Raw genomic sequence first — 230,686 nt, 5'->3', positions numbered from 1 at the left:
AACACCTGTTACCACGTTCTGGATCGTAGTCGGAGCACCAAGTGCAACGAAACCGTTGAACATAAGCTGGATAATCATCTCACCGATCACGATAGCGATAACCGGATGGCCGTATTTCTTAAATGCCAGTCCAAAGAAGGTTCCCATCAGAGGAGTAAAGTTACGGCTCATAGAGGAAAGATTGGAAGCTGATGTCATGGAAGTACCAAAGCTGATTGTCAGGATTGCCTGAAGTCCGAAGAAGAAGCCTGCAAGAGTAAAGGCTACGATTTTGTATTTGGAAACATTTACACCCATGTTCTTTGCAACAACTTCATTGCTTCCGATTGCGTATGTATAAGTACCGATTTTTGTGTATTTCAGGATGAATGCACAGAGCAGATATGCGATCAGTGCCAGAATCAGGTTAACCGGATAATCACCGAATGCTCTGTAATCTGTAGAAAGGATTACGTTCTTTCCGTTTGTGGCATATACACTGAACGCCTCATATATCAGGGACAGGGCACATGTAACGATCAGGGAAGAAATATGTAATTTGATATAAACCACACCATTGATGAGACCAATGATCGTACCACAGATCAGCGGTGCAATGATAAGACCGGCATAACCGAATTTCTCACTTGCATTGCAGGCGATAATGGATGAAAGTACGATATTGGCACCAACGCTCATATCGAAAGGTCCCATTACGCAGATAAAGTAAAGGCCGCATCCGCCAACTGCGTAAATTAATGCTGATTTCATATAAGTAGCCAGTTTCGCCGGGGAACCGAAAGTAGTCGGTGCCAGTACTTTAAATACTGCCCAGAAAACTACAAGCATAAGAACCAGAAGGCCGATTCCATAATACTGGCTTTGTTTGAGTTTTTTCATAACCATTCTCCTTATCCAATTCTTCGCCCGCCAAAAGCAGGAGGTCAGACGCTTCCTCAGGGTTTGGCCTTTTGCTTCGAGCGGGCACTGACAATTACCTCTTAAAAGTTTCTCCACTGCCCTTTGGAGAAAAGGCAGTGGAGCATAAATTCATCATATTAGTTGCTGTGACGGGAAATAACATCATCAATAGAAAGTGATGTAGCTGCTTTGTTCAGATCATCAAAGCTGTATCCTGCTAATTCCACAAGCTCTTCATCTGTGTATGGATCATCATCTACAAAGTATTTCTTGTAGTTTTCATAGTCTTCGGAAGAAGATACATACAGATATGGGAACTGAATTTCGTATCCGAAGGATCCTTCCTCTTTTACATAGTTGCCTTTGATTGCGTTATATGTGATAAGGAATGCATATAACGGGTCGCAGAAGTGTCCGCCTGATTCAGCAAACATTCCGCCTGATTCAAGCTGCTCGCCAAGATCATCAAGGAAGTCTGTGGAAACAACGTCGATCTTTCCTGTAAGTCCTTCGTTTGCCAGAGCACCGATGGAACCAACAAGTGGGTCACCGCCGCCACCTGCAACGATCAGAGCGTCCATATCAGGGTTGGAGTTGTAAAGGGAAAGAGCTGCTGCTGCACCTTCTTCAGAAGATGTGTTAGCATATACAGGCTCTGTCATTGTTGCCTGATCATCCGGGTTAGCTTCATTCCATTCGTCAACTGCCTGTTTGTAACCTTTCCATCTCTGCTGGAAGGTAGCATCACCAACTGTCCATGCTTCAAGACCGATGTTTCTGTCGCCGTTCTCAAGAAGCAAGTTAACCAGTGTGTATCCATTTGTTACTTCGTCTTCATGAACTGCACCAAGATAGTACTGGGAGTTGCATGCTGTCTGGTATACTTCCGGGCTGTTCTCTTCGGAAATGATACGGTAGAACTGTGTAAGGTAAACCTGGTTTGCATCGCAGGTCTGGATTGCAGATGTCATTTCAGAGTCTGCGGAGTTACAGATTACGATACCGTTACATCCTGCTGCACAGAGCTGTTCAACAGAAGCTGTAACCTGCTCAGATACGTGACCCTGGTCAACGTACATTACATTAACACCAAGAGCATCCGCTGCTTTGTCAATGATTTTCTTACTCTGGCTTCCAAGTACGTCTGTGGAACTCCAGATAGAAACACCGATTGTAATATCATCGTCAGCTGCCTGTGTGGTAACTGCACTTACTGGTAAGGAACCAATCATTGCTGCTGTTGCTGCGATAGCAACTGCTTTTCTCATTCTTTTTTTCATGTTGTAAAAGCCTCCTTGATAAAATTTGGTTTCTTGATTTTGTGAACGGAAATTATGTTTTCGTGCTCTCCGTTCCTCTGTGACTATATTAAACCATATTTTGCCTTTGGTCAGTTAGGACATATTTGGAAAATTTTGTTGCACATTCTTGACCAGTTTATATATAAAACTTGGACAAAATATGAACAAGTTAAGCAAAATGCCAATAACTTGTATGTTTTCTCTATTGATTAGTTGTATATATTTCAAAAAAGTCCTCTGTATCCATTCGATTCCATAAGAACCACCATACAGAGGACTTCCAATTCCGTTACTGTTCACTCAATTCTATCTGAGTTTCTTCCATATTAATTATTATAATTGTGCCAGATTATTTCTGTAATCCCTTGGGCTGCATCCCATCTTTTTCCTGAATACTCTGCTAAAGTAATTGTAATCATCATATCCCACCAGGAACGAAATCGTCTCCAGCTTCTTATCCGGATCTTTCATCAGCTCCGCTGCCTTCTCCATCCTGATCCTGGTAAGGAAGGCAATGATCGTCTCACCATATTTCTGGCTGAAGCTTCTGGACAGATAGCTGGCATCCATATGATATTCTTCTGCCAGAGCAGTAAGTGTAATATTCTCATGATAAGAACGTTCCATATATTTATGGATCTGCTCTACCTGCTGCATAATAGAACCTGATCCGGAATCCGAATCCTTGTCCTCGCCCCTTTCCCAGAGACTGTCCAGAAGAATCTTTAAAGAAGCAAGTAAAGACGGCGCATTAAGACATTTCATATAATAGTCAATATTGTCCATAGCCTCTTCCGCCTGTGCAGTAAGCTCCGGACATTTCTCCTGCACATAGCGGTACAGGATCCCTGTGAGTCTGCCGGTATACTGTTTCACATCCAGATATGTCCAGGCACCATTGTCACAATCTTTAAAATCACAGGTCTTAAAAATCAATTTCTCTGTCTTTGATCTCTGTCCTGTTGCTAGCAGATGATATAACTCCGTTTCCATATGAGCAGGCGCTGATTTTCCCATCATCTGGATCTCACTGCTTCTCTGAGACTCTCCTCTTTTTTCCTCCTGGCATGAAAGGATACAATGATGTCTGTTAAATGGCCGGGTAACCAATGTAGAAATCAATTCCCTGTAAATGGTACCGATATCGTCTAATGAACTGGTCTGTTCATGAAGTACAACAGAAATCGGTCCGTATTCTTCCAGTGGAAATTCTCTCAGAATATTTTCTGCCAGTGTTCTGAATTCCTTTGCATCTGCAGTCTTTACGAGGAGAAACTCACTCATCTTATTGCTGTTGTTAAAAATAATCACATTTTCTTCCAAACCAGTCAGCTCTCTCAGCCTGGATTTAATGCTCCAGGACATCTGCAGATTGTCATATTCAAACTTCTCTGCAATTTCTGCAATATTATAAAATTTCACCATCAGCGTGGCAACTTCAGAGAAAGTATTAGTACTGGATACATAAGTCTGTGCATCAGCTTGTCCATATAATTTTCCGGAAAGCAATGCTGAATATTCGCTGTCTTCCAGAAAAGAGGAAAGTTTATGTTCACGGATCCGGCTGGTTTCATCCTGCTTTTTAGTATTCTCCCTCTCTTCCAGAAGATTCAGGGCTTTGGTAAGAACCTTGACCATCTCTTCTTTTCCCACCGGTTTCAGGAGATAGTCCAGTCCACCGGAAACAAATACCCCCTTCACCTTATCAAAATCATCATAACCGCTGATAGCGACCGTAATGATCTCAGGATATTCCTTCTGCAGCCGCTCCAGCAATTCCAGACCACTTAAAAAAGGCATATTAATATCCGTAAGAATAATATCCGGTTTTTCCTCTTCTATCCTTTCCATAACCTCCTCACCGTCACATGCAGGTTCCAGAAATTCCAGGGAATACTCCTCCCACGGGATCAGATTTCGGATATTCTCACGGCTCCAGAATTCATCATCTGCAGCAAGTACCTTATATTTCATAGTTTTCAATATTTTTCTCCCCCTCAAATATGCCTGTCCCAATATTTTTCTGTTAAAGGCACATGATACCCCAATGTCAAGCATGGCATTTTTTACATTATGTATTGTCAGATATTTCCGGAGAAACAGCCGGGACTGTAATCGTCACAGTTGTCCCCTCTCCCACTATACTGTCAATATGTAGTCCATAGTCCGCACCAAAAAGCTTCTTCAGCCGCGCATTGACATTAAGGATTCCAATGGAAATTCCGGATTCCACCCGTTTCATATCGTTCTGTTTCAACAGCCGGTTCATGTCCTCTGCGTCCATTCCTGCACCATTATCCTGAACTGTGATCACCAGATTCTCACCCACATGCTCCGAACGTATCAGAAGCTTCTTATCCTTGCGGCGGACATTTCTCAGTCCATGTGTCAATGCATTCTCCACAACCGGCTGAATGCAGATACGTGGCATCTGATCTGCAAGTGTCTCACTATCTATCTGATAATCATAGGCAACCGTCGAACCATTTCTCACATCCATTACATAAAGATAATTTCTCACATGAGACATTTCATTCTGCACAGTGGATAATTCGTCTGTCATATTCAGGCTGTAACGGAAAATTGCAGACAGGGAACGGCACATGCCACTTACCATAGGACAGTTCTGTGCATTTGCAATTCCACTCATAGTATCCAGCGTATTATAGAGAAAATGTGGATTGATCTGTGCCTGAAGCATTTTGTATTCCGTACGTTCCACCAGCATTTTATGCTGCAGTTCCTCCTGGGCCATCACCTGCATACGATCCAGCATTTCATTAAATTCCGTACCAAGAGTCGTAAGCTCCTGTGACCATCCTACCGGACGCACACGTAACTGTGTTTCTCCGTTTTTGATCTGCGTGATCGTACTGCTCATTTCCTCTACCGGCTTTGTTAGCCATTGGGATAAAAACAATACAATAATTGTGATAGCCAGCAACATGGCTGCCATTATGATCAACAGTGTTCTGATCAAAGACTTCTGTGTTGCTGTAAGAAGTGACTGTGAAACAAGTACAAAAGCTTCCAGATTATAGTTTTCCTGAGAAACCTGTATCAGATAGTTTCCATCATATTCCTGCTCCAGCTTAGTAGATTTATAATAGTTTTCCACAGCCTTTGCAAGCTGTTTCTGGATTCTGCGCTGACTGTCTGATGCCTGTCCGGTCATTGCGACCACCCTGTCATTCAAAGGCTGAAGCCACAGGCAAACCTGCTCTACATCCACATATTTAGACATAATAGAAGTAAACGCCGCACTATTGATATCACATACAAGATATCCCAGCCCGCTTCTGTCTGCATCATAGTTGTGCAATTTTAAAACCAAACGGACAATGTCTTTTTTTGCATCTGGATTATGATATCCTGAGATCATCAGATCTGTACGTTTTCCGTGAACATAATCATATACTCTGTCTGAATTGTCATCATATCCTTCTGATTTGTAAATATCCTTTGGGTATGCAACTGAATTATATCTGTAACTGCTGATCAGATGATCCTTTGTATCATACAGATACATAGCCAGGAGCTGGTCTTCTTTTGTAAAACGTTTTCTCGCAAAATACCAGCTTCTCCAGTAATAATCCTTCAGACTGGTATCCTGTTCCGCTGCGTCGCGCATATCATTGATCAGATCCTGTTCACTGTATATGGTAAGCATTTCTCCGCGAATGGTATGAATAAAGCTGGACAGATCTGTCTGCATCTTATTCAATGATATCTCATGATCTGATATAATTTCAGCCCGTATCTGTCTTCGCAGTGACTTCTGAAACAGAAATGTCTGCAATAATAAAGCAAACAGCACACTGCTGATACACAATACCAGCATAGCCTTCCGCATCGTCCACTTCTTGGATTTCATTTTTTTCTATCTCTCCAACACTTTATTCTTTTAACCTGTAAATAATTTACAGGCATACATTGGTTTTATTTTATCATACTATCAGAAAAAGTGTAACCTATTTTCCTATAACATAAAAAAGTCCCTCTGTGATTGCCGGGAGCAACACACAGAAGGACGTTCTTAATAACAAACTATTTTCTTATACCATACACAAATATACAAAATATGCTGCATAACATAACAGCATAAGAATTCCACATGGTTTTCGGAGTTCTTTGTGCCGGAAGGTACCAATCCAGAGGATAACTCCGCACAAAATTGCAATCCCTGTATCTATAATAAATTTACTTTCAAAAGGAACTGTGCAGATAAGCGCTGTGGTACCGATCACAAACAGGATATTAAAGATATTGCTGCCCACAATGTTTCCGATGGCAATTCCTGCATTTCCTCTTTTTGCAGCTGTAACAGATGTAACCAGCTCAGGAAGTGATGTTCCCAGTGCAACGATCGTCAGCCCGATAAATCTTTCGCTTATTCCAAAATAACGGGCTATTTCTGAAGCTCCGCTTACTGCAAAATCGCTGCCCTTTACAACCAGAATCCCGCCAAGAGCCATTAGAAGAATGCATTTCCATATAGGATAATCCTTTGTTTCTCCATCCTCCTGGTCATTTCCCATTCTTGCCATTACGAACAAATATCCCAGATATGCCAGAAAAAGAATCCAGAAAATCACACCTTCTGCAAAAGTTACTTCCGATCCTGTAATACCAAAAATCATCAGTACAATTGTTACCACAATCATAAATGGAATTTCATACAGAAATGTAGATTTCTGTATTGCCACATTTGTGATCAGGGCTGTAACTCCCAGGATGATCAGAATATTAAGAATATTACTTCCAACCACATTTCCGATCGTAATACCCGCATTTTTATTCATTCCTGCTGTAATACTTACAGCTGCCTCCGGCATACTGGTTCCCATTGCTACAATCGTCAATCCAATGATCAGCTGGGGGATTCCCAGCTTCTTTGCAATGCTGGCTGCCCCCTCCACAAACCAGTCTGCTCCCTTCACCAGAAACAGAAAACCTACCAGCAAAATAATAACCTGCATAAACATCTTTTTTCCTCTCTTTCCTCATTTTATTTTGCAGCAGGTATAAAAAAAGAGACTCCTACTGCATGCACAGTAAAAGTCTCGCTGTTTCATCACTTTCCGAGTTATATGTTTCAATAACTGTCCTGACGAAGAAGTGAACCAAATCGGCCAGCTACTCCCTTTTCATATGTATATTCTAACAGACTGCTTTTTACAAATCAATTATTTTTATTCTTATTTGCTATTTTTTATAATCCATGTATTCCTGATCCAACAGTACGTCTACCTTTCACGATACTTTAATCCCGTTTTATCTCATATTTTTTATGGTTTTCTCTCCAAAATATAGTGAAAAACGGATGATTTGCATCATGTATTTTTATTCGCCTGATTTCTTGGCACCGGAATCCCTGGTTGAAAAGATTCTTTTCCACGGCTAACAAATACTACTCTACCAACTTTTTATTGCACCGGTAGTTTTTAACTGTTATAATCGAAACATGGGTGCTACCATAACGGTAGACGGTTAGTCCTTCAACAGAGGGACTGTGACCCTCTGATTACATAGAAATCCCCAGATCTTTCTGGCGGAAATCTCTCGAAAGGAGGGCTAAGCCATGAGTATTGTTAACTTCATAGCTGTGGTTAGCTTCGGCTTAACCTGCTTTAGTATCGGATATACCTTTGGCAAAGATAATAATAAATCACAAAAATAACCGCCCCAGCCTGCAAACTGAACGGTTATTTTTAATCAATTAAGTATACGGACTAACTGTCTATCGGTAGTACTCTTTTTCTATAATCATATTAGCACGCATGTGCAGAAATGTCAAAAAATTTTTATTCTACTTTTTGAAGTTTTGACATATCCAATCCATGCCGGATCATCATCAGAATATCCCATTTTTAATTCTATGTACATTAAATTGTTAATCATTCTTATTCTCTCCTGATTCCAAATTTTGCAACATCTCAACAAACTGGAAACTGTAAACCTGATTGTTCCTAAATTAACTGTGGCATACCATTGATAAACATATGCCATGCCTGTCATTTTTCGCACTAAGTTTCCATCCGTGCATTTCAACGATTTCTTTTGAGAGGGCAAGCCCTATTCCGCTGTTTCCGTTTTGTCCCGTATGAAAACGTTCAAACATATGGGAAAAATCCTCTGTGCTAAGTTCTCCTCCATCATTCCAGATGGAAAGGACTTGATTTTTCCACGATATTTCGATTTGACTACACGCATATTTTACGGAATTAGTTATCAGGTTAGCAACAGCGTGTTCCAGCTTCTCCGGGTCTCCGTTGACATATCCTTCGTCCAGTTCTAACGATACTGAAAGGTTTCGCCTGTTCACAATTCCTTCAAGCGGCATCAAAATATCTTGAACCAGTGATGCCATTTCTATTGGTTCACACTTTAATGGTTCCGTACCGCTTTCCATTTTTGATAAATACAGGATATCCTCAATAAGTTTACTCATACGCTCCGTCTGAGACACTATCATTCTGCCCGCTTGAGAATAATCGGTAATGACTCCCATTTCAATCTCCTCCGCATATCCGCAAATTGCCATAAGCGGGGTTTTTAATTCGTGAGATGTATTTTCAAAAAAGGTCTTCTGAGCTTTGTCATTTTGTTCAAGTTTTTTCCCGAGAAAATATCCAATGGCAGCACCGAGAGCGGCAATGACAAAAGCATCCAGCAAAACACCAAAACTGATTTCTTTTACGAGTTCTGGTTCGCCGGTAACATCCACATAAGCAAGTAATCTCTCATTGCTGTCTTCATAATACTCTGTTCTGGCTTTCATATAATAAGTTGCTTCGTTAATTTTTGCCCTTTGCATTTCATCAGACGGGTGTGTTTCATACCAGTCAATAAGTTTCTTCTCTTTGGGTGTCAGAATCTGATATATGTCATCCCTGTTTTCTGAATCTGCCCCCATATATACAAGTGAGGCATAATATAAAGAGCCCGTATCATTTTCAGATTCGTAATTCAAATATTCGTCTGAATTCAAAGTAAAAACGTTTTTAATTGCATTCTCAGCTCTCAGCTCTATTTTTTTATTAAAAACTATGTTCAGAATCAGCAGGCTCAAAAGCATGGCTGCCATAACGGCGGAACCTGTAAGTGTGGCAATTTTATAACGTGTCTTATTCATTACAATCCTCCAGTTTATAGCCATAGCCCCAGACAGCACTAATGCGAACTTTGCTGCCTGCGGTCTTCATTTTCTGCCTGACTCTTCTTACTGTCTCATCGACAACTCTGGTTTCTATCTCCGTAGAATCTATTCCCCATACTTTGTCGAGAATTTCATTCCGGGGGATTGCCGTTCCACCATGTTCCATAAGACATCCCAGAAGCGAAAATTCTGTCATAGTCAGACCAATATCATGCTCTTTCACAATGGCATTATGCTTCTCCCATGAAAAACACACATCACCAAAGGAAATATCTGCCTTTACCGGTATATTCATTTCAACTCTTCGGAACAACGCATTTACCCGGACAACAAGAAGTGACGGCGAAAATGGCTTAATCAGATAGTCATCCCCTCCATACATAAATCCCTTCATATGGTCAGACTCTGAATCCTTTGCCGTCAAAATAATAATAGGAACTGATGATATTGTCCTTAGCTTTTTACATATGGAAAGACCGTCTGAACCCGGCATCATAATATCAAGAATAACAAGATCACAGGGCTTCTCCTGAAAAGCAGAAAAGAGTGTATCACCATTCTTGTATGCTGTTACCTCATATCCGGCATTGGATAAAAATTCTGTGAGTATTTCTCGTATATCCTGTTCATCATCTGCCAAATAGATTTTTTTTGCCATATCTTTAATCCCACATGAGGGGAGTCCCTCAGAAATTCTGTGAGATTCCCCATATTATATCTTTCAAAATCAGTATGTCTGTATTTTAGTTCCACCTGCTTTCGCTTCAAGAGCGATTGCCTGTGCCTCCAAAGCATCAATCTCATCTGAATACTTCGCATAGCGAGAAGCAAATTCCTCATCAGAGAGGTTATCAGAGCCGTTATAAATATTGTCATAGATTGCATCAATTTTATTGTAAATACTGTTAAGCTGATTGACTTCATCTTCGCTCAAATTTCCATAGCATCCCTCATACCAACCCGCTTTCTTTTCAAGCGTTTCAATCTGTGCGTTCAGTGATGTAATCTCGTCATCATACTTTGCATAGCGGGCTTCGATCTCATCGTCTGAAAGATCATCGTCCGTCCACACTTCCGCATCAATTTCTTCGATTCTTTCATATGCTTTCTGAAGCTGTTCTGCTTCCTCTGCGGTGAGCTTGCCTGTATCGTACAGAGCATTATACCCATCCTCGGAATATTCATATTCCTCGTTGTCGATCCACCCGGTTTTTTTATCAAGCTCCTCAAGGCGATCCATGAGGGTATCGGTTTCATCCTGATACTGATCGTATCTGGCATAGATATCTTCATCAGAAAGACTATCTGCATCTTTCATTACCTCTTTGTCGATAGCGTCAAGTCGGTCATAAATGGAGTTAAACTCTTCAATCTCCTTCTGAGTGAGAGAACCATAATCTACATTTGTTTGTGTTACCTCTGATGTAGTCACTGTCTCCTCCTGTGTCTCCTTCTGGGCAGCCATGGCAGGAATACCTGCGGATGTAGTCATTGCTGCTGCAAGTGCTATTACCATTCCTCTTTTGAATAATCTGTTCATCATTTTAGTACCTCCTGATTTTTTATTTACCGGTTGTTTGGTATGACTAAAGTATAGCTCAGGCAAATGTAAAAATATCCTTAGAACAGTCATGAAAATGTCAAGAAAGTGTAACAGCACAAGATTTCCTATAAACCATATTTACTCTCTCCTCTTAAAGGTTACAATCTTTTTTCAAATACCCACAATTTTTCTAAATCTGCAATTCCGATTTACCTTCACCTTATTATACCATAGTGCTTTCTAAAGTGCTATTCTAATATATACAAAAGTGTAAAAGAGCGATCTCGTCTCTCACACTCACACATATACCATGTTTTTCAATATAATCTCTTCTGCACTAACTTTTATATTATTCATTAACCCAACCCACTTCATCTGATCCTGTACCTTTAATTCTTCAGTTACACCCTTTTTTTCTGCCATCTGTTTCATAAGCATTTCCACCTGTTCTCTGGCTTCCTGATCTGTCTGGTTCAGATGTTCATTCAGTTTTCCAGTCAATAACAGATACTGATACCTTGCTGATCTGTGTTCTTTTAAGAACTGCTTTCGTAACATTCCATATGTCGGTTCTGCTTCGTTCAAAACCAGATCCGGCAAATAGTAATCTCCATGCAACGTATAACTCATTCCGTTTTTCTCATACTCTGCAATGTTGCACCCTTAATTTATTCCGGCCTAACTTTATCTAAATCCCAATACCAGGAATTACCGATTCGTCTTGCCTTAATTCCAAGTTCCTTTTTTGCATTTTCCAGTGTTCTTTTAGAAATATTCAACTCTTCTGCCTTATCAAAGATTTCACTGCTTTGCACAGAAGCTGATGTTTTTGCCAGTTCCCTCAGCATCTTCTTTGCCTGTTCCAGTTTATTTACCTTTGGGGCAATTCCACCAAGCACCTCATCTGCTGTGATTTCATAGTCACCTATCCACTCAAATCCTGTTTCTGTCACGCGAAATGCTTTGGAATGTCCAAATGCAGCCAGATTATTTTTAATCTGAACCACTGCTCTTAAGTCCGGTTCTCCCTCTATTCTTCCTACCAGTAATACGCTTCTGGCTACCGCAAAAAAGTCAATCGAACCCATTCCTCTATATGCAGCTTTATTTCCCCCAGCTTTATTCATGTGTCCGATTAATAAAATTGCACATTTATACTTTTCTGCCAGCAAGCTCAATCTTTTTGTCATATCCCTTGCTTCATTTGCCCGGTTCATATCCATTGTTCCTCCAAGGTATGCCTGAATCGGATCTAAAATAAGCACTCTCGCACCAGTCTGTTTGATAGCAGATTCCAGTCTCTCATCAATCATGAATCCAATGAACTCTGGTATGAACTGGATATAAATAATAAACTTCCCGGTGATATAGAAACAGAAACACAGAAATGGTATGCCGGACTTCGCTTTTATAGAAATAATCCGGAACACTCTTTAAATGCAGATATGTGTAATTTTCTTGCCGATCTGCAGGAGAACAGAGAAAGCCTGGAATCTTATTTCACAGGTAAAGATATGTTTGATATGTGGAAGAAACAGACGTTGGAATACTACACTTCCAAACCCGTCACCCATAAAGAAATTGAAGAACTGGATTTTGAAACACGAATCCGTAAGCGAGATGAACTTTTAGCACAAAAATTTTCCAATAACGAACAGAAATAGTATCATAACAGTATCACAGGCAGATATGCGAAGATTTTCATTTTCTTCCCATAACTGCCTGTTTTTAATTTATTCGCTATTCTTTACAGCCTTATTTTAAACTTTTTACTCAACAGAAAAACCCCGGAAACCTTGCGGTTCCGGGGTATCTTACGTTTGGACACAATGTACCTTGCGGTACTCTATATTTATATTAAGATGTTATGCTAAAATTATTCGATAACTGTAGCAACACGTCCTGATCCAACAGTACGTCCACCTTCACGGATAGCGAAAGTAAGACCCTGAGCCATAGCGATTGGGTGGATCAGTTCGATTGTCATTTCGATGTTATCTCCAGGCATGCACATTTCTGTTCCTTCTGGAAGGTTGCAAACACCTGTTACGTCTGTTGTTCTGAAGTAGAACTGTGGACGATAGTTGTTGAAGAATGGAGTATGACGTCCACCTTCATCTTTTGTCAGAACGTAAACCTGAGCTGTGAATTTTGTATGGCATGTAAGTGTTCCTGGTTTAGCAAGAACCTGTCCACGCTCGATTTCGTTTCTCTGAACACCACGAAGAAGTGCACCGATGTTATCACCAGCCTGAGCTTCATCAAGAAGTTTACGGAACATTTCGATACCAGTTACAACAACTTTACGTGTTTCTTCTTTGATACCAACGATTTCAACTTCGTCAGATACGTGAAGTACACCAGCCTCTACTCTACCAGTAGCAACTGTACCACGACCTGTGATAGAGAATACGTCCTCTACAGGCATTACGAATGGTTTATCTGTGTCACGCTGTGGGTCTGGAATGTAGCTGTCAACAGCATCCATAAGTTCCATGATCTTGTCTCCCCACTCGCTGCTCGGATCTTCAAGAGCTTTCAGAGCTGATCCACGGATAACCGGGATGTCATCTCCTGGGAAGTCATACTCGCTTAAGAGTTCACGAATTTCCATTTCTACCAGTTCAAGAAGTTCTTCATCATCAACCATATCACATTTGTTCATGAATACAACGATGTAAGGAACACCTACCTGACGGGAAAGAAGGATGTGCTCTTTAGTCTGAGCCATAACACCATCTGTAGCAGCAACAACGAGGATAGCACCATCCATCTGAGCTGCACCTGTGATCATGTTCTTAACGTAGTCAGCATGGCCTGGGCAGTCAACGTGTGCATAGTGTCTATGCTCTGTTTCATACTCAACGTGTGCTGTAGAAATTGTGATACCACGTTCTCTTTCTTCCGGAGCTTTATCGATGTTAGCGAAATCTGTAGCTGTGTTACCAGCAACTCTTTCAGACAGAACTTTTGTGATAGCTGCTGTTAAAGTTGTTTTACCATGGTCAACGTGTCCGATGGTACCAATGTTACAATGCGGTTTTGTTCTCTCAAACTTAGCTTTTGCCATTTTAAAACGTCCTCCTTAAAACTTTGGCTCTTATATTATTATAGAGCATCTTTTTCGGTTTTAAACTTGCTATCCTTGATTATATTGCATAACCAAAATATTTGCAAGTGTTTTATACAATTTGATAACTTGCATTACCAATTGTTGTATCATTACAGTCCACAAATTACTGAGAATACAGCGGACAGTAATTTTATATCTCCTACAGTCTGCTGGCTTTAAACACCGACAGACTGCAGATGATCAATAATTATCAGTCTTTCTTAGAAAGGATCTTTTCCTGTACAGACTTCGGAACCTGCTCATATTTCTCAAAGAACATAGAGTAGTTACCACGTCCCTGTGTTCTGGAACGAAGGTCTGTAGCATATCCAAACATTTCGGAAAGCGGTACATATCCGCGGATCATCTTACCACCGCCGATATCTTCCATACCTTCGATACGTCCACGACGGGAGTTGATATCACCAATAACGTCACCCATGTAATCTTCTGGTGTAGTAACTTCGACCTTCATGATTGGCTCAAGAAGAACCGGAGCTGCTTTCTGCATAGCATCCTTGAATGCAAGAGAACCTGCAATGTGGAATGCCATTTCAGAAGAGTCGACTTCATGGTAAGAACCATCGTATACATTAGCATGTACACCGACTACCGGGAATCCGCCAAGGATACCAGCTTTCATAGCTTCTTCGATACCTTCGCCAACTGCAGGGATGTATTCCTTCGGAATAGCACCACCAACAACTGTGGATTCGAACTTGTACAGTTCTTCTCCGTTGGCATCCATAGGCTCGAATTTAACTTTACAGTGACCATACTGTCCACGACCACCAGACTGTTTTGCATACTTGCTGTCTACATCAACAGGTTTAGTGATTGTTTCTTTGTAAGCAACCTGAGGAGCACCTACGTTAGCCTCTACCTTGAATTCACGAAGGAGACGGTCAACGATGATATCCAGATGAAGCTCACCCATACCAGCGATAATGGTCTGTCCTGTTTCCTGATCTGTATGTGCACGGAATGTCGGGTCTTCTTCTGCAAGTTTTGCAAGAGCTTCACCAAGTTTACCCTGTCCAGCTTTAGTCTTAGGCTCGATAGCCAGCTCGATAACTGGTTCTGGGAATTCCATGGACTCCAGGATTACCGGATGCTGCTCGTCACAGATTGTATCACCAGTTGTTGTGAATTTGAATCCGATCGCTGCAGCGATATCACCGGAATATACTTTATCAAGTTCCATACGTTTGTTAGCATGCATCTGAAGGATACGTCCAACACGTTCTTTCTTGTCCTTAGTAGCATTAAGTACATAAGAACCGGAATTCATTGTACCGGAGTATACACGGAAATATGCAAGTTTACCAACGAATGGGTCTGTCATAATCTTAAATGCCAGAGCTGAGAATGGTTCTTCATCAGAAGAATGTCTCACTACTTCGTTACCGTCCAGATCAGTTCCCTGAATTGGAGGAATGTCTGTAGGAGCCGGCATATACTCAAGGATAGCATCAAGAAGCTTCTGAACACCTTTGTTTCTGTAAGCAGAACCACAGCAAACCGGAACAGCAGTACACTCGCATGTAGCTTTTCTTAATGTTGCTTTCAGTTTCTCAACAGTTGGTTCTTCACCTTCAAGATATTCCATCATTAAGTCGTCATCAAGCTCACAGATTTTCTCAATGAGCTCTGTATGATAAAGCTCAGCATCTTCCTTCATGTCTTCAGGAATGTCAACGATGGAGATGTCATCACCCTTTTCATCGTTGTAGATGTAAGCTTTCATTTCGAATAAGTCAATGATTCCTTTGAAATCATCTTCTTTTCCGATTGGCAGCTGTAAGCAGATTGCGTTTTTACCAAGACGAGTCTTGATCTGCTCTACTGCACCGTAGAAGTTTGCACCAAGGATATCCATCTTATTGATGAATGCCATACGTGGTACATTGTAAGTGTCGGCCTGACGCCATACGTTTTCAGACTGCGGTTCAACACCACCCTTAGCACAGAAAACGCCGACAGCACCGTCAAGTACACGAAGAGAACGCTCAACTTCTACTGTGAAGTCAACGTGACCTGGGGTATCAATGATGTTGATACGGTGTTCCAGAGCACCTGGCTTCGGTTTGCAGTTCTCTTCCAGAGTCCAGTGACATGTAGTAGCCGCTGAAGTGATTGTGATACCTCTCTCCTGCTCCTGTTCCATCCAGTCCATGGTAGCAGTACCTTCATGAGTATCACCAATCTTATAGTTGACACCTGTATAATACAGGATACGTTCTGTAAGAGTTGTTTTACCCGCATCGATATGAGCCATAATACCAATATTTCTGGTACGCTCTAATGGATATTCTCTTCCCTCTTTAGCCAATGGATTTTCCTCCTATATTAGAAGCGATAGTGAGCAAATGCTTTATTTGCTTCAGCCATCTTGTGCATGTCTTCTTTTCTCTTAACGGATGCACCTGTGTTGTTCATTGCATCTAAAAGCTCATTTGCAAGTCTTTCTTCCATTGTTTTCTCGCCTCTTTTACGAGAGAACATTGTTAACCAGCGAAGAGCCAGTGCCTGACGTCTGTCTGCTCTTACCTCGATCGGAACCTGATAAGTAGCACCACCGATACGTCTAGCTTTTACTTCCAGAAGTGGCATGATGTTGTTCATAGCCTCTTCGAAAACTTCAAGTGCTGGTTTACCAGCTTTTTCTTCGATTCTGGCGAATGCACCGTAAACAATTTTCTGTGCTACACCTTTCTTACCGTCTAACATGATGTTATTGATAAGTTTGGTAACCACTTTATTGTTGTACATTGGATCTGCCAGAACGTCTCTTTTCTGAGTATGTCCTTTACGTGGCACGTTACTTCCCTCCTTAATCATTGTGATTAAATCATCGGTACTCACGCAGATAACTATTGCATGTTCGCACTGGTAAGGTCCTATATTTAACCCGCAACCGACAGGGTATATGGAATACCGTACAAATTCGATTCATAGTTTATTCGTGAATTTTCGATTTCATTAATTCATATTTGCTGTCTCAAACAATGAGATCAGTTACTTTTTGAGAGCCTTCTCAATTATTTCTTTTTAGGTCTCTTAGCGCCGTATTTAGAACGGGCCTGTTTTCTGTTAGCAACACCTGCAGTATCAAGAGTACCTCTGATGATGTGGTATCTTGTACCAGGTAAGTCCTTAACCCTTCCACCACGGATCAGAACAACGCTATGCTCCTGAAGGTTGTGACCTTCTCCTGGGATGTAGCTTGTTACTTCGATTCCGTTGGAAAGACGAACTCTGGCGATTTTTCTAAGAGCTGAGTTAGGCTTCTTAGGAGTTGCAGTCTTAACTGCTGTACAAACGCCACGTTTCTGTGGTGCAGACTGTTCAACTGCTTTCTTTCTTAAAGAGTTGAATGTTTTCTGGAGAGCCGGAGCTGTAGATTTCTTTACAGATGTCTGGCGTCCTTTTCTTACTAACTGGTTGAATGTTGGCATTCCATTTCACCTCCCGATTTATTTCTCCATAGATTTTTCTATGGGGCCTTGCGGTTGCTATTCTCGCATTTACGCGCAAAAAAATTAAACGTTTCTTATGCACGCTTGCTCATTATATCCTTTACAGAAAGCGCTGTCAAGGTATTTTGCAAGATTTTTTCTTTCTTTTTGCATGAATTTAGTATAGATACACGATTGCATTTTACAAATCACTTCATTATAATAACAGACAAAGAAAAGTTGCTGTCGACCAAGTGCAGTAACATTTATAATGTTTGTTATTATAGAAAGGATTTTTTATGAAAAAGCCCAGTATAATGGCTGTATTACTGTTTCTCACCGGACTTTTGTGCATTGTCTCCATCTTTTTCTTTACTAAAAGTACCATGGAGCAGATCATTGCCACTGAAAAAGATGTAGATACCGTGACAGAACAGATCACAGCTAAGCAAAAGGAATTTCAGACTGCCCTGGAAAAATATACCGCTGCAGTAGATGAAGTTCAGAATAATATCAACTATTTGAAACAGAAAGCCCAGACAGCATCACAGAAGCAGGAAAAAGAAAAGGCAGATATTTCTGAAGAGGAGACCGCCTCCAAGCCTTCTGTTTTCAGTCAGGCAGATGCTTCCGAACCAGATAACTTTTCTGCCGATAACGGACATGTGGTAGGAATTGATCCGGGACATCAGGGTGAAAACGTGGATATGAGTGCTCCGGAGCCCATTGGACCTGGTTCTTCAGAGACGAAGGCAAAATGTACTTCCGGTACCCGTGGCTCCTTTACCGGAATTCCCGAATACCAGTTGAACCTGAATGTTTCCCTTCAATTAAAAGATGTGCTGGAACAGAGAGGCTACCGGGTAGTTATGACCAGAACTGACAATGATACTGCCATCAGTAACAAGGAACGGGCTGAATATGCAGCCTCTCAGGGTTCAGAGATCTATGTCCGTATTCACGCAAACGGTACGGATTCTTCTTCTGCATCCGGAGCCCTGGCTATGGCTCCTTCTCAGAGCAATCCTTATGTTTCCTCTCTTTTTGATCAGTCAAACAGACTTTCCCAGTGTATTCTGGATTCCTATTGTCAGGCTACAGGCTTTCAGAATCTGGGGATACAGTACACAGATACTATGACCGGAATTAATTGGAGCACTGTTCCTGTAACAATCCTGGAAATGGGTTTTATGACCAATCAGAATGATGACACCAAAATGAACGATTCCCAGTTCCAGCAGACTATGGTTGAAGGAATCGCCAACGGAATCGATGCTTATTTTGCTTCAGTATAGAAAGAAAATAGAAAGAAGTATACACAACAGAAAGGAATACACAAATGGACGATAATAATCAGCCAAAAAAACCCATATTTTTGTATGTAGTCATCATTGTTCTGGTGATTGCGCTGGCAGGTCTGGGAGCTTTGTCTTTCTTCTCTCTCAGTCACCTGGCTTCCCTTCAGAAAAAAGTTCAGACACTCTCTGATACTGTGACAGAAATATCCGATTCCGCCAATACCCTTATCAGCCAGGCAGACCAGCTGGATCAGCTGAAGGAACAGGAAAAGCAACAGCAGACTACAGAGAATGAAGGCCCCAGCAGCAATGAAAGCTCTGCCGTCAATGAATCCTTTACAGATAACTCTGACAGCAGCATGGACTCCCTTCTCAGCCAGGTCAAAGCTCTCCTTCCACAGGATAACGGAACCTGGTCTGTCTATGTGTGTAATTTACTCAAGGATTCCAACGGTGTGATCAATGACACTCCCATGCAGGCTGCCAGCCTGATCAAGCTCTACATTATGGGTGCTGTTTATGATAATTACGATGCCATCTCCCAGGCTCACGGAGGTGATACTGTAGACAGCAATATTTCCTCCATGATCACTGTCAGTGACAATGATGCAGCCAATACCCTGGTTAACTGGCTGGGGAATGGTGATGACAGCACCGGTATGCAGAAGGTAAACGAATTTTGTCAGAAATATGGTTTCAACGATACTCAGATGAACCGCCTTCTTCTGGCAGACAACTCAAATGGTGATAACTATACCTCTGCCAAAGACTGTGGCATCTTTTTGAAGAAAATTTATCAGATTTCCAAGGGAATTATTGATTCCTCCAGTCTGCCTAATGCAGAAGCTATGTATTATCATCTGAAAATGCAGCAGAGAAAAAACAAGATTCCTGCTGATCTCCCGGAAGGTGTACAGACTGCCAACAAAACAGGAGAACTTGACACTGTTGAAAATGATGCAGCGATTATTTATGACACAGCCAAGGGTATTGACCTTGTAATATGCTTCATGTCACAGGATCTCACCGATACCGGCGCAGCCCAGAACACCATTGCCGCAGATGCACGTGCAATCTACGGATACTATAATGAATAAATGTAAAGGACTTAAAAAAGGGAGCGGCTCAACTCTCGGCCTCTCCCTCCTCATAAGACTTTTCCCAAATCTCCGCAAATACTGCCAGCGGGCAGTCTGTGAGGAGACACATAAGAAGAAAACATTCATATGGATTTACAATATAGATCTCACCCATTCCGCATCTGAGCAGAATGCTCTGAATCTCATCAAGGAAATGTTTGTATCTGTTAAATGGATCATCATCCTCCATCTCCTGCGATACAATAAAAAACTCCAGCGTGATCAGGTCAAAACGCTCTACTGGAAGCTTATGATTCAGAATATTGGTAATCCGCTGCCTGCTGAAACGCTTCTGACTGAAATGTTTTGCCAGAATGGAGGCGGACATTTTCTTCAGATTACCCATTTTATTGATGGGAATTCCGCTGCAGATCACTTTTTCCACATCAGAAGGCGTGATCCGCTCTGCTGTCCACACCTTATCCCCACCTTTTTCCTCTTCATCATGCTGATAAAGGCCGGCGATGATCTGCTTCGCATGATATAAAAGCTTCGTAAATTCCTGAAAAGCCTGACTCTTCTCAGATATGGGATCTACTCTTTTTGATTTCAGGCGGGCAAGATAAGCGATTAATTTTTCCTCTGTATCAAGGCACAGATTGCTTCCGCATAAAACCTGAGTATTTTCCACTTCTACAGGAACAAGTGCCTCATATTTTTTCTTCAATTCCTCTGCCTTGTAATAACCCTGCTGCGTACTGTAGCAGTACCAGTAGATTACCTCCTCCGGATTATGAAAATCAAAATCCTGTTCCTTCAACACTCTTGTCAGGAAATCCGACACATCCTCCGCAGTCATTCGAAGTCCAAATCCAAGAAGAAATACCGTTTCTCTCTTTACAGAAGCCTGATTCAGCCAATTATTTACCAGCGCAGACAACTTGGTAGTAGTAGGATTCATGGACTTGGGAGTAAAAGTTTCTTTAAAAGAGTCCAGTATAATATCTCTGTACACCTCCTGAGGTACCTCGGAAAAAGGCTCTTCAAGTTCTGCCCTCTCATAGATGTACCGTTTCAAATGGTCACCAAAGGAAACCAGCTCCATCTCCTTGTACAGGTAATGGAAAATCACATCCGCATCCTCATCTTCAAAGCTGTCCAGACTCACTACCTGTCGAAAACGCTGAGCTGCCCTTCTGGTAAATTCATAATCCTGCACCTTGTCAAATGCTACTGTCTGTTCGAAATCCAGATCCTGCATACGATTCTTCATGCTGTCTCACCCCTCATTTTTCTCTTTTATGCCTTTCAGCCATGCCTTGAATTTACCCTTCAATTCCTGCTTCTGGACTTCACAGAGTATAATTGTTACATTATCTCTTCCTCCCTTTTGAAGAGCCCGGTTTAAAAGAAGTTCCACCGTCTCCCTAAGACTGTTTTTTCGTGAAAGGATATCCGCAATCTCTCCATCAGAAAGCATGTCTGTCACTCCGTCAGAACACATGAGATATCGGTTTCCTTCTTTGTGCTCTATTTCCAAAACTGCCGGCTCCAGTCTCTGAAGCTCCTCCGGTACACCCAGATATTGAGTCAGAGGTGCTTTTCCAAGTCCCCCTTTTCCAAAAATATGATCTGTTGATACCTGGCGAAAGCTTTTCTCATCAGAAAAATAAATTCTGCTGTCTCCCAGATTACACACAAACATAGATTCCGGTGTAAATAAAGTCATTGCCAGGGTAGTACCCATACTCTGTATGTGATTTTCCGCTGCATATCTGCATACTGCCTGATTCATACTCTCACATACGCCATCAATAAATAACTCTGGTATATCGCGCAAAGTCCGCCTGTTGGCACGATAATATCTTCCGAATTCGTCAGAAGCCAGGAATGCCGCCATCTCTCCGCAGCTTTCTCCGCCCATACCGTCAAATACAGCCATTGCCGGTGTCTTCAGGCCGGAGACAATCTGGGAATGTACTCCCTCCATACCCTGGTTATCTGCCGGGAGCGATTCTCCGCAGCACCAAAGATTATCCTCATTGTTTGCACGAACCCTGCCCATATGGCAGGTATATGCATACTCAATCTGATACATCATCGTCTGTTTTTGTTCCCTCTCCCTTCAACGCTTTCAGTGAATTCTTCCAATACTTCTCTCCTCTTGCTGTATATTCCTTGTTGTCTGTCTCGTTGTCATGAGCCTTTCCATCAGAATCAATCCAGCGAATGAGCTTTCCATTATCATAATAATAGTACTCAGAAGTCTCGTCATACCATATATATGCAAAAAACAACTTTTCGCCCCAGTAAAAATACTCTTCGTATTTTCCCTCAGCTGACTGAGCCGGGTACACCAGTGCTTTCATACATTCACTTTCTATCTCTACATCTCCATCATCATTCGGAGTAGTAGATATCCGTCGCAGATATCGAAGTACTGTTCCCTCCGATCCTACCCAGTCATAGGAATTCAGGTTATCCGTGATCGTTGTTGCCTGATCCTTGATCGTTGCTAAAGCAGTGTTAAAGCTCTTGGAATTTTTATCAGAAGAATTGTTTTTATCAGTATCCAGCACAGACACTTCACTGTTTCCGGAATTGTCTCCTGCGCTGTCTTTGTTAAATTTTATATATACTCCGGCCAGAATAAGAACTGCCAGAAGTACAGCAGTAACAACCAGTCCCCTGCGAAATCTCTGTTCTCTTTTGCGACGGCGGCGTCTTGCTGCTGTTGCCCTGGCTGACTGTATGGAGCTCTGAAGCTCTGTATCTCTGTCTGTTTCTTTTACTTCTGTTTTTTGTACTGTGTTTTTTTGTACTGCAGTCTTCTGCGCCAGTGGTTTCTGTCTCATCTGCCTGCTATCTTCACCAAATTCTTTGACAGAGTTCACCCGGGCAGACGCTTTTTCCTGCCTGCCTTCAGCAGTTACCACATTTACTGTGCCAACAGACTGGCGGTTACGAATCCGTCCATTCTTCAGGTCATCCAGAGCCCGGTAAAATTCCTCCGGTGTCTGGTAACGTTCATCAGGGTCAAATGCACAAGCCTTCAGAATAATCTGTCCAAAAAGCTTTCCGGCTTCTGCCGGAGGCGCCATCTGCTCTCCTGACATTCTTTTATTCAGAGCATTCTCCTTATCCCGGTAAGTAATAAACTGCTTCTCTAGATTCATAAACGGCAGGCGGTTGTGATTCATAAGCTTATAGAGCACAATCCCCAAAGAATAAATATCTACTCTGCTGTCATATTTTTCTCCCTTATACATTTCCGGAGCCATGTAAGAATAGGTTCCCTTTTTAGAAAATCCACTCATAGTCCGCTCCAGCTCCCGGGCTATTCCAAAATCTCCCAGCTTAAAATCTCCAAATCTGGATACAAAAATATTCTCAGGCTTTACATCTCTGTGAATGATATGAAGCTTTCTGCAATATCCCAGAGCCTTGCTTAAATCCAATCCCATCTGGATTACCTCTTTTTCCTGAAGCTGCTTCTCTGCGCAATAATCCAGAAAACTTGTAAGATACTCCATACGAATGGAAATTTCCCAGCCAATGGCATCCAGATATTCCATCACTTTAAAATCCTCTACAGAAACAATGTACGAATTTCCTCTGAAATACTCCATAGTACCGATTTCCTGGATGCATTCCTCAACCAGATTCTGGAAGTACTCTCTGGCTGCCTGGTCATTCCCAGTCTCGGAACGCACACTGTTCCATTCACTCTGGCTACCCGGAATGTTAATAATTTTGATGGCAGAGTAAAAAGACTTGCCTCTCTCTGTACGTTGAGCCTTATATACCTGTCCAAAAGATCCTTCTCCAATCTTCTCGACTATCTTCCACTCCGGCCATGCGGAAACCGGAAGTTCCTTATCCATATTGCACCTCCTTTACTCTGATCATTTGCACTTATTGGTTTTTGTTTTTTATTATAGCAGATAAATCAGACTTTTTTGTATTTTTATTTTTAACCGGATCAAAAAAAGAGTTACCTCACAGGATATTATACCCTGTGAGATAACTCTTTCATTTATAAATCATCTCTGCTTATATCATCCGCAACTGTTCAATAGCTTCACAGTTTGCAAACTATCAAATGATTATTCATTATCCTCAGATTCATCTGCATCTTCAGCTTCTTCTGTATCTTCAAATTCCTCTTCAGAAGCTTCCTCATCCAGATCTCCATCTTCAGAAAAATCTTCATCCATTGTGATCAGTTCATCATCTGTCTGATTCTCGTCTGAAGTCTCTTCCTCTTCGATTTCCACTTCTGGTTCCGGCTCCGGCATTGTAGAATTCAGTCGTACTTCACTGTAACGCTTCATACCTGTACCTGCTGGGATCAGTTTACCAATGATTACGTTCTCTTTCAGACCGATCAGTGGGTCAACCTTACCTTTAATAGCAGCTTCAGTCAGTACCTTCGTTGTTTCCTGGAAGGAAGCAGCTGACAGGAAGGAATTGGTAGCAAGGGACGCTTTGGTAATACCAAGCATAACCTGTTTTCCATCTGCAGGCTGTTTGCCTTCTTTTTCCATCTGCTCATTGACATCTTCATATTCAAGGAAGTCTACCAGTGTTCCCGGAAGGAATTCTGTATCTCCGTTGTCCTCAATACGGATCTTCTTCAGCATCTGACGAACAATAACCTCGATATGCTTATCGCTGATTTCAACACCCTGGAGACGGTATACACGCTGTACTTCACGGATCATGTAGTCCTGAACTGCACGGACACCCTTGATTCTCAGGATATCATGTGGATTTACGCTACCTTCTGTAAGCTCGTCACCGGCTTCAAGCATCTGTCCGTCTGTGATCTTGATACGGGATCCGTATGGGATAAGGTAAGTCTTGGATTCACCTGACTCCGGATCTGTAACAATAACTTCACGTTTCTTCTTGGTGTCATTGAGAACAGCAACACCAGGGATCTCTGTGATAATAGCAAGACCTTTCGGCTTTCTTGCCTCAAAAAGCTCCTCGACACGAGGAAGACCCTGTGTGATATCTCCACCGGCAACACCACCACTGTGGAAGGTACGCATGGTAAGCTGTGTACCAGGCTCACCGATAGACTGAGCAGCGATAATACCGACAGATTCACCAACCTGAACAGCTTCACCTGTTGCAAGGTTCGCACCGTAACATTTTGCACAAATACCAACTTTACATTTACATGTAAGGATTGTACGGATCTTAACTTTCTCGATAGATCCGCCTGTCTGGTTGTCCACGCCCTCTTTCATAATGCGGGCAGCACGTTTTGGTGTGATCATATGGTTGGCTTTTACAATAACTTCGCCGTCTTTATTCTTAATTGTCTCACAGGAGAAACGACCTGTGATACGTTCCTGAAGTCCTTCAATCTCTTCTTTACCATCTGCGAAACCTTCTACATACATACCTGAGATTTCATCTCTGTTTTCGCAGCAGTCTGTCTCACGTACAATCAGATCCTGAGAAACGTCAACCATACGTCTTGTCAGGTATCCTGAATCGGCTGTACGAAGAGCTGTATCGGACATACCTTTACGTGCTCCATGGGCAGACATAAAGTATTCCAGTACATCAAGACCTTCACGGAAGTTTGACTTGATAGGCAGCTCGATGGTGTGACCGGTTGTATCGGCCATCAGTCCTCGCATACCTGCAAGCTGTTTGATCTGTTTATCGGAACCACGGGCACCGGAGTCAGCCATCATAAAGATGTTGTTGTACTTATCCAGACCGGACAGCAGAGCATGTGTAAGCTCATCATCAGTCTTTTTCCATGTATCAACAACTTCTTTGTAACGCTCTTCCTCTGTGATAAGACCACGTTTGTAGTTCTTTGTAATAAGGTCAACAGTATCCTGTGCCTTCTGGATCATTTCCGGTTTCTGAGGCGGAACGGTCATATCGGCAATGGCAACGGTCATGGCTGCACGTGTAGAATACTTGTAACCTGTAGCTTTGATCGCATCAAGAACCTCAGCAGTCTTTGTAGCACCGTGAGTATTGATAACTTTTTCAAGAATCTGTTTCAGCTGTTTCTTAGCTACCAAGAAGTCAACCTCAAGGAGAAGTTCATTTCCCGGAACACTTCTGTCTACGAAACCAAGATCCTGAGGAAGGATTTCGTTGAACAGGAAACGTCCAAGTGTAGATTCTACTGTACCGGTCAGAACAGTTCCGTCCGGCATTGTCTTGCTGCAGCGCACATGGATTCTGGACTGCAGTGTGATTACTTTATTCTCATAGGCAAGGATTGCTTCGTTTATACTCTTGAAGTATTTACCTTCACCCTTGTTTCCAGGTCTTTCCTGAGTCAGATAGTAGATACCAAGTACCATATCCTGTGAAGGAACGGCTACAGGACCACCATCAGAAGGTTTCAGCAGGTTGTTCGGTGATAACAGAAGGAAACGGCACTCTGCCTGAGCTTCCTGTGAAAGCGGAAGATGTACGGCCATCTGGTCACCATCGAAGTCAGCATTGAACGCAGTACAAACCAGCGGATGCAGTTTGATTGCTTTACCTTCTACAAGGATTGGTTCGAATGCCTGGATACCAAGACGATGCAGTGTAGGTGCACGGTTCAGCATAACCGGATGTTCTTTGATAACATCTTCCAGAACATCCCATACAGCAGGTTCCAGCTTCTCAACCATTTTCTTGGCATTCTTAATATTGTGTGAAGTTCCGTTGGCAACAAGCTCTTTCATAACGAAAGGTTTGAACAGCTCGATGGCCATTTCTTTCGGAAGACCACACTGGTAAATCTTAAGTTCCGGTCCTACGACGATAACGGAACGTCCGGAATAGTCAACTCGTTTACCAAGAAGGTTCTGACGGAAACGTCCGGATTTACCTTTCAGCATATCAGAAAGGGATTTCAGGGCTCTGTTTCCAGGACCTGTTACGGGACGTCCACGACGACCATTGTCGATCAGGGCATCAACCGCTTCCTGAAGCATACGTTTCTCGTTACGAACGATAATATCCGGTGCGCCTAATTCCAGAAGTCTCTTCAGACGGTTATTACGGTTAATGATTCTTCTGTAAAGATCATTTAAGTCAGATGTAGCAAAACGTCCACCATCCAGCTGAACCATAGGACGCAGATCCGGCGGAATTACAGGGATCACTGTCATGATCATCCACTCAGGACGGTTTCCTGACTCACGGAAGGATTCTACAACCTCAAGACGTTTGATGATTCTGGCACGTTTCTGGCCTGTAGCATCTTTTAATTCGGTTTTCAGTTCTGCAGAATCTTTTTCAAGATCAATTGCTTCCAGAAGCTCTTTGATAGATTCAGCACCCATACCTACACGAAAATTATTTCCGAAAGATTCACGGGCATCCTGATATTCACGCTCTGTAAGCACCTGTTTGTACTGGAGTCCGGAGTCAGCCGGATCCAGTACGATATAGTTTGCAAAGTAAAGGACTTTCTCCAGAGTTCTCGGAGAAATGTCAAGGATCAGACCCATACGGGACGGAATTCCTTTGAAATACCAGATATGGGATACCGGAGCAGCCAGCTCGATATGACCCATACGCTCTCTACGAACAGAAGATTTTGTAACCTCTACACCACATCTGTCGCAGACAACGCCTTTATAACGAATCTTTTTATACTTTCCACAGTGGCACTCCCAGTCCTTGCTCGGTCCAAAGATCCTTTCGCAGAAAAGTCCGTCTTTCTCCGGCTTTAAGGTACGGTAGTTAATGGTCTCAGGTTTTAAAACCTCGCCTCTTGACCACTCTCTGATTTTCTCAGGGGACGCCAGTCCGATCTTGATGGCATCGAAAGTCATTGGCTGATATGTTTCATTGGCGTTAGTTGTTTCTGCCATGTATACTTTCCCCTTTCTTACTCTTCGTCATCATCTTCAAAAGCTTCGTCCAGCTCTATGAAGTCATCATCCACATCTTCTTCATCTTCATCGATGTCAACCAGCTCTTCACCGTCAAACTCCTGCTTTGTATAGCCATGTTTGCCGTAGTCTTCTTCTCTGTCGTGATGTCTTCTTGACTCTCCCTCAATAACAGAGCGAAGATCTGTGTCGCCATAATCTACAGATTCCAGAAGATGTACTTCTGTATTGTCATCCTTGAGCACCTTCACATCCAGACCAAGAGACTGAAGCTCTTTTAAGAGAACCTTGAAGGATTCCGGAATACCCGGCTCAGGAATATTGTCACCTTTGATAATTGCTTCGTATGTCTTAACACGACCAACAACATCATCAGATTTCACTGTCAGGATTTCCTGCAGTGTATAGGATGCACCATAAGCCTCCAGTGCCCAAACCTCCATCTCACCGAAACGCTGTCCACCGAACTGAGCTTTACCACCCAGTGGCTGCTGTGTTACCAGAGAGTATGGACCAGTAGAACGTGCATGGATCTTATCATCAACCAGGTGATGCAGTTTCAGATAGTGCATGTGACCGATAGTTACAGGGCTGTCAAAATACTCGCCTGTACGTCCGTCACGAAGACGCACTTTACCGTCTCTGGAGATCGGAACACCTTTCCACAGTGCTCTGTGGGCTTTGTTCTCATCCAGATACTGCATTACATCCGGTGCTAAAATATCTTTATATTTCTCACGGAACTCTTCAAAGTCTTCTGTATTTACATAGTCATTTGCAAGTTCCAGTGTATCCTGGATATCATTCTCGTTTGCACCCTGGAAAATAGGAGTTGCAACATTAAATCCAAGTGCTTTCGCAGCAAGACTTAAGTGGATCTCCAGCACCTGTCCGATGTTCATTCGGGAAGGCACACCCAGAGGGTTCAGCACGATATCAAGAGGACGTCCGTTCGGAAGGAATGGCATATCTTCTACAGGAAGTACACGGGAAACAACACCCTTGTTACCGTGACGTCCGGCCATTTTATCACCAACGGAAATCTTTCTCTTCTGCGCGATGTAGATACGTACGGACTGGTTCACACCAGGTGACATCTCATCGCCGTTCTCTCTTGTAAATACCTTGGCATCTACGATAATACCGTATTCACCATGAGGTACTTTCAGAGAAGTATCACGTACTTCACGTGCTTTCTCACCAAAGATTGCACGGAGAAGTCTCTCTTCTGCTGTAAGCTCTGTCTCTCCCTTAGGAGTAACTTTACCAACAAGGATATCACCGGCACGTACTTCCGCACCGATACGGATAATACCACGCTCATCCAGATCCTTCAGTGCTTCATCTCCCACACCAGGAACATCACGTGTGATCTCTTCCGGTCCCAGCTTGGTATCACGGGCTTCACATTCATATTCTTCCATATGGATAGATGTATAAACATCATCCATAACCAGTCTTTCGCTCAGAAGTACAGCATCCTCGTAGTTGTAACCTTCCCAGGTCATGAATCCGATCAGAGGGTTCTTACCAAGGGCCAGCTCTCCATTGCAGGTAGAAGGACCATCTGCAATAACCTGTCCTGCCTCTACATGCTCTCCCTGGAACACGATCGGCTTCTGGTTATAACAGTTACTCTGGTTACTTCTCAGGAATTTTGTCAGATGATAGTCATCCTTTGTACCATCATCATTCTTGATGCTGATATCTGTAGAGGTAGAACGAAGTACAGTACCTGATTTCTTCGCAACTACGCAGACACCGGAGTCAACCGCTGTCTTTACTTCCATACCTGTACCAACCACAGGAGCTTCTGTTGTCAGAAGTGGCACTGCCTGACGCTGCATGTTGGATCCCATCAGCGCACGGTTGGCATCATCGTTCTGCAGGAACGGGATCAGAGCTGTAGCTACAGAGAATACCATTCGCGGAGATACGTCCATATAATCAAACATATGGCGTTCATACTCCTGAGTCTCTTCACGGAAACGACCGGATACATTCTTATGAACGAAATGTCCTTCTTCGTCCAGAGGCTCGTTGGCCTGTGCTACATGGTAATTATCCTCTTCATCTGCAGTCATATATACAACCTCGTCTGTTACACGAGGATTCTTAGGATCTGTCTTGTCGATCTTACGGTAAGGTGCTTCGATAAATCCGTACTGATTAATTCTCGCATAAGATGCAAGGGAGTTGATCAGACCGATGTTAGGACCTTCAGGGGTCTCGATCGGACACATTCTTCCGTAATGAGAATAATGGACATCTCGAACCTCGAATCCGGCTCTGTCTCGTGACAGACCACCAGGTCCCAGGGCAGACAGACGTCTCTTGTGGGTCAGCTCACCCAGAGGGTTATTCTGATCCATGAACTGTGACAGCTGGGAAGAACCAAAGAACTCCTTCACTGCTGCAGTTACAGGTTTAATATTGATCAGGGACTGAGCGGAAATGCTCTCAGTGTCCTGAGTTGTCATTCTCTCACGAACCACACGTTCCAGTCTGGAAAGACCGATTCTGTACTGGTTCTGAAGCAGCTCACCTACCGCACGGATACGACGGTTACCCAGATGATCGATATCATCTGCATTTCCAAGGCCATATTCCAGATGCATATTATAGTTAATAGAAGCAAAAATATCTTCTTTGGTAATATGCTTTGGAATCAGATCATGGATATCTCTGTAAACTGCTGCGATTCTGTCTTCTAATGTATCATTTTCTTCCAGAATAGTCTTTAATACAGGATAGTATACTAATTCTGTAACCCCAAGCTTCTTAGGATCTTCGATTTCCGGAAGGAAATGACGGATATCAACCATTAAGTTGGAAAGGACTTTGATTCTGCGGTCTTCTTCGCCCAGAATCCATACAAAAGGAACAGCACTGTTCTGGATCACATTTGCCAGTTCCTTAGTAACTACTGCTCCCTCTTCTGCCAGGATTTCTCCTGTGGATGGGTCTACAACTTCCTCTGCCAGCTTATGGCCCACAATTCTTCTGTTAAGATGAAGCTTCTTATTAAATTTATAACGGCCAACATGAGCAAGATCATATCTTCTCGGATCAAAGAACATAGCATTGATCAGGCTCTCTGCACTCTCTACAGCAAGCGGTTCACCCGGACGGATTTTCTTGTATAATTCAAGAAGACCTTCCTGATAATTAGTAGATGTATCCTTGGTAAAGCTTGCCAGGATCTTTGGCTCTTCACCGAAAAGCTCTGTGATCTCAGCATTGCTTCCCACACCCAGTGCACGGATCAGAACTGTGATCGGAACTTTACGGGTTCTGTCTACACGAACATAAAATACATCATTGGAATCTGTCTCATATTCCAGCCATGCTCCTCTGTTAGGAATAACAGTACTGGAGAACAGTCTCTTACCCAGCTTATCATGTGCGATGGCATAATAGATTCCAGGGGAACGTACTAACTGGCTGACGATTACACGCTCTGCACCATTGATGACAAAGGTACCGGTAACTGTCATAATAGGTAAATCTCCCATGAAAATCTCGTGTTCGTTGATCTCCCCTGTTTCTTTGTTAATCAGTCTCACTCGAACCTTCAAAGGTGCGGCATAAGTTGCGTCACGTTCTTTACACTGCTCGATGGTATATTTCGCATCCTTCTCGTCAAATGTAAAGTCGATGAATTCCAGACTGAGCTTTCCGCCGTAATCTGCGATCGGAGAAATGTCATCAAAGACTTCTTTCAGTCCTTCATCAAGAAACCATTTATAAGAATCTCTCTGGACTTCGATCAGGTTTGGCATTTCCAGGACTTCTTCTTGCCTCTGGAAGCTCATACGCATGCTTTTTCCAGTTTTTACAGAACGAATTCTGTTTTTTTCCATTGACGTTTCACCCCTGTTTTTTCTTTATATTTATTATAACATGACCCTTACTGCCAAAAGACAATAGGCACATCTTGCCATAATATAGCATTCTTCACTATAGCACAACAAGATACGCCTGTCAATCATTTTTTTCCAAATATTTTATTATATTTTTCCAGCCCCGTGTACCTGCATCACACAGACAGCCACAGAGCAAAAATGCAGGAATGTCGAAACATTCCTGCATAAAATTCTTTTCACAAAGAAGATAATTATTTAAGGTTAACCTTAGCACCTTCTGCTTCAAGTTTTGTTTTGATATCTTCAGCTTCTGCTTTGGATGCGCCTTCTTTAACAACCTTAGGAGCTCCGTCAACCATTTCTTTAGCTTCTTTCAGACCTAAGCCAGTTACTTCACGAACAACTTTGATAACTTTAACTTTGTTTGGTCCAACTTCTGCAAGTTCTACATCGAACTCATCTTTTTCTTCAGCTGCTTCTCCAGCTGCTCCAGCTGCTGCTACTACAACACCTGCTGCTGCGGATACACCGAACTCTTCTTCACAAGCTTTTACTAAATCATTTAATTCTAATACAGATAATTCTTTGATTGCTGCAATAAATTCTTCTGTTGTTAATTTTGCCATTTTAAATTCCCTCCATATAATATATTTTATTATTCGTTATTTTTTGTCCTGTTATTTCAGGATTATTCAGCTGCTGCTGCGTCAGCACCACCGTTTTTCTCAGCGATCTGATTAAGCACACGAGCAAAGTTGGTAATAGGAGACTGGATGCTTCCAAGCAGTTTTCCGAGAAGTTCTTCTCTGGAAGGAATGCCTGCCAGTGCCTGAATACCTGCCTGATCGTTATAGTTACCTTCAACGATACCTGCTACCAGCTCTAAAGCCGGGTTCTTCTTAGCGAATTTATCAAGGATTCTTGCAGGAGCAGTAGCGTCATCAGCAGAGATTGCCAGAGCGTTTGTTCCATGTAAGTGCTGGATCAGTTCTTCACACTGAGTACCTTCGAATGCACGATGCATCATTGTGTTTTTGTAAACCTTGTACTGTACACCAGCTTCTCTTAATTCCTTACGTAAAGCAGTATCCTGTTCAACTGTAAGACCACTGTAGTTAACAAGTACTACAGATTCTGCCTCTTTCACGTTGCTGATAATTTCGTCTACGATTGGTTGTTTAAGTTCTACTTTTGCCATGAAATGGTACACCTCCTTATAGATTTTGTATACCGCTGCAATGAGTAAAGAAAAAGCCTTACTGCATGACAGTAAGGCTTGTGTAATCTCCATAAAAGAATACTTAGTCCTCGGTAGGCGGTTACATCCTTATGCCTTGCGGCACCTACTGTCTTCGGCAGCGTTCTGATATAAGATAGCATACGAAATAGGGGTTGTCAATAGTTTTTTTACTTTTTTCAATAGTTTTTTAATAGTTATTAGAAAGATACAGCTCCCTTACATTGTTCCGAAAATGCGGTCACCGGCATCGCCAAGACCCGGACAGATGTAGGCGTGGTCATTTAACTCACGGTCAAGGTGGCCACAGTAGATCTGCACATCCGGATGTGCTTCGTGAAGGCGTTTCAATCCCTCAGGAGCTGCTATGATACACATGAATTTGATATTTTTTCCGCCCTGTTTTTTCACAAAATCAACGGCTGCTTCTGCAGAGCCTCCGGTTGCAAGCATTGGGTCTACGATAACTGCAATTCGTTCATCAATGGATTCCGGAAGCTTGCAGTAGTATTCGTGAGGTTCATGTGTTACAGGATCACGGTAAAGTCCTACGTGTCCAACCTTTGCAGACGGTACAAGTGTAAGGATGCTGTTTACCATTCCCAGACCTGCACGGAGTACAGGGATCACTGCCAGCTTCTTTCCTGAGATCATCGGTGTCATACAGGTTTCAATCGGTGTTTCGATCTCCACGTCTTCTACCGGAAGATCACGAAGGGCTTCATATCCCATAAGAATGCCGATCTCCTCTACTAATTTACGGAATTCATTTGTTCCTGTGCTTTTATTTCTCAGCATGGAGATTTTGTGCTGGATCAGCGGATGGTCCATAATATAAACGTTTTCCATTATTCTATTTCCTCTCTTGGTGGTATCCTATTTATTTTCTGTTCTCCTATTATAATGCATAGCATCGTTTTACAAAAGGGGGATTTTTATTATTTTACATTTGTTTGCGCACGATCCGATATTCATCACCCATCTTAAAATATGGACACTGATGGAAATTCCCTGTAATGAATTTTACCATCTCATCCTCATCAAGATTGACTTCGCAGGTATAACATTCGTAATCGTCATCATAACTGTAATTTACACAGTATTCGCAGTTTACTGCATTGGACATAGCTAGAGTCTCCTTTCTCAAAAGATACTTTTGCAACTTTTGTCATTTCTGATATACTTATAGTAGCAATTCCTATTTAACCAAATCAAAGAAATTCCCTGCTTCAATTGTGAAAAGCAATAAGCAACAGGTGAAAGCTTGCTTTTATCTGCTATAAAACGAGGTTACATTTATGTCATTATATCATATATCTGCAAAAAAATTAATAAAATGCTGTGTTTTTTCAATGTTCACAGCGTCTCTTATATTATGTCCGGCTGTTTTGTCCGGATGTTCGACACAGACAAAAAGCGGGAAAAATACAGCTGCTGATTCTCAGGAGCCAATTTCTACTACCGCGATTAAATTGAATACCGCAGTTACTGTCACTATTTATGATTCCCAGGATAGAAATCTGCTCACCGAATGTATGAATTTATGTGATAAATATGAGAAAATATTCAGCCGTACTGCAAGCGACAGTGAATTATATAAACTAAACCACAGACAGCTTACACCAGTGAATGGGACAGAGGATACTTATCAGGTGTCGGATTCTCTGGCGGAACTGATTCAGAAGGGACTTTATTATTCTGATTTGTCAGATGGTGCTTTCGATATTGCGATTGAGCCATTGACTTCCTTGTGGGATTTTACCGCAGAAGATCCGCAAGTTCCGGAAGACAGTCTGATTCAGGCAGCATTACCCAAATGTGATTATCACAATATTTCTGTTGATAGAGTTAAAAATGAGATTACATTAAAAACAGACGATACTGCAATTGAGCTTGGTGCTATTGCCAAGGGTTATATTGCAGACCGTCTGAAGGATTATCTGGTTTCCCGGAATGTGAAAAGTGCGATCATCAATCTTGGCGGAAATGTTCTCTGTATTGGCGAAAAACCGGACAATTCTGCTTTTAAGATTGGGATCCAGAAACCGTTTGCAGACCGCAGTGAGACCATTGCTGTTATGGATATCAAAGATAAATCAGTGGTTTCTTCCGGGATTTATGAACGATGCTTTGAACAGAATGGCACATTATATCATCATCTGCTCAATCCCAAAACCGGCTATCCCTATGACAATGGACTGATCACAGTTACGATTATTTCCGACAAGTCTGTGGGCGGGGATGCACTGAGTACCACCTGCTTTGCCATGGGTCTGGAAGACGGCATGAAGCTTGCTGAATCCCTGGACGATGTACAGGCATTTTTTGTAACTTCTGATTATGAGATTCACTATACCAAAGACTTCCGGAAAAAAATCAAGGTTACGGAAACAAAATAGAAAAGTTACTGTTCACTCCGTTCACAGCAACACGCTTCGCGATGCACAGAATTTATGCTAATCGCATAAATTCGCGCGGTATGTCTCGGGTTTTCTGTGACCTTCGCTCACAAAAAACACCTCGCGGGATATTACCAGTGAACAGTAACATAGAAAAGCCTCATAGGGAACAAATGTTCAAATAGTCCTTGCATTATCGAACATTAGTTTGTATAATAAGGATATGAATTCCATCACAGACAGCACTTATACCACCCAGGAGAAATTACAGATTCTGGCTGATGCAGCGAAATATGATGTCGCATGTACTTCCAGCGGTTCCAGCCGCCGGGGTAAGAAAGGAGAGCTCGGCAATGCGGAGGCATGCGGTATCTGTCACAGTTTTGCTGCAGACGGAAGGTGTATTTCTCTGCTGAAGATCCTGATGACCAACCACTGTGCCTACGATTGCAAATACTGCATCAACCGTTCCAGCAATGATGTACCCAGAGCAACCTTTACCCCTGAAGAGATCTGTCAGTTAACCATTGAATTTTATAAAAGAAACTATATTGAAGGACTGTTTCTCAGCTCCGGAGTGCTGAAGAATCCTACCTATACTATGGAAAAGATGTGCGAAACACTGCTGCTTCTCCGTACCAAATACCATTTTAACGGATACATTCATGTGAAAACTATTCCCGGAGCCTCTGACGAGCTTCTGGCTGCAGCCGGATATCTGGCTGATCGTATCAGTGTAAATATGGAGCTTCCCACCCAGGAAAGCCTGCACCTGCTGGCACCGAATAAGACCATGCAGAACATCCTGAATCCTATGGGAAAGGTGCAGAACACAATTGCCTCCCACAGAATAGCTGTGGGCAAGTCTGCATATATGGACCGGAGCCGTGGAAATCAGTTTTTAAATCAGGGAATTTTTTCAGATAACTCCAAGAAAATATTCAGAGAGAAGCTTGAAAATCAGAACATGGATGCAAAACTTAAAGGTTACAAGGCTCCGACAAAGGATGGCCGAAATGTATTTTCAGGCAGGGAAAACGAAATGTACAATCGAATTCTCACCTGGGAGAATGCCTGCCAGCTGGCACCCCGTGATATGTCTGATCTGAAACGGAGCTTTGCACCTGCAGGCCAGAGCACCCAGATGATCATTGGCGCAACCGGGGAAAGTGATTATACTCTGCTGCAGACTACTCAGGCATTATATCAGGGCTTTGATCTGAAGCGTGTATTTTACTCTGCCTACATTCCACTGAATGAGGATAGGGTTCTTCCACAGATTGGCACACCGCCTCCTCTTCTGCGGGAGCATCGCCTGTATCAGGCAGACTGGCTACTGCGCTTCTATGGATTTCAGGCAGGGGAACTGTTATCGGAAGAGCAGCCAAACTTCAATGAATTGTTAGACCCCAAATGTGACTGGGCCCTGCGTCACCTGGATCAGTTTCCTGTGGATGTGGAAAGAGCCAGCTACCCAGTTTTACTTCGCGTTCCCGGCATCGGCCCAAAATCAGCCAGCCGTATCACCCACGCCAGACGATATGGAAGGCTGGATTTTGACAGCTTAAAGAAAATGGGCGTGGTGTTAAAACGAGCGCACTATTTTATTACCTGTGGGGGAAAACAGATGTATCATACTCCCATTGAACAGGAATACATCACAAGACAATTAGTCACTGTAGATAAAAACGATCTGTGGAAGATCCGGCATTCCGGTGAATCCTATTCCCAGATGACCCTTGCAGATTTTGGAATAAAATAGGAATAATAAGAAGAGAAAATTCATGAAAATATTTACATGTCAGGACCGCCTTGAGGACATCATGACCTGCATCTATGATGCCTGGTCTGCTGCCCTGAAGGTGGGTCACAGTCAGATACAATTAAGAAAAGAACCTGTATTTCAACAGACAATGTTTGATGAGTATATCCACGTAGACGGAAATTCTTCCAAAGCAGAAAAAGTGATCCGTTCTATCCGCAGAGATATTTCAGAGGAAGCTTATCTGGATATCTACTATGCTTCCCTGTCTGCAGATGAAGATGCTCTACAGGCAATTTATAATTTTCTGAGGGTAGGCTTCGCAGTGGGAAATACTGTAACCCGGCTATATACCAACCCTCATGTGGTAAAACTTCTGGAAATCCGGCGCAGGGTATCCAATGAAGCCCATCATTTCCGGGAATTTGCCCGTTTCCAGAGTCTGGATTCCAGGGTATATATCAGCCATCTGGAACCCCAAAATGATGTGATCTTGCTGGTTGGCAGACATTTCGCAGACCGCATGCCCTCAGAACACTGGATGATCATTGACGATAACCGTAAAATTGCCTGTGTGCACCCAATGGACGGCGAAAACTATCTGCGTTATCTTACAGAGGAAGAGTTTAAGACTCTGCAACAGACTGAAGCATATGAGGATGAATTCACTGATATGTGGAAAACCTTTTTCCATGCTGTCAGCATTAAACAGAGAGAGAATTACGTCTGCCAGAGAAACCTATTCCCCATCTGGAAGCGAAAGCATGCTGTGGAATTTAAAAATTAGCAGAATCTTACTCCACCTCAAATTTTTCCAGGCTTTCCAGTCTGGTTTTATATTCTGAATCATAAGACTCTGTGAAGGAAGCTTCTTTCTTCATTTTTTCAAGAGCTGCTGCTGCCTTTTTAACTGTCTGGATAGTGCCGGCACCTGCTACACAACCGCCGGGACATGCCATTCCTTCCAACAGATAGCCGTCATATTTTCCAAGCTTGGCCATCTGAAGCATTTTCTTACAATTCTGCAGGCCCTCTGCACTCATTACCTTCACTTCACGGTCCGGATCAATACGCTTCACTGCATGGACAACTGCCTCTGCCACACCTCCGCTGACTGCGAAGCCTCTTCCGTCAGCACTTGCACAGAACAGTGGCTCTCCTTCCGGAATATCCTTCCAGTCTATTCCCTTTGCCTCAAACATACCGGCCACTTCTTCAAATGTCAGTACAAAATCCACATAGCTTCGGATGCTCTTACGGCTTGCCTCCAGCTTCTTGGCTGCACAGGGACCTACGAAAACGATCTTGCAGTCAGGTTCCTTCTGCTTAATCAGTCTGGCAGTAAGAACCATAGGTGTCAGTGCCATAGAAATACACTTGGCCTGTTCCGGAAATAATTTCTTGGCCATCATGGACCAGGATGGACAGCAGGAAGTAGCCATGAAAGGAAGTTTCTCAGGAACCTCTTCCAGGAAGTCCTTCGCTTCCTCCACTGTACAAAGATCCGCACCGATAGCAACCTCTCTCACATCTGTAAATCCAAGTGCCTGAAAAGCACCTCTGATCTTGGAATTCTCCATACCGGGAAACTGTCCTGCAATGGCAGGTGCCAGGATGGCATATACAGGTGTCTCACTTTTCAGTGCCATAATAGTCTGGAATATCTGGCCTTTATCAACAATAGCACTGAACGGACAGCTTACCAGACACTGTCCGCAGGATACACATTTATCCTGATCAATCTCGGCTCTTCCATATTCATCAGAGCCAATGGCATTCATGCCACAGGCCTTTGAACAGGGACGTTCCTGTTTAATGATAGCATTATACGGACAGGCTTCCAGACACTTTCCGCATTTAATACAGGCATCCTCGTCAATGTGGGATCTGCCGTCCTTCATATGCACGGCTTTCTTTGGACAGACTTCCACACAGGGATGCTCCAGGCAGCCCTGACAGCCCTCTGTGACCATCACTCTTTTCTCAGGGCAGGAGTTACAGGCAAATTTGATCACATTAATAAGAGGCGGTTCATAATATTTTTCCTCCATAATGCTGGCCTCCACACCTTTGGAAATCGGTGCATGCTCTGTGATCTTTCTCAGTGACATTCCCATTGCCACACGAAGTCTCTCTCCAACTACTGCTCTTTCCAGAAAAATACTGTCACGGTAGGAAGCAATCTCGCCGGGTACGATTTTGTAGGGAAGCTCCTCCAGTGTCTCCGGAGACTGGCCTTCATATGCCATCCTCGCAATTTCTGTAAAAATTTTGTGTCTGATTTCTGTTTTGGATGAATACAGTCCTCTCATTCTTTCCTCCTGATTCTCAATTCGGATAACTGTACAGTAATCCACTGCAGGAACACCGAACAATTTCCATTTATAATTTCATCGCTGCTGCAATCAGCACACTCATTTTTCCTCCTGCTGAACTTTCAGCCACTTCACAGAGAAACGAAATTCCGCTCATTTCCGTTTCCTTATCTGCATATCATATCACCAAATGCTTCCAGGCTCAACACAACATCAAAATTTCCGCTGAATTATCCCCAAATCCCACTCCTCTGCTCTTCCAGATGATCCAATATGTAATTATAAATATCTATAGATACACTGTCCGGATAGTGGGTTCCATCTACAGTGGAAAATCCCTCAGATACCAGATGGGAGTATACATCTATGTAGGTAACTCCGCTCAGATTGGCCTGCATTGCCGCATTAAAACTTTCAATTTCCGCATTGCTGCAATATGGATCATTCTGTACCGGTCCCACAGATACAAAATATGTCTGGGCTCCACGGTTTCCCCATTCTGCTGCCTTGGAATTAATATAGCTGATATAATCATTCACATGATAGAGATCATTGACTCCCATCAGGATGATGACTGCTGTATTGTCCTCTATCTGATCTTCTACCTGCGGCACACCTGTAGATACCATCCAGTCATATCCCATAGAAGAAAGACAGGACCAGATACTGTCATCATTTACCGCATCCCTCAGACCTTCTGTTCTGGAATCTCCAATGAAAACAAGCTTGTCTGCTGAAATCGTATCCGGGTGATCTGGTCTGCTTAATGTTCCCTGATCTGCCGGATCCGATACATCTTTTTCAGCAGTATCCGGTACAGGTGTTGATGTTGGTTTCTGTGTTGGTACAGGCTCCGGTGTTGATATTGGTGTCTGTGTCGGTTTTACTGTCGGTGTGGGCGTAACTGTCAGGATTTTCGGCCGTGGCGGACCTGCAATCTCTGTTGCATACACATTTGAAAACATATAGGTAACCGCCAGACACACCGTCAACACCATTCGTCTGGTTTGATCTTTTTTCGTAAATCTCACTCCTTTTCAGGTTTATGATCGCACTTTCTGCTACAGACACCCCGCCTGTTGCTTACTTTTTGATCTTCACAGGACAAATACTTACATTCCAGGCAGCATATCCGGCCATGAAAGGATCTCGTCCGAAATAACATCCTCATAAGCACCCTCAATATCCTGGCTTCTGCCTGCTTCAAATACGTTTGTCTCAGCTCCCCAGACACGGTCCTCATATTCCCATATATGAAATCTCAGACCGCGGAACATAAAATCAATACTTCCACACCCGTTCTCTTCCGTATATTCATAGTTAATATTTTTCGTTTTCAACGCTTTCTGTACTTTTTTCAGCCGCATAAAAATACCTCCATTCAACTGCGCAGCCCTGTTTTATAACAGTTTATACTGCAAAACCAATCCCAATACGCAATATTATACAAAATCAATTATAACACATTCTTTGACATAATGTGTAATATGCAATGTCTTTGTAGTATCCTTACTGATTTATTTTTTTCTTTGTAGGAATTGCCAGGATTATGCTCGTGGCAATTACAAACAGAGTTCCCATCAAATCCGGTGTAGTGAAGCTGACCTTCATCCAGACTGCAGTTAATACCATAGAGGCCACCGGTTCCACACAGGAAAAAAGACTGGCTTTTACAGAGCGCGTCAGCTTATTCTGATTTAATTTGCTTTCATCATTTGTCTGCATATTTATACTATCTTTCCTATCTATATGAATGTTTGAGAATTGCGAGAGCTGCTTTGCAGCGGAGCAATTCGTAGATATCAAAGATATAGCAGTCCTTCTTCTACACAACCGAGTATAATCTGCTGCAGCCATACTTGTCAAGAAAGCAAAATACCGCAGAAACTTTCACTGTTTCTGCGGTATTACTGTTCACTGCTTATTGCTTTTCGTAATTGAAGCAGGGGACTTCCCTGATTCGGTTATCGGAGGCTGTATCAGATATAGTTCCCATCCTGGGCATTCTGTACTGCAAATGCAGATTTCTTCTTCACGAAATCAATGGTATCCTTTACGGTGATTCCGTCAATCTGCCAGTTTGAATAGAAACCATCCATATTTTTCAGTGTTCCATCCTTTGCAGTATTTTCATCAAGTACCAGAAGCACGATCAGTCCTGCTGCCTTAAGATGGCGGACAGTTTCTGCGTAATCCTCGCCCGCTGCCGGATGATACAAATAGGTATGTCTTCCCAGTACAGCCAGTCCTTTTTCTACCTGTTCTGCAAAATCAAGGGTGATTCCTTCCTTACCAATTGGAAATTCCACCACTACCGGCGTCTGGCCTTTTAATCCTGCTCGAACCTGCTCGTCTACCTTTCCAATCTGGGATTTATCCTGGGAAACCAGTGTTTTTCTTACAACACCGCAGGCAGATGTCATATTTGTAATACGATCAATCAAGATCAGCTCGCCAAGTGTTCTGTGTTTGTCAAATTCATCTACTACGATCTTCTCTGAGAATTCCAGAGTGCAGGAAGCAATTTCATTTTTCCTTAAAGTGTAGGCGTTTTTCTTTTCCCCTGTATTCACATCTACAGAATAATTAATCTTTGTAACAAGACCAGGGATCATCTTGGTGCCGATTTTTACAAAGAAGTTCTTGCCATCTGTAAGGGCATTGTCATCCATCCAGAGGATGTCTGCTTCTACAGAATCTGTGAGCGCTGCACCGGAACCAATGGTAAGTACGCATCCACGGGAAACGTCTACCTCTCTGTCAAGCTGGATGGTTACAGGCTGACCCTGCACTGCTTCTTCTGCCTCTTTATCACCAACCAGAATGCTCTTTACATGAGCCTCTTCTTTACTTGGAAGAGTTGTCACAAGATCACCCACCTTGATGGTGCCGTTCTCTATCTGTCCCTGGAATCCACGGAATTCATGGTTCGGTCTGCAGACTCTCTGTACAGGCATATAGAAACCTTTTTCTGTATCTTCTTTGATGTCTACAGTTTCCAGATGTGTAAGGAGTGCTTCGCCTGCATACCATGGCATGTTATCAGATTTTGTTGTAACATTGTCCCCCTCTGTAGCGGATACCGGAATGATCGTTACATTGGCAAGCTTCAGCTCTTCGATCAGACCTGCAATCTGGTTCTCGATCTCGCGGAAACGCTTTTCATCGTAACCGATCAGGTCCATTTTATTTACTGCAAATACGAAGTAACGGATTCCCATCAGTGCACAGATTCTTGCATGACGTCTTGTCTGTACCAGCACTCCCTGGGATGCATCCACAAGAATAACTGCCAGATCTGCGAAAGATGCACCAACTGCCATGTTTCTGGTGTATTCCTCATGACCTGGGGTGTCAGCTACGATAAAGCTGCGGTTGTCTGTTGTAAAATAGCGGTATGCAACGTCGATGGTAATACCCTGCTCACGTTCTGCCATCAGGCCATCCAGAAGAAGAGAATAGTCAATGGCACCGCCTCTGCTTCCTACTTTGGAATCCAGCTCCAGAGCTTTCTCCTGGTCTGCGTAGAGAAGCTTTGCATCATAAAGAATATGTCCGATCAGAGTGGATTTTCCATCATCCACACTTCCGCATGTAATAAATTTCAATAATCCTTTCATCCTAGAAATACCCCTCTCTCTTTCTTCTCTCCATGCTGCCTGCTGCCTCGTGGTCGATCACTCGGCTGGTACGTTCAGAGGAAACAGCACTTAATGTCTCATCAATGATCTCATCCAGTGTATCTGCATCAGATTCGATGCCGCCTGTAAGCGGATAGCATCCAAGGGTACGGAATCTGACTTTTTTATATTCGATTTTTTCATCCGGGCGAAGCTTCAGTCTGTCATCGTCTACCATGATAATATTGCCGTCTCTGTAAATAACCGGTCTTTCCTTTGCAAAGTATAATGGCACGATTTCGATGTTTTCACGCTGAATGTACTGCCAGATATCTTTCTCTGTCCAGTTGGAGATTGGGAAAACTCTCATGCTTTCACCCTTCTGGATCTTTGTGTTGTAAAGCTTCCACATCTCCGGTCTCTGGTTCTTCGGATCCCATGCCTGGGCTGAGTTACGGAAAGAGAAGATTCTTTCTTTTGCTCTGGATTTCTCCTCATCACGGCGGCCGCCGCCAAATGCTGCTGTAAATCCATATTTAGTCAGAGCCTGTTTTAAAGCCTGGGTTTTCATAATGTCTGTGTATGCAGAACCATTGTCAAATGGGTTGATCCCTGCCTTTACACCTTCTTCGTTGGTATAAACCAGCATGTCGATTCCATTTTCCTTTGCGATTCTGTCACGGAATTCGATCATCTCACGGAATTTCCATGTGGTATCAATGTGAAGAAATGGGAAAGGTGGTTTCTCCGGGTAAAATGCTTTCAGCGCCAGATGGAGCATAACGGAGCTGTCCTTTCCTATAGAATAAAGCATAACCGGCTTTTCACACTCGGCTGCCACTTCCCGCATAATATAAATTGCTTCTGCTTCAAGCTCATCAAGATGAGATAAGTTACTCATTGCATTATCCTCCTCTGTTTGTTTATACCTGACTGTCCGTCTCCTTACTGTCAGCAGACTGAGGGACAGCTATATTTAATATTTATTGGCATCTTTCTTATTAACCTGAATGGTAATCTGGGTGCCATCCGGCTTCTCCACTGTCCAGGTGGAAATGTCAGGTTTCTCTGACACGATCATACTTGCACCTCTGCCTCCCACATCAGCTCCAAGGAAGAAGCGGATAGCATCACGGCTGCATTCTTTGATACAGGAGGTGCATCCCCAGCAGTCTCTGACCTGGCGGATAAAGGCTTTGCCCTCTTTGTCCTTTTTGATCAGGTTTCCGGGACAGGCTTCGATACATCTGCCGCATCCTACACATTTACTTTTCTGAATCCGAATGCTCATCTTTCACCTGCTCCTTTCGCTACTGTATTGGAATCTGCACTTTCTTTTGTGATCAGATCACGGTACAGAATCCTGATCTTCCCGTTTTCCATACGGGAATTTACATATTTCATCCAATCTTCACTCTGCTCAGGGTAATCTGTATTCTCTCCGAAGCTGTGCCATCTGGTTTCTTTTCTGGCTGCCAGATGTGCGATCACAGCCCGGCATACAATCAGCCGTTCACGGAGTTCGTAAATCTGCATCAGTTCGTAAGTATCTGATGCTGCCAGAGTGTCCACTACAGGAAGAAGTGCGGCGATCTTTTCATCTGCTTTTGCAAGACTTGTCTCGCTGTATCTGTAGTCTGTACCGATTCCGCCTGCATACTGATCCATGATTTTCTGCATGGCCTCCTCAAGCTGCTCTGCATTCATCAGGGAACGGGGCGCATTTAAGTGAGCTTCATATTCTGATTTCTTTGCTGCTGCAATTTCAAATAGATTCTGTACTTCATCACCCTTCGCAATTTCAGATAGATTCTGCTCCTCGTCATTCTTCATAATATCTGCTGTTTCCTCTGATACGGATGACTCTTTTTTATTCTCTGCCAGGGTCCTGTCATCTTTCCTGTTCAGATATTCCAGGATCGCCTCTGCTGCGATCTCACCCTCTGCCAATGCGCCGGTTACATATTTCTGCGGGCATCCTCCGGCTACATCCCCGGCTGCATATAAGCCTTCTATGGTGGTCGCTCTGTTATTGTCTACCCAGTAACCGCTGGCTGTATGTCCGCCTACAATGTACGGTTCTGTACCTTCAATTTCTACGTTCTCTTCAGATGGTCCTTTGCCTGCTTCCATCCATTTCAGAGTCTGGGACGGTGCCATATTCAGGTAGGCTTTGTAGAGATCCTGCTCCTGTTCTTTGGAAATGCCTTCCGTTCTGAGGTAACACGGACCCTTTCCTTCTCTGTTCTCCATCACTGTGCCGTAAACCCTCTGAGAGGTTGTCAGACCATATTTTGTCTCATAAATGTCACCATGTGCATTGACCTGTCTTGCTCCAACACCCTGGGCAATGGTTCCTGTAGGAGCAATGGTGTCCTTACATCTCAGTGCAATGAAACGCATCTCAAAGGTTGTCATTTCTGCACCGGAAAGAAGTCCCATTGCATATCCTGCACCTGTGTTAAATGGCGGATACCACATTTTATGTCTGGAAAAGCCCGGGTTATTTGGTCTGTAAAGTCCGGCAGCCCCGCCTGTTGCACAGAGAACTGCTTCTGCATCAATATCATAGAAAATCTCTTCATTGACACTGAACCCTACAGCTCCTGTGATCTTTCCTTTTTCTGTTTTATAGTCTGTGATGTTTACGTGGTTCAGAACTGTAACATTCTCCTGTTCGGCTGCTGCCTTTGCAAGGATTGGCTTCATGTTCTCACCGTTGATCTTAATGTTTCGGTTTCCTCTGGCAACGTATTTGCCCTTTTCATCCTTCAGGATAACCAGCCCCAGGTCTTCCATCACCTTTGTCACATGATTCAGTCTCTCTGACATAGTGAGAAGAAGATCCTCCCTTACGATTCCGTGGGCATCCTTTTTTGCATAGTCCACATAATCCTGCGGTACTCTGCCTTCTGTAATATATGCGTTTAACGCGTTCACGCCTGCTGCCAGGCATCCGCTTCGTTTAATGTTCGCTTTCTCTGCGATCAAAACTTTTTTATGACTTTTCTGACCGATCACATAGGCTGCAAAGCATCCTGCTGTACCGCCGCCGATGATCAGCACATCTGTTTTGATTCTCTCTGTCCTCATACTCTGTTACTCTTTTCTCCAATTTCCTTAGATAATTACAAAGTCATCCCTTACAGCCTCATTCTCGATCAGCTGTACACTGTCACCCTTTAGTGCGAAAATCCTGTACAGGAATACATTGACAATTTCTCCCTCGCGGACATCTGCTTTCTCCAGACTTCTTCTGGCAGTTACTACAGAATTGTTCACTCTCACCTGAAGCTCCAGGTTATCCCCTCTGAAGGAAACCTGTTCCACCACTCCCTGAGATACAGAGGTTCTGAACTTCTCTACCTCATCCAGTTTGGAAATCTTTACAAATTCCGGACGGACAATAATCTTGTCTGCTCCCTCCGCCTGAGTAAAGGTATGGAAATCATCTGCATTTTCCAGTACAGATGGCTGTCCGAAGAAGGATGCGGTAAAAGCGGTTTCCGGGTTTCTGTAAACTTCCACTGGTGTGCCCTTCTGCTCAATCTGTCCTGCATTGGTAATGATGATCTCATCTGCCACTTCAATGGCTTCATCCTGATCATGAGTAACAAAAATACTGGTGATACCCAGTTTCTCGATCATCTCTTTTAACCAGCTTCGTAATTCCTGACGGATTTTTGCATCAATAGCTGCAAATGGCTCATCCAGAAGTAATACCTGGGGGTTCGGGGCAAGGGCTCTGGCAAATGCTACCCTCTGTCTCTGGCCGCCGGACAGCTGGCTTGGATATCTTTTCTCCAGTCCTTCCAGTCCTACCAGTTTGACCAGCTCCATGACTCTGGCATGAATTTTCTTTTTGTCTACTTTCTGAACCTTCAGACCGAACGCTACATTGTCATAGACTGTCATATAACGAAACAATGCATAATTCTGAAACACAAATCCGATTCCACGCTCACTGGCCGGAACATCGTTGACTACCTTTCCGTCAATAATGATCTCTCCACTGTCCGGATTTTCCAGACCTGCGATCATTCGAAGAATAGTTGTTTTTCCGCTTCCACTTGGTCCCAGCAGGCCGATCAGCTTACCTTTTTCGATTCCGAAATTCACATTTCTTGATGCCTGGTAGGAACCATAGGTCTTATTTATATTTTTTAACTCTACATACATATCAGGCTTCCTTCTTTCCTTTGTATTCGATCACGCTTCGGATCACCAGAATAATAACTGCCATGATCACCAGCAGTGAAGATACGGCAAATGCCGGAACATACTGAAACTCATTAAATAGAATCTCTACATGAAGAGGAAGTGTGTTGGTTTTTCCCCTCAAATGTCCGGAAAGGACAGACACTGCTCCGAACTCTCCCATTGCTCTCGCTGTACAGAGTACGATGCCATAAAGCAATGCCCATTTAATATGAGGAAAGGTAATCTTCCGGAAGATGGTCCATCCGCCGGCTCCCATAAGAGCTGCAGCTTCTTCCTCGTCCGTTCCTTCTGCTTCCAGAACCGGAATCAGCTCTCTGGAAATAAAAGGAAAGGTTACAAATACAGTTGCAATAATGATTCCCGGTACAGAGAATACAACTTTAATTCCGAATTTCAAAAGGAAAAAGTAGACAGGACTCTGTCGTCCAAAAATCAGAAGAAAGATCAGACCTGCGATTACCGGAGAAATGGTAACCGGAAGATCGATCAGAGTTGTCAGAAGCTTCTTACCCCTGAACTGAAACTTGGTCAGTGCCCAGGCTGCAAAGATTCCAAAGACTGTATTAAAGATAACTGCAAAAAGAGTTGCCTTCACAGTGAGAAGAAGTGCTTTGACCGTATATTCATCTGTCACTGCTGCCGCATAAACCTTCCAGCCGCTCCGTAGTGCTTCTGTAATCACAGTGACCAGCGGAAGGAGGAGCATTACCGCCAGAAACAAAATGCTGATCCCGATCAGAACCCATTTTGTAATTTTCTCTGAAGTCTTTCCATTGTTGTCCATCAGGCATTTCCTCCTTTTAAGATTCTCGCGTTTCTCTGCTGGATCACATTATTGAGAAACAGAATGAAAAATGAAACCGCCAACATCACCAGTGCTATTGCTGTCGCACTGGAATAATCAAATTCCTGAAGCTCTGACATAATGATCAAAGGTGTGATTTCTGTATAATATGGTTTATTTCCTGCAATAAATACGATGCTTCCGTATTCACCCAGGCATCTGCCAAACGCAAGTCCGGTTCCTGCAAAAATCGCAGGTTTCAGTTCCGGAAAAATCACTTTCCAGAAAATGGTGGATTTCTTCGCTCCCAGTACACCGGCTGCTTCACTGCAGGAGTTGTCCATTTTCTCCAGGACTGGCTGTACGCTTCTTACAACGAAAGGAATTCCTACAAAGATCATAGCTACTGTGATTCCGATTCTTGTGTATGCGATTTTGATACCAAATCTGGCAAAAAAGCTGCCCACCAGTCCGGAATCAGAGGTCAGGGAAGTAAGTGCAATACCTGCAACTGCTGTTGGAAGCGCAAAAGGAAGCTCAATCATTCCGTCCATAATCCACTTGCCCGGAAATTCATATTTCACAAGTACCCATGCAAGAATGGTTCCCATGATGCCATTTATTACAGCTGCTGCGAAAGCAGATATAAAGCTGGTGTAAAAGGATGCCAGTACTCTGGCTCTTGTAATGGTTTCGATGAAATCTTTAAAGCTTAATTTCGCGGTGTAGATCACCAGACTGGCAAGTGGGATCAGAACCACCAGACTTAATATGGAAATGGTAATTCCCATGGAGAGTCCGAATCCTGGAATCACCGGTTTGTTTCTTTTTTTCATAATCAATTACCACCTCTCTCGTCTCGTATGTTCCGGTCCTGTTGTTGTGTCAGTGGGCAATTTCCCTGTCTGCCTCTTTATCTCTCATAGATTTCATCAAAAATTCCGCCATCGGCGAAGTGCTTTTTCTGCACCTCATTCCATCCACCGTATTCACTGATATTTACCAGATTTACGCTCAGGTCAAACACATCCCTGTGTTTTTTCAGAATTTCCTCATTGGTTGGACGGAAATAATTCTCTGCTTCAATTTCCTGTGCTTCGTGGGAATACAGATAGTTTAAGTACTCAGTTGCCACTTCTCTTGTGTCTCTGTAATCTACTACCTCATCCACCACTGCTACCGTGGGCTGTGCCAGAATGCTGACACTGGGAGTAACGATCTCGTACTCATCCGGGTAATCACGCATAGAAAGATAGGCTTCGTTTTCCCACGCTACCAGCACATCGCCCTGTCCGTTTTCTACGAAAGAAGTGGTTGCACCTCTTGCACCGGAGTCCAGGACTACTACATTCTGGTAGAGCTTCCTGATGAAATCTTTCATCTGTGTCTCATCTCCGTTGTATTTCTTATCTGCATAAGCCCATGCTGCCATGTAGTTCCATCTGGCACCTCCTGAGGTCTTGGGATTCGGAGTTACCACTCCTACCCCATCCCTTGTCAGGTCATCCCAGTCCTGAATCTTCTTTGGATTTCCTTTCTTAACCAGGAATACGATGGTGGATGTATAGGGAGAACTGTCATTGTCGAAGTTATCTATCCATCCTGCCTTGATCAGCCCTGCGTTCTCTATGGATTCAATATCATATTCTAACGCCAGTGTCACTACATCTGCATCCAGTCCGTTGGCCACTTCCAGTGCCTGCTTCCCGGAACCGCCGTGAGACTGTGTGATCTCCACATCCTCTCCGGTTTTCTCCTTCCAGTGCTCCTGGAATATTTTATTATACTGTTCAAACATTTCTCTGGTAGGGTCGTAGGAAACATTTGTGATAGATACTGTTTTTCCAAAAGCCTGTACCGGTGTCAGTGCCAGCACAGCTGCCAGACTCAATGCAAATATTTTTCTGATCATGTTTCATCTCCTGAGCATTTCCGTGATTTTTTCAGTCTCTTCTTTGGGATTTTACACCAATACAAGTTCTTCCTTCTCAGATTCTGTTCCTTCTATATGGAAGGAATTCAGAACCGGATTCTCATTGTCCATAAGGGAAAGGATCATATAGCTTGCTGTGCTGTCATAAGCCAGTCTCTTATCTTCTTCGGATGGTCTGGATGGACTTTCCGGATGGGAATGCCAGTTACCCAGAGGTACCAGACCGTTGGCACGCATATCCTTAACTGCTGCCAGCTGCTCTTTTGGATCCAGTGAAAAATGTTCATTGGAATGATCAATATTTGTCAGGCAGTAAACCTTTTCAATAAATTTGTCCTTACCTTCCTTTTTTCCTGCGACCAGTCCGCAGGCTTCTTCCGGAAGATTTTCTCTGGCATGCTTTAAAATTATTTCGTAGTCACTTTTTGACATTGTAATCATTATTTACTCTCTCCTGATTCAGTTCTTCAGAAAATATCTACAGACCGTTCCATATCCTCTCAGATCTCACAATCTCTAAACATTCCCTACAGAACTCCGTCACATTCTGCCTGCTCGTAATCGATCAGTTCGGTAATTGTAGGATGTTCTCCACATACCGGGCAGTTCTTTACATGCTGCGGAAGTTTGATCTTACGGAACTCCATGGTAAGCGCATCATAAGTAAGAAGATATCCTGTAAGAAGATCTCCAACTCCAAGAATATACTTGATGGCTTCCATTGCCTGAAGGCTTCCGATCACACCTCCCATTGCTCCGATGACACCAGCCTGTTTACAGGTAGGTACGGCATCCTTTGGCGGCGGATCTTTGAATACACATCTGTAACAGGGTCCTTCTCCCGGAACATAAGTCATAAGCTGTCCCTGGAAACGAAGGATTCCTGCGTGAGAGAATGGTTTCTTTGCCATAACACAGGCATCGTTGATCAGGAATTTCGCCGGAAAATTATCGGTTCCGTCAATAATGAAATCATAATCCTTGATCAGATCCATGATCGTTTCAGAATCTACAAAAGTCTGGTAAGTTTTTACTGTTACATCCGGATTGATAGCTTCCATAGATTCTTTTGCAGAAAGAACCTTTGGCTTTCCCACATCCTTTGTTGCATGAATGATCTGTCTCTGCAGATTGGAAAGATCTACCTCATCTGCGTCTGCAATTCCGATGGTTCCCACACCTGCTGCTGCAAGATAAAGGGCTGCCGGTGAACCCAGTCCACCTGCCCCTATGATCAGGACACTGGAATTGAGCAGTTTTTTCTGTCCTTTTGCTCCAACCTCTTTCAGAATAATGTGTCTGGAATAACGTTCGAGCTGATCATTTGTAAATGCCACTATCTTCCACCTCCCATAAAGTACAGAAATTCAACACTGTCTCCTTCTTTTAATGCATAGGTATCAAATTCTGCTTTGTCGATGAAGTCATCGTTTACTGATACAGTTACATACTGAGGAGTTTCTACATCCTCCTGTACGATCAGTTCTGAAACTGTGATTGCATCTTTTACTTCTTTTTTATCTCCTGCTACTGTGATAACCATAACATCTGTTCTCCTTTATTCTTATAAATTCTGATCAATAATTTCTTCCAGTTCTGCAGCTTTCTTTGCTCCTGTCAGTCGTTGGATCTGTTCTCCCTCTTTCAGGAAAATCAGGGTCGGTGCTGACATAACCTTATATTCCTCTACAAGCTCCTGTTCGTAAGCTACATTTACCTTTCCAACAAAAATCTGATCACCGTATTTCTCTTCCAGCTTTGCAAGCACCGGAACCATTCTCTTACATGGTACACAGCTGTCAGAATAGAAATCGATCAGCGTCAGTTTTCCGGACTGGAAAGCTTTTTCCTTAAAAGTCTCACCACTTAATCTTTCTGCCATGATCCGCTCCTGTCAGTCTTCCACTTTCTTTACATAGAGTGTGTAAGTTCCGTCTTCGTTATCATCCAGCTTCAGGATCTGATGTCCTTCTTCCTTAATACTTCGGGGTACGTTCTGTACCGGTTCCCCGTCATTCATTCGGATGGATAAGATCTGTCCCTCATCCAGCTCTTCCAGCGCTACCTTTGCCTTTACAAAGGTTACCGGGCACACAACATCTGTAATATCTACAGTATCATCAATTTTAATCTCACTCATTTTCATATGCCTCCAGGATTTCTTTATTAAATTTGTCCTCACCTACCCGGTCGATGGTAAATTTCAGTCGTTCACCGGCATTTGCATTCTTCTCGAAGAAATTAATGGCTGCATCACAGACTTTCAGAAGTTTTTCATGATCCTCAATAAACGGGATCACTGTCTTTCCTCTATTGATGTGGTTTCCGAAGATTCCTCCGAAAGAAACAATATATCCGTGAGTATTGTCATAGGCATCTGTAGGACAGGCTTTGGTGCATCGTCCGCAGAAATTACATTTGGAAGAATCAACGGAGATTTTTCCATCTTCTAATATGATTGCTCCTTCTCGGCAGGCTTTTACACAGACACCACACTGGATACATTTCTCTTCCTGCCATGCTACTTTAATACCGCCCTTGATTCCTACGTCATTCTCTTCTGCTTTTAAGCAGTTATTATGACATCCGGTAACACCGAATTTGAATTTATGTGGAAGCTCACGTCCGAAGTATCTCTCGTCCAGCTCCTCTGCCAGTGTATAGGTATCAATACATCCGCTGGGACAGATAGCCGCGCCCTGACAGGCTGTGATGGTACGAACTCGTGGTCCGCATACACCCGGAACCACATTTCCCTCTGCCAGCGCTGCTTTCACTTCATCAATCTGATCTAACTTGATAAAAGGAATCTCCACACCCTGACGGGAAGTAAGATGTACATAGCCCTCGCCGTATTTCTCTGAAACCTCAGCTACCTTTGCAAGCTGTTTCGCATCCAGATGTCCGCCAACTACGCGGATTCTTAATGAAAAATTATTTTTCTGTTTCTGGCGCATGAATCCGCCTTTTTTTAATGCTGCATAATCTGCCATTGTCCTCTTCCTCCTGTAGAACGCCTTTCATTCTAAAGATAAATCTATAAGGTTATTTTTTATTTTCATAGTTTATTGCTAGGTTTTGTATGATATTACACCACCTGACATAATTTGTCAATAAATATCTGAAAATAAATACATCTTTTCTACTACCTCTGCGAAATTGCCTCTGCGAAATCCCGGATCAGATCCTCTGCGTCCTCAATTCCTACGCTGACACGGATACTATCTTCAAATACTCCTGCCGCTTCCCTGGCTTCCCGGTTACTGTGAAGATAGATCGTAGATGCAGGATGGATCACCAGAGTCCGCACATCGCCGATATTAGTGGCAATCTTTACATATTTCAGCCTGTTGATCACAGCATAGGCTCTCTCCCTGGAACCGGCACGGATCGTCAGGATCCCACCGCCTTTGTTTCCAAACTGATCTCCGGCAATCTTATGGTAAGGATTTGATTCCAGCAGCGGATAATTCACTGTCACCCCGTCCAGCTGCTCCAGTGCCTGTGCCAGAGCCAGCGCATTGCTGCAGATCCGTTCCATACGCAGTCCCAGGGTCTCCATTCCGATAATATTCAGATAAGCATTCACAGGAGCCAGACAGCCTCCCATATTCCGCCAGATTCCATTACGCAGCTTTACCAGATAAGCAAATTTACCAAATTTTGCATATTCTTTCATACCCGGATATCTTTCCGGATCCCAATGAAAGGTTCCTCCGTCCACGATAATTCCGCTGATAGCATCACCACTTCCATTGATATATTTAGAGGTAGAATGTACTACCACATCTGCACCATATTCCAGCGGCCGGATCAGATATGGGGTTGCCGTAGTACTGTCCACGATCAGAGGAATTCCTTTTTCATGCAAGAAATCCCCGGTTTCTCTTATATCCATTACATTCAGTCCCGGATTACCGATAATCTCTCCGAATACCACTTTGGTTTTTTCTGAGATCAACGGTTCTAGCAATGCTTTTTCTACCCTAGGGATAAGCTTCACTATAATACCAAAGGCCTCCAGATCATGAAGCAGATCCAAAGTGCCTCCAAACAGGCCGCTTCCGGCGATCACCTCATCTCCTGACTGAAGAATATTCAGCAGAGACAGGGTAACTGCAGACATTCCGGAGGAACAGGCAATCGCTCCCATTCCGCCCTCCAATTCATTTACCCTTCGCTCAAAAGCATCCACTGTAGGGTTTCCTATCCTTGTGTAAGCAAAACCCGGTGCGCGGTTCTGAAAAACCTTCTCCAGCTGCTCCGATGATTCATAAGAATAAGCATTACACTGGCTGATCGCCGGCACTGTAGCTCCGGCTTCATAACTTTGCACGGATTTTCCATGCAGTAATCTGGTCTGAAATTTCATGGCACTCTCCTTTATACACTCAAACAACATATCAGACAACCCCTTTTTGAGTTATCTTCCCTGTTCTCTTTTCATAGTTATTTGATATGAATAATAGTATATTTGTAGTTTCCGGAAATGTCAACGTCATAGCTTATACCTGCTTTTTATAATTTTATATAGTTTAAAACTATATAAATATAAAAAAGAATCCTGCTTGCAGGATTCTCCGCCTGCGACGGGTCGCTTCAGCGACATAATTCCTCTCCGTCGCAGTTCGATCCTGCCCGGAGGGCTTTTTTGTGTTATAGGAACATTACGGAGTAATTTCCTATAACATAAAAAAGCGCCATTGCATTGCCTGGTTGGCAAATGCAGCAGCGCCTTTGTTTCTTATTTTTACAGTTTCCTATTTTTATACAGAAGCCTTCTCCATTTCTTTCTCAGGAAAAAGCTTTCTGAAAATGAAGCGAACCAGCGGACCGGCATAAAAAATCTGCCAGAAGAACGCCATCGGGAAATTCATTGCTGTTGTCTGAAGCCATGTAGGGATAATCTGGCTTACCGGTGCATGTTTGATCAGCACAGTGGCTGCAAAGCTCATGCACGGACACATAAATGCTACAGATACTGCAGAAATTGCAAGTACCAGGTGGAACGGATTATCTCTTCTCATATCCACAATACCAAATGCAATCTTCTTTGCAAGCCCACCGATGATAAAGAAATCAAGAATAAATGCAATCGGTCCCATAAATGTCAGTTCATGAAAAGCTAGCAGAAATGTCTCATTTGTCATTGTCCCTGTATTCAATACAATGTTGTAGCAGATCATGGCATAAACCATCACAAATACCATGATGATCGTAAAAATTACTTCCTGAAACTTGTTTTTTGGCATAAAAAATCCTCCTTAGATAGTGTGTGAATAACATAAACAGAAATTTGTGTTGTTCATAACCATCCAGGAGGATGTACCGTTTCCAATATAAAACCAAATATCTTTTTTCTTAAATTTACCGTTGATTATTATATGGATTCCGGATACAAAAGTCAAGATTTTTTTATAAATAAGGTGTCCCGGGGATCTCCGGGTAGCTGCCCATTGCGATCAGAAGCTCCAGACCAATCTGTCTGGCATTCAGTACTGCTGTTTTTGCAGCGCTGGCATCTCCGGAAACAGCCAGTATCACCTCATTGGAATGACTGGTTCCTCTGTCAGGTGTCATATATCTTGCAATAGAAAGGGACGCCGACTTCATTGCAGTATCTGCCATTACCAGCCCGATTGCAGCCGGAGAACCAGCCATAAAACCAAAGGCTTCTCCCATAGGTACTCCAAAAGCCTTATTCAGAGCCTGTCCTGCACTGGCGGAATAAGCAAACTCCAGATGACCGCTCTCACTGATATAGACCTCTCCTGCATATTTATTAGTAAGCTCCAACGCCATAGATATAGCATGACGCACATCGGAAACATCAGAGCCTCCAAGAACAATGTAGTTACCATGGCCGCCCCAGCCCTTTGTATCCCTTGGTAATTCTATGGAAAGAACCTCCGTGTTAGTTGCTTTTACCGCATCATCTATAGCAGTCAGCTGCCCTGCTGCTCCTGTACGGGAACTAAACAATCCCAGGCAATGATACTTCGTTCCTACATTCATCTCTTTAAGCAAAGTATCATCAATTCCAGAAATCACCAGTCCGATGGTATCCAGAACTGCTGTGCCTACAAATTCACTGCGCGTACAATGTGTACTGATTTCATGTACATCTATCATATAAAATTACCTCTCTGACTATCATATTTTCCAAATAATAAAAGCCTTTTTCATTTATATTTAGCTTACCATGTTCACATCTGATGTGCAATGAATTTTCTTAGCAGATTATTTTTATTACTATTTATTGGTAATATCCCGCAAGGTATTTTTTGTGAGCGAAGGTCACAGAAAATCCGAGACATACTGCGCGAATTTATGCGATTAGCATAAATTCTGTGCATCGCAAAGCGTATTGCTGTGAACGAAGTGAACAGTAATTATTTTTCAATATGCACTGCACCAACTGCGCGGATATTCATTGGATATACGTTTTCTTTTCCTGCAAATTCAGAAATATAGGAAACATAGTTCTCTGTCTCTTCCTCCGGCACTACGCACATAATAACACCGGCAAATCCACCGCCATGGATACGGCAGATACCTTTGCCCAGCTTCTCAAGGAAAAGGTCTGTCAATGCAAGTGCAACAGAAATCTTCTGCTCTGTATATGCCTTAATCGGATAGCAGTTCTGAAGCAGTTCCCAGGAAGATTTTCCGGATTCGCTGAGAAGCTTTAATACTGTTTCCCCGTCTTTCTCTTCCACTGCTTTTGCAGCCTTTTCTACTCTTTCATTCTCCTTAAAGAAATGGATTGCTCTTAAGATTGCTCTGTCATTGTCAATCTTATCCATATTTGCAAGCACTTTATCAAGAGTTGTCTCACAGAGAAGCTCTGCTCCTGCTGCCTTTGCTGCTTCCTTCATTTCCATAGGGATTTCAGAGTACTCTGCACTCAGATCAGCATGTCCTTTTCCTGTATTTACGATCACAAGGTGATGGTTATAATCATGGAAAGAGAAGTTTACTTTCTCATATTTCGGGTTCTCTCTGTCAGAGAAGTCAAGAAGGATCGGGCCACCGACTGCACATGCAAGCTGATCCATTAATCCGGAAGCTTTCAGCCAGTAAACATTCTCAGCATACTGTCCTGCTTTTGCATAGTTGATATATGTCATTGCACCATCATTGAAGAAATAATTAATGATAGAGCATACAAGCATTTCGAAAGATGCAGAAGAACTTACACCTGCTGCACGGATTACGTTTGTTGTTACATAAGCGTCAAATCCTGCTACTTTAAATCCGAATTTCTGGATTGCGTCCACCATACCAGCTACAAGAGATAAAGTTCCCTGAGCCTTCGGTACACTTGAAAGATTATCAATATCTACAACAACTTCTTTATCATATCCTTCACTTGTAATATGAATAATATTACTGTTATTCGGGTAAGCTGCACCGATGGTATCCATGTCAATGCTGCCTGCGATCACGCGGCCGCCGTTATGGTCTGTATGGTTTCCGATGATTTCTGTTCTTCCCGGTGCTGTGAAAAATTCTGCTGTATCATGATGGTAAATTTCTGCGAAATGATCAGCTACAGCCTGAAAACGTGCTACTGATTTCTCTGCTTCTCCGTAAATACGTGTTAATTCATTTTTATTTGGAATATTCATTGTAAAAATCCTCCGTTCATTTTTCCGGTCTGACTGCCGTTATGCAATAATATTGCATAAACCCGGCATCAGACATGAATATGTGTATGAAAGTTTGGGAGCAGCCTTATTTCGACTACACTCTTGAAATCCAGTATACTTTATCACAATAGAAAAATCCTTGATAATCTGAGGAGAAAATAGTAAAATCTTGCGTTTATACCAAAATACGTGTACAATAAAATTATTATACACGTACAGGAGGATACACATCCAATGGCAGAGATCATAACCGACAGCTCCCAGAAAGAACTGAAGAAACACGGCAGTGATGAGTTTCCGCTGCTGGTAAGCTATGAGAAACTTTCCGGTTACAAATCCGGCTCCTTTCTCTGGCACTGGCATCCCGAGATAGAGATCACTCTTGTACTGGATGGACAGATCCTCTATAAAGTAAACCAGTGTACTTATCACATGAAAACCGGGGACATCCTTCTGGGAAACGCTAATGTTCTTCACGCAGGTTTCATGGAAGATATGCATGACTGCAAATATGTTTCCATCACCTTTCTGCCCAAGATTATCTATGGTTCTTACGGAAGTATCCTGCGCAGGAAATATGTGGAGCCATTTTTACAGAATTTCTCACTTCCCGCAGTCTACGTGGATCACTCTCAGCCCTGGCATGAAGTTTTTTCCGAATATGTAAGAGAAATCATAATTCTGTATGAAGAAAAAAAAGAATTTTACGAACTGGATATCACCGGAACTCTGCAGAAGCTGTGGCGCTGTATGTTGCAGAATCTCCCGGAGAACCTCCCCTATACGGAACACAGCAAACTGGAGCGCAATCGTATGCGTGAGATTATGGATTATCTGGAACACAATTACATGAATAAAATCCAGATGAAAGATATCGCAGAGGAGATCCACCTCTGCGAGAGTGAATGCAGCCGGTTATTCAAGAGATACATGAATGTATCCCTGTTTACATTCCTACAGGAATACCGGGTGGAACGGAGCCTTGAATTTCTCCTCAGCTCCGATGACAGCATCATGGAAGTCGCCCAGAAATCCGGCTTCACAGACTCCAACTACTATGCCAAGGTATTCTCCAGAGTAAAGGGCTGCAGCCCGCAGAAATATAGAAAACAGAATATAAAGAAAGATATGTGAAGCTATACTTTATGCTTCTTCCACGATCTTCAGATTCCAAGGCAGAACAGTAATGCTTTCTCCATCTTGTACAGATTCCTCTGAAAACAGTTCTGTTCCGTCCGCGCCATGATATACAACATTCTGTTCTTCTGCAGAATAGTTCAGGATATATCTGACACATTTACCCAGATCATTGGTTCCTTTTCTCACGATCACCGGCCAGCTATACTCCGGAATTTCTACTTCTGCGCTGTTAAGTGCTTCTGTGAGTACTGCTTTTAAGGTGTTGTTATCTGTCATACAGCCAATGTAAATGGCAGTTCCTTTTCCATAATGATTCTTTGTGATCGCTGCGTATTCCTTCCAATTATAATGGTCATAGGATGCAAGTACTTCTGCTTCCTGTGGCATTAATAATTCCATGAATACTTTTGCTGATGCTACAGATAAATCTGCATTTTCTTTTGCTGCATTTCTTCCATCTATCTCAGCTACAGCGTTTTCCCGGATAATGCTTCCAGTCAGTCCGACATTCTTCGGGAAGGTAAACTGCTGGTAGTTGATTCCGAAACAGTTACTTAAAATATGGGGCTGCATTTCATGGCTTACTTTAATATTCTCATTTGCAAATGCCGTCTTGAATGTTGCCACCAGAGTGCCGCCATCTGCCACGTACTGATTCAGTCTCTCCAGAAGTTCATCCGGCGCAGCATAGAGTGCCGGGACAAAGATTGCTTTATACTGATCCAGGTTATCTGATTCCGGCCATACAAAATCACACTCAATATTCATCTTAAACAGTGTGTCATAAAGCCAGCGGACAACATCATTATATCCAATACCATGATCTCCTGCTGCAGTTGCTTCAATTCCAAACCATTTAAGAGCTGTTAATGCTTCATTACTTACAAGAATGGCAACATCATTTTTCTTTTTCAGATTTACCAGATGGCTTCCAAGCCTGGAAAATTCATTTCCGATGATGCAGGCTTCACGGTATGGTGCATTCTCCTGCATGTCATGGCTGAGAAGTCCTCTCCAGTATGTCTCAAATGAATTATGAATAGAATGCCAGTGCCAGTACATCACACTGTTTGCGCCGTTTGCCAGATGACTGTATGCCTGAAGTCTAAACTGTCCCTTATAAGGAGTCCATCCCGGATAACCCTGAGCTTCTGTTTCCAGAACAAGATAGTTATCTCTCTTTAAAGAACGTGTCATATCACCGCCAAATGCAATCTCTGCCCCTGTCAGGTCATCCTGTGTTGGATGATAAATATCTGTGCCTGCAATTGTCAGGGCTTTCGCTGCATGATAATGGTTTACATCCGGCTGTACTCCATAGGAATATCCCCGCCATTCAAAATCAAAATTATGAGTAATAAACTGATCTTCTCTGCGGTATTCATTTACGATATCTGCCTGCCAGCTTAAGAACTCATCTACCAGTGTTCTCTGGAACTTCTCAAATTCCGCGCCAAGGCTTCCATTAATCGTTCCTCTTACGTCCGGGAAATCCTCCCATGCATTGATACGGTTACTCCAGTAATCCAGACCAAATTCATAATTCATGGCATCCAGATCATTGTTGAATTTCTTACGAAGATATTTTACAAATTTCTCCTGAACATTTTTACCTGCTGTTCCGTAATACTTTGTTTCATTATCTACCTGGAAACCAATAACACATTTTCTGTGTGCAGTGCATTCCATTAATTTACGGATCACACGCTCCGCATAGAAACGATAGACCGGATGAGTGATGTCCATGATCTGACGGGCTCCGTAGATTCCTCTGCCCTTTACAGTTTCTGCCATAACATCCGGATGAGACTTCACCATCCATGTAGGGATCGCATATGTAGGAGTTCCGATGATCACATTGATCCCGGCTTCCTCCATAGCGTCCATAACACGTTCCACATGCGAGAAATCAAAAACACCTTCCTGTGGTTCACAGGTACTCCATGTGGATTCTGCGATCCTTACTGTATTGATCCCTGCTTTTTTCATCATTGCCACGTCCTGCTGCAGGCGGTCATATGGCATATATTCATCGTAATATGCTGCTCCGTAGAGAAGTTTCTTCATTAATAATATCCTCCTGACTGATACTCTGACTATAACATTTCTGTCAATTTTTCTCTTATATTAACCGAAATCTGCAGGATATGATATCACTTATCTCGGGTAAATATCATTTCTCTCAGATAAACATTATTTATTGACTTTGTATTCTTTTTTTATTACTCCATAGAAACAGTATTCTGTTCCAGATATTTCTGCAGAGAAGATACATACAGATTTCCTACCTTGCTGAGAATCGAATTCTTTCTGGTAATATAGCCGATCTCCATATCACTGTTCTGGTTCTGCTCGTCCCCTTCGAAAGGAATTGCCAGATAGTCACTGCCATTCAGCTCCTCACAGATGATTCCGGAACACAGGGTATAGCCATTGAGTCCTACCATCAGATTCAGCATAGTTGCACGGTCCGAAGCCTTAACTGTTCTGGAATATTCATTGGTAGACAGAATTTCCTCTGACAGATAAAAACTGCTCTTGTCTCCCTGTTCGAAGGACAGACAGGGATATTTTGCCAGCTGGCTGTAGCTGATAGATTTCTCATTTGCCAGCGGATGATTTTTCCACAAATATACATATGCCTGACAGTCAATCAAATGATGAAACTCCAGATTCGCAGAGTGGAGAAGCTTTAACAGTGCCTTTCTGTTGAAATCACTGAGGTAGAGTACTCCCACCTCGCTTTTCATGGTGCTGACGTCACTGATCACATCTGCAGTCTTTGTCTCCCTGATGGCAAATTCATATTCCGACACATCAAACTTCTGCACCATATCCACGAATGCTTTCACTGCAAAGGAATAATGCTGGGTGGAAACGCCAAATTTCTTCTTATAGGAGCCACCCTCACTGTATTTCTCAACCACACTCTCATACTGTCCGTATATCTGACGGGCGTACATCAGAAATTCTGTCCCGTCATTGGTCAGTGTCACACCACGGCCGCTGCGGTTGAATATAATGATTCCAAGCTCCTTCTCCAGCTCCTTCACTGCATTGGTCAGAGACGGCTGGGAAATATACAACGCCTCCGCAGCTTTATTCAGTGAACCGGTTTCGGAAATTGTGATGATGTAATTCATCTGTGTTAATGTCATATGGTTTCTCCCTTATATACCATTAATTTCTTTCTATAGCAATCCTCATAAATAATTCATCTGAGACAATTCTGCTAAATTGATTTCATTTTACCCATATAATTATTTTCCTATTTGTGACACTACCAGTGGCATAAATAGTTACTTCAATAATTTTACTATATCTTCTCAGGTTTCTCAACATTGCAATTTCTACAAAAGGGAAACATAAAATTACAATTTACTATGTGCCTCAAGTTTTTTGTTTTTATCAGTCTGTAAGAAACCGGCAATGATAAAAACTAACAATTGTATCCTAAACACATATAGGATACAATATCAGTAGATAGCACAATTCCCTGAAGAATTCATATAATGGAGAAATTATCATGCAGATAAAAATAGATCACTCCCTTGCTACACAGATTGTCAATACTGTCAAAGACGTATGCGGCCAGGATGTTAATTTTATTGATCAGTCCGGGATTATTTTTGCCAGCACTAATCCGGAAAGAGTTGGAACTTTCCACGAAATCGGGCAGAAAGCTGCAGCCACAGGAAATACTATCGAAGTATCTTCTGACAATAGCTTCTACGGCAGTCAGAAAGGGATTAATATGCCAGTTTACCATAACCAGTCTTTACTGGCTGTGATCGGTATTACCGGTGAACCAGATACCGTGAGAAAATATGCCCATCTGGCAGAACGCATCACCAATCTTCTAATCCGCGAACAGGAGCTGAATATGATCAGCCGTAATCAAAATGATAAACGTCAGTATATCATCGATTCTCTGATTCGTAATCAGAATCTCAATATGGAATATATCCAGAGTCTCCTGACAGAGTTTTCTGTAGATGTTCGAACTTCCAAACGACTCATATTACTACAGATAAATGCAAGATATAATATGGCTAATTTTTCACTTCTGGAACAGAAAGTAACTCAGATGTTTTCCATTTTTCCTCTGAATTTATATGCCTTTCATTATCCAGATGAGTATCTGGCAGTTGCAGATTCTGAACTTTTTGACAGAAAATCCTTTATACTAAAGCAGTTTGCCGCAGAACAGCAGAAGCTTCTGAAAATCGCAGTTGGAAAGAGCACTTCCATCTATCAGCTGGCAGAATCTTATTCTTCCGCTGTGACGGCTTTGAAAAGCATAACTAATCCTGACAAAAATTTTGTAATGTATGATAATCTCACGCTGGAACTCCTTCTCTCCGGATCAGGGAAACAAGAAAAAGAAGAGTTCCTCTCCCGGACTATCACAAATCTTACCGGAGAAGAACTCAAAATTATAACCACCTATTTTGATCAGGATATGTCTCTGCATAATACCTGTGAAAAGCTTTTTTTACACAAAAACACACTTCAATACAAACTCAATCATATCTACAGAAAAACCGGGCTGAATCCACGTAGATTTAAAGATGCCGTTCTTCTGTACCTGGCTGGGAAACTGTAGTATCAGAATTTGATATCTTTATATCAGATACACAATTACCGCCACAATTGTACTCGTAAGACCAATACATGCCTCAAACGGAATCAATTTCATTCTTTCCTTAATATTCATTCCTACAGAACCACCTGTCGCGTGGAAAAAAGAACCATGCGGCAGAGAATCGATTACTGTTGCACCGGCATGAATCATGGCTCCTGCGGAAATAGCCGGAATTCCTGCATTTAACAGTGTTTGTGCAAAAGTCTGAGACGCAATGGTCGCACCGGCTGTAGTAGATGCAGTAGCTCCTGCCATCAGAATACCTGCAATCGGCGCAAGAATAAATGCCGGCATCTTCATCATTTCCAATAGAGAAATCACATCATACTGTAAAGCAGATGCTTTAATGATTCCTGCAATAGTTCCTGTTCCAATAAGAAGAATAGATACTCCTGCCACCTTACTAAGACCAAATTCTGCAAACTCACGGAATTGTACCAGGCTTCCACATGCAATTGCACACACCAGACCGCCAAGTGGAAGGGCAATCAATGGATCAATTACAATAGAAAATATCGGACGCAGTGCCAAAAGTATAATAACTGTCAGCGGACCTGCAAATGCCTGAATAAAAGTTGGAAGTTTTTTATTGTCTGCATGTTTTTCCAAATCCTGATCACTAACCATCGTTCCTGCTTTTTTTGACAGTATTGTTGCAATAATTACAGTTACAATTAATGCACAAACTGCCGGAATAATATTTTTTATCATCAGAGATGTAAGATCAACCTGGAACGCTTCAGAAACAGCTATTGTATTTGGGTTTGGAGAAATAATATTTCCTGCTTTTCCTCCACCAATCATTGCCAAAAGAAGAGAAGCTTTATTATATCCTGCTTTTTTTCCAATCGCCAGTGCAATAGGTGCTACTGTAATAACTGAAATATCCACAAAAACACCTACTGCACATATTACCATTGTTGCAGCCGCAACAGCAATAAGGGCTCGTTTCTCTCCCAATTTCTGTACAATTACTTCTGCAATTTTTTCCGCAGCTCCGGTTTTAATAAGAGTTCCCGCCAGAATACCGGAAGTCATAATTCTCAGTACAGAAGAAATCATACTCTGCGCTCCACTTACCATAGTATCGACAGTCAATATCAGATTTCCACTTCCGATTACTCCGCCAATAAGAGCACCCAAAATCAGGCTATAAGCGGGCTGAACTTTTTTTATGATCAGAATAATCGCAACTGCCATTCCAATCAGAGCACCTATGGTTGTAAAACTATAATCCATTCTTTATTTCCTCCTTATGTTCAGCAGACGAAATACCTGTTCTACCGTATCCGCCATGTTAGCCTTTGCATTTTCCGGTTTCATAGCATCTTCCAGAGTAGTCACTCCTCTTAAAATCGGGAAAAATGCATCAATTCCATTCTGATTGCAGGCAATGGCCTCTTTTGTAACACTTCCTGCAAAAGCAGTCACAGGAATGTTATGTTTCTTTGCCAGACGTGCCACACCTACAGGTGCTTTTCCCATGGCAGTCTGACCATCCAGTCTGCCTTCTCCTGTAATCACAATGTCAGCATTTTCCATATATTTTTCCAGAGAAGTTTCTTCCAGCACAATCTTAATCCCAGACTCCAGAACTGCATTGGTAAAACTCAAAAATGCAAATCCCAGACCTCCTGCTGCACCTGTACCTGCCTGATTGGCATTGACCTTTGTGCATTTTTTCTCTGCAAGTGCGGCATATTTTTCCAGCCATTTATCCATCTGCATAATCATAGAGGGAGTTGCCCCTTTCTGCGGTCCGAATACTGCACTGCATCCTTCCTCTCCACAGAGAATATTTGTTACATCACAGGCAACACGAAATTCACATTCTGCCAGTTCAGGCAGCACATATGTATCGGTAATCTCCTCCAGTACCTCCAGTCCTCTGGCACCAAAAGGAACCTGTTTTCCTTCTTTATCAAGAAAACCATATCCCAATGCCTGAAGCATTCCAATTCCACCATCATTGGTAGCACTTCCTCCAATTCCTACAATAAACCGGCGGCAGCCTTTGGAAATAGCATCTTTAATCACTTCTCCCACACCATAAGTTGTAGTATAAAGTGGATTTCGTTTCTCATCAGGAACAAGTGTGATACCTGCCGCACCTGACATTTCAATCACAGCGGTATGACTGCTTTCAATGATTCCATATTCACAATTCACCGGCGTTCCAAGCGGACCTGTAACCATCACATTCTGTATGATACCATTCATACCACTCACCAGTGCTTCCACTGTGCCTTCCCCGCCATCAGCCAGTGGTCTTACTATAATTTCTGCATCCTGACCATGAACTCTGCGGATTCCGTCAGCAGCAGCATATCCTGCTTCCATGGAACTCAGACTTCCTTTTAGAGAATCAATTGCGATTACTGCTTTCATTATTTTCTCCTTTGATTTTTCTCTTTGTATTCATTTTTATACAATTTCAGCATACATTTAGTATAGCGGTTTAGAGATTAGATTGATATATTACATGTAACATATTTATATATACTCTATGTGTTTTATTGTTATACATACCATTTACAATTATGTGGTAATCCGACGTATTACAGGAACATTATGGAGTAATTTTATGAAGTAAGGCAGCAATATTTCTTCTCGCTTCTGGTAAGACACTTAGTCACGTAGACACCGCAGGATACACAGCGTTTGGGCTTTCTGTTTCATTCATTTAAGACGGATGATACATATTATGTTCTTTCTCCAATTCTTTATAAAGTTGCATACAGTTCCAGTTCTGATTATGCTCCGTCAGAACCGCCTTGTAATCCACAGGTGTGCCTGCTTTGCGTAAAGTATAGAGCACCTGGTCAAACAGATTCCCGGTGATTCCTGCAAGGATCAGCATTTCCTTCTCCATCTGCTCCTGAGATATCAGTGCTGACGGAATCTGTACCTGGGAAACCTCTTTCACTCCTGCCAGATATCCGATTGGCTGACTATAGTCCTGAGGTTCTACAGTTTTTAAACGTATCTTAAAAGGCAGCAATGCCATTTTTAACTTACGAAGCTTCTGCTGATCCTGAAAATTTATTAATAAAATGCTTGGTTTCATATGGACAATCCTCCTACTATTCTGAATAATTACAGCTATTATACTCTCTTCCCCTGAACCTGACAATAACACATACTCTGTGTTTTAACCGAATCAAGTAAATCGTTACTGTTCACTCCGTTCACAGTAACGTAGCCAAAATTCATTCCAGATTGCCTGCGGGGGGGGTGCGAAAAGCATTTTTCAAACACACTCTAACAACTTCCGTGATCTTCCCGCAACGCAGAAAAACAGGCTTCGATATCTGTTTCATCGATGCCTGTTTTTTCTGTGTTACAATTTTTACATTACTCCACCATGCGGCTTTCATCCGCTTTATACTCAAAGAAATCAAAGTCAGCGCATTTCTTATGAAGCACACGGTCTGCGCAGGTAATACCTACCATAGTTCCTGTGAATTCACCGTATTTACAGTACTCATCCGAAAATCTTGTAGTATCAAAAATACGGCCAATCTTCTCATAACTTTCCCCATCATAGCTCCACTCAAACCAGGATCTTCTTCCTTCGATATAAAGGCGCAGATAAATGGGCTTATCCTCTACAGGGATTCTGGTATTCAGAAATTCTGTTTTCACACCATTTTCCAGATGGATAATGGACAATGCACTCTGTCCCAGAGTTTCGCTGTAATATTTGCGAAGATTGATATAGTTCATATTGTCATAATACAGGATCAGTCCCGCACTGTGCTGGTGAACTTCCGGCACAAATTCCATCTTTGTGGTGATTCTTGCATAAACACTGGTAAGCTTTCTTGCAAGAATGCTGACTTTATTCAGAGAAGTCCTTGACTCCTGCCCCCGAATACGGACATAACCTTTTCTTGCTTTTACATCAGCAAATCTCTGCGGCATAATGCGGGGTGAATAATAGAAATTGCCAAGCCCATCCCCGTCAAAATCATCAAAATCCGGTGTTTTCTCCACTGGATATTCCGGCAAAGAACTCTCAGGTACTTCCAGCTTTGCCAGATTACTGCCATCTGCCATACGCAGCCAGTTATCCTCTGTCCACATCATTTTCTGGATTGCAGTTTCTCTTCCCAGAGTACAGCGCAGTTCCGGTACAAAAGGTCTGGCACAAAGATGTACCAGATACACCTCACCGGTAGGAAGCTCAACATAGCTTCCATGTCCGGATTTCTGAAGAACAGAATCCGAATTATAATACTTCGGCTTCAGATGATCCGGATCCTGTCTCTCATAGGATTCTCCGGGTACACTGGTCACAATAGGATTCTTCGGGTCTTTTTCATATGGTCCCCAGACATTTCTGGAACGCCCCATGGTAACACAGTGGTTATATCCTGTACCGCCTTCCGCACACATAATATAATAATATTCTCCGCGTTTTGTTAGATGAGGAGCCTCGATGCAGCCTCTGTCTGTACCGCCTCTCCAGATTCTTTTGGGATATCCTACGATTTCCTGATTTTCCGGAGAATATTCCACCATACAGATTGCACCTGGTTTTTCATATCCTTCTCTTGTTTCCCATTCCAGCGAAACAATATACTTCTTTCCGTTGGTGTCATGAAATAAAGATGCATCAAATCCGGAAGAATGCAGATAAACAGGTTTGCTCCATGGGCCTTTCATATCTCTGGAACAGATCAGGAAATTGTCCACATCAAAATACCTGGCATTCATGGAATTCATTACACCATAAACTACATAAAACATATCCTCCGCTTCACAGTAAGTCAGACATGGCGCCCAGATTCCCTTGGCACTGGGAAGCTTCTTCAGATCTACTTCTTCATCATCTGTCAGCACATGTGTATATAACTCCCAGTTTTTCAGATCTCTGGAATGATAAATGGGGATTCCAGGGAACCATTCAAAGGTAGAAACTGCCATATAATAATCATCGCCTTTGCGGCAAATGCATGGATCCGGATTAAATCCCGGAAGTATTGGATTTTTTATCATTATATTTTCCTCCTTGTATCACTCCATCACAATCCAGCCAAGATTAAAGGCAAAACACCGTTTGCCTCAACCTCATTTTATAGTATTATAATAGCATACCTCATACAAATGTATAAGGTATAAAAAGAGCTAATATATAGGTCGATATTCTCTTTTTATAGTCAAGCGGATAAAATCATCCGCTTCGTTACCTGTTCATAACCGAATAACTACTCCGCATTTTATTCGGTTAAATTTAAAATTTCACGCTCTGATAAACCAGAATAAATACAGTATCTGCGAAAATCGCCATATAAACAGGGAGAATGATAAAAAATGAAGAGTAAAGAAATTTCACATGAGATTATAGATGTACCTGTTGATACCAATGTCAAATTCCGCACTTCCACTGATCCGGGAAGCTACATCCCCATGCACTGGCATCGTGCAGTTGAAATCATTTATATGCAGGAAGGTTCTCTGGGCGTAACAGTAGAATCTGAAAGCTTCACTATCCAAAAAGGGGACTGCATTGTGATCAATGGAAATGTTCTGCATTCTACGAAATGCACTTCGCCAAACACAGCAATCCTCCTTCAGATTCCTCTGGATTTTATGGAAAAATATATTCCTGATCTTGGACAGCTTATTTTTCTCTTTGATTTTCGTACAAAAGATCAGAGACAGCAGACCAAACAGGCTATGTTTAAAACCATTCTGGAACAGCTTCAGATCATTAACAATGTGCGCCCGGATGGATATCTCCTCCGTTTCAACAGCCTGATCTTTGAACTTCTGTTCCAACTGTATCACAATTTTGCCGTCAAAATCCTACAAAGCAACACCAGTCAGAAAAAAAAGGATATAGCCCGTCTGGAACCTGTACTGGACTATATTTCCGAACATTACAAAGCCCCCATCTCCCTGAATGAGATCGCAGAAGTCGCCTGTCTCCAGACAGGATACTTCTGCCGCTTCTTCAAGGAAAAAATGGGAATTACATTTCTCGAATATCAGAATGAATACCGCCTTTCCTTTATTTATCGTGATCTGATCACAACCAGAGATCCCGTTCATGTCATTCTGGAGCGGCATGGCTTTACCAATTACAAACTATTCCGCAGGATGTTCCTTGATCACTTCGGAAACACTCCCACTCAAATAAGAAAACAGCGGGAAATATTGTAATTCACACATTATTGTGGTAAAGTATTGTCGTGCTATTTTCCATATCAGGGAACGAAAATAAAGAGGAGGGAACTAATGAAAAATTTCTATTCGTGGTATAAAAAACATATTACCGCAGCAATCTTTACCGGACTGATCCTGGGTATCATTACCGGTCTGTTTCTGGCAAACCGTTTCGAACCGGTTCTTACTGTCACAAGTCTTATCGGAAGCATTTACATGAATGCTCTGAACATGATGATCTTTCCACTGGTCTTCTGTTCCATTATCATGGGTATCTCCAGCATCGGTAATGCCCGTACTACCGGTAAAATCACAGCCGGAGCCATGATCTTTTTCCTGTGCACCACAGCACTTGCCAGCCTGGCAGGACTGATCATCCCGCGGCTGATCCATCTCGGCGAAGGTGTTAAATTCGAGATGGCAACTTCCGACATCCAGGCAACTGAGATGACCAGCATTCTGGACACCATCAAAAACCTGATCCCATCCAATCCGGTTGCAGCTTTCGCAAACGGAAATATGCTTCAGGTACTTGTATTCGCAGTCATCGTAGGCTTCACACTTATCGCTATCGGCGAAAAGGGTACTGCACTTCTGAAAGTCATTGATTCCTGTAACGAAGTCTGTCTGAAAGTCATCAGCACAGTTATGTACTTCACACCTATCGGTGTATTCTGTACTATCGTTCCTGTTGTAGAAGCCAACGGTACAGAAACCATCATTTCACTGGCAACTCAGCTGATCATCCTGTATGTAGCATTCTTCGGATTTGCCCTGGTCATTTACGGCGGCTCCGTGAAATTCATCGGCAAAGAAAGCCCTGTGAAATTCTTCAAAGCAATGCTTCCTGCAGCTCTGAACGCATTCGGAACCTGCTCCAGTTCAGCAACCATTCCCATCAGCAAACAGCGTATGGAAGATGAAATGGGCGTATCCAACAAAATCACAAGTATCGCCATTCCTCTTGGTGCTACTGTAAACATGGATGCCGTATCCATCCTGATGTCATTCATGATCATGTTCTTCGCTAATGCATGTGGAATTAATGTAAGCATTTCCATGATGATCGTAATCCTTCTGGCAAACGTACTCCTGTCAGTCGGAACCCCTGGAATCCCGGGCGGTGCCATCGCATCCTTCGCAGCCCTCGCAACTATGGCAGGCCTGCCGGCAGGTGTTATGGGTGTTTATATCAGTATCAATACACTCTGCGATATGGGTGCTACCTGCGTTAACGTTATTGGCGATATGGCAGGCTGTGTAGTTCTGAAAGAGAAAATTAAGCTTGAGGATTAATACATAAGGAATACAAAAAAGTTGTTGTATCTTTTCATATTGGAAATGAAAAGTACAACAACTTTTTTATCACCCTTTAACAGCTCCGCTCATTAAACCATTCTCTATTTTTTCCTGGAAGAAAATATACGCAATAATTACCGGAATGGTTGTAAGACAAATTCCTGCCATGCTGGAACTATAATCTGTACTGTATTCTCCAAAAAATGCAAGAAGTCCCATAGAAATAGTACCTTTATCTTTATCAGAAATAAAAATAAGAGGAAACAACAGGTTATTCCATACCTGTATAAAATTAAAAATTGAAACACTTACAATTCCCGGAACTGACAGTGGCAAAATCATCTTAAAAAATACTTGATAAATATTTGCTCCATCAATTACCATCGCTTCTTCTAATTCTGTCGGAATTCCATTCATAAATCCAGTAAGAATCAAAATTGTCATTGGAAAACAAAACGCCGCATAAAGCAAAATCAATACCGGATAATTATTCATAATTCCAAGTTTTCCAAAAATATAAGACAACGGAATTAATACCGCCTGAATAGGAATCATCATTCCTGAAATAAACAGTAAATATATTTTTGATTTTCCGCGAAACTTAAATTTTGCCAGAACATACGATGCCATTGCTCCAAAAAGACCTGATATCGCAAGAGTTCCAACTGCAAGAATAATTGTATTCAAAAAATATCTTCCTATATTTCCCACATTCCATGCAGTTAAATAATTTTCTATCCGTAATTTCTTAGGTAAAGCAGTAAATGATGAAAATATTTCCAAATTTCCTTTAAAAGAACAGAAGATTGAAAATACCATCGGATAAATATTGATCAAAGCAACTATAATAAATATCAGAAATCCTATATAATACCCTGCGGAATGTTTTTTTGTTTTCATGATCTATCCCCCCTAATATTCTATGGATTCTTTCTGATTCATAAGTTTCAAACTAAAAATAGAAACAGCAGCACTTAATACAAAGATGACCGTAGCAATCGCACTTCCAGTTCCATAATGACCATATCTATAAGCTTCATTATACATTAAAAGTGCTGGTACAATAGTACAGTTACTGGTTCCTCCTGTAGGTGTCAGAATGTATACAGTATCAAAAATCTTTAATACTCCAGTGATCACCATGATCGTAGACATTTTTAATGGTTCCCAAAGCATTGGAATATAAAGATTCCAAATCTTTTTCCAGCCAGTTGCTCCATCTAATTCTCCTGCTTCCAAAACAGAATCCGGTATAGAAGTAAGACCAGCCAAACAAATGATCATATAATATCCTACACTGGTCCATGTACTGACAACAATCAGACATATCAAAGAAGTTTTAGGATTAACCAGCCACTGCTGAATATAATTTCCAAGTCCAATTTTAATAAGAAGACTATTCAGAATTCCCTTGTCAGTAGGAAAATAAATAAAATTCCATAACAATGCTACTGCTGTCACTGATAAAATCATAGGAATAAAAAATGCAGCTTTAAAAAATCTCTGTCCTTTTTTGAAATGATGGATCAGTAATCCAAGTCCAAATCCAATAGGAACCTGCAAAATAACACTTACAACAACGTAAATAAGAACATTCTGCAACGACTTAAGAAAAACTGCATTATGGAACAGATTACTATAATTCTTAAATCCTACAAATTTAAGCGGCACCGCCTGAAGCCCAGGCCAGTCATTAAATGAAAAATAGACAGACATAACTACAGGTATCAATTCAAAACAAAGATAGATCAATACTGCAGGTATCAAAAATACCGCAATAACTTTCTTATTTTTCCTTATTTTTTCCAAAATAACCCCTCCTCTTTTCTATTTTTGAGTAAACAAAAGGAAGGGTGCTCTCCCCCCTTCCTTTTGCTTTATCTGTCAGCTCTGTGGACGGTTTGCATCAACATCTGCCTGAATAGTCTGTGCTGTATTCTCAGCGGAATCAGACAGCATCATGTTCAAAATTCCATTTCTTGAAGTATCTACTAATGTAGAGCAGGTATCATAGTCAAAATATTCTCCTACAGAATCTGTAATAGTACCTGTATATTCAACCATATCTTTGAAAATCTGCGGTGCGTCTTCCGGTGCATCAATATCTTTATATGGAGCAACTCTCATCGCTGCATTCATACGTTCCTGAATAGACTCTTTAGATGTCATATATTTCACCAGTTTTAGAGTTGCCTCTTTTTCCTCATCACTCATAGTTCCTGAAAGCATCCATCCGGAAGTATATACTACATGTGTATCTTTATACTCTGGTTTATCTTCAAAGTATGGGAATGCAAAGAATGAAATATCATCCAAAATTTCTGATTCAGAATTAAACATTTCAGGAATGATAGGGCTGCTGTGAGAAATCATTGCTACTTCTCCGGTGAGGAACTGATTCATCTGAGTATTATAATCCATTCCTTCAAATCCCTCTGCAAAAGCACCTTTATCTTTTAAATCTTTTGTAATCTGCAGGCATTCTACTACATCATCATCCGTCCATTTTTTCTCGCCAGTACCCAATTTTATAATGCCATCTCTTCCGATTCTTTTAGCAAGAATATTATTAAAGATATGTCCCATAACCTAGGTATTCTTTCCGCCTACTCCAAACGGAGTAATTCCGGCAGCAACCAGCTTATCAATATCCTCATACAGTTCATCCATTGTTTCTGGAGTTTTCTCAATACCGGCTTTTTCAAATAAAGCCTTATTGTAGAAAATAGCATCCACATTCAGTTCATTTGGCAATGCATAGATTCCATCCACTCCATAAGCACTCAGATCATATGTATCTAATGCTCCATCCAGGAACGTGTTCTTCCATTCTTCATCTTCGTTAAGTGAATCTGTCAGATCCAACAGAACTCCATTCTGTGCCCATTCTTTCAGGCCGGCAATTGCCGGATAATAAAAGATATTTGGTGTTTCTCCTGTAGATAATGCAACTTTCAGTTTATTGTTATAAGCAGATTCCTCATAAACAGAATCGTTCTGAACTTCAATATCAGGATTTTCTTCCATAAATGCTGCAATCTGGTCTTCATAAACCTTTGCCATAGGTGTATCACCACTGTCACGGCTCATAAATGTAATCTTAACTTTATCTGCTGCAAATACCGGTGTAATAGATGATAATGCCATTGCTGCCGCTAATACAGCCCCTAAAACTTTTTTCCCTGTCTTCATATAAAAACCTCCTCTTTTCCTTACTAATTTTTGTAACAAACAGCAGTCATCTGATGTCCCTTAATCTCTTTTAGAGTAAATTCAAGTTTTTTTCCATCCTGTACAAATGGAACTTCCTGTTTATCGGGTATTGTATAAATTTTCTCTACTTCACGTTCTTCTGTCATAGTAATCTTAAGATTATATAAAGGAATAATATCATCAACAATCTCAAGATTTTTACATTTCTTCACCGGCACATAATGAAGTACATGTACAATTCTTCTGTTCTCTTGTTCCTGATCTAACACTGTAACTTGTGTTGTTGATGGTCCATTATGCTGAATCAGCGGATTCGGAAGCATTCTGTCTAATTCATTTCTCAGGATCTTTTTATACCATGCAGGTGCCCAGTTCTGATATGTTGTAAAAATCGGATGAATAAAATACGCTGTATTTTCTGTTTCCACAATACCAGGATATACTTCTTTTCTTCCTGATGGAGAATGAAGATGAGAACAAAAATGTTCATATGTACGATTAAATACCGGCGGGATTACTTTCTGGACAAACTGAGCCTCATCTGTCGCTTCTACAAGTGTTCCTTTGTCATACATTACATGTTCTGCATCTGCAAGACCCTTTGCCAGATGTTCTTTCGGCCATATAAAATCCGGACTATATGGTGCATCTCCAAGATATTTTACTGCCAGTTCTGAGATCATAAATTTCTGGTGATCTTTGTCAAGACCAGACTGATAACTTGCCAGTAATTTGCCTCCTGCATTTATATAAGCACTCAGTTTCCGGCCTAATATTTCATCTACAGGAATTACATCCGGTAAAATTAACAACCTGTATTTTCCAAAATCAGAAGTACTGTCAATAAAATCAAACTGATATCCATATTCCATCAGAAGTCTTGCCACACCTTCAGATGCACCTGGAATCTGTCCTGCTACGCCTGTAGCATAAAATTCTTCTGCTGTAAAAACACCAATTTCAGATACTGGTTTTGCATTCTCACACCAGGGTTCTTTTTCTTCTACAGATTTATAAACCCTTCCGATCTGCTGATACATATCCTTATTCAATTTTCCCCAGTAATCCATCTGGTCACCAATCGTACATTTGCATCCATGGGAAAGCATGGAAAATACTTCATATTCCATAGCTGCCTCATTACGAAATGCATGAAAATCGCCCCATTCTGTGTGGAATCTGCTTGTCAGTCCAAGACACTCTTTTCCAAAATTCCTCATATATTTAGCAGAAACAGGAAAATCAAGATATCCCCATTCTACTCCCGGAAGAGATTCAAAAGAAAAATACGAATAATCCTTTATCACTGGTTTATCGAGATATCCAACATGTCCTTTGTTATAGCAGACATGAAAATCTGGATTATATTTTTTTGCAAATGCGGTCAGATCTTCGACCATATCATAATAAGTCCACCTTGCAAATTCCTGACGGTCTTCCTTTTTTGCAGGATTCAGACCTTTTTCCCGCATAAGTTTCTGGCAGGATGGACAGCAGCATTCATTCATAAAAGCTGCATCATACCATACTCCATCTCCCGGAATCGTTTCCAGAACTTCTCCGAACTGCTTTTTCAGGAAATCACGATACGGTGTATTTACACAAAGGTTTTTATAAAAACCAGCCTCAAAATACCCCTTTCCCTTATAGTCCTGAAGTGCTCCGTTTTCATCAATACAGATCCATTCCGGATGCATATCTGCGATTCTCTTGTTCCAGCGAATGGTTGTATAAAGGTTTACCTGTATTCCACGTTTTCTGCAGGCTTCAGCCTGTTCTCTCAACAAATCTCTGTGTGCCAGATGAGGATGGACCATTTCCGGAAACATTTTGGAATCATAATATAAATTTCCGTGATGTCCACAAGAAAACAAAGTAATAGAATTCACGTGCGCATCCGCAAGAGTCTGGGCAAACTCTTCCGCATCAAATTCTGAGCAGACCCCCTCAATGGCTTCACTGGTGTGAAAATCCAGATGAATTTGTCGAAATGGAATTTCCTTTTCAGCCATTTCCTTTTACCTCCTGTCTTTTGATGAGACAAGATTACCATTTTTGTGCTATTACGTGAATGTAGATTCTTTGGACGTCTGGGAAATATTTTGGATAATTACATTTTTCTCTCTTCCTGGTACTTAGACGGAGAAATACCATAATACTTTTTAAAATTCTTGCTAAAATAATAAACGTCACTGTATCCTATTGACTCTGCAATTTCTATAAGTGTTTTATCCGGATACTCTGTAAGATATTTCTTTGCCTGTTCCAGACGTGTCTGAGTCAAATACTTACTTAATGAACATCCTTTTTCTTTTTTAAATATATTACTTAGATAACTCGCATTCACCCCAATTGTATCTGCTACCAGATTCAAGCTCATATCAATCCTACTATAATTACTATCAATAAAATCTACTGCATCATTTACTTTTTTCTTTGTTGCAGGAAGTTTATTTTCTGCTGCACATATGCGGCATTTTTCCAATATACACATTAATACACTTCTAATTTCTTCAATTCCACCATTATTCTGCAATCCTGTTAATTGTCTCTGTTCTTTTTCCACAACTAAAGAAAAATCAACTCCCAGTTCAGACATATACAGACAAATATGGATCAGAATATCCGTAGATATATATACTGCTGTGTCAGAAAGGACATTCTGTTCTTCCATTTGAATAAACATTTCACCTATCTCTTTTGTAAGCATTTCATATTCATTTTTTCTGATATAATACAAAAATACTTCCGAATCATATAACGATGATCGTATAAATTGAAACATATCTACTGGCTCGTAAATCAGAATTTTCTGTTCTGTTTTTCCTTTTCTGGCTGCAGAATATGCCTCCTGATAGGCCGCTTTCAATTCTCTGATGTCTGAAAATACCCTGCTGATTCCTCCATTCCAGTTCCTTTTACTATTCATAATTTCCTGCATATAAGTACAGAGAAGCTGAATCTGATATTCCATATTCTCTTCTCCAAATAGAATAAAAGCATATCCTTGGTTCATAGAAATCATTTCATATACCGGAAAATAATCCTGGATTATTTCTTCCATTTCTTCTGCCATTTTGTTATTCTGTTGTTTATTTTCAGGTCTAATCAAAGCCACTGATAATGGTTTATCAAACGGAATCTTCATTTCCTCCCATTTACTCTGCTGATTTTCAGAAGGTACCATACCTGAAAGCTGTTCTAAAAGAAACTGATCCTTTTGCATTTTCTTTACAGAAGATTTCTGTCTATAAATATGTTCCAGTTTTTCTTTACACTTCTGAAGCTCTTTTGTTAATTCTTCAGGGTCCAACGGTTTCAGCACAAAACTGACTGCTCCAAAAGAAAGTGCCTCCCTTGCATATTCAAATTCACCATAAGCGGTCAATATAATTACTTGTATTTCTGGAAAAATAACCTTTACTTTTTTAGATACTTCAATTCCATTCATATATGGAATATTAATATCCATAATTAAAATATCCGGCTTTTCTTCCAAAATTTTCTTTAATGCTTCTTCTCCGTCTTCTGCTTCTCCGCATATTTCCATACCCAGACTATTCCAGTCAACTGTTTTTTTCACTAACGCTCTCTGCAAAAATTCATCATCTACAAGGAATACCCTCATTTTCTATCCTCTTCTCTCTTAAAATCTACAGGAATGCACACTGTTGCCTTCGTTCCCTGACTCAGTTTACTTTCTACTGTAAGACCATATTCTTTTCCAAAATAAATCTGCAATCTTTGTTGAATATTAAATAATCCAAATGCTGAGCCTTTTTCTCTGTAATCTTTACTAAACAGTTCTTCTAATTTTTCTTCTGGAATTCCAAGCCCATTATCTGACACCTGAATAAAAACCTTATTCTTCTCTTTCCATCCTTTGATTCGGATAATTCCTTTTCCCCTCATTTCCTTTATACCATGATATATAGAATTTTCTACCAATGGCTGAAGTGTCAGTTTTACAATCCACTCCTGCAAAATTTCATTTTCTATATCAATCTCATATTCTATTTTATTTCCATATCTGACTTTCTGTATTTTTATATAATTCTCTATATTTGTTATTTCCTGGTCCAGCGGTATTAATGTTTTTCCATCGCTAAGTGACGTTCTATAAAATGTACCAATCGCCTGAATCATGATAAATGCTTCATCCGGACAATTCATTTTGATAAGCGAACTTACACTATTCAATGTATTATATAAGAAATGTGGATTAATCTGTGCCTGAAGTGCTGCAAGCTCAGATTTTCTTTTTGCCCGTTGCTCTCTATATACCTGATCAACCAGCTGCCTGATTTGTTCAGACATCTTATTAAACTCTTCCGATAATATTCCAATTTCATCCTCATACAATACAGGAACACGTACAGAAAGATCTCCTTTTCCAAATTTTTTCATGGTATCTGTCAAATATATCAAAGGCTTTGTTACACTGTGAGAAACCCTCATGCTGAAAAATGTGCTGATTAAAGCAGCAATAATTCCTACTACATAAATAATCTGTGTCATCGCTTTCCCGGCTTTTGTAAGTTCATTCACTGGTGTCAGACCAATCATAAGCCAATCCAGTGTAGGGATTACTGACGCTGTCACAAGATATCTTTTACCGTCAATCCTGAATACTTTTCCTCCTTTTTTATTATCTTCAGCCCATTGAAAATACTCTTCTTCCGAAATATTTCCTGATACATCCTGATCATTTTCTATTTTTTTGTTTCCATCTGTATCAGCAATCAGATAACTGCCTGTCTCCCCATATCTGATATGTGCAAAATTATTTATCAGAAGTGGCGACTGATATTCTATAAGAACATATCCTTTAATAAGTCCCGAATCGTAATCTCTATAATATCTGATATAACCAATTCCATTTTTCTCATAATCTCCCAGGGATACTTCATATAAATCCAACCATTTTACGTTATAATTCTCTTTTATTATGTTAAAAAACTGTTCGTATTTTGATGCCTCAGATCGAATACTGTTAGAATTTACCATATGTCCATATGAGTCAAAAACAGAAATACTGCTATACTGTTTATCTGGATACAATGCATCCAAATAATCCAGACGTTTCTCTACCTGCATTTTATATTTTAACTGATCTGCTGATTCCTCAGAATCCTGTAAAAACCAGTTTTGTATTGCTTCATCTGTTAATATTACCTTAGCTATCTTTCCCGAATTCTCTAATATACTCTGACTGTTATCAGACACTATCTCAAACTTTTCCTTATAGCTTTCGCTGGTGATATTTAATACTGATTTTTCGTATAAAAACTGAATCAATACAGTTAATACAAGGATTGTGAGAAAAAAGAAGCCAATACTTGTAAGAGAAAATTTTTTCGCCAAAGACAGCTCATGATATTTTTTACGCATTCGCACCACCCCCACTTATTAATCCAACATTACCCAAAAAGCCGATACACTGTTTCCGTCAATGTATCGACCCTTAATGATTATTTCCTTTTTATTTACAGATACTGACTAAATTCCACCTTCTCCTTATTCGGTCCTTCAATTGTAAAGAACTTCACTCCATTTTCCCAGAATGGCAGGAAATGAATGGTATCTTGTGTAGAATTTAAACCAGCTTCATTGATATACTGGAAAATCTCTTCAATATCTTTTACGTCAAGTGCAACATGATCGATCGCGCCATGCTCCATTTTCGCTGCATGGTTCTCATAAGTCTCCACTACCAGAGTTCCCAGTTTCAGGAAAACAACCTTCTCGTTTGCTTCCTCATTTACTGTCTCAAATGCTGTTTCAAAACCTAATTTATGATAAAATTCTACTGTTTTACCAATGTCATTTGTCGGAATTCCAATGTGCTGTACCCCTGTTGAGTAGTTCTTTAAATCCATAGTTTTTGCCCCTTTCTGCTGATCCTTGTGACTTTTTGTCGCTCGTTATGTCAGACTGCTTTTCATAATCCGTTACTGAGAACGCAATAACCAGTAACCATAATCAGACTTCTCAGTCACTTAATATCTCATTTTTTTACAATATACGCAGAAGATTATTCGGTTGTCAAGTGAATTTGTAACTTCTATTTATACTTTATTTTATCCTCATCCATGAATAAACGTTCCTATCCCTTTGTCAAAAAGACTCTAAAGCTATTATTTCACGATTATATTTTGTGCAAAATTCCCATGACATAGAATCCCAATAACTGATAGAATAAATACGACAAAAAATGTCGCTTATCCATTGTCAGACGGGTAGGCGGCATTTTTGCGTTTATATGGAGTTTTTTATTATTTTATGAGGAGGGCTTAACTATGCCAAAAACAAAATTTCAGGAATTTATTTTCACCCTTATCACATCCGGCTGTATAATCTTTATCATGGGCGTTTATAACATCGCTATCCACACCGGTGGACTTCAGGCGGCTACATTCAGTCACGCACTGCATTCTTTTCCGCTGGAATGGTTCATCGGATTCCTCTGCGCATTCTTCATCGCCAGCAAAACATCCAAATATTTCGCGTTCCGCGTAGCCAAACCAACTGACCGCCCGATCTTCATCATCCTCTGCATCCAGACCTTCACCGTCTGCACAATGGTACCGCTGATGAGCCTGCTTGGAACCATCGAATCTTCAGGAATCACTTCAAATCTCATCTTCATCTGGCTCCAGACCATCTGCCTGAACTTCATCATAGCCTACCCACTGCAGATCCTGGTTGTCGGACCATTCTGCAGATTCGTATTCCGTCACCTGTTCGTATCAACAAGTCAGGAAAATGAAGGTAAAATAGAACATGAAATGGAACAGCAAGGATTTGCGGAATAAGTCCATATAATAATAAAGAGAGGGTGATTTCTCGCCCTCTGACTTTTCAGGTTCTCCCTTTATGGTGGAGACTCACCGCTTTTTTTAGTTCTCTCTTTGTGGTGGAGACTCACCTACTTTTAAAAGTTCAAATTTCTTTATTCTTTCATTTATATTATACTCATAGAAATCATTACCATCAACATTTTTTCATCGCAATTTTCGACAAATTGTGATTGAGTTATTCCATTTTTATTTTTTATAAAACATAACTCCAGCCATAACCAACATCGCAATTCCCACCATCACTAACGGCAGAAAACCATCTATATAACCTTTCCATTTTTCCAGATTATAGTAAATCATATAACAATACAAACTTCCAACAACCACTGCCAACGTCAAAACACAAAACACCACAGAAATTCCGGCAGAAAATAGCCCGCTGGCATACAGCGTATTAACCGTAACCAGATTCAACACAGCCCATCCAACAATCAAAAACAGTTCCGTTGTGACCATACGATGAAAAACAAGATTACTGATCACCAGCAAAACAACGTAACAGATTACACCGCCAGCCATAATCCATCCACCAGAAACTCCCTTCCGAATCCCTTCCGTCTGAAAAATCCCCTGCGACATCCAGTTCACCGCCATAATCCCACAAACCGCCGTCGCAACCAGCAAAATCCCCGACAACCACAACGGAGCATGCCTCTCCGGATAAAAAGCCACACCCCACCACAGCAGGTAACATCCCGCGCAAGTTGCAAGCATCAGCACTCCGTGAAATAATGTATTCATAGCTGATCCATAATCAGAAAACATTACATCATCTTCTTTCTTCTCTTCAACAAAGAGAGGGCGATTCCTCGCCCTCTGACTTTTCAGGTTCTCTCTTTATGGTGGAGACTCACCAGCTTTTTTAGGTTCTCCCTTTGTGGTGGAGACTCACCGCTTTTTTAAGTTCTCCCTTTATGGTGGAGACTCACCAGCTTTTTAGTTCTCTCTTTATGAAAAAGATTCACTAATTTTTGAAATTTCAAATTTCTATTATATTATACTCATAAAGATAATTATCAGCAACATTTTTTCTGCGCAATTTTCGTCAAACATTAAGACAAAAAATCATTTTGTGTTTTCTTAAAATCCATGATATATTCTTCTTATATTTTCATCTAATTTTACAAGCAAAAACTCACTTCAAACGAAAGGATTTTTATATTCATGGACTTCTACAAACGCGCCTCCATCGTCTGCCAAAACATCCCTTACGGCACCGTCGTCACCTACGGTCAGATTGCCCTCCTCTGCCAGAAACCCAAAAACTCCCGTCAGGTAGGCTACGCCCTCCGCACCGGCAAACTCGGCCCAAACATCCCCGCCCACCGAATCCTGAACGCCTCCGGCATTCTAAGCGGCGCCACCTCTTTCGAAACCTACGACCAGCAAAAAATCCTTCTCGAAAGTGAAGGAGTAACTGTCATCCGCACAGACAAGGGATGGAAAACCGACCTCAAAAAATATCAGTGGAAAACTACCCTTGACGATGCTTTGTATTTTGAAAGTGTATTTAAGCAAAATAACATATAAACAAAACAAGTAAGTTCTCTGCTTATTGTTTTTTACAGTTAAAACAGAAAACTTACTTGTTTATACCATCATTTATTCCAGTATCTCTCCAGCTTTATAACATTCTGCAATATAATCACGTGACTGATAATAAAAATCCGTATTATAGTCCGATATACTTTCATCTATCCAGGAATGATATACTTCCCATACCCCTTTCATAATCTCCTGATCCTGATAACAATCTTCAATCACCCGTTCATAAACTTCACCGATTGTCCAATAATCCGGAACACGATACCTGCACTCTCCAACATTATCAAACTCACCCTCTGAAATCTGATATTCTTCTACAAATTCTGATGCAACCTTCTCAATTGGTTCACAATGAAAAACATCCGCATAGTCATAAATCCGCTCCAGTGTTTCTCTCCCCATCAAATCCAGAACCATACAACGTTTCTGTTTCCGAATACGCCCTACATATTCAATCAAACTACACGTATAAAATAAATTGCTGTTATTTCTTGTTCCCATAAACTTCCTCACTTCCCATAAATGTTAATGTATCTAATGCAGAAATTGTATGACAACTAATCTGATGCGTTGGATGATTAAACTTTGTAAGCTCCCAGAATGCAGCCCTTGTTATTTTCCCATCCACAAAAGCCTGTACATAATTGAAGATTGTATCTTCAACCATAGGTCCCTCTACAATATCATAAGTATGCGATTTTCCCGTTCTGCATGCTGCAATAAAATCAAGCCATTCATCCGTCATTTTTTCAAACTTCAAATACTTCAATGCAGGATTCGGAATATAATCATAACTATTCACATATCCCTTTTTCCCATATCTGGTCGCCCACCGTTCTGCCTGTTCCTTATAAACAGTACAATAAAAACCGAAATAAAAATCTTTATTAAAAACCGCTCTTCTCACCTCAGGAAATCTAACGATTTCTCTACTTCCATGAAACAACACCATCTAAATTATGACCTCCCCTTCCTAATTTTATAATCACTGTATGTACTCATGTCATAAGTATATATCATCCCCTACCCTTCCACAACCACCCCAAGAAGAAATTGGCTCCACCCAATTTCTTCCAACAAACTCATTCTTCTAGCACATCCAATAATCAGCGCGAAGCAGCATCTCTCCGCAGGTGAATTTGGAGGGGGCTTAGTAACTCTTAGGTGGGGGAAATCCGCGTTATGAAGAAAAATAGCAACCTGTCTGAGCGGAGTCTGCGACGGAGCGAGTTTTGCATTTTTCTTCATGCTTTTAGCGGATTTCCCCCACCTTAGAGTTACTTAGCCCCCGGAACTGAACCTGCAGAGAGATGCTGCTCCGCGCGTCCCTTATTGTCTGTGTACGCCCCACACCAACAAACTTCTCCCAAATACTTACAAAAACCTCTTGACTTTCAAAACAAACAGCGTTAAAATTGCTTTAGCTTTTTAAACAGCTAAACCTATAACGCACAAATTCAACGAAGGGAACCAGTAAAAACAGTCCCCCTGTCCCCAGAGAGCTGCAGTCCGGTGAAATGCAGCGACAGACCTGTTTCGAATATCATCCCCGAGAAGGAAAGCCGAACCCTTGAATACAGCCATCACAGATATTGCCGTATTCACAGTAAGCTTCCCCGGCCGCCCCCCGTTACAGGAGCCGCGTATATCGGTACGTTGCAGAATCGTACTTGTTTCAAAGATGAAACAGGGTGGTTACGGAATATTATATGTCCGTCCCTGCGTGGGGCGGACTTTTTTTATGTCAAAAATGCCCTGACACACGAGACATACTTTCTTTACCAGGCTGTCGATCTGAAACCGAAACACTACTTCTGTTTTTCGCAGACAACAGAATTCACCACAGATGAAAAATGTAACTAATTACATATTATAACCATTACATTCCATCTGCCTTGAATCTGCTCCAAATTCCGAAAAACAGCGACAAAATTTTTGAGAGGAGTAGAGAGCATGAAAATCTACAAAAAAATCATGAACGCACTGGCTGCAGCAGAAAAGATCGTCCTTGTGATCTCCACACTGCTGATCTTGGTGCTGACTGTGGGAAATGTATTTTCCCGTAAAGTCATCCACCGTTCCTGGTCCTTCACAGAAGAACTTGTAGTAGCGGTATTCGTTCTCATCACCCTGCTGGCAGCCGCACTTGCCTGCCGCGAAGGAGAACTGGTCAGCCTGACACTGGTCACAGACCGTCTTCCAAAGAAGCTGAAGAAACCGTCCGTGATCCTGATCACAGTCCTGAGCATCATCTTCAGCGTCATCCTTTTCAAATACGGAATGGACAAGGTAATCACTCAGCTTCAGAATGGAAAAAGAACCTTCGTATTAAACTGGCCTGAATGGATCTTCTGGTCCTTCGTACCCATCGGTGCAGGATGCATGATTCTTCACTTCATTGAATTCTGTTTGGACTTCTGCTGCAAAACCGACAGCGCCAAAAGTGCCGACAACAACACAAAAAGTAACATGAACACAATCACAACAGACAAAAAGGAGGGCAAATAAATGATCAGTGCAATCTTATTTATCTCCTTCTTCATATTCCTGATCCTGGGTGTACCCATCGGAATCTGCCTGGGACTTTCCTCCGTATGCGCGATCCTCTACTCCGGTACATCCCTGACGATCGTAGCAACAAACATGTACTCAGGAATCAGCAAATTCCTGCTCCTGGCAATCCCATTCTTCGTACTGTCAGGTAACATCATGGCAAAAGCCGGTATCTCCAAACGACTGATCAAATTCGTTGATACCTGCGTAGGACACAAAAAAGGTGGTATCGCCATCGTATGTGTTATCGTAGCCTGCTTCTTCGGCGCAATCTCCGGTTCCGGTCCTGCAACTGTTGCAGCCCTTGGCGCCGTACTGATCCCTGCAATGGTAGAACAAGGCGGTTTCTCCGCACCATTCTCCACAGCACTGATGGCAACCTCAAGCTCCATTGCCATTGTCATCCCGCCAAGTATCGCCTTCGTTGTATATGCCTCCATCACAGGCACATCCATCGCAGACATGTTCATGGCAGGTATTGTACCAGGTCTTCTAATGGGCGTGGCACTGATAATCGTAGTAATGCTGGAAGCAAAGAAACACAATATCAAACCATCCAGAGAAAAAGCCTCAGGCAAAGAACGCTGGGACGCTTTCAAAGATGCTTTCTGGGGATTCCTGATGCCGGTCATCATTCTGGGCGGTATCTACGGCGGTATCTTCACACCAACAGAAGCGGCAGCCGTATCCGTTGTATACGGTCTCTTCGTAGGTATGGTCATCTACCGCGAAGTTTCCATCCGCGATATGTTTGACATCCTGGTAGACTCAGCCAAGACAACCGGCGGTATCATGCTCATCGTAGCAAGTGCCTCCCTGTTCTCCTTTGTATGTACCAAATTCGGTATTGCAGATGCAGCCTCCAATTTACTTGGAAGCATCGCACACAATCAGTTTACCTTCCTGCTGATCGTAAATATCATCTTCCTAATCGCAGGATGCTTCATCGATGCAAACTCCGCTATGTACATCTTCATTCCGATCATGCTTCCTGTATGTAAAGCACTGGGATACGATGTGGTAGCATTCGGCGTTATGGCAACTGTAAACCTTGCAATCGGACAGGTAACTCCTCCTGTAGGCGTAAACCTCTTCGTAGCAATCAGCATTAAGATCAAAAAAGGTCTGGAAGTTACTCTGCAGGAGATCTCAAGGGCAGTTGTGCCAATGATCGCAGCCTGCGTTGCAGTTCTTCTGATCGTTACATACATCCCGATCACCTCCACTTTCCTTCCGAAAGCTCTTGCAAAAGAAGGCTCCTACACAGGTGATCAGTCCTCCGCTTCCTCTGACACAGCTTCCAAGGATGCAGGAGACGGCAATAACTCCTTTGACACGATCGCAGATTACAGCGACCTTGACTGGCCGGAAATGACCTGGAACTTCGCATGCTCCACCACTGAAACAAGTACATGGGCTGATGGCGGACGTAAGTTCGGTGAACTGATGGAAAAAGCCACAGGCGGCAAAGTAAAAGTCAACATTTACGCTGCTGACCAGCTGACAAACGGCAACCAGTCCGAAGGTATCCAGGCTCTGATGAATGGGGATCCGGTTCAGATCTCCATGCACTCCAACCTGATCTACTCCGCATTTGACCCACGTTTCAACGTTGTTTCTCTTCCGTTTGTCTATGATTCTTACGACGATGCAGATGCGAAATTCGACGGCGAAGCTGGTGAAAAGCTGAAAGAAATCCTCAGTGAGTACGGACTCCACTGCATGGGTATTGCAGAGAACGGTTTCCGCGAAATCACAAACAGCAAACATGAGATTAAATCTGTAGACGATATGAAGAACCTGAAGGTTCGTGTAGCAGGCTCCAACCTTCTGATGGAATGCTACAAGAGATGGGGCGCTGATGCCACCAACATGAACTGGTCCGAAACCTACACAGCACTTCAGCAGAACACTGTTGAAGGTCAGGAGAATCCACTTCCTGCTATCGATGCTGCAAGTGTTCAGGAGGTTCAGCCTTACTGTTCTATGTGGGATGCAATTTATGACTGTCTGTTCTTCTGTATCAACGAAGACATCTACAACAGTCTCACACCAGAACAGCAGGAAGTAGTTGACGAAGCAGGACAGAAAGCAGTTGAATATGAGCGTTACATCAACCGTTCCGGAGATGACGAGATCAAAGAACGCTGGGCAAGCCAGAACGGTGTAACAATCACAGAAAAAGAAGACATGGACATCGACTCCTTCAAAAAAGCAGTTGACGGTATCGATGACTGGTTTGTAAACGAACTGAAGAGCCAGGGCTATGACGATGCCCAGGATCTGGTTGATCTTTTCACAAAGGATTCCTTCAATACAGTGGAAGATTACAGTGATCTGGACTGGCCGGAAACAACCTGGAACTTCGCATGCTCCACTACTGAAACAAGTACCTGGGCGGACGGTGGACGTAAGTTCGGTGAACTGATGGAAAAAGCTACAGGCGGCAAAGTCAAAGTCAACATTTATGCAGCTGACCAGCTTACAAATGGTAACCAGTCCGAAGGTATTCAGGCTCTGATGAATGGTGACCCGGTTCAGATTTCCATGCACTCCAACCTGATCTACTCTGCATTTGATCCACGTTTCAACGTTGTTTCTCTTCCATTTGTATATGATTCTTACGATGATGCAGATGCGAAGTTCGATGGTGAAGCAGGTGAAAAGCTGAAGGAAATCCTTGGTGAGTACGGACTCCACTGCATGGGTATTGCAGAGAACGGTTTCCGTGAACTGACCAACAGCAAACATGAAGTAAAAACTGTTGACGATATGAAGAACCTGAAGGTTCGTGTAGCAGGCTCCAACCTTCTGATGGAATGCTACAAGAGATGGGGTGCTGACGCTACTAACATGAACTGGTCAGAGACTTACACAGCACTTCAGCAGAACACAGTTGAAGGTGAGGAGAATCCACTTCCTGCTATTGACGCAGCAAGCGTTCAGGAAGTTCAGCCTTACTGCTCCATGTGGGATGCAATTTATGACTGTCTGTTCTTCTGCATCAACCAGGATATCTATGACGGCCTCACACCTGAACAGCAGGCAGTTGTTGATGAATGTGGCCAGAAGGCAGTTGAGTATGAACGTTACATCAACCGTTCCAGCGACAATGAGATCAAAGAACGCTGGGAATCCAAAAACGGTGTAACCTTCACAGAGAAAGCAGATATGGATATCGATTCCTTTAAGGAAGCTGTAGACGGCGTAGACGAATGGTTCGTAAATGAACTGAAGAGCCAGGGCTACGAAGACGGCCAGGATCTGGTTGATCTGTTTACCAAATAATCCTTACGCTTACAAAAACTCCATAAAAATAAACGAACAGGGTATGAAATTTCATCAGATTACGATGAGCTTCATACCCTGTTTTTTCAAGTGCCCTTTTTATAAATTCAAATCTCATATCTTCAGGTAAGACTTGATTTTAACCTTTATCGTATAGTAATTACAAATTGTGTTCTTCTCTGCGCTTTGCAGCTTCCAGATATACCTGTTCATCTGTTCTTGCCGATACAACAATAATTACCATCATATCATCTATTCGTTCCAGCTTATAAACCACCCTGATCCCCAAATCCCTGAACTTAATTTTTAACAGATTCGTAAGATTAGTTCCTTTTTTATTTCCAAGTGGCTTTCCATATCCTCCCTCCACAGTTGGAAGTGGGTTTTGACTTACTTTCTTGATTCCCTTCAAAACCTGGATGACAGATGAACGGTCCAATTTTTTCATATCTTTCTGGGCTTCCTCCAGAAATTCTATACGCCAGGTCATTCTATTTCTACATCCTCCCATCCTTCAAGATCTTCTTTATTAATCCCAAGATCTTTCATCACAGTTTCCACTGGTATTGTTGGTTTGTTACCATTCATATCCAGACGATTTGCAGCCTCAACAAGCAGTCTGTAATTCTCCTCTATTTCTGTAAGCCTTGTATACTCTTCCGGAGAAAGAATAACTGCAGAGGGCTGATTATTCTTCAACACAAATAACTCCTTAGTTTCTTTAAGACGATTGAAAATCTTTGCTGCCTGTCCTTTATTAAACTGCGAAATAGGAATCAGACATTCCATAATATTTGCCATAAACACACCTCCCTGAAAAAATACCTTTTCTAATTGTTTCATATTTTCACAATTAACAAACTACAGAATAGTTACTTTCACTTATATATATATTATATGCATTTTTCAGAGAAGTATCAATGTAGTAATGAAAATTAATATATAAATTTTCATTACTATTTATTAGTCAAGCGGATATTCGCAATCCGCTTCGCTACTTGCTCATAACCGAATAACTGCTTCGCAGTTTATCAGAAGGAGCTTGCACTCCTCCTGATACAAGCAAGTCCCCACCCACTGCTTATTGCTTTTCGCAATTGAAGCAGGGGACTTACCTGATTCGGCTAAATTTCAGATTTCAGGGATCTTCAGGTAAGACTTGATTTTCTCCTCCCGCAGTTCTTCCCCGATCACAATCAGAACCTCCTGCCCCACATGAAGCGGGCGGATTGTAATTTCATTCTTGGTAGCATTTAATTCAATCCACTGCTGTCCATCACTCTCTGTCCGGGCAGATAGTCCAGAGCAGTCTTCGCTATCACTGTCTGCTCTCATAAATCCCTTCATCCGAAACACACGCCCGCATTCAGGATCAGACAGGATCTTCTCAGCCGCTTCCCGCAGCTCCTTCTCAGTCATCTTCACATTCATAAAGTACAGAGAAGTAAAGGCATCCTCTGCCTCCAACTCCAGTTTCCTGTAACTTTCCATCACATATCCACAGGATGCGATCCGGTCAAAGTCCTCTTTCGACATTTCCTCCCAGTTTTTGTGGATAATATTAACCGTATCCACACCCTTCATTTCACAATGAACTCTCCTGCTGCAGTGAACCTTCTCCAACGCCTGATTCACATGCTCAACCGTGCCCCGGATTTCCTCCGGCGATGCATCCTGGCTCTTGCTCATCACAATGCATCCCGCATCTGCCACCTCCGAAGCCAGAATGAAATCCGCCTCCTCTGACAGATCACGCTCCAGCTTCGAATCCACAATTGCGATCACGTTTCCGATCTCATACCAGCGGTTCAACGGCTCCTCATGAAGAATATCAAAGAACTCATCCACATCAAAAATCCCCGACGGCTCCACGATTACCCGGTCATAGCCGCACATACCCATAGCGATCAGCTTGGTCTTAAATCTCCTCCTGTGGCAGTCCTTATCACACCCACCCGAGATCATCTCCAACTCACAGTTGTCTCCCATCAGATCCTGAAGCAGCATCATATCCACATTCACAGCCCCGTAATCATTCTCCAGGATCCCAATATTATTACCGGCATCCATCAGATACTGCGCATACTTCCTAATAAACGTGGTCTTCCCTGAACCAAGGAAACCAGTGATCAAATCTACCTTTACCATTTGATGTCTCTCCTTTGCTGTATTATTTTACTGTTCTTATCTGTCAAATAAAACTTCTTCATTTATCATCCATGAACCACTGCGGTTATTCCCTTCTCTTACAAGAATCCCCCTCTGCTGCAACCTGCTCATAACACGTTTCACACTTCTTAACGATATCCCCATTTCTCTTTGAATCTGGCTTTGCGTCAGATATGGATTCTTCTTAACCCTGTCAAGAATTTCCGCTTCTTCCTGAGAAAGTATACCCGCTGATTTTTCAGAAAAAGAAAAACTTCTTCTGTCTGCCGCATACGGAATTGATGGCTCACAAACACGGTCTGCAGAAATGGTGCCAATGGTGCCACAACTGCTGTCACCATTGGCACCATTCCCATGATCCAGAGAATAGTTGTCATCCAACGGTACACTAATCTTAAACAGATTTCGAACCCCGGAACCAAGCTGCTCCAGGGATTCCCCTGCCTGACATCTTGTTATCAAATCATAGCATTATAAAACAGGAAATACAAGAGCCAGACTGCCTCAGGGAATACATTTAGGAGACAAAAAAGCACCCCGGAAATCTGCAAATCTGAAGTTTCCGGGATGCTCCTGTTTCACTTATTTTTTATGTCCTTTACTTATCTTTTCCGTCCTCTGCTTATCTATTCAGCCTTTCACTTATCTTTTCCGTCTTTTCAGATATACTGCTGCGCCTGCCAGTATTGCCGCTGTGGCAAACAATCCCAGGAACCATCCAACCGGTGTGGTATCTCCTGTCTTTACCGGTGAACTTCCGGATATGCCGCCGGAACTTGAACCCGGTGTGTCACTGCCAGGAGTAGTACTCGGAGCAGGTGTCGGTGTCGGAGTTGTTGAGATCACAGTATTGGTGATGGTGATAGTCTTCTCATCATCTTCCGGCTGGAACACAACATTGCCCTCGCCGCCTACCTCAAATCCAAAGGTACTCTTATCTACAGGATTGCCGTCCTCATCAGACTCATAAACACGGTAGGTATGAACCTTATCCAACTCCTCCTCATCCAGGATCTGGAAATTCACTGCCACACGGTCATTCTGTGTCAGCTCAGTAGTGATAACCGTAGTCTCCTCACCGGTATCCGGATCCACCTCCTTCACTGTAGCATAGAAAGTATCCTCTGTGGTGATCTGCTGGCCATCCTTTATTACATTCTTCTGGATCCACAGATTTCGCTCCAGATAGAAGCCATCCGGCAGATCCGTATATACATTATCTACCACCACTGCCTGATCCTTGTAGGCATTGGTGAAATTCAGAGCCGTGCCATCTGTACCGTTGACAGCAATAAAGCAGCTTACCTCCTTGCCATTCTCATCCTGAAAAGCATCTCCCACCGGTATGGGGTTTCCCTCTGCATCCGTCTCGCGGATATAATAGGTGCCCTCAGGCAGATCTGTGAAATCCACGGTACCACTGCTCTGTCCCTGGATGCGGATTGCCTTTACCTCACCATAAGGAACTGTAGCCGCCTCATCCTGGAAAAGTCTTACATAGTAAGTAGCATCCGGTGCACTGATAGGCTTTTCGTTCAGGTCCTTATCCAGTGTGCACAGCTTCTTGGTCACTGTCAGTCTGCTTTTTTCCAGCTTGCGGTCTGCCTTTGGAAAAGCCTTCACATCATATTCCAGGGTCTTGCCATCTGCACTGTAGGGTACAGAGAGAAGCATGGCGGAAACTGTACAGATCTCTGTCTCACCGGTCTGTACCAGGAGATATACTCCCTTTGGCAGAGCCTGAAAACTCACCTGGCCATTGGCGTCTGTGGATGCCGTATAGGAAACCACCCCCGCCGAAGCCACAGCCTGGGATAAAGCTGCTGCAGCCTTCTGGGAATCTGCTGCTGTCCTTAGATTATTCAGATCTACACCTGTGGCTGACAGACTGGGAGACAGATGGAACTGCACAATCGGCTGAGTATCCATGGTTCCTACCTGGTACAAAGCCAGCGGCACCTGTGCCATAGGAACCTGTTTGCCATTCTCTGTCACAGTGAGAGTCATTGTCAGATTTCCGCTTGCAGGCTCAGAATCCGCTGCCCCAGCCTGGACAGCCAGCCCCATAAGGACCATACACATTACCCCAAGAGCAATGAAAACTCTCAGCCCTCTTCCCTTTTTCACCTTTTTCTCCATATACCATCAGCCTCCGTTATCTCTGTTGATTTCTATGCTTTCTGCGGCGTCTCACCGCGAAAATTATGATAAACAATACCACTACACCGGCCACAGCCCCTGCGATCACCGGCCTGATATCTGTCTTTGATTTCGATACTTCCTTCTGCTCCTGCACCTTGGTCTCCACATATTTTACCCGGTGTCCCCTTACCAACAGACGGTGGGTATTGATCCCATAGGGAGTACAGGTTACCAGGGTACACAGATCCTTGCCCTCCTGGATCTCCAGATCGGACATTTCCTCAGGCAGAACCACCTTGATCTGATCCACCTCATAGGCCAGCTTATGACCCAGAATATTCAGGATAAAGGTATCACCCTCCTCCATCTGATCCAGATCCGTAAAAAGCCTGGCGCTGGGTAGCCCCCTGTGCCCGGAAAGCACACAGTGCGAGCTCTTGCCGCCCACAGGGAGAGAACTTCCTTCCAGATGACCGATGGCAATCTGCAGAGCCCCCTCATCTGTCCCATGATAAATGGGAAGGGAACAGTCAATCTTCGGAACTTCTATATAACCCATAATACCAGTACCGGACACATCTAAAAGACTTTCATACTTTTTCTTATCCTTTTTGGACAGTTTCCAGTGATCGGCTTTCTTCAAAAGCTCTTTGTTGTATTTCCTGGCAGCCTTCAGCATTTCCTTGTTGCTGGAATCATCCAGCTTCTCCACCTGCTCTGTATAAGTAGCAATGGCCCTGGACTGATGGGCCTGATTCCACAGGTTACTCACTGTAGGATACAGCAGAAAGGAAAGCCCTGCCACAAACACAACCACAATCAAAAGCGTCATCAGACGCGACATCCACTTTTTCTTCATTTCCTCTATCTCTTCCTGCGTCTGCCGCCAAATGCCACATAAATCAGCAAAAGTACCAGCACAGGAACTGCAATACACATAGCTACAATTCTGTTATCCACCTGCATGGCATCCGCTGTGACACGGACAGCCTCTGCCTCCTCCTGGTTGGCAACTCTGTGGCCCCTCACCAGCAGGCGGTGGGTATTGATTCCATAGGGAGTACAGGTTACCAGAGTACACAGGTCCTTGCCCTCCTCAACTTTCAGATCGTCCACCTCATCGGGCAGGACAATACGGATCTGGTCAACCTCATAGGTAAGGGTCTGATCCAGAGTACGGATCATAAAGATATCTCCCTCCTCCAGCTTATCCAGGTTGGAAAAAAGCTTGGCACTGGGCAGTCCTCTGTGTCCGGAAAGAACACAATGGGTATTCAGCCCGCCTACAGGCAGGGAGCTTCCCTCAATATGACCCACAGCAATCTGCAGTACACCTTCATCTGTACCATGATAAATAGGCAGGGAGCATTTGATCTTGGGGATCTCAATATAACTCATGATCCCGGTGCCGGACACGTCCAGCAGCTCATTATACTCCTCTTTCTCCTCATCCTTCAGGCCCAGACCATGTCTGGACTGAAACAGCTTCTGGTTATAGCTGACCGCTGCATCCCACAGCTTCTCGTAATCCTGTTCATCCATGTTCTCCACCGAGTCCGCATAGGTAGCAATGGCCTGGGACTGATGCAGGGAATTCCAGTAGTCACTGACTGTCGGATATAACAGCACGGAGACACCCACGAAAAAAACAACGATTAATGCAATTGTGGAAAAATCTTTTTTCTTCATGTGTATCTCCCTGTTGTCATAATATTATCTCCGAAGGAACAGGAAACACTTCCTGCTCCCCGGAGGGTGTTACATCTTAATGTTTAACTCTCTTTTCAAGAATGCCAGCGGCATTCCTAAAAATAGGTTTCTTATTTATCTGCATTCATACGTTTCTTAGTAACAAGCAGAACACCAGCACCAAGAACAAGAACTACACCAACGATGTAGAAGATTGTTGTACCGATACCACCGGTGGATGGAAGGAGGGAACCGGATTTGTTCACAATCTGTCCGATAACAGCTCCATCATTTTCACCCTCAACACTTCCAGTAAATATATCACCTCCCAGAAGATTTCTAAGCTGCGGATTATCGGCCAAAATATCATGTTCTGCAGTTACAGTGAATTCAATAGGAGCCATCGTATTATAACCCTTTGGAGTTACGACTTCGACAATCTTATAGTCGCCATCATCGATTCCTTTAAATTCAAACTTTGTCATATCTTTCTGATCGTCTGTCTGTTCATATGTGCCGTCTGCATTCTTAGAGGCTCCGATAATACCTACAGAATTATAGTTATTCGGGGCAGTCTTAGATGAATCTTTCTTCAAAAGTTCGAAAGCAGCACCTTTAAGAGGAGTTTTCTTCTCATCTACTTTATTAGCAACTACTTTATAGGTAAATACAATATTTTTATCATCGGGTGTTTTACCAAGCGAACCACCTTCACCTGTGTTATTTGGGTTATTGCTATATTCAAGATACGATGTATTTGGGTTACCTTTACTACCAATATTAGCATCATCACCAAGAATTGCATAATAATTTACATAAACCTTTGTACCAGTCACTCCACCAAGTATTTTAACATCATTAATTGTAACTGTAAAACTCTTACTGTCCGTACTCTTCTCCAATATATAGTCGTTGGTATCTAATTTTTTTTCACCCACGAAAACGGTAAGAGCATGACTTGAATCATCGCCCTCTGCGACTGGATCAAGTGTTAAATTTTCCATTGTATCGTAAAACACTAACTTGTAAGTATCATAGTTTGTTAAATCACCCAATGTAGCTGTAAGCTGATATGGAATATGATCCCCAATATCATAATCTGCAGAATCCTGCCACTCTGTCAAGCCACCTACAGAATCATTGACATCTTTCACTTTTTTAATCAAAGTTGTTTTACTTGTTTTATTTTCAACTGTTACATCGCCCGCTGCATTAACCTTCAACAGAGAAAGGTTCAGTGCATCATCTACTCCACCAGACACGACCGTGGTATCTTTAATTAAATAATATCCAGCTTCAGGTAATGTAGCTACTCCTTCTGTTTTACCAGTTGTTTTAGTACTTGTTAAATAATTAGCAACCAGTTTTGCAAACTTATTTGCTTCTTCCGACTTATTTTGAAATCCTGCCACAACCTTAACAACATCGGCAGCAACCTCACAATTAGAAAAATCCGCAAATTTTCCAGTACCATTCAACTCCTTTAAAGCCTTTAATAACCTAACAGAATCTACGCCCTCTCCCCAAGTAATATTAGAAAGTTTCTTTCCATCTAAATCGCCTTTAAAAATCTGGTAAGCCTCAAAAGTATGTTTACTAAGATCCACATTATTTGTAGGTGCTATAACCGTAGAAGTTGTTGTATTAGTGTCATCTGCAAATGCTGGCATACTCATAGCTGGCACCATAGCCATTGCCAATACCATTGGTAATATTTTCTTAGAAAATTTCATAACTTTCCCTCTCTTTTCTTCTTATTAAATATTTTTCTTGTTCCCGGCGAAGCAGATGTTTGTATCTGCTTCGCCGTTTATTTTAATCGAACTGCTGCCTTGTCTCCTGTTCGATTAAATTTATTTGCTGAATACGTCTCGGCGCATCTTTTTCGCCGGATTGGAGAGGCTTAATTTCTCCTCCCTTCTCTGCGTTTCCGCCTCATCACGTATCCACACATCAATGAACCTGCCATTAAGACCAGACCCATTGCTGTAAACCTGTTGGTTCCGATTCCTCCGGTTTCGGGGAGGATGTAGGATTTTTCTCGTTCTTTATTTGTAATTACTATTTCGCTTTTACCTACTTCCACTCCATCATTATTTGTATAACTTACATCATAACCATCTGAACCAGAAACTTCCTGTACTGTATAATCCCATTTTTCACCATCATCAGAATTTGCTTCCACATTATTCCATGTATATGACCAGTTATTTGTTGAAGATAAACTTACTTCAGCGCCTACTTTCTCTCGCGAACTCCAGATTTTATCTTTCTGGTAGGTCACCACAGGTATTCCTGACGATGCTCCCACATAATAGCTACATTCAATATTCAGTTCGTCAGTAACTTTATCACCAGGAATCGTTATAACAGGATAACCTCTATCAGCATTATCTTTGATATCTATCGCGCATCCCTCTGGAATTTTCCATAAGCCTAACTCACTAGAATTCCATTCCTGAGGCCACAATATTTTTATACCTGTATCTCTTTTTACATAAATGGTATCTGTATACTTCAAATTATTGTCATGACTTGAAAAATATTTAATTGTCACCTTATGAGCATTGGAACTATTGACCATTTTAGATCGATACAATTGTACCTTGATTGTAGTTCCATCCGTTTTATTAACAATAGTACCATCTTGATTCTGCCAAACCTTTCGTACGCTGACACCGGCAAACTTATTTGAAACCGTCATGTTTACTGCTTTTCCATCATCATAATAATATACGTTTTCATTAATTCCGTTTAAAGGCGCAGCAGATGTAAAATCATTCTCTTTTTTGTCTCTTAGGAATACAAAATAATATGGTTTATTACTTATCTGATATCCGATGGGAGCCTCTGTCTCGGTTAGTCTATATACTGTATTTGTCTGCAATAATGTATCATCAAGTATACCTGACATACCCGTATCAGTATCAAACTTCAAATATCCATCTGCCCCTGTTGTATAAACTGTCATTCCATTTTCTGTAGATTTAGATGCCTGACAACCAGTGTTTATAGTAATATCTGCATTTTCCCAGTTCTGGGATGTGTCATCATATGCTTCCAATGTAAACTTCGCACCTGACAACCTGATTGAATAATCATCCTCATCTACTTTATAGATTGTCACATTACCCTGATCTACACTGGCAGAGGCTGAATTTTTCTGCACCTCTGTTGATGTAGATACTGAATATCCGCCCTCGAGATTGGCACTGTTTTTAACCTTAATAGTATTGTCAGCAATTGTTCCCCTGTCAAAGGTATATGTATATACCAATACACAAGCCAACTCGTCAGGAACCGTTACTGTCAGTACAGGAGTATTCGGATTACTGTCATCATACTTTACTTTGTATTTGGATCGATCCAGCAAATTCCCTAAGTGCCCTTCAACCGAATGATCATATGTGTATAACTTCAGACTATCCAACTCCAGATAAGCCTTTATACCATCTTTTTCAAATGTCAGTTTATCTACAAGCTCAACTTCATCTTTTCCCGGTATCAGATCTTTGGCTGTCGGATTGATAATAACGCTATAATCCACAATATCCGAATACACTGTTTTTCCGTCTTTATTCGTAGATGTTCTCTGCGTTCCCTTTTTCTCAACTTTCTCTGCCTCGTCCTTCTCCACCAAAGTACTCGTACTGGTAGTTACATCTCCCCATGAAACAGAGTTTCCATATACCTTTTTTACAGTACCAGGAGTATTCCATGCAGAGTCATCTGAAATCTTCACTCTGTAGGTAATCAGAAAGCCATCATGATTTTTATTGGCGTTACATTTATATCCTGGTTTTATCTCTATTTTCAGCTTTTGTTTTCCCTCAGAATCAGAGCTGATACTGACAATTGGTTTCTCTTCTCCTGATAAATCGTAAATATGATTACCATCCCAACATGTGTATCTTGAATTCCATGCATCAAAATAAAATTTTGTGTCAACGGAATCCACATCGTAGGACATACTCTTATCAGAAAGCTCGTCATTTATAACTATGTCACCATTTTTATCATTAGCTGGACGTACAAATAGACGATAGTATAAATATCCATCTATATCATCATAATTTACTGCAAAGCTTGTTCCTCCGTAGGTTATATTTCCATAACTGTCCTTGACACCAACCTGTTTTACCAGCTTTGATGGTTTTTTATAACTATGACTGTCCTCGCTTTCCTTTCCGGCATATTCCCCCTTATTGCGGAATGTCCATTCCCCTCCCTCAGACATTTGGCTGTAATCTATATGTGTATAGTACTTCATGCTGACAGAAGTTGCATCAACCTTATCCGCTGAGTTCTTCGATGATATCTTAACAGTAAAATATTTTACCTTTTGTGTTGAATCATTAGATGATATCTCATTTCCATCTTTTTCAGTATAAAATGCAAATGTTACATTGTATTTAGACTGAATATCTGCCCACCTATATTCTGCTCCTGCCTTGGTTTTGAGTAACAATTCTTTTTCCAGCTCTGTCTTCAACTCACTTGCAATACCATAATGTGTATTAGTAGCACTAACTTCGTTACCCTGCTTATCAGTTGTCGACAAAATTGTATCTGAATATGTAATCTCATTACCTACGTCTTCAGGAAGAGACAGTTCACTATACCATTGATACTTCGTACCAGTCCCATCGCTTATATCAGCAGACCATTTTTTTGTTATACCTGACTGACGTGGCGAAACAGAAACAGTACCTGAAGCTGTATATGTTTTTCCATCCTTTCCAATCTCAGCAGTATTACTTACCGCCTGTGTCTGTCCTGCTCCTACCGTAGGTGCCGTTGTGGTATAAGTAATCGTATATTTCTGCTTTCCGGCATCCGACGGAAAAGTAGCTGTTATAGTTCTGGTTTCACTATTATACTGTGGATTAATATTACATACCGGAGTGACAGAAATATCTGATATTCCGTTCGAAAGCGTCACTCCCTCAGGTAAAATGTCCTTAAAAGAATAACCTGCCATATCTGCCACTGCATCTTTATTCAATGTTACCGTCCATGTAATCTTATTTATGTTCTGATCATAATATCCTGTCTTCTCAATCATTACACCTGGAATTGTAACAGTCTTGCTATCCCAGGATGATTTATTTCCAGTCGTTTGGGCACCAGCACTGTTGGAAATACTTCCTCCACCTTTCTGCGAATTTTCTGTCACATCAGCTGTATAACTGACAATATATTTCTCACCGCTTCCTAAAGGTTCAAGGTCACTATACGTAAATTTAGTATCTTCGTCTGTAAATACAGGTGACATATTAACATCTGTTTTCTGTCCATTAGCATCTATTTTTACAATCTTAAACGAATTTTTCCTGTAGCTTCCAACCGCTGTATTGTTATAACGATTAAAACTGTCTTCAATTTTAATTAAATCACTTCCTGTTCCAGCCTCACTTGAAACTGTAATCGTATAATCTATTGATTTATAGTCTGCACTCAGCTTAGCTTCCTTCTTAGTTGTCAGATCATATTGCGATTTATCCTTCTCAATGATAATTTCCTTATCAGATCCCGGGAATACAATCTTCTCTTCATTCTGATTTCCAAGACGATTGGCAATTCCCTCGAACTGGAACTTACCTGTGAAACTTTCATTAGGATTGAATTTACTCTGATCAAGAGTAATCACAACTTCTCCACTTTTTTCTATCGTATATGAACCAACTTCAACACCTTTCTGAGTAACAGGTCCGCTTAACGACTCTGAAAGTGCAATATTGGCAGGTAACTGATAAATAAGTTCATATTTTCCGTCTGGCAGACCACCATTTACAGAGTAGCTGATATCTACCAGAACCTTGTCCCCATCCTTTAATGTATCAGTACCTGATAAATCCGACCAATTTCCATTAGAAAGCTTCTTCAAGTTGATATTCGTAATATAATCATCCAGTTTTACACTTGTGCTACTATCCGCATTGGCAGCCAGAACAAATGACTCATTCGATTGCACTGTCAGTTCATCTTCTTCGATATCATCAAACATAATTGGTTCTGCAGATAATTTTTCATCTGTATTTTGTACTGCGATATCCTGTTCAACAATACACCAGTTTATTTTTTCTTCTTTTATTATATCTGAATCCTGATCCGGTGTCTCTGTCGGAATCGGGGTTACCTCCGGTGTCTCGGTCACTTCCGGTGTAGGAGTTACTTCTATATTATTAGCAGTATCATCCTTCTTACCATCATCTTCCTTAACATCCTCATCCTGAGTTTTATTCTCATCCGCCTTATCTACTGCATCATCTGCTTTGTTCTCCGGCTCCTGAGTCGGTTCTTCGGTAACTTCCGGTGTTGCCTCTGGCTCCTGAGTCGGCTGGGCTTCCGGTGTTACTTCCGCTTCTTTGGTCGGCTCCGGTGTCGGGGTTGCCATTGCCGGATTCTCCGGGATGGAGACGTAGCCTTTGATATTATCGCTTCCTATGTTATAGGTGTTGTTTCTGACTGCTTTGTCGGCGTCGCCTACGATGGCGGTCAGGGTGCTGTCATCAGCGGAGGTTACGATTCCGGCGTGGTCGGCGCTGCTGTCCAGGTCTGTATCCAGCAGGAGCAGGTCACCGGTCTTTGGTGTGTAGCCATCCGGATTTGTGCAATTCCATGCGCTGCAATCACTGTTCTGTGGAACTGCACTTGTGGGTACTTCTGCGTAGCTCAGACAGAAGTCTGCGAACTGGGCGGACCAGTTGTCCCGGTATGGGTCGTTTGCCCATGCACCGTAGCGGGTGTAGCCGTGGATGGTCTGTCCGTCCTCTGCCACTGCGTAGTTAGCTGTGCTCTCTGTGTAACCGGTCTGGGTCTGGGCGATGGCTGCCAGGTCCGCACCCCAGTTACCTGTAAGTGTCACACTGCTTACTGTGTTCTGCCATACATCTCCATTCTCTACGTCTGCATTAGGATTGGAGTAGCAGGCAAGGGTATGGGTGTGTTCCTCTTTGCCGCAAATCAGCTCTTTTTTATAGCATTCTGCTGTGTGGCGGTGGCCAACGTTTTCCTGCTGGCCACAGATCAGCTCTTTCTTTTTCTCATAACATTCTGCTGTGTGGTGGTGAGCACCTTCGCCCTCCTCCATACCGCAGATCAGCTTTTTCTCTGTGGTATAGCAACCTTCAAACTCACTATGTACATGGCCCTCTTCTGTATTTGTGCAAGTCGGAACCTGTTCTTCTGTATAACAGGCATCTGTGTGCTGATGTCCATCGGATTCTGGAGTCTGACAGACCAGAGCGTCTACTTCCCTGTAACAGTCGTCCGTATGATGGTGGACTCCCTCTCCCTCCTCCTTGCCGCAGATCAGCTTCTCCTCATAGCAGTCCTCTGTGTGGGTATGCTCCTCCTTACCGCAGTAGGTGTCCGCCTCGGCGGTCAGTGCCGGGAGGATCAATGCATAGACAGTACAAAAAACCACCAGACAGGCAAGAATATTTACTATCTTCTGCCAGCGTTTACGCCTGCGATTCTGTAATTTATGCTTTGCCGCTTCCCGCAACAATAATTTTTTCATATTGACATCTCTCCTTATCCCCGGCGCTGATTATTTCACAGTGCCAAATGATTTCAAAGGCCAAAGCCTGAATACGATTTTCCCTACGATCTGCTCCTCTGCCACGCAGCCTACGGAAGTGTTACGGCTGTCTATGGAAGTGGATCTGTGGTCTCCCATAACGAAGTATCTGCCGTCCGGCACCTGATATGGAAGCTTGATGTTGCAGTCACCCAGGGCTTTCTCTGTCAGATAGGGCTCATCCAGAAGTTCGCCATCCACGGTGACATTTCCCTTCTTATCTATATCTACCCAGCTTCCGGGACCTGCGATCATTCGCTTTACCAATATCTTGTTATTGTAGTAAAAGGCGATCACATCTCCCTGGGTGAAATCGGCTCCTTTTACGGAAACTACGATCTGTCCCTCCTGGATAGTGGGGTACATGGAACTGCCGTAGATCTGAAGTACCGGGAGCAGGAGTACGGCGATCAGGACTGCCGTTGCTGCCACGGTAATCAGGGTTCCAAGAGTGTTTCTCAGTACCCGGTGGTATCTGTGTCTGTATTTTGTTCTGTTTAATTCCGCCTCCAGCTGGGTTACTGTAGGCATGGATGTGATTTCTTTGCTGGTCTTTTTCCTCATTCCTGAATGCCTTCATTCTCCTGACTGTCTGTGGGTTTTGTATCTGTATGGCCGGGGGCCTGCTGCCGGATGTTCTCCAGGTACTGGTCTGCGGCTGCCTGTGCTGCCTCAAATACCCGGTTGATCCGAAGTGCGGCTTCTGCGATGGATCCGGCTTCCTCTGTCATGATCCTTCGTTCCTCCAGCTGCTGTCTGGCTTCTGCCAGCTCCTGCTGCAGGCGCTCTACTTCTTTGCTCTGTTCCAGAAGCATTTCCAGTAAATCGGTACGGCTCAGACGCCTTAATTCTTTGTCAGTCATACTTATGCTCCTTATTTCTGATACAGCAATCTGCTGTGTTTTTGACAAATAAAAAAGCTGCAATCATTCTCTATCGTTAGTGAATAATTGCAGCCGAACTATCTCTCTGTAACTCTTATGTGGTCAATGCCGGGGGATGTATCCTGTGGGTATCGCTCCTCCCTGCCTGCCGTTCAAGAGACTCCTAGCTTTGCGTCCCTGGCTTGCACCAGGTTTGCTTTTTTTCTGTATTTGTATTTAGTATGATAATACGCTAAAAACGATTTGTCAATATTATCAGAATATTTTGGTTCAGGTTCATGCAAAGTCGAAATTGTTTCGTTTGAAATCCTTATTTTTTGTGAAATATTACAATGAAGGTCATGCTATATTTTATGCGGATGGTTGTAGATTATGACATAATATTGGTATCTATCTATTGTATCTTTCCATTTTTTATTATCTCTTCCATATAAATTTTTAAATATCATTGGCATACAAAAAGAGCCCCCTGACCAGACAGGCATTGCCTTCACAGTCAGGGGGTTTTGTAATTTTGCCGATGCTTTATGACAGCTCCAGCTTACCTGTATATAATTGATAGTAGGTGCCGTGCTGGCGGATCAGGTCTTCGTGGTCGCCGCGCTCTATGATCTTGCCGTGATCCAGTACAATGATGGCATTGCTGTTGCGGATGGTGGAAAGTCTGTGGGCAATGACAAATACAGTTCTGCCCTTCATCAAGTTATCCATTCCCTTCTGTACGATGCTCTCTGTACGGGTATCGATACTGGAGGTTGCTTCATCCAGGATCAGTACCGGCGGGTTGGCTACTGCTGCTCTGGCAATGGACAGAAGCTGTCTCTGTCCCTGGGACAGTTCTTCGCCGTCTCCGCTTAACATGGTATCATAGCCCTTGGGAAGCATTTTGATGAACTGGTCTGCGTGAGCCAGTCTTGCTGCCTCATATACTTCCTCATCTGTGGCATCCAGTTTTCCGTAGCGGATATTTTCCCGGATGGTTCCTGTGAACAGGTGGGTATCCTGAAGTACGATTCCCAGTGAATGTCTCAGGTCATCTTTCTTGATCTTGGTAATATTGATTCCGTCATAGCGGATCTTACCCTCCTGAATATCGTAGAAACGGTTGATCAGGTTGGTGATGGTTGTTTTTCCTGCACCTGTGGAGCCTACGAAGGCAAGCTTCTGGCCAGGCTTTGCAAAGAGACTGATATCCTGAAGGATTACTTTATCCGGGTTATAGCCAAAGGTTACATCCTCGAAGCGGACATCTCCGGTAAGTTCTGTATAGGTTACAGAGCCGTCAGCGGAATGGGGATGTTTCCATGCCCACATGCCGGTTCTTTCTTTGCATTCTGTAATATTGCCCTGAGCATCTTTTTTCGCATTAACAAGCTCTACATAACCTTCATCTTCTTCCGGTTTCTCATCGATCAGGTTGAAGATTCGCTCTGCACCTGCCAGCGCCATGACAATGGCATTGAACTGCTGTGCCACCTGCATGAAGGGCTGGGTAAAGCTCTTTGTGAACTGCAGATAGGAAGCCATAACACCCAGAGTGATGCCGCCTACTCCTGCTACAGAGAGAAGTCCTCCCAGAACTGCTGTGAGCACGAACTGCAGGTTACCGATATTTCCGATGACAGGACCCATCATGTTGGCATATTTGTTGGCACTGGCTGAGCTTTCAAAGAGAGCTTCGTTCAGACGGTCAAATTCCTGTTCGGATTTTGCTTCATGGTTGAAGACTTTAACTACTTTCTGGCCATTCATGCGCTCTTCCACAAATCCGGTCACATCTGCCAGAGATACCTGCTGTTTGATGAAATATTTACCACTGTTTGCCCCGATCTTACCGGTGACTGCCAGCATAATAAAGATAACAGCCACAGCCAGAATGGTCAGCAGGGGGCTGAGCATCAGCATGGAAATAAAGGTTACGATAATAGTAAACAGTGCCATCAGTCCCTGGGGGATTGCCTGGCTGATCATCTGTCTCAGCGTATCCGTATCATTGGTGTAGAGACTCATGATGGAGCCATTGGTATTCTGGTCGAAGTAACGGATAGGCAGAGTCTGCATGTGTTCAAACATATCGTCACGGATACGCTTGAGTACGCCCTGTCCGATGAATACCATCATTCTGCTGTAAATAAAGGTTGCGATTACACCTACTGCGAAGATGCAGCCCAGAACTGCCATAGCCTTGTACAGCTCTGCATAATTGGGGTCTGTCTGTCCGATCAGCGGGATAATATAATCATCCAGCAGATATTTCAGGGACAGGGATACGGAAATGCTGGCTACTGCACTGAGAAAGATGCAGACAAATACCAGTATCAGCCGCAGCTTATAGGTTTCGGTTATATATTTCAGAAGTCTTTTGGCAGTTTTGATGGTGTTCTGGTCTACTTTTTTCTTCTTATTCATCTTCTCCGCCTCCTTTGACCTGTGATTCATATACTTCTCTGTAAATCTCATTTGTTTTCAGTAATTCTTCGGAGGTTCCTACTCCTGCGATCTTACCGTCATCCAGTACAATGATCTGATCTGCATCTTCAATAGAAGAAACTCGCTGTGCAATGATCAGCTTGGTGGTATCCGGGATTTCCTCGCGGAAGGCCTTACGGATCAGGGCATCTGTCCTGGTATCTACCGCACTGGTGGAATCATCCAGGATCAGGATCTTTGGCTTCTTCAGCAGGGCTCTGGCAATACACAGACGCTGCTTCTGTCCGCCGGATACGTTGTTTCCGCCCTGGACGATCATAGTGTTGTAGCCATCCGGAAATTCATTGACGAATCCGTCTGCCTGTGCCAGGCGGCAGACTCTCTGAACCTCCTGGTCACTGGCATGTTCATCACCCCAGCGGATATTTTCATAAATGCTGCCTGAGAAAAGCACGTTCTTCTGGAGAACCATGGATACCTGGTCACGGAGCGCTTCCAGATTGTACTTGCGCACATCAACGCCTCCTACCTTTACACTTCCCCCTGTAACATCATAGAGTCTGGGGATCATCTGCACCAGGGTAGACTTGGCGCTTCCGGTACCACCGATGATTCCTACGGTCTGGCCGGATTTAATATGAAGGTTAATATCCTTTAGGGAAAGGTTGCCACCTTCTCCTCCGTAGCTGAAGTCCACATGTTCAAAGTCTATGGAGCCGTCTGCCACAGTTTTCACTGCATCAGCCTGATCCTGCATTTCCGGAACCTCATCCAGCACTCCTACGATTCGGTCTGTGGATGCCTCAGCGATCATGATCATAACAAATACGAAAGTTACCATCATCAGGGAGCCGATGATCTGCAGGGCATAGACGATTACACTGGTAAGCTCTCCTACTTCCATAGTGCCGCCTACGATGGATCTGCCACCGATGGCTACCAGGATCAGTACTACCGTATACATGGTAAACTGCATAACCGGGGAGTTCCATGCCACAATTTTCTCTGCTTTGGTGAAAAGATCATAGACATATCTGGAAATCCCATGAAATTTCTCGATCTCATAGTCCTCACGGACGAAAGCCTTTACCACACGGGAGGCGTTTACATTTTCCTGTACGGAATTGTTCAGCACATCGTACTCGTCAAATACCTTGATGAAATGAGGGTGGGCTGCTTTTGCAATAAAAAGCAGGGTGCCTCCCAGAAATGGTATGGCAATGAGGAAAAGGATTGATGCCGGTTTGCTGATGGTCAGTGTCATGATCCATGACAGAATGATCATAAACGGTGCCCTGGCCAGCAATCGGATACTCATCATATATGCCTGCTGCACATTGGTAATGTCTGTGGTCATTCGTGTGACCAGTCCTGAGGTGGAAAAATGGTCGATATTTTTGAAGGAAAAATCCTGTACCTTGTAGAAAATATCATGTCTCAGGTTTTTGGCATAGCCTGCTGCTGCATAAGCTGCCATATTTCCTGCCTGTACGCCGAAAAACAGCGAAAGCATTGCCATCACAACCAGGATGATTCCTCTCTGTAAGATGTAGCTCAGATTTCCCTGGGCGATGCCGATGTCAATGATCTTGGCCATCTCCAGGGGAATCAGAACTTCCATCAGAACCTCCAGGATTACCAGAAGCGGTGCCAGAATGGACTGCTTTTTGTATTCCCGGACGGAACGTAAAAGTTTTTTGTTCATCTTTGTTGATGTCCTCCTTGTATTTTATTTTTTGTAATTACTGTCTTTTTTGTTGCACATTTTCTTTCTGTTTTCGCACATCTGCCACAGAACCTGTTTGCACAGCTCCACATCCTCTTTTGGGATGCCCTGGATCATTGCTGCTTCATCCTCTTCAATGCTGTGAAGGATGGGCTGGCGCAGGGACTCTGCCTTTTCTGTGGGAAGGATCCGTTTCAGACGGGCATCCTGCTTCGCACATTCTCTGTAAATGTATCCGTTTTTCTCCATTAGCTGCAGGATTCCTGTTACTGTGGGTTTTCTGATCTGAAATTCCTCTTCGATATCTTTCTGATAAATATCTCTGTGTATGGTTTCCAGAAGGATAAATTTCAGCACATGTTTCTGCATAAGTGTCAGATCATCATTCTCTATCATTTCCGCCGGATTGTGACGTCTCATGGAATGGGATAAAATACGGATCAGACGGCCTACGTGCATATTGTTCAGTTTCTGCCTGGTTTCCTCGTCTATTATGTTCACCTCCCGGATTCTGTCATATGGTTAGGATGCTATCTGTTAGTTTCCTAACCATTATAGGGAATTGCTTTTTTATTGTCAATACATATTTTTTAGCCGAATCAGGTAAGTCCCCTGCGGAGGTTGCGAATATCCGCTTGACTCCATTCTCAGTAATATTAGCCTGATATATCTGTCCATAAATAACAGTAACTTGCAAGGCCTTCCAGAATATGTTAAGATATTTTCGTCAAATAAAGCGGTAAAGAATATTTACAAATAAAGATGTTTTTCACAAAGGAGGATTCTATCATGTATATCACTTGTCTTGATGTAGAGGGCGTTCTGGTGCCTGAGATCTGGATCGCATTTGCAGAGGCCAGCGGCATTCCGGAGCTGAAGAAAACTACCCGCGATGAGCCGGATTATGATAAGCTGATGAACTGGAGACTTGGAATTCTGAAGGAGCATGGTCTTGGACTGAAAGAGATTCAGGAGGTTATCGCAAAGATCGATCCCCTTCCGGGTGCAAAGAAATTTCTGGATGAGCTTCGTTCTTTCTCTCAGGTAATCCTGATCAGCGATACTTTCACACAGTTCGCAGCGCCCCTCATGGAGAAGTTGGGAAGACCCACTCTGTTCTGCAATACACTTGAAGTTGCAGACAACGGTGAGATCACAGGCTTTAAGATGAGAGTGGAACAGTCCAAGTTAACTACTGTAAAGGCACTGCAGTCTATTGGATTCGATACCATTGCAAGCGGCGATTCCTACAATGACCTGGGTATGATCCAGGCAAGCAAGGCAGGATTCCTGTTCCGCAGCACAGACAAGATCAAAGCCGATTATCCGGAGATTCCGGCATACGAGGAATATGATGAGCTGCTGGCAGCAATCAGAAACGCTATGAAATAGTCTTATAAAAAAACCACCATACAGGTCAGGCTGTTCCTGTATGATGGTTTTTTATTTTGTGATTCCATTACTGTTATTATTCTGTTATGCCATATTATGACAGTTCAAAGGCCTTCTTTATACTATCATAATGAAGGAATTTTCCCTCTGCTGCAAAGGCTTTGATCTCATCAACAGTGGCAAACATATATCCGTCTGTCTCTTCTGTCTGCAGATGCAGGTCATTCTCGTCAATGTCCATAATGAAGCGATACACATCCACAAAGTAGTTATCTCCCTCACCCGGATTCTCACGCTTATAAGTAAACAGATATCCGCCTTCTGCATTCCGGGCATCCAGTCCTGTTTCCTCTTTTACTTCACGAAGAACTGCTTCATAAGATTCCTCACCAGCCTGGGCTGCACCTCCGGATACTTCCCACCAGCCAGGTGCCCATGCCTTGGTCATCACACGCTTGGTAATCAGAAATGTACCATCCAGTCTGCCGATGACGCCCAGTACAGTTAAGTGATACTCTCCATCCTTCAGGCACCAGTCATTTCTTTTCATTGTGCGTCCTGTTGGTTTCTTATTTTCATCATAAATATCCCAGAATTCCATTTTTAATTATCTCCCTGTAAAATTGCTGTCTGACTGTAGCTTTATACATAATATCATCTTGCCGGTCTTATTGCAAATAGTTACTGTCCTGTTTATGGTATTCTTATCTGAAAAACAGGTTTTTCTCCACAAAATAAGTCTCTATACGTTGAAATCTCCCCCATTTTTAAGTATAATTGCACTAAAGCGGTTATTCTGTTACATCTTTCTGATCCAGACTTCAACAGCATTAAGTCCGCTTCCGGATAAATGTACCTGAAATCGCATCTATTCTAAAGGAGGAATATTATTATGGCAACATGGAAAAATCTCGACACTCTTGCTTCTTACAGCAAACTTGCCGAACTGAAAGGTCATGTAGATATCGCAGATGCCATGGCAGGCGAGAAAGGTGCTGAACGTGTAAAGAAATACAGCACACCAATGGCAGCCGGTTTAGCTTACAACTATGCTGCAAAGCAGATTGATGAGACTGTTCTGGATGCACTTGCAAAGCTGGCAGACGAGGCTGAACTTATTGAGAAATTCCAGGAGTTATACAACGGTGCAGTGATCAACACCGGTGAGAAACGTATGGTACTTCACCACCTTGCACGTAAACAGCAGGGTGATGCTGTAGTGGTAGACGGCGTTGACAAACGTGAATTCTACGTTGCACAGCAGAAGAAAGCTGCAGACTTCGCAAACAAGGTTCATGCAGGTGAGATCACCAATGAGAATGGCGAGAAATTCACATCTGTAGTTCAGATTGGTATCGGCGGAAGTGACTTAGGTCCACGCGCATTATATATTGCTCTTGAGAACTGGGCAAAAGCAAACAACACATTTAAAATGGAAGCGAAATTCATCAGCAACGTAGACCCTGATGATGCAGCTGCAGTTCTTGCTTCTGTAGATCTTGCTCATTCTCTCTTCATCGTTGTATCCAAATCCGGTACAACCCTGGAAACACTGACAAACGAAGCTTTCGTAAAGAATGCTCTGGTGAAAGCAGGATTAAACCCATCCAAACACATGCTTGCTGTAACAAGTGAAACCTCTCCTCTGGCAAAGAGCGAAGATTATCTGACAGCCATCTTTATGGATGACTATATCGGCGGACGTTACTCTTCTGTTTCCGGTGTAGGCGGAGCAATCCTTTCCCTGGCATTTGGTCCTGAAGTATTTGCACAGATCCTTGAGGGAGCTGCAGCTGAGGACACTCTTGCTACAAATAAGAACATTCTTGAGAACCCGGATATGCTGGATGCACTGATCGGTGTTTATGAGAGAAATGTACAGGGATATCCTGCTACAGCAGTTCTCCCATATTCTCAGGCACTGAGCCGTTTCCCTGCACACTTACAGCAGTGCGACATGGAATCCAACGGTAAATCCGTTAACCGTTTCGGTGAGCCTGTAGACTATGTAACAGGACCTGTGATCTTCGGTGAACCAGGTACCAACGGACAGCATTCCTTCTATCAGTTATTACATCAGGGAACTGACATCGTTCCTCTGCAGTTCATCGGCTTTAAGAAGAGCCAGCTTGGTGTAGATGTTGATATCGAAAACAGCACCAGCCAGCAGAAGCTCTGCGCAAACGTTGCTGCACAGATCGTAGCATTTGCATGTGGCAAAAAAGATGAAAACCTGAACAAAGACTTCAAGGGCGGACGTCCTTCCAGTATTATCATCGGTGAGGAGCTTACACCTGCAGCCCTTGGTGCACTTCTGGCACACTTTGAGAACAAGATCATGTTCCAGGGCTTCCTCTGGAATCTGAACAGCTTCGACCAGGAGGGTGTACAGCTTGGTAAAGTCCTTGCAAAACGTGTACTTGCACACGACACTGACGGAGCACTGAAAGTTTACAGTGATCTGCTTGATATCTGAGAAATCCTGATCAGACCATAGCAAAAAACAAGCCACATTCAACTTCTTTTTCTGTTGAATGTGGCTTGTTTATTTTCTCAGTCAGGTTTTTTTCTGACTCCTGACCTTTAGCTTAAATATTTCCTGAGGGTTTCTTCAAGCTTCTCCATACTCAGCGGCTTGGTCAGATGTTCATTCATTCCACTGGCTATGGATTTCTTCTGTTCCTCCTCAAAGGCATTGGCTGTCATAGCTACGATAGGTATGGTCCGCGCATCCGGTCTGTTCAGCTTACGGATCTCTCTGGTGGCCTCCAGTCCGTCCATCACAGGCATCATAATATCCATCAGGATCATGTCATAATAACCCACCGGCGAAACTGCCATCTTATCCAGCGCGATCTTTCCGTTTTCTGCAGGATCTACAAGAATTCCATAATCCTCCAATACTGCAGAAATGATCTCCATATTCAGCTCATTGTCCTCCACAGTCAGGATCCTCTTGCCCTTCAGCTCTACAGCAATATTTTCAGATTCCTCCGGCTTCTGCTCTTTCGGCGGCTCTGTCAGAGACAGCCTTAGTGTGAAGCTGAAAATACTTCCCTGTCCCGGTTCACTCTCCAGCATAATATTGCTGCCCATCATATGAATAAGGCGGTTGCTGATCGCCAGTCCCAGACCGGTTCCCTGACGGTAAGCACTGTCCTTTTGTCTTGCCTGCTCGAAGTTCTGGAAAATCCTCTGCTGATCCTCTTTCCTTACACCGATTCCATTATCCTTCACTGCAAAATAAATCTCTGAAGTATGGTCGTCTATGCAGGTCTCTACTGCCTCAAAGCAGATATTTCCGCCCTCAGGCGTATACTTGGAAGCATTTCCCAACAGATTGACCAGCACCTGGCAGAGACGAAGCTCATCTGCCAGGAACCAGGAATTCTTCAGGACAATGTGCTCTGTATATTCCTGCTGTTTTTCCCTGAACCTGGATTCAACCAGATCATGAATACCCAGAAGCTTCTTTTTCAGATTCACTTTGGACGGCTGAAGCTGCATTTTACCGCTTTCAATCTTAGACATATCCAGAATATCATTTACCAGAGCCAGCAGATACTGGGAAGAGTTTCTGATCTTTTCCAGACATTCCACTCTTCTCTCCTCTGTCTGATTCTCCTTAAGGGCAATGGCTGTCATACCCATAATCCCATTCATCGGTGTACGGATCTCATGAGACATCCGGGCCAGGAAGTCTGATTTTGCCTGTGCAGACAGATCGTGCTTCTCCTGATTGATCCTGTTCTGGATAATCGTTACAATCTCACGGATTTCCTTATAATTATTATCCGATTTCAGGATTTCCTCATTTTCTCCCATGAAAAAGAGGGTTCCGGAATACTGTCCATTGTCCGTCATATCTACCCCTATTCCCTTACCCGGGGCAAGGAAGGAAGCAAACATTGGATTCTCTGTAATCTCATTGCTTACAGGCCAGATATCCCTGCCTGCACGCGCCTTCATAAATCTTCTGAAATCCACCTCTGTACACCGGGCCATTTTTTCAGATTTCCGGCTTTCTTCAGAATACTCACCGGACTCTATATGGTCAGCCTCCGGTTTCTTCCGCCATTGATACTCCAGTGTATTTACCATATTTTCCCTGTCATAGGCAGTGATCACCAGATTCTTCAGCGAATATTTGGAGTCCATCTCTGCTGCAAACAGATCCAGTGGAACACTATAATCTGCTCCTCTGTCAAAAAGATTTAGGGTAATAGATATCAGGCTCATCTGCTCCGTGTAAGCTACAGAAATAATTTTACCAAAGTCCCAGTCATCTGAGAGGACTTTGTTCTGCTTCAGCCTGTTTTCCATCTGCTCTGCCAGTTTTTCAGTATCAGTCACTCTGTCGGCCTGTACCGTTTCACTGATCAACACAGGTTTCAAAACATCCCTGTGGATCAACTGACTGAATTCCTGCTCCACCTGACGGATCATAGTCTGGGTAGTCTTCTCATCCAGCTGCGGCATCCAGCCCCCTACTGTCCCTGCGCTTACACGCACCAGAACCGGCTGATCTTTCATGGCTTCACAGGTCTTTCGCAGAATCTCTGCCAGCTGTTTCAGAAGCAGGTCTCCAACGATCAGTCCATACTGCTTATTGATCTGTCGGAAAGGATATATATGAAGTGCAAAAAGGGTGCCCGCCTGCTGGGTGCTGCGCATATTCTGAATTACCTGCATCCCTTCTTTCATATTATAAAAAGAAGTGACCGGGTCCATTTTTTTCCTGCGGATCTCCTCCAGCTCCTGTTCCTTCTGCTGATTGATATTGTGCAGATATCCTGTGATCATAGCTCTGACATCTGTTTCATCAGAGACCACCTTTGCCGACAGGTTAAACCACTGGTAATCCCCTTCTTCATTCTGTTTCAGCCTGAAATCTTCATCTATGGTATCCACAGCATACGCAAAGCGGTCTGTGATCCTTCTCAGGTCCAAAGGATGAACATAAATGCCTGTAAGGATTTCCGGTTGCTGGCTGCGGCTCCAGACGCCATCCCTTCTTTCGCTGTTTATAATTTCAAGCTTATTCTCCCGGATCCTGTAGGTAAAAAAGATATCCTCCGAGCTCTCCACAGCAATCCGGTAACGTTCCTTTTCCTCTCTCAGCTGATCCTCTGTCTTTTTCTGAGCCTCTGTGGCACTCTCCAAAACATCATGAAGTTCATCTATCTCTAGAATCTTAGAGGGTGGAAAGCTCCGGATTCCCTCTGCCCCGTTTCTCACACTGTTCATAAGAGAATGAATCGGTCTCATTACGCGCTTTACCACAAAGATAACCACACAAATCCCAATGGCAGCACAGACAAACAGAACATTTAAAATACCTCTGTACAGCCCTTCTCCCATTCCGAATATGGACTTCTCTGTCACCAGGGCGCACAGCTCCCATTCTGTATTGTCATAGGGGACATTATTGCTGTACAGACTCATGGGACTGGTCAGCGCGTAGATCTTCTGCTTTCCTCTGAGCACATCCTTTACCACATACAGATCTGTTTCCTTTTGCGGTAAAAGTGTAAAGGTTCCTCCCTGTCTGTGCACTGCTTCATGCAGGCTTCCCTGTCCGGTCACGCAGATATACTCTTCCTCTCCTTGTTTATAGGCCAGTATATATCCTGCATCCAGATTCTCATCCAGCTCCCTCACATCCATATATTCTTCCAGCAGATTGAGAGATACCTCAACTCCCAGGATTCCATATACCTCATCTCCATAAACCAGGGGCAGAGAATAGGTTATCATCTTATGGTTGTCCATGGGATTCTCTTCCAGGATAAAAGGCTCTGACCAGTATCCCAGATTCACCATATCTGTATAAGGATGGGCGATAGCCGCTTTATAGGGCTGGTAAAAGAACTCATCTGCTGCCCGCTTTCCCTCTCCTGCCAGGCTAAATCGGGTAGACCAGGCATAATCCAGGGAAATGGATGCCTTGCGGGCCAGATTCTTGTTCCCCCTCTCCAACAGCAAGTCTGTATTGGTAGCAGTTTTTCTCTGAGGATCAGAATCCCTTATAAAGAATCCGTTATAATCTGAGGCTTCTTCCACCGGATCCCCATTGGTCAGAACCAGAAATAATCCGGAGGCTGTATTTCTCTGCGCCACTCTGATCATATGGGGGAAAATTCGCTGCAGATAGGTCTCCTGAAGGCTTTTACTCTCCCTGAATTCTACAATATCTTGCTCCTGCTCTTCCAGAAAATCACCCAGAACGTTGGTCAGATCCTGGCGTTCCTCCCGCACAGAGGACCACTGGTCTGCCATTGCATTCTGAAGCATCAGCTGTCTGTTCCGGAGAATATTGGAATCTGCCTCCAGTATATTTTTCTCCATCTTTGATTTTGCCCCACTGCACACAAGCATGGTAAACAATAAGATTCCCTGAAGCAATACAATTCCACAAAGAGGAATCAAAAAGATTCTCAGCAAAGGCTTTTTCTGCTTTTGGATCTTTTTCATCTTAATCTCCTTTTTCATTTTTCAACACTTGCACTTAATGCTTTGCAAAATTCCTCATACCACTGGTCAAAGGCCTGATCTGTGAGATACTCAGCAGCTGCCTCCTTCCTGGAAATGCCGGAAGCCACTTTTTCATCGATGGCTATTTTATCTGCTGTAGCTTTATCAGACAGATTATGCTCCAGGATCTGACGGGCATCATAGCTGTTTTCAAAACATTCCGAAGTATAAAATTCCGTCTTGTCAAAGCTGTCCATAGTATCCTTCAGACAGTCATAAGCCTTCTGGCTGATGTCAATGGAATTCTCTTTAACCACTTGATCCAGGGCCTTGATGGTATTTGCATCCTTCCGCACAGGCAGATAAGCCGATTCACACACAAATCTCAGATTCTGCTCCTTCTGAGTAAACCATTTCAGGAATATACTGGATGCATATTCATGTTTCTCGTCAGATTTGGACACAGCCATACCCGCGCCCTGCTGTACCTTGTAGTTTTTTCCATCCTTAAGGAGCGGTGCATTCCGGACAATATAATCAATCGTATAGCTTTCCTCATCATCCTCTACCTTATCCGGAAAGTACATGGCAGATGCCGTAGAACCTGTGTAAGCCAGGATATCTCCTGTCTTTACATCATCGGAACGGAATTTACCAAAAGCTGCGAAATATCCCATAACATAGGGTACATAATAATCGTCCCACAGCCGGCGGATGCTCTCCTTGTCTGTATCCACAGTAACCTTGCCGTCCTTCACCTGGAACAGATTTTTTCCCAGCTGCTTCATCCCAATGATAAAATAATTTGCCATAGAATCTCTGCCATAGAAAGCCTTGCCGTCATCAGCCACATCCGGAGTCATGGCATCTGTCCAGTCATAATATTTCTCAGCCACCTCTCTTACCCCCTCCAGGGTAGAAAGCTGATCCAACGTAACCCCTGTAGCACTGGCAAAGGGTTCCCAGTCTGTCTTATTGATCATCATGATCTCTGTTGATTTGGCTACAGGAAAGAGATACAGGGCTTTATCTCCCTCAAAATATCCCTCCTGGATATAGGAATCCACATATTCCGACAGTTCCTCCTCTGTGAAGTACCGGGACAGATCTGCCAGGCCGGATTTTTTCTCAATGGTATAAGCCACATCTGCATAGGAAGAAAAGATGTCAGGCATCTTATCCGCACCTACCAGTCCATCTGCTGCATCTGTGATTGCTTTCTCCAGATCAGGCACGGATCCCTGGCTGTAGCTTTTTACTGAAATTCCTTCATCCTTGCCTACCGTATTATTAAACTCATCTACCAGATTATCAAAAGCTGTCTGCTGCAGGCCATTGTAATAATGCCATACTGTCAGGAAAACAGGATCCTCAGGATCCAGCTTTACTGTTTTTGCAGAACTCTTTTCTGTATGATTGCTGTCAGTAATCCCACAGCCCGTCAGCGCAGAGGCTGCTATGGCTGCGGCCAGCATACTGACCAGAAGTTTCTTTTTCATCTTGTATGTTCTCCTATTATATTATCCTATTGCATTTTTTCCTGTTGTTATTGTATCCTTTTCTGTCATTGGTGTAAATACCAAGACATAAAAATGCCCCGCGGCCGAAGCAACGGAGCATTTCTTATTTTACATGCTTATAATTCCCAGTACATTGGCAATAGAGCTAAGCAGGATAATGATCAGGCAGGCAGGAGCAAAGTATTTCAGGAATACTTTGTACAGCTTCTTTCTGCGGAAGGGAGAGGACTGCTCAATCTCCTTTGTGATTCTGTTAATTCCAACTACCTTCAGTACCAGAATACAGGTTGCAAGTGCTGCCAGAGGCATCATAACAGAGTTTGTGGCAAAATCAAAGAAGTCGAGGAAATTCATTCCAAAGATACGGATGAAATCCAAGAGTCCATATCCCATAGAGGAAGCAGTTCCAAGAACGATCATAACCACCGCCATCAATGCGCAGCTTCCTTTACGTCCCCAGTGAAGCTCATCCATGATTGTGGAAACACTGGTCTCCATCAGAGAAACTGCACTGGTCAGTGCCGCAAGCAGTACCAGTACAAAGAATACAATTCCTGTCACAGTACCCAGCCCCATACTTGCAAATACTTTGGGCAGGGTAATAAACATCAGGGACGGTCCTGCCTGAAGAGTCTCAGGGTTTCCGCCTGAAAAAGCAAACACTGCCGGAATGATCATCAGGCCGGCAAGCATGGCAATACCTGTATCAAAAATCTCAACCTGTGTGGTAGATTCCTCAATATCCATATCCTTTGGAACATAGGAACCATAGGTATATAAGATTCCCATTGCAATGGACAGGGAATAGAACATCTGTCCCATAGCTGCCACTACCGTCATCCAGGAGAAGTTTTTCACATTGGGGATGAGGAAATATTTCACACCCTCCAGTGCACCCGGACGTGTGACAGAATAAATGGTAACTACAACTGCCAGGATTACCAGAACCGGCATCATGATCCTTGACATTCTCTCTATTCCATTTTGTACACCGCCCAGAATAATGGCAAAGACAAATACAGCAAAAACAATAAACCACAGCTCTGCCTGCCAGGAATCTGCGATAAAGCTTCCAAAGTATCCGTCCTCAGATACTTTCTGTACATTTCCTTTGAAATATTCCACCAGATACTTAACTACCCAGCCTCCGATGGTACTGTAATAGGGAACGATCAGCATGGGAATCACTGCATTCAGCCATCCTCCCACCTTAAAGACTTTCTTTTTCCCAAAATGTGCAAAGGCACCTACCGGACTCTTTCTGGTCATTCGTCCCAGAGCTGTCTCTGACATGATCAGCACATAACCAAAGGATGCTGTCAGAAGAATATAGATCAGCAGGAAGATCCCACCGCCATATTTCGCTGCAAGATAGGGAAATCTCCAGATATTCCCCAGTCCTACTGCTGAACCGGCAACTGCCAGTACATAACCGATCCTGCCGGAAAAACTCCCCCTGTGGTGGCTATGCGTAGAATTTTTTTCGTTTTTCATCTTACACCTCGTTAGAAAGGCCTCCCTCCGAATTTCTCCCGGGGGAGGTCTGAATTTTTTCTACTCATATAGTATCAAAAGGGAGCAGGAATGTCAAAGACTATTGCCTATATATCCCTCTGCACAGATCCGCTCTGCGATCTGCGGTAAAGCGGACATTCGCAATCCGCTTCGCTACTTGCTCATGAACGCAGTCGCTTCGCGATATGTCAGTGGGAGCTTTCAACTCCCACTGACATAAGCATCCCCCTCACTCACCGCTTAGTGCTCCGCGCACTTGAAGCGGGGGAATGCTTATCTGCGTTCAACTTATTCAAACTCTACAGTTCCGGTTGGCTTTGGTGTAAAGTCATAAAGTACACGGTTGATTCCGGCAACTTCATGAGTGATACGGTCCGTAATGTGAACCATCAGTTCATGTGGGATCTCAGCAACAGTTGCTGTCATAACATCTGTTGTACATACTGCACGAACGATGCAGCACCACTCAAAAGCACGCTTGCCATCTTTGATTCCGGTAGATCTGAAATCCGGAACAACGGTGAAATACTGCCAGATCTTTCCTTCCAGACCGTTCTTCTCAAACTCTTCACGAAGAATCGCATCAGACTCGCGCACTGCTTCCAGACGATCACGTGTGATCGCTCCCGGACAGCGAACACCAAGTCCCGGTCCCGGGAATGGCTGACGGTAAACCATACCATGAGGCAGACCAAGCTCATCACCTACAACACGAACCTCATCCTTGAAAAGAATTCTGACCGGCTCTACCAGTTCAAAATTCATATCCTCAGGAAGTCCACCTGCATTGTGATGTGCTTTGATACCTTCTTCTGATTCAAGAATATCCGGCCAGATGGTACCCTGTGCCAGGAATTCAATTCCGTCAAGCTTTCTGGCTTCTTCGGCAAATACTTCAATAAATTCTCCACCGATAATTTTTCTCTTTGTCTCAGGATCCTCAACTCCTGCAAGCTTGTCCAGGAAACGATCTGTTGCATCCACATAAACAAGATTTGCATTCATCTGATTGCGGAATACTTCAACCACCTGCTCTGGCTCGCCCTTACGAAGCAGACCATGATTTACATGGACACATACTAATTGCTGTCCAATCGCTTTGATCAAAAGAGCTGCAACAACAGATGAATCCACTCCACCGGAGAGAGCAAGAAGAACTTTCTTATCCCCTACCTGTTCTCTGATCAGCGCAACCTGCTCTTCAATAAAAGCCTGCGCAAGTTCTGGTGTTGTAATTCTTTCCATGTCAGCCGGACGTCTGATTTCAGTAACGTTCATTGGAAACTCCTCCTCATCCATTTAATCGTATAGATGGATTAACTTTACCATAAAATCAACAAAAAATAAAGTCCATGATACAATTTTAGCTTTCTTTGGCCTTCTTAATGACAGCTGTGACTTCCACACCCATGCTCACCACATGTATGTCCTTCCCCGTGGCTGTGCTCGTGATGGGAACACTTCACATCCGGATTATAATCCAATGTTTTATTAATAAAAGCTTCCACCGCTTTATCCGCATCTCCGGAAACTCCTCCAAACAGCTTAATGCCTGCTGCCGCTAACGCTGTCTGCGCGCCGCCTCCGATTCCGCCACAGATCAAAACATCTGCATTTAATGCATTAAGAACTCCCGCCAATGCACCATGTCCGCTTCCATTGGTATCTACTACCTCTGAATGTACCACTTTCCCCTCTTCTACATCATAAATCTTAAATGTTTCTGTGTGTCCAAAGTGCTGGAAAATCTGTCCGTTTTCATATGTTACTGCTATTCTCATAATACCTTCTCCTTTTTCCACTGCATATTTTTGATAAATCTCCTGTTTGTAACACCCTCCAAAACTGCAGTTACTGCTCTGACCATCACAGATTCTGAAATCCCCACCCTCAATTCTAAGGGGATGTCCATCAATAAGTGCATCTGCTATTTTCTTCCTGGCGATCTCATAAATTCGTTGAACTGTTGTTCTTGCGATCTGCATAGATACTGCACACTGCTCCTGACTGTAACCTTTCTTGTCCAAAAGACGAATTGTCTCATACTCATCTACCGTCAGAACAATGGGTGCTTTTTTCTCCGTATCATCTGCCGGAAGGAATTCTAAAACATTGGGAAAATGGCAGACTTTTCTGCATTTTACTGGTCTTGGCATAGACTGCTCCTTTCTTGCTTTTCTTATATAAGAATAGCCCTATAAAAGGCATATGTCAATAACTTTTTTTGACATATGCCTTTTTAATTTGAAACATATTATCAAATTTATTACTTACAAAATTCATATGCTACATAATACACATAATCATTTTTTGAAAGAAAATCTGTTTGGTTATTTATAAAATCGTCTAAAGTTGGAACACTCATTTCGTCATTATCATAAACAAAGGCAATAAGTGGCTGTTGCTTATTGTATCTAATGTCTACGACATTTTTTATTTCAGTTGCTGCTCTGCCATAGTATTCTCTATCTTCTACATTTTCTAAAATAGGAATTTCAGTTGACAACTTACTACCATCTCCAGAAATAATTAATTTAATTACATAATTATCGAAATCAGGCACCATTACGATTTCGCCACTTTTGGGCGAACCAATATCTTCAAATCCCATTTCAACTTTGTCCTGATCACTCAATTTTCCTGATTCGTATCGATAAATATGTAATCTGAGTTTTTTATATTCATCCGTTGTGATAAACTTGTAGACGAATACTCCATCTGGTCCAGCAAGCAGTTCTACCGTCTGCATTTCTATGCTATCCTTTGCAACAGGAGAAATATAATTCTGTGGTTTTTTCAGACGGTATATGGTAAATCCGATTACTGATGCCGCACAGATAGATATGACTAATAATATACATTTCATAACCTTTAGACATTTCTGTTTATCTATATTATCTCTGATTACTTCAACAATATTTGTTTCTGACTTGTGAATCATGTTCTCTTGGGCTATATCTTCTCCCGCAAGAAACTCATTGAGGCTAATACCAAGAATTGAACAAAGTTCTTTATAAACAGATACATCCGGTAGGCAAACTCCTCGCTCCCATTTAGAAACAGACTTATCACTCATACCTAATTTTTCTGCCAGTTGCTTTTGTGTCATACCCAATGACTTTCGCTTACCTGCAATATATTTTCCAATTTTGATAAGATCCATCCATCTACCTCCCCTTTTTTATATTAATCGTACTCTATTTTAGAGGAAAATCATACCCCTCGAAGGTAGAATATGCTTTTTAAGCCAGTCCCTTCGCACACCCACTTTGCATTCTTTAGCAAACTCACTTGTAAAAACTTCCCTTTCCGGCTCTTCCAGGATACTGCACTATTTTTACTTTTTTCTTTCTGCCTTTTTCTCTCAGTTCCGGAATAATCATCTCAGCGTCTTTTCAGATATACTTTTGATAAGATTCTTTTGTAACTTTTCTCTCAGAGCGGCTTGAAACAGCTTATTTACCGCATTTCCCCGGGTATGGAGTTCTTTAAAGTTTCTTTATATCCATAGGCTGTGCTGAACGGTGTTATCATATTCTTTCAGTTCCTTTCTTTGATTTCAAATTGTTTCTGCTACTTCTAGCATACACAAAAAGCTTCTTTTATGCCATTCTATTGCGATAAGATCTGATCTTTCGTAACGGTTATGTCCTTGTAATTGTTTTTTGTTTTCCCTTTTTTCTTATTTTCCAGAATCTTGTAATATACGTCGATTGCATCTTGATATATCTTCCCCGTATTGCTTTTCAGCCACTTTTCTGACTGAAAATCAAATATCCTGCTCATCTAATAACCGTCTGTCCGCTTCTGTCTCCAACCATTTCCGAAGATTTCCCGCAATTCTTGGTGTAAACAGTTCCGCATATTTCAATCCTTCATTTGTAATGTGGAGAACCGGATATTGCCCGGTGGTCTTAATGATATAATGACGTCCAATCAACCAGTAGATCATTCTTGTAACTTCTTCTCCCGTCAAATATGATAATGCATTATATTCTTTTACTTTGTCCAATCCGTTCTTTTTTATTTTTTCCGCATTTGATCCACGCAAAACTCCAGTCAGTATCGACACACCAAAATATTTCTTTTCACTTATATGAACCAATGCATTCATGATCGTTTCAATAATTTCAAACAAGCTGTGACCTTTATATTTCGGATACTTCTTGCGGCTATTTTCAGAATCGGCATTTTTATCCAGAATTTTCTGTTCCCAATTATCATTTTTATGTTGTTCATTATGGCTTACATATTCAATTGTTTTTTGCTGTGGTTTCGCATTTTCTTTCTTTATTTCCTTTTTTGGTAACCAGTCCAGTTCGGTAACATCATAGCCCATAAGCTTGTAATATTCTTTTGCAGATAATGTTTTATTACAACCCTTTCCATTATTCTGATAATTCGTGCACCCCAGAAAATACTGTCTGTTCTCGCTGAATTTTACAATCAAATATCCGTCCTGACAGTCGGGACATTTCATAATTCCCAGCTTTTTACCCATAATATGATTTGTCATAAAACTACATTCTTCAGGTTCATTTGTACAAATATACAGGCGCAGTCCATACGCCGGTTTGTATCTGAGCTGCATGGGAAATCCACATACCGGACATCTTTTTCGATCCAAAACAATCGGCTCTTCTGACCAGTTCCCGCAAAGTGAAACATTTTTATATTCTTTCTTAATTTCAAGAAGAAACTCTGATGGATTTTGCTCCGGAGCTATAAAGTAAACTCTGTTTTTTGTTCGAGTCATCGCCACATAAAAAAGGCGTCTTTCTTCCGCATACTGCATGCTCCTGTCCTCTTTTACAACCAGTGACAAAACAGGATCATCTTCAATCTTTGATGGGAATCCATAAGTTTCATTACGTCCATTAATTACAATTACCTCATCATACCCCAATCCCTTGGACGCATGCGCCGTCATAAAGGTAATATTCATCTGCGGATGTTTTACTGACTTAACTTTCGATCCCCGATTAATATATTCAAACATACCGGTTCTGGTCAGACGCTGTCCGTCAAACCCAAACCTTCCCAGCAACAGTACTTTTAAACTGTACGGATCTTTTCCATCTTTTTTTGCATAATTTATAATCTGTTCCAGCGATGTCTGCACTGCATAAGCAATTGCATAATCTGCCCCACTTCTTCTATTCGCATTCGGAGATTTCATTGTACTGTCATATGTATAAATAAGCACAGGATTTTCAATATGCTTTGGTGAAATGAGGGATTTACGTATCTGTGAAGTATTTTTCTGAATAAAATTCCCCGCTATATCAATGACTTCCTGCGAATTTCGATATGTATGAACAATTTTCATGAGTCTGGCATATCCCATCTTTTCTTCAAATTTTGTAAAAAGAGTGATATCCGAACCACTGAATGCGTAAATAGATTGCCAGTCATCACCAACCGCCATAACCTTCGCTGATGTCACTTCCGAAAAAGCTTTAATCAGATCAAATCTCTGCCGCGAAATATCCTGATATTCATCAACAATCAGATATTTAAAGTCCAGTTTCTGCTTCATTTCCTTTACATTATTTAAAACACGGGCAGACTCATTGATCATGTCCTCAAAATCCACTGCATGATTTTCAATCAGCCACTTTTTGTATTCCAGATAACATGCCTGGCTGATCTCCAGAAATAATTTTGTTCTTACATTATCTGTTTTCTGATTCAATACTGCAAAATCATTTTCATCATATCCATTTACTTTGAAATTTCGAATAAAATTTGATACCAGTATAATCAATCTCTTAATGTATCTGTTTTCTTCCGAAGATACTAATTTTTTCGCCACTTCCTCATCAGAACGGCGTTTCAGTTCAATTCCATGCTGAAGCAGTTTCTCTTCCAGATGTGCAGAAATGCTTCGTCCATCTTTATAAGAAGAAAATGTATAAATAAGTGTTGTTCCATGTTTTTTATGAAAAAGGATTTTATCATTTACTGCCTTTTTGTACATTTCCAACTGTTCTTCAGTATAAAGCGAATTGTGACCATCTTCTGTAATTCCAAAATGTTCAATATATATCTCCTGCTCATTCTGACGGATAATAAAATCGGGAGTGTACGGTTTACGGGACAGCATAATATTATATTTATATACAGGTTCGTATTCGTAATCAATATTATTAAGATAGAAAAAATTAGCAATTTCTACTTCCTGATAAGAACGTACTACTTCATTCTGAATTGTTACTTTATTTCGTGTTTTACGATCTATTACTTCTGTCCGAAAATCTTCAAGTTCACTTCGCATAGTCGCATAATTTGCATGTGCCACATGATTAAAAAAATCATTAATATCATCACCTTCATAAGGCGCATCAAAATATGACGCAAAGAACAATACCAGTTTCTTCACCATAACCGGATCACGCAAAATTTTATCTTTCAGGTATCTCTGTATGCAAAAAAACAATTTATTAGAATCTACAATATTAAGATTCTGCGGATCATTCTTATGAAGTATCGCATTTCCTGCTGAATGAAATGTTGCAATCGGACAGGGAATATTTAAGTCTTTATTAATTCGTTCCCGCAACTCATTCACGGCTTTATTTGTAAAAGAAATTATTAAAATCTGTGACGGATCAATATGTTGTTTCTCCACCAGATATTTAACCTTTGCCGCAACAGTTGTTGTTTTTCCCGCACCTGCCCCGGCAACGACCAACCCATAATCCTCATCAGAGAGAATTACCTCTCTCTGATTTTCATCCAGACAAATATCAGGATCTATGTCTTTCAAAATGTTATCCAGATACTCTTTTTCTTCTTGTTTCTTTCTTGAAAGATAATTCTCATTTATATTATCCACAAAAGATATAATGTTTTCATAATTTGTGCACAGCTCCTGCACATTCTCCGGAGACAGCCCATTTTTACTGCAAAAATCCTCCAGCATATCCTCCCCGTCCATCTTCCGCATAAAGGAAACCGTTTCTGCATATCCACCGACCTGCTCATAATATTCACTTCTCGCAATATAGTGGTCACTTTCCTGCAACTTGCACAGAAATCCCTCTAATTCTTTAAGGCTCTGAGCTTCTTTTGATTTTAATACGGGTGTATTCGCAGTAGTTTCCGTCTCTTTTTTCTTTTTGAATATCGCATCCAAAAATTTCATAGCTGGTCTCCTGATTTTTATCTTCCTTATTTTTTGTGCATTTAAACATTAATAAACTGTTATTATCTTGCTACAATTAAAAGTACTTTCTATAAGCCTTCCATATAATCATTCGGTATCTTCATTGTTCTTTTTCCCACAATCTATAACTTCCCAATATCCATTTTTAGGAGAACCATGCCGGATAAGAATACCAAGTTCTTTTAATTTCTTAATATTTTTTTCTATGCTCCGGCTTCCCATACCTAATTGTTCTGCTATTTTTGCTGCCGATAGCTGCCTATCATAGAGAAGAAGATTCACAATTTTCTTCTGTGTATCTGACAATTCATAACCTCTAATTATATCCGAACCTTCTCCGACTCTTCTCCGAACTTTCTCCGAACTTTCTCCGGCTTCTTTTTCCGACTCTGTCATAGAATTATTTCTAAATAATTCTACCCGAAACATATTATCGAATTCTTGAAATTTTGGTTCTGGAAGTCCATATTCCTTCGCAGCATTAAGAATTCTTTTTATCCCACTACCCCATGCTTCTACCAGTCCCATCTGGCTAAAAATATTGGCAATTGCTCTATTTCGGATTTTAGAATGACCATTCATGACTTCCTCGTATGTCAGTCCATTGTACAGTCCCCCCGGAGAAGTCACCTCCAGTCGATTATCATATATTGCAACTTGAATGCAAGATTCGTCCAATAAATTTCGATGACAATGTGCATTGATAATCATTTCTCTGATTGCTTCTGGCGGAAGTTCATATTTTTCCTTTCTCACCAAGCCATCAATTGTTGCTCCAAGTCTTATGTTTCTCAAAACAAAATCTACTGCTGATTCAATCTGTGTATAGATTGGTCCTATAAATTCTCTCTTATCCAGAAATACTGCCCTATCTGTTCCTTTAAAGACTGCACATTGGGTTTTAGAAAATGGAAAATAGTCAGAAGTTAATAATGCATAGGCATTCGTTGCCAATAGCTGCCCCTCGCTTTGTTTCAGAATTTTCCAGTTAATAAGCTGCTCTTTCTTCACTGAACGTTCTGCCATTCCAGCTTTTTCCCGAAAGTTTTCAATGTCACTACAAAGCTTTTCTGTTGCCTCTTTTGAAACAGGATAGCCTACACAAGTAAGTTCATCCCAAGAAATTCTGGCACCCTCCATTTCAAGTTCTCTAATCTTTTCTGGAAATGCCTGTCTGGATGTACCTGCCACACGAATATAGGTACCATTCTCTTTTCCTTTTGATTTCAGATAATATGGGCGATTCTTTCCAGCTTCTACGGACACAATAATAACCGTTTTTCCATCTATTGTCTGTGGTTCAATATCCGGAATAATCTGCGGCATACAAGAGTCTGAAATAGCATTGGCAATTCCATCCATCAACTGAAATAATATTTCGTTTGCCACACCCACAATCTCGTGTGTTTTATCATCTATACCTACAATCAGCTTTCCGCCCTGAGTATTGGCAAAAGCTACGATTGTTTTCATGTACTTTTCACTTTTATCTGGTAAAGTGATTTTGTATTCAATATTTTTTGATTCTCCAGAAAACAATGTGTCTCTTGCCATTTTTCATACCCCATTTTTCATTATTTCTCGCACCACTGGTGCGATATTTTATTTTGCTAATTATATTGTACCCTATCATAAACATTAATCAAACATTTTTATTGACAACATTTATAATATTAGAATTCAGCAAATAAGAATAAGTGAAACAATAGCAGGCAACCTTATCGACTACCTGCTACGTAAAATATCTTATGCAAATTAGAAATTATTCAAACTCTACTCCGTTCTCTGTAACATGGTGTAAAATTGGTTTGGTACAGACGTCAGATTTACTACTATTTTCAATTTTTTCCTATCCTGCATCTCGTTTCAGAACTTTTTAGAACCAATCCAGAACCACGGTACTATTATAGAACCAGAAGTTTTTAATCTTTCAGTCTGCTTAACAGCATCTGATAATGTCGCTGTCCGATGTGCCGTCCGGCACGTTGCAGACCATCCACGCATTCCCTGGCCTCATCTGAAGTCAATTCGTGTTCCTCATAGGCAGCCATAAGAATCCCTATCGTCCCCATGATTCTAAGCCCCATCTGTGCTGATACGTTTCTTCCCTTTGCTTCATCCATCAATAACAGATCTGCTTTTAATTCATCTGTCAGAACAATCGCTTCACTCTCGCCCTGGTCAAGACCTGTGGCTCTTTTTAATATACTGGCGGATTCTGGATTATTTACAGGCTTCACTATGATAAATTTCGTCTGTTTAATCCGATTCGCTTCAAGCTGAAAACGTTAATCGGCTGTCAGTTCATCAAATACTGCCTGCAGAATCAGAACATCTCCAAACAATTTTTCCAGCAAATCTATACGATTGATTTTAAGAAGTGATATCAGCGGTGTTGTATCTGATACGACGATCATACCGCAGCCTCCTTCTTTTTAAGCTCTCTGAAAGTATTCAGTTCATCATCCAGATCATACATCGTCATATCAAAATAGGAATATCCCAGCTTATCATACAGATCAATCAACTCAGATTTTCTGATGCCAAGAATTTCAGCCGCACGACCATGAGATATCGTCTGATTCAGTATATATGGATACAGCAACAGTGCATTTCGGGTAAGCTCTGTTTCCGGATTCATAGTTACCAGATATTTTGACATTCCTACCGGAACTTTGATAGTTACAGATTCTGTTGTTACCATAATATCACGTCCTTTCTGTTAGAAATCCATATTCGTTTTCTTTCCTATATTATATCCATTATTTGGATTTTCTACAACTGATTTTTTATCTGCTCCACTGTGCCATTTTTACTAGCAATATCTTCCCTGATTGCCTCGCAATACTCCTGAATCTCCTTCTGTTCTTTCCAATGCCTGTTATCGGAATCTGGCTTCTTATCAAATAAATAAGCAGCTCCATTCAGAATATCCACCATTGTAATCATAAACGCCATATAATCTTCTTTAAGCTCCTTGTAACTTTCCCCAGATATGGAAAAATCACCGGACAGAATCTGCTCAGTGATCTCTTTCATAACAATCTGTGTTTCTCGTAATTCTTCTACAAGGTACTGTACACGTTGCTTTGTTCCTACTACAACAATATTGGAATAGATACAGCTTCTTGCAATAAAATCTTTCTTATACAACCCACTGGCTTTTACTCGTTCTTCAATCATTGACCTTTCCCATTGCGTAGGACGAAACGCTATTGTTGGATTGCTGTGTTGCCTTGGCATATTTTTCGGCTCCTTCCATTAATTTTCATCCGCTTCCACTAACTTCTCCAACTGATCTGCCAGCTTTCGTGACTGGTCTGGATACAAATGAGAATATGTAGATAACGTTGTCTGAATCTTTTCATGTCCTAGTCTGTCCGCTACCAGATTAGGCTGTACTCCAAGTTTAGAAATCAGCAAGCTGGCGTGAGAGTGTCGCAGATCATGTAAGCTGTGTAGCAGCTGCCCTTATAAAAATGAATTCTATGAGACACTTTCAAATATAGGTAAGCTGAATGTACAGCTGGAATAGCAACTATTAACGAACCTTGACAGCTTAATAACCGCTCAGAACTCTGCCACAGGGATTTTATACCCTTTTTGGAGATTGATTGAGCGATGTTTAGGCTACATAGGTCAATTTTCGGATTCATGGTACAATTATCAGTTCAGATACTGTTCCGTGAATAATTCAGGTTACATTTGTTGTTTACATTTGTTTGCGACTGCATTAAAATAATCAGAAAAGAGTTATCATGGATAATTGGATTGATAATCTCAGAAGAATTGGACTTAAACGTTATGGTGACAAAACCGCCGGATTCTTTCTTAATTATTAAGAAACGGTATTCCTGCCGGAAACACTGTTATGTCGGAAGCATCTGCTGAGACTCTTATCATTGCTGTGGCAGCCATGATTGAAGAAAACAATAAAGCAATGCTCTCCGATTTATCATCGATGCAACTCTCTCTTTTTTTGTTTTGCATTAAACATTTGTTTATTACATTTTTAATATTAATCCCAATCTGTGAATTTTTAGGTGCGTCTAGTGATTATTTGCTTACGGGCAAAGAAAGAAATTCAAATCAAAGCACTCTCTCTGAAGATTCTGAATGGTTGGCATTGATTCATCAGCTTCCGCATGATGCGCAGTTGGAATTTCGAGGTGAATTGAAGGGGTACATAAAATGTTTAAAGCGGCAGGAAGAAGATACTGTCGAGCCTCTTAAGAAAGCAAAATAATAAGCTTCGAGTGGTACCGGAGCAGGAAAGGGAAATAAACATATGAGAAGAAAAGTAGTCGCTATCATTTTGGCAAGTAATCTTATTTCAAATATTTTTATTTCAAATAATCTTTTTGTATACGCTGCTTCTGAAACTGCACCTGCTATTGCAGACAATAGAACCATAAGAATAGATGCCGAATCTCCTGTTTCTCTAATTTGTGATACTGAAGAATATACAGTAAATGTACAACGTATTTTTTACGAAAGAGGAAATTACACCATAGAGTTTATGATCCAAAATCATTCAGATCATGATTTTAACTTTGGTTTAGACGGTTCAGACATAGATGGTTTTCAAATCACCATATATTCTGGGGGTGCTTGTATAGCTGCAGGGAAAAAAGGAGTTGCTAAATTTCATTTCAGAGAACAGGATTTAACAGATTATGGAATAAATGATTTTCAAGTATTAAATACAACTTTTTCGGAATTTCCATTTGGCACGGGTGCTTCATATCCATTACAAATTCAAAAAGATGCTTTTTCTCAAGCACCAGCTCAGAGCCAAGGAACTGCAAACACAGAACTATTGAAAACGGTGGAAGAATTAAAGAAACAAATTGAGGAGTTGAAAGCAGAAAACGCTTTGTTAAAAGAACAGCTTGACAGTAGTACAACTACTTCTGATTTAGACACTTCGCCCTCAGGTTCTATTCCGGCTACAGACAATGAAAACGATCAGCGATTGTTAAATGCTATTATAATGTGCGCTGATGTAACAAACGGAATTGGTACTGATGTAATTGGACAGCGTGCATATATTGTTATACCCAAAGAAGTCTTGTCGCAGATTTCAGAAAACGGATACGCAACTTTTCTTGAAAACAAAATAAAAAATAGTGGATATAACTGGTTTTCTATAATATGCGATGACGGAACTGGAATAGTATTTTCCAATTCTTTCACTGGTCTTGGAACATATGGCGAATTAGATGGTGAAGGGTGTGTGACAAGCCCATTAGGTTATATATCGGCTTCCGAAAGCGGATACGAGTACGACCCGGCGAACTAATCAAGGAGATTTTATGACAATTGGTGAACGAATAAAAGAATTGCGGGCTGAGGCTAATCTGCGTCAGTCCGAACTTGGAAAAGCAATAGGTTTTTCTGCCCAAGTAGTATCGAATGTCGAAAGAGGCTACTCTTTCCCATCAACAGAATTTGTTAATCGCAGTGCTGCATGCTTCGGTGTGCCAGCAGATTACATTCTTGGCCGGACTACTTCAAGATATGCTGTTGCGGATCCGAAAGAAGTTTCCGCAGTGCAAGCAAGAACAAAAGCCCGTTTGGCTCAGTTGCAGATGAGTCTTCCGGACCTGATCAAAAAATCAACGCTGACAGAGGAAACCTGCTGTGACATTCTGGCCGGAAAGACTGTTCCGGGAATAGATGCCACTGCAAGCCTGTCAAAAGCCCTTGACACCTCTATGGATTACCTTGTGGGTAATTCTGACTACAGCTGTGCCATTGCTTCAGAAGACGAACAGGATATCATCCTGCGGTACCGTCAGTTATCCAAGAAGGGAAAACGTATCTTTTTGGGAATGATGGAGAATATGGAAGAAGAAAAAACAGAATAGTATATTTAACTGGGGAACCGTTGGGGTGTTATGTCAGCCGCCGGACACTTTTGTGAAAGGAGGCTGGTGCTGATGGTTACATATGGTGATTTATTTACTTTTGTAATTATGCTTTGTGCAGTTGTAACTCTTGTTATCAATTTAATGCATAAAAAATAGCGCCCTCGTCCTGGTAAGATAAGGCGCTATTTTTAGCTATTGTTTTATCCGGCGGTCAGGTGTACGCTGACCAACGGCTCTCTTGTTAAGTACATTATATCTATATTCAACATTTTTGTCAAACATTTGTTGATTACATTTGTTTGACACATTTGTTTAATAATGGAGGATTCAGATGCCGGCTTATAAGTATTTCACCAAAGATGGAAAGACAAAATGGTATGCCAATTTTTACTATGAAGATTGGCTTGGCAAGCGCCAACATAAATGTAAAAGAGGTTTCTCTACCAAAAAAGAGGCTGTAGAATGGGAACGTGACTTTCTGGCACAAGGCGCAAAGGATCCAGATATCCTGTTTTCTGCTCTGATCAAGAACTATATGCAAGACTGCAGCTCCCGGCTGAAGCTGACCACTCTGGAAAATAAACAATATCTGATTGATATGAAACTGCTGCCATTCTTTAAAGATATGAAGATCGGTGACATTACTCCGATCGTAATCCATCGATGGCAAGATGCCATGATTAATTACAGGGACGAAAAGGGGAACCCTTATTCTCAGACGTATCTGAAGACTATCAATAATCAGCTGTCCGCTATCATGAATTATGCCGTCAAATACTATAAGCTACGGAGTAACCCGTGCCTTGCGGCCGGTGCGATCGGGAAAAGCAGTGCAGATGAAATGAACATCTGGACAAGAGAACAGTTCGATTACTTCCTGACATTTGAAAAGAAAAGCGCATACCGGATGGCATTCAGCCTCATGTTCTATGGCGGGCTTCGGTCTGCAGAGGTTCTAGCCATTACTCCGGCGGATATCCTGCCGGACTGCTCCGTATCCATTAATAAGAATTTTGTGGTGATAAAAGGCGAACAATACTTCCAGACACCAAAAACCGAAAAGAGCAAGCGTGTCGTGAACATTCCTCAGTCATTGTACAGAGAACTCCAAGACTATGTTGCCAGTATGGCTATAGAGCCGGACGAACGCATCTTCTACTTCCAGAAGTCCGGAATGCGGTCAGAATTTAAACGGGCAACTGTCAGATCTGGTCTTCCAGAAATCAGGATCCACGATCTCCGGCATTCCCATGCAAGTATGCTGATCGATATGAAATTTTCTATAAAAGAGATTTCAGACCGACTCGGATGTATATTACGTTTAAATAGTGCAACCTTTTCGGAAATTCAAAGCACCTAAATCCGATATTTCAGTGCAGACATTTCCGTTCTACAGTGCACTCCTCTATAATGAATCCATACACATGAAGATGTGTAAATTCATTATAGGAGGACGATAACCATGATTGATTATCGAGAAATCATCAGGCTGAAAAGCCTAAAATTCAGCAATGTCGCCATTGCTAACAGTTTATGTTGTTCCCGCAACACAGTTTCTGAAGTGCTCAAGCTCGCAGGATCACATTCTCTTGAATGGCCTGTTCCTGACACTCTGACAAACAATGACATTGAGCATCTGTTCTATCCGGACAGAGGTACAAATGAAGGACGAAGACTCCCTGATTATGAGTATGTCTACAACGAGCTTGCCAAGCCAGGAGTTACCCTTTCTCTTTTATGGGCAGAATACTGTGCAAAATGTGAAGCAGAACATACAATCCCTTACCAACATACGCAATTCAATGAAAAATACCATGCTTATGCTGCATCAAAGAAAGCAACTCTACGAATCAAACGTAAACCGGGAGAAACTATGGAAGTTGACTGGATCGGAGATACCCTTAAAGTGTATGATACTTCCAGCTGTTGCGAAATACCGGCATATATTTTTGTTGCTGTCCTCCCATGCAGCCTGTACGGATATGCCGAAGCTTTCCCGGATATGAAATCGAATCATTGGATAGAAGCACATGTACATGCGTATTCCTTCTTTGGCGGAGTGACCCGTATCCTTGTTCCGGATAATCTAAAGACCGGTGTGATCAAAAATACACGGACTGAACTTATCCTTAACCGTTCTTACCACGAAATGGCAGAACATTATGGAACAGCAATCATTCCTGCCAGACCTGTAAAGCCGAAAGATAAACCCAATGCAGAAGGTACTGTAAAAGTGTTGGAAACATGGATCCTTGCAGCACTTCGCAACAGAAGGTTTTTTACTTTTCAAGAACTTAATAAGGCTATCCATGAAAAGCTGAAAGAATTCAATGCCAAACCTTTTCAGAAAAAGAAGGGAAGCCGGTTATCCGCTTTTATTGAAGAAGAAAAGGACTTCCTCATGCCATTACCCGCCTCCCCGTATGAAACGGCCGTCTGGTCAACTGCCACCATACAACCTGATTATCTCATAACTGTTGGGGATTGCAAGTATTCTGTCCCATATGAATTCATCGGTAAAAAAGTAGATATCCGAACTACTGAAAACAGCATTGAGGTTTTCTATCAAAACAACCGCATAGCATCTCATGTGCGAAAAATGTATTCGGCCGAACCAATCTACATACCAGAACATATGCCCGAAAATCATCGGAGATTTCTGGAATACAGCACAGAAGGTTTCCTTGACTGGGGAAAAAATATGGGACGTTCTACACTCCTTGTGATAAAACATTTCCTGTTTATGCATAAAGTAGAGCGGCAGGGATACAAATCCTGTGCATCACTGATGAAACTTGCTGACCGTTATGGTACAGAACGTTTGGAGAATGCCTGTACCAAAGCGCTTAGTTACACACTGAGCCCCAGCTTGAAAAATATCAGTACGATCCTCAAAAATGGTCAGGATAAAGTTGCCCTGACAACGGATCCTGTTCGAATATCCAACAAAGAAAGCTCTAAATATGGCATTACCAGGGGAGCCTCTTATTACAAAGGAGGAGGTGACCGTTCATGATCCGACAGTCAACATTAGATAAACTCCATGAAATGCGGCTGTCTGCTATGGCAGAGGCATTTGAAAACCAATGTACTGATGCTGCTACATATCAAAACTTATCTTTTGAAGACCGTTTTGGTATGTTGGTCGACAGGGAATGGGAGAGGCGTAAAAACTCAAAACTTCAAAAACTCATCCGTAATGCCGAATTCAGATATCCCAATGCCAGTGTAGAAGCAATTGAATATCACCCTGACAGAAATCTGGATAAAGGACAGATGCTTGAATTTTCGACCTGCCATTATATAACGGATGATCATCATATCATACTGAAAGGGGCATCCGGAAATGGAAAAACTTACATAGCATGCGCATTAGGTATCGCCGCCTGCAGAAACTTTATTAAAGTCCGTTATATCCGGCTTCCAGATCTTTTAAACGAACTTGCAATCGCACATGGTGATGGCACATTGAAAAAAGTGATCAAGGCTTATCAAAAGATTGACCTTCTGATCCTGGATGAGTTCCTGCTGAGTCCTGTTTCCAGTGAACAGACCAGGGAATTACTGGAGATCATTGAAGCACGCAGTATAAAAGAATCTGTTATTTTCTGCACACAGTTCGAACCTGCTGGCTGGTACAGCCGAATAGGGAATGAATGCGATGCTACAATCTGCGAAGCCATTATTGACCGAATCGTTCATAATTCTTATCAAGTAATGATCGATGGCCGCGTATCTATGCGGGAACGCCATGGAATAAAGGCTTCCCAGAAAGGAGTAGCCAATGAATGAGCACTGTTCCTTCTGCAAAGATTATAAATGTATTAAACAGGCCGATTATGAGTTACTTCGCTATGAATTAGAAGAGGCGAATGAGCTATGCCATGGTAATTGGATAGAGATCCAGCATCTGCGGGAATATATCGGCCAGTTACAGGAGTTACTTACCAGACATGGAATAGCTGTCCCGCCTGAATACTAAAAAATGAATTGCACTCTGTTCCGGAAAGGTATGCTTTGCTTTTCTGGAAAAGAGTGCTCTGAATTCCCGAAAAAGGTGCTCGTTTTAATCGGAATACTCACTCGGACATGAATCACCGGAAACAACCTGGAAAGTTTATGCTCATTTGTATCCAGGAAAAGACAGGAAACTTGCTGACGCTCTCAATGAAGTAAGATCCATAAATGATAATGTAGAAGATAAAAACGAATGAAACATATAACATCATATAAGAACAAAAAATCCCCAAAAATAAGACACTTTCTCCCAATTAACATCACCGCAGCATCACGGACAAAAATAAAATCCCAGAAACCCTTGCAAATAAAGGGCTTCTGGGATTTTGCTCATTATTCAAACTCGCAAACAAAATCTTGTCACTATACTTTTTAGTATTGGCATTATGGTTCTATTTGGTTTTATATGTGTTCTACTCTCCTAAATCCATAGGCTGTACTGAACGGTGTTATCATTTTGTTATCAAATATATGTTATCATTTTCCTAAGACAATTTTTCAATATTTCTTCAAACCGATTTTATCCATATTTTAAAGTCTAAATTTAAATTTGTTTTATTGCGTATATTTATAATTGCAATTATAATGCCTACAGGAGTTAAACTATAATCCTCTGGAATACTATTCATTGCTAATGGTAGTATTTCTTTAACCTTGCCTACATCCAAATTGTATCCTTTAGCATACACCTCGGCTGCACTTCCTAAAGAAATAGTTAATAATCTAAGCATATTCAAAAAGGGGATACTACTCTTTATTTCATTTGTAACTGGCATTTTTGAGCAAATATATTCACAATGTTCTTTAAGTGATTCAATAGAATTAATAGAATTCATCCTTGTTTCTTTACATAAAAATATTAGTGAAAGATAATTTAAATGCACTTCTGATAGTGATTTTACAATTTCTACAGCTTCATCTAAAAGGATTTTCATATAGTAGTCATTATCATAATTTATTCTGTTAACAATAAGATTACTTAACAAATCACGTAATGTTTGAGTTCCGAATCGTGCATACTCCTGATGTGACTTATTTAAAATATATTGAATGTCCGGATCTGAAAATTCAGAGAAATTTGTTTTCCCTTGTTTTTCTAGTTTGTCTACTATATCTTCACATAATTCCTCTGCTCGCTCTTTAGCAATCTTTTTTGCTTCCTCTTGCAGTCTGGGGAAATTATCCATAAACAGTTTTATAGCTAAATTGCTCGCTTCTTCCGCTGTCATACCATAATAATTATTTTGTTCCCCTATCTGTGTTGTATCAGATCCCAGTGCTGCTTTTTGTATTATTTTTGTTTCATCACTCACCGCTTTTCTCCTTCGTATAATAGTTATTTTGAATTCCTATTTGAGTACTTTTTGTACCATAATTAACTTGCTCTATCCTTGTCTGCTTTTTTTCTTGCTTTTTCTTACAAAATACTTTTCTTATTGCTGCAAATATCAATGTTACAATAGTTACTCCAATACCGCTAAAAAACCATTCCTTGTTTTCATTAACCCAAATTATTACTTTATCCATAATTATGCTTCCTCATGCACCGGCTTTTTAAGTATTATAAATCTTACTCAAAAATCCTTGTAATGTCCTGATACCTATTAATCACACGATAAATCTCTACATACTCTTTTCCTATTTTGTAAATAATCACATAATCTTCCCATATCGCATATTTATAGTCCGTCCGAAAGCTGACTCGTTTTGAAAGATCTGAACCCATTCCCGGAAACATCTGAAGATTCTCAAATTTACCGTAAATTTCCTTTATGGTCTTTGCTGCATACTCTTCATTATCCTCGGCAATGTAATCCCGGATATTCTTAAGATCCTTTGCAACAATCGGATTGATCCGCAATTTTAACATCTTATTCCCCCACAAGTGCTTTCAGTTCGTCCAGATCCAGCCAACCTTCGCCATCTTTCACTGCTTCTTCAGCTTCCTGCAGCTTCAGGAGAAGCTTTTTCTCTGCACGATCACGCTCATAGTCTTCAATATCCATAACTACAAAACGTCCTCTGCCATTCTTTGTCAGATATACTGGTTCTCCTTTATGACAGTTCTTCAGAACTTCATTATAATTTCTCAAATCAGACACTGGTAAAATATTTGCCATATTTTTTCAGCTCCTTTCCTTGATAAAGCGGACATTCGCATTCGCTTCTCGCTCATGAGCACAACCTACTATGCAGTCCATATTCATATTGTTTCTGTTACTTTTATTATACACAAAAAGCTGTAAAATTCAACGTGAATTTTTACAGCTTTTCTATCTCTATATCTTTTTTACAACTTATTTCAAGTGTTCCTCAAAAATTGATTCGAGTTCCTTATTCCCTCTTAAGAATTCATACTCTTTCTTATTTTCAATTTCCGAATACAACTCACGAACGAAATTTTTTCCAAGTCCCGAAAAGGCTTTTCCCTGTGCAGTATCTTCATACCTGTAATACAAAGGGGATTGTGTCATATTCCAAGGCTTCTGTGATTCACTTAATAATTGCTTAATTAATTGAACACATTTTTCTACGTTTTTTCGATATCCAGCAATCAGCAGATATGGCACTGTGTTGCCGTAATTCCATAGTCCAAACAGTGATATCATTTGATCTGTAATCTCAGCAATTTTCTCTGCTTTATCATGATTTCCTGTCTCTTCTTCCATTTCTATTAACTTATACAAGTAGCTTTGGATATTGATAACTGCCTGTAGCAATTTTCCCTCCAAGAATAACGCAGCAGTATCTGTTCCTTCCTGATGCGCTAGTACACTTGTTTTCATAATCGTTGCATCAATTACAGTATCAGGAATTTTTTTCAAAAGGACATTTACTTCTTCATATTTCTCCATTTGGACATATTTCGTTGCAAGTATAAAAACACTTGAATTTCTCACTCTTTCGTCCTGACTATCTGCTGTTCGTTCCAGCCACTCAATGATAGCTGTATTATATTCCATTCGTTCTTCGTCATTATGATCTGACAAAGTCAAAGATGCGTTCAGAACAGTTGCGATCTTATAAATTAATAAGTCGCAATGAGGATACTCCTGTATTTTACGAGATGCCATCTCGAAAGCCTTTGTAAAGCTGTCCAATGAAACTTCCGAAAGTTCATTCACAAATAGTCCAATCTCTTTTTCGGTCAATTCTTCACGAAACGAAAATAATTCATTCATATCAATTTTTAATAATCGAGCAAGTGCCGGAAGTAATGATATATCTGGATATGTGTTTCCTTTTTCCCATTTATTTACCGCAGGAGTAGAAACATCCAAATAATCCGCCACCTGTTCTTGAGTTAATCCCGCAGTTTTCCGATAGTTTTTTATCTTCTCACCAATTTGCATTGTTCCTACCTCCTGTTTATATTCTCATTATAGTATTTCTAATATGTGTTTACAATTGAGCTTTCGTTTAATTATGGCTTCGATTTCTTAACTAACGGTTAAAATCTGCGAGAAAAATGCTCTATTTTATAATTCGGCAGATCAAGATATCCTTAAATTCAATTAATTCAAAAATAAGTGTATCAGTACTCCAATCAAGAAGCAAATCATCGCTGTAACACCCGCACTGATAATAACCTTTAATATATTTTGATAAGGACGTTTTCCCACTTCAACTGCCTTATGAAGTTCATCCAATTTTTTTCCCTCCGTAAATGCAACAATTTCCTTATAGGTTTGTATATCATTTTTCTTTTTTAGTTTTTCAACCTTTAACGCCCAGTACATTGTAATAATAAATAAAATCCCAAACGGAATATACGCATACCTTCCGAGCCACATAAACAAAGGTACTGCCGACATAATCAACACGGCCAAATGAACTGTATAGATGGAACCATAATAATTAAACTTTTTAATTTCTTGCTCGCTAATAATTTCTTTCATTTTCTCTATATCTCCTTTAATTAATTGATCGAGAGATACATTAAACAATGAACTAAGAAGTAACAAGCTATGAATATCAGGATAACTCTTTTCGTTTTCCCAATTAGAAATTGTCTGTCTTGTTACATATACCTTTTCTGCCAATTCCTCCTGTGATAGATGAAGCTCTGTTCGGTATTTTTTTATCTGTATACTCAGCTCCATATAATTTCCTCCCTTCGCAAGTAATTTGTTCTCTTGATCTGAGCCAAGAATAATCATTTTTTCATTATCTGTCTATCAAAGATATTTTACTTAACGGAAAACACAATGTCAAAAGAGTTTTACACTACAATACTCATGCCTTTTCAGCAATTTTTATTTTCATATTTGTAAAGAGTAGCCTTTCGACTGCCCTCTTTACTCACATATACACAATCCCTTGTAGCACAATTTCTTCCGCACATATATTTATATTATTCATCAATCCAACCCATTTCATCTGATCCTGCATTCTCAGTTGTTCCGTCACACCCTGTTTTTCCGTCATCTGCTTTATCAGGGTTTCCACCTGCTCTCTGGTTTCCTGATCAACTTAGTTCAAATGTGCTACCAATTCCCCCGTCATCAATAAATACTGGTATCGTGCCGGTCTATGCTCTTTCAGAAACCATTTCCGCAGTATTCCGTATTTACCATATGTCGGTTCTTCCTCATTCACTGCCAGATCCGGCAAATAATAGTCTCCATGCAGTGTGTAGCTTAATCCATTGCTTTCATCATAAATGTGCTTTTTCATCGTCTTATCTCTTCATTCCTCTATTTTTTGTTTTATTTTTCTTACGCTGTTGATTCTCCATTTCACTTTTACGGGCACCCCAAGCCAATCTTTCGTGAATACTTCCTTTGGGCATTTGCTCCATTTGCCGTTTTTCTTCTAATGCTTTCTGCTCCTGTATATCTTGCTGTACCGCATCCTCTACAACATTTTCCCCAAGTACACGCACTACCCGGTCATATCTGTCGGAAACGCCCTGCAATTGTTGCTTTTCCTCAGATAACTGCTCTTTTTCTTCACGCATTGTATCTAACTTTCTCTGCATTCGGTTATATGCCTGCTTTGTTTCCTGATATTTTTGTTTCCATTTTTCTACTTCTTTGGTAAGTTCTTTGACCAGGGCTGCCATTGCCGCAATTTTATTTTTCATCTGGGTAAACAGTGGTTTTATCTTTTTATCCCGGTAAGTTGTTGCACGTTCTAATGTCCCTGCTTCCGGAAGTAAGGTTTTCACTGCCCCATATTCCTTTATTTCCTTACTGACATTATCCATAACAGGCTGTAACCGTTCTCTGCGTTCTTCCAGACTGTGCAGATCTTTCTCAGCTTTTTCCGCACGTTTCTCAGCTGCCTCTTTATCTTGAACGGCCTGCTCCTTATCATCTTTTAAAAGCTGGATATCTGCTCTTACTTCCGCAATCTGTGCAGTTAGTCCTTCATTCTCAGCAGTGAGATATTCTTTCTCCTGTTCCAGTGCCTGTACTTCCTTTCTACGTTCTTTCTTCTTAAAATTATAAACATCCAGATGTTCCTCATGTGTCCCTTTCTGCTCCCATTCAATTCTATGCTGTCGTGCAATCTCTGCAAGCAATTCTTTTTCATGGTTGATCCACTGATTCAACTCTGTATCGTGTTTGTTCCCGCCTTGAAATCCCAGACTTTTTAATGCCTGCTTCAGGGAAACCCTGGTATCCATTCCTTTCCCTTTCCAGCCAGTTACATAAGGGACAAAATCAATGTGCAGATGTGGTGTAGCTTCATCCTGGTGCAGATAACAGCTAAATACATGAAGCGTTGGATTTCGTTGCTGAAAATTCTTTACATACTCATCCAGTACTTTTACCGCAGGTCTCCTTCTGTCGTTCCCACAGCCATATCTTCTCGATTTCCAATCTGGAAAATCACTTCGTGGAACAGCTTTCCCTGACGAATTTTTTCATAGTAATTTGTAATCTGCCGATCCTTTCTTTTTCCCACATTGTACCGTTCCACAGAATCATCAAACAACTCTTTATATACTTCTTTCAGGTTTTCATTCTGGTAACAGATATTCAGATATACTCTGTCCGGGTCTACATTTTCAGCTATAAAATCCCGTCTGTTATGGGCCAGCGATCCAGTTCCTATCATGCCGCTAATCGTTCTTCTCATCATTATGCTCCTCACCTCTCCTTCTAAAAAGCGTGCCAGATATGGCACATAATTTGTATTTCCGCCAATTATGGCGATTATAAGAAATCTTCGCCGGATACGGCGGTTTTGTTACTTTTGTCAAAAGTAACGCAAAAGCACTTTCGACAGCCGTACCGCCCATCAAAAGTACCCTTGCGCCCTACCGGAGGACGTCTGTTCTGCACCGACTGAAGCGGAGCGGAGACCATTATTCCTTCCGTTGGTCGGATTACTTCTACGTTACTCACTTAACTAATCTATTACTGTATTCTTGCCCGGATATATTCTAGGTCATCACAATACGGTGTTCCTACAAGATACCATTGTCTTGCCTTCAGCTATATCCTTCCCACTACCGGGTGGATTCGGGACTTTAACCCGTTAGAAACGTGCGCCGCTAGGCGCACATGAAAAAAAGGCCTTACCAAATTGATTTCACTCAATTCAGTAAGACCTTTTTGTTGGTTTCACACATATTACCTGATAACCACAAGATTCCGGATAAATAATGCCAAAATCTCTTGTGTTATCATTTTGTTATCAAATAGAACTTTATCTACTCGGAAACGCCCTGTTTATAAGGCTTTCCAGAAATTTTTAATTACTCAAACTCGGCGTGTCCTTTGCGGTTCTTAACTGTATTTATTTAAGTTTTGTGCAAATACACCCCTGTTTTTACTTCAAATACATCAATTATTCTGGCTTACTGATTTTCTGTTGCCAAAATGTTGCCAATACGTTACTTATTACACTTCATAAAAGTTCTAACCACATCCCATCTTATTTTCTCAAAAAATTTATCAATTGATGCATAATTTATCAACTCATTTGCAAATTTATCTATCCAACCATAATATTGCTCTTTGTTCATAAAAAAAGCAAGTGGCGAAAACTTCAAATCTATTCCAATCATTATTTTGTAACACGAAATATTTGAAAGATTCTCAATTTGCATATATCTCTTCTCGAAATCACGTGGCAAAACCGTTCCAAATCCGGTAAAAGTTGGTGTGATTTTAAGTTTAAAATACGGGTGCTTCAAAGTAATAGTATTAGATTTTTCTTTAACAAACCGACATTTCACTGGTACATAAAGTTCGAATTTATCATATATTGCACCATTTTTACCAATACTATATACAACATCTCTTTCGAAATCTTTATTATCAAACGCTGCCCTTTCATATGGCTGCTTTGAAAATAAATTCACAAAAATATTAGAAGCAACAAAACTTTCATCAATTACAGATGCCAATACCTCTTGGTCAATCACGATGGATTCATATACAAATAAAAATTATAATATAAAGGCAACTTCCGGAACACTTACGATTAATCCGGCAACCTTTGATAAAGATTCCATCAAAATTACAGCATATAGTGGACCATATGATGGCAGTGAGCACCCAGTTATAAATGAAAATTCAGTCTATCCAGATGACAGTAAGGTCGAATATTCAACAGAAACCGGAACTCCTAACTGGAATACAACCTGTCCGAAAGTAAAAAATGTATCTGATTCTAAAAAAACAAAAGTATGGATACGTATCAGCAAAGATAATTATGAGCCATGGTTGTCTGGTGAAATTCAAGCAATAATCTCTCCAACACAGATAGAAAATCTTCCTTTGAACCCCCAGATATCCGTTCCATGGACTTGTAAGAAAGTTGCAGACATAACCACTAAATTACCCACAAACTGGAACTGGCAAGATTCTTCTAAGGATTTACAGATAGGAAGTAATTCTGTTATCGCAGTTTATACCGGTTCTGATGCAGGCAAAGGCAATTATGTAAAAGAATCCGTTAAATTTGAAATCACGAGAAGTAAATGTACACACGAACACACCGCCGGACGTTATTACTCCTCTCCATCCTGTACTTCCAGCGGATATAGCGGAGATACCTACTGCACAGACTGTGATAAAACAATTTCCTATGGTCATATCATTCCCGCATATGAACATGACTATGACAACGGTGTTATCACTACAGAACCAACTGTAGAAACTGACGGAATCATAACTTACACCTGTAAGCGATGCTAACATCAGGATACAAAAACCCTCGGAAAACAGAACTTTATATTTACTGAGCCATCTAATTTAACATATGACGGAACAGAAAAAAAAGCTTCTTTACAATGCAATATTCAAAATATAGGAAACATTACCCTGTCCTATTACAAAAATGGTGATAATAACCCGCAAACAAATGGAGCTGTCGATGTAGGAACTTATACTGTAAAGGCAAATATAGCAGGAAAAAGTTTTACAGCGGATAAGTCTTGGACTTTCACGATTAAGCCGGCAACCTTTGATGAAAATTCCATTAAAATTACAGCATATAATGGAATATATGACGGAGATGAACACCCAATTATCACGGGCATCTTTCCAACTGGCAGTAATGTGGAATATTCAACAGAAAGTCCAAACGAAACTACTATTTGGAGTTCAACCTGTCCAAACGTAAAAACAGTAGCAGATGCCCAAAAAACAAATGTATGGATAAAAATCAGCAAAGATAATTATGCTACAAAGATATATGGTCCAATACAGGCAACTATCAATCCAGCTTCTGAAGCACCAGGCTATCCATCTACAGCCAAAATATCCGTTCCGTGGTCCTGTAAGAAAGTAAATGAGATTGCTGCTAACCTTCTTCCTGCAAACTGGAAATGGCAGACAGAAGATGCAGCTAAAGATTTACAGGTTGGAAACAATTCTGCTGCCGCAATTTACACTGGCGAAGACAAAGGAAATTATGTAAGCGAAACTGTTACTTACACAATTATCAGAAGTAAATGCGAACACAAACATACTGCAGAACGCTACTACTCCTCTCCATCCTGTACTTCCAGCGGATACAGTGGAGATACCTACTGTAAAGACTGTAATGAAACAATTTCCTATGGTTATACCATTTCCGCATATGGACATGACTATGATAACGGTGTTATCACTACAGAACCAACTGCCGAAACTGACGGTATCATAACTTACACCTGTAAGTGGTGTAAACATCAGGATACAAAAACTCTCGGTAAACTTGGTGACGGGGAACCTTATATTGAGGGAAGTTTCCAGAAGAAAGGTTGGGATGCTGTCAATGATCTGATCAAGGTTTCCAAAGAAAAAGATACCATCTCCATTATCATGAATGGTGCCAGGACACTTCCTGCTTCTGTTTTATCCGGGATAAAAGGAAAAGATATTTCCCTGAACCTTGATATGGAGAATGGTTTCATCTGGAAGATCAACGGTACTTCCATTACAGCAGAAACACCTGTTGATACCGATCTTTCTGTTACAAACACAGCAGAATATATCCCGGCAGCGTTATACAGCCTGATCTCCGCAAACCAGAATGATTTCGGTTTCCATCTTGGAAGAAGCGGAGCTTTTGATTTCCCGGCTGTGCTTTCCGTAAAGGCAGATGCCTCCTGTGCAGGACTTATGGCAAATCTGTTCTGGTATGATGTTGAGAATGGGGTTCTGCAGTGTATCCAGACTGTAACTGTAGGCGGTGCATTTGAGCGCAGTATTCCATATGCCGACTTTACCCTTTCCAAAGGACAGGATTATTTCATAGCATTTGGTACAGAATCTCTCAATGGCAGAGTCATTCACACAGACGGAAGTATCACAGATGAAAACGGTACATACCTGCGACCTGCCGACACAAAGATTTCCAGCTACTCCATTGACAGAAACAAGCTTACTGTCAAACTTGCCAAAGGATGTGCCGGTGCTCAGGGTTATGACTTCGTGATCAGCAGGAAATCAGATATGCTTAAGACCGGTAAATTCAGCAAAACAATTTCCTCAACCGGCAAGCCACAGGCATCTTTCAGATATCTTTCAAAAGGTACCTGGTATGTGGCAGCCCGAAGCTGGGTTCTGGATGCACAGGGCAATAAGGTCTATGGTTCCTGGACAAAGATCAAGAAGATCAAGATCACTGTTGTCACACCACAGCAGCCAAAGATCAAGAATATTACTGTAGAAGGAAACACTGTGACTGTTACTTACACAAAATGCAAAAATGCCACAGGTTATGAAATCCTGCTTGGAAACAAATATAAGACTTCCGCAGGTGAGAAATATCCGGTTAAGAAATATCTGAAACGTACAGAAGGCAAAAATACCGTAACTGTAACCTTTACAAACGTAAAGAAAGGTACCTGGTATGTGGCAGTACGTTCCTGGAATAAGACCTCCAAGAATAAATCCAGAGTTTACAGTCCATATTCCACAATGAAGAAATTCAAGACAAAGAAATAGGTTCTCTTTCTTAGATGCTACAGTGAAATGATAAAACATGATATCATCTGAATATATAAAAGCAGGGCAGAAACAGTTTTAATGCTGTTTCTGCCCTGCTTTTGTCTGATTTCAATGGGAATTCCCTGTAAAAAAAGGAGATCAACTGTGATATTACTTAAGCAAGAGTAAAATACGTTCCTGTTGTCCTGTTTTTTCATTAACTACATCAGCACAGATTACAAAACCGAAAGAAAAATATGTTAAACTAAAGAAAATGCCAGAGGAGGAAATGCCTTATGATAAGAAAACAACTCTTAATCGGAATACTGGCAGCTATGACTGTCGCACTGCCAGTTGTCGGCATATATGCCGTTTCCGCAGAAGCCAGTGAAATCCAAAGCAGCAATGAAGACACGGTGTCCGGTAATAAAGGAGCCAGTATCGACAAAGCTGTGACATTACAGAATTCCGTAAAAATGACAGACCAAATCTCTGCGGCAGTCAATGGGGAAAATATTATGTTCAGTCCAACAAGCCTTAATTTTGCGCTGGGCATGATCGCAGAAGGTGCAAAAGGAGAGACAAAAGAAGTTCTATGTAATTACCTAGGAACCGATGATTTTGCATCTTATGCAAAGGAATATCTGAACAAGATTAAAGAATATAATACTGAAGATGAGAGTTACGGATATAAGTCAAAATTAAAGATTGCAGATGCAGTCTGGGTGGATAATAATCTGACATTACAGGAAGAATTTAAAAATTCAGTAACGAACGGTTTTGGGGCTGAAGTGGAAAATGTAGATTTTTCCGCTGCCGAGAAAACATGCGGTATCATTAATTCCTGGTGTGACAAAAATACGGAAGGGCTGATCCCGAAAATCATAACCCCGGATCTGATCAATGATACTACCGGACTGTGCTTAACTAATTCACTATATTTTGAGTCCGGATGGAGTGGAGAACCCTGGAATGTTTCTGATACAGAAGAGAAGTTTGGAAACAATGAAAAGACAAAATACATGACCTGTGCCGGAGACAGGTATTATGAAAATGATAAGGCAACAGCATTTGACAGGGAGTATGCAAATGGATTGAGTTTTGTCGGAATCCTGCCTGTCGATGAAGGCGATTTTACACTTGAGGATCTGGATATTGGTGGACTTCTGAAATCTCAGCCAGAGTATGACGAAGTACAATGTAAGATGCCAAAACTTGATTTTGAGACTACCGTCGTCCTAAATGACATACTCTCAAGCCTGGGGCTTGATAATATATTTTCCAGCAACGCTGATTTCTCCGGTATTGCAGACAAAAATGTAAATGTAGATACGATACTGCAGAAAACAAAACTGGAACTGGATGAAAACGGCACGAAAGCAGCAGCGGTGACAGCAGTTATCATGGAATGTATGTCAGCTGTAGAGGAGAAAGAACCAGTTATCAAAAATGTGGAACTCACTCGTCCTTTTGCCTTCCTGATCTATGACAGGAGCAATGACGAAATACTGTTTATGGGAAAAGTAATGACAGTTTCCTGATGAAAAGGGGATGCCATGCGTGGCATCCCTCTTCATGAATTATTTTTTCTGTTCTCAAAATAAACAAAACGGTCAATTGCATCCAGAATATCTTTAAAAGTATCCCTTGGAGCCTCCTCTATATAAGATTTGAGGATTTCAGTTTCGTTTTTACGGAATCTTCCGTAAAAGATATCATATAAATTATGTCCGCGGAGACAGATACGGATTTCTTCCATATGTTCTCTGATATCTGTAGTATTTTTGAGAGCATGGCCGATCATTTCTGTGAGATGCTGACCGCTTTTTAATTTGTATAGATATTCATTCCACTTTTTCAACAGGATTTCGTAGAAATCATCCTCACTTTTTATCACTCCGATTTTTTCCATTATCTTCGGATCCAGGAAATAATTCTCAAAGGAATAATACTTCAGGATCAGAACATTTTCTCGAGTCACACGCGGCAGTCTGTCCATATCCTCACGGTTACGAGCCTCATAATACCTGCACAGGGAAGAAGCCAGTTCTTCTGCATCTTTACCATCCCCATCCCGGATCATCAGGAAATTATCACGCAGATATGTCTGATTGATATATTTAAGATTGGCATAAGTTTTTATGTTAGTGCAGCTGTTAGTAGAAATAATGGAAATCCTTGACAAATTTCCTTTCTGATCGTAAATTTCAGAATAATATTTTTCCAGAAGCAGTGGCAGCCGGCTTTTGTCCTGTTTACCTTCCACAATAAAGACAAAGCTGACATTCAGAAGGTCACTGGCAGTAAATCCCAGATCATCCAGGATCGCAGAAAGATTTGTATGGCTTCGGATCACTGAATATCCATCCTCATCCAAAACCATCTGACGAATCTGCCTGCTGTTAAACTGGAACAGCAGATTTGGGGAATGTGTTGTAAAAATAACCTGGCTTTTTCTGGAAAGTCTGTACAGAATTTCACTGGATTTCTTCTGTAAGGTAGGGTGCAGGAAAATCTCCGGATCTTCCATAAGAATCATTCCAGGGACACGTTCTTCATCCTCCAGATAGGATTCCAGCAGAGAAAGCATATAAATACTGCGCATTCCTTTTCCCAGAGAAGAAATATGTTCCGGTACGTGCGACTCTTTTGACTCCAGATATGCATTTACCTGAAAAATCCTGTCTGTATTGCAGGTCAATTCATAACAGATGGTTCCGGAGGTACCGCCGTTTTTATGAAAGTTTTCGTTGACTCGCTGAGAAAAACTGTCAAGATTCAGTTGGTACAATTTATATTCTAAAAGTTTCTCAGTCTCAAAAGCATTTAGCTGAGACGGCATTTTTTGATTAATCAGTCCGATACAGGAAAAACAGTGATTGCATTTCTTGGAACGGTCAAAAAGGCAGCAGTCGGCGCGCATCTGATTCAGCAGATCATCTTCCATAAATGATAAGAGACTATCCTGAATTCCGTTCAGATCACGTTGACTGTCCAGATAATATATCTTTGGAAAAACTTCTCGAATGGCAGGATTGTTTTTGTGATATCCATCCGACAATCGGATACGCCCATTGTAATTAGCAATGTAGGAAAATGTCAGCATATTACCTTTATAGGATGGGAGCTTTTTCTGAAATTCCCTCATCCAGATTTCCATTCTCCGGTAGGAACTGACTTTACGGAGTCTGTGAAGAAGTTCTAGGTCTTCCTGTGTGATTTCAAGAGTGATATCAATCTCTATATTTTGTTTTTTTTCATTAAAATCAGTTTCTGCAATCTCGTATTGCCCGCCTACTGCGCAGAGTGCGCAGAGAACTGCTGTTTTTCCCACGTTATTTTTTCCAACCAGTATTAAGGCATTTTCTATATCACAGATTTCAAGACTGCGAATGTATCGGAAGTTTTTAATGTGAAGTTTCTGGATACGCATAAGATTCCCTCTCTTTTTTACAGAATTGTACGATTTTTATAAAAATCAAAGACTATTCTGATAGATTTCCATATATGAGAATACTATAATTATAGCATCTGCAAAAGTAAAAAATCAATCGGAAACAATGTAGTTCTTGCATCTTCTATTTATTCATGTTAAAATTTTAAGATGTCAAAAATACAATATATACGAGATAAAAAACAGCAGTGAGCTGTTATGAAGATAGGAGATAACAATTAAATGGCAATGAGTCCGATGATGCAGGAATACTGCAAGACAAAGGAACAATATAAAGACTGCATTTTATTCTACCGTCTGGGAGATTTTTATGAAATGTTTTTTGATGATGCATTGCTTGTCACCAAGGAACTGGAGATTACCCTTACAGGAAAAGACTGCGGATTAGAGGAGAGGGCACCCATGTGTGGTGTCCCTTATCATGCTGCGGAGACTTATATTAATCGTCTGATTGAGAGAGGACATAAGGTAGCAATCTGTGAGCAGGTAGAGGATCCTAAAAAAGCCAAAGGACTGGTAAAGCGTGAGGTTGTAAGGATCGTAACCCCAGGAACCACACTGGATGCTGCTGCTCTTGATGAGACAAAGAATAATTACCTGATGTCTATTGTGTCTATGGAAGAACATTTCGGATGCGCTATTGCAGACATTACAACAGGTGACTGTTTCCTTACTGAGGTGGACAAACCTCAGAAACTTCTTGATGAGATCAATAAATTTGTTCCTGCAGAGATTATCTGTAATGATTCTTTTTATATGTCTAATATAGATACAGATGACTTGCAGAACCGTCTTGGGATTTGTGTTTTTTCATTGGATTCCTGGTATTTCGATGACGAGTTGTGCCGCCGCACACTAAAAGAACATTTTCATGTAGGTTCTCTGGAGGGACTGGGCGTTGGTGATTATGACTGCGGGATCATTGCAGCAGGAGCACTTTTCCTTTATCTGAAGGAAACACAGAAAACCGCGCTGTCCCATATGGCGACGATCCGTCCGTATGCAGCAGAAAAGTATATGCTGATCGACAGCTCCAGCCGCAGGAATCTTGAACTTGTAGAAACATTACGTGAAAAACAGAAAAGAGGTTCTCTTCTCTGGGTACTGGATAAGACAAAGACTGCCATGGGTGCCAGAACACTTCGCAGTTATGTAGAACAGCCATTGATCGACAGAGATGAGATCGAGGAACGTCTTGAGGCGTTGGAAGAGTTAAATAAAAATGGAATGCTTCGCGACGAGATCAGGGAATATCTGGGACCTGTCTATGATCTGGAACGACTGATCAGCCGTATCAGTTATAAGTCAGCTAATCCGCGGGATCTGATCGCTTTTGCTTCTTCACTGGAAATGCTTCCATATATAAAACAGGTACTAAAAGAATTTAAGACTCCCCTGCTTCAGAAAATTTATGAAGATATGGACTCTCTGGAAGATGTAACAGATCTGATCAAGCGTGCCATCGTGGAAGATCCGCCTCTTGCACAGAAGGATGGCGGTATTATCAAAGAAGGTTATAATGAAGATGTAGATAAATTCCGCCGTTCCAGAACAGATGGCAAAAAATGGCTTTCCGAACTGGAAGCAAGGGAACGTGAGCGTACCGGTATCAAGACAATGAAGATTAAATATAATCGTGTATTTGGTTATTCACTGGAGGTTACCAATACATTTAAAGACCAGGTACCTGACAACTATATTCGTAAGCAGACACTTTCTAATGCAGAACGTTACATTACACAGGAATTGAAGGAATTGGAAGATTTAATTCTTGGTGCAGAGGACAAGCTTTATGCGCTGGAATATGAATTATTCTGTAATGTGCGTGATACTGTCGGTAAAGAGGTTGTGCGTATTCAGAAAACAGCCAAGGCAGTAGCCGCATTAGATGTGTTTGCTTCCCTTGCACTGGTTGCAGAACGAAATCATTTTGTGCGTCCAAAAACAAACACAACAGGTGTGATTGACATCAAGAATGGCCGTCATCCGGTTGTAGAGCAGATGATAGAGAACGATATGTTTATTGCAAATGATACATATCTGGACAACCATAAAAAAAGGGTATCCATTATCACAGGTCCAAATATGGCAGGTAAGTCTACATATATGAGACAGACTGCCCTGGTCGTACTGATGGCACAGATCGGAAGCTTTGTCCCTGCTGAAAAAGCAAATATCGGAATTGTTGACAGAATCTTTACACGTGTTGGTGCATCGGATGATCTGGCAAGCGGTCAGAGTACCTTTATGGTGGAAATGACAGAGGTTGCGAATATTCTGAGAAATGCAACTGCAAAGAGCCTTCTGATCCTGGACGAGATCGGACGTGGTACCAGTACATTTGACGGTCTTGCAATTGCATGGGCAGTGATCGAGCATATCAGCAATACGAAGCTCTGTGGCGCCAAAACATTATTTGCTACTCATTACCATGAGCTTACTGAACTGGAGGGCAAGATTCCGGGAGTCAATAACTACTGTATCGCTGTCAAAGAAAAAGGAGACGATATCGTATTCTTACGTAAAATCGTTCAGGGTGGTGCAGATAAGAGCTATGGTATTCAGGTTGCCAAGCTGGCAGGTGTGCCTGATTCTGTAATCCAGAGAGCAAAGGAACTGGTGGAGGAGCTGAGTGATGCGGATATTACGGCAGCAGTAAAAGACCTGACATCTGCGAAAAAGAAAAAGCCTGTATACGATCAGATGGATATGGCACAGATGTCTCTGTTCGATACAGTTAAGGATAACGATATTATTGATGAAATCAAGGGCCTTGATATGGGGAATATGACTCCAATGGAGGCAATGAACACACTTTATAACCTGCAAAACAAGATTAAGAACAGATGGTGATAAAAGTTGAGAAAAATTGCAGTATTAGACCAGCAGACCATAGATAAGATCGCTGCCGGTGAGGTAGTGGAACGTCCGTCCTCCATTGTGAAGGAGCTTGTGGAGAATGCAATTGATGCAGGAGCAACTGCTGTAACAGTGGAGATCACAGACGGCGGCAAAAAGATGATACGTATCACAGATAATGGCGGGGGTATGGAAAGAGATCAGGTACCCCTGGCATTTTTGCGTCATGCCACCAGTAAGATTGAGAAGGTTGAGGATCTGGAACACATTGCCTCTCTTGGATTTCGCGGTGAGGCTTTGTCCAGCATTGCCGCTGTTGCACAAGTGGAACTGATCACAAAAACCCCATCTGCATTAAGCGGAGTCCGCTATGTGATCAATGGTGGTGTACAGGAGTCTTTAGAGGATATGGGGGCTCCAGAAGGAACTACTTTCCTGGTAAGAAATCTTTTTTACAATACACCTGCAAGAAGCAAGTTCCTGAAATCAGATACTACGGAGGGAAATTATGTCAGCACTTTGATGGAGCAGCTGGCATTGTCCCATCCTGAAATTTCTTTTAAATATATCCAGAATAAACAGGTGAAGCTTCACACATCCGGTAATTATAATGTAAAAGATGTGATCTATAATATATATGGAAGAGATATTACCAAAGCACTTCTTGAAGTATCCTACGAGAATGATTTCATGAAGATTGAGGGTTTTGTGGGAAAACCGGAGATTTCCAGAGGCAACCGTACTTTTGAGAATTACTATATTAACGGACGTTTTGTAAAAAACAGGATCATTGCAAAGGGAATCGAGGATGCCTATAAGGGATTTCTCATGCAGCATAAGTTTCCCTTTGTTTCTCTTCATATCCAGATGGAGGGAAATGATTTGGACGTAAATGTACATCCAAGCAAGATGGAGGTACGTTTTGCAAGAGGAACGGAAGTTTATGATGCAGTTTATGAGACAGTCCACAAGGCTCTTACTACAAGAGAAATGATCCAGACAGTACCTTTTGGAAAAGAAGAACCGGTAAAGAAACTGTCGTCTGTGGTGAAACCGGGGGATGTACCGGAGCCATTTGAAACTAGGCGCCGGGCGGAAATTCCAGAGTATCGTACACAGAATGTAAATACAGCTTGCAGAGTTTCTGAGCATGCTGCACTTCCAAGGGGAACTGTCACAATGGCAGAACAGGCAGTGCGTGAACAGCAGATTTATCAGACCAGGGATCCTCTTACAAAGGCAGAGGAACGGTTTTTTGAGGGAACACTGAGTGATAAAAAGAATGAAGAACAAACGGTATTTTCAGAGACAAAACAGGAAATTGCAGAACAGAAAACTGCAGAATATCTGAAGACTGCTGCGGATTCAGAAGGAAACAGAAAACAGATAGAACAAAACAAAAATGTCATATCAGAAGAGATCAGGCCACAGCAGCTGGAATTATTTGAGGAGAAACTTCTTGCTCCTGAATCCCGAAACCGTCATCAGCTGATCGGACAGATTTTTGATACTTACTGGCTTGTTCAGTTTGAGGATAAATTTTTTATTATCGACCAGCATGCGGCACATGAAAAGGTTTATTATGAACGTTTCGTAAAAAGGTTTCGTGAGCAGACAATAGAATCCCAGTACCTCAGCCCGCCGCTGATCGTATCCCTGAATCTTCAGGAAGAGGCTCTTCTTAAGGCTAACCGTAAGTATTTCCAGGATTTTGGATTTGAGATTGAGCCGTTTGGCGGTAAGGAATACTGTATCAATGCAGTCCCGGCCAATCTGTATGGTCTTGAGGAGGAAGAACTTTTTCTGGAAATGCTTGACAATCTTGCTTCTGAGAAAGATAAGGATCCTCTTGGGATTTTTGCTTCCAGACTGGCCACCATGGCATGTAAGGCTGCGGTAAAGGGAAATCACCGGATGTCCGATCAGGAGGCAAATGCATTGATTGATGAACTGCTCACACTGGAGAATCCCTATCATTGCCCTCACGGAAGGCCAACCATTATTTCCATGACTAAAACAGAGCTTGAAAAGAAATTCAAGCGTATCGTATAATAAAAGTATCTGACAAAAAGGGAGAGTTGAAAATGAAGAAGCCACTGATCGTTCTCACAGGGCCAACGGCAGCAGGAAAAACACATCTTTCCATTGCACTTGCAAAGGCAGTAAACGGAGAGATCATTTCTGCAGACTCCATGCAGGTCTATAAATATATGGATATCGGTTCTGCCAAGATCCGGCCGGAGGAGATACAGGGAGTAAAGCATTATCTGGTAGATGAACTGCTGCCTGAGGAAGAATTTCATATCGTGAAATTCCAGCAGATGGCAAAAGCTGCCATGGAAGAGATTTATGCAAAGGGTAAGATCCCGATCCTGGTAGGTGGAACAGGATTTTATATACAGGCTATTACAAAGGATATTGATTTTACTCAGGCAGAGCAGGAAGACGGATACCGTCAGGAGCTGGAACAGCTTGCTGCAGAGAAGGGAAATGAATATCTGCATCAGATGCTTTTGGATGTTGATCCTGTCAGTGCCGGGGAAATCCATGCCAATAATGTGAAACGTGTGATCCGGGCACTGGAATTTTATCATCAGAACCAGTCGCCGATCTCCGCACATAATCAGGAACAGAAGGAACACGAAACCCCTTATAATCTGGCATATTTTGTGCTGAATGTACCAAGGGAACTTCTTTATAAACGGATTGATGACCGTATTGATGAGATGTTAAAAGAGGGACTCCTTGAGGAAGTGCAGAAGTTAAAAGATATGGGATACCACAGAGGAATGGTTTCCATGCAGGGACTTGGATATAAAGAAATCCTTGCATATCTGGATGGCGAGTATCCCTTAGAGGAAGCAATCAGGATCCTGAAAAGAGATACCAGACATTTTGCAAAACGCCAGCTGACCTGGTTTCGCAGGGAGAAGGATACCATCTGGATGAACAAGGATGAGTTTGACTATAAAGAAGACAGAATCCTTGATGAGATGATAAAGATATGCAAAAGCAAAGGAATTCTATAACCGAATTCTTCTTAAAAATCACTGATACAGAATAAGTGAAATTCAGAGATAAAATAAAGATAATAATGTAAACAGAAATGAGGACGAAACAAGTTATGAAAGAAATGTACGCACAGCTTGGAATTTCTTCAGAGGTTTATGACTTTGGTCATAAGATTGAGGAATCCTTAAAAGAAAGATTTGAAAAATTTGATAAAACTGCAGAATATAACCAGATGAAGGTGCTTCTTGCCATGCAGAAGAACAAGGTAAGTGCAGAATGCTTCGGAAGTTCTTCCGGTTACGGATATGACGATATTGGCCGTGAAACTCTTGAAAAGGTTTATGCAGACACCTTCCACACAGAAGCATGTCTGGTACGTCCGCAGATCACATGTGGAACTCATGCACTGGCAATCGCCTTATTCGGAAATCTCCGTCCGGGAGATGAACTTCTGGCACCTGCCGGAAAACCATACGATACTCTGGAAGAAGTCATCGGTATCCGTCCGTCAAAAGGTTCTCTCGCAGAATATGGTGTAACTTATCGGCAGGTAGAACTTCTGGAAGACGGAACCTTTGACTATGACAGTATCCGCAAGGCAATCAATGAGAAAACCCGTCTCGTAGAGATTCAGCGTTCCAAGGGATACCAGACACGCCCCTCATTTTCCGTAAAGCAGATCGGGGAACTGATTGCTTTCGTTAAGAGTATCAAACCAGATGTGATCTGTATGGTAGATAATTGCTATGGCGAGTTCGTAGATACCATTGAGCCAAGTGATGTTGGTGCAGATATGATCGTAGGTTCTCTGATCAAGAACCCGGGCGGCGGACTTGCACCGATCGGCGGTTATATTGCAGGTACTAAGGAGTGCGTGGAAAATGCTTCTTACAGAATGACCTGTCCCGGACTTGGCAGTGAGGTAGGAGCAACCCTGGGGGTTAACCGTTCTTTCTTCCAGGGATTTTTCCTTGCACCGATGGTTACCAAGGGGGCATTAAAGGGTGCTGTTTTTGCAGCAAATATATATGAAAAACTTGGATTTCCGGTAATCCCAAATTCCACAGAGCCACGTCAGGACATCATTCAGGCAGTAAGCCTTGGTACACCGGAAGGACTGATTGCTTTCTGCAAGGGAATCCAGGCAGCAGCACCTGTGGACAGCTATGTGGATCCGGAGCCGTGGGATATGCCTGGATATGACAGCCAGGTTATTATGGCAGCAGGAGCCTTTGTTCAGGGATCCTCCATCGAGCTTTCCGCAGACGGGCCTATGAAACCTCCTTATGCAGTGTATTTCCAGGGAGGACTTACCTGGGAGCATGCAAAGCTTGGGGTATTGATGTCTCTGCAGAAGCTTGTTGATAAAAAACTGGTTACTCTCTAATTATGTGGCCTGAAAGGGCCGGGAGCAGATCATTATGAAGAAAAAACATGTAATCATTGTGGGAGCAGGGGCTTCCGGACTGATGGCCGGAATCATGGCTGCCAGAAATGGGGCTGCTGTGACCATTCTGGAACAGAATGAAAAACCGGGAAAAAAAATCAATGCTACAGGAAATGGCAGATGTAATTATACAAATCTGGCAATGCCTGAAAATGCATACAGAGGGGAACATCCTGAGTTTGTGCAGGAGGCTCTTTCACAGTTTTCTGTGTCTGATACCATAGAGTTTTTCAAAGAGCTGGGAATCTATCCTCTGGACAGAAAAGGCTATCTTTATCCCAGAAGCGGCCAGGCACAGAGTGTGACTGAGGTTCTGTGTATGGAAGCGGCAAATCTGGGGGTGAAGATAAAGACAAAGGAAAAAGTGGTATCTGTCCAAAAGAAAACAGATGGTTTTCGTGTGCTGACAGAGGGATGGTACTACGAAGGAGATGCCCTGATCCTGGCAAATGGTTCCAGAGCCTCTGCAATTTCCGGCTCTGACGGAAGCGGTTATGAACTGGCCAAAAAGCTGGGACACCATATAGTCCCTGTATGGCCGGCACTTACTGCACTGAAATGTAAGGGGAATTTCTTTAAAACCTGGTCAGGGGTGCGTACAGAGGGGAAAATCACCCTTTTTTCAGAGGGGAAGCCTGTTGTTACAGAGCAGGGAGAACTGCAGCTTACTGATTATGGAGTTTCAGGGATTCCGGTGTTTCAGATTAGCAGATATGCAGTACGGAATATAAAAAAGGGCCGTGATGTAGAAATCACCATAGATTTTATGCCGGAGCTGTCTGCAGATGAATTCCGGGAGCTGCTTTTAAAACGAAAAAGAACCTGCCCCTATAAAAATGACAGAGAGCTTCTTATTGGATTATTTCCGGAAAAGCTGATCCGGATTTTTGCCGGACAGAAGGATCTGGTGAGGGCGGTCAAGAGCCTGACCCTTACAGTGACAGACAGTCTTTCTTTTGCCCAGGCCCAGGTATGTTCCGGAGGGGTGGATACCAGGGAGATTTATTCCCATACTATGGAATCACGTAAATGCAGGAACCTGTATATTACAGGAGAGCTTCTGGATATAGACGGAACCTGCGGCGGTTATAATCTTCAGTGGGCATGGAGCAGCGGGGCAGCAGCCGGTGTACATGCAGCTGCAGACATTTAAGGAGAATGATTATGATTCGAATTTCACAGCTTAAGCTTCCTGTTTCCCATACAAAGGAACAGCTTGAAAAAAAAATCGGAAAGGTTCTGAAAAGTCCGTCAGCTTCCTTTTCTTATGAGATCAGAAAACAGTCTCTGGACTGCAGACATAAAAATGACAAAATGTTTGTATATACCATTGATGTAAAAATTAAGGACGAACAGAAAATTGCAAAAAGGGTTAACAATAACAATGTTATGTTAACAGCAGAGAAGCCTTATGTATTTCCGGAACCTGGGCAAGAGCCTCTTTCCTGTCCGCCGGTTGTGATCGGCAGTGGTCCGGCCGGACTTTTCTGCGGCTGGTATCTGGCAAAGGCAGGCTATAAGCCCCTGATCCTGGAGAGAGGAGAGGAAGCAGACAAAAGGCAGAAAACAGTAGAAAATTTCTGGAAAAACGGTATTCTTGATCCGGATTCCAATGTGCAGTTTGGAGAGGGCGGAGCAGGAACCTTTTCTGACGGTAAATTAAATACTTTGGTCAAAGATCCTTATGGAAGGAATCATGAGGTTCTGAAGCGTTTTGTGGAGGCTGGGGCACCGGAGGAAATCCTTTATCAGCAGAAGCCTCATCTGGGTACTGATGTACTAATTGGGATCGTGGAGAAAATGCGCCATGATATTGAGGCAATGGGAGGAAGTTTCCGTTTTCGCGCCAAGGTTACAGATCTCCGTTTTGAGAAGGGTGTGTTAAAGGAAATTCAGGTAAATGACAGGGAAATCATTCCTGCCCAGGTATGTGTGCTGGCTGTGGGACACAGTGCCAGAGATACCTTTGAAATGCTTTATCGCCGCGGACTTTATATGGAACCCAAGGCTTTTGCTGTAGGTCTGCGTATTGAGCATCCCCAGTCCATGATCAATATGGATCTTTACGGTGAGGAGGAAAATGAATTTCTGGGTGCTGCTGCCTACAAGGTAACTCATAAGTGTGAAAACGGAAGAGGAGTTTATTCCTTCTGTATGTGTCCCGGAGGATACGTAGTCAATGCTTCCTCGGAACCAGGCAGACTGGCAGTCAATGGTATGAGCTATCAGGCCAGGGATTCCCGGAACGCAAACAGTGCTATGATTGTCACAGTAACTCCTGAAGACTTTGGGGGAGAAGGTCCTTTACGGGGTGTAGAATTTCAGCGCGAGCTGGAACGGAAGGCCTGGGAGCTTGGTCAGGGCAAAATTCCGGTACAGCTGTTTGGAGATTACTGTAAAAATCAGTCCAGTACTGCTCTGGGAGAAGTGGTTCCCTGTATGAAGGGAGAATATGTGCTTGCCAATGTGCGTTCTGTTCTTCCAAAGGCAGTGGGAGATTCTATTGAAGAGGGAGTCCGTTCTTTCGGAAAAAGGATCACAGGTTTTGACAGGGAGGATGCATTACTCAGCGGAGTCGAAAGCCGTACCTCATCACCGGTCCGCATTACCCGTGACAGTGAACTTCTGTCCAATATACAGGGAGTTTATCCCTGTGGCGAAGGCGCAGGATATGCAGGAGGGATCACCAGTGCAGCTATGGATGGGATTAAAATTGCAGAAACCATTTCTAAAAAATATAGAAATTTCTAGGGGAGAGTGTACATCTCCCCTTTTTTATGCTAGAATATAGGTTGCGATTTGCCGTCTGCATTTAAGAGAGCGGTATTGGCGAATTTATGAATCATATTATTAAGAATTTACCGGAAGAACAACGCCCTTATGAGAAATGTTTCAAACAGGGTGAAAATACATTAAGTGACTGTGAGCTGCTGGCAGTGATTCTGCGAAGCGGTACCCAGGGAAAGAATTCTCTGGCATTGGCACAGGAAATTTTACATTTTATGGAAGATTCCGCCTATTGCGGGCTGACAGGACTGATCCATGTATCTCTGCAGGATCTGATGAGGATTCATGGGATCGGACAGGTAAAAGCGGTACAGCTGAAATGCATTGGAGAACTTTCCAGACGGATTGCCAGAACAGCCGCCAGGCCGCAGCTGGTAATGAATGATCCATCCTCTATTGCTGCTTATTATATGGAGCAGCTACGCCATGAGGAACAGGAGCTTGTACTTTGCATGATGTCTGATGTGAAAGGACATTTTCTTGGAGATAAGGTGCTGACCAGGGGAACGGTAACCGGTTCACTGGTTACACCCAGAGAAATTTACCTGGAGGCATTGCGTTATCATGCAGTCAGCCTGATCCTGATCCATAATCATCCCAGCGGGGATCCTACTCCCAGCCAGGAGGACATGGAGATCACTGCCAGGATTTATCAGGCAGGGGAATTACTGGGCATACATCTTCTGGACCACATTGTGATCGGAGACCAGAGATACTGCAGTTTCAGGGAAACCGGTCTGTGGGATGAATGTACAGGATAAAGGGGCAGATATATGCTGTTTGAGAAAACATACGGAATAGATCTGGGCAGCAGCTCTGTAAAGGTCTATTCATTATTTAAAAACAAAAGTTATATGGAAAAAAACATGATCGCATCCAGAGGGCATAAGATCATTGCTGTGGGCAACGAAGCCTATGAGATGTTTGAGAAGTCTCCGGCAGAGGTTGCAGTGTGTTCGCCCATGTCATTTGGAATGATCGCCAATCTGGAACTGCAGGAGATCGTGCTGTACAGTATGATACGCAGGATCGATCACATTCTGGGGGTAGGATCTGTAATGTTTTTTACAGTTCCTCTGGATATGACAGCTGTTGAGAAACGGGCATATTTTAATGTGGCCAATGGATACTGGCTGCGTAAAAACCGTGTCTATATGGTAGAATCTCCCATTGCAGATGCGTTGGCCATGGGAGTGGATCTGGATGATCCCACCGGAAATATGGTTGTAAATATGGGTGCACAGAGTACAGAGATGTCCATCATCACCGGAGGAAGAATTATTATCAGCAAAAAGATACCTATCGGGGGCAGACAGATGAATGAATCCATATGCACGGAGATCCGCAAGCGGTACAATCTTCAGCTGGGAACACGTACAGCCAAAAGACTGAAAATGGTTATGGGACGGCTCAGCGACCAGAGAAAGGGCGTGCGTAAGGTAGTTGGTATTGACTGTATTTCCGGACTTCCCAGAGAAGAGGTGATTTCTTCTTATGTGGTAAATGACGGGATCATGAACTGTGTAAATGAGATCGCTTCCGAAATGAAGACCTTTCTGGAGCGTATTCCTCCTCAGATTTCCTATCATATTGCGAAACAGGGAATTTATATTACCGGAGGCAGCACCAGGCTTCCTTATTTGGACAAATATCTGGCAAGCTATACTGGTTTTACCTTTAATATGTCGGATTTCTATGAGAAATCAGCAGTTTCCGGTCTGGAAAAGATCATTAAGAACAAAGAACTGCGTAAATGGGCAATACCTGTGAAGCAGAGAAAATTATAAATTTTTAGGGGTATATCATGAAAAACCTGAAAAAGAAAGTACGAATCAGAATTCACTTAAAAAGCAAACATCTGTTGGCAATTATGACTATTTTCTGTGCCAGCTGTATTGTAGCCACCTTTGCATCAGGGGTAACTACAGTACCTCTTCAGGAGGCAGCAGGGATGATCATTGTTCCCTTTGAAAACAGTATTAATCATATCAGTTCTGTTTTCAAAGGGATTTCAGACCGGATGAAGGATAAAGAGGAGATCCTTGCGGAAAATGAGAAACTTCAGTCCCAGGTGGACAGCCTGACAGAACAGAATAATAAACTGATCCAGGATCAGACAGAGCTGGTAAGACTGGAACAGCTGTATGACCTGGATCAGCAGTATACAGAATATCCTAAGGTTGCTGCCAGGATCATTTCCAAGGATCCTGGTAACTGGTATGATACTTTTATGATCAATAAGGGAACTTCAGACGGAATCCGGATAGATAATAATGTTATTGCCGGAAAAGGACTGGTGGGGATCGTCACAGAGGTGGGTGCTCACTGGGCAACTGTGCGCTCTATTATTGACGACAGCAGTAATGTCAGTGCAATGACTGTGAGTACACAGGATAATTGTGTGGTTGAGGGAGATCTTGAACTGATCGACGAGGGAAAGCTAAGCTTCAGCCAGCTGTATGACCAGGATAATAAGGTTACTGTGGGAGAACGTATTGTCACCTCCAATATCAGCGAGAAATATGTGGAGGGACTGTTTATCGGATATATCAGTGAGATTTCCCAGGACAGCAATAACCTGACAAAGAATGGAACCATCGTTACACCGGTAGATTTCGCTCATCTGAAGGATGTGCTGGTAATCACAGTGAATAAGGGGGATTCTGTTAATGAAGAGTAAGATTACTCTGTTTTTTACCATTCTCATATGTTTCCTTCTCCAGAGTACAGTCATATCCAGGATTGCCATTGGATCGATCACTCCTAATCTGATCCTGATCCTGTGCATTTCCATGGGTCTGATGAGAGGCAGAAAAAGCGGAATGTGGACGGGATTTTTCTGCGGTTTTCTGGTGGATATGTTTTATGGATCTGTTTTTGGGTTCTATGCACTGATTTATATGTATATTGGTTTTTTAAGCGGCTATGCACATAGGATCTGTTATGATGATGATGTAAAGGTTCCTATATTTCTGGCCGGTGCAGGTGATATCCTGTATGGATTGGCTGTGTATGCATTGCAGTTTCTGCTTCGCGGCAGACTTGGACTTGGAACCTATCTCAGCAGGATCATTTTGCCGGAAACATTTTATACGATTATTCTGACACTGATTGTTTATCGGGTTTTTTACTATATCAATTATCACCTGATGAGTCCGTTAAAGAAAGAAAGTGAGTCTATTTGGGTACTAAAATAAAAAGATTTATAAAGAAAATACGAATAAAAAGGACAACCATACTTATTGTGGTGTTTGTTCTCATGTCTGGTATCCTGGTGAAGCAGCTTTTTGAACTGCAGATCATTCAGGGGCAGGATTATATCAGCAAATTTGAATCCCGTATTACAAAAAAACGAGCCATCAACAGCACCCGCGGAAATATTTTTGACAGAAACGGAGAGGAACTGGCTTCCAATGTTCTGGCTTATTCTGTGACTTTTGAGGATAACGGAACTTATGATACCACCAGGCAAAAGAACCTTACCCTGAACGGTGTTGCCTACCGGGTTCTCAAGATCCTGGAACATAACGGAGATTCCATTAGCCGTGATTTCCATATTGTGCTGGATGACAGCGGCAATTATGTTTTTGATGTGGATGAGGGCTTTACCCTGGATCGTTTCAGGGCTGATATTTATGGACAGGCTCTGATCGATAACCTGACTGAGAAACAAAAATCTGCAACTGCAGATGAAATGATGGAATATCTTACCGGAAAAAGTGGGTTTTCTATTGCCCTGTACGGAGAAGATGCCTATACCAAGGAGGAGCTGGAAGCTTATGATCTTCCTGAGGAGCTTTCCAAACAGGAGATCCTGGATCTGGCGATCATGCGCTATGAGCTGAGTACCAACAGTTTCAAGAAATATATGGCTGTAACCATTGCCACCAATGTAAGTGAGCAGTCTGTGGCAGCGATCAAGGAAAATCAGACAGAGCTTCAGGGAATTGATATTGTAGAGGATTCTGTCCGTAAGTATATTGATGATCCAAGTCTGGGACCGATCCTGGGATATACAGGACGTGCTTCTTCAGAGGAATTGACGGAACTGCGTAAGAAGAATCCGGAATATGCCAATGATGCCATTGTAGGTAAGGTTGGTATTGAAAAATATATGGAAACGACTTTGCAGGGTACAGATGGTGAGGAGACTGTAACCGTAGACAATCTTGGTAAGGTTCTGAAAATTGATGATTCCACACGTGTAGAGCCTGTGGCAGGAAATGATGTATACCTGACGGTGGACAGTAAATGGCAGTCTGCGATCTATCAGATCCTGAAGCAAAGGGTTGCGGGTATTCTTCTTTCCAAGATAGAGGCCACAAAAACCTATGACTATAGCGTTAATAATGCGGCACAGATTAAAATTCCCATCTATGATGTATACAATGCACTGATTTCCAACAGTGTGATCGATATTCGGAAATTCAGTGAGGATACAGCCTCTGATACAGAAAAAAATTTATATGCCAAATTTCAGCAAAAACAGCAACAGGTATTTGATATAATAACAAACAGACTGACAGAGGAGAATCCTCCTGCTCTAAAGGATGAGAATGATCAGGTTCAGGAATATCTCACTTATATCTGTAATGATCTGCTGCGGGATACTTTGGGTGTGATCTCAAAAAATGCTATTGATACTGCGGACGCTACTTATAAGGCATGGAGTCAGGATGAAAGCATCAGTCTGAAGGATTACCTGACCTATGCAACAGGACAGAACTGGATTGATATTTCCAAGATTTCCTCTGAGGGAGAATATCTGGATTCTGAGGAAGCATATAAGGCTCTTACAGATTATATCATTACCTACCTGAAGACAGATAACAGCTTTTCCAAACTGCTGTATAAGTATATGCTCCAGGAGGATACTATTTCCGGCAGAGAGATCTGTCTTGTACTCTATGACCAGGGAATTCTCTCAAAGGATGACGGAATGTATGATTCTCTGGCATCAGGTACAATGACCGCCTATGATTTCATGGTCAATAAGATATATACTCTGGAAATCGAGCCGGCGCAGCTGGCGCTGGAGCCATGTTCTGCTTCTGCAGTGATCACAGATGTAAAAACCGGAGATGTGCTGGCCTGTGTTTCTTATCCGGGTTATAACAACAATCTGCTGGTAAATGATATGGATACTGATTATTATGCCAAGCTTTCCATGGATCAGTCCAGTCCCTTTTTCAATAAAGCAACACAGCAGACCACAGCTCCCGGTTCTACTTTTAAGATTTTGTCAACAATTGCAGGGATGTCAGAGGGTGTGATCGATGACAGTACTTATATTGAATGTACAGGCTCCTTTGACCTGGTAACTCCACCGATCAACTGTTGGAATATTAACGGACATGGTCCGATCGAGATCAGGGAGGCCATTGAACAGTCCTGTAACTATTATTTCAATATGGTTGGTTTTAAGCTGGGACAGGATGGGGAAGGTAATTTCTCTGAGAACCGGAGTCTTGCAGTTCTTCAGAAATATGCATCTTTGATCGGCCTGGATAAGAAGACCGGAATAGAGATCACAGAATCTTCTCCCCATGTGTCAGATTCCCTGGCTGTACCCTCTTATATCGGACAGGGTACCAATGCCTATACCACCAGTCAGCTGGCAAGGTATGCTACAGCGATTGCCACCAGTGGAACGGTATATGATCTGACACTTCTGGGTAAACTGACAGATTCCAGGGGAAATACCCTGAAAGAATACGAGCCTGATGTGATCAATACTTTGGATGTGGATTCCGGTGTATGGGCGGATATTCATGACGGAATGTACCGTGTGGTTCAGACTCACAAACAGTTCGATGGCCTGGGAATGGATGTTTCCGGAAAAACAGGTACTGCCGAGGTGGATGGTGTTTACCATCCGAACCATGGTATGTTTGTGGGATATGCTCCTTCCACTGATCCTCAGTATGCAATTGCCGTGCGTATTGAAAATGGTTATACATCAGGAAATGCGTGTCTGGCAGCAGCTGATATTTTTAAATACATTTTTGAACTGACTGATGAAGGAAACATCCTTACAGGTGTTGCTTCCAGTGATACCAGTGATACTTCAAACGACTAAGCATCAAAAGAAAAATACCAGGAGTATGGAAGCCTATCGATCAGGAGGAAAACAAACTATGAGTGAAGCCATTGTAATTACTTCCGGGAAAGGCGGAGTGGGAAAAACCACCACTGTCGCTAACATTGGAACAGGTCTTGCCATGCTTGGCAGAAAGGTTGTAGTGGTTGATACAGATATCGGTCTGCGCAATCTGGATGTTGTCCTTGGACTTGAGAACCGGATTGTTTATAATCTGGTAGATGTGATTGGTGGAAACTGCCGCCTGCGTCAGGCTCTGATCAAGGACAAACGTCATCCCAATCTTTTTCTGCTGCCATCTGCACAGACCAAGGATAAAAGTGCCGTTTCTCCGGAACAGATGATCAAGCTTACAGATGATCTGCGGGAAGAGTTTGATTATATCCTGCTGGATTGTCCTGCGGGAATTGAGCAGGGCTTTAAGAATGCCATAGCAGGGGCGGACAGGGCATTGGTTGTAACTACACCGGAAGTATCTGCCATCAGAGATGCAGACCGCATCATAGGACTTCTGGAAGCAAATGATATCAGGGATATACAGCTGATCATCAATCGGCTTCGGCCGGATATGATCGCCAGGGGAGATATGATGTCTGTGGAGGATGTGACAGAAATCCTTGCTGTGGATCTGATCGGAACCATTCTGGATGATGAACAGATCGTGATAGCCACCAACCAGGGGGAACCTCTTTCAGGAAAATCTTCCCAGGCGGAAGAGGAGTATAGAAATATCTGTCAGCGTATTATAGGTGAAAATGTACCGTTTATGAACATTGCTGAGAGAAAGAGTTTCTTCAGGAAAATCGGTAACATGTTTCGGAAATAAAATATCTGTAAGGAGGGACTCCGTGTGAAAGCTTTTTTCAGAGATAAGAAACGCTCCGCCGGATATGCCAGGGACAGAATGAAGCTTCTTCTGTTGTCTGAGAGGATTGACTGCTCTCCGCAAATGATGCAGATGCTGAAAAGTGATCTGATACACACAGTAAAGAAATATTTAACCATAGAGGAAGAACAGGTAAAGTTAAAAATCACCCAGGAGCCGGCTGTGCTCTATGTGTATGTTCCTGTTCTGGATAAAAAGGACAGATAAAATGTTAAAGCAGTATAAATTACGATTTTACAATTTCAGACTTATTATATTTCTGCTGGCCATCAGCCTTATCGGTGTTACACTGGTAGGAACTGCAGCAGAAAATCTTAAGTCCAAACAGTTTGTAGGAGTGATTCTCGGACTGATCATTATGGTGATCTTATCTTTGATGGATTATTCCTGGATTATGAATTTCCAGTGGTTTATGTATGGATTTAATATCATCATGCTGATTGTAGTGCGAATTGCAGGCTCCAGCGCTAATGGAGCTGCCCGATGGATCGGAATCGGTTCTTTTCGTTTTCAGCCTACAGAGTTGTCCAAAATTATTTTGATCGTCTTTTTTGCAAAATTTTTCATGGATCATGAGGAAAATCTGAACACTCTGAAGACGCTGGCTGCTTCTGCAGGATTACTGGCTGTTCCTCTTATACTTATCCTGGAACAGCCGGATTTAAAAAATACCCTTACTGTTATCGTGATCTTCTGTATGATGATATATATTGCAGGTCTAAGTTATAAAATTATCGGAGGAGCACTGTTGATTTCCGTTCCCCTTCTGATCATCTTTCTGTCTATTGTGGTGCAGCCGGACCAGAAGCTGCTGAAGGATTATCAGAGGTCACGTATTATGTCTTTCTTATATCCGGAAAATGAAGAGTATTCTGATAATATTGAACAGCAGAAGAACTCCAAGACAGCCATAGCATCCGGAGAACTGGTTGGAAAGAGGATAAGCGGAGATGACAGTACAGCATCTGTGAATGAAGGTAATTTTGTCTCCGAAAACCAGACAGACTTTATTTTTGCTGTTGCAGGGGAAGAGTATGGATTTATCGGATGTACAACGATTGTCCTGCTGCTTCTGGCAATCTCTTTTGAATGTATCCGCATGAGCTTGAGGGCCAAGGATCTGTCCGGCAAAATCCTGTGCTGTGGAATAGGGGGGCTGATTGCCCTGCAAAGCTTTATCAATATATGTGTTGCTACGGGAATGGCGCCGAATACAGGAACACCTCTTCCCTTTGTAAGCTATGGACTTACCTCTCTGGTCAGTCTGTATATTGGTATGGGCCTTGTACTTAATGTTGGACTTCAGAGCAGTGCATATAATAAAGAAATTATGAAGAAAGAGCTTGACAGGAAAGAGGACTACTTATGATGTTTGGAAAATCATCTGCCGGGAATAAAAATGAAAAAAAATCGGCCAGGCCATATAAAAATGAGAGAAGTGTCCATGGGTCACATTCCGGGACAGCTTCCCAGGTACAGACAACTGCACTTCCCAGATCACAGAGACCTTCCAGACAAAAGCAGAGAAGGCGTAAGCCTATAGGGCATACCATATTGCTGCTTTTGCTTATGGTATTTATAGCGGCAGGAGCATTTTTTGCTATTCGCTTATTGAATGGTACTTATCTGGGCAAACCGGTGAATGCTTTTCAGGCTTCTGAAGTATTTACCAGCAGTCTGGCAGGAAAAGAAAATATGAAGGCCCGGCCCTTTGCACAGAAGCTTTGTGTTTCTTCCAAGGGCAGTGTAGACCGTATTAAAAATGCCTCTCTGGAGGAAGGACAGAAGGGACTTCTGTTTAATCTGAGTAATCATAAGGTATTATATGCCAATGGGATCTATGACAAAATCTATCCCGCCAGCATTACAAAAATCATGACAGCTATGCTTGCATTAAAAAGCGGAAAGCTGGATGATACAGTTACGATCACACAGGAGAATGTTACTTTGGAGGCTGGCTCCCAGGTATGTGGATTTGTAGCCGGAGATCAGGTTACCCTGGATCAGCTGCTCCATTGTCTTCTGGTTTATTCCGGGAATGATGCAGCTTCTGCAATCGCAGAATATGTTGGCGGTACCACAGAGAATTTTGTGGAGATGATGAACAGCTATGCCAGACAGCTGGGATGTACGGGAACTCATTTTACTAATCCTCATGGACTTCAGGATGAAAATCATTATACAACACCATATGATATTTATCTGATGCTGAATGAAGCTATGAATTATAAGGAATTCACTCAGATTACCCAGATGCCGTCGTATACTGTTACTTATACAGGCGCTGACGGAGAGTCCCACAGTGTCAGTCTGGAAGCTACAGACCATTATCTGACCGGTGAGGCAACCCCTCCCAAAGATGTAACGGTTCTGGGCGGAAAGACAGGAACCACTGCTTCTGCAGGTAACTGTCTAGCGATCATAACCCAGAATGCTTTTGGAAAACCTTTTGTATCTATTGTGCTGGGAGCATCCAGCAAGGAGCTCTTGTATCAGCAGATGAATTCGCTGCTCCAGAATATCAACAGTTAGAGAATTTTATCTCCGAAAATACAGTAAAATTAAGTAATTGTCATAAATTAATAAAATTTCACAAAAAAAGTAAATAACCCCTTGAATTTTATGATAATATGCACTATAATTGAAACATATTAATTGAGGAATTTAGTAATAATTAATATTATATGTGTCTAAGGAGGAAAACAGGATGGTTGAACTGATTGTAGGAAAGAAAGGTAAAGGCAAAACAAAAGTACTTTTAGACAAAGTGAATGGAGCGGTTAAAGAAGCGAATGGTAGCATTGTTTATTTGGACAAAAGCACCAAGCACATGTATGAACTGAATAATAAGGTTCGTCTGATCGATGTATCCGGCTTCCCGATTAAGAATGCAGATGAATTTGTAGGATTTATCTGTGGTATTCTTTCACAGGATCATGATCTCGAGCAGATTTATCTTGACAGTTTTCTGAAGGTAGCCAAGCTGGAGGGTAAGGATGTTACAAGTACCCTTGAGCAGTTAGAATCCATTGGAACTCAGTTTAACGTTACTTTTATAATCAGTATGTCTTTAGACAAAGAAGAACTTCCTGAAGTATTCCATGAGAAAGTTATCGTGGCTTTATAATAATGACAACCAGGAAATGACTCTTATTGAATTTTAAAATTACATAACGAAATGCGAAAAGGATATCTCCATATAATGTGCCAGATATCCTTTTTGTGGCACAGAAAGAGGTTGACAAAAATGGAAGAATTATATCAGGCAATTGAGAAAAAAATTATAGAAGCAGGATATCCCAGAAGTATCTCCGGCGAGGCGGTATACAACGATATCTGTGATCAGATAGACGGGAAGGAAAATGGTTCTTATGTTTTATTGTCCAAATTTGATGATGATGTTATTTTTGAATATCATATTACAGTGATGGACGATGAGTTTAATCTTGGTGTTCTGACAATGCGAACTCCAGAAGGCATTTTTGAGACAAATTTTGATGAATGATTAATCCAGAGAATAAAAATTGGGGCAGATCAGTAAATTTCTGATCTGCTCCTTTTTAATCTTCACGTAAATGCACTGCAGAAGCCGCTTTACGGCGTCTTGCGTCATCCATGGCTGCATAATGCTTCTTTGTTGTATTAACGTCTCTATGGCCCAATACGTCGGCTACAAGATATATATCACCGGTTTCCTGGTAGAGAGCAGTGCCATAGGTGCTTCGCAGCTTATGGGGGGTGATTTTCTTGGTGGTGGTGACTGCGCGTGCATATTTTTTGACAAGATTCTCTACAGCCTGAATGCCGATGCGTCTTCGCTGGGTAGAGTAGAAGAGAGCATGTTCATGTCCTGACATAGGAATCACTCCCTCGCGGACTTCCAGATACCGGCGCAGAGCGTGTTCGACCTCTGTACCAAAATATATAACCATTTCATTGCCGCCTTTTCGGGTGATTTTGATACCATTATTTTTAAAATCAATATCCTCCACATCCAGTCCTACACATTCAGATACACGTATTCCTGTGCCGAGCAGGAGAGTAACAATGGCAAGATCACGTTCTTTAGTTTTCTCGTAATAAGCCCGTTTCTGGCCGGTAAGCTCATCGCCGCAGTGCTCTATATAATCTAGCAGAAGAGCAACCTCATCAGCATCCAGGCGTATGATGCTTTTGTCATGGATCTTTGGTACATCCACAAGAACAGTTGGATTTGTTTTTATAAATTCATGTTTAAAATAATAGGCGTAAAAGCTTCTTAAAGCAGAAAGTTTACGTTTCATTCCGCGTTCCCCATTGGTTTCGGTTTTGTCACCATTTTTGTAGACCTTCAGATATTCCAGATATTCCTCAATATCAACCGCCTTTAACTGATCCAGGACATCAACAGTAAAATCCTTTAAAGAGTAATTTTTAAAGGCAGGGTTTTCATCCAGTAAAAACTGGAAAAAGATCCGTATGTCATAGGCATAGGAAATTCTGGTATTGGTTGTGGTAACCGGATCCATAGCCCTGAAATAATCCCTGCAGAAAGGAGGAAGAGTTTTCAGAACTTCACGAAGCTTCAGGATATTAGAAATATCTGTTTGTTCATGATAGGTAACTTTTTTGTTGTCATTATAATCGTTTTGGTTATTCATTTGCTTATTTGCTCCTGTAGAAGTGGGTGTTCAATCTATACGACAAACGCCGGTTTTTCAAATAGATTAAGATAAATTACAGATAAACCTTTAAATCAGTCTGTTATATGTGGTAAAGCATCCCTTTTATGAGGGACGCTTTACGTAATTTAACGGATCCTGATTTGTACCGCTTGCAATGACACCAAAATGTAAATGTGGTCCGGTACTGTTGCCGGTACTGCCAACGTATCCAATGATTTGTCCTTTGGTCACTTTGGTGCCGACCTTGACCTTTGGATGAAATTTAGATTGATGCATGTATTCTGTGACCAGACCTTTCCCGTGATCGATCTTGGTATAATAGCCTGCACCTCCGCTTTCTGCCGGTTTTTGCATTGTGATTACGGTACCACTGTCTGCCGCGTAGATCGGTGTACCTGTAGGTGCCGGAATATCGATGCCCTTATGATTGGTGGAACCAATACCTCCCGGAGATTCTCTGTTTCCGAAATAGCTGCTGATATAATTGTAAGTGGATTTCAAAGGCCAGCGGAATGATACTTTGTGATACTCTGGTATCATTGCTCCGTCCTCTCCTACGTAATCAGTGCCTACCCATTGATTTTGAGCCAAGATGCCTGTGGTGGGATTCAGATAGTATTTTTCTCCGTTGACAGTGATCCAGCCTGTTTCCCTTACACAGGTAGAAGGATTCAGATAATATTTGTTTCCCCCCAGTGTAAGCCATCCGGAGGCCAGTGTACCGTCTGCCTGGGAATAATAATAGGAACCGGATTTTTTGACCCATTTTTTGACAACCAGTTTGCCATTTGAGTCAAAATAATATCTGTTTCCGGAGTTATCCTTTAGGAAACAATTGTCATAACGGATGCCGTTTTTTTCCTTAAAATAATATTTATAACCGTCAATTTCCTGCCATCCTGTCATTAATTGGCAGTCGGAGGAACGGAAATACCGATAATAAGAATCCGGCTTATAAAAACCCTTCACTAATCTTCCATTGGATGCGGCATAATAATAGGAGCCATCTGTCTCCTTGTACCATCCCTTCCGTACAAGTTCGCCGGTTTCACGGTGGAAGGAATACCAGTTTTTCTTGATCTTAAGACGTCCCTTAGCCAGGGTTCCATTGGATTTCAGATAATAAGTAGCCTTTCCCTTTTTAGCAAAGCAGTTTTTCAGCATTTTTCCCTTATCTGAGAAACAATAGATCTTATTTCCTACTTTTCGGAAACCGGAACGGATCACACCATCCTTCCAGAAATAATATTTATTTCCGGCAGTTGTAGTGATCCAGCCAGTGTACATATATCCCTTTTTCTCATCAAAAAAATAATTCTTTCCATTGACGGTCTGCCAGGTGGTAAGCATTTTACCTTTCTCATTGAAGCAGTATTTCTTTCCGGAAATAGACAGGATTCCGGCCTTTGCTGCACCGGTTTTTCCAAAATAATACATATGACCTGAAGATGTTTTATACCAGCCCTTTGCCAGTTTTCCTTTCTGATCATAGTAATACCAGGAACCGTTTTTCTTAATAAAACCGGTCTTTTTCTGGGCAGCTTCTGTGCGGACTGCAGTTGTCATCAATCCGGTGCCGGATAATGTCAGTATGAGCATAGCCAGCACTAATATTACCAGACACTGCTTCCTGTTGTTTGTTTTTTGCTTCATCTTAGTATAAATCCCCCATTATATTCTATACAAAAAGATGCCAGAATTGATTATTGCTATCTTATCAGAGAAGTGATTCATCCAGGATAATGGTAAAGGGGCCATCGTTCTCAAGAGATATTTTCATATCTGCACCAAAGATGCCATGTTCTACCACAGGAACCTGTTTTGCAGCTTCATTCAGCATATATTCATACAGTTCATTGGCCATATCCGGAGCACCGGCATCTGTAAAGCCAGGTCTGTTGCCATGTCTGCAATTGGCATACAGGGTAAATTGGGATACCATCAAAAGCTCTCCGTTAACATCCTTCAAGGACAGATTTGTCTTTCCGTTCTGGTCTTCAAAGATTCGAAGTCCCAGCATTTTTTTCAGATATTTGTCAGCAATTTCTCTGGTGTCATTCTGACCGACTCCTACAAAAACCAGGAAGCCCTTTCCGATTTTGCCTACAATTTCCCCATCTACGCATACCTGCGCATGGTTTACCCTCTGTATCAGTAATTTCATTTTTGATTTCCCCTCATATCTTTTATAATATCTTTCTTATATAATATCTGTAACTATTTTCCTGATGTGTTTTTATTATTTTTTATCTTATCTTTTATCTGCAGAAATAATTTCTTTATATAAAGCCACAGGGAGTTTACAAGCTTTTTGATATATTCCCAGATAATACACACGATCCTGCATAAAGGATTCCAGATTTTCATAAAGAAATTATTTTTCTGGGCCTCCAGCTTTTCCGGTGAAATGTGGTGTCTCTCCTGTTTTTTCAGGGGGATCGCTTCGCCGGTTTCCGTGTCCAGACAATCGATATCTACATAGGATTCCTCCTCAAGAGGCATTTTTTTATCGCCAAGGGAATGACTGATCAATCTCCATATCATTGCATAAAGCACTGCAAATACCGGTACTCCTGCGATCATACCCGGAATTCCGAACAGTCCTCCGCCTATGAGAATGGCTACAATGACCATGAAGCTGGACAGACCGGTGGTTTCGCCCAGGATCTTTGGACCAAGGATATTTCCGTCAAACTGCTGAAGAAGCAGGATGAAAATTGCAAAGTAGATACCTTTCAGGGGGTCAACCACTAAAATCAGAAAAATGCAGGGGATTGCCCCGATGTATGGTCCAAAAAAAGGAATCACATTAGTCACACCAATGATCACACTGATCAGAATCGGATAAGGCATATCCAGTAAAAGCATTCCAATATAACATAAAATACCGATGATGGCAGAATCCACCAGTTTGCCATAGAGAAAACCGCCAAAGGTTTTGTCTGTGAAACGCATGGCATGGATCAGCGTGTTTGCCCATTTGGAAGGCAAAATGGCATATACAAACATTTTACTCTTAGCAACAAACTTCTCCTTGTCTGCAAGCACATAGAGAGCCACAATGGCACCGATGAGAAAGTTTTTCATGAAGATCAGTACATCAAAGATCCCATCAGAAACATTTTTCAGCATATTCTGCATCTGTGGAAGAATATTGGTCGTGAGATACTCCTGCAGTTTGGCAGAATACTGATTCATCATATCGATGGTTTCAGAATTCAGTTTCCATCCATGTTGTACAAAAGAATTCAGCCATTTCTCAATGACCTTTACATAATAAGGAAAGCTGTAAATAATATTCATGGAGCTTCGGATCAGCTGTGGAAGCACCATCATGATCAAAGCATAGATAAGGATCCAGAAGGCAAGCATGGAAACCAGAACACATGCCCAGCGGACAGCCTTCCTGCCCTTTTTCTGTAAATGGATCTCTCTTTTATCAAGCTGTGGATAAATAAGCTTTTTCTCCATTAAATTGATCAGTGGGCTCAGAACATAGGCAAGGATCACACCATATACAATAGGTGCCATGATTCCCAGAAATGTTTTGATTCCGGTGATCAGCGTTTTCATATGGAAAATCCCATAATAAAACAGCATACTGGCGGCAATTACCATAAAAGCGGTTACACCCCAGTGCAGATATTTGTTATCCCAACGAAATTTCATATTGTCCTCCTTTATAAACTGTTACGATTATAACATTTATTTTAATAAAAGTCTCTGCATTTAATAGAATTTTAATAAAAATACAGGACAAAAAAATCCCCTGCATTAGCAGAGGACTTTTTAATAGTTATTTTTTTGTGGAATCAAAAATCTGTACAGCCTGGATAATGGCTTTTGCTGCTCCGTCGATTCCCAGTTTACTGCTGTCTACACACAGATTATAGCTGGATGCAGCGCTCCACTTTTTATTAGTATAATAATTATAATAGCTGGAACGGCTCTTATCGGTTTTGTTGATCATGTCCTTGGCTTCTTTGGCTGTTTTATTGTGCTTCTGAGATAAACGGCTGATTCGCCAGTCCATATCTGCATGTACAAATACACTGAAGCAATCCTTATATTCAGCCAGAGCATAATCTGCACATCGTCCCACCATTACGCAAGGACCCTCGGAAGCCAATTTCTTGATGGCATCAAACTGGGCCAAGAAAACCTTATGGTTCATTGGCATATCTGTAAAGCCTGCTGAGGAATAACCAAAGGAATATGTATCCATTACAAGAGAATACAGAAAGCTGTTGGTTGGTTTTTCATCATGATTTTCAAAAAGCTCCTTGCAGATACCACTCTCATTGGCTGCATGTTCGAGAAGCTCCTTATCATAGCATTTAATTCCGAAATATTTGGCAACTTCCTGACCAATCTGTCTTCCGCCGCTTCCATATTCACGACCGATTGTGATAATTGAACTTGTACTATTCATAATACTACACTCCCTTCTGTCACCTAGCTTGTTGTAAATATATTATACAATATATTGTTAAAAAAGCAAACTATTTTCGCAATTTTTCCAAAAGCTTCTCAAAATATTCTGGTAAAGGTGCTGTAAACTCCATATATTCCCCTGTAGAAGGATGCACAAATCCCAAAATCATGGCATGAAGGGTCTGACCCTGGAGATGGTAAGGATTCCTGCCTGAGCCATATACTTCATCACCAAGCAGGGGATGCCCTATACTTGTCATGTGGACACGGATCTGATGGGTACGCCCTGTTTCCAGACGGCATTCCACATAGGTGGCATTGGGAAAACGCTCCAGTACCCTGTAATGAGTGACGGCTTCTTTTCCGTTTTTGTAATTGATCGCCATTTTTTTCCGGTCAACCGGATGGCGCCCGATAGGGCCCTCGATGGTTCCTTCCTCCTCTTTGATCACACCTGCTACAATCGCACGGTAACGACGTTTGATAGAGTGCTCCTTTAACTGTAGGGCAAGATCTCTGTGGGCATTATCATTTTTGCAGACCAGAAGTGCCCCTGTAGTATCCTTATCGATCCTGTGGACGATTCCCGGACGCAGGACACCATTGATACCGGACAGATTCTCCTTACAGTGTGCCATGATGGCGTTTACCAGTGTCCCTGTAGTATGCCCTGCACTGGGATGCACTACCATTCCCTTTGGCTTGTTAACTACAAGAACATCCTCATCTTCATAAAGGATATCCAGAGGAATGTCCTCCGGAAGAATGTCAGGCTCTGCCATATCCGGCACTTCCACAGTGATCACATCTCCTGCCTGTACCTTATAGTTTGCCTTGACAAAAGTTCCCTGAACTGTAACCTTTTGTTCTTTCAGAAGCTTTTGAATGTAAGAACGGGAAAGGTCTTCGTTTGAATCGGAAAGATATCGGTCAATCCGGATACCGGACTGACCGTCTGAAACTACATAATTAAGAATTTCCATTTCTGCTCCTAATTTTTTCTATTCAGAAAACGAAAATCGCTTTCATCTTTATATTTGAAACATACGCAAAAAACCAAAAATATGCCGCTGCATACCACATAAATATCTGCCATATTAAATACAGGAAAATCAATCAGTGAAAAGTAAATAAAATCGATCACATAACCGCGGAATACTCTGTCGATCAGATTTCCAACAGCACCTGCCGCCAGAACAAGGGCTGTACAGATGAGAGGAAGATAATACCGTGTTTTGGGGATTTTAATATAAATATACAAAAATACACAGAAAAACAGAAGACATAAAGCTATCAGCAGCGGAATCTTTCCCTGAAGCATTCCAAAGGCCATTCCTCTGTTTTCCAGATATTTCAGCTGTAAAACACCTGGGATCAAAATGATATCCGGATTTCCCTTTAGCTGTGACAGTGCCAGAAGCTTTGTCCCCTGATCCATCAGGATAAGAAACAGAGTCAGGATTACACCTGTCCAGGCAGGAAAAGGGAGATCTGAAGCTCCTTCCCTTTTCATGACAGGATCTCCCGGATGGCGCCTAAAAGTTCCATATCCGTCACGGTTTTGTCAATAAAACTTTTACCGATTCCATCCATCAGGATAAATTTAATATGTCCGGCTTCCATTTTTTTGTCCTTCTTTGTGGCTGCCAGAATCTCCTCGGCATTCAGAGAATCTACAGTAAGGGGCAAATGAAAGGCTTCACAGCCTTTACGGATTTCATTATATTCTTCCTGAGTCAGAAGCCCTCTCTGCATGGAAAGATATGCAGCTGCGATCAGACCGATCCCTACACACTGACCATGGAGCAGCTGGAAATTCTTTAATTTCTCTACAGCATGTCCAACTGTGTGTCCAAGATTCAGAAGAGCTCTCTCACCCTGCTCTTTGGGATCACGTTCTATCACTCCTGATTTGATCTCGCAGCATCTGCGGATCATTTGGGACAGAAGGGTATAATCCAACTCCTGGATCGTTTTTTGATTTGCACAGATAAACCGGAAAAATTCTCCGTCACAGATAAGACCGGTTTTCAGGATTTCACCCATCCCACAGGCAAATTCTTTTTTGGGAAGTGTATTTAAAGCAGACAGATTCATATAGACAAGACGGGGCTGATGAAAAGCTCCAACCATATTTTTATACTGCTGGAAATCCACACCGGTTTTTCCGCCCACACTGCTGTCGACCTGGGAAAGAAGGGTGGTTGGAACCTGGATAAAATCAATCCCTCTGAGATAGGTAGCTGCACCAAAGCCGGTCAGATCACCTACCACACCGCCTCCTAAAGCAACCAGGAGCCCCTTGCGGTCCATTTCATGTTCAATAAGAGAACGATACAGTTCCTGTACTGTGTCCAGATTCTTATTTTTTTCCCCTGCTTCAAAGACAAAGGAAAATATCTGGGAAGAAACCTCCTGCAGAGAATCCATTACAGACTTCAGATATAAAGGCTCTACGTGACTGTCAGTGACAACACAAATTTTATGTCCGGACAGTCCTTCTTCCCTTACAGCCTGTGCCAGTCCGGAAAAATCTTTTTCAAAATAGATTGGATAATGAAAATCTCCCTCACGTTTTACAAGTAATTTCTGTTCTGCCATTTCAATACCCTCCTGTCATTTAAATATATAAACTTAACTGTATACTGCTCCGTCCTTTTCTGGTCTGGTGGGACGTGCCCTCATAGATAAAACGTCCCTTCCCTCTGACTGAGATAATATCTCCCTCTCTGGGCTCATAACCATTGGAGGTGATCAGCTTTCCATTTACAAAAACCTGTCCCCCTTCAATATAAGACACCATACTGCTTCTGGATGCTTTAAAAGCCAGTGCAATGAGAGAATCCAGACGGACAGAGGCACAGGTGCCATGAATGGTTTCCATTTTTGGGGAAGGCAGTTCCTCCTGCTTATCTACAATAGTGATCAGAATATTGGTATGACGGACACGGCACAGATTTTTAATAAAAAACTCCGTCATTTTTTTATTACAGAAAAACCAGGCAGCCTTTTCCTGAACCAGGATATCCCCAATCATGGCTCTGTCCACGCCCAGATTCAGCAGGGCACCCAGATAATCTCTGTGGGTCAGTTCTTCTGAAAATTTCAGGGATTTTGGTTCAATCTTCAGGCAGTCTATAGGATATTCCCAGGTAAAAGCAAGAGCATCAGGATGAAAAGCCACCATCTGACGCTCCGCATTCGCATAGCCGCCGGAGGATTCCACAATGATCTGCGGAAATTGCTGCCGGAGACTATTAACCATATTCTGTTCATTCAGATTAAGAAAATCCGAAAAAGTCACAATATCTCTCTGGTAAGAAAGATCAGCCAGTTCACGGATCCTCTTTAAAAAGAAGTCATTCTTCTCCATGGGAGATCAATAGCCTGCGCGCACAGAAGGTGCAGCTCCTCCCAGTATATTCTGGAGATCACCAGTGATGTCTACATTATAAGGTCCAAGTACAAAAATGTAGCTGGATACTTTCTGAAGGCTTCCGCCCAGAGAATAGCAGGCCCCTGATGTGAAATCAATGATTCTCTGTGCCAGTTCCACATCGATTCCTTCCAGATTTAAAATTACAGTAGAGTTGTCTACCAGTGTATCTGCGATTTCACGGGTATCCTCCATAGAAGACGGTTTGATCACGCACACCTCCATATTTGGCCCCTGGGAAGCTTTACGGCTGCTTCTCATAGGAGTAATCTTGGAAGATGCTGCCGGACGTGTCTGGCGTTCTGCACGTTCCTGTCTGGCCGGAGCTTTCGCTGCAGCGGAAGCTGTTGGCTGTTTAAGGGAAGATGTCTGTTTGGATTCTGATTTCAGCGGTTTCTCATCGAAATCATCAAAGTCTTCGTCCTCAGAGGAATCCTTCTTTTTGGTGAATTTATCAAAGAATTTCTTCTTTGGTTTATCCTCAAAATCATCATCCAGGAAATCCTCGTCATCCTCTCCTTCTAACAGATCATCGTCCAGAAATCCATCGTCATCATAATCATCGTTTAATTTGATGGCATCTAAAAATTTATCTAAAACGCCCATTTTAATCTCCAATCTTCTTTATTCTTCTTTTATTGAATAATCTCTTTCACCAAAGATACCTGTTCCCACACGCACCATTGTTGATCCTTCCTCAGCAGCGATCTGATAGTCATTGGTCATTCCCATGCTCAGAACACTCATAGTAATATTATTAATGTTTTTTTCCCTGATGTCAACACTTAATTTCCTTAATTTGCGAAAAACTTCTCTGTTTTCCTCGGGATCTGAGACAAAAGGAGCAATTGTCATAAGTCCCATTACTTTCAGGTGGGGGTAAGAAGCAATTTCTTCTATAAAAGGAAGGACTTCAGAGGTTTTCAGGCCAAATTTACTTTCTTCTTCCGCTACATTTACTTCGATGAGTACCGGCATACAGAGATCTTTTTTTGCAGCTTCCTGCTCAATGGTCTGAGCCAGACGCACAGAATCCACGGAATGGATCATTGCAACCTTATCAATAATATATTTTACTTTATTGCGCTGCAGATGACCGATCATGTGCCACTGGATATCTGAGGGCAGTCTGTCATATTTATCCATGATCTCCTGTACCTTATTTTCGCCAAACACACGGGCACCTGCATCATAAGCCTCCTGAAGCATTTCCACAGGCTTTGTTTTACTTACTGCTACAAGGGTTACCTCTTTGGGGTCACGTCCTGCTTTCAGGCAGGCCTGTTCTATATTTTTCTGCACAGTTGCCAAATTATCTGCTAACATTTTACTGCCTCCTCTTATTTTTAAGCTAATGGCTTTAATACAAAATATCTTCTTCTTTTACTTTATCTGCGTTTTTTACGATATGATCATACCTATAGAGACCATAGGTGGTATTTCTGGAAACAATAGCGTATTCTTCATTCTGGTCAAGTACCTCAATACGGCGGAAAACAGCATAGCCTTTATTGATGCAGTACACACCTTCCAGAGTATCTGTTTCTCCTATGATATAGCGCTCACCTGTTTCCTGATTTACAATGGCATCACCTTCTTTGAAAGCGCTTTTGTCTACATAATAGGTATAGGTGGTTTCCGAGGATTCCTTTGTCTGATCTGTGACCGGATCCTCAATTTTTGCATAAATACTTACATCCTTAAAGACAGAAGCATTTTTTCCTGATTTTGTCTTCTCTTCCATTATAAAACCTGTATTGCCGGTTTTGGGATCAGTAGCTGCCATCTTGTCCGGGATCACATAGAAGTCCTTGGTCACAATGGAGGAAAGGGGGATTTTTAATCCTACCACTGTATTGGTTACAAGCTCAATATCCAGAAAACGGTCAGATGCATAACGGATCAGTCCCTTGCTGAAATCAATCTGTCCGTATTTGCCGCCATCAATGGTAATAATAGAAAAATCACCGGTCTGAGTCATATCATCCTTCAGAAACTTTACACGGATGGCAGACCGATCCTTTAATTTCTCAGCCTGTTTGTCACTTAAGGGGATTAAAAGACTCCAGCGTTCATCCGTAATGATCGTGTAAATATCATCTCCTGACTTAACAGAATCTGAAGTTTTTAAATCTGTTTCATGGTAGGAATTCTGGTCAAAGTCCTCTGCAGTGACAGTATCTACAGTCTTGCCCTCATAATTATCCACAGAGTACAGGATGATCCCGTCAGATTCTGCCTTGTTTATAGATTCATCTCCGACATAGCTGGTGACCTGTTCCACAGTGTCTGCAGCGTTATCGGATGAATCCTGGTCTGTATCCGTTTCATCAGAGGTCAGAGGTGCCGTAGAAGCTGCGCTTTCTGCATACTGAAGGATATTTCCCTTCAGATCATATTTGAAACTATAGGTATTGTTAAATTTACTGGAATTAAAGCTTTTGGAAAAGCTCATCATATCATTTCTTATACTGGAAAGCTCATCCTGGGAAAGCTGGGAGGTGGAGGAAGCGGATTTCGTGCTGCTGATTCCGTATACAGCTCCGTTTGCATTGATCTTACTTCCTTCTCTGGCATAATAGGTGATATATCCGGATGAGGAAGCCTTGCAGACAGATTCCTCTCTCACTGCAAGACCGGTATAGGTTTCATTTCTTGATAAAGGGCCGGAGGTTACCTGGTAGGATTCAATATGGGGAGTAGTCAGATACAGAATCGCACTGAAAGCCATATATACAAACAGTACTCCAAACATAATGGTTCCGATATTCAGGCCAAATATTTTGCTGAATCTGGCAAGGATTCCCGGCGCTTTTTTTTGTTTTTTATGATTATCAGGCAAAGGGCTGCCTCCTTTAAAAAATTCATTCCAAAATATTGTAACATCATATCTATATAAAAACAAGAGTAGAACGTATTTTCCGAATATCCGTTTGCGTTTAAGCACAGGATGTGTTATAATTATAAATTATAAAAGATTCGGGAGGTACAACTGTTATGGCATATGGCAGAATTACACAGAAACAGCAGGAGATTCTTGATTATATCAAAAATGAAATCCTGAACAGAGGCTTTCCTCCGGCAGTACGTGAAATCTGTGAGGCAGTAGGCCTTAAGTCAACATCCTCCGTGCATTCACATCTGGAAGCTCTGGAGAAAAACGGATACATCCGCAGAGATGCTACCAAACCCCGTGCGATAGAGATCATTGATGACAATTTCAATCTGGTACGCCGTGAGGTGGTAAATGTACCGATCGTGGGTACTGTAGCTGCCGGACAGCCTCTTCTTGCGGTGGAGAATATTGAAGGATATTTTCCTGTTCCTGCAGAGTTTATGCCAAATGAGCAGAGCTTCATGCTGAAGGTAAAAGGCGAAAGTATGATAAATGCCGGAATATTTGACGGAGACCAGGTTCTTGTCCGCAAGCAGTCTACTGCAGAAAGCGGGGATATTGTAGTGGCACTGATGGAAGACGGAGCTACAGTGAAGACTTTTTACAAGGAAAAAGGCTACTATCGTCTTCAGCCGGAGAATGATACTATGGACCCTATCCTGATCCATGAGGGACTGGAGATTCTGGGCAAGGTGTTTGGAGTGTTCAGACTTTACAAATAAGGTTATTTTATTTATGAAAAAAGGAGATATACGGTCACAGAGTTCTGTGGGTATATCTCCTTTTTTTTATTTCTCCAGAAATTGGCTGATATCCAGTTCCTTTCCATCTCTCCAGATTCTTTCCAGGTCGTAGAAAAGACGGTTTTCTTCGTCAAATACATGAACGATCATATCGCCGTAATCCATAAGTACCCAGCTGGAATTGCGGGTTCCCTCAATCTGTTTTGCCTCAAATCCGGCTCTGCCCAGAGTCTCATCTACATTGTCTACCATTGCCTGTACCTGATTCTGGTTGGAAGCGCTGGCAATTACAAAATAATCTGCGATCACGGATACTTCATGGATATCAATTACCTTAATATCCTTACCCTTTTTCTCGTCAAGAGCGCGGCAGGCAAGCTTTGCCATTTCCAGTTCTCTGCTCATCAGTTGATCTCCTTTTCTGTCTGGGAAACTCTTTTTATATGCAAATCTTTATAATATAAGAAGGCTTCCTTGGTTGTAGTGTCAACATCCTTGGGATTTTCCTCCAGGTAGGCAAGAGAATCCTTCAGGATTTCATACATGCATTCATCCAGATCCTGAAAAGCCAGTTTACGGACGAAGGTCAGATTTGGTGCCTTGTCACGCTTGGGCTCAATATAATCTGCAATATATACAATTTTTTCTAATAAGGTCATATCCGGTTTGCCTGTAGTGTGCCAGGTGATAGAAGAAAGAATCTCCTGGTCAGTCACCCCGTACTTTGCTTTTGCCACATAGGCTCCCAGCTTTGCATGAAGCAGAAAGGGGTGAGTCTGTTCGAATTCAGTTACCGGGATCTTGTGCTGGCTGCACATTTTTAATTTCTTTTTATTGGGAATGCATTTTGCACAATCATGAAGAAGGCCTGCAGTCTGTGCCTGGATCAGATCACAGCCGTGTACCATAGCCAGTGCTGCGCAGGTGTACATTACTCCCATGGTGTGGGCGTAACGGTCTTCGTCCAGATATTTGGCAAGCTTCTTCTCCATTTTTATAAAGTCGTATTCTGCCATTGGAAAATCATCCTTTCTCTTTGACCGGACTGTAAATATGATTTTCTTCAATATAAGAAATCACCTGATCCGCCACATAATATCGAATGCTTTTTTTCTCCTTGATCCAGTCGCGGATGGTTTCACTGGAGATATCAATATTCATAGTATCCAGTCTCAGAAATGTCCCCTTATATTTAAGGGAAAGACGTTCCATTTCTCTGTCCAGCTCCGCAACTGAGGTATGGTTTCTGACAGCTACTACCAAGATACAGTTCTGACAGATTCTGTCAGGATTCATCCAGGAGTCAAAGTCATAGAGAGAATCTGCTCCGATAATGAAATAATAATCTGTATCCGGATTCTGCTTTTTCATCATCTCCAGGGTATGATAGGTATAAGTATAACCATTTTCATGCATTTCTGTCAGAGAAAGCTCAAAATGCGGATTTCCACAGATTGCCTTCCTGACCATTTCCACACGCTGATCATCTGTGGCCCTTCCCTGTCGGTTCCTTTTGTGCGGCGGGTTTCCGCTGGGCATAAAAAGAACCTTGTCCAGATGGAGTTGTTCATAGGCTTTTTCCCCAAGGATCAGATGACCCAGATGTATGGGATCAAAGGTGCCGCCCATAATTCCTACTCTTTTTCTGCTGTCAGACATAAAATTCTCCATTTATTATTTCTTTGGCAATACAATTTTCTTTTTGTCGTCTTTTCCTTCACGGTATAGTACAATTTTTCTGCCAATTACCTGTACCACCTGAGAACGGGTACGCTCTGCAAGAGTTTCAGCCATCTGTCTGGAATCTTCCAGGCAATTCTGAAGAACATTGATCTTGATCAGCTCTCTCGCTGCAAGTGCTTCATCTACAGAAGCAGTGTTCTCAGGAGTAAGTCCTCCCTTGCCAAGCTGAAGGATTGGGTCCATAGTCATTGCCAGACCCTTTAAATATGCTCTTTGCTTACTTGTTATCATATTTTAATGTCCTCTGTTTGAAAAACTTATTTATAATAGTCAAAGTCAAATCCGTACATACGGACGGTATCTCCCTCCTGGATACCTGCCTTTTCAAGTTCATCCAGAATACCGCCTTCCTTAAGAAAACGCTGGAAGAAAGCAAAGCCTTTTTCGGAATCCAGGTTTGTATAACCAAGCATCTTTTCGATCTTTGGTCCTTCTACAATAAAGATGGTAGGATCCTCGGCATCCTGCTCCACTGTATAAGGAAGGTTCTCGGTCATAAGCATATCTTCCGGGAAAAATTCCTGTTCAAATACGATAGGTTCCTGCTTACAGTTATCCAACAGTTCTTTTACATGGAAGAGGAGTTCACGTACACCCTGACCGCTTACAGCGGAAATGGCATATACCTGAATACCCTTTGGTTCAAATTCTTTTTTCAGCTTATCAATGGGGCTTTCTTCCCCATCCTCTGTAAAAATACAGTCGATTTTGTTCGCTGCGATTACCTGCGGTCTGGAAGCGATTTCAGGATTATAGGCTTCCAGCTCTTTATTGATCTTGTAAATATCGTCAATAGGATCACGTCCCTCTGTGGAAGCTGCATCTACAATATGGATGATTACCCGGGTACGCTCAATATGGCGCAGGAATTCATGGCCAAGCCCCACACCCTCAGATGCACCCTCGATCAGTCCGGGAATATCTGCGATGACAAAGCCACCGTTTTCTGTATCTACTACACCCAGATTTGGACTCAGGGTGGTGAAATGATAATTGGCAATTTTAGGCTGGGCATTGGTGACTCTGGAAAGGAAGGTGGATTTTCCTACATTTGGAAATCCTACCAGACCAACGTCAGCAATTACCTTCAGTTCCAGAAGAACCTCCAGCTCCTGGGCCGGCTGTCCGGGCTGTGCATACTTTGGAACCTGCATGGTCGCTGTGGCATAGTGCTGGTTCCCTTTGCCGCCTCTGCCGCCCTTTAATACGATCTGCCTTTTATTTTTACCGGACATATCTGCAATTACCTTACCGGATGCAGCGTCCATGATCACAGTTCCTTCCGGAACCTTTAATACTACATCTGCTCCGTCGGCACCGTGGCATCGTTTCTTACCGCCTTCTTCACCGTCCTGAGCTTTATATTTTCTTTTGTGTCGGTAGTCGCCAAGGGTGTTCTGGCCTTCATCTACCTCAAATATGACATCTCCGCCACGGCCGCCGTCACCGCCGTCAGGTCCGCCATTGGGAACATATAATTCTCTGCGGAAACTTACATGGCCGTCGCCGCCTTTACCGGAGCGGATAAAAATTTTCGCTCTGTCTGCAAACATTTGACACACCTCATCTTTTAAATTTAAAGAAAGGCTTCAAACCCTGACAGATTTGAAGCCTCTCGCCTAACCAGATTATTCTGCTTCTACTGGAACGATAGAAACCTGTTTCTTATCGCGTCCCTTTCTGGTAAATCTTACAACGCCGTCTTTGAGTGCGAATAAAGTATAATCTTTACCGCATCCTACGTTTTCACCAGCATGGATCTTAGTTCCGCGCTGTCTGTAAAGAATATTTCCAGCTTTTACAAACTGTCCGTCTGCTCTCTTCGCACCTAATCTTTTAGATTCGGAGTCACGACCGTTCTTTGTAGAACCAACTCCCTTTTTATGTGCGAATAACTGAAGGTTCATTTTCATCATGTTGTTACACCTCCTTGACTTTTACTGTCAAATATCGATTGTTATAACTATGCTCAATTTCTGTTAATCCGAGGATAAGGGAATCCATGAGAAGTTTACCCTTCTCCGTAACCGGAGCTGTAAATCGAATAGAAACATAACCATCATCCTCTTTGGCTTCAAACTTATCGTCTGTAAAAGCCTCCAGGGAATTCACTGTGTTGATGATCAGCACAGATACAGCGGCACAGACAATATCCTGTCCTTCCTCTGCATATCCTGCATGTCCCTTTGATATCAGTTCCAGATAAGTACCGTTTCTCTTCTTAACTGTAATTGTAATCATAATGACACCAGATTAACCGTTAATCTTTTCGATTTTTACTTTAGTGTACTGCTGTCTGTGACCGTTTTTCTTGTGATATCCAGTTTTTCTCTTGTACTTGTAAACGATAACTTTCTTTGCTTTACCGTTCTCAACTACAGTAGCGGTAACACTGGCACCTTTAACATCCTCACCTGCTTTGAATCCGTCATTGCTTACTGCAATAACATTATCAAAAGTAACGGTTTCACCAGCTTCAACACCGAGTTTCTCAACTCTGATTACGTCGCCTTCAGCAACTTTGTACTGTTTACCACCTGTTGCAATAATTGCGTACATCTGTGGCACCTCCTATAATCTTTACTCGCCAGATATGGTGGCCTTATGGCACTTAAACCTCTCTGTGCGGCATCTCATTAATAATATCGGACAAAAAATGATTTGTCAATATGTTTTTTCCTTTTTTTTAATATTTCTTTTTTAATATTTTTTGCAAAGAATAGATTTACATAATCATATTATTGCAAACCAGAAACAAAGACTTCTGCTTATCGTAATTCCCTGAGTTCTTCTATTACAGGCTTGCGTACCTTTTTTCTGGTCATTTCCAGAATATGCAGAGGTGTGATATCCACAGCCTTTGCTTTTACAGGATCCCGCCGCAGATGCTTCTGCAGAACATGGAACAGTTCATCCTGATGATCCGGATTTTCCATATTAATAAAATCAATCAGTATAAGGCCGGACAGATTGCGAAGCTGCAGCTGTCTGGCAATTTCTCCTGCTGCCTCCAGATTGATCTTACGGTAAGTCTCCTGCATTTTCTTTCTGCCAGTGAATTTTCCGCTGTTTACATCAATAGATACAAAAGCCTCCGTCTGTTGTATTACCAGGAAGCCACCGCTTTTCAGCCAGACCTTTTCGTGTCTGATCTCTTCCAAGGCAGTCTCCAGACGGTGAAGCTTATACAAAGGAAGCAGTTTGTCCTCATATAGACGGATTTTGGTTGTTTCTTCCGGGCTGTTTTCCTTCAGATAACTGGAAATTTCCTGAAAAATCTCCGGTACATCTGTCAGGATTTCTTCCAGGCTTCGGTTGTTAATGTCCCTGACTGCAGAAATATAAATGGGTTCTGTTTTATAAATACAGCTAAAGCAGGTACGGGATTTTCCGGCAACAGCTACTTTTCGGTACAGTGATTTAAGATATTCCAGTTCCCGCAGAAGCTCCTCCTTGGATGCATCTGCTGCATTAGTACGCACGATAAGACCATATTCTTTATCCGGACGGTGAATCTCTTCTTCCATCCATTTGCTGAGTCTGCTTCGGTCATCATTGGAAAGCTTATTGGAAAGTCCGAATTTCTTATCTCCTGTGGTGAGAACCAGATATTTTCCTGTAAAATTCAGATTGGTAGTCACAGCAGGAAGCTTTCCCTTCATAGCTTCTCTGTTGATCTGAACCAGAATTTCATCTCCCGGTTTTATAGGCCTGTCTTCCTTTTTGACAGAGGCATAGATGGCATCCTGAACATCAGACAGCTGCAGATAACAGCGTTCCCCGGCAGAAATCTGAACAAAAGCAGCTCCGATGTTGGCCGCAATATTTTCTACCTGTCCTACATAAATATTTCCCAGGGTAGATTTATGATCTATGGGTTCAAAGCGAAGCTCCATGACCCTGCCATCCTCTTCCCGGGCACATACATAACAGGGAACCTGGCAGATTTCCATTTTCGTAATAATAAGCTTATTCAACTTCTTCTCCTAATGATTCCAGAGTAACGAATTTGTGGTTATCCTCTGTACCCTTATCTGCATATACTTCCAGACGTTTGATCGTGTAGGCAAAGTCCGGAAGCTCTGCACCGAGCCATGCGAAAAAGGTATCAGTTACAAGTTCCGGCTTTGTATAATTGGCACTTGCAGAAGCAAGCATCATAAAGATCTTGTCTCCCTGAAGTTCCATTTTATAAATAAAGGGACGGATATCGATTTCCTTTTCACTGCGTTTGGTTTTTTTCATAACCTTGATCTCCGGCTGTGCCAGGAAATCATTAATCTTATCTTTCCAGGAAACCTCCGGTTCCTTGCCCGGACGGAATTCCACATAATAATCGGCAGCAGCCACCAGAGACATGGCTTTACCTGCTTTGCCATCCTCTACCTGACGGGTACTGATCACACGGACACCTTCCACCATTACGGCGTCCAAACGTCTGGTAATCTCTGATGTGGGAACTGTCTCTGCAAGCTCCAGATCGAAGTACTCTCCCAGACTCTCAGTACCAACACCCAGAGGTGCTGCAAAGGACATGATCATGTGAGGACTGAAACCTCCGGAAAAAGCAACAGGAAGATTTGCCCTGCGGATGGCTTTCTGAAAATAACGCATGGTATCCAGATGTCCCACAAATTTTACAGGCCCCTCTTTGCTGAATTTAATTCTTACCTTCATAACATACACCTCCGCCATAACGCATAGCACCACAACCGGAACATTTCTGACGGCAGTTTGGTGTTACGGTTTCTCTCTTTGCCTGTTCCCATTCATGGATCAGGAATTTTTTGGTCACCCCTGCATCAATGAAATCCCATGGAAGGATCTCCTCTGTAGAACGTTCGCGGAGTGTATAGAAATCAATGTCTGTATTGGTTTCTGCAAAAGCTTCTTTCCATATATGATAGTCAAAACTTTCTGACCAGGCATCATAGATCGCGCCCTTTTCATAAGCTTTCAGGATCACCTGTGCACAGCGGCGGTCACCTCTTGCAAGGAAGCCCTCCAGGATCGTAACATCCGGCTCATGCCAGCTGTAGCGGATACTTCTCTGGTTTACCTGTGCGCGGATCTCGTTTTTTACGACCTTTGCTTTCTCTACGAAATCTTCCTCCCTGTACATGCCTGCCCACTGGAATGGAGTGAATGGCTTTGGTACAAAGAAGGAGGTACTTACATTTACCTGAACCTTACCTTTTCGCTGTTCCTTTGGAACTTCCTCATAATAGGTTTCTGCAATTTTCTGAGCAAGATGAGCAATACCCTTCATATCATCTTCTGTTTCAGTCGGAAGGCCAAGCATAAAATAAAGCTTTACCTGGTTCCATCCGCCCTTAAATGCTTCTCCTGCACCGTGAAGAATCACTTCTTCTGTCAGACCTTTATTGATAACGTTACGTAGACGCTGAGAGCCTGCTTCCGGTGCGAAGGTAAGGCTGCTCTTCTTTACATCCTGTACCTTGCTCATAACATCCAGCGCAAAGGCATCAATACGAAGGGATGGCAGAGAGATATTGACAGCATTGCCATGGAATTCTTCAATCAGGAAGTTAACCAGCTCCTTCAGCTCAGAGTAATCACTGGAACTTAGAGAACTTAAGGAAATTTCCTCATGTCCTGTATTCTGAAGCATTTCCCTTGCGCTTGCCTTTAATTCCTCTACATTACGCTCTCTTGTAGGACGGTAGATCATACCTGCCTGGCAGAAACGACAGCCACGGATACAGCCACGCTGGATCTCCAGGGTGACACGATCCTGAGTAGCCTTGATAAATGGAACTACAGGAGCTTTGATGGCGCGGTAATCCTTAGTAACATCGGTGATCAGCTGCTTACAGACTTTCTCCGGTACCCCTTCTTTTGCCGGTGTAAAGGAGGCAATGGTGCCGTCTTCTTTGTAGGTTACATTGTATAAAGAGGGAACATAAATTCCGGGAATCTGGGAAGCTGCAAACAGGAAGTCTGCTCTGGAGCCGCCTGCTGCCTTATTTGCCTTATAGGCATCAAACAGGGCATCATAGACAGTCTCACCCTCACCAATATAAAACATATCAAAAAATTCTGCGATGGGTTCCGGATTATATGCACAGGCACCGCCACCGATTACGATAGGGTCATCTTCCTTACGATCTTTTGCCAGAAGTGAAACATGGCTCAGATCCAGTACCTGAAGTACATTGGTATAACACATTTCATATCCAAGAGTAATACCAAGGAAATCAAACTCCTTTACAGGCTCCTGGGATTCCAGGGCAAAGAGAGGAATATGTTCCTCACGCATGATCTTATCCAGATCCATCCACGGAGAAAAGACACGCTCACACCAGACATCCTCACGCTCATTAAACATGTTGTAGAGGATCATCATGCCCAGATTAGACATACCGATCTCATAAACATCCGGGAAGCACATGGCAAAGCGGATATCTACGTTGTTCTTATCTTTCATTACAGAGTTGACTTCCCCGCCGATATAGCGGGCTGCCTTGTCAACACTGAGCAATATTTCGTCACTAAGTGCTAATTTTCTCATAGTTTTCCTTTCACGATTTGTTGCTATTTGCCAAATGCAGAACTTCTTCTGTTTGGATTTGAATAGCGCTTTTTTTCTGAATAAGTGGGAAAAACAAGGCTCATTTTTGAACCTATTTTTACCCCGAAAACGGCATTTGGTCACTGCGGTACCAGCTGTGGTATATGCCGTTAATTATCCTATTATAATACAGGTCATTTCAGAAATTCAAGAGAAATCGTGTGCTTTTGTGGAAATGGTGAAAGTTCCAAATGAGTGCGTTCTTTTGTTTTGTCCATGTATTTTTTCTCCTGTGAATATTTGAATCCCATCTACATTCAAAACTATTTTTTCTTCACAGCCATTATACAGGATTATACATTCTGTACGGCATATGGAATTTAAAGATATTTCTGTGACGCACTTATTTTTCCATTTAAAACCAATAGTAATCCCTCCAGGTGCTTTAAGACTGCTTATTTCCCCATCCGTCCACTCATCTGGCAGTGCAGGAAGCAGAAAAATCTTATCTTCTTCATACTGGATCAGCATTTCCAGAACAGCTGCTGCAAAGCCAAAATTCCCATCGATTTGAAATGGTGGATGGGCACAAAGCATATTGGGATAGATGCCGCCTCCTGTCAGACTACATTCTTCTTCTCTGGTAAAACGCAGCTGGTTTTTTAGAAGTTTTAATGCATGATTCCCGTCACCAAGTTTTGCCCACAGGCAGGCTTTCCAGGCCATGCACCATCCGGTTCCTTCATCCCCTCTTCTTTCCAGTACCACACGGCAGGCATCCAGAAGTTCTGGATTCTCCTTGGAAATCAGATTTCCAGGGTACAGGCCATATAAATGGGAAAGATGTCTGTGGTGAATATCCATTTCCAGATAATCATAAAACCATTCCTGTAGCTGCCCTTCTTTTCCGATTTTCCAGGGCGGAAGTTTTTTCAGAGCTGCTTTTACCTGGGCTGTTAAATCTGTACAGTTCAGAATTTTGCAGGCTTTCAGATAGATTTCAAACAATTCCTTCAAAATACTTATGTCCATGGTGGAAGCAAAGGTAAGGCTATGGCTGGTATGATCCTGAGTTGCAAAAGTATTTTCTGGTGACGTGGAAGGAATTGTCACAAGAAAATCTTTGTATGGAACCAGGTAGCCAAGATAAAATTCCACAGCTCCTTTTATTAAAGGAAATGCCCTTTCTTTTAAAAATGTTTCATCAGCAGTGTAGCAATAATGTTCCCATAAATGCCGGCACAACCATCCGGAACTCATAGGCCACATAGAATAGGTACAGGGATTTTCATCCTGTCCAAAGTGTCCCACCGGACTGGAATGCCCCCAGATATCCAGGTTATGGTGGCTTACCCAGCCATTTAAGTGATAAACATCTTTTGCTGTTGTTATCCCTCTTTTTGCTGTTCGTTCTATGAGCTGGAACAAGGGTTCGTGACAGTCACTCAAATTTCCTTTTTCTGCCATCCAGTAATTCATTTCCGTGTTAATATTTACCGTATAATTACTGCTCCAGGGGGCACGCATGGAATGGTTCCAGATTCCCTGAAGATTTGTACATTGGGAACCTGGTTTTGAGGAAGAAATCATCAGATATCTGGCAAAGTAGAACATTTTTAACACAAAGTTATTTTCTTTGGTATCGTTAAGGGTAAAGCTTACCCGGTCAAAGTACTTTGCATATTCTTTCAAATGTGCTATTTTCACCCTATCATACTGATAAAATCTCAAACGTTCCAGCATCTGTTTTTTCCGGGATAGATAAAAATCCTTCTGTTCAAAGTCTGTCAGTCCAGATAAATAAACAAAAACATTCCGGGCATCTTTTATATACAGCTTGTTTTCTTGCTGAACAGTTTTCCCATCCGTCTGCACATACAGACAGAAGGCAAAACGGATCCCCAGTCCTTCTTGATATACAATCGGATTCTTGCAGGAATAATAAGGAGGAGCAACAGAAACAGGAGCCTGTCCCTCCATAAGAAGTCCGTTTTTTTCAAACAAAGAAGTCTGATGGTGTATCTGACTTTCCAAGGACAATGCCATTTCAAGGCTACAATCTTTGCCGGAATGATAATGAAGTGCCATAACAGGTTCAGCCATACTTACAAAAAATTCCCTTTGATATCTCTTTCCTTCCTGGCAAAACTCCACATTTTCTATGGCTTCTTTAAAAGAAAGCTGTCTTTTATAGCTGCCTGCTTCTGTCAATACAGGTACTTTTACATCAATCTTTAAATTACCGGCTGGAAGATAACTTTCTGTCCAATCACCAAGCACATTCTCCCGGCAGTAATCTTCTGCTTCCTGATATTTTTCATCAAAGATGTTATTTCTGAGAAATTCCCAGTCAATCTCCCTGTTTGAATTTTCTTTACGCTTCCCGGTTCCAGACCAGAGGGTATCAAGGTTTAATTCAATTTTTTCATTCTGAAATCGTCCATAAGACATTGCCCCCATGGATCCGTTTCCAAGGGGCAATGCTTCATACCATTTGGCGGCCGGCTGCTTAAAAGTCATTGATAAATAATCCATCTTCTCATCCTCTCCAGAAATATATTTCTAGTCAGACTGACCACGATCTTGGTATATTCCCACAAATGATAACAGTGGTAAAACTCTGAAATCCCGGATCAGAATTTTCACTTCTTTTACATTTTCTCGGAAAACTGGAATGATCTTCTGATATCCAATTACAGTTCCATCATATATCTTTTCCCAATCAACATTTTCGTCTGTCTTTACGGATACTTGAAACGCTTCCACTCTCTGGCTGTGTTGGATTGCTTCTTTTAGCACCAGATAACCAACACGCCTGACTTCTGGCAGGGAAAAAATAAGTTCAGTCGGAATTTTACCCTCTTTAGGCTGATACCAGGTATTAGAAGTACCCTCTAGCAGATTGCATACCGGATGGTCCGGATCCTCATCTTTGGAAAAAACATCTGCCGTTTTTGCCAGATTACAGGAAAAGGCTTCCTGTTTCCACTCTCCAAATTCCCTCAGACGGTTTACGTCATTTTCATGGAGCAGTCCATTTGGCATTGGTGGGATGTTCAAAAGAAAGGTTGCATTTCCTCCTGCTGAGCCCAGATAAATATGTTTTAATTCTTCCAGGCTTTTGACATTATTGTCCTCTTCTTTATGATAGAACCATCCAGGTCTTATGGAAGTGTTTACTTCTGCAGGATACCAGATCAGATCATTTTCTCCTTTCAGGACTTCCCGGCTTCCAAGGTCTTCCATATCACTGGTGATTTTTCGCTGACGAAATTCAGCATCGTCTGACTGCTGGCTCTTTTCCTGAACGCTTTCTGCCAGTGCAGTGCGGGCAGGAACAACACTCCACTCTGATTTTCGCACATCACCGGCTTCATTCCCGCACCATCGGATATCCGGTCCGCATACACAGATGCAGGCATCTGGCTGGTATTTACGCACACAGGCATAATAGCGCTCCCAATCGTAGATCTGCTTTTTCCCATTTGGTCCTTCTCCGCAGGCGCCATCCAGCCATACGCTAAAAATATTCCCATAACCTGTCAGAAGTTCTGTAAGCTGGGAGATATAGTAATCATTGTATTCTTTCCCACTTCCATAACAAGGCTGGTTCCGGTCCCATGGAGAAAGATAGATTCCAAACTTCATCCCGTACTCCCTGCAGGCATCCGCTACGTCTCGTACTATGTCTCCCTGCCCGTTTTTCCATGGACTTGCTGTTACGCTGTGAGCTGTGTATTTTGTTGGCCACAGGCAGAATCCGTCATGATGTTTACAGGTGAGGATCACACCTTTCATACCTGCACTTTTGGCCGCCTCCACCCACTGTCTGGCATCAAATTCTGTCGGATTAAAAATTTCCGGATCTTCGGTTCCGTCTCCCCATTCCCGATTTGTATATGTATTCATTCCAAAGTGAAAAAAGGCATAAAATTCTGTAGCCTGATAGGCAAGCTGTCTTTTTGACGGAACCACTTGAATCAATTCCTGATCTGTTGGCATTTGTTCCCTCCTTATTCATAAACATTTGTTTCAAAATATCAAATAATTATCCTTTTAGTCCTCCGGCTCCGATTCCCTGCAGCAGATATCTCTGACCAATGAGATAAATGATGATCGTTGGAATCATAATAATCACAAGACCAGCAAATAAAGCGCCCCAGTCAGTGGCGTATTTCTGCACTTCAAACAGATTTGCCATTCCAATTGGCAGGGTTTTCTTTGCATCTTCTGTGAGCAGCACCAAAGCCAGGGGGTATTCGTTCCAGAATCCCATTGCGCTTAACATGGTGATTGTTGCTATTCCAGGCTTTGCCAGGGGTACCATCACTTTTAACAGAAGCTGAATATTGGTAGCTCCGTCAATCCTTGCGGATTCTTCGTAATCACGTGGGACTGCTGACATAAATCCCTGTAAAGTGAAGATACAAAACGGAAATTGCATAACTGCATATACCAAGCATAGTACAGGAAGACTGTTAAGACCATTCACCGCCTGCAGTTCCAGGAACAGAGGAATCATAATATAAGTTGCCTGAAGGAAGATACAAGCCATATAAATAGTAGAAATCAGTTTGCTGCCTACAAAACGGTATCTTGCCAGTACATAAGAAATAGGGATCACAAACAGAAGCAATAAAAGTGTGGACACAATTGTTACAAAAATGGAATTTCCAAAATAAGCGGCAATATTCGCTTTTTCCCAGGCACATACAAAGTTATCCAGATTGAGTGCTGCTGGCAGTGCATAGGGATCTGTCAGATATTCTGCATTGGTTTTAAATGCAGACATCAGATTCCAGAAAAGCGGATATAGAAATACGATCGTGAACAGAATCATTAGGATTCTGGTGCACCAGGTTCTTACAGTTTTCATCAGTTTCCTCCTATTCCTTTTCAGACGACAGTTTACGTGAGATCATGGCAAGAATCACTGCCAGTATCAGAGTAAACATGGCAATGGCCATGGCATATCCGAAGTTTGCGTTTCGCATACCCTGGGTGTACATGTACTGTAAAAGGACACTGGATGCCCCATTTGGACCGCCGCCAGTCATGACATTGGACAGTGTAAAACTTAAATTGATGGTTCCGGACAAAGAAAGGATATAAGTTGTTCCAATAGATTTCCGAAGTAGTGGAATGGTAATCTCAAAGAACTTCTGGACTCCCGTTGCACCATCAATAGAGGCTGCTTCATAAACCTCCTGGGAAATTCCGTCAATGGACGCCACATGCATGACCATATAGTAACCCACTGCCTGCCATACCAGTGCTGCACCGATACACCAGAGCGCTGTTTTTCCTTCTCCCAGCCAGGCATGTTTCCAGGTAGACAGATGGAAAAGATCCAGCATATGGTTCAGAATTCCCCTTGTAGGATTAAAAACAAAGGACCACACAATACCAACCACTGTCATGGAGACGATGCTTGGAAAAAAGAATACCGTACGGTAGAAGGATTTTTCTTTCAACTGTCCCTGTGTAAGGATAAACGCAAATACAAGGCTTAAAAAGATTGTCACAGCGGGGATCACAAGCATTAATTTAAAGGTATTATACAGGGCTTGAAGGAAGTCCTTGTCCCGAAACATGTAAATATAGTTATCAAAAAATACAAATTTACTGTTAAACCCAACGCTTAGTGCAGTAGAACTGGTAAAAGAAAGATAAATGGCATTCAGCATTGGTGCAATCATGAAAACGATCGTAAGAATCAGTGCCGGAAGTGTACACAAGGCAATGAATAATTTTGGTTTTTTTACCACGTTTGGTCACCTCTTTTTTATTTTAGGATGCCCGACAGATTATTTTGCCGGACAACGGATCTTATGGCTATCAGAGTCAAGAAAAGCTGCTGCATATATTGTGCAGCAGCTTTTCCAGGAGTGTTACTGTTCAATTCCAAACATGTGTTACTGAATGTTATATATTGAAAGTAACTATCTTACATGATCAGTTCGCAGCTTCCATATCTGCACGAACCTGAGCAAAAGCGTCTTCCACATTCTGTGCCCATTCTTCTACTGTCATTTCATCATTCATAACAGAAGTAATCGGGTTGAAGATCTCATCTTTTGGATTGATCTTACAGTCAGCAGGAACTGCTGCAAAGCTCATGATCAGGGATGAAGCGTTGGCTTCTTCATAGATTCCGTACATGTTGTAAATTGCTGTGGAAAGCTTGTCTTTTGCTACTTCACGAGCACTTTTTGTAGCATACAGGGCACCGGAAGCTTCTGCAAATGCAGATACGGACTCATCACTGTACAGGAAACGAAGGAATTCTTTTGCAAGTTCCGGATTCTTGGCAGCTGCCGGAATGGAGAACTGCTCACAGCTGTCAAATACATAATGTACGTCATCTGCATTCTCGGTTGGGATTGGAGCCATGGCAAATTCAAATCCATCTTCTCTTGGTGCATCCTGCATTTCGTTTTCCATCCAGGTTCCGTTTGTGATGAATGCTGCCTTTCCAAGCATCATTTCTGTCTGGGATTCGGTATGGTTCATACCAACAGTGCCGTCAAGGAGATAACCGTTATCTGCAATTTCCTTGATGTGTGTAAGAGCTTTTAATACACCTTCGTTGTTAAAAGAACCTTCCTCATAATTTGCAATCTTTTTCAGTGCATCTTCGCCACATTCGTTTGCGATTGCCGGCCAGAGCATTTCTTCCATATAACCTGGATAAATTCCCTGATAGGTAAACAGTGCACGTCCGTCAATTTCTTTTACGGTATCACCAAGAGCAAAGAATTCGTCCCATGTCTTTGGTACTTCCAGATTATTCTCATCAAAGAAAGTTTTATTATAGATCAGACCCTGCGGACCGCTGTTAAATGGCGCAAGATAAATCTCATCATCTCCATAAGGTGCACATTTTGTACTTTCCAGGATTCCATCTGTAATGTCATCCCTAAGTGTACCGGTTCCGGCATAATTTTCACCATCAAATACATCGTTCAGATTTAAAAGCGCATGTTCTTTGATAAGGGATAGGATTACACCGTCTTCTCCACCATCATTGAGACAGATAAAATCAGGTGCATTTCCGGCAACGATCTGTGGACGGATAATATCTCCGATGGTAGGACTGATCGTCATATTTACTTTTATGCCTTCGTGGCTCTGCTCAAAAAGTTCTACCATCTGATTCCAGTAGGTATCTCCGTATCCTCCCTGGAAAATGGCAATGTTCAGTTCCTGTTCTTCTGTCTCTGCAAATGCAGTGAGCGGGGAAAGCACGGTAGCCGCACTCATGGCAAGGATCATGACAGAAGCTGCAAATCTTTTTTTCATATGTTGGTTCCTCCTTTTAATTGGCTTTTTATTACGTTTGCCTGATGATGTTATTATAAGCGCAATTATCCTTGTGGTAAATTGACAAAACGCTCCTGTATATAGAGCATCTTCTTGTATAAATTATCTTGTATGGATTTTCTTGTGACATATATGTACGATCTTTTTGCGTTTTCATTTTGAATGGATTATCCTGTCTTTTTCCTGTATAATGAACGTATGATGCTAGACGCAAAAAAAATTTTGGACTGTAACATCAACTGATCATAGTAAGAGAAAAGGAATATTAAAATGAGAAAAAGGTGGTATTACCAGGGATTCCGTAAATTCAGCATTAAAACCAGGCTTATGATTGCGCTTCTGATGATTTCCATTATACCATTAGCAGGAATCAGCGGCTATTCTTTTCATATTTTTTCAGTCGCACTTAGGTCAAAACTTTCCGCTTCCATTTCCCAGACTTTGTCCATGATCAATCTGAACATGGTCAGTGAAATTGAAAAATACCAGTATCTGTGCGGCTCTATCTGTGTCAGTCAGGAGATCAAAGATGGTCTTCTGAACAAGGATATGACAGATATGGAAAAAAATAAGGCAATCACTGAGATTCAATCCATGATCCGCAGTAAGATCATCTATCCTGCACAGGCAAAAAACATAACCGTATATGATACAGATGGAAATATTTTTTATGATCTCGGATATGACGGATTCTATCAGGAGGATGTGGATATGCTCCTGAGCCGGCTGGAGACAGAAACAGGGGATGTATGGGCTTATGTTCATACTTATCGTGACAGGGACATTCTTGTTCTGGGCCGCAGAATTTATGAGCAGTATAATCAGAGCCAGGTGATTGGTTATACGTTGATCTCTATTGATGAAAAGATCTTTTCCAAAACGGTACTGGAGCCTATTGGTTTGGCTGATTCTTCCAATATCATGTATCTGAATACAGATGGCACTATTCTTTCCTCCTGGGACAGAAAAGTAGGAATGGGTCAGAAAGCAGATGAGGAATTACTGGAAAACATAGAGAACAGACTGCCAAAGAAAACGGATTCCTTCAGTATTGATGAAAACGGGCAGGAACAGCTGGTCACATATATCTTTAATAAAAATCTGAATCAGCTTTTCGTGTATACCATGCCCTATCACTATATCAATTCGGAAGTCTACACCTTGCTGAAAAGGATTCTGATCGTTGCCCTTTTTCTGGTTCTTCTGTGTGTTGCAATTGTCTCAGCCGTATACCTTGGAATCACATCACCAATCCGAAGTATGTTGGATTTTTGTAAAAAACTCTCTGACGGAGACTTAAGCGTCCGGATCCAGGATACCTGTTCGGATGAGTTATCCGATCTTTCCGGAAGCATGAACCATATGGCGGATACCATTGAACGGCTGATTCATCAGCAAAAAGAACAGGAGGAGAAAAAAAGAGAATTAGAATTACAGATGCTCCAATACCAGTTAAATCCACACTTTCTGTTTAATACCTTAAACAGTCTTCGATTTGTGGCTGCTATGCACAAGGATCAGATCGTCAGTGATGGTATCCAGGCACTTAGCAGTCTTTTGCAAAATACACTTACCAATAAGAATGAGTACATTACCATCCAGGAAGAGCTGGAAAACTTGGAAAACTATTTTTCCATTCTCAGAATCCGTTATGCGGGAAGTTTTGAATATTCCATCCATACAGAAGAGGATGAACTACTTTCCTGTCTTATTCCAAAACTGATTCTTCAGCCTCTTGCTGAAAATTCGGTCATGCATGGTTCTTCCGATGACGGCTCCGTCATGGAAATCATGATTACATGCTGGGAAGAAAATGGAAATATAATGATAGAGCTTACAGATAATGGGAAAGGTTTTGAAGTAACTCCTGCTGCACTTGCGCCCCACAAGGATCGCAAAAAAATCGGAGTTTCCAATGTAAATGACCGGATACAGCTGAACTTTGGCCGGGAATACGGATTGAAAATTGAAAGTCATCCAGGTGATGGGACAACCTGCACTTTAACGTTACCGAAGCTGAACACTGACCACAGGGATTCCGTTTCAGAATGTAAAAACACAGAAAGGAATTAATATGTATACCATACTTATCATAGATGATGAACCAATCGTAAAAATTGCTCTCCGTTCTATCCTTCCCTGGGAAGAACATGGTTTTTCTATCTGCGGAACTGCCTCAAACGGTCTGGAGGCGATGCCATTGATTCAGAAACATCAGCCAGATGTGATCATTACAGATTTAAAAATGCCGGAAATGGATGGACTGGAACTAATCCGTACCTTGAAGGAAAAGGGATACCCTGGAGAAATTCTGGTACTTAGCAACTATGAGGATTTTGATTCTGTGAGAAGTGCGTTGCTTCTCGGGGCAGCCGATTATCTGCTGAAAATAAAAATTCAGCCAGATAATCTTTTGGCATGCCTTAACAAAACAACGGAAAAACTACAGAAAAAAGCCGGAGAAAGGTCTGATTTAAGTGTAAATACTTCTTCGGATAAAACAGGTCTGCTCCTCTCCTTTTTTCAGGGAGAGGCTACACTTCCGGCATTTTTGCAGGCACATTCAGAGACTGATCTTTCTTTTATGGAGAAGAGCTGTGCAATCTGTTATGTCACTTTCGAAAAATACCTTTCAAATGAAGCGTTTTCCATATCCGGGAAGCTTTTGTGTGATATGATTCTTGATGCAGTACAGGGAGTATTACAGCCTTACATTCTTGTTCTAAGTGATTTTAGCGCACTGGTTGTTTTTTCACAGAAGGAACTGCTCGTAAGCCAGGTAAAAGTTGAGCAGTTGATAAAGAAATTGTATAACCGTTTTACGATGTATCAATCCTTTGCTCCCGATATGCCTTATCAGGAAAATCTTAAAAACTATGAAGAGGCAAGGAAGATTTATCAGACTTTTATCTCAAATGAAGGACATTATAAAGATGATGTGGCAAAAACCTTGAGTTATCTGGAAGAGAACTATATGCACCGGCTTACACTTGCTTCCATTTCTTCCAATGTCAATCTTAGTTCCAGCTATTTGTGTCGGGTTTTTAAATCTGAAGTGGGAACAAATATTACCAGCTATTTGAATAATCTCAGGATACGGAAAGCGGCTACTATGATAAAGGAAGACAAACTTTCCTTAAAAGAAATATCTGCTATGGTAGGAATTGAAGACCAGCTTTATTTCAGCAGACTATTTAAGAAATGTATGGGAATTTCACCGTCTGAATATGGAAAACGGTTTCATCAGTAATGCTCGCCGATTCCAATAAAACCTCCACCGTTATAAACGGAATGTCGTCAAAGCTGATAAAGGAAACATCAAACGGCACTCCACTCAAAGCTTCAATAATTCCAAAATAGGAATAATTCTGTTTATAATAAATGGCATGATGTACCATATGATTGCCTCAGGAACGCATTTTCTCCAGCAGTTTAATACGGCAACTCCCTGTTTCATTCCTTGCTCAATTGCTTTTCGCAATCCCCACAGGGGACTTACTTGATTCGGTTAAATATCATTCATTTTTTCAACAATAACTTTACATCTCTTTTTATAGAATGCAATGCCGTAAAGAGTAATTGTCCGAAATATTTATTACATAGATCTTCTCTTAGCATGATATTAAGACCATCAAATAATGACCTGTCTGCACCAATTTCAAAGAAGCGGTGAAGCATGCTCATATTTAAGGTTTTTCCGAAACGTCGAGGTCTGGTAAAAAGATTTACTTTTCCCCAGTTGTCAAGGAGCTGTTCGATCAGTTTTGTTTTATCTACATAATAGAATCCGGCACAGCGGATCTCTCGAAAATCTTCTATTCCGACGGGTAATTTCAACGTCATACAATCACACTCCTTTCCGAAACCGTGCATAATCTGCGTTGTGTGTATTGATTGTATCATTTTAAGAAATGATTATCAAGGTGGTATGCAATTGGGAACAGGAAATCGTCCTGAGTTTTATACCTGTGATTTTAAGAAAAAGACACCTGCAGTTCCTACAGGTGCCAAAAACGATTGGAGTAATCAGCTGTTGCTTCTGATTACCGTTATCCCTTTCATATACGTGATCATGGGAATCCGGCAATCAGATGATAAATCCCTTCTATAGAAAAATTTCATGAAAATCCGTCGGATCGAGAGTAAAAGGTAATTCCCTGCTGACGGAAAAAATATGACTGTCAAATTCTTCTGTTTTGAAAAAGCATTCTTTTTCCACAGATCTTCCCAGGATAAATCCTTCTCCTTGGGGAACAACCTCAAAGGAATCCAGGGGAAGGCTCATTCCCCGTCCTGTCATTTTCATATAGCTTTCTTTTAAAGTCCAGAGGGTAAAAAAAGCCCTGTTTTTATCAGCTGCAGATCTTATATATTCAAGCTCCGACAAATAGAAATAACGCTCTGCAACTTCAAGGGGAGCATTCCCATTCTTCTCAATATCGCATCCAATCTCACAGTCTGAGGCCACTCCCACAACATAATCCCCTCCATGGGAAATATTAAAAAAAACATTATCCGCAACAGGCTTTCCATTTTCTGAATATTTCAGACAGTCTTCACAAAGACCGTTCTCATAGAGGATCTTCCGGATAATGATCCCTGCACCAAGACTTCTCTTTCTGTCATCAGGCATCAGATACCGGAGGATTTTTTGTCTGCGGCTGTCGCCTACCAGCTGCAGGAGCCTTTTATCCTCCAGAGGATCTTTAAAATGATTAATATTGATTCTGTATAATTTTAACATATCAGTAATCTGTAAATTCCATCCTGAGATTATTTTTTCCGTCAGCATTGCTGTAGCTGATGGCAGAACACAGCTCCTTTACAAGCATGATTCCCATCCCGCCTTCATCGAAATCATTAAAATCTTTCTCCGGCCTGCTTTCAAGGGGATTAAAAAGCCTTCCGTTATCTGTGAAAATAACAGTTATCTTATCTGCATTTCTGCTGCAGAAAAACCGGGCATGATCTGCACCGGAATAGCTGACAATATTCACAAAGATCTCCTCACAGGCAAGATAAATTTTCTTATTGATTTCCTGGTTGCTTTTGCAGGCTATCTGAAAAATACAGTCTTTTATTTTTCCAAGTTCCGCTAAATTACAGGATAGTTCCAGATATTGTTCCTGTTGTGTGGCAGCAGGTATCCCCATAGGCCCTCCTATCCGGTTACCGTTTTTGGGTAACCCATTTTTCATTACAGACTGCAGAAAATCTGCAGCCTGTAACAGGTTTTGCGGTTACTTTTTCTGAATATCGATCTTGCTGTCAAATCCGGTAAGGCTGAACACATCATAAACTTCATCAGAAACATTGATGATCTTAAATCCATCCTTTGAGGCCATTTTTTTGTAAGCTACGATCACCTGACGTAAGCCAGCAGATGAAATATACTCCAGATTTGCAAAATCAAAGACCAGACTTGTAATGCTGTCATCAAGTCCGGACAGCGCATCTCCTAACTGAGGAGCTGTCTGAGTGTCAAGCCATCCGCTGATTTCCATAGTTGCTTTGTTACCTTCTATTTTTGTAATAATTTCCATTATAATTATCTCCTTTTTGTATCAATCAAAAAATGTAAGTCTGTCAAGTGCTGCAATTGCATTTTCCAGATATCTGTCATCTGTAACCGGCCATTTATAATCCAGTCTGTACAGAACCTGTGCTGTAAACCGGTTGCTGTAATCAATGGTGTAAATCTCATTTTCATTATGTGAGGTATAGGCAATCAGTCCGGAAACCGCATCGGAGTCCTGTCCGGTCTTTGCAAATTCTTTTACTGCTGCCTCAAACTCTTCATCTCTTACAATATCAATGTTAAATCCATAATTACGCATTGCATAGATCAGGTCTGCCATATAAATATGGTGGCTGTTGCAGGCATGGAATACAGTAAATCTCCGGTCTGTCTGCGCCAGTCTCAGAACTGCCAGTGCAGTGGAATCAATAGGTGAAAACTCTGCCGCCTCATGCATGCCGCCCATTGGGAATTTGCCTACAGCTGTATAACCTCTCAGGCTGCGCAGGAATCCGTTGGTAATGAAGTTGATCTGGAACTCACCGTCAGAGTTTCGGCTCATCAGATTACCTACACGTACTACTTTACCGTCCAGCCCCTCAGAAACTGCTTCCAGAACTGCTCTTTCTGCCAGGAATTTGGTGCGGATATATTCGTTGGTAATATTCTGTCCGATGTACAGGTCATTCTCACAGAAAACTCTGGACATTGGCGGAACACCGTCAGAACCTTCTCCTGCAACAGAAACTGTGGAAATCTGGATCAGCCTGCGGCCGTTATTCTTACAGAAATCAATAAGATTTTCCACACCCTGCACGTTAATTCTTTCCAGTACATCATCTGCAGCGAAATGCTTTACGCAGGCAGCACAGTTAACGATGGTACTAAATTTGTATGCTGAGAATCCTGCCACCTGTTCTTTGGAAGTAATATCCCCATCTACACAGATAATACGATTTTCAAACAGTTCCTTGCATGGATTGTCGAAATAGTACATCAGCATATTCATCATTCGTTTTTCCGGTGATTCATATTTGCCCTTGCGCACCAGACAGTAAACCTTACCGTCATAATTGTCAAGGAACGCCTTGAGAACATGGATTCCCAGGAAACCTGTGGCACCTGTGATCATAATATCTCCCAGCTCTTCCTTTGTGACCCTGTCTGCATTTTCTTCCGTATTTGCACTGATCACGTTCTGGATCTTGTTATAGTTATAATCTGAAAATTCATTCTTACTCTGGGCAGTCTCTGTAATTCCGTCATTATCAATCAGAGCTGCCAGCTCCCGTACAGTAGGATATTTGAAAATATCCGCATATACCAGGGAAATATTCTTTGAGAGACACATAACAGCAACCTTGGATGCAGTAAGAGAAGATCCTCCAAGCTCAAAGAAGTTGTCTTCAATACCTACCCTTTCGATTCCCAGCGCTTTCTCAAAAATCTCACAAAGTGTTCTCTGAGCTGCAGTAACCGGCTCTACATAGCTGGCAGTATTTGTGGTTATCTCCGGCATTGGCAATGCTTTTTTGTCAATCTTACCTCCTGGTGTCACCGGCATTGCTTCAAGATGAACAAAGAAGGATGGCATCATGTAATCCGGAAGCAGCGGCTCCAGGAAGGTTTTTAATTCTTCATCCGGAATGCTTTCCCCTGTATAATAAGCAGTGATATATTTGTTTCCGCTCTTTTCGATCACTGTAACAGCTGCATTCTGTACCAATTCATGTTTAAGAAGGGCTCCCTCGATCTCACCAAGCTCAACACGGTATCCCCTTATCTTCACCTGGGAGTCAATTCTGCCTATGTACTCAATATTTCCGTCACCCTTCATGCGGACCATATCACCGGTTCTGTAAAGTCTTCTGTCCTCCTCACATACGGAGAATGGATTCTCCACAAATACAGAGGCAGTCTTTTCCGGAAGATTATGATATCCTCTTGCAATCTGACGTCCTGCATGGCAAAGCTCGCCGGAAGCTCCCACCGGAAGTCTGTTCAGAGCCTCATCCACAATGTAACTGCGGACATTTCTCTGGGATTTTCCGATCGGAATATTATCATACTGCTTATCCACCCTGAACTCTGTGGAAGATACTGTATTTTCTGTAGGACCGTAGCCATTGATCATCTGATAAGTACGGTTTCTGTAATGCTTGAATTTCTCTCCGCCCAATGTGACAAATCTAAGGGCCGGTGCATCTTCCAGAAGCTCTGCCACCAGCTCGCCCATCTGTGTAGGGAAGGTTGCTGTGGTGATCCCTGCTTCTTTTATATATTTGCTTATGGCGATTGCATCCTTTCGGATACCCTCAGGTAAAATGTATAAGATCGCACCTGCAGTAAGAGGAGCAAAGAGATCGATCACTGACGCATCAAAGCAGAAGCTTGCAAACTCTGCAGTAATGTCATTCGGTGTAAGGCCTCTGTTCTGTGTGATATATTCGATCAGGTTCATCAGGTTTCTGTGTTCCAGCATAACACCTTTCGGCTTTCCTGTGGATCCTGAGGTATAGATCATATACGCAAGGTTCTCAGGTTTGGGAGCGGTAAGCTTGGCAGTAAGTTCAAAATCCTTTGCTTCTGCTTCCACAGAATCCAGGCTGATCACATTTCCCTTATAGAAATCTACCAGATCTCTGTACTGATCGATCACAAGAAGATTCTCTGCTCCCGAATCCGTTAACATGTACTCAATTCTGCTCTGGGGGTATTCCGGATCCAGAGGAACATAGGCTCCGCCTGCTTTCATAACACCTACATAAGCAATGGCATATTCCTTTGTCCTGCCGCACAGGATACCGGTTGCCTGCTCCGGACCAAATCCATTTTCAGTAAGCCTCTGTGCAACGTAGTCAGACATTTTATCCAGTTCTCTGTAAGTAAAGTCACCAAATTCATCCCTTACAGCCGGTCTGTCCGGATACTTCGCTGCTGCCTCCCGGAACAAATCCACAAAGGTCTTTCCTGCATGCTCAGGAATATTCTCCATTTCTGTTTCTTCCTCAAACATCAGTTTGATATCTGCAGGGTCACATTCATTCAGGAGTCCCTCAGCAATAAGCTCCAGATTATCTGCCAGATATTTTATGGTTTCTTCCTGGTACATATCGCCTCTGTATTCAATGTCAAAGACAAATTTATTCTTCTCAATGGAGATACTGATGGACACCGGGGCTTTTGCCATATTCAGGCGGACAGGCTCTTCCTGTGCATATTCTCCGCCCACATTGTCAAATTCAAAATTATCACCCTGGTACACAACCATGGCATCTGCCTTAATATTAAACTCATGACTGATCTGTGAGAACGGATAAATATCATTGTTCATGGAATTGATCAGCTGTTTCTGAACCTCAGTGAGACACTGCTCTGTGCTTCCTGCAAAATTACAGTAAACAGGAAGAGTTTTTACAAGCATACCCACTGTTTCCGAAAGTCTGGAATCATTTCTTCCGTGGTAAATGGTGGTAAATACAGCATCCTTCTTAAAGTTATATTTGCCCAATGTAATACCAAAGGCAGAAATAAAGAATACGTTCTCTGTAATTCCATGCTTTTTGCAGAATTCCTTTACACCCTGTACGGAGATTTCTGCTGTTTCCCTGCGGTAAAGCTCAGCTGTGGGAACTGCTCCGCTCTTATCCGGATAGAAGCGGATGCTTCCTCCTGCGTTCTCAAATACAGATCTGTAATAGCCCTCTGCGTTTTTATAAATATCTCCGGCAAGGGCATCCCTATTGTCCAGAGCAAGATCATAGGAGGTATAGGTCTCCGGTTCCAGCTTCTCACCGCTGTAGGCCCTGTTAATGTCATTCATGATAATGGCAAGGGAGGTACCGTCAGCAACAATATGATGAAGGTCAAGGAACAGATAATTACCTTCACAGGTTCTGTAGATCTCAAACCGGAAAAGCTTCTCATTAAACAGCATGTACGGACGGACCAGTGTTTCTTTATTCATTCCGTTTAGGATCTGTGTTTTGTATACAAAATCATCATTCCGTTTCTGAAGCACATTTCCATTATCGTCCATGAAAAGCTTTGTTTTCAGATAAGGATGGGCTTCCACTGTACTGTCAATGGCTGCTGCAAGTTTATCCAGATCTACCTTTTTATCAAGTTTCAGCAGATAAGGGATATTGTAGATGGTTGAACCCATATTTGCAGTACATTCAATGAAAATTCCCTCCTGTGTGTTGGTGAGAGGATAACTTTCCTGTACTTCCCTCTTTGTCTCCTTGCCTGCAGTCTTTACAAAGTCCTCCAGCATCTGGATGGTCGGATGATTCTTTACATCCGATGTTTTCACAACAATGTCAAAGGCCTTTGAGATCAGAATATTCAGCCGGATGGCTGTAATAGAGGTCAGTCCTGCCTCATAAATATCTGTAGTGATTCCAAATTCTGTATAACCCAGAACCTCTGCAATGCAGTCAAATAATTTCTGCTGCACTTCGTTTTGTGGCTTGATGATCTCTGCTGCCTTTCTCTCAGGCATTGGGAGAGCCTTCTTGTTTACCTTCTGATTCTGGTTCAGCGGGATCTTGTCAATCTGCATGGTAACAGCAGGAACCATATATGGAGGCTTTGTCTCCTTGATAAAGTTATTTAAAGCATTAATATCTACTTCGCTGTCAGATACCACATATGCAGCAATATATTTGCCGCCACCCTGCTCATCAAAGGCAACCACAGTGGCATCCTTGATACCGGGATATCTTCTGATCACTTCTTCCACTTCTGAAAGCTCAATTCGGAAGCCTCTGATCTTAACCTGGGAATCCTTTCTGCCAATGATCTGGATATTTCCGTCAGGAAGATATCTGGCCACATCACCGGAGTGGTACATTACCTCATAACCCGGAGTATCATCGTAAATATTTTTTGTGTAGACCTCAGCTGTTTTCTCAGGCTTATTAAGGTATCCTCTTGAAACCTGCCATCCGGTGATCATCAGCTCTCCGCATGCACCTGGGGGAAGCATATGTCCGAACTTGTCTGCAATATAAAGCTTGGCATTATCCAGTGCTTTTCCGATAGGAACATTAGGATAATACTTATCCACCTCAAACAAAGTAATGAAAATGGTAGTCTCTGTAGGGCCATAAGCATTTATAAAGGTATAACCCTTTGGTGGTTCACAAGGAACAAGCTTTTCTCCTCCTACGGAAAGATATTTCAGACTCTTGCATTCCATCTCAAGTGCAAACTGTCTTCCTACCTGTGTGGTCATAAAGGAATGGGTAATACCGTTCTCATCAAAATAACTCTGAAGTCCCATGAAATCCAGACGGATCTCTTCCGGAATAATATGAAGCTGTGCACCATTTGTAATGGCTCCGTAAATATCCATCATGGAAGCATCAAAGCCAAAGGATGCATAGGCTGCTATCCTGGAATCAGAATCTATACCATAATACTTTCTGTACCAGCGGCAGAATGCAGTGATATTTCCATATTCAAGCATACAGCCCTTTGGCACACCTGTGGAACCTGAGGTGTACAGAAGGATAAACAGATCATGTAACTGAGGTTTTTTAAGCTCAGCCTCTATATCAGCAAGTCCCGGGATCTCATCTGTAAATAACACAGGTCCCTGATAGCCGTCTACCAGATGTAAAAGCTCTCTGTCTGCGATGAGAAGCTTGGCAGCAGAATCCTCCAGCATGTACATGAGACGATCCTTGGGGTAAGTGGGATCCAGAGGCTGATAAGCTGCTCCGGCCTTGATCACGCCCATAGGTGCGATGGCCATATATTCACAGCGAGGGATGAGGATAGATACAACATCCTCAGTGCCGATGCCCTGGGATACAATATATTTTCCAAGTCTGTCGCTGATCTCATCCAGTTCTTTATAGGTATATTTTCTGTCTTTAAATACAACTGCAGTATGATCCGGAATGGTCTCCACCATTTCGTCAAACATATCAGAGATCGTTTGGCTTCTGTCATATTCCTGGGCGGTATGGTTAAACTCTGCGATTTTATCTGCAGCATTTTCGGACAAAATGGAAATTTCAGAAATATATTTTACCTTCAGCATGGAATCCATTGCTGCCTCATAGGCATCCAGAATTCCCTTTACAAACTCCTCACTATACTTATCACTGCGGTATTCTGCAGTCAGCACATATTTGTGGTCATACTCTCTTACCTGGATAAGCAAAGGCATTTTAGACATATCCGGGGAAAGGTCATGGCCTCTGGCAATGGTATCACCGATAGGATAATCGTCACTGAGCTCTGCCTGGTATGCAAAAACAAGGTCAGAACTGAAACCGTATTTTGCACAGATGTCAGAGAATGGGAAAATATCATTGGCCATGGAGGACAGAAGCTGTTCGGAGAGCTCTGTCATATAGGTCTGTATGGTAGCCTTTGGATCACAGGAGCAATAAACAGGCAGGGTCTTTACAAGCATACAAACAGTATTCTCAAGTCTGGAGTCATTTCTACCGTTATAGATGGTGGCAAAAAGACTGTCCTCAGAATTGGAGTATCTGGTCATGAGAACGCCGAACAGACCTGTAAATAAAATATTAGGGGTAACACCCAGCTTTTCACAGGCGGAAAGGACCACAGATTCCCTTGTGTCCATCTCTTTTGACAGATAACCTCTCTCAGGGATCTCATCGTTTCTGTCAGGAAGAGGAAGGGATTCTGTCTCGACTCCCTCAAAAATACTGTCATAGTATTTCTCAGCCTTCTTATATTTACCCTCTTTCATCTGCTGCTCTTCATCCAGTGCAGCATCAAAGCCAGTATAGGATTCCTTTTTCAGCTTCTCACCCATATAGGCACGGTTGATATCTTCAAAAATAATATCATAGGAGTTACCGTCTGCAAGGATATGATGGAAGTCTGTAAAGAGATATTTCCTGTCTTCAGTAATATAGATTGCTACCCTGAGCAGACATCCCTTTTCAAGCTTAAAGGGGCGCACAAGCTGCGTCTTCAGTTCCTCAAACTGCTCATTTGTGGTCTGGATCACCTCAGGTACAAAGGTTTCATTGTAAGGCTTCTGTACCATTTCACCTCTGTCATTCAGATACACCCTTGTGAGCAGATAAGAATGTGCACTTACTGTACTGGTAATGGCATCTGAAAGCTTCTGCACATCAATGGCAGGCTCCAGATCAAAGAGGAAAGGAATATTATATACAGTGCTTTCTGGATTTTTCATACACTCTGCAAAAATTCCCTTCTGGGAACCTGTAAGAGGATAAACCTCTCTTTTTTCATAGGTTCTGATCTTAGGTGCCAGCATAATATATTTTTCCAGCTTCTCCACTGTATTGTTTTCGTGGAGGTCACTGGTTTTCACTGTAACTCCGAATTCATTGGAGATGAGAATACACAGCTTCATGGCACTTATGGAAGACAGGCCTGCCTTATAAAAGCTTGTGTCAATACCAAAGAAGTCATTCTCTACAACCTTTGCAACGATCTGGAAAATTTTCTTCTGCATTACGGTCTCAGGCTCTTTCAGGTTCTTTGGCTGGGCAACCGGTTTGGGAAGTGCTTTTTTGTCAATCTTACCGTTCTGGGTTATGGGCATTTTCTCCAGCTGGATAAATACCTCAGGAACCATATAATGTGCCAGAGATTCTGCAGCATAATCGGAAAGCTCCTCAGGACTGATCTCTCGGTCTGCAATAAAATAACAGCAGAGATACTTATTATCCACAGGTACGGTAATGCTGGTAATAATTCCCTCATAAGAATTGATTACCTCTTCAATCTCACCAAGCTCAATTCTCAGTCCGCGAAGCTTGATCTGGTTATCCATTCTTCCGAAAAACTCAATCTCACCTTCAGGACTGATCCTTGCAAGGTCACCGGTCTTGTAGGCTCTCTCTCCGTTCAGGTCAATAAAGACAGCAGCTGTCTTTTCCGGCAGATTCATATAGCCTCTGCCCACTCCAAGGCCTGCGATCACAAGCTCTCCTGTCTCGCCGTCAGGAACAACATGGTTCTTCTTGTCCACAATATAGACCTTAACATTACCGTTAGGGACACCGATGGTAATATTTTTACTGTCAGTGATCACCTTCATAGTACAGCTGATAGTAGTTTCTGTAGGTCCATAACCGTTCATAATGTAGGCATCCGGGTTTACTCTGCGGATCTTGTCATACAGAGCCGGCGGAAAAGCCTCTGCGCCTACATCAAATACCTTAATCTGAGAAACTGCTTTTTCAAGCTGAGGCAGATCGATCATATTGGACAGGTAAGTAGGGGTTGTGGTCATAATGTCTACTTTATTTTTGAGTATCAGTTCGCCCAGCATAAGAGGGTTCAGAATTTCCTCATCAGAGGCGATCACTGCCGTCATTCCGTTGGTCAGAGGCAGAAATTCCTCCAGCACAGAAACGTCAAAGGTCATGGCAGCCATGGAAAGAGATACACTTCCTCTGCTTACATAACCATAAGTCTCTGCATTTTTCGGATCCGGATTTACAAAGTTAGAAAGGTTGATATGCTCGATCATCACACCCTTTGGTTTGCCGGTGGAACCGGAAGTATAGATACAATAACAGAGATCATGCTCTCCGATCTTTACCTGGGGGTTGGCTGTATTCTCATTCTCCAGCAGTTCCTCGATCAGAAGTACTGTGCAGGGAAGCTTCGCAAACAGCTCTCTGCGCTCCTCTGCGATCTTCTTTGTTGTGATAATAAAAGGAGCTCCTGAGTCCTCAAAAATATACTGGATTCTGTCATCCGGGTAATCCGGCGTAGCAACTGCAAAGGCTCCTCCTGCCTTCAGGATACCCTGTCGCACTGCATAGAAATCACAGCACCTCTCAAGAACCACACCTACGATGATCTCCCGTCTGACACCTTTTTCCACAAGGGAATTGGCAATTCTGTTGGCCCGTTCATTGAGCTGTGCATAGGTAAAGCTCTCCTTGCCGGAGACAACCGCACATTTCTCAGGATGAAGCTTCACCTGTTCTTCGAACAATTCTGTTACCGGCCGAAACTCGAAAACAAAATTGCTCCTTTCATTCATATTTTTCATTTTCATGTACCTCCTAAAAAGATATTATGGTATTATTCATATCAATTGCACGGATATAGTCCATGGATTTTGATACCTTCTTGACAAGTTCAATCCCATGTATGTCAAAATCTTCACTGTCATACTGATATTCCAGAGGATTGAAATTCACACCGTTATCTCTGATCCTCAGTCTGCAGAGATCATCCTCCAGACAAAGGTTAATGTCGATCCAGTTGGATGTTTTTCCCCCGAATCGGATAATATTTACAGTCATTTCCTCCGCACACACTGCGGCAAGATTTGCTTTACTTTTAGAAGCTCCCTGTTCCTGGCAGAACTCTATGATCTTCTTATGAACTGTTTCTGCTTCCTCCATGGTACTCTTAATGGAAAAATCCAGATTAATTCCCGGATTTTTGTCAGGAACAATATAAAAACTTGTATTTTTATGCTTGATTTTTCTGAAAATATAAGTTGCAATTACAGTTATAATCTCAGTGGCAACAAATCCAACTGCAATTCCATCGATTCCGATGCCGTCAATCTGTTTCCATACAAGGATTCCCACCAGGGTTGCAGGCAGAACTACCACTGCATTCTCCAGGAATGTGGCAAAGCTTGCAATGGCTGTCTCCTCAATGGATTCGTAATAGCTGATAATAAACTTATTCCACAGGTAAGGGATCACACATAAAGCAAAGATGCGCAGTGCCTGGACCATATGACTGCCCAGCTCACCACCACCGCTTCCGAACAGAATGGTGATCTCTTCGGTAAACAGCAGGATAAGAACAAAGATCACAGCCAGCAGGATGTAACTGTATTTCAGCATTTTTTTACAAAGGACCCGGATTCCCACATAGTCCTTCTCTCCAAAAAGGATTCCTGCCACATTTGGGATTACACCGATGATTCCCCCTGTCAGCATCTCAACGATCAGCAGTACATTGTCGCAGACAGTAAATACTGCCATACCTTCCTCACCCAGCTGATTCATGATAATAGTATTCAGTCCAAGTGCCTTTACAAAATTGGCTGCCATAAAGATCAGCATGGGAACGCCTGTAACAATGGCTTCTTTTGTTATTCCAAATTCACTGAATTTCAGCCTCATCAGACGGAGATTTCGTTTGTCAGAACGGATATAGATCAGGAAAATCCCCATGGCAAACAGGAAACCAAGTACCGTTGATAAGGATGCACCTGTGATCCCCATAGGAGTGTACCTCAGGAAAATATAGTCCAGTACAAGATTGATCACATTGGCGGAGATCAGGTAAGCGGATGCCAGCTCCGGGTGATTTTCTACCCCAAGGTAGTTGACCATCATCAGGCCGATACCGATCACCGGTGCACCCAGCATGCTCACACGAATATAATCTCTGGTATAATGGGTCAGCACACCGTCATCGGATACCAGAAGCCTGGCAATGGGACCGGCAGCAGGAATGGCACAGATTGCAATTATGATTCCCACTACAAGTGTTACGATAAAGGTGGCGGAAAATAGTTTTGACGCGCCCTCCTTGTCTCGCTTGCCAAGCATGTTTCCCACGGCTATGGAACCGCCGATACCTAGGCAGTAGCCGGTCAGCTGAACAATTGTCTCCACCGGCAGACTCAGGGTAACTGCAGACATTGCTTCCACCCCGATCAGATTACTTACAAATATGGTATCTACGATATTTCCCAGCTGAAGCGCCAGAGACATCATAATCCCCGGAACAATATACTTATTCAGCTTTGCATTCAACAGTCTGTTATTTCTCTCTTCCATTGCTTCCTCCCTTTGTTTTCAGTTTTTTTGAATTTTTGTCACAAACTGTAAGATATTTAAATTTTACCATTTCACAGGGCAAATAGCAAGTTAATACAGGCTAAGATAAAAAAACTATGAGAAACACGCTTCGCCAGTTTCTCAAGTTATCGCGGCAGTCGCCAAGGTCTCGTGTAAGCACGGGCTTTGGCTCGTTGCTCGCGTAAATAAAAATCCCCGGGAGATTCCCGGGGATGGATATGGTATGGTGTGGAATGGATTTAAGGTTTTGGTGACGAAGGCGGGGTAATGTCGTACCAGGTTGATCCGCCATCGTAGGAACGGTAAACGTGCGTTGTGTTTACATAGGTAAACTCTTTGATGGAACCATTGGGGCCGTAGGTGTAGTAGGCGAAGCCATCTTTTGTTTCTGTAGGGTATCCCCCTGCTTGTAGTTTATTAAATGGGCTATCCCAATAGGAAACTGGTTTAGGAGTATAGGATTTAAGTGCATCTTTAAAAGCTGCGGAATCGGCATAGTATATACGTGCTGTAACATTATATCCATTGACTGTAAACTTTTGGTCTGAAAAAAATGCTTCACTAGTCTGCATAGCTCCTGTATTACAGTTACTATGTGCCTTGGTAAGGGTTTGATAAGCATTGAATTTATCATTTTCACCACTGTCCAGACTTCCCTTGCAAGGCGCCGTATCCGTCCATCTAAAGGTTACTCCCTTACTCTTATCATAGGAAACCACGCAGAATCCATTGCTTCCAGGTGTTCCGGACCAGTTCGCAGTCGCTGTACCATTGTAGGCAGCTCCTCCAACTGAGATTGGGAGAGGGCTTTGCCAGTCAGATACCTTTTGTTTTAAATCAAATATAATAGGTGCCGGAACTTCATCGTCTTTTTCAGCCACAGTTATCATCAGCTCTGAATAGGCAGATTTGGCATTGGCCAGATCTGTTGCCTCCCGGCTTCTCTCCACATATTTTGTGTAGGCGGGAGATAAAATTCCTATAAGTACTGCAAGGATTGAAATAACCACGATCAGCTCTACAAGCGTAAATCCCTCATTCCCTCTTCTTTTGTATCCCATGTTTCGCCTCCATAAATATCATTCGAATATTTCCCCGTTTGATGCACCCAAAAAAGAAAACAGGAGAATATTCAATAAGTATTACCATATTAACATAGAACCACAGATTAATCCATAGGATACTTAATAATATTTTAAGAGTATAATATTTCAGGGATAATAAAGCAAAACGCACTCCACAGAAATGAACTCCTGTAAAGTGCGTCTCATTTTATTTATAACTCAATACTTGTAAGAATATGAATTATGATCCATTTTATACTTGTCCCTATTATTCAGCTTCTGCTGCTTCTGTCTCTTCCGGTGCTTCTGTTACTTCTGCGTTTTCTGTATCATCGGATGCTGCTTCTGCATCTGTTGTATCTGTATCTTCTGCTGCAGCATCTTCACTGTCTACAACGCCGCCTTCCACAACAAGGTCTTCAGGATTAATGTTATCGCCATATACCGGTTTCAGAGTTTCTTCAAAGTCTTTGTGGAAGAACTGTTCCTCTGCCAGAGATTTGATTTCATCATTGATCGCGTTCAGAAGATCTGCATTTCCTTTCTGTACTGCAGGAGCGATTGTATCAATATCACCCAGAGATTCGATTCCTACAGAAAAGCCTTTGTTCTGCTGTGCCCATGCAAGTACCTCTGTGTTGTCTGTGGAGAAGGCATCTCCTCTTCCATCAAGAAGTGCATCATAAGCTTCCTGATATTCATCAAATTTTACAAGTTCAATATCCGGATAGTTTTCTGTGAAATATGTTTCTGCTGTTGTTCCCTTTACCACGATCAGCTTCTTACCTTCCAGATCTTTTACATCTGTGATCAGTGCATCATCAGGAGAAACAACGCCGAGAGCCACTTTCATATATGGAAGTGCAAAATCTACCTTTTCTGCTCTTTCATCTGTTACTGTGAAGTTTGCAAGGATCACATCAACCTTTGCAGACTGCAGATATTCAACACGGCTTGCTGCTTCTACATATGTAAATTCTACATCATCTTCGCTTCCCAGAAGGTCTTTTGCAAGTCTCTTACCAAAATAAACATCGTAACCCTGAACCTCACCGTTTTCATCTACATATCCGAATGGGTTCTTGTCACTGAATACGCCGATCTTAATCTTTCCATCTTTTTTGATCTCATCCAGAGTACGGGCCTGTGCAGTGTTGCCACCGTCATCTGCTGCACTTACCAGAATACTTCCGCCAAGCAGTGTTGTTGCTGCTACACCGGTTGCTAATAAAACTGCTAATAATTTTTTCTTCATGTCCTTTTCCTCCATGCCTTAAAAATTTTAATGATATCATAATTTTTATAGTTACTTTTTAACAGTTTCATAATGGAAACTGTTCAGGAACTGCTTTGCCCTGTCTGTCTGTGGATTGTCAAAAAACTGTTCCGGAGTATTTTCTTCTACAATATTTCCTTTATCCATAAAGATCACTCTGTCTGCCACAGACCTGGCAAATTCCATCTCGTGAGTTACGATCAGCATAGTCATTCCTGTTTTTGCAAGTTCCAGAACTACCTGAAGTACTTCCCTTACCATCTCCGGGTCAAGAGCTGCTGTGATCTCATCCAGAAGCATAATTTCCGGATGCATCAGCATGGCACGTACAATGGCAACTCTCTGCTTCTGACCACCGGACAGCTGTCTTGGATAACTGTCTTTCTTATCCAGAAGTCCAACTCTGTCCAGAAGCTGTTCCGCTTCTTTTTTTACTTCTTCTTTATTTCTTTTCTGCACTTTCAAAGGTGCCAGAAGAAGATTATTTAAGATTGTCATATTTGGGAAAAGATCATAGCTCTGAAAAACCATTCCAATTTTTTCCCTGACTTTGCTGATATTCTTTTTTTCTTTTTCATAGCTTACACCATCAAGCTTCAGCACACCGCTGTCCGTTTCTTCCAGGCGGTTGATACATCGCAGGAAGGTGCTTTTTCCACATCCGGAAGGTCCTACAATTACTACCACTTCTCCTTTTTGCATGGAGAAAGAAACATCATCCAGAATAGGAACATTGTTTACATATGATTTCTTTAAATGCTCTACTTCTAAAATCGGCTGTCCCATTCATTTATCCTCATTTCTATTAGTCTGCAAACTTCTTTTCCAGAACTCTGGAGAGTCTGGAGAAAGGAAAACATATGATAAAATACATAAAGAATACTGCACCGTATACCCAGAGGGCTGCTGTTGGGTTTGTATATCTGGATGCATCAATAATCTGTTTTCCTACTTTTAATACTTCTACCACACCGATCAAAGCTGCCAGTGAAGTAGTCTTAATCATTCTGGTAAGAAGATTGACTGCTGATGGAAGAAGTCTCCGGATGGTCTGGGGAAGGATAATATAAAGGTACACCTGCCATTTATTCAGGCCAAGACCATATCCGCTGTCATACTGATGCTTTGGAATGGAGATCAGTGCGCTTCGCACCAGATCGCCCATCTCTGCAGTTCCCCAGAAAGTAAATACAATGACTGCTGCCGTTTCCCCGGAAAGATTCATTCCCAGATGCTTGGCTGCTCCGAAATATACCAGGAACAAAAGCACCAGCTGGGGCATGATCCTTACGATCTCAAGGTAAATACGACAGATAAATTTGATGATCTTATTTGGAATATTCATTACCATGCCAAGCAGAAAGCCAAGGATAACAGACAGCACCATAGAAATCAGTGCGATCCTTATTGTTACCCACAAGCCCTGCCAGAGTCTTAATGAGTTGATTCCTTTAAAAAGAACCTCAATCCCCATATTCTGCATAGCGGACTCTCCTTTCTACAAATGAACAGATCAGTGAAATTGGTAAAAGTATGATCAGATATGCAATTACCAACATAAACAGGGATTCATCTGTTTTGTAATAAATTCCGATCAGATCTTTTGTCACAAACATCAGATCTGCAAGTGCAACTGCACTAAATACAGAAGTTTCTTTAATAAGAAAGATAGCATTTGCACAAAATGCAGGGATGGAATTAGATACCGCCTGAGGCAGGATAATGTTTGTAAATACCTGACTCTTACTCATTCCAAGACTTAATGTAGATTCCACCTGAATGGGCGGAACATTGTCCAGACCGCTCCTGAAGGCCTCTGCCATGTAGCTGCCTCCCAGAAATGCCAGTCCGGAGATAGCACACTGTTCGGAACTGAGTACAATCCCTATTTTGGGAAGACCGAAATACAGAAAAAACAACTGGATCAGCAATGGGGTATTTCTGGACAGTTCAATGTAACATTCCACGATCTGACGAAGTACAGGAATCCTGAAATACTTAATCATGCTGCAGATAAGCCCAACCACAATAGCAAGCAACACACCAATCACTGCCATGTGAAGGGTAAGCTTTGCAGCCTCAACATAAAGAGGTGTCTGCTCGCGGATAAACTCAAAATCCATGGTTACTTTCTTCTCCTTCTATTATTATGATTTACCGTCCTAATTAACGGCTTGAACGCTGGTGCCGCTTATTCCTTTTTATAAGTCAGATAAATATTAAAATTTACTGCTTTTTGTAGTTAAAGCAGACGTTTACTTGACCTGGGTAAAGCGTTACATCTGCACATCCGTGAACTGTCATAACATTTCAGGCGTCATACTGCAAGCTTTTCATAAATTGCATCTGCAAGTCTGCTATGTCCCAGTTTATCCAGATGCTCCTGATCTGCTTCATCAGACTGGGCAAATTCTGAAGCCGGAAGGTATGAAACATTTCTTCTTCTGGCAATTTTCTCATACACCCGGGGCAGATTCCGTGACACTTCAATAGAATTCTTATCGAATTCCGGATCAAAATCCTCTTCCCAGATTCTCTCTCCAAGGTAGATGGGAGATACCAGCAATATTTTAGCATCCGGATTTACAGCCTTGATCTGATCAAGAAGCTGTTCAATGCCCTGTCCGATCACCTCCGGAGTTGCGCTGTATACGCTCTTACAGTCATTGGTACCAAGCATAAGAACAATGGTGTCTACCGGTCTGTGGCTTTCAAGGATTGCCGGGAGCATTTCTGTTCCTCTTCTTTCCGTGCGGAATGGATCATCAAATACTGTGGTTCTTCCGCAGAGACCTTCTTCGATCACTCTGTAGCCTTTTGCACTTACCTTATCATCTAATATGCTGGTCCAGCGGATACCCCATCCATATCTCTGATCAGATGTTCCCGGGATTAAACCGTATGTATTGGAGTCGCCGAAACATAGGATTTGTTTCATATCTTGTCACCTTCTTATCTGATTTTTAATCGAATCAAGCAAGTCCCCTGTTTCAACTACGAAGCGAATTGCGAATCCCCGCTTGATGACGATTTTTTATTTCCTTGTTTTCATATTTATTTGATATGGATACTATACAATCTTTGCTTTTATTTGTCAATCCCTTTTTTATATTTTTTTACAATACATCTGGCAAAACAGAAAACAGGCATACGAGAATATGAATATTATTTCCAGTCCTGAACTTTATATTTTTTATATTTTGCAGGTGTGGTACCTGTATATTTTTTGAAGATTTTTATAAAATAGCTCTGTGTGGAAAAGCAAAGATATTCACTGATCTGTGCTGCTGTATAATCTGAATAGGTCAGCATATTACAGGCAGCTTCTATCCGTTCCTTCTGAATATAATCTACAATAGACATTCCTGTTTCTTTTTTAAATAATCTGGAAAGATAACTGGCACTGATCCCTGCTGCCTCTGCAGTTTCTTCCAGTGTGATAGAAGCATGCAGATGAAGATGAATATATTTTACTGCCGCTTCAATTTCTCTGCTGTAATGTCTCATTCCGGACTTTTGCACTTCCTGGGTAAATCTCAGGGCTGCTTTTTGTAATAACTTTTCTATAGAAGATTTACTGGTGCACTCTTCTACTGTCTGAATATAACCGTCGCTTAATGCATAAGCAGTTTCTTCAGGTACGCCACCTTCAATCGCAGCTCTGGTAAACAGCGTAATTCCTGCGATAAACATATTTTTACTGTTTCGCAGTTCATTTCTGGACAGGATTCCAGGAGTTCCATCCGGTGTGATCTGAAAAACGGACTGTATTCTGTCTGTCTGACCATTCCTGATAGCATCATACTGCCGACGCTCACTTGCATAAGATTCATGTTTCTGTAAATTCTCACGTCTCTCAAATAAAGTATTCCTGCTTCGGTTCTCTGCGATCTGTTGTTCTTTTTCGTTATATTTCTTATTTTTCTCCTGCATCTTTATTCCTCTCACATATACAGCAATATTTTGTTATTTATAGCAATATTTTACTATATTTTATCATTTACAGGTGATATAGTCCAGATAAAGGCAATACAAACAATCTGTTCAACATATATTCAACTTATGGAGGAATTTATTATGAATCGTGATTTAAAAAAAATCATCAGCCAGATGACTCTGGAAGAAAAAGCAGGTATGTGCTCAGGTCTTGATTTCTGGCATCTGAAGAGCGTGGAAAGACTTGGAATCCCGGAGGTAATGGTAAGCGACGGTCCTCACGGGCTTCGTAAACAGGATGACAAAGGAGATCATCTTGGAATGAACGACAGTATCAAAGCAGTCTGTTTCCCTCCTGCTGCTTTAAGTGCCTGTTCTTTTGACCGTAGCTTAATGGAAGCCATGGGCGAAACTATTGGCAGAGAAGCTCAGGCAAATGACGTATCTGTTGTCTTAGGACCTGCTGTCAATATTAAACGATCTCCTCTCTGTGGAAGAAACTTCGAATACTATTCAGAAGATCCATACCTTGCAGGTGAAATCGCTGCTGCATTTATCAATGGTGTGCAGTCCCAGAATGTGGGAACTTCCATCAAGCATTTTGCAGCTAACAATCAGGAATATCACCGCATGAGCAATTCTTCCGAAGCAGATGAAAGAACACTCCGCGAAATTTATTTCCCTGCATTTGAAACTGCAGTAAAAAAGGCTCAGCCATATACCTTTATGTGCTCCTACAATCAGATTAACGGTACTTTTGCTTCCGAGAACAAATGGCTTCTTACCGATGTTCTCCGCAATGACTGGGGATTTGAAGGATATGTTATGTCTGACTGGGGTGCTGTCAATGACCGTGTGAAGGGTCTGGAGGCCGGACTGGAACTGGAGATGCCTGGTTCCAACGGAACAAACGATGCTCTGATCATGGAAGCTGTAAAGAATGGTACTCTGAAAGAAGAAGTTCTGGATCAGGCTGTAGAACGTATCCTGAATATTATTTACAAATATGCCGACCACCGCACACCACAGGAATTTACTATGGAAAAAGACCATGAAGAGGCACGCCGTATTGCAGAAGAATCTATGGTTCTTCTGAAAAACACAGACCAGATTCTGCCTCTGAAAGCCTCTGAAAAAGTAGCTTTTGTAGGTGGTTTTGCCAAAAAACCGCGTTTCCAGGGCGGCGGAAGTTCTCATATTAACTGTTTTAAAATTGCCAATGCACTGGAATCTGTTCCTGCTGATTCACAGGTTACTTACGCAGAAGGATTTCCTGCTGATAAAGATTTATATGATGAAAAGCTGGCTGCTGAAGCAGTTCAGGCTGCAAAAGCTGCTGATAAGGTTGTGATCTTCGCCGGACTTCCGGACAGTTTCGAGTCTGAAGGATATGACCGTTCTCATATGAGACTGCCTGAATGCCAAAACCGTCTTATTGGTGAGATCCTGGAAGTTCAGCCAAATACTGTGGTCGTTCTTCACAATGGTTCTCCTGTGGAAATGCCATGGATCAATGATGTGAAAGGTATTCTGGAAGCTTACCTTGGCGGACAGGCAGGCGGAGCTGCTGTTGCAAATATCCTCTATGGTATTGTGAATCCAAGCGGTAAACTGGCTGAAACAATTCCGGTGAAGCTGGCTGACAATCCATCCTACCTGAACTTCGGCGGTGGCGATAAAGTGGAATATCGTGAAGGTGTATTTGTAGGATATCGTTATTATGATACCAAGCAGATGGAAGTTGCCTATCCATTTGGATACGGACTCTCTTATACTACTTTTGCATACAGCAATCTGCAGATTTCCAACACAAATCCAACAGAAAAAGATACCATCACTGTTTCTGTAGATGTAACAAATACAGGAAACGTTGCAGGAAAAGAAGCTGTCCAGCTTTATGTGAAAGACATGACAGCATCCACGATCCGTCCGGAAAAAGAACTGAAAGGCTTTGAAAAAGTCCAGCTTGCTCCTGGCGAAACAAAAACAGTTACTATGGAACTGGATAAGCGCAGCTTTGCATGGTACAACACCCAATTACAGGACTGGTATGCTGCAAGCGGCAAATATGAGATTCTGATCGGTGCGTCCTCCAGAGATATCCGTCTCTCTGAAACCATTGAACTCTCCAGCAGCCAGGTAATTCCCATGCATATTCATATGAACACAACACTGGGTGAACTTTTCAATAATCCAAACACAAAAGAAGCAGCAAAAGAACTGACTTCCAGATACCTCGCTGCAATGAACGGCGGTTCAGACACAGCTTCCGAATCTGCTGCTGAAGCTATCACTGAAGAAATGGTAGCAGCAATGACAGATTCCATGCCCCTTCGTTCTCTGTGTAGCTTTGGTGGATTCTCACGGGCTGAGATCCAGGAGATTATTGACAAACTGCAGGCGCTCTAAAACACAAAAAACTACTGTATATAAGCCTGAACCTTTTGAGGCTTTATACAGTAGTTTTTATTTATATCTCTCTAAACCATTCCTTCATCACATCAAAAATTCTTATAAGCTCCTCGTCCCTGATCACATATGGAACCATAGAGTACATATAGTTCAAAAATGGCCTGCTGAACACACCCCGCTCATAAGCAAACTGCTGGAAGCCTTCCAGATCCCTGGGATCATGAACCTCCACGCACACGCAGCCACCCATGATGCGGACTTCTTTGATCCGTGGATCTGTGAATGCTTCCATCTCACTACGTGAAACCTGTTCAATATGACGGATTTTACTCATATAATCTTCACGCTCAAAAATCTCAATCCCCTTCAAAGCCACAGCACATGCCAGCGGGTTTCCCATAAAAGTAGGACCATGCATCAAGGCAAGTCTGTCATCATCACTGTAAAAGGCATCAAATACCTTGTGATTTGCCACAGTGACAGCATGACCAATATATCCTCCTGTAAGTGCCTTTCCAAGAACCAGGATATCCGGCAGAACAAGATCTGCCACAAAGCGGTTCCCTGTGCGGCCAAATCCGGTTGCAACCTCGTCAAAAATCAAAAGAACATCATACTGGTCACACAACTCTCTTGCTCTCTTCAGGAATGAAATATCATACATCCGCATTCCTCCTGCTCCCTGTAAAAGAGGCTCCACAATAAAGCAGTTCAGACGGTCATGATACTGTTCAAATGCCTCCTCCAGGGCCGGGATCTCAGTGGGAATATGGACAACACCCTCTTTTTTGTCAAAAGCGAAATGATAATCCTCGTCATCACCAACTTCCATTGCCTTAAAGGTATCTCCATGATATGCATGTTCAAGAGCCAGCACTAACGGACGCTTTCTTCCCTGATTGGTGTTGTATTGAAGGGCCATTTTAAGTGAGACTTCCACTGCAACACTTCCGGAATCTGAAAAAAAGCAATAATCCAGATCACCTGGCAGAAATTCCTGCAGCTTCGCAGAAAGCTTTTCCACCGGCTCATGTGTCAGTCCCCCAAGCATTACATGACAAAAACGGTCTGCCTGTTCCTTGATCGCTTCTGTCAGTTCCGGATGCTTATATCCATGGATCATACACCACCAGGAAGATATGGAGTCTATCAGCTTCTGATCTTTTGTATAAAGATGTACACCCTCCGCATCCAGAATCTTATAGGGAGCTTTCATTGTTTTCATTTGTTCATAGGGATACCATATCATTTGATTTTCACCTCATCATAAAATTCTGCCAGCGCATCTGCATCTATCTCCAGATTCTTCGCATTATCCTGTACTTTTGCGATAACCGGAAGACCAGTCATATGCTGGCACATAGCAATATTATCCTCTTCCATAATATTTCCGGGATGGTAATGATTAAAAATAATACCTTTGATGGGAAGGGAATGGGCTTTCATATATTCCGCAGTCAATACAACACTGTTTATTGTACCAAGCCCTGCATCTGCCACCAGAATACTGGAAAGCTCAAACTCTCTTATCACATCTTCAAGTTGGATTTTGCGTTCATCAAAACAGAGCGGACAGAGGATACCGCCACTTCCTTCCATAGTAATATATTCATAATCATTTGCTGCCTTCAGAAATCCTCTTCGCACAACCTCAAGATCCACCGGATTGCCCTCAACCCTTGAAGCCAGATGAGGAGACCAGGCATTTTCATATACATACGGGCACATATCATCCAGAGACTGAGGAATACCAGACATCTCTTTAACAAAAAGTGCATCGCCCGGGATCAGGCTTCCATCTGTACGCCGGTCATTTCCGCTCATTGCAGCTTTATAATAAGCCGGATTTTTTCCTGCCTGTGCCAGTTTTTTTACGATCAGTCCTGAGAGATAGGTTTTTCCCATGTCTGTTCCTGTTCCTGTAATAAATACTGCTTTACTCATGATTCTTCCACTTCCTTCCAATATTCTGGTGTTACATTTCTGCCCATATCAGAGAGCATTTTTCGGTCGCTGCGGATGGTTGCACAGGCAACGGTAGTCAGCATATTCCCTGTTATTGTAGCGGAGGCTCCGGATTTAAAGGCAGTTTCCCCGTCATTGGTAAGAAGCGCCCGTCCGGCAGCAAGACGGATATTAGCCTCAGGATTAATATAACGGAAGAAGGCGATTGTCCGGAGGATATCCTGCTCTGAAAGCTGATCAAGGTGTTCCAAAGGTGTTCCCGGAATGGGCATCAATGTATTGATCGGAATAGAATCAATCCCCAGCTCCGCAAGGCTGACTGCCATATCCAGACGATCCTCCCAGGTCTCTCCCATTCCTATGATACCGCCGGAACATGCACACATTCCTTCTGCCTTTACCTTTTTCAGAGTTTCAATTTTCATATCGTATGTATGTGTCGTACATATATTAGGAAAATTTCTCCTTGAAGTCTCAATATTATGATGGTAACTGGTTACTCCGGCTTCATGAAGACGATGCAGCTGCTCAGAAGAAAGAAATCCCATGGAAGCACAGAGATCAATATTACATTCCTTATGCATGGTTTCATAGGCGTGGATCGCCTGATCAAATTCTTTTCCGGTCAGAGCCTTTCCTGCAGTGACAATGGAAAAACGATCAACGCCCTCCTCTTCATTCATTTTACATGCTTCCAGAATCTTTTCCTCCGGAAGAAAATCATAGATTTCGCAGGAAGTATGGTGGTGTACTGACTGGGCACAATATTTGCAGTCCTCCGGACATCTGCCGCTGCGTCCATTGATGATAGAACAGAGATCCACCTTATCGCCTATATATACTTCACGGATGCGGTCTGCTCCTTCACATAATTCATCTAAATCACAGGTGAGAAAAAAAGAAAGATCATCTTCACTTGTAATTCTGCGTCCATCAATAATTTCCTGTGCTAAAATAAGTGGATTCATTTTGCAAGCTCCTCCCTTTCCAGTCTGACATTTGATTTTGAATCAAAAAGATATTGAAGCACCACCGGTCTGACACGCTTTGCAATGACAGCACCCAGGACACTTAATGCAATGTCACCGGGTACAGCAAGAAGAAAACAATAAAGAATCAGCGGCCAGATTCCAATCGGTGTATCGATTACATAATTACAAATCACATAGTAATAAACCATTCCACAGGTATAGACGATCATCAGACCTGCCAGATTTGCAAGTAAATAGCGAAAAACTGTCTTCTGCTTAAGACGCTCTGCAATAAGTCCGGTTACATATGTTCCCAGGCAGAACCCTATAATATAACCGAAGCTTGGCTTGAAAATATACCAGATTCCACCGCCTTCCGAAAAAATCGGAAGTCCTGCCAGCCCCAGCAGCATATAGGCAACCACAGAAATCATGCCCCTTCTGGACCCCAGAAACAGTCCGGCAAGCATAGTAAACAGGTACTGCAGTGTAAAGGGAACTACAGGTACAGGGATTTTAATAAACGCACCTGCTGCAATCAACGCCGTAAAAAGACCGCAATAGATCATGCTTTTTGTTTTAGTCATTTGTAAACCTCCATATGTTTTATGGTTTACTATTTTAAAACACGAAGATTCAATTGTCAACTTTTTTTATTTAGCCGGTTTACAGTTTGCGCTGTTATTTGCTTGATTCGGTAAAAAAATATATCAGATGGGAGTTAATCCCCATCTGATATATTGATCCGTAAATCTGAATTAGCTTTTCATTTTCTCTTTTACATCATCCGGTACATCAATCAGACCAAACCGGTAAAACATTCCATAGATGTAAGTCACACCTCGGATATCACCCAGAGATTTGGGACGGTCAACGACCGCTCCCATCTCTCTTATATTATGAAAGGCAAGGCGAACAGAACTCCATGCCAGACTCTTACTCTTCTCCCGGCGGTCAATCCATAGTTCTTTCGTGTATTGTCCATTTCTTCCTTTTCGTACTTCATAGGAAAATGGTAATCCGGAGTAGGTTTTAAATTTCACTTTCTGATAGATCAGAACCACCTCCCACAGATGTTCCTCAGTTGGTTCTGTCCTCAGCTTGCGGGTTTTATATGTTCTTTTTTCTTCCATAGAGTTCCCAATTATCAAGAAGCTGTTCAATCAGCTTTGTTTATCAATATAGCAAAAAATCTATCAATCGTTATTTACTGGTTTTACCTTTTACCGAAGACCAGCTGCTGTATATTTTTTTACTATTTGTATCATACTTATATGAACGTATCTTGTAATAATAGGTTTTACCTTTCTTTAATTTAAAATTTGTATATGTTACAGTAGAACCCTTCTTTATCACTTTGATTTTTTTGTAAGAACCCTTTTTACCGGTTTTTCTGTAAATTTCATAACCTTTGGCATCTTTTTGCTTCTTCCATGTAATGACCAGTTTGTTTTTGGATTTGCTGGAAATACCGGTTATTACAGGCTTGGAAGGCTTACTGACAGAAGGAGCCGGTGTAACTGCAGGTTTCGGAGTACCTGAAGGAAGCGGAGATACTGCCGGAGTTGCAGTTGGTTTTGGGGTTGCAGTTGGCATCGGGGTTGCAGTTGGTTTTGGGGCAGCTGTAGTAGGAACTGGAGCTGCAGTTGGTTTTGGTGTTACAGTTGGTTTTGGAGTTGCAGTTGGCTTTGGAGCCGCAGTTGGTTTCGGAGTTGCAGTTGGCTTTGGTGTTGCAGTTGGTTTTGGAGTCGCAGTTGGTTTTGGAGTTGCGGTAGGGACCGGAGTTGCGGTAGGAACCGGAGTTGCGGTAGGGACTGGAGTTGCAGTCGGAACCGGAGTTGCGGTAGGAACCGGAGTTGCGGTAGGGACTGGAGTTGCAGTAGGAACCGGAGTTGCAGTAGGAACTGGGGTCGCAGTCGGAATCGGAGTTGTAGTAGGAACTGGGGTCACAGTCGGAACCGGAGTTGCGGTTGGAACCGGAGCGGCAAGTCCTTCAACAGTAAATGTAAACTGCTTGGCTTCCCCAGATGCCTGTACAGTAACTTTCTTACCATTCACAGTCCAATCCATATGATTTAGCGCATAAGCAATAATTCCGTTCTGGATGCCGGATATACTTGGCGGATAAGCGGCATTATCAGCAGCAATGCTAAATGTCGTTTTTCCGGCATTTAGATTTTCCTGGATTCGGGTAATATAGGCTTTGGCCCAGAGTTCAGCATCCCCTGATCTGACAAAATAATTGTCTGCCAGACTTGTGGAACGAGTACCATAACCACTTTCGGTATAGATTTTACTATGTCCGGGATGTGCAATAGCCATAAGCTCATCGGAAAGACCAAAATATAACCGGGTCTGGTCAAAATTATACCAATGATCCTTAGAATCATCCCAGGTACAATCCACCTGATACCACTGTCCGTCAAGCTTCATGGCATTCCATGTATGACCATCATAGGTATCTCTTGTTTCTGCATTTTCAATGCCTGCTGCTGTCAATAATCGTGAATAAGCACTTTCATAAGCCTGGCAGGTACCCAGTCCCCGTGTTAAAGCACTTTCTGCTGAAGAATATTTCAGTGAATTATCATAATCCAGCTGCTGCAGGAGCCAGTCGTGGAGCCACAGTGCTTTTTGGTAATCTGATCCATCTGTCTGACTGCTGCATTGTGCAACGGCTGATGATATAATTGAATTTACACTGGGATAATTAGTATCAGAAACAGAAATAAATGTATTGGAACGTAAATAATAAAGGCCGGCATTTTTATCCATAAGATAAAATCTGAAATTATAAGTACCGGAAGCAGTCATTGTAAAAGTAAAGTCGTGAGAACTGCAGGCAGAGGTATAGTTCAGCCACTCACCTCGACTGGGATCAGCAACAGATTCGTACTGAAATACTCCCGGATCAGAATAGGATGGCGCGTCCATACGAAATAAATAATTGCCACTGCCGCCTTCTGCGGAAACATGAAATACAGTGGGCTGCCCTAATACGGGAGCATTCCATTCGACTTTTAATGTAATTCCGTTAGAAGTGGCTGTGTCACTGTAAGCATATGCAGACTCTCCTGCATTCGGAATTACCATATCATTTGACAGACTTAATTCAGATGTACTGCCATCACTGAATTCCTCCATTTCATTCACTGAATCTGAAACCTCAGCATCATTCTGTCCATAGCTTATGACAGAACCAGATAAAACACTGGTGGATGCAAACGCAAATACAAGAAAATACGCCAATAGTTTTTTCTTCATACCAATTTCCCCTCTCAAAAGTTTGTGGAAATTATTATACTATATTGGACAACATTCGAAAAGAAATTTTTGTCGTAATTGGATATTTTGAGAAACAATCTCTGTTGTGCTTGCCCTTGTTGTGATCGCACTGGCCGGAATTCGCCTGATCATGAAAATTGTAGATACTTTTATTTCAACAATGGATACTCAGTTTTCCACATATATTCGGGAGTTAAGAGCAACCTGAAACGCACTGCTGTTTGGGTTCACAAATCTTCTCATGCTTTTCAGACTCCTTTCTGGAGCTGTCACTCAAGCCGGAGGCTACAACTCTCTTACTATAGTTTGATTCTATCATCTGACAGAACAAATATCTTCAGTATGAGACAGATTAATAATATTATGAGTTCATCCGGGGATTATGTAAATAGCTTCAATTTTATCTCCATTTACCTCAAATTCGACTTGTGTTCGTATCTCGTAGGGTCTGGCCCGTGTACTCTTGGTTCCAATTATCTTTTATTTCGAACGGTTTTTGCCTGAAGTTTTTCTGGATGCTTTTTTATGTCTATCATAATATGGTAAATATTAACATATCTGTCTCCATAATGATGTTCTGTCATGCAAACATATTTTTCCATCCTTATGTTATTCTGAATTACCTCAATCTCCTCTCTTGGTATTAATTTGCTGATTTTCCAATAAAGTTCAGATGAATCTTTTAACTCTTTTAAAAACGCATTATACCGCTTCCAAGTCTTATCAATATCATTAACATCCGCATAAATTACCAGGAAATGGGCTGGTGCCTGAATATAGCTATAGCCGAAAATTTTGCCTATATGCTTTATCAAGTTTGCTCTATTGATTGATGTAATCTTAATTCCCTCAACAACGCTCATAGATGCTGAATTATGATTAATCCAAAGATCTACATGTCCAACACTTTGTCTTTCATTCTGCAATTGATCTGTAGCAGTACCCTCCTGAGTCTGATCCCTCATTCTATAATCATAAAGTTCCTCATATTTTTGATTAAACAAGATCATAATCATTTTATTATAACTATCTTCTGATGCTGCTTTTCCGTTTACTCTTAAATAATCACAATATTGTGATACCAAAGACGTTGTCTCCAGCATCAGGCACAGCAAATGAGACTTCACCAGATTTTTCACCTGTTTTCCACGAAAGTATAACTTAGCAGTATCAATCACAGTCAGGCAGTGAGCATTTTTTACCGCTTCTATTATAGCCATAACATTATCACTTTCATACTGGACACCGGCAGGTTCCTTCATTTCTGGTATTTTTTTATCTTCGATCTGACGTTTCAACTTTTTAAGCTCATCTGTCATACCATAATAACTTTGTAAAGAATTTACTAATTTATAGGCTTTATCAAAACTGTTACTTTGAATATATGCAGAAATAATATAGCGCGCACAAGAAATATCCATCCAAAATTTGTATGGCATTTCCTCGCAGATTTTCCATAATTCTCCATATTCTCTCATTTCTTCAAAAAGATACAATGCATTTGCATATATCAACAATGAATCAATCTTCTCCAAATTAAACCGCTGTTTAATTTCCAAAAGACTTTCTTTCGCAAGAATGTAATACTTTTTGCGCTCCTTGCCAGAAGATTGAACACATACTCTAACTTCTGAAATAAACAAATTTGCATTAACAGCATAATTACCTGGATTACTCTTCAAGAGAATTGAATATATTTTTTCAGCTCTTTTTATCTCATCTACAGCTTCCCTTTCCAGATATATAAGTGCCTTATAAAATAAATTTACAGTTTCATCTGGAAGTTCCAAAACTGCTGATATATTATCACGAATAAACAACAGTTGAATTTCCGTTGCTTTCATCCAATCTTTATACTGCTTTACAAAAGCCCTATTTCTTTTATTCATACTTGTTTTAAGCTGTTCATATAACTCAACAATTTTTTTTGCAAAAATTGTTTTAA

At 42.0% G+C, this 230,686-nt stretch carries 193 protein-coding genes, 6 pseudogenes, 1 riboswitch and 1 other annotated feature (1 of these 201 cut by a window edge); of the genes and pseudogenes, 48 read left to right on the top strand and 151 right to left on the bottom strand.

All coding sequences use genetic code 11. The annotated features are described in order from the left end of the window. The 10 genes and pseudogenes from H8Z82_RS00985 to H8Z82_RS00935 form a co-directional block, all read right to left on the bottom strand. Positions 1-879, bottom strand: partial view of an ABC transporter permease gene (locus H8Z82_RS00985; RefSeq protein WP_019163061.1) — the 5' portion only. Its footprint begins 60 nt before the window's first position; the window shows 879 of its 939 coding nt (coding positions 1-879); its start codon is at positions 877-879; its stop codon lies off the left edge, out of view. A gap of 158 nt (positions 880-1,037) precedes the next feature. Further along, positions 1,038-2,180 (bottom strand): sugar ABC transporter substrate-binding protein, encoded by a 1,143-nt coding sequence (locus H8Z82_RS00980; RefSeq protein WP_186993978.1) that lies wholly within the window; start codon positions 2,178-2,180, stop codon positions 1,038-1,040. Between the two features lie 354 nt (positions 2,181-2,534). Then, the gene (locus H8Z82_RS00975) at positions 2,535-4,175 is read right to left on the bottom strand and encodes an AraC family transcriptional regulator (protein ID WP_243176363.1); all 1,641 of its coding nucleotides are present in this window, start codon (positions 4,173-4,175) and stop codon (positions 2,535-2,537) included. Between the two features lie 97 nt (positions 4,176-4,272). Continuing rightward, positions 4,273-6,075 carry a sensor histidine kinase gene (locus H8Z82_RS00970; RefSeq protein WP_186993976.1) on the bottom strand — a complete coding sequence of 601 codons (1,803 nt, stop codon included), beginning with the start codon at positions 6,073-6,075 and terminating at the stop codon, positions 4,273-4,275. A gap of 181 nt (positions 6,076-6,256) precedes the next feature. Beyond that, complete coding sequence (locus H8Z82_RS00965; protein ID WP_330607792.1) at positions 6,257-7,180, bottom strand: calcium/sodium antiporter; 924 nt, start codon at positions 7,178-7,180, stop codon at positions 6,257-6,259. A gap of 995 nt (positions 7,181-8,175) precedes the next feature. Beyond that, positions 8,176-9,288, bottom strand: a complete 1,113-nt coding sequence (locus H8Z82_RS00955) for a sensor histidine kinase (RefSeq protein ID WP_173684008.1) — start codon at positions 9,286-9,288, stop codon at positions 8,176-8,178. 40 nt (positions 9,289-9,328) lie between these two features. Further along, a complete protein-coding gene (locus H8Z82_RS00950; RefSeq protein ID WP_019163079.1) occupies positions 9,329-10,018 on the bottom strand; it encodes a response regulator transcription factor in 690 nt (229 codons plus the stop codon). Positions 10,019-10,087: 69 nt separating this feature from the next. Further along, complete coding sequence (locus tag H8Z82_RS00945; RefSeq protein WP_186993974.1) at positions 10,088-10,903, bottom strand: hypothetical protein; 816 nt, start codon at positions 10,901-10,903, stop codon at positions 10,088-10,090. Positions 10,904-11,200: 297 nt separating this feature from the next. Beyond that, a complete protein-coding gene (locus H8Z82_RS00940; protein WP_186993973.1) occupies positions 11,201-11,533 on the bottom strand; it encodes a TnpV protein in 333 nt (110 codons plus the stop codon). Between the two features lie 38 nt (positions 11,534-11,571). Continuing rightward, positions 11,572-12,216: pseudogene (locus H8Z82_RS00935) on the bottom strand (AAA family ATPase); the annotation flags it as partial. Positions 12,217-12,348: 132 nt separating this feature from the next. Here H8Z82_RS00935 and H8Z82_RS00930 point away from each other — a divergent pair. After that, complete coding sequence (locus H8Z82_RS00930) at positions 12,349-12,567, top strand: hypothetical protein (RefSeq protein WP_186993972.1); 219 nt, start codon at positions 12,349-12,351, stop codon at positions 12,565-12,567. Positions 12,568-12,779: 212 nt separating this feature from the next. Here H8Z82_RS00930 and tuf read toward each other — a convergent pair whose 3' ends face one another. The 4 genes from tuf to rpsL all read right to left on the bottom strand — a co-directional run bounded on the left by tuf (position 12,780) and on the right by rpsL (position 17,473). Beyond that, a complete protein-coding gene (tuf, locus tag H8Z82_RS00925; protein ID WP_019163091.1) occupies positions 12,780-13,973 on the bottom strand; it encodes an elongation factor Tu in 1,194 nt (397 codons plus the stop codon). A gap of 253 nt (positions 13,974-14,226) precedes the next feature. Then, positions 14,227-16,347 (bottom strand): elongation factor G, encoded by a 2,121-nt coding sequence (gene fusA, locus H8Z82_RS00920; protein ID WP_019163092.1) that lies wholly within the window; start codon positions 16,345-16,347, stop codon positions 14,227-14,229. A 17-nt stretch (positions 16,348-16,364) separates the two neighbouring features. Next, complete coding sequence (gene rpsG, locus H8Z82_RS00915) at positions 16,365-16,835, bottom strand: 30S ribosomal protein S7 (RefSeq protein ID WP_020993199.1); 471 nt, start codon at positions 16,833-16,835, stop codon at positions 16,365-16,367. Between the two features lie 221 nt (positions 16,836-17,056). Then, positions 17,057-17,473 carry a 30S ribosomal protein S12 gene (gene rpsL / locus H8Z82_RS00910; RefSeq protein WP_008705161.1) on the bottom strand — a complete coding sequence of 139 codons (417 nt, stop codon included), beginning with the start codon at positions 17,471-17,473 and terminating at the stop codon, positions 17,057-17,059. Positions 17,474-17,772: 299 nt separating this feature from the next. Here rpsL and H8Z82_RS00905 point away from each other — a divergent pair, with 299 nt between their 5' ends. Next, positions 17,773-18,768 (top strand): N-acetylmuramoyl-L-alanine amidase, encoded by a 996-nt coding sequence (locus H8Z82_RS00905; RefSeq protein ID WP_186993971.1) that lies wholly within the window; start codon positions 17,773-17,775, stop codon positions 18,766-18,768. A 44-nt stretch (positions 18,769-18,812) separates the two neighbouring features. Beyond that, positions 18,813-19,868, top strand: a complete 1,056-nt coding sequence (locus H8Z82_RS00900) for a serine hydrolase (protein WP_186993970.1) — start codon at positions 18,813-18,815, stop codon at positions 19,866-19,868. 28 nt (positions 19,869-19,896) lie between these two features. Here the strand turns inward: H8Z82_RS00900 and H8Z82_RS00895 are convergent, their stop codons facing one another. The 9 genes from H8Z82_RS00895 to H8Z82_RS00855 form a co-directional block, all read right to left on the bottom strand. Next, complete coding sequence (locus H8Z82_RS00895) at positions 19,897-21,123, bottom strand: hypothetical protein (RefSeq protein WP_186993969.1); 1,227 nt, start codon at positions 21,121-21,123, stop codon at positions 19,897-19,899. A gap of 6 nt (positions 21,124-21,129) precedes the next feature. Further along, positions 21,130-21,951 (bottom strand): PP2C family protein-serine/threonine phosphatase, encoded by an 822-nt coding sequence (locus H8Z82_RS00890; protein ID WP_243176358.1) that lies wholly within the window; start codon positions 21,949-21,951, stop codon positions 21,130-21,132. After that, the gene (locus H8Z82_RS00885) at positions 21,935-23,734 is read right to left on the bottom strand and encodes a serine/threonine protein kinase (RefSeq protein WP_186993968.1); all 1,800 of its coding nucleotides are present in this window, start codon (positions 23,732-23,734) and stop codon (positions 21,935-21,937) included. Before H8Z82_RS00885 ends, H8Z82_RS00890 begins: the two co-directional genes overlap by 17 nt. 222 nt (positions 23,735-23,956) lie before the next feature. Beyond that, on the bottom strand, positions 23,957-27,703 hold the full coding sequence (rpoC, locus tag H8Z82_RS00880; RefSeq protein WP_186993967.1) for a DNA-directed RNA polymerase subunit beta': 3,747 nt from the start codon (positions 27,701-27,703) through the stop codon (positions 23,957-23,959). Positions 27,704-27,720: 17 nt separating this feature from the next. Continuing rightward, a complete protein-coding gene (gene rpoB, locus H8Z82_RS00875) occupies positions 27,721-31,587 on the bottom strand; it encodes a DNA-directed RNA polymerase subunit beta (protein ID WP_019163100.1) in 3,867 nt (1,288 codons plus the stop codon). Between the two features lie 254 nt (positions 31,588-31,841). Continuing rightward, complete coding sequence (gene rplL, locus H8Z82_RS00870) at positions 31,842-32,216, bottom strand: 50S ribosomal protein L7/L12 (protein WP_019163102.1); 375 nt, start codon at positions 32,214-32,216, stop codon at positions 31,842-31,844. Positions 32,217-32,278: 62 nt separating this feature from the next. Beyond that, entirely contained in the window at positions 32,279-32,788 is a 510-nt protein-coding gene (gene rplJ / locus H8Z82_RS00865; protein ID WP_019163103.1) for a 50S ribosomal protein L10, read from the bottom strand. A 40-nt stretch (positions 32,789-32,828) separates the two neighbouring features. Next, positions 32,829-32,964: a sequence feature (ribosomal protein L10 leader region), on the bottom strand. 82 nt (positions 32,965-33,046) lie between these two features. Then, entirely contained in the window at positions 33,047-33,676 is a 630-nt protein-coding gene (gene upp / locus H8Z82_RS00860; protein WP_019163104.1) for a uracil phosphoribosyltransferase, read from the bottom strand. Positions 33,677-33,770: 94 nt separating this feature from the next. Then, positions 33,771-33,953: a DUF6472 family protein gene (locus tag H8Z82_RS00855; RefSeq protein ID WP_019163105.1), complete on the bottom strand. Its 183-nt coding sequence runs from the start codon at positions 33,951-33,953 to the stop codon at positions 33,771-33,773. A gap of 226 nt (positions 33,954-34,179) precedes the next feature. Between H8Z82_RS00855 and H8Z82_RS00850 the strand changes: the two genes are divergently transcribed. The 3 genes from H8Z82_RS00850 (at position 34,180) to H8Z82_RS00840 (ending at position 37,775) form a co-directional block, all read left to right on the top strand. Next, positions 34,180-35,226, top strand: coding sequence for an FAD:protein FMN transferase (locus tag H8Z82_RS00850; protein ID WP_243176357.1), 1,047 nt, complete (start codon positions 34,180-34,182; stop codon positions 35,224-35,226). 223 nt (positions 35,227-35,449) lie between these two features. Beyond that, a complete protein-coding gene (locus H8Z82_RS00845; protein WP_186993965.1) occupies positions 35,450-36,988 on the top strand; it encodes a putative DNA modification/repair radical SAM protein in 1,539 nt (512 codons plus the stop codon). A gap of 22 nt (positions 36,989-37,010) precedes the next feature. After that, on the top strand, positions 37,011-37,775 hold the full coding sequence (locus tag H8Z82_RS00840) for a TIGR03915 family putative DNA repair protein (protein WP_186993964.1): 765 nt from the start codon (positions 37,011-37,013) through the stop codon (positions 37,773-37,775). Between the two features lie 7 nt (positions 37,776-37,782). Here the strand turns inward: H8Z82_RS00840 and H8Z82_RS00835 are convergent, their stop codons facing one another. From H8Z82_RS00835 to H8Z82_RS00730, 22 genes are all read right to left on the bottom strand, one after another. Next, on the bottom strand, positions 37,783-39,300 hold the full coding sequence (locus H8Z82_RS00835) for a 4Fe-4S dicluster domain-containing protein (protein ID WP_186993963.1): 1,518 nt from the start codon (positions 39,298-39,300) through the stop codon (positions 37,783-37,785). A gap of 233 nt (positions 39,301-39,533) precedes the next feature. Next, positions 39,534-40,334 (bottom strand): hypothetical protein, encoded by an 801-nt coding sequence (locus H8Z82_RS00830; RefSeq protein WP_330607789.1) that lies wholly within the window; start codon positions 40,332-40,334, stop codon positions 39,534-39,536. Between the two features lie 81 nt (positions 40,335-40,415). Continuing rightward, positions 40,416-40,670: a kinase gene (locus H8Z82_RS00825; RefSeq protein ID WP_186993961.1), complete on the bottom strand. Its 255-nt coding sequence runs from the start codon at positions 40,668-40,670 to the stop codon at positions 40,416-40,418. A gap of 142 nt (positions 40,671-40,812) precedes the next feature. Continuing rightward, complete coding sequence (locus H8Z82_RS00820) at positions 40,813-41,028, bottom strand: hypothetical protein (RefSeq protein ID WP_186993960.1); 216 nt, start codon at positions 41,026-41,028, stop codon at positions 40,813-40,815. 254 nt (positions 41,029-41,282) lie between these two features. Then, entirely contained in the window at positions 41,283-42,923 is a 1,641-nt protein-coding gene (locus H8Z82_RS00815; protein WP_186993959.1) for a sulfate adenylyltransferase subunit 1, read from the bottom strand. A 1-nt stretch (position 42,924) separates the two neighbouring features. Beyond that, positions 42,925-43,824 (bottom strand): sulfate adenylyltransferase subunit CysD, encoded by a 900-nt coding sequence (gene cysD / locus H8Z82_RS00810; RefSeq protein ID WP_019163124.1) that lies wholly within the window; start codon positions 43,822-43,824, stop codon positions 42,925-42,927. Positions 43,825-43,899: 75 nt separating this feature from the next. Further along, a complete protein-coding gene (locus tag H8Z82_RS00805) occupies positions 43,900-44,214 on the bottom strand; it encodes a 4Fe-4S dicluster domain-containing protein (protein WP_173683673.1) in 315 nt (104 codons plus the stop codon). Next, positions 44,211-46,016, bottom strand: coding sequence for an adenylyl-sulfate reductase subunit alpha (locus tag H8Z82_RS00800; protein ID WP_186993958.1), 1,806 nt, complete (start codon positions 46,014-46,016; stop codon positions 44,211-44,213). Before H8Z82_RS00800 ends, H8Z82_RS00805 begins: the two co-directional genes overlap by 4 nt. Positions 46,017-46,043: 27 nt before the next feature. Next, a complete protein-coding gene (locus tag H8Z82_RS00795) occupies positions 46,044-47,102 on the bottom strand; it encodes a sulfate/molybdate ABC transporter ATP-binding protein (protein ID WP_186993957.1) in 1,059 nt (352 codons plus the stop codon). A 1-nt stretch (position 47,103) separates the two neighbouring features. Continuing rightward, positions 47,104-47,928: a sulfate ABC transporter permease subunit CysW gene (gene cysW, locus H8Z82_RS00790; protein ID WP_186993956.1), complete on the bottom strand. Its 825-nt coding sequence runs from the start codon at positions 47,926-47,928 to the stop codon at positions 47,104-47,106. Then, complete coding sequence (cysT, locus tag H8Z82_RS00785) at positions 47,928-48,764, bottom strand: sulfate ABC transporter permease subunit CysT (protein ID WP_186993955.1); 837 nt, start codon at positions 48,762-48,764, stop codon at positions 47,928-47,930. The genes cysW and cysT overlap by 1 nt, the downstream gene beginning before the upstream one ends. A 77-nt stretch (positions 48,765-48,841) precedes the next feature. Next, positions 48,842-49,840 carry a sulfate ABC transporter substrate-binding protein gene (locus H8Z82_RS00780; protein WP_186993954.1) on the bottom strand — a complete coding sequence of 333 codons (999 nt, stop codon included), beginning with the start codon at positions 49,838-49,840 and terminating at the stop codon, positions 48,842-48,844. Between the two features lie 51 nt (positions 49,841-49,891). After that, positions 49,892-50,302 (bottom strand): M67 family metallopeptidase, encoded by a 411-nt coding sequence (locus H8Z82_RS00775; protein WP_173683686.1) that lies wholly within the window; start codon positions 50,300-50,302, stop codon positions 49,892-49,894. Positions 50,303-50,388: 86 nt separating this feature from the next. Further along, positions 50,389-51,198 (bottom strand): thiazole biosynthesis adenylyltransferase ThiF, encoded by an 810-nt coding sequence (thiF, locus tag H8Z82_RS00770; RefSeq protein ID WP_173683679.1) that lies wholly within the window; start codon positions 51,196-51,198, stop codon positions 50,389-50,391. Next, a complete protein-coding gene (gene thiS / locus H8Z82_RS00765; protein WP_019163133.1) occupies positions 51,198-51,404 on the bottom strand; it encodes a sulfur carrier protein ThiS in 207 nt (68 codons plus the stop codon). Before thiS ends, thiF begins: the two co-directional genes overlap by 1 nt. Positions 51,405-51,425: 21 nt before the next feature. Next, positions 51,426-51,743 carry a thioredoxin family protein gene (locus H8Z82_RS00760; protein WP_186993953.1) on the bottom strand — a complete coding sequence of 106 codons (318 nt, stop codon included), beginning with the start codon at positions 51,741-51,743 and terminating at the stop codon, positions 51,426-51,428. 12 nt (positions 51,744-51,755) lie between these two features. After that, positions 51,756-52,001 (bottom strand): sulfurtransferase TusA family protein, encoded by a 246-nt coding sequence (locus tag H8Z82_RS00755; protein WP_019163135.1) that lies wholly within the window; start codon positions 51,999-52,001, stop codon positions 51,756-51,758. Then, positions 51,994-52,854, bottom strand: coding sequence for a 4Fe-4S binding protein (locus H8Z82_RS00750; RefSeq protein ID WP_186993952.1), 861 nt, complete (start codon positions 52,852-52,854; stop codon positions 51,994-51,996). The genes H8Z82_RS00755 and H8Z82_RS00750 overlap by 8 nt, the downstream gene beginning before the upstream one ends. 152 nt (positions 52,855-53,006) lie before the next feature. Then, positions 53,007-54,233, bottom strand: a complete 1,227-nt coding sequence (locus tag H8Z82_RS00745; RefSeq protein ID WP_186993951.1) for an O-acetylhomoserine aminocarboxypropyltransferase/cysteine synthase family protein — start codon at positions 54,231-54,233, stop codon at positions 53,007-53,009. 394 nt (positions 54,234-54,627) lie between these two features. Continuing rightward, positions 54,628-55,113 (bottom strand): DUF2798 domain-containing protein, encoded by a 486-nt coding sequence (locus H8Z82_RS00740; RefSeq protein ID WP_019163139.1) that lies wholly within the window; start codon positions 55,111-55,113, stop codon positions 54,628-54,630. A gap of 163 nt (positions 55,114-55,276) precedes the next feature. Beyond that, a complete protein-coding gene (gene pduB, locus H8Z82_RS00735) occupies positions 55,277-55,993 on the bottom strand; it encodes a microcompartment protein PduB (protein ID WP_019163140.1) in 717 nt (238 codons plus the stop codon). A gap of 260 nt (positions 55,994-56,253) precedes the next feature. Continuing rightward, positions 56,254-57,492 carry a galactokinase gene (locus tag H8Z82_RS00730; protein WP_186993950.1) on the bottom strand — a complete coding sequence of 413 codons (1,239 nt, stop codon included), beginning with the start codon at positions 57,490-57,492 and terminating at the stop codon, positions 56,254-56,256. A 255-nt stretch (positions 57,493-57,747) separates the two neighbouring features. On the opposite strand from H8Z82_RS00730, the gene H8Z82_RS00725 reads away from it, so the two are divergent. Further along, positions 57,748-58,647 carry an AraC family transcriptional regulator gene (locus H8Z82_RS00725; RefSeq protein ID WP_019163142.1) on the top strand — a complete coding sequence of 300 codons (900 nt, stop codon included), beginning with the start codon at positions 57,748-57,750 and terminating at the stop codon, positions 58,645-58,647. 9 nt (positions 58,648-58,656) lie between these two features. On the opposite strand, the gene H8Z82_RS00720 is transcribed toward H8Z82_RS00725, so the two are convergent. Both H8Z82_RS00720 and H8Z82_RS00715 read right to left on the bottom strand, forming a co-directional pair. Further along, positions 58,657-60,720, bottom strand: a complete 2,064-nt coding sequence (locus tag H8Z82_RS00720; RefSeq protein ID WP_186993949.1) for a beta-galactosidase — start codon at positions 60,718-60,720, stop codon at positions 58,657-58,659. A 155-nt stretch (positions 60,721-60,875) separates the two neighbouring features. Beyond that, the gene (locus H8Z82_RS00715) at positions 60,876-61,811 is read right to left on the bottom strand and encodes a LysR family transcriptional regulator (protein ID WP_186993948.1); all 936 of its coding nucleotides are present in this window, start codon (positions 61,809-61,811) and stop codon (positions 60,876-60,878) included. A 368-nt stretch (positions 61,812-62,179) separates the two neighbouring features. On the opposite strand from H8Z82_RS00715, the gene H8Z82_RS00710 reads away from it, so the two are divergent. Then, entirely contained in the window at positions 62,180-63,259 is a 1,080-nt protein-coding gene (locus H8Z82_RS00710; protein WP_186993947.1) for a CdaR family transcriptional regulator, read from the top strand. Positions 63,260-63,277: 18 nt separating this feature from the next. Here H8Z82_RS00710 and H8Z82_RS00705 read toward each other — a convergent pair whose 3' ends face one another. The 4 genes from H8Z82_RS00705 to H8Z82_RS00690 all read right to left on the bottom strand — a co-directional run bounded on the left by H8Z82_RS00705 (position 63,278) and on the right by H8Z82_RS00690 (position 68,299). Continuing rightward, positions 63,278-64,537: a GntP family permease gene (locus H8Z82_RS00705; RefSeq protein ID WP_186993946.1), complete on the bottom strand. Its 1,260-nt coding sequence runs from the start codon at positions 64,535-64,537 to the stop codon at positions 63,278-63,280. A 3-nt stretch (positions 64,538-64,540) separates the two neighbouring features. Further along, a complete protein-coding gene (locus H8Z82_RS00700; RefSeq protein WP_186993945.1) occupies positions 64,541-65,686 on the bottom strand; it encodes a glycerate kinase family protein in 1,146 nt (381 codons plus the stop codon). Between the two features lie 295 nt (positions 65,687-65,981). Further along, the gene (locus H8Z82_RS00695; RefSeq protein WP_019163148.1) at positions 65,982-66,365 is read right to left on the bottom strand and encodes a DUF3783 domain-containing protein; all 384 of its coding nucleotides are present in this window, start codon (positions 66,363-66,365) and stop codon (positions 65,982-65,984) included. A gap of 287 nt (positions 66,366-66,652) precedes the next feature. Then, positions 66,653-68,299 (bottom strand): glycoside hydrolase family 43 protein, encoded by a 1,647-nt coding sequence (locus H8Z82_RS00690; RefSeq protein ID WP_019163149.1) that lies wholly within the window; start codon positions 68,297-68,299, stop codon positions 66,653-66,655. 315 nt (positions 68,300-68,614) lie between these two features. On the opposite strand from H8Z82_RS00690, the gene H8Z82_RS00685 reads away from it, so the two are divergent. Both H8Z82_RS00685 and H8Z82_RS00680 read left to right on the top strand, forming a co-directional pair. Beyond that, positions 68,615-69,466 (top strand): AraC family transcriptional regulator, encoded by an 852-nt coding sequence (locus H8Z82_RS00685; protein WP_019163150.1) that lies wholly within the window; start codon positions 68,615-68,617, stop codon positions 69,464-69,466. A gap of 75 nt (positions 69,467-69,541) precedes the next feature. After that, the gene (locus H8Z82_RS00680; protein WP_019163151.1) at positions 69,542-70,765 is read left to right on the top strand and encodes a dicarboxylate/amino acid:cation symporter; all 1,224 of its coding nucleotides are present in this window, start codon (positions 69,542-69,544) and stop codon (positions 70,763-70,765) included. Positions 70,766-70,834: 69 nt separating this feature from the next. Here the strand turns inward: H8Z82_RS00680 and H8Z82_RS00675 are convergent, their stop codons facing one another. The 8 genes from H8Z82_RS00675 to H8Z82_RS00640 form a co-directional block, all read right to left on the bottom strand. Next, on the bottom strand, positions 70,835-71,668 hold the full coding sequence (locus tag H8Z82_RS00675; protein WP_019163152.1) for a carbohydrate ABC transporter permease: 834 nt from the start codon (positions 71,666-71,668) through the stop codon (positions 70,835-70,837). A 12-nt stretch (positions 71,669-71,680) separates the two neighbouring features. Further along, positions 71,681-72,577: a carbohydrate ABC transporter permease gene (locus tag H8Z82_RS00670; protein ID WP_019163153.1), complete on the bottom strand. Its 897-nt coding sequence runs from the start codon at positions 72,575-72,577 to the stop codon at positions 71,681-71,683. A gap of 75 nt (positions 72,578-72,652) precedes the next feature. Beyond that, complete coding sequence (locus H8Z82_RS17655; RefSeq protein ID WP_186993944.1) at positions 72,653-73,354, bottom strand: extracellular solute-binding protein; 702 nt, start codon at positions 73,352-73,354, stop codon at positions 72,653-72,655. Positions 73,355-73,357: 3 nt separating this feature from the next. Further along, positions 73,358-73,960 (bottom strand): ABC transporter substrate-binding protein, encoded by a 603-nt coding sequence (locus tag H8Z82_RS17650; protein WP_186993943.1) that lies wholly within the window; start codon positions 73,958-73,960, stop codon positions 73,358-73,360. Positions 73,961-73,983: 23 nt separating this feature from the next. After that, complete coding sequence (locus H8Z82_RS00655; protein ID WP_019163155.1) at positions 73,984-75,993, bottom strand: alpha-amylase family protein; 2,010 nt, start codon at positions 75,991-75,993, stop codon at positions 73,984-73,986. A 98-nt stretch (positions 75,994-76,091) separates the two neighbouring features. Further along, a complete protein-coding gene (locus H8Z82_RS00650; RefSeq protein WP_019163156.1) occupies positions 76,092-77,609 on the bottom strand; it encodes a response regulator in 1,518 nt (505 codons plus the stop codon). Further along, complete coding sequence (locus H8Z82_RS00645; protein WP_019163157.1) at positions 77,606-79,372, bottom strand: sensor histidine kinase; 1,767 nt, start codon at positions 79,370-79,372, stop codon at positions 77,606-77,608. Before H8Z82_RS00645 ends, H8Z82_RS00650 begins: the two co-directional genes overlap by 4 nt. Before the next feature lie 95 nt (positions 79,373-79,467). Further along, complete coding sequence (locus tag H8Z82_RS00640; protein WP_019163158.1) at positions 79,468-79,860, bottom strand: VOC family protein; 393 nt, start codon at positions 79,858-79,860, stop codon at positions 79,468-79,470. 420 nt (positions 79,861-80,280) lie between these two features. Here H8Z82_RS00640 and H8Z82_RS00635 point away from each other — a divergent pair, with 420 nt between their 5' ends. Further along, complete coding sequence (locus tag H8Z82_RS00635; protein WP_186993942.1) at positions 80,281-80,796, top strand: DUF2798 domain-containing protein; 516 nt, start codon at positions 80,281-80,283, stop codon at positions 80,794-80,796. 231 nt (positions 80,797-81,027) lie between these two features. Here H8Z82_RS00635 and H8Z82_RS00630 read toward each other — a convergent pair whose 3' ends face one another. After that, complete coding sequence (locus H8Z82_RS00630) at positions 81,028-81,582, bottom strand: hypothetical protein (protein WP_182474251.1); 555 nt, start codon at positions 81,580-81,582, stop codon at positions 81,028-81,030. Between the two features lie 423 nt (positions 81,583-82,005). On the opposite strand from H8Z82_RS00630, the gene H8Z82_RS00625 reads away from it, so the two are divergent. Beyond that, a complete protein-coding gene (locus tag H8Z82_RS00625) occupies positions 82,006-82,371 on the top strand; it encodes an MGMT family protein (RefSeq protein ID WP_081584390.1) in 366 nt (121 codons plus the stop codon). A gap of 72 nt (positions 82,372-82,443) precedes the next feature. On the opposite strand, the gene H8Z82_RS00620 is transcribed toward H8Z82_RS00625, so the two are convergent. Next, positions 82,444-82,887: a hypothetical protein gene (locus tag H8Z82_RS00620; RefSeq protein WP_186993941.1), complete on the bottom strand. Its 444-nt coding sequence runs from the start codon at positions 82,885-82,887 to the stop codon at positions 82,444-82,446. Next, a complete protein-coding gene (locus H8Z82_RS00615; protein WP_186993940.1) occupies positions 82,871-83,338 on the bottom strand; it encodes a DUF3990 domain-containing protein in 468 nt (155 codons plus the stop codon). The genes H8Z82_RS00620 and H8Z82_RS00615 overlap by 17 nt, the downstream gene beginning before the upstream one ends. Before the next feature lie 1,001 nt (positions 83,339-84,339). On the opposite strand from H8Z82_RS00615, the gene H8Z82_RS00610 reads away from it, so the two are divergent. Both H8Z82_RS00610 and H8Z82_RS00605 read left to right on the top strand, forming a co-directional pair. Continuing rightward, the gene (locus H8Z82_RS00610; RefSeq protein WP_186993939.1) at positions 84,340-84,894 is read left to right on the top strand and encodes a TRAP transporter small permease; all 555 of its coding nucleotides are present in this window, start codon (positions 84,340-84,342) and stop codon (positions 84,892-84,894) included. Further along, on the top strand, positions 84,895-88,227 hold the full coding sequence (locus H8Z82_RS00605) for a TRAP transporter large permease subunit (RefSeq protein WP_186993938.1): 3,333 nt from the start codon (positions 84,895-84,897) through the stop codon (positions 88,225-88,227). Positions 88,228-88,387: 160 nt separating this feature from the next. On the opposite strand, the gene H8Z82_RS00600 is transcribed toward H8Z82_RS00605, so the two are convergent. The 14 genes from H8Z82_RS00600 to H8Z82_RS00535 all read right to left on the bottom strand — a co-directional run bounded on the left by H8Z82_RS00600 (position 88,388) and on the right by H8Z82_RS00535 (position 107,311). Next, a complete protein-coding gene (locus H8Z82_RS00600; protein ID WP_186993937.1) occupies positions 88,388-88,717 on the bottom strand; it encodes a type II toxin-antitoxin system RelE family toxin in 330 nt (109 codons plus the stop codon). Continuing rightward, the gene (locus H8Z82_RS00595; RefSeq protein ID WP_019163170.1) at positions 88,714-89,028 is read right to left on the bottom strand and encodes a type II toxin-antitoxin system Phd/YefM family antitoxin; all 315 of its coding nucleotides are present in this window, start codon (positions 89,026-89,028) and stop codon (positions 88,714-88,716) included. Before H8Z82_RS00595 ends, H8Z82_RS00600 begins: the two co-directional genes overlap by 4 nt. A 330-nt stretch (positions 89,029-89,358) precedes the next feature. Next, positions 89,359-90,375, bottom strand: a complete 1,017-nt coding sequence (locus H8Z82_RS00590; protein ID WP_186993936.1) for a GTP-binding protein — start codon at positions 90,373-90,375, stop codon at positions 89,359-89,361. 36 nt (positions 90,376-90,411) lie between these two features. Then, complete coding sequence (locus H8Z82_RS00585) at positions 90,412-90,858, bottom strand: winged helix-turn-helix transcriptional regulator (protein ID WP_186993935.1); 447 nt, start codon at positions 90,856-90,858, stop codon at positions 90,412-90,414. Between the two features lie 180 nt (positions 90,859-91,038). After that, the gene (locus tag H8Z82_RS00580) at positions 91,039-92,535 is read right to left on the bottom strand and encodes a pilin N-terminal domain-containing protein (RefSeq protein ID WP_186993934.1); all 1,497 of its coding nucleotides are present in this window, start codon (positions 92,533-92,535) and stop codon (positions 91,039-91,041) included. Positions 92,536-92,551: 16 nt separating this feature from the next. After that, positions 92,552-93,397 (bottom strand): class C sortase, encoded by an 846-nt coding sequence (locus H8Z82_RS00575; RefSeq protein ID WP_186993933.1) that lies wholly within the window; start codon positions 93,395-93,397, stop codon positions 92,552-92,554. A gap of 5 nt (positions 93,398-93,402) precedes the next feature. Next, a complete protein-coding gene (locus H8Z82_RS00570; RefSeq protein ID WP_186993932.1) occupies positions 93,403-94,227 on the bottom strand; it encodes a class C sortase in 825 nt (274 codons plus the stop codon). Positions 94,228-94,358: 131 nt separating this feature from the next. After that, positions 94,359-95,960, bottom strand: coding sequence for a SpaA isopeptide-forming pilin-related protein (locus H8Z82_RS00565; RefSeq protein WP_186993931.1), 1,602 nt, complete (start codon positions 95,958-95,960; stop codon positions 94,359-94,361). A gap of 170 nt (positions 95,961-96,130) precedes the next feature. Then, the gene (locus H8Z82_RS00560) at positions 96,131-101,752 is read right to left on the bottom strand and encodes a SpaA isopeptide-forming pilin-related protein (RefSeq protein ID WP_186993930.1); all 5,622 of its coding nucleotides are present in this window, start codon (positions 101,750-101,752) and stop codon (positions 96,131-96,133) included. A 30-nt stretch (positions 101,753-101,782) separates the two neighbouring features. Continuing rightward, a complete protein-coding gene (gene lepB, locus H8Z82_RS00555; RefSeq protein ID WP_019163179.1) occupies positions 101,783-102,376 on the bottom strand; it encodes a signal peptidase I in 594 nt (197 codons plus the stop codon). After that, a complete protein-coding gene (locus tag H8Z82_RS00550; protein ID WP_019163180.1) occupies positions 102,373-102,675 on the bottom strand; it encodes a hypothetical protein in 303 nt (100 codons plus the stop codon). Before H8Z82_RS00550 ends, lepB begins: the two co-directional genes overlap by 4 nt. Before the next feature lie 145 nt (positions 102,676-102,820). Then, positions 102,821-102,904: riboswitch (cyclic di-GMP riboswitch) on the bottom strand. A gap of 317 nt (positions 102,905-103,221) precedes the next feature. Beyond that, positions 103,222-105,105 carry an ABC transporter ATP-binding protein gene (locus tag H8Z82_RS00545; protein WP_019163182.1) on the bottom strand — a complete coding sequence of 628 codons (1,884 nt, stop codon included), beginning with the start codon at positions 105,103-105,105 and terminating at the stop codon, positions 103,222-103,224. Next, complete coding sequence (locus H8Z82_RS00540; RefSeq protein WP_019163183.1) at positions 105,098-106,831, bottom strand: ABC transporter ATP-binding protein; 1,734 nt, start codon at positions 106,829-106,831, stop codon at positions 105,098-105,100. Before H8Z82_RS00540 ends, H8Z82_RS00545 begins: the two co-directional genes overlap by 8 nt. Positions 106,832-106,855: 24 nt before the next feature. Beyond that, on the bottom strand, positions 106,856-107,311 hold the full coding sequence (locus H8Z82_RS00535; RefSeq protein ID WP_186994036.1) for a MarR family winged helix-turn-helix transcriptional regulator: 456 nt from the start codon (positions 107,309-107,311) through the stop codon (positions 106,856-106,858). Between the two features lie 330 nt (positions 107,312-107,641). Between H8Z82_RS00535 and thrH the strand changes: the two genes are divergently transcribed. Continuing rightward, positions 107,642-108,244 carry a bifunctional phosphoserine phosphatase/homoserine phosphotransferase ThrH gene (thrH, locus tag H8Z82_RS00530; protein WP_019163186.1) on the top strand — a complete coding sequence of 201 codons (603 nt, stop codon included), beginning with the start codon at positions 107,642-107,644 and terminating at the stop codon, positions 108,242-108,244. Positions 108,245-108,338: 94 nt separating this feature from the next. Here thrH and H8Z82_RS00525 read toward each other — a convergent pair whose 3' ends face one another. Then, positions 108,339-108,845 carry an NUDIX hydrolase gene (locus tag H8Z82_RS00525; protein WP_186993929.1) on the bottom strand — a complete coding sequence of 169 codons (507 nt, stop codon included), beginning with the start codon at positions 108,843-108,845 and terminating at the stop codon, positions 108,339-108,341. Between the two features lie 291 nt (positions 108,846-109,136). Between H8Z82_RS00525 and H8Z82_RS00520 the strand changes: the two genes are divergently transcribed. After that, positions 109,137-110,720 carry a glucose-6-phosphate isomerase gene (locus H8Z82_RS00520; protein ID WP_186993928.1) on the top strand — a complete coding sequence of 528 codons (1,584 nt, stop codon included), beginning with the start codon at positions 109,137-109,139 and terminating at the stop codon, positions 110,718-110,720. Between the two features lie 107 nt (positions 110,721-110,827). On the opposite strand, the gene H8Z82_RS00515 is transcribed toward H8Z82_RS00520, so the two are convergent. The 13 genes and pseudogenes from H8Z82_RS00515 to H8Z82_RS00460 form a co-directional block, all read right to left on the bottom strand. After that, entirely contained in the window at positions 110,828-114,718 is a 3,891-nt protein-coding gene (locus tag H8Z82_RS00515; protein ID WP_186993927.1) for an ATP-binding protein, read from the bottom strand. 14 nt (positions 114,719-114,732) lie between these two features. After that, the gene (locus tag H8Z82_RS00510; RefSeq protein ID WP_186993926.1) at positions 114,733-116,217 is read right to left on the bottom strand and encodes an extracellular solute-binding protein; all 1,485 of its coding nucleotides are present in this window, start codon (positions 116,215-116,217) and stop codon (positions 114,733-114,735) included. 129 nt (positions 116,218-116,346) lie between these two features. Next, the gene (locus H8Z82_RS00505) at positions 116,347-117,732 is read right to left on the bottom strand and encodes a sodium-dependent transporter (protein ID WP_186993925.1); all 1,386 of its coding nucleotides are present in this window, start codon (positions 117,730-117,732) and stop codon (positions 116,347-116,349) included. Positions 117,733-118,041: 309 nt separating this feature from the next. Continuing rightward, positions 118,042-118,998 (bottom strand): glutamine-hydrolyzing GMP synthase, encoded by a 957-nt coding sequence (guaA, locus tag H8Z82_RS00500; protein ID WP_334298244.1) that lies wholly within the window; start codon positions 118,996-118,998, stop codon positions 118,042-118,044. Between the two features lie 137 nt (positions 118,999-119,135). Beyond that, complete coding sequence (locus H8Z82_RS00495) at positions 119,136-119,909, bottom strand: NifB/NifX family molybdenum-iron cluster-binding protein (protein WP_019163193.1); 774 nt, start codon at positions 119,907-119,909, stop codon at positions 119,136-119,138. Between the two features lie 110 nt (positions 119,910-120,019). Continuing rightward, positions 120,020-120,916, bottom strand: coding sequence for a helix-turn-helix domain-containing protein (locus H8Z82_RS00490; RefSeq protein ID WP_186993924.1), 897 nt, complete (start codon positions 120,914-120,916; stop codon positions 120,020-120,022). A 606-nt stretch (positions 120,917-121,522) separates the two neighbouring features. Beyond that, a complete protein-coding gene (locus H8Z82_RS00485) occupies positions 121,523-124,900 on the bottom strand; it encodes a UvrD-helicase domain-containing protein (RefSeq protein WP_186993923.1) in 3,378 nt (1,125 codons plus the stop codon). A gap of 108 nt (positions 124,901-125,008) precedes the next feature. Next, on the bottom strand, positions 125,009-126,475 hold the full coding sequence (locus H8Z82_RS00480) for an ATP-binding protein (RefSeq protein WP_186993922.1): 1,467 nt from the start codon (positions 126,473-126,475) through the stop codon (positions 125,009-125,011). A gap of 368 nt (positions 126,476-126,843) precedes the next feature. After that, on the bottom strand, positions 126,844-127,161 hold the full coding sequence (locus tag H8Z82_RS17645; protein ID WP_330607785.1) for a DUF3368 domain-containing protein: 318 nt from the start codon (positions 127,159-127,161) through the stop codon (positions 126,844-126,846). A gap of 48 nt (positions 127,162-127,209) precedes the next feature. Then, positions 127,210-127,338, bottom strand: coding sequence for a hypothetical protein (locus H8Z82_RS17525; protein ID WP_279289706.1), 129 nt, complete (start codon positions 127,336-127,338; stop codon positions 127,210-127,212). Then, complete coding sequence (locus H8Z82_RS00470) at positions 127,335-127,625, bottom strand: hypothetical protein (RefSeq protein WP_186993921.1); 291 nt, start codon at positions 127,623-127,625, stop codon at positions 127,335-127,337. Before H8Z82_RS00470 ends, H8Z82_RS17525 begins: the two co-directional genes overlap by 4 nt. A 71-nt stretch (positions 127,626-127,696) precedes the next feature. Continuing rightward, positions 127,697-128,164, bottom strand: coding sequence for a plasmid mobilization protein (locus tag H8Z82_RS00465; RefSeq protein WP_408609992.1), 468 nt, complete (start codon positions 128,162-128,164; stop codon positions 127,697-127,699). A gap of 18 nt (positions 128,165-128,182) precedes the next feature. Further along, positions 128,183-128,374 (bottom strand): annotated as a pseudogene (locus tag H8Z82_RS00460) (tyrosine-type recombinase/integrase); the annotation flags it as partial. Positions 128,375-128,792: 418 nt separating this feature from the next. Between H8Z82_RS00460 and H8Z82_RS00455 the strand changes: the two are divergent. From H8Z82_RS00455 to H8Z82_RS00425, 7 genes are all read left to right on the top strand, one after another. Beyond that, positions 128,793-129,167, top strand: coding sequence for a hypothetical protein (locus H8Z82_RS00455; protein ID WP_186993919.1), 375 nt, complete (start codon positions 128,793-128,795; stop codon positions 129,165-129,167). Positions 129,168-129,209: 42 nt separating this feature from the next. Further along, positions 129,210-130,223, top strand: coding sequence for a hypothetical protein (locus tag H8Z82_RS00450; RefSeq protein ID WP_186993918.1), 1,014 nt, complete (start codon positions 129,210-129,212; stop codon positions 130,221-130,223). Between the two features lie 13 nt (positions 130,224-130,236). Then, entirely contained in the window at positions 130,237-130,791 is a 555-nt protein-coding gene (locus tag H8Z82_RS00445) for a helix-turn-helix domain-containing protein (RefSeq protein WP_186993917.1), read from the top strand. Positions 130,792-131,125: 334 nt separating this feature from the next. Then, positions 131,126-132,154 (top strand): site-specific integrase, encoded by a 1,029-nt coding sequence (locus tag H8Z82_RS00440; RefSeq protein WP_186993916.1) that lies wholly within the window; start codon positions 131,126-131,128, stop codon positions 132,152-132,154. 102 nt (positions 132,155-132,256) lie between these two features. After that, positions 132,257-133,810, top strand: coding sequence for an IS21 family transposase (istA, locus tag H8Z82_RS00435; protein ID WP_186993915.1), 1,554 nt, complete (start codon positions 132,257-132,259; stop codon positions 133,808-133,810). Continuing rightward, positions 133,807-134,586 (top strand): IS21-like element helper ATPase IstB, encoded by a 780-nt coding sequence (gene istB / locus H8Z82_RS00430; protein ID WP_186993914.1) that lies wholly within the window; start codon positions 133,807-133,809, stop codon positions 134,584-134,586. Before istA ends, istB begins: the two co-directional genes overlap by 4 nt. Further along, a complete protein-coding gene (locus H8Z82_RS00425) occupies positions 134,579-134,776 on the top strand; it encodes a mobility-associated LCxxNW protein (RefSeq protein WP_186993913.1) in 198 nt (65 codons plus the stop codon). The genes istB and H8Z82_RS00425 overlap by 8 nt, the downstream gene beginning before the upstream one ends. 544 nt (positions 134,777-135,320) lie before the next feature. Here H8Z82_RS00425 and H8Z82_RS00420 read toward each other — a convergent pair. From H8Z82_RS00420 to H8Z82_RS00380, 11 genes and pseudogenes are all read right to left on the bottom strand, one after another. Further along, the gene (locus tag H8Z82_RS00420; RefSeq protein WP_186993912.1) at positions 135,321-136,124 is read right to left on the bottom strand and encodes an LPO_1073/Vpar_1526 family protein; all 804 of its coding nucleotides are present in this window, start codon (positions 136,122-136,124) and stop codon (positions 135,321-135,323) included. Continuing rightward, complete coding sequence (locus H8Z82_RS00415; protein WP_025581299.1) at positions 136,117-136,338, bottom strand: hypothetical protein; 222 nt, start codon at positions 136,336-136,338, stop codon at positions 136,117-136,119. Before H8Z82_RS00415 ends, H8Z82_RS00420 begins: the two co-directional genes overlap by 8 nt. 43 nt (positions 136,339-136,381) lie before the next feature. Continuing rightward, entirely contained in the window at positions 136,382-136,681 is a 300-nt protein-coding gene (locus H8Z82_RS00410) for a type II toxin-antitoxin system RelE/ParE family toxin (protein ID WP_025581298.1), read from the bottom strand. Between the two features lies 1 nt (position 136,682). After that, the gene (locus H8Z82_RS00405) at positions 136,683-136,931 is read right to left on the bottom strand and encodes a type II toxin-antitoxin system prevent-host-death family antitoxin (RefSeq protein ID WP_021905858.1); all 249 of its coding nucleotides are present in this window, start codon (positions 136,929-136,931) and stop codon (positions 136,683-136,685) included. 177 nt (positions 136,932-137,108) lie between these two features. Then, positions 137,109-138,164, bottom strand: a complete 1,056-nt coding sequence (locus H8Z82_RS00400) for a helix-turn-helix domain-containing protein (RefSeq protein ID WP_186993911.1) — start codon at positions 138,162-138,164, stop codon at positions 137,109-137,111. A 162-nt stretch (positions 138,165-138,326) separates the two neighbouring features. Beyond that, positions 138,327-138,914: a helix-turn-helix transcriptional regulator gene (locus H8Z82_RS00395; RefSeq protein ID WP_243176355.1), complete on the bottom strand. Its 588-nt coding sequence runs from the start codon at positions 138,912-138,914 to the stop codon at positions 138,327-138,329. 199 nt (positions 138,915-139,113) lie between these two features. Then, positions 139,114-139,488 (bottom strand): annotated as a pseudogene (locus tag H8Z82_RS00390) (TnpV protein). A 4-nt stretch (positions 139,489-139,492) separates the two neighbouring features. Then, positions 139,493-140,443, bottom strand: coding sequence for a coiled-coil domain-containing protein (locus H8Z82_RS00385; protein ID WP_243176354.1), 951 nt, complete (start codon positions 140,441-140,443; stop codon positions 139,493-139,495). A 72-nt stretch (positions 140,444-140,515) separates the two neighbouring features. Beyond that, a pseudogene (locus H8Z82_RS17855) lies at positions 140,516-140,581 on the bottom strand (hypothetical protein); the annotation flags it as partial. A 5-nt stretch (positions 140,582-140,586) separates the two neighbouring features. Beyond that, positions 140,587-140,898, bottom strand: coding sequence for a plasmid recombination protein (locus H8Z82_RS17240; protein WP_243176353.1), 312 nt, complete (start codon positions 140,896-140,898; stop codon positions 140,587-140,589). 760 nt (positions 140,899-141,658) lie between these two features. Then, a complete protein-coding gene (locus H8Z82_RS00380) occupies positions 141,659-142,192 on the bottom strand; it encodes a hypothetical protein (protein ID WP_186993909.1) in 534 nt (177 codons plus the stop codon). A 1-nt stretch (position 142,193) separates the two neighbouring features. On the opposite strand from H8Z82_RS00380, the gene H8Z82_RS00375 reads away from it, so the two are divergent. The 3 genes from H8Z82_RS00375 to H8Z82_RS00365 all read left to right on the top strand — a co-directional run bounded on the left by H8Z82_RS00375 (position 142,194) and on the right by H8Z82_RS00365 (position 146,728). Then, positions 142,194-142,967: a hypothetical protein gene (locus tag H8Z82_RS00375; RefSeq protein WP_186993908.1), complete on the top strand. Its 774-nt coding sequence runs from the start codon at positions 142,194-142,196 to the stop codon at positions 142,965-142,967. A gap of 363 nt (positions 142,968-143,330) precedes the next feature. Beyond that, a complete protein-coding gene (locus H8Z82_RS00370) occupies positions 143,331-145,205 on the top strand; it encodes a hypothetical protein (RefSeq protein WP_243176352.1) in 1,875 nt (624 codons plus the stop codon). A 278-nt stretch (positions 145,206-145,483) separates the two neighbouring features. Continuing rightward, on the top strand, positions 145,484-146,728 hold the full coding sequence (locus H8Z82_RS00365; protein ID WP_186993907.1) for a serpin family protein: 1,245 nt from the start codon (positions 145,484-145,486) through the stop codon (positions 146,726-146,728). Positions 146,729-146,760: 32 nt separating this feature from the next. Here H8Z82_RS00365 and H8Z82_RS00360 read toward each other — a convergent pair whose 3' ends face one another. Beyond that, a complete protein-coding gene (locus H8Z82_RS00360) occupies positions 146,761-148,620 on the bottom strand; it encodes an ATP-dependent nuclease (protein ID WP_186993906.1) in 1,860 nt (619 codons plus the stop codon). Between the two features lie 243 nt (positions 148,621-148,863). Here H8Z82_RS00360 and mutS point away from each other — a divergent pair, with 243 nt between their 5' ends. From mutS to H8Z82_RS00275, 17 genes are all read left to right on the top strand, one after another. Next, positions 148,864-151,494, top strand: a complete 2,631-nt coding sequence (gene mutS, locus H8Z82_RS00355; RefSeq protein ID WP_243176351.1) for a DNA mismatch repair protein MutS — start codon at positions 148,864-148,866, stop codon at positions 151,492-151,494. A 6-nt stretch (positions 151,495-151,500) separates the two neighbouring features. Next, entirely contained in the window at positions 151,501-153,552 is a 2,052-nt protein-coding gene (gene mutL / locus H8Z82_RS00350; protein WP_186993905.1) for a DNA mismatch repair endonuclease MutL, read from the top strand. Between the two features lie 32 nt (positions 153,553-153,584). Continuing rightward, positions 153,585-154,529, top strand: coding sequence for a tRNA (adenosine(37)-N6)-dimethylallyltransferase MiaA (miaA, locus tag H8Z82_RS00345; RefSeq protein ID WP_186993904.1), 945 nt, complete (start codon positions 153,585-153,587; stop codon positions 154,527-154,529). A 95-nt stretch (positions 154,530-154,624) separates the two neighbouring features. Further along, complete coding sequence (locus tag H8Z82_RS00340; RefSeq protein WP_186993903.1) at positions 154,625-155,899, top strand: methionine gamma-lyase family protein; 1,275 nt, start codon at positions 154,625-154,627, stop codon at positions 155,897-155,899. Positions 155,900-155,933: 34 nt separating this feature from the next. Then, entirely contained in the window at positions 155,934-157,112 is a 1,179-nt protein-coding gene (locus tag H8Z82_RS00335; RefSeq protein WP_186993902.1) for a BaiN/RdsA family NAD(P)/FAD-dependent oxidoreductase, read from the top strand. 11 nt (positions 157,113-157,123) lie between these two features. Further along, positions 157,124-158,710, top strand: a complete 1,587-nt coding sequence (locus H8Z82_RS00330) for an NAD(P)/FAD-dependent oxidoreductase (RefSeq protein ID WP_186993901.1) — start codon at positions 157,124-157,126, stop codon at positions 158,708-158,710. An 86-nt stretch (positions 158,711-158,796) separates the two neighbouring features. After that, positions 158,797-159,507 (top strand): RadC family protein, encoded by a 711-nt coding sequence (gene radC, locus H8Z82_RS00325; protein WP_186993900.1) that lies wholly within the window; start codon positions 158,797-158,799, stop codon positions 159,505-159,507. Positions 159,508-159,519: 12 nt separating this feature from the next. Next, positions 159,520-160,533, top strand: coding sequence for a rod shape-determining protein (locus tag H8Z82_RS00320; RefSeq protein WP_186993899.1), 1,014 nt, complete (start codon positions 159,520-159,522; stop codon positions 160,531-160,533). 17 nt (positions 160,534-160,550) lie between these two features. Further along, a complete protein-coding gene (mreC, locus tag H8Z82_RS00315) occupies positions 160,551-161,426 on the top strand; it encodes a rod shape-determining protein MreC (RefSeq protein WP_186993898.1) in 876 nt (291 codons plus the stop codon). Further along, positions 161,416-161,943: a rod shape-determining protein MreD gene (gene mreD / locus H8Z82_RS00310; RefSeq protein WP_019161674.1), complete on the top strand. Its 528-nt coding sequence runs from the start codon at positions 161,416-161,418 to the stop codon at positions 161,941-161,943. The genes mreC and mreD overlap by 11 nt, the downstream gene beginning before the upstream one ends. 62 nt (positions 161,944-162,005) lie before the next feature. Further along, positions 162,006-164,825 carry a penicillin-binding transpeptidase domain-containing protein gene (locus H8Z82_RS00305; RefSeq protein WP_243176350.1) on the top strand — a complete coding sequence of 940 codons (2,820 nt, stop codon included), beginning with the start codon at positions 162,006-162,008 and terminating at the stop codon, positions 164,823-164,825. A gap of 58 nt (positions 164,826-164,883) precedes the next feature. Next, the gene (gene minD, locus H8Z82_RS00300; RefSeq protein ID WP_019161676.1) at positions 164,884-165,672 is read left to right on the top strand and encodes a septum site-determining protein MinD; all 789 of its coding nucleotides are present in this window, start codon (positions 164,884-164,886) and stop codon (positions 165,670-165,672) included. A 24-nt stretch (positions 165,673-165,696) separates the two neighbouring features. Further along, on the top strand, positions 165,697-165,939 hold the full coding sequence (gene minE, locus H8Z82_RS00295) for a cell division topological specificity factor MinE (RefSeq protein WP_019161677.1): 243 nt from the start codon (positions 165,697-165,699) through the stop codon (positions 165,937-165,939). A gap of 1 nt (position 165,940) precedes the next feature. Further along, entirely contained in the window at positions 165,941-167,101 is a 1,161-nt protein-coding gene (locus H8Z82_RS00290; RefSeq protein WP_026076967.1) for an FtsW/RodA/SpoVE family cell cycle protein, read from the top strand. Beyond that, a complete protein-coding gene (locus H8Z82_RS00285; RefSeq protein WP_186993896.1) occupies positions 167,098-168,264 on the top strand; it encodes a D-alanyl-D-alanine carboxypeptidase family protein in 1,167 nt (388 codons plus the stop codon). Before H8Z82_RS00290 ends, H8Z82_RS00285 begins: the two co-directional genes overlap by 4 nt. Before the next feature lie 175 nt (positions 168,265-168,439). After that, positions 168,440-168,859, top strand: a complete 420-nt coding sequence (locus H8Z82_RS00280; protein WP_019161680.1) for a hypothetical protein — start codon at positions 168,440-168,442, stop codon at positions 168,857-168,859. Positions 168,860-168,979: 120 nt separating this feature from the next. Then, the gene (locus H8Z82_RS00275) at positions 168,980-169,237 is read left to right on the top strand and encodes a hypothetical protein (protein WP_186993895.1); all 258 of its coding nucleotides are present in this window, start codon (positions 168,980-168,982) and stop codon (positions 169,235-169,237) included. A 55-nt stretch (positions 169,238-169,292) separates the two neighbouring features. On the opposite strand, the gene H8Z82_RS00270 is transcribed toward H8Z82_RS00275, so the two are convergent. From H8Z82_RS00270 to H8Z82_RS00215, 12 genes are all read right to left on the bottom strand, one after another. Further along, the gene (locus H8Z82_RS00270) at positions 169,293-170,372 is read right to left on the bottom strand and encodes a tyrosine-type recombinase/integrase (RefSeq protein WP_186993894.1); all 1,080 of its coding nucleotides are present in this window, start codon (positions 170,370-170,372) and stop codon (positions 169,293-169,295) included. 126 nt (positions 170,373-170,498) lie between these two features. After that, a complete protein-coding gene (locus H8Z82_RS00265; RefSeq protein WP_186993893.1) occupies positions 170,499-172,049 on the bottom strand; it encodes a peptidoglycan DD-metalloendopeptidase family protein in 1,551 nt (516 codons plus the stop codon). A gap of 64 nt (positions 172,050-172,113) precedes the next feature. Continuing rightward, positions 172,114-172,560, bottom strand: a complete 447-nt coding sequence (gene dtd / locus H8Z82_RS00260) for a D-aminoacyl-tRNA deacylase (protein ID WP_186993892.1) — start codon at positions 172,558-172,560, stop codon at positions 172,114-172,116. A gap of 53 nt (positions 172,561-172,613) precedes the next feature. Continuing rightward, complete coding sequence (locus tag H8Z82_RS00255; protein WP_186993891.1) at positions 172,614-174,065, bottom strand: AI-2E family transporter; 1,452 nt, start codon at positions 174,063-174,065, stop codon at positions 172,614-172,616. Between the two features lie 127 nt (positions 174,066-174,192). After that, a complete protein-coding gene (locus tag H8Z82_RS00250) occupies positions 174,193-174,828 on the bottom strand; it encodes a cytidylate kinase-like family protein (protein WP_019161686.1) in 636 nt (211 codons plus the stop codon). A 70-nt stretch (positions 174,829-174,898) separates the two neighbouring features. Further along, positions 174,899-175,813 (bottom strand): RluA family pseudouridine synthase, encoded by a 915-nt coding sequence (locus H8Z82_RS00245; protein WP_186993890.1) that lies wholly within the window; start codon positions 175,811-175,813, stop codon positions 174,899-174,901. Between the two features lie 8 nt (positions 175,814-175,821). Further along, positions 175,822-176,343, bottom strand: coding sequence for a signal peptidase II (gene lspA / locus H8Z82_RS00240; RefSeq protein ID WP_186993889.1), 522 nt, complete (start codon positions 176,341-176,343; stop codon positions 175,822-175,824). Then, the gene (gene aroB / locus H8Z82_RS00235; RefSeq protein WP_186993888.1) at positions 176,340-177,431 is read right to left on the bottom strand and encodes a 3-dehydroquinate synthase; all 1,092 of its coding nucleotides are present in this window, start codon (positions 177,429-177,431) and stop codon (positions 176,340-176,342) included. Before aroB ends, lspA begins: the two co-directional genes overlap by 4 nt. A 19-nt stretch (positions 177,432-177,450) precedes the next feature. Further along, positions 177,451-178,203, bottom strand: coding sequence for a YlmH family RNA-binding protein (locus H8Z82_RS00230; protein WP_186993887.1), 753 nt, complete (start codon positions 178,201-178,203; stop codon positions 177,451-177,453). Positions 178,204-178,209: 6 nt separating this feature from the next. Further along, entirely contained in the window at positions 178,210-178,872 is a 663-nt protein-coding gene (locus tag H8Z82_RS00225) for a cell division protein SepF (RefSeq protein ID WP_186993886.1), read from the bottom strand. 18 nt (positions 178,873-178,890) lie between these two features. Beyond that, on the bottom strand, positions 178,891-179,592 hold the full coding sequence (locus H8Z82_RS00220; protein ID WP_019161692.1) for a YggS family pyridoxal phosphate-dependent enzyme: 702 nt from the start codon (positions 179,590-179,592) through the stop codon (positions 178,891-178,893). A 34-nt stretch (positions 179,593-179,626) separates the two neighbouring features. Further along, positions 179,627-181,108 (bottom strand): HlyD family efflux transporter periplasmic adaptor subunit, encoded by a 1,482-nt coding sequence (locus H8Z82_RS00215; RefSeq protein ID WP_186993885.1) that lies wholly within the window; start codon positions 181,106-181,108, stop codon positions 179,627-179,629. Between the two features lie 155 nt (positions 181,109-181,263). On the opposite strand from H8Z82_RS00215, the gene lexA reads away from it, so the two are divergent. Then, positions 181,264-181,884: a transcriptional repressor LexA gene (gene lexA / locus H8Z82_RS00210; protein WP_019161694.1), complete on the top strand. Its 621-nt coding sequence runs from the start codon at positions 181,264-181,266 to the stop codon at positions 181,882-181,884. A gap of 66 nt (positions 181,885-181,950) precedes the next feature. On the opposite strand, the gene rsfS is transcribed toward lexA, so the two are convergent. The 16 genes from rsfS to H8Z82_RS00130 all read right to left on the bottom strand — a co-directional run bounded on the left by rsfS (position 181,951) and on the right by H8Z82_RS00130 (position 197,482). After that, positions 181,951-182,310, bottom strand: a complete 360-nt coding sequence (gene rsfS, locus H8Z82_RS00205; protein WP_173743934.1) for a ribosome silencing factor — start codon at positions 182,308-182,310, stop codon at positions 181,951-181,953. Next, on the bottom strand, positions 182,310-182,921 hold the full coding sequence (gene yqeK / locus H8Z82_RS00200; protein ID WP_019161696.1) for a bis(5'-nucleosyl)-tetraphosphatase (symmetrical) YqeK: 612 nt from the start codon (positions 182,919-182,921) through the stop codon (positions 182,310-182,312). Before yqeK ends, rsfS begins: the two co-directional genes overlap by 1 nt. A gap of 7 nt (positions 182,922-182,928) precedes the next feature. After that, complete coding sequence (nadD, locus tag H8Z82_RS00195) at positions 182,929-183,564, bottom strand: nicotinate-nucleotide adenylyltransferase (protein ID WP_019161697.1); 636 nt, start codon at positions 183,562-183,564, stop codon at positions 182,929-182,931. A 15-nt stretch (positions 183,565-183,579) separates the two neighbouring features. Beyond that, the gene (gene yhbY / locus H8Z82_RS00190) at positions 183,580-183,876 is read right to left on the bottom strand and encodes a ribosome assembly RNA-binding protein YhbY (RefSeq protein WP_026076968.1); all 297 of its coding nucleotides are present in this window, start codon (positions 183,874-183,876) and stop codon (positions 183,580-183,582) included. 29 nt (positions 183,877-183,905) lie between these two features. Continuing rightward, positions 183,906-185,201, bottom strand: a complete 1,296-nt coding sequence (gene obgE / locus H8Z82_RS00185) for a GTPase ObgE (RefSeq protein ID WP_186993884.1) — start codon at positions 185,199-185,201, stop codon at positions 183,906-183,908. A gap of 75 nt (positions 185,202-185,276) precedes the next feature. After that, complete coding sequence (gene rpmA / locus H8Z82_RS00180; protein WP_008703124.1) at positions 185,277-185,564, bottom strand: 50S ribosomal protein L27; 288 nt, start codon at positions 185,562-185,564, stop codon at positions 185,277-185,279. Positions 185,565-185,568: 4 nt separating this feature from the next. Further along, a complete protein-coding gene (locus tag H8Z82_RS00175) occupies positions 185,569-185,889 on the bottom strand; it encodes a ribosomal-processing cysteine protease Prp (RefSeq protein ID WP_186993883.1) in 321 nt (106 codons plus the stop codon). Between the two features lie 12 nt (positions 185,890-185,901). Continuing rightward, entirely contained in the window at positions 185,902-186,207 is a 306-nt protein-coding gene (rplU, locus tag H8Z82_RS00170; RefSeq protein ID WP_019161701.1) for a 50S ribosomal protein L21, read from the bottom strand. Positions 186,208-186,416: 209 nt separating this feature from the next. Beyond that, positions 186,417-187,625: a ribonuclease E/G gene (locus H8Z82_RS00165; RefSeq protein WP_243176349.1), complete on the bottom strand. Its 1,209-nt coding sequence runs from the start codon at positions 187,623-187,625 to the stop codon at positions 186,417-186,419. Continuing rightward, on the bottom strand, positions 187,618-188,325 hold the full coding sequence (locus tag H8Z82_RS00160; RefSeq protein WP_186993882.1) for a TIGR03936 family radical SAM-associated protein: 708 nt from the start codon (positions 188,323-188,325) through the stop codon (positions 187,618-187,620). Before H8Z82_RS00160 ends, H8Z82_RS00165 begins: the two co-directional genes overlap by 8 nt. Further along, the gene (locus H8Z82_RS00155; protein WP_186993881.1) at positions 188,309-190,180 is read right to left on the bottom strand and encodes a TIGR03960 family B12-binding radical SAM protein; all 1,872 of its coding nucleotides are present in this window, start codon (positions 190,178-190,180) and stop codon (positions 188,309-188,311) included. The genes H8Z82_RS00160 and H8Z82_RS00155 overlap by 17 nt, the downstream gene beginning before the upstream one ends. Before the next feature lie 207 nt (positions 190,181-190,387). Then, entirely contained in the window at positions 190,388-192,715 is a 2,328-nt protein-coding gene (locus H8Z82_RS00150; RefSeq protein ID WP_186993880.1) for a glycoside hydrolase family 95 protein, read from the bottom strand. A gap of 27 nt (positions 192,716-192,742) precedes the next feature. Next, positions 192,743-194,182 carry an alpha-L-fucosidase gene (locus tag H8Z82_RS00145; protein ID WP_186993879.1) on the bottom strand — a complete coding sequence of 480 codons (1,440 nt, stop codon included), beginning with the start codon at positions 194,180-194,182 and terminating at the stop codon, positions 192,743-192,745. Positions 194,183-194,228: 46 nt separating this feature from the next. Beyond that, positions 194,229-195,056: a carbohydrate ABC transporter permease gene (locus H8Z82_RS00140; protein WP_186993878.1), complete on the bottom strand. Its 828-nt coding sequence runs from the start codon at positions 195,054-195,056 to the stop codon at positions 194,229-194,231. 10 nt (positions 195,057-195,066) lie between these two features. Further along, the gene (locus H8Z82_RS00135; RefSeq protein WP_186993877.1) at positions 195,067-195,948 is read right to left on the bottom strand and encodes a carbohydrate ABC transporter permease; all 882 of its coding nucleotides are present in this window, start codon (positions 195,946-195,948) and stop codon (positions 195,067-195,069) included. Positions 195,949-196,135: 187 nt separating this feature from the next. Continuing rightward, on the bottom strand, positions 196,136-197,482 hold the full coding sequence (locus tag H8Z82_RS00130) for a carbohydrate ABC transporter substrate-binding protein (RefSeq protein ID WP_186993876.1): 1,347 nt from the start codon (positions 197,480-197,482) through the stop codon (positions 196,136-196,138). A 291-nt stretch (positions 197,483-197,773) separates the two neighbouring features. On the opposite strand from H8Z82_RS00130, the gene H8Z82_RS00125 reads away from it, so the two are divergent. Together H8Z82_RS00125 and H8Z82_RS00120 are read left to right on the top strand one after the other, a co-directional pair. Then, the gene (locus tag H8Z82_RS00125) at positions 197,774-199,576 is read left to right on the top strand and encodes a sensor histidine kinase (RefSeq protein WP_186993875.1); all 1,803 of its coding nucleotides are present in this window, start codon (positions 197,774-197,776) and stop codon (positions 199,574-199,576) included. 1 nt (position 199,577) lies between these two features. Next, complete coding sequence (locus H8Z82_RS00120) at positions 199,578-200,753, top strand: response regulator transcription factor (protein ID WP_186993874.1); 1,176 nt, start codon at positions 199,578-199,580, stop codon at positions 200,751-200,753. 40 nt (positions 200,754-200,793) lie between these two features. Here the strand turns inward: H8Z82_RS00120 and H8Z82_RS17850 are convergent. Both H8Z82_RS17850 and H8Z82_RS00110 read right to left on the bottom strand, forming a co-directional pair. Next, positions 200,794-200,948, bottom strand: a pseudogene (locus H8Z82_RS17850) (lacto-N-biose phosphorylase central domain-containing protein); the annotation flags it as partial. Between the two features lie 134 nt (positions 200,949-201,082). Continuing rightward, positions 201,083-201,346: pseudogene (locus tag H8Z82_RS00110) on the bottom strand (AAA family ATPase); the annotation flags it as partial. Between the two features lie 91 nt (positions 201,347-201,437). Between H8Z82_RS00110 and H8Z82_RS00105 the strand changes: the two are divergent. Next, positions 201,438-201,614, top strand: a complete 177-nt coding sequence (locus tag H8Z82_RS00105) for a hypothetical protein (RefSeq protein WP_186993872.1) — start codon at positions 201,438-201,440, stop codon at positions 201,612-201,614. Here the strand turns inward: H8Z82_RS00105 and H8Z82_RS00100 are convergent. The 12 genes from H8Z82_RS00100 to H8Z82_RS00045 form a co-directional block, all read right to left on the bottom strand. Next, complete coding sequence (locus H8Z82_RS00100; protein ID WP_243176348.1) at positions 201,609-202,247, bottom strand: 4'-phosphopantetheinyl transferase family protein; 639 nt, start codon at positions 202,245-202,247, stop codon at positions 201,609-201,611. The genes H8Z82_RS00105 and H8Z82_RS00100 overlap by 6 nt on opposite strands. A 1-nt stretch (position 202,248) precedes the next feature. Next, positions 202,249-202,701: an ATP-binding protein gene (locus tag H8Z82_RS00095; RefSeq protein WP_207724591.1), complete on the bottom strand. Its 453-nt coding sequence runs from the start codon at positions 202,699-202,701 to the stop codon at positions 202,249-202,251. Positions 202,702-202,743: 42 nt separating this feature from the next. Beyond that, complete coding sequence (locus tag H8Z82_RS00090; RefSeq protein WP_186993869.1) at positions 202,744-203,046, bottom strand: STAS domain-containing protein; 303 nt, start codon at positions 203,044-203,046, stop codon at positions 202,744-202,746. A gap of 21 nt (positions 203,047-203,067) precedes the next feature. Then, positions 203,068-212,052 carry a non-ribosomal peptide synthetase gene (locus tag H8Z82_RS00085; protein ID WP_186993868.1) on the bottom strand — a complete coding sequence of 2,995 codons (8,985 nt, stop codon included), beginning with the start codon at positions 212,050-212,052 and terminating at the stop codon, positions 203,068-203,070. Between the two features lie 13 nt (positions 212,053-212,065). Further along, positions 212,066-213,811, bottom strand: a complete 1,746-nt coding sequence (locus H8Z82_RS00080) for an MATE family efflux transporter (protein WP_186993867.1) — start codon at positions 213,809-213,811, stop codon at positions 212,066-212,068. Between the two features lie 260 nt (positions 213,812-214,071). After that, positions 214,072-214,893, bottom strand: coding sequence for a type II secretion system protein (locus H8Z82_RS00075; RefSeq protein ID WP_186993866.1), 822 nt, complete (start codon positions 214,891-214,893; stop codon positions 214,072-214,074). Positions 214,894-215,164: 271 nt separating this feature from the next. Continuing rightward, entirely contained in the window at positions 215,165-216,151 is a 987-nt protein-coding gene (locus H8Z82_RS00070; protein ID WP_186993865.1) for a cysteine ABC transporter substrate-binding protein, read from the bottom strand. 51 nt (positions 216,152-216,202) lie between these two features. After that, positions 216,203-216,958, bottom strand: coding sequence for an amino acid ABC transporter ATP-binding protein (locus H8Z82_RS00065; protein ID WP_207724590.1), 756 nt, complete (start codon positions 216,956-216,958; stop codon positions 216,203-216,205). A 19-nt stretch (positions 216,959-216,977) separates the two neighbouring features. Beyond that, positions 216,978-217,655 (bottom strand): amino acid ABC transporter permease, encoded by a 678-nt coding sequence (locus H8Z82_RS00060; protein WP_186993864.1) that lies wholly within the window; start codon positions 217,653-217,655, stop codon positions 216,978-216,980. Continuing rightward, complete coding sequence (locus H8Z82_RS00055; protein WP_186993863.1) at positions 217,636-218,295, bottom strand: amino acid ABC transporter permease; 660 nt, start codon at positions 218,293-218,295, stop codon at positions 217,636-217,638. The genes H8Z82_RS00060 and H8Z82_RS00055 overlap by 20 nt, the downstream gene beginning before the upstream one ends. A gap of 194 nt (positions 218,296-218,489) precedes the next feature. Then, a complete protein-coding gene (locus H8Z82_RS00050; RefSeq protein WP_186993862.1) occupies positions 218,490-219,110 on the bottom strand; it encodes a GDSL-type esterase/lipase family protein in 621 nt (206 codons plus the stop codon). 227 nt (positions 219,111-219,337) lie between these two features. Continuing rightward, positions 219,338-220,105 carry a helix-turn-helix domain-containing protein gene (locus tag H8Z82_RS00045; RefSeq protein ID WP_186993861.1) on the bottom strand — a complete coding sequence of 256 codons (768 nt, stop codon included), beginning with the start codon at positions 220,103-220,105 and terminating at the stop codon, positions 219,338-219,340. A gap of 144 nt (positions 220,106-220,249) precedes the next feature. Between H8Z82_RS00045 and H8Z82_RS00040 the strand changes: the two genes are divergently transcribed. After that, on the top strand, positions 220,250-222,517 hold the full coding sequence (locus H8Z82_RS00040) for a glycoside hydrolase family 3 C-terminal domain-containing protein (protein ID WP_186993860.1): 2,268 nt from the start codon (positions 220,250-220,252) through the stop codon (positions 222,515-222,517). A gap of 61 nt (positions 222,518-222,578) precedes the next feature. On the opposite strand, the gene bioA is transcribed toward H8Z82_RS00040, so the two are convergent. The 7 genes from bioA to H8Z82_RS00005 all read right to left on the bottom strand — a co-directional run. Then, positions 222,579-223,769, bottom strand: coding sequence for an adenosylmethionine--8-amino-7-oxononanoate transaminase (gene bioA, locus H8Z82_RS00035; protein ID WP_186993859.1), 1,191 nt, complete (start codon positions 223,767-223,769; stop codon positions 222,579-222,581). Continuing rightward, complete coding sequence (bioD, locus tag H8Z82_RS00030; RefSeq protein WP_186993858.1) at positions 223,766-224,464, bottom strand: dethiobiotin synthase; 699 nt, start codon at positions 224,462-224,464, stop codon at positions 223,766-223,768. Before bioD ends, bioA begins: the two co-directional genes overlap by 4 nt. Beyond that, positions 224,461-225,453, bottom strand: a complete 993-nt coding sequence (gene bioB / locus H8Z82_RS00025) for a biotin synthase BioB (RefSeq protein WP_186993857.1) — start codon at positions 225,451-225,453, stop codon at positions 224,461-224,463. Before bioB ends, bioD begins: the two co-directional genes overlap by 4 nt. Further along, positions 225,450-226,043, bottom strand: a complete 594-nt coding sequence (locus H8Z82_RS00020; protein WP_118571582.1) for a biotin transporter BioY — start codon at positions 226,041-226,043, stop codon at positions 225,450-225,452. Before H8Z82_RS00020 ends, bioB begins: the two co-directional genes overlap by 4 nt. Before the next feature lie 171 nt (positions 226,044-226,214). After that, a complete protein-coding gene (locus tag H8Z82_RS00015; RefSeq protein WP_186993856.1) occupies positions 226,215-226,589 on the bottom strand; it encodes a hypothetical protein in 375 nt (124 codons plus the stop codon). Positions 226,590-226,659: 70 nt separating this feature from the next. Then, the gene (locus H8Z82_RS17235) at positions 226,660-228,720 is read right to left on the bottom strand and encodes a fibronectin type III domain-containing protein (RefSeq protein WP_243176347.1); all 2,061 of its coding nucleotides are present in this window, start codon (positions 228,718-228,720) and stop codon (positions 226,660-226,662) included. 494 nt (positions 228,721-229,214) lie between these two features. Then, the coding region (locus H8Z82_RS00005; protein ID WP_186993855.1) for a hypothetical protein at positions 229,215-230,686 on the bottom strand (1,472 nt) is incomplete at its 5' end.

The sequence above is a fragment of the Blautia difficilis genome (assembly GCF_014297245.1).
Lineage (GTDB): Bacteria > Bacillota > Clostridia > Lachnospirales > Lachnospiraceae > Blautia_A > Blautia_A difficilis.
The sequence above is the reverse complement of the archived record's forward strand: the minus strand, read 5'-3'. Positions and strand labels throughout refer to the sequence as shown.

Excerpts from the sequence above, each read along its gene's own strand:
- H8Z82_RS00980 (WP_186993978.1), bottom strand. The coding sequence starts at position 2,180 with ATGAAAAAAAGAATGAGAAAAGCAGTTGCTATCGCAGCAACAGCAGCA.
- H8Z82_RS00975 (WP_243176363.1), bottom strand. The coding sequence starts at position 4,175 with ATGAAATATAAGGTACTTGCTGCAGATGATGAATTCTGGAGCCGTGAG.
- H8Z82_RS00970 (WP_186993976.1), bottom strand. The coding sequence starts at position 6,075 with ATGAAATCCAAGAAGTGGACGATGCGGAAGGCTATGCTGGTATTGTGT.
- H8Z82_RS00965 (WP_330607792.1), bottom strand. The coding sequence starts at position 7,180 with ATGCAGGTTATTATTTTGCTGGTAGGTTTTCTGTTTCTGGTGAAGGGA.
- H8Z82_RS00955 (WP_173684008.1), bottom strand. The coding sequence starts at position 9,288 with ATGGCAGCCATGCTTTTGAGCCTGCTGATTCTGAACATAGTTTTTAAT.
- H8Z82_RS00950 (WP_019163079.1), bottom strand. The coding sequence starts at position 10,018 with ATGGCAAAAAAAATCTATTTGGCAGATGATGAACAGGATATACGAGAA.
- H8Z82_RS00945 (WP_186993974.1), bottom strand. The coding sequence starts at position 10,903 with ATGATGAACAGATTATTCAAAAGAGGAATGGTAATAGCACTTGCAGCA.
- H8Z82_RS00940 (WP_186993973.1), bottom strand. The coding sequence starts at position 11,533 with ATGAGTTATACGTTGCATGGAGATTACTATTTGCCGGATCTGGTTTTG.
- H8Z82_RS00930 (WP_186993972.1), top strand. The coding sequence starts at position 12,349 with ATGTGTAATTTTCTTGCCGATCTGCAGGAGAACAGAGAAAGCCTGGAA.
- tuf (WP_019163091.1), bottom strand. The coding sequence starts at position 13,973 with ATGGCAAAAGCTAAGTTTGAGAGAACAAAACCGCATTGTAACATTGGT.
- rpsL (WP_008705161.1), bottom strand. The coding sequence starts at position 17,473 with ATGCCAACATTCAACCAGTTAGTAAGAAAAGGACGCCAGACATCTGTA.
- H8Z82_RS00905 (WP_186993971.1), top strand. The coding sequence starts at position 17,773 with ATGAAAAAGCCCAGTATAATGGCTGTATTACTGTTTCTCACCGGACTT.
- H8Z82_RS00900 (WP_186993970.1), top strand. The coding sequence starts at position 18,813 with ATGGACGATAATAATCAGCCAAAAAAACCCATATTTTTGTATGTAGTC.
- H8Z82_RS00895 (WP_186993969.1), bottom strand. The coding sequence starts at position 21,123 with ATGAAGAATCGTATGCAGGATCTGGATTTCGAACAGACAGTAGCATTT.
- H8Z82_RS00890 (WP_243176358.1), bottom strand. The coding sequence starts at position 21,951 with ATGATGTATCAGATTGAGTATGCATATACCTGCCATATGGGCAGGGTT.
- H8Z82_RS00885 (WP_186993968.1), bottom strand. The coding sequence starts at position 23,734 with ATGGATAAGGAACTTCCGGTTTCCGCATGGCCGGAGTGGAAGATAGTC.
- rpoC (WP_186993967.1), bottom strand. The coding sequence starts at position 27,703 with ATGGCAGAAACAACTAACGCCAATGAAACATATCAGCCAATGACTTTC.
- rpoB (WP_019163100.1), bottom strand. The coding sequence starts at position 31,587 with ATGGAAAAAAACAGAATTCGTTCTGTAAAAACTGGAAAAAGCATGCGT.
- rplL (WP_019163102.1), bottom strand. The coding sequence starts at position 32,216 with ATGGCAAAATTAACAACAGAAGAATTTATTGCAGCAATCAAAGAATTA.
- rplJ (WP_019163103.1), bottom strand. The coding sequence starts at position 32,788 with ATGGCAAAAGTAGAACTTAAACAACCAATCGTAGACGAAATTATCAGC.
- upp (WP_019163104.1), bottom strand. The coding sequence starts at position 33,676 with ATGGAAAACGTTTATATTATGGACCATCCGCTGATCCAGCACAAAATC.
- H8Z82_RS00855 (WP_019163105.1), bottom strand. The coding sequence starts at position 33,953 with ATGTCCAATGCAGTAAACTGCGAATACTGTGTAAATTACAGTTATGAT.
- H8Z82_RS00850 (WP_243176357.1), top strand. The coding sequence starts at position 34,180 with ATGTTCACAGCGTCTCTTATATTATGTCCGGCTGTTTTGTCCGGATGT.
- H8Z82_RS00845 (WP_186993965.1), top strand. The coding sequence starts at position 35,450 with ATGAATTCCATCACAGACAGCACTTATACCACCCAGGAGAAATTACAG.
- H8Z82_RS00840 (WP_186993964.1), top strand. The coding sequence starts at position 37,011 with ATGAAAATATTTACATGTCAGGACCGCCTTGAGGACATCATGACCTGC.
- H8Z82_RS00835 (WP_186993963.1), bottom strand. The coding sequence starts at position 39,300 with ATGAGAGGACTGTATTCATCCAAAACAGAAATCAGACACAAAATTTTT.
- H8Z82_RS00825 (WP_186993961.1), bottom strand. The coding sequence starts at position 40,670 with ATGCGGCTGAAAAAAGTACAGAAAGCGTTGAAAACGAAAAATATTAAC.
- H8Z82_RS00820 (WP_186993960.1), bottom strand. The coding sequence starts at position 41,028 with ATGCAGACAAATGATGAAAGCAAATTAAATCAGAATAAGCTGACGCGC.
- H8Z82_RS00815 (WP_186993959.1), bottom strand. The coding sequence starts at position 42,923 with ATGAAAGGATTATTGAAATTTATTACATGCGGAAGTGTGGATGATGGA.
- cysD (WP_019163124.1), bottom strand. The coding sequence starts at position 43,824 with ATGAGTAACTTATCTCATCTTGATGAGCTTGAAGCAGAAGCAATTTAT.
- H8Z82_RS00805 (WP_173683673.1), bottom strand. The coding sequence starts at position 44,214 with ATGAGCATTCGGATTCAGAAAAGTAAATGTGTAGGATGCGGCAGATGT.
- H8Z82_RS00800 (WP_186993958.1), bottom strand. The coding sequence starts at position 46,016 with ATGAGGACAGAGAGAATCAAAACAGATGTGCTGATCATCGGCGGCGGT.
- H8Z82_RS00795 (WP_186993957.1), bottom strand. The coding sequence starts at position 47,102 with ATGTATGTAGAGTTAAAAAATATAAATAAGACCTATGGTTCCTACCAG.
- cysW (WP_186993956.1), bottom strand. The coding sequence starts at position 47,928 with ATGGACAACAATGGAAAGACTTCAGAGAAAATTACAAAATGGGTTCTG.
- cysT (WP_186993955.1), bottom strand. The coding sequence starts at position 48,764 with ATGAAAAAAAGAAACAAACCGGTGATTCCAGGATTCGGACTCTCCATG.
- H8Z82_RS00780 (WP_186993954.1), bottom strand. The coding sequence starts at position 49,840 with ATGATCAGAAAAATATTTGCATTGAGTCTGGCAGCTGTGCTGGCACTG.
- H8Z82_RS00775 (WP_173683686.1), bottom strand. The coding sequence starts at position 50,302 with ATGATTACAATGTCAAAAAGTGACTACGAAATAATTTTAAAGCATGCC.
- thiS (WP_019163133.1), bottom strand. The coding sequence starts at position 51,404 with ATGGTTATCACAGTAGCAGGAGATAAAAAAGAAGTAAAAGATGCAATC.
- H8Z82_RS00760 (WP_186993953.1), bottom strand. The coding sequence starts at position 51,743 with ATGGCAGAAAGATTAAGTGGTGAGACTTTTAAGGAAAAAGCTTTCCAG.
- H8Z82_RS00755 (WP_019163135.1), bottom strand. The coding sequence starts at position 52,001 with ATGAGTGAGATTAAAATTGATGATACTGTAGATATTACAGATGTTGTG.
- H8Z82_RS00750 (WP_186993952.1), bottom strand. The coding sequence starts at position 52,854 with ATGGCAGATTATGCAGCATTAAAAAAAGGCGGATTCATGCGCCAGAAA.
- H8Z82_RS00745 (WP_186993951.1), bottom strand. The coding sequence starts at position 54,233 with ATGAAATTTCAGACCAGATTACTGCATGGAAAATCCGTGCAAAGTTAT.
- H8Z82_RS00740 (WP_019163139.1), bottom strand. The coding sequence starts at position 55,113 with ATGCCAAAAAACAAGTTTCAGGAAGTAATTTTTACGATCATCATGGTA.
- pduB (WP_019163140.1), bottom strand. The coding sequence starts at position 55,993 with ATGATAGATGTACATGAAATCAGTACACATTGTACGCGCAGTGAATTT.
- H8Z82_RS00730 (WP_186993950.1), bottom strand. The coding sequence starts at position 57,492 with ATGAATATTCCAAATAAAAATGAATTAACACGTATTTACGGAGAAGCA.
- H8Z82_RS00725 (WP_019163142.1), top strand. The coding sequence starts at position 57,748 with ATGGCAGAGATCATAACCGACAGCTCCCAGAAAGAACTGAAGAAACAC.
- H8Z82_RS00720 (WP_186993949.1), bottom strand. The coding sequence starts at position 60,720 with ATGAAGAAACTTCTCTACGGAGCAGCATATTACGATGAATATATGCCA.
- H8Z82_RS00715 (WP_186993948.1), bottom strand. The coding sequence starts at position 61,811 with ATGACATTAACACAGATGAATTACATCATCACAATTTCCGAAACCGGT.
- H8Z82_RS00710 (WP_186993947.1), top strand. The coding sequence starts at position 62,180 with ATGCAGATAAAAATAGATCACTCCCTTGCTACACAGATTGTCAATACT.
- H8Z82_RS00705 (WP_186993946.1), bottom strand. The coding sequence starts at position 64,537 with ATGGATTATAGTTTTACAACCATAGGTGCTCTGATTGGAATGGCAGTT.
- H8Z82_RS00700 (WP_186993945.1), bottom strand. The coding sequence starts at position 65,686 with ATGAAAGCAGTAATCGCAATTGATTCTCTAAAAGGAAGTCTGAGTTCC.
- H8Z82_RS00695 (WP_019163148.1), bottom strand. The coding sequence starts at position 66,365 with ATGAAACCAAGCATTTTATTAATAAATTTTCAGGATCAGCAGAAGCTT.
- H8Z82_RS00690 (WP_019163149.1), bottom strand. The coding sequence starts at position 68,299 with ATGATAAAAAATCCAATACTTCCGGGATTTAATCCGGATCCATGCATT.
- H8Z82_RS00685 (WP_019163150.1), top strand. The coding sequence starts at position 68,615 with ATGAAGAGTAAAGAAATTTCACATGAGATTATAGATGTACCTGTTGAT.
- H8Z82_RS00680 (WP_019163151.1), top strand. The coding sequence starts at position 69,542 with ATGAAAAATTTCTATTCGTGGTATAAAAAACATATTACCGCAGCAATC.
- H8Z82_RS00675 (WP_019163152.1), bottom strand. The coding sequence starts at position 71,668 with ATGAAAACAAAAAAACATTCCGCAGGGTATTATATAGGATTTCTGATA.
- H8Z82_RS17655 (WP_186993944.1), bottom strand. The coding sequence starts at position 73,354 with ATGGGACATATCTTTAATAATATTCTTGCTAAAAGAATCGGAAGAGAT.
- H8Z82_RS17650 (WP_186993943.1), bottom strand. The coding sequence starts at position 73,960 with ATGAAGACAGGGAAAAAAGTTTTAGGGGCTGTATTAGCGGCAGCAATG.
- H8Z82_RS00655 (WP_019163155.1), bottom strand. The coding sequence starts at position 75,993 with ATGGCTGAAAAGGAAATTCCATTTCGACAAATTCATCTGGATTTTCAC.
- H8Z82_RS00650 (WP_019163156.1), bottom strand. The coding sequence starts at position 77,609 with ATGAGGGTATTCCTTGTAGATGATGAATTTTTGCAGAGAGCGTTAGTG.
- H8Z82_RS00645 (WP_019163157.1), bottom strand. The coding sequence starts at position 79,372 with ATGCGTAAAAAATATCATGAGCTGTCTTTGGCGAAAAAATTTTCTCTT.
- H8Z82_RS00640 (WP_019163158.1), bottom strand. The coding sequence starts at position 79,860 with ATGGATTTAAAGAACTACTCAACAGGGGTACAGCACATTGGAATTCCG.
- H8Z82_RS00635 (WP_186993942.1), top strand. The coding sequence starts at position 80,281 with ATGCCAAAAACAAAATTTCAGGAATTTATTTTCACCCTTATCACATCC.
- H8Z82_RS00630 (WP_182474251.1), bottom strand. The coding sequence starts at position 81,582 with ATGAATACATTATTTCACGGAGTGCTGATGCTTGCAACTTGCGCGGGA.
- H8Z82_RS00625 (WP_081584390.1), top strand. The coding sequence starts at position 82,006 with ATGGACTTCTACAAACGCGCCTCCATCGTCTGCCAAAACATCCCTTAC.
- H8Z82_RS00620 (WP_186993941.1), bottom strand. The coding sequence starts at position 82,887 with ATGGGAACAAGAAATAACAGCAATTTATTTTATACGTGTAGTTTGATT.
- H8Z82_RS00615 (WP_186993940.1), bottom strand. The coding sequence starts at position 83,338 with ATGGTGTTGTTTCATGGAAGTAGAGAAATCGTTAGATTTCCTGAGGTG.
- H8Z82_RS00610 (WP_186993939.1), top strand. The coding sequence starts at position 84,340 with ATGAAAATCTACAAAAAAATCATGAACGCACTGGCTGCAGCAGAAAAG.
- H8Z82_RS00605 (WP_186993938.1), top strand. The coding sequence starts at position 84,895 with ATGATCAGTGCAATCTTATTTATCTCCTTCTTCATATTCCTGATCCTG.
- H8Z82_RS00600 (WP_186993937.1), bottom strand. The coding sequence starts at position 88,717 with ATGACCTGGCGTATAGAATTTCTGGAGGAAGCCCAGAAAGATATGAAA.
- H8Z82_RS00595 (WP_019163170.1), bottom strand. The coding sequence starts at position 89,028 with ATGGCAAATATTATGGAATGTCTGATTCCTATTTCGCAGTTTAATAAA.
- H8Z82_RS00590 (WP_186993936.1), bottom strand. The coding sequence starts at position 90,375 with ATGGTAAAGGTAGATTTGATCACTGGTTTCCTTGGTTCAGGGAAGACC.
- H8Z82_RS00580 (WP_186993934.1), bottom strand. The coding sequence starts at position 92,535 with ATGGAGAAAAAGGTGAAAAAGGGAAGAGGGCTGAGAGTTTTCATTGCT.
- H8Z82_RS00575 (WP_186993933.1), bottom strand. The coding sequence starts at position 93,397 with ATGAAGAAAAAGTGGATGTCGCGTCTGATGACGCTTTTGATTGTGGTT.
- H8Z82_RS00570 (WP_186993932.1), bottom strand. The coding sequence starts at position 94,227 with ATGAAGAAAAAAGATTTTTCCACAATTGCATTAATCGTTGTTTTTTTC.
- H8Z82_RS00565 (WP_186993931.1), bottom strand. The coding sequence starts at position 95,960 with ATGAAATTTTCTAAGAAAATATTACCAATGGTATTGGCAATGGCTATG.
- H8Z82_RS00560 (WP_186993930.1), bottom strand. The coding sequence starts at position 101,752 with ATGAAAAAATTATTGTTGCGGGAAGCGGCAAAGCATAAATTACAGAAT.
- lepB (WP_019163179.1), bottom strand. The coding sequence starts at position 102,376 with ATGAGGAAAAAGACCAGCAAAGAAATCACATCCATGCCTACAGTAACC.
- H8Z82_RS00550 (WP_019163180.1), bottom strand. The coding sequence starts at position 102,675 with ATGACTGACAAAGAATTAAGGCGTCTGAGCCGTACCGATTTACTGGAA.
- H8Z82_RS00545 (WP_019163182.1), bottom strand. The coding sequence starts at position 105,105 with ATGAATAAGAAGAAAAAAGTAGACCAGAACACCATCAAAACTGCCAAA.
- H8Z82_RS00540 (WP_019163183.1), bottom strand. The coding sequence starts at position 106,831 with ATGAACAAAAAACTTTTACGTTCCGTCCGGGAATACAAAAAGCAGTCC.
- H8Z82_RS00535 (WP_186994036.1), bottom strand. The coding sequence starts at position 107,311 with ATGCACGTAGGCCGTCTGATCCGTATTTTATCCCATTCCATGAGACGT.
- thrH (WP_019163186.1), top strand. The coding sequence starts at position 107,642 with ATGTATATCACTTGTCTTGATGTAGAGGGCGTTCTGGTGCCTGAGATC.
- H8Z82_RS00525 (WP_186993929.1), bottom strand. The coding sequence starts at position 108,845 with ATGGAATTCTGGGATATTTATGATGAAAATAAGAAACCAACAGGACGC.
- H8Z82_RS00520 (WP_186993928.1), top strand. The coding sequence starts at position 109,137 with ATGGCAACATGGAAAAATCTCGACACTCTTGCTTCTTACAGCAAACTT.
- H8Z82_RS00515 (WP_186993927.1), bottom strand. The coding sequence starts at position 114,718 with ATGAAAAAGATCCAAAAGCAGAAAAAGCCTTTGCTGAGAATCTTTTTG.
- H8Z82_RS00510 (WP_186993926.1), bottom strand. The coding sequence starts at position 116,217 with ATGAAAAAGAAACTTCTGGTCAGTATGCTGGCCGCAGCCATAGCAGCC.
- H8Z82_RS00505 (WP_186993925.1), bottom strand. The coding sequence starts at position 117,732 with ATGAAAAACGAAAAAAATTCTACGCATAGCCACCACAGGGGGAGTTTT.
- guaA (WP_334298244.1), bottom strand. The coding sequence starts at position 118,998 with ATGGAAAGAATTACAACACCAGAACTTGCGCAGGCTTTTATTGAAGAG.
- H8Z82_RS00495 (WP_019163193.1), bottom strand. The coding sequence starts at position 119,909 with ATGCCAAGACCAGTAAAATGCAGAAAAGTCTGCCATTTTCCCAATGTT.
- H8Z82_RS00490 (WP_186993924.1), bottom strand. The coding sequence starts at position 120,916 with ATGGATCTTATCAAAATTGGAAAATATATTGCAGGTAAGCGAAAGTCA.
- H8Z82_RS00485 (WP_186993923.1), bottom strand. The coding sequence starts at position 124,900 with ATGAAATTTTTGGATGCGATATTCAAAAAGAAAAAAGAGACGGAAACT.
- H8Z82_RS00480 (WP_186993922.1), bottom strand. The coding sequence starts at position 126,475 with ATGGCAAGAGACACATTGTTTTCTGGAGAATCAAAAAATATTGAATAC.
- H8Z82_RS17525 (WP_279289706.1), bottom strand. The coding sequence starts at position 127,338 with ATGATCGTCGTATCAGATACAACACCGCTGATATCACTTCTTAAAATC.
- H8Z82_RS00470 (WP_186993921.1), bottom strand. The coding sequence starts at position 127,625 with ATGGTAACAACAGAATCTGTAACTATCAAAGTTCCGGTAGGAATGTCA.
- H8Z82_RS00465 (WP_408609992.1), bottom strand. The coding sequence starts at position 128,164 with ATGCCAAGGCAACACAGCAATCCAACAATAGCGTTTCGTCCTACGCAA.
- H8Z82_RS00455 (WP_186993919.1), top strand. The coding sequence starts at position 128,793 with ATGTCGGAAGCATCTGCTGAGACTCTTATCATTGCTGTGGCAGCCATG.
- H8Z82_RS00450 (WP_186993918.1), top strand. The coding sequence starts at position 129,210 with ATGAGAAGAAAAGTAGTCGCTATCATTTTGGCAAGTAATCTTATTTCA.
- H8Z82_RS00445 (WP_186993917.1), top strand. The coding sequence starts at position 130,237 with ATGACAATTGGTGAACGAATAAAAGAATTGCGGGCTGAGGCTAATCTG.
- H8Z82_RS00440 (WP_186993916.1), top strand. The coding sequence starts at position 131,126 with ATGCCGGCTTATAAGTATTTCACCAAAGATGGAAAGACAAAATGGTAT.
- istA (WP_186993915.1), top strand. The coding sequence starts at position 132,257 with ATGATTGATTATCGAGAAATCATCAGGCTGAAAAGCCTAAAATTCAGC.
- istB (WP_186993914.1), top strand. The coding sequence starts at position 133,807 with ATGATCCGACAGTCAACATTAGATAAACTCCATGAAATGCGGCTGTCT.
- H8Z82_RS00425 (WP_186993913.1), top strand. The coding sequence starts at position 134,579 with ATGAATGAGCACTGTTCCTTCTGCAAAGATTATAAATGTATTAAACAG.
- H8Z82_RS00415 (WP_025581299.1), bottom strand. The coding sequence starts at position 136,338 with ATGGATAAAGTAATAATTTGGGTTAATGAAAACAAGGAATGGTTTTTT.
- H8Z82_RS00410 (WP_025581298.1), bottom strand. The coding sequence starts at position 136,681 with ATGTTAAAATTGCGGATCAATCCGATTGTTGCAAAGGATCTTAAGAAT.
- H8Z82_RS00405 (WP_021905858.1), bottom strand. The coding sequence starts at position 136,931 with ATGGCAAATATTTTACCAGTGTCTGATTTGAGAAATTATAATGAAGTT.
- H8Z82_RS00400 (WP_186993911.1), bottom strand. The coding sequence starts at position 138,164 with ATGCAAATTGGTGAGAAGATAAAAAACTATCGGAAAACTGCGGGATTA.
- H8Z82_RS00395 (WP_243176355.1), bottom strand. The coding sequence starts at position 138,914 with ATGGAGCTGAGTATACAGATAAAAAAATACCGAACAGAGCTTCATCTA.
- H8Z82_RS00385 (WP_243176354.1), bottom strand. The coding sequence starts at position 140,443 with ATGGATACCAGGGTTTCCCTGAAGCAGGCATTAAAAAGTCTGGGATTT.
- H8Z82_RS17240 (WP_243176353.1), bottom strand. The coding sequence starts at position 140,898 with ATGAGAAGAACGATTAGCGGCATGATAGGAACTGGATCGCTGGCCCAT.
- H8Z82_RS00375 (WP_186993908.1), top strand. The coding sequence starts at position 142,194 with ATGGATTCATATACAAATAAAAATTATAATATAAAGGCAACTTCCGGA.
- H8Z82_RS00365 (WP_186993907.1), top strand. The coding sequence starts at position 145,484 with ATGATAAGAAAACAACTCTTAATCGGAATACTGGCAGCTATGACTGTC.
- H8Z82_RS00360 (WP_186993906.1), bottom strand. The coding sequence starts at position 148,620 with ATGCGTATCCAGAAACTTCACATTAAAAACTTCCGATACATTCGCAGT.
- mutS (WP_243176351.1), top strand. The coding sequence starts at position 148,864 with ATGGCAATGAGTCCGATGATGCAGGAATACTGCAAGACAAAGGAACAA.
- miaA (WP_186993904.1), top strand. The coding sequence starts at position 153,585 with ATGAAGAAGCCACTGATCGTTCTCACAGGGCCAACGGCAGCAGGAAAA.
- H8Z82_RS00340 (WP_186993903.1), top strand. The coding sequence starts at position 154,625 with ATGAAAGAAATGTACGCACAGCTTGGAATTTCTTCAGAGGTTTATGAC.
- H8Z82_RS00335 (WP_186993902.1), top strand. The coding sequence starts at position 155,934 with ATGAAGAAAAAACATGTAATCATTGTGGGAGCAGGGGCTTCCGGACTG.
- H8Z82_RS00330 (WP_186993901.1), top strand. The coding sequence starts at position 157,124 with ATGATTCGAATTTCACAGCTTAAGCTTCCTGTTTCCCATACAAAGGAA.
- radC (WP_186993900.1), top strand. The coding sequence starts at position 158,797 with ATGAATCATATTATTAAGAATTTACCGGAAGAACAACGCCCTTATGAG.
- H8Z82_RS00320 (WP_186993899.1), top strand. The coding sequence starts at position 159,520 with ATGCTGTTTGAGAAAACATACGGAATAGATCTGGGCAGCAGCTCTGTA.
- mreC (WP_186993898.1), top strand. The coding sequence starts at position 160,551 with ATGAAAAACCTGAAAAAGAAAGTACGAATCAGAATTCACTTAAAAAGC.
- mreD (WP_019161674.1), top strand. The coding sequence starts at position 161,416 with ATGAAGAGTAAGATTACTCTGTTTTTTACCATTCTCATATGTTTCCTT.
- H8Z82_RS00305 (WP_243176350.1), top strand. The coding sequence starts at position 162,006 with ATGTCTGGTATCCTGGTGAAGCAGCTTTTTGAACTGCAGATCATTCAG.
- minD (WP_019161676.1), top strand. The coding sequence starts at position 164,884 with ATGAGTGAAGCCATTGTAATTACTTCCGGGAAAGGCGGAGTGGGAAAA.
- H8Z82_RS00290 (WP_026076967.1), top strand. The coding sequence starts at position 165,941 with ATGTTAAAGCAGTATAAATTACGATTTTACAATTTCAGACTTATTATA.
- H8Z82_RS00285 (WP_186993896.1), top strand. The coding sequence starts at position 167,098 with ATGATGTTTGGAAAATCATCTGCCGGGAATAAAAATGAAAAAAAATCG.
- H8Z82_RS00280 (WP_019161680.1), top strand. The coding sequence starts at position 168,440 with ATGGTTGAACTGATTGTAGGAAAGAAAGGTAAAGGCAAAACAAAAGTA.
- H8Z82_RS00275 (WP_186993895.1), top strand. The coding sequence starts at position 168,980 with ATGGAAGAATTATATCAGGCAATTGAGAAAAAAATTATAGAAGCAGGA.
- H8Z82_RS00270 (WP_186993894.1), bottom strand. The coding sequence starts at position 170,372 with ATGAATAACCAAAACGATTATAATGACAACAAAAAAGTTACCTATCAT.
- H8Z82_RS00265 (WP_186993893.1), bottom strand. The coding sequence starts at position 172,049 with ATGAAGCAAAAAACAAACAACAGGAAGCAGTGTCTGGTAATATTAGTG.
- dtd (WP_186993892.1), bottom strand. The coding sequence starts at position 172,560 with ATGAAATTACTGATACAGAGGGTAAACCATGCGCAGGTATGCGTAGAT.
- H8Z82_RS00255 (WP_186993891.1), bottom strand. The coding sequence starts at position 174,065 with ATGAAATTTCGTTGGGATAACAAATATCTGCACTGGGGTGTAACCGCT.
- H8Z82_RS00250 (WP_019161686.1), bottom strand. The coding sequence starts at position 174,828 with ATGAATAGTACAAGTTCAATTATCACAATCGGTCGTGAATATGGAAGC.
- H8Z82_RS00245 (WP_186993890.1), bottom strand. The coding sequence starts at position 175,813 with ATGGAAATTCTTAATTATGTAGTTTCAGACGGTCAGTCCGGTATCCGG.
- lspA (WP_186993889.1), bottom strand. The coding sequence starts at position 176,343 with ATGAAAAGGGAAGGAGCTTCAGATCTCCCTTTTCCTGCCTGGACAGGT.
- aroB (WP_186993888.1), bottom strand. The coding sequence starts at position 177,431 with ATGGCAGAACAGAAATTACTTGTAAAACGTGAGGGAGATTTTCATTAT.
- H8Z82_RS00230 (WP_186993887.1), bottom strand. The coding sequence starts at position 178,203 with ATGGAGAAGAATGACTTCTTTTTAAAGAGGATCCGTGAACTGGCTGAT.
- H8Z82_RS00225 (WP_186993886.1), bottom strand. The coding sequence starts at position 178,872 with ATGGGCGTTTTAGATAAATTTTTAGATGCCATCAAATTAAACGATGAT.
- H8Z82_RS00220 (WP_019161692.1), bottom strand. The coding sequence starts at position 179,592 with ATGTTAGCAGATAATTTGGCAACTGTGCAGAAAAATATAGAACAGGCC.
- lexA (WP_019161694.1), top strand. The coding sequence starts at position 181,264 with ATGGCATATGGCAGAATTACACAGAAACAGCAGGAGATTCTTGATTAT.
- rsfS (WP_173743934.1), bottom strand. The coding sequence starts at position 182,310 with ATGAGCAGAGAACTGGAAATGGCAAAGCTTGCCTGCCGCGCTCTTGAC.
- yqeK (WP_019161696.1), bottom strand. The coding sequence starts at position 182,921 with ATGGCAGAATACGACTTTATAAAAATGGAGAAGAAGCTTGCCAAATAT.
- nadD (WP_019161697.1), bottom strand. The coding sequence starts at position 183,564 with ATGTCTGACAGCAGAAAAAGAGTAGGAATTATGGGCGGCACCTTTGAT.
- obgE (WP_186993884.1), bottom strand. The coding sequence starts at position 185,201 with ATGTTTGCAGACAGAGCGAAAATTTTTATCCGCTCCGGTAAAGGCGGC.
- rpmA (WP_008703124.1), bottom strand. The coding sequence starts at position 185,564 with ATGATGAAAATGAACCTTCAGTTATTCGCACATAAAAAGGGAGTTGGT.
- H8Z82_RS00175 (WP_186993883.1), bottom strand. The coding sequence starts at position 185,889 with ATGATTACAATTACAGTTAAGAAGAGAAACGGTACTTATCTGGAACTG.
- rplU (WP_019161701.1), bottom strand. The coding sequence starts at position 186,207 with ATGTACGCAATTATTGCAACAGGTGGTAAACAGTACAAAGTTGCTGAA.
- H8Z82_RS00160 (WP_186993882.1), bottom strand. The coding sequence starts at position 188,325 with ATGAAGGTAAGAATTAAATTCAGCAAAGAGGGGCCTGTAAAATTTGTG.
- H8Z82_RS00155 (WP_186993881.1), bottom strand. The coding sequence starts at position 190,180 with ATGAGAAAATTAGCACTTAGTGACGAAATATTGCTCAGTGTTGACAAG.
- H8Z82_RS00150 (WP_186993880.1), bottom strand. The coding sequence starts at position 192,715 with ATGGATTATTTATCAATGACTTTTAAGCAGCCGGCCGCCAAATGGTAT.
- H8Z82_RS00145 (WP_186993879.1), bottom strand. The coding sequence starts at position 194,182 with ATGCCAACAGATCAGGAATTGATTCAAGTGGTTCCGTCAAAAAGACAG.
- H8Z82_RS00140 (WP_186993878.1), bottom strand. The coding sequence starts at position 195,056 with ATGAAAACTGTAAGAACCTGGTGCACCAGAATCCTAATGATTCTGTTC.
- H8Z82_RS00130 (WP_186993876.1), bottom strand. The coding sequence starts at position 197,482 with ATGAAAAAAAGATTTGCAGCTTCTGTCATGATCCTTGCCATGAGTGCG.
- H8Z82_RS00125 (WP_186993875.1), top strand. The coding sequence starts at position 197,774 with ATGAGAAAAAGGTGGTATTACCAGGGATTCCGTAAATTCAGCATTAAA.
- H8Z82_RS00120 (WP_186993874.1), top strand. The coding sequence starts at position 199,578 with ATGTATACCATACTTATCATAGATGATGAACCAATCGTAAAAATTGCT.
- H8Z82_RS00100 (WP_243176348.1), bottom strand. The coding sequence starts at position 202,247 with ATGTTAAAATTATACAGAATCAATATTAATCATTTTAAAGATCCTCTG.
- H8Z82_RS00095 (WP_207724591.1), bottom strand. The coding sequence starts at position 202,701 with ATGAAAAATGGGTTACCCAAAAACGGTAACCGGATAGGAGGGCCTATG.
- H8Z82_RS00090 (WP_186993869.1), bottom strand. The coding sequence starts at position 203,046 with ATGGAAATTATTACAAAAATAGAAGGTAACAAAGCAACTATGGAAATC.
- H8Z82_RS00085 (WP_186993868.1), bottom strand. The coding sequence starts at position 212,052 with ATGAAAAATATGAATGAAAGGAGCAATTTTGTTTTCGAGTTTCGGCCG.
- H8Z82_RS00080 (WP_186993867.1), bottom strand. The coding sequence starts at position 213,811 with ATGGAAGAGAGAAATAACAGACTGTTGAATGCAAAGCTGAATAAGTAT.
- H8Z82_RS00075 (WP_186993866.1), bottom strand. The coding sequence starts at position 214,893 with ATGGGATACAAAAGAAGAGGGAATGAGGGATTTACGCTTGTAGAGCTG.
- H8Z82_RS00070 (WP_186993865.1), bottom strand. The coding sequence starts at position 216,151 with ATGAAGAAAAAATTATTAGCAGTTTTATTAGCAACCGGTGTAGCAGCA.
- H8Z82_RS00065 (WP_207724590.1), bottom strand. The coding sequence starts at position 216,958 with ATGGGACAGCCGATTTTAGAAGTAGAGCATTTAAAGAAATCATATGTA.
- H8Z82_RS00060 (WP_186993864.1), bottom strand. The coding sequence starts at position 217,655 with ATGCAGAATATGGGGATTGAGGTTCTTTTTAAAGGAATCAACTCATTA.
- H8Z82_RS00055 (WP_186993863.1), bottom strand. The coding sequence starts at position 218,295 with ATGGATTTTGAGTTTATCCGCGAGCAGACACCTCTTTATGTTGAGGCT.
- H8Z82_RS00050 (WP_186993862.1), bottom strand. The coding sequence starts at position 219,110 with ATGAAACAAATCCTATGTTTCGGCGACTCCAATACATACGGTTTAATC.
- H8Z82_RS00045 (WP_186993861.1), bottom strand. The coding sequence starts at position 220,105 with ATGCAGGAGAAAAATAAGAAATATAACGAAAAAGAACAACAGATCGCA.
- H8Z82_RS00040 (WP_186993860.1), top strand. The coding sequence starts at position 220,250 with ATGAATCGTGATTTAAAAAAAATCATCAGCCAGATGACTCTGGAAGAA.
- bioA (WP_186993859.1), bottom strand. The coding sequence starts at position 223,769 with ATGATATGGTATCCCTATGAACAAATGAAAACAATGAAAGCTCCCTAT.
- bioD (WP_186993858.1), bottom strand. The coding sequence starts at position 224,464 with ATGAGTAAAGCAGTATTTATTACAGGAACAGGAACAGACATGGGAAAA.
- bioB (WP_186993857.1), bottom strand. The coding sequence starts at position 225,453 with ATGAATCCACTTATTTTAGCACAGGAAATTATTGATGGACGCAGAATT.
- H8Z82_RS00020 (WP_118571582.1), bottom strand. The coding sequence starts at position 226,043 with ATGACTAAAACAAAAAGCATGATCTATTGCGGTCTTTTTACGGCGTTG.
- H8Z82_RS00015 (WP_186993856.1), bottom strand. The coding sequence starts at position 226,589 with ATGGAAGAAAAAAGAACATATAAAACCCGCAAGCTGAGGACAGAACCA.
- H8Z82_RS17235 (WP_243176347.1), bottom strand. The coding sequence starts at position 228,720 with ATGAAGAAAAAACTATTGGCGTATTTTCTTGTATTTGCGTTTGCATCC.